Source organism: Corynebacterium tardum (genome assembly GCF_046717785.1).
Classification (GTDB): domain Bacteria; phylum Actinomycetota; class Actinomycetes; order Mycobacteriales; family Mycobacteriaceae; genus Corynebacterium.
In genome coordinates, this window is record NZ_CP177104.1 from 1,364,868 (window position 1) to 1,595,553 (window position 230,686).

Annotated in this window: 207 protein-coding genes, 9 tRNA genes, 3 rRNA genes, 7 pseudogenes and 1 riboswitch (1 of these 227 running past the window's edge); of the genes and pseudogenes, 85 read left to right on the forward strand and 141 right to left on the reverse strand. The window is 62.8% G+C overall.

All coding sequences use genetic code 11. The features are described from left to right. Window positions 1-1,092 carry the 5' portion of a quinone-dependent dihydroorotate dehydrogenase gene (locus ACLI1P_RS06555; RefSeq protein WP_408930504.1) on the reverse strand. It extends 21 nt beyond the left edge of the window, so the window shows 1,092 of its 1,113 coding nt (coding positions 1-1,092); it begins with the start codon at window positions 1,090-1,092; its stop codon lies beyond the left edge, outside the window. A gap of 20 nt (window positions 1,093-1,112) precedes the next feature. Beyond that, the gene (locus ACLI1P_RS06560) at window positions 1,113-2,096 is read right to left on the reverse strand and encodes a hypothetical protein (RefSeq protein WP_411709677.1); all 984 of its coding nucleotides are present in this window, start codon (window positions 2,094-2,096) and stop codon (window positions 1,113-1,115) included. Window positions 2,097-2,237: 141 nt separating this feature from the next. On the opposite strand from ACLI1P_RS06560, the gene ACLI1P_RS06565 reads away from it, so the two are divergent. From ACLI1P_RS06565 to ACLI1P_RS06605, 9 genes are all read left to right on the forward strand, one after another. Then, entirely contained in the window at window positions 2,238-3,062 is an 825-nt protein-coding gene (locus ACLI1P_RS06565; RefSeq protein ID WP_408930968.1) for an undecaprenyl-diphosphate phosphatase, read from the forward strand. A gap of 66 nt (window positions 3,063-3,128) precedes the next feature. After that, window positions 3,129-4,403, forward strand: a complete 1,275-nt coding sequence (mshC, locus tag ACLI1P_RS06570; protein WP_408930506.1) for a cysteine--1-D-myo-inosityl 2-amino-2-deoxy-alpha-D-glucopyranoside ligase — start codon at window positions 3,129-3,131, stop codon at window positions 4,401-4,403. Window positions 4,404-4,427: 24 nt separating this feature from the next. After that, window positions 4,428-4,811, forward strand: coding sequence for a hypothetical protein (locus ACLI1P_RS06575; protein WP_296132406.1), 384 nt, complete (start codon window positions 4,428-4,430; stop codon window positions 4,809-4,811). Next, window positions 4,812-5,513: an HAD family hydrolase gene (locus ACLI1P_RS06580; RefSeq protein ID WP_408930507.1), complete on the forward strand. Its 702-nt coding sequence runs from the start codon at window positions 4,812-4,814 to the stop codon at window positions 5,511-5,513. A 102-nt stretch (window positions 5,514-5,615) separates the two neighbouring features. Next, window positions 5,616-5,879, forward strand: a complete 264-nt coding sequence (locus ACLI1P_RS06585; protein WP_306507235.1) for a phosphoribosyl-ATP diphosphatase — start codon at window positions 5,616-5,618, stop codon at window positions 5,877-5,879. 13 nt (window positions 5,880-5,892) lie between these two features. After that, complete coding sequence (gene hisG / locus ACLI1P_RS06590) at window positions 5,893-6,738, forward strand: ATP phosphoribosyltransferase (RefSeq protein WP_408930508.1); 846 nt, start codon at window positions 5,893-5,895, stop codon at window positions 6,736-6,738. Window positions 6,739-6,829: 91 nt separating this feature from the next. After that, the gene (aspA, locus tag ACLI1P_RS06595; protein WP_296132395.1) at window positions 6,830-8,353 is read left to right on the forward strand and encodes an aspartate ammonia-lyase; all 1,524 of its coding nucleotides are present in this window, start codon (window positions 6,830-6,832) and stop codon (window positions 8,351-8,353) included. 335 nt (window positions 8,354-8,688) lie between these two features. Then, complete coding sequence (locus ACLI1P_RS06600; RefSeq protein WP_408930509.1) at window positions 8,689-9,996, forward strand: anaerobic C4-dicarboxylate transporter; 1,308 nt, start codon at window positions 8,689-8,691, stop codon at window positions 9,994-9,996. A gap of 47 nt (window positions 9,997-10,043) precedes the next feature. Then, a complete protein-coding gene (locus ACLI1P_RS06605) occupies window positions 10,044-11,711 on the forward strand; it encodes a formate--tetrahydrofolate ligase (protein ID WP_411708410.1) in 1,668 nt (555 codons plus the stop codon). Window positions 11,712-11,718: 7 nt separating this feature from the next. On the opposite strand, the gene ACLI1P_RS06610 is transcribed toward ACLI1P_RS06605, so the two are convergent. Next, complete coding sequence (locus tag ACLI1P_RS06610) at window positions 11,719-12,513, reverse strand: RecB family exonuclease (RefSeq protein WP_296132387.1); 795 nt, start codon at window positions 12,511-12,513, stop codon at window positions 11,719-11,721. A 79-nt stretch (window positions 12,514-12,592) separates the two neighbouring features. Here ACLI1P_RS06610 and ACLI1P_RS06615 point away from each other — a divergent pair, with 79 nt between their 5' ends. The 11 genes from ACLI1P_RS06615 to ACLI1P_RS06665 all read left to right on the forward strand — a co-directional run bounded on the left by ACLI1P_RS06615 (window position 12,593) and on the right by ACLI1P_RS06665 (window position 26,025). Next, a complete protein-coding gene (locus ACLI1P_RS06615) occupies window positions 12,593-13,879 on the forward strand; it encodes a M18 family aminopeptidase (protein WP_411708411.1) in 1,287 nt (428 codons plus the stop codon). 48 nt (window positions 13,880-13,927) lie between these two features. Then, window positions 13,928-14,764, forward strand: a complete 837-nt coding sequence (locus ACLI1P_RS06620) for a tRNA (adenine-N1)-methyltransferase (protein WP_411708412.1) — start codon at window positions 13,928-13,930, stop codon at window positions 14,762-14,764. Window positions 14,765-14,826: 62 nt separating this feature from the next. After that, window positions 14,827-16,380 (forward strand): proteasome ATPase, encoded by a 1,554-nt coding sequence (gene arc / locus ACLI1P_RS06625; protein ID WP_411708413.1) that lies wholly within the window; start codon window positions 14,827-14,829, stop codon window positions 16,378-16,380. Window positions 16,381-16,481: 101 nt separating this feature from the next. Further along, on the forward strand, window positions 16,482-18,026 hold the full coding sequence (gene dop, locus ACLI1P_RS06630; RefSeq protein WP_411708414.1) for a depupylase/deamidase Dop: 1,545 nt from the start codon (window positions 16,482-16,484) through the stop codon (window positions 18,024-18,026). A 28-nt stretch (window positions 18,027-18,054) separates the two neighbouring features. Continuing rightward, window positions 18,055-18,246, forward strand: a complete 192-nt coding sequence (locus ACLI1P_RS06635) for a ubiquitin-like protein Pup (protein WP_296132375.1) — start codon at window positions 18,055-18,057, stop codon at window positions 18,244-18,246. A gap of 47 nt (window positions 18,247-18,293) precedes the next feature. Then, entirely contained in the window at window positions 18,294-19,676 is a 1,383-nt protein-coding gene (gene pafA / locus ACLI1P_RS06640; RefSeq protein WP_411709700.1) for a Pup--protein ligase, read from the forward strand. 32 nt (window positions 19,677-19,708) lie between these two features. Continuing rightward, window positions 19,709-20,731, forward strand: a complete 1,023-nt coding sequence (locus ACLI1P_RS06645) for a helix-turn-helix transcriptional regulator (RefSeq protein WP_411708415.1) — start codon at window positions 19,709-19,711, stop codon at window positions 20,729-20,731. Beyond that, entirely contained in the window at window positions 20,724-21,707 is a 984-nt protein-coding gene (locus ACLI1P_RS06650) for a helix-turn-helix transcriptional regulator (RefSeq protein WP_411708416.1), read from the forward strand. Before ACLI1P_RS06645 ends, ACLI1P_RS06650 begins: the two co-directional genes overlap by 8 nt. Before the next feature lie 82 nt (window positions 21,708-21,789). Next, window positions 21,790-22,056 (forward strand): Sec-independent protein translocase subunit TatA, encoded by a 267-nt coding sequence (tatA, locus tag ACLI1P_RS06655; RefSeq protein ID WP_411708417.1) that lies wholly within the window; start codon window positions 21,790-21,792, stop codon window positions 22,054-22,056. A gap of 123 nt (window positions 22,057-22,179) precedes the next feature. Next, a complete protein-coding gene (gene tatC / locus ACLI1P_RS06660; protein ID WP_411709701.1) occupies window positions 22,180-23,157 on the forward strand; it encodes a twin-arginine translocase subunit TatC in 978 nt (325 codons plus the stop codon). 54 nt (window positions 23,158-23,211) lie between these two features. Further along, window positions 23,212-26,025 carry a DEAD/DEAH box helicase gene (locus ACLI1P_RS06665; protein ID WP_411708418.1) on the forward strand — a complete coding sequence of 938 codons (2,814 nt, stop codon included), beginning with the start codon at window positions 23,212-23,214 and terminating at the stop codon, window positions 26,023-26,025. Here ACLI1P_RS06665 and ACLI1P_RS06670 read toward each other — a convergent pair. Then, window positions 26,022-26,642, reverse strand: coding sequence for a hypothetical protein (locus ACLI1P_RS06670; RefSeq protein WP_411708419.1), 621 nt, complete (start codon window positions 26,640-26,642; stop codon window positions 26,022-26,024). The two genes, ACLI1P_RS06665 and ACLI1P_RS06670, sit on opposite strands and share 4 nt — an antisense overlap. A gap of 45 nt (window positions 26,643-26,687) precedes the next feature. Between ACLI1P_RS06670 and ACLI1P_RS06675 the strand changes: the two genes are divergently transcribed. Together ACLI1P_RS06675 and ACLI1P_RS06680 are read left to right on the forward strand one after the other, a co-directional pair. Further along, window positions 26,688-27,779, forward strand: coding sequence for a M24 family metallopeptidase (locus ACLI1P_RS06675; protein WP_408930519.1), 1,092 nt, complete (start codon window positions 26,688-26,690; stop codon window positions 27,777-27,779). Next, window positions 27,779-28,513, forward strand: coding sequence for an SDR family oxidoreductase (locus ACLI1P_RS06680; RefSeq protein WP_408930520.1), 735 nt, complete (start codon window positions 27,779-27,781; stop codon window positions 28,511-28,513). Before ACLI1P_RS06675 ends, ACLI1P_RS06680 begins: the two co-directional genes overlap by 1 nt. Before the next feature lie 16 nt (window positions 28,514-28,529). Here ACLI1P_RS06680 and ACLI1P_RS06685 read toward each other — a convergent pair whose 3' ends face one another. Continuing rightward, entirely contained in the window at window positions 28,530-28,997 is a 468-nt protein-coding gene (locus ACLI1P_RS06685; RefSeq protein WP_408930521.1) for a hypothetical protein, read from the reverse strand. Window positions 28,998-29,067: 70 nt separating this feature from the next. Here ACLI1P_RS06685 and ACLI1P_RS06690 point away from each other — a divergent pair, with 70 nt between their 5' ends. The 9 genes from ACLI1P_RS06690 (at window position 29,068) to ACLI1P_RS06730 (ending at window position 38,710) form a co-directional block, all read left to right on the forward strand. Then, window positions 29,068-29,631 carry an FxsA family protein gene (locus ACLI1P_RS06690; protein WP_408930522.1) on the forward strand — a complete coding sequence of 188 codons (564 nt, stop codon included), beginning with the start codon at window positions 29,068-29,070 and terminating at the stop codon, window positions 29,629-29,631. Continuing rightward, on the forward strand, window positions 29,631-31,130 hold the full coding sequence (lnt, locus tag ACLI1P_RS06695) for an apolipoprotein N-acyltransferase (RefSeq protein WP_408930523.1): 1,500 nt from the start codon (window positions 29,631-29,633) through the stop codon (window positions 31,128-31,130). Before ACLI1P_RS06690 ends, lnt begins: the two co-directional genes overlap by 1 nt. Before the next feature lie 15 nt (window positions 31,131-31,145). Next, entirely contained in the window at window positions 31,146-32,021 is an 876-nt protein-coding gene (locus ACLI1P_RS06700; protein WP_411708420.1) for a polyprenol monophosphomannose synthase, read from the forward strand. 178 nt (window positions 32,022-32,199) lie between these two features. Next, on the forward strand, window positions 32,200-33,330 hold the full coding sequence (locus tag ACLI1P_RS06705; RefSeq protein ID WP_411708421.1) for an ABC transporter ATP-binding protein: 1,131 nt from the start codon (window positions 32,200-32,202) through the stop codon (window positions 33,328-33,330). A gap of 28 nt (window positions 33,331-33,358) precedes the next feature. Beyond that, window positions 33,359-34,603 carry a DUF4032 domain-containing protein gene (locus ACLI1P_RS06710; protein WP_411708422.1) on the forward strand — a complete coding sequence of 415 codons (1,245 nt, stop codon included), beginning with the start codon at window positions 33,359-33,361 and terminating at the stop codon, window positions 34,601-34,603. 266 nt (window positions 34,604-34,869) lie between these two features. Beyond that, window positions 34,870-36,201: an ABC transporter substrate-binding protein gene (locus ACLI1P_RS06715; RefSeq protein ID WP_411708423.1), complete on the forward strand. Its 1,332-nt coding sequence runs from the start codon at window positions 34,870-34,872 to the stop codon at window positions 36,199-36,201. Window positions 36,202-36,238: 37 nt separating this feature from the next. Next, the gene (locus tag ACLI1P_RS06720; RefSeq protein ID WP_306507213.1) at window positions 36,239-37,084 is read left to right on the forward strand and encodes a carbohydrate ABC transporter permease; all 846 of its coding nucleotides are present in this window, start codon (window positions 36,239-36,241) and stop codon (window positions 37,082-37,084) included. Window positions 37,085-37,087: 3 nt separating this feature from the next. Beyond that, entirely contained in the window at window positions 37,088-37,996 is a 909-nt protein-coding gene (locus ACLI1P_RS06725; RefSeq protein ID WP_306507212.1) for a carbohydrate ABC transporter permease, read from the forward strand. Between the two features lie 84 nt (window positions 37,997-38,080). Continuing rightward, a complete protein-coding gene (locus ACLI1P_RS06730; protein WP_411708424.1) occupies window positions 38,081-38,710 on the forward strand; it encodes a hypothetical protein in 630 nt (209 codons plus the stop codon). A gap of 83 nt (window positions 38,711-38,793) precedes the next feature. Here the strand turns inward: ACLI1P_RS06730 and ACLI1P_RS06735 are convergent, their stop codons facing one another. Beyond that, complete coding sequence (locus ACLI1P_RS06735) at window positions 38,794-39,177, reverse strand: RNA polymerase-binding protein RbpA (RefSeq protein WP_296132324.1); 384 nt, start codon at window positions 39,175-39,177, stop codon at window positions 38,794-38,796. Between the two features lie 143 nt (window positions 39,178-39,320). On the opposite strand from ACLI1P_RS06735, the gene ACLI1P_RS06740 reads away from it, so the two are divergent. From ACLI1P_RS06740 to ACLI1P_RS06750, 3 genes are read left to right on the forward strand one after another with little or no spacing between them, the layout of a single operon-like run. Further along, a complete protein-coding gene (locus ACLI1P_RS06740; RefSeq protein WP_408930527.1) occupies window positions 39,321-39,680 on the forward strand; it encodes a hypothetical protein in 360 nt (119 codons plus the stop codon). A gap of 5 nt (window positions 39,681-39,685) precedes the next feature. Further along, window positions 39,686-40,384, forward strand: coding sequence for a YceI family protein (locus ACLI1P_RS06745; RefSeq protein ID WP_408930528.1), 699 nt, complete (start codon window positions 39,686-39,688; stop codon window positions 40,382-40,384). 5 nt (window positions 40,385-40,389) lie between these two features. Beyond that, window positions 40,390-40,554, forward strand: a complete 165-nt coding sequence (locus ACLI1P_RS06750; protein WP_296132317.1) for a hypothetical protein — start codon at window positions 40,390-40,392, stop codon at window positions 40,552-40,554. Between the two features lie 15 nt (window positions 40,555-40,569). Here ACLI1P_RS06750 and ACLI1P_RS06755 read toward each other — a convergent pair whose 3' ends face one another. Together ACLI1P_RS06755 and ACLI1P_RS06760 are read right to left on the reverse strand one after the other, a co-directional pair. Beyond that, the gene (locus ACLI1P_RS06755) at window positions 40,570-42,105 is read right to left on the reverse strand and encodes a bifunctional hydroxymethylpyrimidine kinase/phosphomethylpyrimidine kinase (RefSeq protein ID WP_408930970.1); all 1,536 of its coding nucleotides are present in this window, start codon (window positions 42,103-42,105) and stop codon (window positions 40,570-40,572) included. After that, window positions 42,105-42,204, reverse strand: a riboswitch (TPP riboswitch). Its footprint overlaps the gene before it by 1 nt. Window positions 42,205-42,289: 85 nt before the next feature. Continuing rightward, window positions 42,290-43,195, reverse strand: a complete 906-nt coding sequence (locus ACLI1P_RS06760) for a Dyp-type peroxidase (protein ID WP_296132315.1) — start codon at window positions 43,193-43,195, stop codon at window positions 42,290-42,292. Between the two features lie 597 nt (window positions 43,196-43,792). Between ACLI1P_RS06760 and ACLI1P_RS06765 the strand changes: the two genes are divergently transcribed. Both ACLI1P_RS06765 and ACLI1P_RS06770 read left to right on the forward strand, forming a co-directional pair. Then, window positions 43,793-45,166 (forward strand): MFS transporter, encoded by a 1,374-nt coding sequence (locus ACLI1P_RS06765; RefSeq protein WP_411708425.1) that lies wholly within the window; start codon window positions 43,793-43,795, stop codon window positions 45,164-45,166. A 306-nt stretch (window positions 45,167-45,472) separates the two neighbouring features. Further along, window positions 45,473-48,274 (forward strand): FAD-binding and (Fe-S)-binding domain-containing protein, encoded by a 2,802-nt coding sequence (locus tag ACLI1P_RS06770; RefSeq protein WP_411708426.1) that lies wholly within the window; start codon window positions 45,473-45,475, stop codon window positions 48,272-48,274. A gap of 21 nt (window positions 48,275-48,295) precedes the next feature. Here ACLI1P_RS06770 and ACLI1P_RS06775 read toward each other — a convergent pair whose 3' ends face one another. The 6 genes from ACLI1P_RS06775 to ACLI1P_RS06800 form a co-directional block, all read right to left on the reverse strand. Further along, complete coding sequence (locus ACLI1P_RS06775) at window positions 48,296-49,426, reverse strand: ABC transporter ATP-binding protein (RefSeq protein WP_408931439.1); 1,131 nt, start codon at window positions 49,424-49,426, stop codon at window positions 48,296-48,298. 27 nt (window positions 49,427-49,453) lie between these two features. After that, window positions 49,454-50,764 (reverse strand): ABC transporter substrate-binding protein, encoded by a 1,311-nt coding sequence (locus tag ACLI1P_RS06780; protein ID WP_408931438.1) that lies wholly within the window; start codon window positions 50,762-50,764, stop codon window positions 49,454-49,456. Window positions 50,765-50,836: 72 nt separating this feature from the next. Continuing rightward, on the reverse strand, window positions 50,837-51,808 hold the full coding sequence (locus ACLI1P_RS06785) for a carbohydrate ABC transporter permease (protein WP_296132303.1): 972 nt from the start codon (window positions 51,806-51,808) through the stop codon (window positions 50,837-50,839). Then, the gene (locus ACLI1P_RS06790; RefSeq protein WP_296132299.1) at window positions 51,809-52,783 is read right to left on the reverse strand and encodes a carbohydrate ABC transporter permease; all 975 of its coding nucleotides are present in this window, start codon (window positions 52,781-52,783) and stop codon (window positions 51,809-51,811) included. A gap of 240 nt (window positions 52,784-53,023) precedes the next feature. Next, window positions 53,024-53,779 (reverse strand): glycerophosphodiester phosphodiesterase, encoded by a 756-nt coding sequence (locus ACLI1P_RS06795; protein WP_411708427.1) that lies wholly within the window; start codon window positions 53,777-53,779, stop codon window positions 53,024-53,026. A gap of 56 nt (window positions 53,780-53,835) precedes the next feature. Beyond that, on the reverse strand, window positions 53,836-55,122 hold the full coding sequence (locus ACLI1P_RS06800) for an SAM-dependent methyltransferase (RefSeq protein ID WP_306507247.1): 1,287 nt from the start codon (window positions 55,120-55,122) through the stop codon (window positions 53,836-53,838). 183 nt (window positions 55,123-55,305) lie between these two features. Between ACLI1P_RS06800 and ACLI1P_RS06805 the strand changes: the two genes are divergently transcribed. Next, window positions 55,306-56,643, forward strand: coding sequence for an NAD(P)/FAD-dependent oxidoreductase (locus tag ACLI1P_RS06805; protein WP_306507205.1), 1,338 nt, complete (start codon window positions 55,306-55,308; stop codon window positions 56,641-56,643). A gap of 143 nt (window positions 56,644-56,786) precedes the next feature. On the opposite strand, the gene ACLI1P_RS06810 is transcribed toward ACLI1P_RS06805, so the two are convergent. Continuing rightward, window positions 56,787-57,389, reverse strand: coding sequence for a class I SAM-dependent methyltransferase (locus tag ACLI1P_RS06810; RefSeq protein WP_296132291.1), 603 nt, complete (start codon window positions 57,387-57,389; stop codon window positions 56,787-56,789). A gap of 100 nt (window positions 57,390-57,489) precedes the next feature. On the opposite strand from ACLI1P_RS06810, the gene corA reads away from it, so the two are divergent. Next, a complete protein-coding gene (corA, locus tag ACLI1P_RS06815) occupies window positions 57,490-58,563 on the forward strand; it encodes a magnesium/cobalt transporter CorA (RefSeq protein ID WP_296132288.1) in 1,074 nt (357 codons plus the stop codon). Window positions 58,564-58,566: 3 nt separating this feature from the next. On the opposite strand, the gene ACLI1P_RS06820 is transcribed toward corA, so the two are convergent. Next, window positions 58,567-59,025, reverse strand: a complete 459-nt coding sequence (locus tag ACLI1P_RS06820; protein ID WP_296132284.1) for a PaaI family thioesterase — start codon at window positions 59,023-59,025, stop codon at window positions 58,567-58,569. A 43-nt stretch (window positions 59,026-59,068) separates the two neighbouring features. Between ACLI1P_RS06820 and gndA the strand changes: the two genes are divergently transcribed. Then, complete coding sequence (gene gndA / locus ACLI1P_RS06825; RefSeq protein ID WP_411708428.1) at window positions 59,069-60,538, forward strand: NADP-dependent phosphogluconate dehydrogenase; 1,470 nt, start codon at window positions 59,069-59,071, stop codon at window positions 60,536-60,538. Between the two features lie 92 nt (window positions 60,539-60,630). Here gndA and ACLI1P_RS06830 read toward each other — a convergent pair whose 3' ends face one another. Together ACLI1P_RS06830 and ACLI1P_RS06835 are read right to left on the reverse strand one after the other, a co-directional pair. Further along, entirely contained in the window at window positions 60,631-61,674 is a 1,044-nt protein-coding gene (locus tag ACLI1P_RS06830; protein WP_411708429.1) for a hypothetical protein, read from the reverse strand. Between the two features lie 109 nt (window positions 61,675-61,783). Then, entirely contained in the window at window positions 61,784-62,563 is a 780-nt protein-coding gene (locus ACLI1P_RS06835; RefSeq protein ID WP_411708430.1) for a hypothetical protein, read from the reverse strand. 173 nt (window positions 62,564-62,736) lie between these two features. Between ACLI1P_RS06835 and ACLI1P_RS06840 the strand changes: the two genes are divergently transcribed. The 3 genes from ACLI1P_RS06840 (at window position 62,737) to ACLI1P_RS06850 (ending at window position 65,926) form a co-directional block, all read left to right on the forward strand. Beyond that, window positions 62,737-64,116: a DEAD/DEAH box helicase gene (locus tag ACLI1P_RS06840; protein WP_296134406.1), complete on the forward strand. Its 1,380-nt coding sequence runs from the start codon at window positions 62,737-62,739 to the stop codon at window positions 64,114-64,116. Continuing rightward, window positions 64,113-64,970: a 3-methyladenine DNA glycosylase gene (locus tag ACLI1P_RS06845; protein WP_411708431.1), complete on the forward strand. Its 858-nt coding sequence runs from the start codon at window positions 64,113-64,115 to the stop codon at window positions 64,968-64,970. The genes ACLI1P_RS06840 and ACLI1P_RS06845 overlap by 4 nt, the downstream gene beginning before the upstream one ends. 77 nt (window positions 64,971-65,047) lie before the next feature. After that, on the forward strand, window positions 65,048-65,926 hold the full coding sequence (locus ACLI1P_RS06850; protein WP_411708432.1) for a vWA domain-containing protein: 879 nt from the start codon (window positions 65,048-65,050) through the stop codon (window positions 65,924-65,926). A gap of 181 nt (window positions 65,927-66,107) precedes the next feature. Here the strand turns inward: ACLI1P_RS06850 and ACLI1P_RS06855 are convergent, their stop codons facing one another. The 5 genes from ACLI1P_RS06855 to secA2 form a co-directional block, all read right to left on the reverse strand. Beyond that, on the reverse strand, window positions 66,108-66,698 hold the full coding sequence (locus ACLI1P_RS06855) for a MerR family transcriptional regulator (protein ID WP_411709702.1): 591 nt from the start codon (window positions 66,696-66,698) through the stop codon (window positions 66,108-66,110). Window positions 66,699-66,905: 207 nt separating this feature from the next. Beyond that, window positions 66,906-67,472: a bifunctional nuclease domain-containing protein gene (locus tag ACLI1P_RS06860; protein WP_296134411.1), complete on the reverse strand. Its 567-nt coding sequence runs from the start codon at window positions 67,470-67,472 to the stop codon at window positions 66,906-66,908. 48 nt (window positions 67,473-67,520) lie between these two features. Continuing rightward, window positions 67,521-68,285 (reverse strand): MerR family transcriptional regulator, encoded by a 765-nt coding sequence (locus tag ACLI1P_RS06865; protein ID WP_373692271.1) that lies wholly within the window; start codon window positions 68,283-68,285, stop codon window positions 67,521-67,523. A gap of 103 nt (window positions 68,286-68,388) precedes the next feature. Beyond that, window positions 68,389-68,820, reverse strand: a complete 432-nt coding sequence (gene odhI / locus ACLI1P_RS06870) for an oxoglutarate dehydrogenase inhibitor Odhl (protein WP_296134412.1) — start codon at window positions 68,818-68,820, stop codon at window positions 68,389-68,391. Between the two features lie 87 nt (window positions 68,821-68,907). Next, window positions 68,908-71,199 (reverse strand): accessory Sec system translocase SecA2, encoded by a 2,292-nt coding sequence (gene secA2 / locus ACLI1P_RS06875; RefSeq protein WP_411708433.1) that lies wholly within the window; start codon window positions 71,197-71,199, stop codon window positions 68,908-68,910. 97 nt (window positions 71,200-71,296) lie between these two features. Between secA2 and ACLI1P_RS06880 the strand changes: the two genes are divergently transcribed. The 3 genes from ACLI1P_RS06880 (at window position 71,297) to ACLI1P_RS06890 (ending at window position 73,105) form a co-directional block, all read left to right on the forward strand. Continuing rightward, complete coding sequence (locus tag ACLI1P_RS06880) at window positions 71,297-72,499, forward strand: alpha/beta fold hydrolase (protein ID WP_411708434.1); 1,203 nt, start codon at window positions 71,297-71,299, stop codon at window positions 72,497-72,499. A 4-nt stretch (window positions 72,500-72,503) separates the two neighbouring features. Continuing rightward, complete coding sequence (locus ACLI1P_RS06885) at window positions 72,504-72,902, forward strand: YchJ family protein (RefSeq protein WP_408930548.1); 399 nt, start codon at window positions 72,504-72,506, stop codon at window positions 72,900-72,902. A 129-nt stretch (window positions 72,903-73,031) separates the two neighbouring features. Next, window positions 73,032-73,105, forward strand: a tRNA-Pro gene (locus tag ACLI1P_RS06890). A gap of 380 nt (window positions 73,106-73,485) precedes the next feature. Here ACLI1P_RS06890 and ACLI1P_RS06895 read toward each other — a convergent pair. The 7 genes from ACLI1P_RS06895 to ACLI1P_RS06925 all read right to left on the reverse strand — a co-directional run bounded on the left by ACLI1P_RS06895 (window position 73,486) and on the right by ACLI1P_RS06925 (window position 81,267). After that, entirely contained in the window at window positions 73,486-74,253 is a 768-nt protein-coding gene (locus tag ACLI1P_RS06895; protein ID WP_251247762.1) for an ATP-binding protein, read from the reverse strand. A 5-nt stretch (window positions 74,254-74,258) separates the two neighbouring features. Further along, window positions 74,259-75,893, reverse strand: a complete 1,635-nt coding sequence (istA, locus tag ACLI1P_RS06900; protein ID WP_411708435.1) for an IS21 family transposase — start codon at window positions 75,891-75,893, stop codon at window positions 74,259-74,261. Between the two features lie 277 nt (window positions 75,894-76,170). Further along, a complete protein-coding gene (locus ACLI1P_RS06905) occupies window positions 76,171-76,680 on the reverse strand; it encodes a GNAT family N-acetyltransferase (protein WP_408931425.1) in 510 nt (169 codons plus the stop codon). Window positions 76,681-76,736: 56 nt separating this feature from the next. After that, window positions 76,737-77,066, reverse strand: coding sequence for a VOC family protein (locus ACLI1P_RS06910; protein WP_408931424.1), 330 nt, complete (start codon window positions 77,064-77,066; stop codon window positions 76,737-76,739). 186 nt (window positions 77,067-77,252) lie between these two features. Then, a complete protein-coding gene (locus tag ACLI1P_RS06915) occupies window positions 77,253-79,058 on the reverse strand; it encodes a hypothetical protein (RefSeq protein ID WP_411708436.1) in 1,806 nt (601 codons plus the stop codon). Window positions 79,059-79,415: 357 nt separating this feature from the next. Continuing rightward, the gene (locus tag ACLI1P_RS06920; RefSeq protein WP_411708437.1) at window positions 79,416-80,819 is read right to left on the reverse strand and encodes a WHG domain-containing protein; all 1,404 of its coding nucleotides are present in this window, start codon (window positions 80,817-80,819) and stop codon (window positions 79,416-79,418) included. Window positions 80,820-81,063: 244 nt separating this feature from the next. Continuing rightward, window positions 81,064-81,267 (reverse strand): antitoxin, encoded by a 204-nt coding sequence (locus ACLI1P_RS06925; RefSeq protein WP_408931421.1) that lies wholly within the window; start codon window positions 81,265-81,267, stop codon window positions 81,064-81,066. A 709-nt stretch (window positions 81,268-81,976) separates the two neighbouring features. Between ACLI1P_RS06925 and ACLI1P_RS06930 the strand changes: the two genes are divergently transcribed. Beyond that, window positions 81,977-83,116: a site-specific DNA-methyltransferase gene (locus ACLI1P_RS06930; protein ID WP_411708438.1), complete on the forward strand. Its 1,140-nt coding sequence runs from the start codon at window positions 81,977-81,979 to the stop codon at window positions 83,114-83,116. Here the strand turns inward: ACLI1P_RS06930 and ACLI1P_RS06935 are convergent. Next, entirely contained in the window at window positions 83,113-84,054 is a 942-nt protein-coding gene (locus ACLI1P_RS06935) for an alpha/beta hydrolase family esterase (RefSeq protein ID WP_411708439.1), read from the reverse strand. The genes ACLI1P_RS06930 and ACLI1P_RS06935 overlap by 4 nt on opposite strands. Window positions 84,055-84,250: 196 nt before the next feature. On the opposite strand from ACLI1P_RS06935, the gene ACLI1P_RS06940 reads away from it, so the two are divergent. The 5 genes from ACLI1P_RS06940 (at window position 84,251) to ACLI1P_RS06960 (ending at window position 88,605) form a co-directional block, all read left to right on the forward strand. Further along, window positions 84,251-85,081, forward strand: coding sequence for a class I SAM-dependent methyltransferase (locus ACLI1P_RS06940; protein ID WP_411708440.1), 831 nt, complete (start codon window positions 84,251-84,253; stop codon window positions 85,079-85,081). Window positions 85,082-85,165: 84 nt separating this feature from the next. Further along, window positions 85,166-86,101 (forward strand): ABC transporter ATP-binding protein, encoded by a 936-nt coding sequence (locus ACLI1P_RS06945; RefSeq protein ID WP_411708441.1) that lies wholly within the window; start codon window positions 85,166-85,168, stop codon window positions 86,099-86,101. A gap of 9 nt (window positions 86,102-86,110) precedes the next feature. After that, window positions 86,111-86,887 (forward strand): ABC transporter permease, encoded by a 777-nt coding sequence (locus tag ACLI1P_RS06950; RefSeq protein WP_411708442.1) that lies wholly within the window; start codon window positions 86,111-86,113, stop codon window positions 86,885-86,887. Beyond that, on the forward strand, window positions 86,887-87,990 hold the full coding sequence (locus ACLI1P_RS06955) for a sensor histidine kinase (protein WP_411708443.1): 1,104 nt from the start codon (window positions 86,887-86,889) through the stop codon (window positions 87,988-87,990). Before ACLI1P_RS06950 ends, ACLI1P_RS06955 begins: the two co-directional genes overlap by 1 nt. 6 nt (window positions 87,991-87,996) lie before the next feature. Further along, window positions 87,997-88,605 (forward strand): response regulator transcription factor, encoded by a 609-nt coding sequence (locus tag ACLI1P_RS06960; protein ID WP_411708444.1) that lies wholly within the window; start codon window positions 87,997-87,999, stop codon window positions 88,603-88,605. Window positions 88,606-88,737: 132 nt separating this feature from the next. Here the strand turns inward: ACLI1P_RS06960 and der are convergent, their stop codons facing one another. The 44 genes and pseudogenes from der to uvrA form a co-directional block, all read right to left on the reverse strand. Beyond that, a complete protein-coding gene (gene der, locus ACLI1P_RS06965) occupies window positions 88,738-90,363 on the reverse strand; it encodes a ribosome biogenesis GTPase Der (RefSeq protein WP_411708445.1) in 1,626 nt (541 codons plus the stop codon). Further along, window positions 90,356-91,051, reverse strand: coding sequence for a (d)CMP kinase (gene cmk, locus ACLI1P_RS06970; protein WP_411708446.1), 696 nt, complete (start codon window positions 91,049-91,051; stop codon window positions 90,356-90,358). The genes der and cmk overlap by 8 nt, the downstream gene beginning before the upstream one ends. After that, window positions 91,052-91,987 (reverse strand): pseudouridine synthase, encoded by a 936-nt coding sequence (locus ACLI1P_RS06975; protein ID WP_411708447.1) that lies wholly within the window; start codon window positions 91,985-91,987, stop codon window positions 91,052-91,054. 85 nt (window positions 91,988-92,072) lie between these two features. Next, window positions 92,073-92,624: an SMC-Scp complex subunit ScpB gene (scpB, locus tag ACLI1P_RS06980; RefSeq protein WP_411709703.1), complete on the reverse strand. Its 552-nt coding sequence runs from the start codon at window positions 92,622-92,624 to the stop codon at window positions 92,073-92,075. Window positions 92,625-92,649: 25 nt separating this feature from the next. After that, window positions 92,650-93,446, reverse strand: a pseudogene (locus tag ACLI1P_RS06985) (segregation and condensation protein A). Between the two features lie 6 nt (window positions 93,447-93,452). After that, window positions 93,453-94,331 carry a ParA family protein gene (locus tag ACLI1P_RS06990; RefSeq protein WP_411708448.1) on the reverse strand — a complete coding sequence of 293 codons (879 nt, stop codon included), beginning with the start codon at window positions 94,329-94,331 and terminating at the stop codon, window positions 93,453-93,455. A 172-nt stretch (window positions 94,332-94,503) separates the two neighbouring features. Further along, window positions 94,504-95,607: a hypothetical protein gene (locus tag ACLI1P_RS06995; RefSeq protein ID WP_411708449.1), complete on the reverse strand. Its 1,104-nt coding sequence runs from the start codon at window positions 95,605-95,607 to the stop codon at window positions 94,504-94,506. Between the two features lie 61 nt (window positions 95,608-95,668). After that, window positions 95,669-96,592: a site-specific tyrosine recombinase XerD gene (gene xerD, locus ACLI1P_RS07000; protein ID WP_296133356.1), complete on the reverse strand. Its 924-nt coding sequence runs from the start codon at window positions 96,590-96,592 to the stop codon at window positions 95,669-95,671. Beyond that, complete coding sequence (locus tag ACLI1P_RS07005) at window positions 96,589-97,227, reverse strand: NUDIX domain-containing protein (RefSeq protein ID WP_296133358.1); 639 nt, start codon at window positions 97,225-97,227, stop codon at window positions 96,589-96,591. Before ACLI1P_RS07005 ends, xerD begins: the two co-directional genes overlap by 4 nt. Further along, on the reverse strand, window positions 97,228-98,184 hold the full coding sequence (locus tag ACLI1P_RS07010) for a copper transporter (RefSeq protein WP_411708450.1): 957 nt from the start codon (window positions 98,182-98,184) through the stop codon (window positions 97,228-97,230). Then, window positions 98,184-99,368 carry a putative cytokinetic ring protein SteA gene (steA, locus tag ACLI1P_RS07015; RefSeq protein WP_296133361.1) on the reverse strand — a complete coding sequence of 395 codons (1,185 nt, stop codon included), beginning with the start codon at window positions 99,366-99,368 and terminating at the stop codon, window positions 98,184-98,186. The genes ACLI1P_RS07010 and steA overlap by 1 nt, the downstream gene beginning before the upstream one ends. Window positions 99,369-99,393: 25 nt before the next feature. After that, window positions 99,394-101,071: pseudogene (gene recN / locus ACLI1P_RS07020) on the reverse strand (DNA repair protein RecN). 63 nt (window positions 101,072-101,134) lie between these two features. Beyond that, window positions 101,135-102,046, reverse strand: coding sequence for an NAD kinase (locus ACLI1P_RS07025; RefSeq protein ID WP_296133364.1), 912 nt, complete (start codon window positions 102,044-102,046; stop codon window positions 101,135-101,137). Next, window positions 102,043-102,852 carry a TlyA family RNA methyltransferase gene (locus ACLI1P_RS07030; RefSeq protein ID WP_296133366.1) on the reverse strand — a complete coding sequence of 270 codons (810 nt, stop codon included), beginning with the start codon at window positions 102,850-102,852 and terminating at the stop codon, window positions 102,043-102,045. Before ACLI1P_RS07030 ends, ACLI1P_RS07025 begins: the two co-directional genes overlap by 4 nt. A 27-nt stretch (window positions 102,853-102,879) precedes the next feature. Continuing rightward, entirely contained in the window at window positions 102,880-103,041 is a 162-nt protein-coding gene (locus ACLI1P_RS07035; RefSeq protein ID WP_296133368.1) for a hypothetical protein, read from the reverse strand. After that, window positions 103,032-104,015 carry an HAD-IIA family hydrolase gene (locus tag ACLI1P_RS07040; protein ID WP_296133370.1) on the reverse strand — a complete coding sequence of 328 codons (984 nt, stop codon included), beginning with the start codon at window positions 104,013-104,015 and terminating at the stop codon, window positions 103,032-103,034. Before ACLI1P_RS07040 ends, ACLI1P_RS07035 begins: the two co-directional genes overlap by 10 nt. A gap of 2 nt (window positions 104,016-104,017) precedes the next feature. Further along, window positions 104,018-104,986 (reverse strand): annotated as a pseudogene (locus tag ACLI1P_RS07045) (hypothetical protein); the annotation flags it as partial. 119 nt (window positions 104,987-105,105) lie between these two features. Beyond that, entirely contained in the window at window positions 105,106-105,861 is a 756-nt protein-coding gene (locus tag ACLI1P_RS07050) for a hypothetical protein (RefSeq protein WP_408930556.1), read from the reverse strand. A gap of 404 nt (window positions 105,862-106,265) precedes the next feature. After that, window positions 106,266-106,383: ribosomal RNA gene (rrf, locus tag ACLI1P_RS07055) — 5S ribosomal RNA — on the reverse strand. Window positions 106,384-106,505: 122 nt separating this feature from the next. Next, window positions 106,506-109,578, reverse strand: a 23S ribosomal RNA gene (locus ACLI1P_RS07060). Window positions 109,579-110,075: 497 nt separating this feature from the next. Then, window positions 110,076-111,594: ribosomal RNA gene (locus tag ACLI1P_RS07065) — 16S ribosomal RNA — on the reverse strand. The 16S, 23S and 5S rRNA genes sit together here, the layout of an rRNA operon. A gap of 656 nt (window positions 111,595-112,250) precedes the next feature. Further along, window positions 112,251-113,510, reverse strand: a complete 1,260-nt coding sequence (tyrS, locus tag ACLI1P_RS07070; RefSeq protein ID WP_296133264.1) for a tyrosine--tRNA ligase — start codon at window positions 113,508-113,510, stop codon at window positions 112,251-112,253. Between the two features lie 40 nt (window positions 113,511-113,550). Then, window positions 113,551-113,739, reverse strand: coding sequence for a Trm112 family protein (locus ACLI1P_RS07075; protein WP_296133262.1), 189 nt, complete (start codon window positions 113,737-113,739; stop codon window positions 113,551-113,553). Between the two features lie 11 nt (window positions 113,740-113,750). Next, a complete protein-coding gene (locus ACLI1P_RS07080) occupies window positions 113,751-114,134 on the reverse strand; it encodes a hypothetical protein (RefSeq protein ID WP_411708451.1) in 384 nt (127 codons plus the stop codon). A gap of 250 nt (window positions 114,135-114,384) precedes the next feature. Next, window positions 114,385-115,953 carry a substrate-binding domain-containing protein gene (locus ACLI1P_RS07085; protein WP_411708452.1) on the reverse strand — a complete coding sequence of 523 codons (1,569 nt, stop codon included), beginning with the start codon at window positions 115,951-115,953 and terminating at the stop codon, window positions 114,385-114,387. 36 nt (window positions 115,954-115,989) lie between these two features. Further along, a complete protein-coding gene (locus ACLI1P_RS07090; protein WP_306507903.1) occupies window positions 115,990-117,108 on the reverse strand; it encodes a hypothetical protein in 1,119 nt (372 codons plus the stop codon). Window positions 117,109-117,215: 107 nt separating this feature from the next. Next, a complete protein-coding gene (gene argH, locus ACLI1P_RS07095; RefSeq protein ID WP_296133254.1) occupies window positions 117,216-118,649 on the reverse strand; it encodes an argininosuccinate lyase in 1,434 nt (477 codons plus the stop codon). Window positions 118,650-118,656: 7 nt separating this feature from the next. Then, the gene (locus ACLI1P_RS07100) at window positions 118,657-119,871 is read right to left on the reverse strand and encodes an argininosuccinate synthase (RefSeq protein ID WP_296133252.1); all 1,215 of its coding nucleotides are present in this window, start codon (window positions 119,869-119,871) and stop codon (window positions 118,657-118,659) included. Window positions 119,872-119,950: 79 nt separating this feature from the next. Then, the gene (locus ACLI1P_RS07105) at window positions 119,951-120,436 is read right to left on the reverse strand and encodes an arginine repressor (RefSeq protein ID WP_296133250.1); all 486 of its coding nucleotides are present in this window, start codon (window positions 120,434-120,436) and stop codon (window positions 119,951-119,953) included. A 5-nt stretch (window positions 120,437-120,441) separates the two neighbouring features. Beyond that, on the reverse strand, window positions 120,442-121,359 hold the full coding sequence (gene argF, locus ACLI1P_RS07110) for an ornithine carbamoyltransferase (protein WP_296133248.1): 918 nt from the start codon (window positions 121,357-121,359) through the stop codon (window positions 120,442-120,444). Further along, complete coding sequence (locus ACLI1P_RS07115) at window positions 121,356-122,570, reverse strand: acetylornithine transaminase (RefSeq protein ID WP_306507901.1); 1,215 nt, start codon at window positions 122,568-122,570, stop codon at window positions 121,356-121,358. The genes argF and ACLI1P_RS07115 overlap by 4 nt, the downstream gene beginning before the upstream one ends. Then, a complete protein-coding gene (gene argB, locus ACLI1P_RS07120) occupies window positions 122,567-123,502 on the reverse strand; it encodes an acetylglutamate kinase (RefSeq protein WP_306507907.1) in 936 nt (311 codons plus the stop codon). The genes ACLI1P_RS07115 and argB overlap by 4 nt, the downstream gene beginning before the upstream one ends. Before the next feature lie 13 nt (window positions 123,503-123,515). Continuing rightward, complete coding sequence (gene argJ, locus ACLI1P_RS07125; protein WP_306507900.1) at window positions 123,516-124,673, reverse strand: bifunctional glutamate N-acetyltransferase/amino-acid acetyltransferase ArgJ; 1,158 nt, start codon at window positions 124,671-124,673, stop codon at window positions 123,516-123,518. 64 nt (window positions 124,674-124,737) lie between these two features. Further along, a pseudogene (gene argC, locus ACLI1P_RS07130) lies at window positions 124,738-125,780 on the reverse strand (N-acetyl-gamma-glutamyl-phosphate reductase). 70 nt (window positions 125,781-125,850) lie between these two features. Further along, on the reverse strand, window positions 125,851-126,303 hold the full coding sequence (locus ACLI1P_RS07135; RefSeq protein WP_306507899.1) for a hypothetical protein: 453 nt from the start codon (window positions 126,301-126,303) through the stop codon (window positions 125,851-125,853). A 219-nt stretch (window positions 126,304-126,522) separates the two neighbouring features. Continuing rightward, window positions 126,523-129,039, reverse strand: coding sequence for a phenylalanine--tRNA ligase subunit beta (pheT, locus tag ACLI1P_RS07140; RefSeq protein WP_411708453.1), 2,517 nt, complete (start codon window positions 129,037-129,039; stop codon window positions 126,523-126,525). A gap of 28 nt (window positions 129,040-129,067) precedes the next feature. Continuing rightward, a complete protein-coding gene (gene pheS, locus ACLI1P_RS07145) occupies window positions 129,068-130,114 on the reverse strand; it encodes a phenylalanine--tRNA ligase subunit alpha (RefSeq protein WP_296133242.1) in 1,047 nt (348 codons plus the stop codon). Window positions 130,115-130,258: 144 nt separating this feature from the next. Beyond that, on the reverse strand, window positions 130,259-131,059 hold the full coding sequence (locus tag ACLI1P_RS07150; protein WP_296133240.1) for a TrmH family RNA methyltransferase: 801 nt from the start codon (window positions 131,057-131,059) through the stop codon (window positions 130,259-130,261). Window positions 131,060-131,179: 120 nt separating this feature from the next. Continuing rightward, the gene (locus tag ACLI1P_RS07155) at window positions 131,180-131,635 is read right to left on the reverse strand and encodes a TM2 domain-containing protein (RefSeq protein ID WP_296133238.1); all 456 of its coding nucleotides are present in this window, start codon (window positions 131,633-131,635) and stop codon (window positions 131,180-131,182) included. A 237-nt stretch (window positions 131,636-131,872) separates the two neighbouring features. Further along, window positions 131,873-132,256, reverse strand: a complete 384-nt coding sequence (gene rplT / locus ACLI1P_RS07160) for a 50S ribosomal protein L20 (protein WP_066484446.1) — start codon at window positions 132,254-132,256, stop codon at window positions 131,873-131,875. 57 nt (window positions 132,257-132,313) lie between these two features. Further along, window positions 132,314-132,508 (reverse strand): 50S ribosomal protein L35, encoded by a 195-nt coding sequence (gene rpmI, locus ACLI1P_RS07165; RefSeq protein WP_010190075.1) that lies wholly within the window; start codon window positions 132,506-132,508, stop codon window positions 132,314-132,316. A 36-nt stretch (window positions 132,509-132,544) separates the two neighbouring features. Next, complete coding sequence (gene infC, locus ACLI1P_RS07170; protein ID WP_082013933.1) at window positions 132,545-133,066, reverse strand: translation initiation factor IF-3; 522 nt, start codon at window positions 133,064-133,066, stop codon at window positions 132,545-132,547. A 259-nt stretch (window positions 133,067-133,325) separates the two neighbouring features. After that, complete coding sequence (locus ACLI1P_RS07175) at window positions 133,326-134,294, reverse strand: S-adenosylmethionine synthetase (RefSeq protein WP_411708454.1); 969 nt, start codon at window positions 134,292-134,294, stop codon at window positions 133,326-133,328. A 49-nt stretch (window positions 134,295-134,343) separates the two neighbouring features. Continuing rightward, a complete protein-coding gene (gene uvrA / locus ACLI1P_RS07180; RefSeq protein WP_411708455.1) occupies window positions 134,344-137,181 on the reverse strand; it encodes an excinuclease ABC subunit UvrA in 2,838 nt (945 codons plus the stop codon). 75 nt (window positions 137,182-137,256) lie between these two features. Between uvrA and ACLI1P_RS07185 the strand changes: the two genes are divergently transcribed. The 4 genes from ACLI1P_RS07185 to ACLI1P_RS07200 all read left to right on the forward strand — a co-directional run bounded on the left by ACLI1P_RS07185 (window position 137,257) and on the right by ACLI1P_RS07200 (window position 142,361). Beyond that, complete coding sequence (locus ACLI1P_RS07185; RefSeq protein WP_306507895.1) at window positions 137,257-137,859, forward strand: MBL fold metallo-hydrolase; 603 nt, start codon at window positions 137,257-137,259, stop codon at window positions 137,857-137,859. Between the two features lie 118 nt (window positions 137,860-137,977). Continuing rightward, a complete protein-coding gene (locus ACLI1P_RS07190; RefSeq protein WP_296133229.1) occupies window positions 137,978-138,901 on the forward strand; it encodes a DoxX family protein in 924 nt (307 codons plus the stop codon). A 174-nt stretch (window positions 138,902-139,075) separates the two neighbouring features. Continuing rightward, window positions 139,076-141,340: a HelD family protein gene (locus tag ACLI1P_RS07195; RefSeq protein WP_306507894.1), complete on the forward strand. Its 2,265-nt coding sequence runs from the start codon at window positions 139,076-139,078 to the stop codon at window positions 141,338-141,340. A 10-nt stretch (window positions 141,341-141,350) separates the two neighbouring features. Further along, on the forward strand, window positions 141,351-142,361 hold the full coding sequence (locus ACLI1P_RS07200) for an App1 family protein (RefSeq protein ID WP_296133226.1): 1,011 nt from the start codon (window positions 141,351-141,353) through the stop codon (window positions 142,359-142,361). Between the two features lie 136 nt (window positions 142,362-142,497). Here ACLI1P_RS07200 and ACLI1P_RS07205 read toward each other — a convergent pair whose 3' ends face one another. The 4 genes from ACLI1P_RS07205 to ACLI1P_RS07220 form a co-directional block, all read right to left on the reverse strand. Then, window positions 142,498-142,938, reverse strand: coding sequence for a universal stress protein (locus ACLI1P_RS07205; protein ID WP_296133224.1), 441 nt, complete (start codon window positions 142,936-142,938; stop codon window positions 142,498-142,500). Between the two features lie 102 nt (window positions 142,939-143,040). Continuing rightward, the gene (locus ACLI1P_RS07210; protein ID WP_296133222.1) at window positions 143,041-143,487 is read right to left on the reverse strand and encodes a universal stress protein; all 447 of its coding nucleotides are present in this window, start codon (window positions 143,485-143,487) and stop codon (window positions 143,041-143,043) included. Between the two features lie 85 nt (window positions 143,488-143,572). Continuing rightward, complete coding sequence (gene uvrB, locus ACLI1P_RS07215) at window positions 143,573-145,672, reverse strand: excinuclease ABC subunit UvrB (protein ID WP_411708456.1); 2,100 nt, start codon at window positions 145,670-145,672, stop codon at window positions 143,573-143,575. 55 nt (window positions 145,673-145,727) lie between these two features. Next, the gene (locus ACLI1P_RS07220; protein ID WP_411708457.1) at window positions 145,728-146,090 is read right to left on the reverse strand and encodes a DUF4259 domain-containing protein; all 363 of its coding nucleotides are present in this window, start codon (window positions 146,088-146,090) and stop codon (window positions 145,728-145,730) included. Window positions 146,091-146,194: 104 nt separating this feature from the next. Between ACLI1P_RS07220 and ACLI1P_RS07225 the strand changes: the two genes are divergently transcribed. Beyond that, the gene (locus ACLI1P_RS07225; RefSeq protein WP_411708458.1) at window positions 146,195-147,556 is read left to right on the forward strand and encodes a DUF4185 domain-containing protein; all 1,362 of its coding nucleotides are present in this window, start codon (window positions 146,195-146,197) and stop codon (window positions 147,554-147,556) included. Window positions 147,557-147,562: 6 nt separating this feature from the next. Here ACLI1P_RS07225 and coaE read toward each other — a convergent pair whose 3' ends face one another. Both coaE and rpsA read right to left on the reverse strand, forming a co-directional pair. Next, the gene (coaE, locus tag ACLI1P_RS07230) at window positions 147,563-148,165 is read right to left on the reverse strand and encodes a dephospho-CoA kinase (RefSeq protein ID WP_411708459.1); all 603 of its coding nucleotides are present in this window, start codon (window positions 148,163-148,165) and stop codon (window positions 147,563-147,565) included. 113 nt (window positions 148,166-148,278) lie between these two features. Continuing rightward, window positions 148,279-149,742 (reverse strand): 30S ribosomal protein S1, encoded by a 1,464-nt coding sequence (rpsA, locus tag ACLI1P_RS07235; protein WP_408930566.1) that lies wholly within the window; start codon window positions 149,740-149,742, stop codon window positions 148,279-148,281. A 229-nt stretch (window positions 149,743-149,971) separates the two neighbouring features. On the opposite strand from rpsA, the gene ACLI1P_RS07240 reads away from it, so the two are divergent. Beyond that, window positions 149,972-150,712, forward strand: coding sequence for a class I SAM-dependent methyltransferase (locus tag ACLI1P_RS07240; RefSeq protein WP_411708460.1), 741 nt, complete (start codon window positions 149,972-149,974; stop codon window positions 150,710-150,712). A 10-nt stretch (window positions 150,713-150,722) separates the two neighbouring features. Next, the gene (locus ACLI1P_RS07245; protein ID WP_411708461.1) at window positions 150,723-151,190 is read left to right on the forward strand and encodes an RDD family protein; all 468 of its coding nucleotides are present in this window, start codon (window positions 150,723-150,725) and stop codon (window positions 151,188-151,190) included. A 24-nt stretch (window positions 151,191-151,214) separates the two neighbouring features. Here ACLI1P_RS07245 and polA read toward each other — a convergent pair whose 3' ends face one another. Next, window positions 151,215-153,884: a DNA polymerase I gene (gene polA, locus ACLI1P_RS07250; RefSeq protein WP_296133708.1), complete on the reverse strand. Its 2,670-nt coding sequence runs from the start codon at window positions 153,882-153,884 to the stop codon at window positions 151,215-151,217. Window positions 153,885-153,986: 102 nt separating this feature from the next. On the opposite strand from polA, the gene ACLI1P_RS07255 reads away from it, so the two are divergent. The 6 genes and pseudogenes from ACLI1P_RS07255 to ACLI1P_RS07280 all read left to right on the forward strand — a co-directional run bounded on the left by ACLI1P_RS07255 (window position 153,987) and on the right by ACLI1P_RS07280 (window position 157,999). Continuing rightward, a tRNA-Leu gene (locus ACLI1P_RS07255) sits at window positions 153,987-154,060 on the forward strand. A 69-nt stretch (window positions 154,061-154,129) separates the two neighbouring features. Then, window positions 154,130-154,414: a hypothetical protein gene (locus ACLI1P_RS07260; RefSeq protein WP_296133699.1), complete on the forward strand. Its 285-nt coding sequence runs from the start codon at window positions 154,130-154,132 to the stop codon at window positions 154,412-154,414. A 150-nt stretch (window positions 154,415-154,564) separates the two neighbouring features. After that, the gene (locus ACLI1P_RS07265) at window positions 154,565-155,401 is read left to right on the forward strand and encodes a DUF368 domain-containing protein (protein WP_411708462.1); all 837 of its coding nucleotides are present in this window, start codon (window positions 154,565-154,567) and stop codon (window positions 155,399-155,401) included. Continuing rightward, window positions 155,398-156,280 (forward strand): annotated as a pseudogene (locus ACLI1P_RS07270) (ABC transporter substrate-binding protein). The gene ACLI1P_RS07265 and the pseudogene ACLI1P_RS07270 overlap by 4 nt, the downstream one beginning before the upstream one ends. Then, window positions 156,273-157,235 (forward strand): amino acid ABC transporter permease, encoded by a 963-nt coding sequence (locus ACLI1P_RS07275; protein ID WP_296133695.1) that lies wholly within the window; start codon window positions 156,273-156,275, stop codon window positions 157,233-157,235. The pseudogene ACLI1P_RS07270 and the gene ACLI1P_RS07275 overlap by 8 nt, the downstream one beginning before the upstream one ends. After that, window positions 157,235-157,999, forward strand: coding sequence for an amino acid ABC transporter ATP-binding protein (locus tag ACLI1P_RS07280; RefSeq protein WP_411708463.1), 765 nt, complete (start codon window positions 157,235-157,237; stop codon window positions 157,997-157,999). The genes ACLI1P_RS07275 and ACLI1P_RS07280 overlap by 1 nt, the downstream gene beginning before the upstream one ends. A 116-nt stretch (window positions 158,000-158,115) precedes the next feature. On the opposite strand, the gene nusB is transcribed toward ACLI1P_RS07280, so the two are convergent. The 15 genes from nusB to aspS all read right to left on the reverse strand — a co-directional run bounded on the left by nusB (window position 158,116) and on the right by aspS (window position 174,143). Further along, window positions 158,116-158,628, reverse strand: coding sequence for a transcription antitermination factor NusB (gene nusB / locus ACLI1P_RS07285; RefSeq protein WP_411708464.1), 513 nt, complete (start codon window positions 158,626-158,628; stop codon window positions 158,116-158,118). 1 nt (window position 158,629) lies between these two features. Further along, the gene (efp, locus tag ACLI1P_RS07290; RefSeq protein ID WP_296133690.1) at window positions 158,630-159,193 is read right to left on the reverse strand and encodes an elongation factor P; all 564 of its coding nucleotides are present in this window, start codon (window positions 159,191-159,193) and stop codon (window positions 158,630-158,632) included. A 97-nt stretch (window positions 159,194-159,290) separates the two neighbouring features. Then, a complete protein-coding gene (locus ACLI1P_RS07295; protein ID WP_411708465.1) occupies window positions 159,291-160,382 on the reverse strand; it encodes a M24 family metallopeptidase in 1,092 nt (363 codons plus the stop codon). A 41-nt stretch (window positions 160,383-160,423) separates the two neighbouring features. Further along, on the reverse strand, window positions 160,424-160,849 hold the full coding sequence (gene aroQ, locus ACLI1P_RS07300) for a type II 3-dehydroquinate dehydratase (RefSeq protein WP_411708466.1): 426 nt from the start codon (window positions 160,847-160,849) through the stop codon (window positions 160,424-160,426). A 9-nt stretch (window positions 160,850-160,858) separates the two neighbouring features. After that, window positions 160,859-161,944 (reverse strand): 3-dehydroquinate synthase, encoded by a 1,086-nt coding sequence (gene aroB / locus ACLI1P_RS07305; protein ID WP_411708467.1) that lies wholly within the window; start codon window positions 161,942-161,944, stop codon window positions 160,859-160,861. A gap of 12 nt (window positions 161,945-161,956) precedes the next feature. Next, window positions 161,957-162,466, reverse strand: coding sequence for a shikimate kinase (locus ACLI1P_RS07310; RefSeq protein ID WP_411708468.1), 510 nt, complete (start codon window positions 162,464-162,466; stop codon window positions 161,957-161,959). Then, window positions 162,463-163,674, reverse strand: a complete 1,212-nt coding sequence (gene aroC / locus ACLI1P_RS07315) for a chorismate synthase (protein WP_411708469.1) — start codon at window positions 163,672-163,674, stop codon at window positions 162,463-162,465. Before aroC ends, ACLI1P_RS07310 begins: the two co-directional genes overlap by 4 nt. Before the next feature lie 51 nt (window positions 163,675-163,725). After that, window positions 163,726-164,118 carry a prepilin peptidase gene (locus tag ACLI1P_RS07320; RefSeq protein ID WP_411708470.1) on the reverse strand — a complete coding sequence of 131 codons (393 nt, stop codon included), beginning with the start codon at window positions 164,116-164,118 and terminating at the stop codon, window positions 163,726-163,728. A 78-nt stretch (window positions 164,119-164,196) separates the two neighbouring features. After that, a complete protein-coding gene (locus ACLI1P_RS07325; protein ID WP_411708471.1) occupies window positions 164,197-165,000 on the reverse strand; it encodes a shikimate dehydrogenase in 804 nt (267 codons plus the stop codon). Window positions 165,001-165,003: 3 nt separating this feature from the next. Further along, window positions 165,004-166,224: an endolytic transglycosylase MltG gene (gene mltG, locus ACLI1P_RS07330; protein ID WP_411709704.1), complete on the reverse strand. Its 1,221-nt coding sequence runs from the start codon at window positions 166,222-166,224 to the stop codon at window positions 165,004-165,006. Window positions 166,225-166,270: 46 nt separating this feature from the next. Then, window positions 166,271-166,810 (reverse strand): Holliday junction resolvase RuvX, encoded by a 540-nt coding sequence (gene ruvX, locus ACLI1P_RS07335; protein ID WP_296133676.1) that lies wholly within the window; start codon window positions 166,808-166,810, stop codon window positions 166,271-166,273. A 24-nt stretch (window positions 166,811-166,834) separates the two neighbouring features. Continuing rightward, complete coding sequence (alaS, locus tag ACLI1P_RS07340) at window positions 166,835-169,522, reverse strand: alanine--tRNA ligase (protein WP_296133674.1); 2,688 nt, start codon at window positions 169,520-169,522, stop codon at window positions 166,835-166,837. 66 nt (window positions 169,523-169,588) lie between these two features. Next, on the reverse strand, window positions 169,589-170,956 hold the full coding sequence (locus ACLI1P_RS07345; protein ID WP_296133673.1) for a replication-associated recombination protein A: 1,368 nt from the start codon (window positions 170,954-170,956) through the stop codon (window positions 169,589-169,591). Further along, window positions 170,956-172,188, reverse strand: coding sequence for a phosphotransferase (locus ACLI1P_RS07350; RefSeq protein WP_306507374.1), 1,233 nt, complete (start codon window positions 172,186-172,188; stop codon window positions 170,956-170,958). Before ACLI1P_RS07350 ends, ACLI1P_RS07345 begins: the two co-directional genes overlap by 1 nt. A 131-nt stretch (window positions 172,189-172,319) precedes the next feature. Continuing rightward, window positions 172,320-174,143 carry an aspartate--tRNA ligase gene (gene aspS, locus ACLI1P_RS07355; RefSeq protein WP_306507375.1) on the reverse strand — a complete coding sequence of 608 codons (1,824 nt, stop codon included), beginning with the start codon at window positions 174,141-174,143 and terminating at the stop codon, window positions 172,320-172,322. 228 nt (window positions 174,144-174,371) lie between these two features. On the opposite strand from aspS, the gene ACLI1P_RS07360 reads away from it, so the two are divergent. From ACLI1P_RS07360 to ACLI1P_RS07385, 6 genes are all read left to right on the forward strand, one after another. Then, a complete protein-coding gene (locus tag ACLI1P_RS07360; protein WP_306507376.1) occupies window positions 174,372-175,265 on the forward strand; it encodes a neutral zinc metallopeptidase in 894 nt (297 codons plus the stop codon). 319 nt (window positions 175,266-175,584) lie between these two features. Then, the gene (locus ACLI1P_RS07365) at window positions 175,585-177,174 is read left to right on the forward strand and encodes an inorganic phosphate transporter (RefSeq protein WP_408930975.1); all 1,590 of its coding nucleotides are present in this window, start codon (window positions 175,585-175,587) and stop codon (window positions 177,172-177,174) included. 118 nt (window positions 177,175-177,292) lie between these two features. Further along, window positions 177,293-178,015: a CBS domain-containing protein gene (locus ACLI1P_RS07370; RefSeq protein ID WP_296134436.1), complete on the forward strand. Its 723-nt coding sequence runs from the start codon at window positions 177,293-177,295 to the stop codon at window positions 178,013-178,015. Window positions 178,016-178,060: 45 nt separating this feature from the next. Next, the gene (locus ACLI1P_RS07375; RefSeq protein WP_408930573.1) at window positions 178,061-179,167 is read left to right on the forward strand and encodes an LLM class flavin-dependent oxidoreductase; all 1,107 of its coding nucleotides are present in this window, start codon (window positions 178,061-178,063) and stop codon (window positions 179,165-179,167) included. Then, window positions 179,168-179,836, forward strand: a complete 669-nt coding sequence (locus tag ACLI1P_RS07380; RefSeq protein ID WP_296134433.1) for an FMN reductase — start codon at window positions 179,168-179,170, stop codon at window positions 179,834-179,836. 67 nt (window positions 179,837-179,903) lie between these two features. Then, complete coding sequence (locus ACLI1P_RS07385) at window positions 179,904-181,313, forward strand: L-serine ammonia-lyase (RefSeq protein WP_408930574.1); 1,410 nt, start codon at window positions 179,904-179,906, stop codon at window positions 181,311-181,313. Here ACLI1P_RS07385 and hisS read toward each other — a convergent pair. Genes hisS through tpx form a run of 3 tightly spaced genes read right to left on the reverse strand, consistent with a single transcriptional unit; the run spans window position 181,310 to window position 183,735 of the window. Beyond that, the gene (hisS, locus tag ACLI1P_RS07390; RefSeq protein WP_296134430.1) at window positions 181,310-182,587 is read right to left on the reverse strand and encodes a histidine--tRNA ligase; all 1,278 of its coding nucleotides are present in this window, start codon (window positions 182,585-182,587) and stop codon (window positions 181,310-181,312) included. The genes ACLI1P_RS07385 and hisS overlap by 4 nt on opposite strands. Window positions 182,588-182,592: 5 nt before the next feature. Continuing rightward, on the reverse strand, window positions 182,593-183,237 hold the full coding sequence (locus ACLI1P_RS07395; RefSeq protein ID WP_408930575.1) for an MBL fold metallo-hydrolase: 645 nt from the start codon (window positions 183,235-183,237) through the stop codon (window positions 182,593-182,595). Next, entirely contained in the window at window positions 183,238-183,735 is a 498-nt protein-coding gene (gene tpx, locus ACLI1P_RS07400; protein ID WP_296134427.1) for a thiol peroxidase, read from the reverse strand. A 102-nt stretch (window positions 183,736-183,837) separates the two neighbouring features. Between tpx and ACLI1P_RS07405 the strand changes: the two genes are divergently transcribed. The 4 genes from ACLI1P_RS07405 to ACLI1P_RS07420 all read left to right on the forward strand — a co-directional run bounded on the left by ACLI1P_RS07405 (window position 183,838) and on the right by ACLI1P_RS07420 (window position 186,674). Next, window positions 183,838-184,695 carry a peptidylprolyl isomerase gene (locus tag ACLI1P_RS07405; protein ID WP_296134425.1) on the forward strand — a complete coding sequence of 286 codons (858 nt, stop codon included), beginning with the start codon at window positions 183,838-183,840 and terminating at the stop codon, window positions 184,693-184,695. 287 nt (window positions 184,696-184,982) lie between these two features. Next, window positions 184,983-185,327 carry a hypothetical protein gene (locus tag ACLI1P_RS07410; RefSeq protein WP_296134423.1) on the forward strand — a complete coding sequence of 115 codons (345 nt, stop codon included), beginning with the start codon at window positions 184,983-184,985 and terminating at the stop codon, window positions 185,325-185,327. Window positions 185,328-185,398: 71 nt separating this feature from the next. Beyond that, entirely contained in the window at window positions 185,399-185,650 is a 252-nt protein-coding gene (locus tag ACLI1P_RS07415) for a hypothetical protein (RefSeq protein ID WP_296134422.1), read from the forward strand. A 94-nt stretch (window positions 185,651-185,744) separates the two neighbouring features. After that, entirely contained in the window at window positions 185,745-186,674 is a 930-nt protein-coding gene (locus ACLI1P_RS07420; protein WP_408930576.1) for an HNH endonuclease signature motif containing protein, read from the forward strand. Between the two features lie 61 nt (window positions 186,675-186,735). Here ACLI1P_RS07420 and ACLI1P_RS07425 read toward each other — a convergent pair whose 3' ends face one another. The 3 genes and pseudogenes from ACLI1P_RS07425 to ACLI1P_RS07435 form a co-directional block, all read right to left on the reverse strand. Then, on the reverse strand, window positions 186,736-187,092 hold the full coding sequence (locus ACLI1P_RS07425; protein ID WP_408930976.1) for an ATP-binding protein: 357 nt from the start codon (window positions 187,090-187,092) through the stop codon (window positions 186,736-186,738). Beyond that, window positions 187,065-187,457, reverse strand: a pseudogene (locus tag ACLI1P_RS07430) (transposase); the annotation flags it as partial. The pseudogene ACLI1P_RS07430 and the gene ACLI1P_RS07425, both read right to left, overlap by 28 nt. A gap of 37 nt (window positions 187,458-187,494) precedes the next feature. Further along, window positions 187,495-187,680, reverse strand: a complete 186-nt coding sequence (locus ACLI1P_RS07435; RefSeq protein ID WP_411708472.1) for an IS3 family transposase — start codon at window positions 187,678-187,680, stop codon at window positions 187,495-187,497. A gap of 16 nt (window positions 187,681-187,696) precedes the next feature. Here ACLI1P_RS07435 and ACLI1P_RS07440 point away from each other — a divergent pair, with 16 nt between their 5' ends. Further along, entirely contained in the window at window positions 187,697-189,040 is a 1,344-nt protein-coding gene (locus tag ACLI1P_RS07440) for an IS256 family transposase (RefSeq protein ID WP_411708473.1), read from the forward strand. 2 nt (window positions 189,041-189,042) lie between these two features. Here ACLI1P_RS07440 and ACLI1P_RS07445 read toward each other — a convergent pair whose 3' ends face one another. From ACLI1P_RS07445 to istA (ACLI1P_RS07470), 6 genes are read right to left on the reverse strand one after another with little or no spacing between them, the layout of a single operon-like run. Next, window positions 189,043-189,837: an IS3 family transposase gene (locus tag ACLI1P_RS07445; protein WP_411708474.1), complete on the reverse strand. Its 795-nt coding sequence runs from the start codon at window positions 189,835-189,837 to the stop codon at window positions 189,043-189,045. Next, window positions 189,837-190,145 carry a transposase gene (locus tag ACLI1P_RS07450; protein WP_077210039.1) on the reverse strand — a complete coding sequence of 103 codons (309 nt, stop codon included), beginning with the start codon at window positions 190,143-190,145 and terminating at the stop codon, window positions 189,837-189,839. Before ACLI1P_RS07450 ends, ACLI1P_RS07445 begins: the two co-directional genes overlap by 1 nt. Then, window positions 190,102-190,755, reverse strand: coding sequence for an IS3 family transposase (locus ACLI1P_RS07455; RefSeq protein ID WP_411709705.1), 654 nt, complete (start codon window positions 190,753-190,755; stop codon window positions 190,102-190,104). Before ACLI1P_RS07455 ends, ACLI1P_RS07450 begins: the two co-directional genes overlap by 44 nt. Next, entirely contained in the window at window positions 190,728-191,027 is a 300-nt protein-coding gene (locus ACLI1P_RS07460; RefSeq protein ID WP_411708475.1) for a transposase, read from the reverse strand. The genes ACLI1P_RS07455 and ACLI1P_RS07460 overlap by 28 nt, the downstream gene beginning before the upstream one ends. A gap of 54 nt (window positions 191,028-191,081) precedes the next feature. Then, on the reverse strand, window positions 191,082-191,579 hold the full coding sequence (locus ACLI1P_RS07465; protein WP_411708476.1) for an ATP-binding protein: 498 nt from the start codon (window positions 191,577-191,579) through the stop codon (window positions 191,082-191,084). 5 nt (window positions 191,580-191,584) lie between these two features. Next, window positions 191,585-193,219: an IS21 family transposase gene (gene istA, locus ACLI1P_RS07470; protein WP_411708477.1), complete on the reverse strand. Its 1,635-nt coding sequence runs from the start codon at window positions 193,217-193,219 to the stop codon at window positions 191,585-191,587. Between the two features lie 140 nt (window positions 193,220-193,359). On the opposite strand from istA (ACLI1P_RS07470), the pseudogene ACLI1P_RS07475 reads away from it, so the two are divergent. Beyond that, window positions 193,360-193,563: pseudogene (locus ACLI1P_RS07475) on the forward strand (HNH endonuclease); the annotation flags it as partial. An 89-nt stretch (window positions 193,564-193,652) separates the two neighbouring features. On the opposite strand, the gene ACLI1P_RS07480 reads toward ACLI1P_RS07475, so the two are convergent. The 11 genes from ACLI1P_RS07480 to ruvC form a co-directional block, all read right to left on the reverse strand. Beyond that, window positions 193,653-194,207 (reverse strand): DUF421 domain-containing protein, encoded by a 555-nt coding sequence (locus tag ACLI1P_RS07480; RefSeq protein ID WP_296133627.1) that lies wholly within the window; start codon window positions 194,205-194,207, stop codon window positions 193,653-193,655. A gap of 113 nt (window positions 194,208-194,320) precedes the next feature. Next, a complete protein-coding gene (locus ACLI1P_RS07485; RefSeq protein ID WP_296133593.1) occupies window positions 194,321-196,429 on the reverse strand; it encodes a bifunctional metallophosphatase/5'-nucleotidase in 2,109 nt (702 codons plus the stop codon). A 158-nt stretch (window positions 196,430-196,587) separates the two neighbouring features. Next, the gene (locus ACLI1P_RS07490) at window positions 196,588-198,885 is read right to left on the reverse strand and encodes a RelA/SpoT family protein (RefSeq protein ID WP_411708478.1); all 2,298 of its coding nucleotides are present in this window, start codon (window positions 198,883-198,885) and stop codon (window positions 196,588-196,590) included. A 34-nt stretch (window positions 198,886-198,919) separates the two neighbouring features. Beyond that, entirely contained in the window at window positions 198,920-199,474 is a 555-nt protein-coding gene (locus ACLI1P_RS07495; RefSeq protein WP_296133595.1) for an adenine phosphoribosyltransferase, read from the reverse strand. Beyond that, entirely contained in the window at window positions 199,471-201,087 is a 1,617-nt protein-coding gene (locus tag ACLI1P_RS07500) for an ABC transporter substrate-binding protein (RefSeq protein WP_296133597.1), read from the reverse strand. The genes ACLI1P_RS07495 and ACLI1P_RS07500 overlap by 4 nt, the downstream gene beginning before the upstream one ends. A 4-nt stretch (window positions 201,088-201,091) precedes the next feature. After that, complete coding sequence (secF, locus tag ACLI1P_RS07505; RefSeq protein WP_296133598.1) at window positions 201,092-202,249, reverse strand: protein translocase subunit SecF; 1,158 nt, start codon at window positions 202,247-202,249, stop codon at window positions 201,092-201,094. 3 nt (window positions 202,250-202,252) lie between these two features. Then, a complete protein-coding gene (secD, locus tag ACLI1P_RS07510) occupies window positions 202,253-204,244 on the reverse strand; it encodes a protein translocase subunit SecD (protein WP_296133599.1) in 1,992 nt (663 codons plus the stop codon). Window positions 204,245-204,439: 195 nt separating this feature from the next. Further along, window positions 204,440-204,784, reverse strand: coding sequence for a preprotein translocase subunit YajC (yajC, locus tag ACLI1P_RS07515; protein ID WP_411708479.1), 345 nt, complete (start codon window positions 204,782-204,784; stop codon window positions 204,440-204,442). 60 nt (window positions 204,785-204,844) lie between these two features. After that, window positions 204,845-205,930 carry a Holliday junction branch migration DNA helicase RuvB gene (gene ruvB, locus ACLI1P_RS07520; RefSeq protein WP_296133604.1) on the reverse strand — a complete coding sequence of 362 codons (1,086 nt, stop codon included), beginning with the start codon at window positions 205,928-205,930 and terminating at the stop codon, window positions 204,845-204,847. 13 nt (window positions 205,931-205,943) lie between these two features. Beyond that, on the reverse strand, window positions 205,944-206,549 hold the full coding sequence (ruvA, locus tag ACLI1P_RS07525; protein WP_296133607.1) for a Holliday junction branch migration protein RuvA: 606 nt from the start codon (window positions 206,547-206,549) through the stop codon (window positions 205,944-205,946). Between the two features lie 12 nt (window positions 206,550-206,561). Continuing rightward, window positions 206,562-207,182, reverse strand: a complete 621-nt coding sequence (ruvC, locus tag ACLI1P_RS07530) for a crossover junction endodeoxyribonuclease RuvC (RefSeq protein ID WP_296133609.1) — start codon at window positions 207,180-207,182, stop codon at window positions 206,562-206,564. 104 nt (window positions 207,183-207,286) lie between these two features. Here ruvC and ACLI1P_RS07535 point away from each other — a divergent pair, with 104 nt between their 5' ends. Beyond that, window positions 207,287-207,976 carry a nitroreductase gene (locus ACLI1P_RS07535; RefSeq protein WP_296133611.1) on the forward strand — a complete coding sequence of 230 codons (690 nt, stop codon included), beginning with the start codon at window positions 207,287-207,289 and terminating at the stop codon, window positions 207,974-207,976. A 12-nt stretch (window positions 207,977-207,988) separates the two neighbouring features. Here the strand turns inward: ACLI1P_RS07535 and ACLI1P_RS07540 are convergent, their stop codons facing one another. Together ACLI1P_RS07540 and ACLI1P_RS07545 are read right to left on the reverse strand one after the other, a co-directional pair. Further along, window positions 207,989-208,744: a YebC/PmpR family DNA-binding transcriptional regulator gene (locus ACLI1P_RS07540; protein ID WP_296133613.1), complete on the reverse strand. Its 756-nt coding sequence runs from the start codon at window positions 208,742-208,744 to the stop codon at window positions 207,989-207,991. A 124-nt stretch (window positions 208,745-208,868) separates the two neighbouring features. Continuing rightward, window positions 208,869-209,735: an acyl-CoA thioesterase gene (locus ACLI1P_RS07545; RefSeq protein ID WP_306507391.1), complete on the reverse strand. Its 867-nt coding sequence runs from the start codon at window positions 209,733-209,735 to the stop codon at window positions 208,869-208,871. Window positions 209,736-209,846: 111 nt separating this feature from the next. Here ACLI1P_RS07545 and ACLI1P_RS07550 point away from each other — a divergent pair, with 111 nt between their 5' ends. Beyond that, window positions 209,847-210,329: a DUF3817 domain-containing protein gene (locus tag ACLI1P_RS07550; protein WP_411708480.1), complete on the forward strand. Its 483-nt coding sequence runs from the start codon at window positions 209,847-209,849 to the stop codon at window positions 210,327-210,329. After that, entirely contained in the window at window positions 210,313-211,590 is a 1,278-nt protein-coding gene (locus tag ACLI1P_RS07555) for a DUF2029 domain-containing protein (RefSeq protein WP_306507393.1), read from the forward strand. Before ACLI1P_RS07550 ends, ACLI1P_RS07555 begins: the two co-directional genes overlap by 17 nt. On the opposite strand, the gene ACLI1P_RS07560 is transcribed toward ACLI1P_RS07555, so the two are convergent. The 15 genes from ACLI1P_RS07560 to ACLI1P_RS07630 form a co-directional block, all read right to left on the reverse strand. Next, complete coding sequence (locus tag ACLI1P_RS07560; protein WP_306507394.1) at window positions 211,575-212,033, reverse strand: hypothetical protein; 459 nt, start codon at window positions 212,031-212,033, stop codon at window positions 211,575-211,577. The genes ACLI1P_RS07555 and ACLI1P_RS07560 overlap by 16 nt on opposite strands. Next, complete coding sequence (locus ACLI1P_RS07565; RefSeq protein WP_306507395.1) at window positions 212,034-213,143, reverse strand: glycosyltransferase family 4 protein; 1,110 nt, start codon at window positions 213,141-213,143, stop codon at window positions 212,034-212,036. Between the two features lie 11 nt (window positions 213,144-213,154). Beyond that, the gene (locus ACLI1P_RS07570; RefSeq protein ID WP_296133628.1) at window positions 213,155-214,066 is read right to left on the reverse strand and encodes a phosphatidylinositol mannoside acyltransferase; all 912 of its coding nucleotides are present in this window, start codon (window positions 214,064-214,066) and stop codon (window positions 213,155-213,157) included. Between the two features lie 50 nt (window positions 214,067-214,116). Further along, entirely contained in the window at window positions 214,117-214,743 is a 627-nt protein-coding gene (gene pgsA, locus ACLI1P_RS07575) for a phosphatidylinositol phosphate synthase (RefSeq protein ID WP_296133622.1), read from the reverse strand. Continuing rightward, window positions 214,736-215,326: an HIT family protein gene (locus ACLI1P_RS07580; RefSeq protein ID WP_296133623.1), complete on the reverse strand. Its 591-nt coding sequence runs from the start codon at window positions 215,324-215,326 to the stop codon at window positions 214,736-214,738. The genes pgsA and ACLI1P_RS07580 overlap by 8 nt, the downstream gene beginning before the upstream one ends. Before the next feature lie 42 nt (window positions 215,327-215,368). Further along, window positions 215,369-217,444, reverse strand: coding sequence for a threonine--tRNA ligase (gene thrS, locus ACLI1P_RS07585; protein WP_411708481.1), 2,076 nt, complete (start codon window positions 217,442-217,444; stop codon window positions 215,369-215,371). 94 nt (window positions 217,445-217,538) lie between these two features. Further along, window positions 217,539-218,789 carry a Dyp-type peroxidase gene (locus ACLI1P_RS07590; RefSeq protein WP_306507398.1) on the reverse strand — a complete coding sequence of 417 codons (1,251 nt, stop codon included), beginning with the start codon at window positions 218,787-218,789 and terminating at the stop codon, window positions 217,539-217,541. A gap of 15 nt (window positions 218,790-218,804) precedes the next feature. After that, a complete protein-coding gene (locus ACLI1P_RS07595) occupies window positions 218,805-219,497 on the reverse strand; it encodes a copper chaperone PCu(A)C (protein WP_306507399.1) in 693 nt (230 codons plus the stop codon). Window positions 219,498-219,560: 63 nt separating this feature from the next. Next, window positions 219,561-220,151, reverse strand: a complete 591-nt coding sequence (locus tag ACLI1P_RS07600; RefSeq protein WP_306507400.1) for a copper resistance protein CopC — start codon at window positions 220,149-220,151, stop codon at window positions 219,561-219,563. Between the two features lie 244 nt (window positions 220,152-220,395). Then, window positions 220,396-220,471, reverse strand: a tRNA-Gly gene (locus ACLI1P_RS07605). Between the two features lie 44 nt (window positions 220,472-220,515). Continuing rightward, window positions 220,516-220,587 (reverse strand) — tRNA-Val (locus ACLI1P_RS07610). 32 nt (window positions 220,588-220,619) lie between these two features. Then, window positions 220,620-220,690, reverse strand: a tRNA-Cys gene (locus ACLI1P_RS07615). Between the two features lie 31 nt (window positions 220,691-220,721). Further along, window positions 220,722-220,797 (reverse strand) — tRNA-Gly (locus tag ACLI1P_RS07620). 43 nt (window positions 220,798-220,840) lie between these two features. After that, window positions 220,841-220,912: transfer RNA gene (locus ACLI1P_RS07625), tRNA-Val, on the reverse strand. A 39-nt stretch (window positions 220,913-220,951) separates the two neighbouring features. Continuing rightward, window positions 220,952-221,027: transfer RNA gene (locus tag ACLI1P_RS07630), tRNA-Gly, on the reverse strand. A gap of 386 nt (window positions 221,028-221,413) precedes the next feature. On the opposite strand from ACLI1P_RS07630, the gene ACLI1P_RS07635 reads away from it, so the two are divergent. The 4 genes from ACLI1P_RS07635 (at window position 221,414) to msrB (ending at window position 223,893) form a co-directional block, all read left to right on the forward strand. Next, window positions 221,414-221,488: transfer RNA gene (locus tag ACLI1P_RS07635), tRNA-Val, on the forward strand. A gap of 202 nt (window positions 221,489-221,690) precedes the next feature. Further along, entirely contained in the window at window positions 221,691-222,275 is a 585-nt protein-coding gene (locus tag ACLI1P_RS07640; protein ID WP_296135151.1) for a dihydrofolate reductase family protein, read from the forward strand. A gap of 11 nt (window positions 222,276-222,286) precedes the next feature. Next, the gene (locus ACLI1P_RS07645; RefSeq protein ID WP_411708482.1) at window positions 222,287-223,483 is read left to right on the forward strand and encodes a glycosyltransferase family 87 protein; all 1,197 of its coding nucleotides are present in this window, start codon (window positions 222,287-222,289) and stop codon (window positions 223,481-223,483) included. Next, window positions 223,480-223,893, forward strand: coding sequence for a peptide-methionine (R)-S-oxide reductase MsrB (gene msrB / locus ACLI1P_RS07650; RefSeq protein WP_296135145.1), 414 nt, complete (start codon window positions 223,480-223,482; stop codon window positions 223,891-223,893). The genes ACLI1P_RS07645 and msrB overlap by 4 nt, the downstream gene beginning before the upstream one ends. Before the next feature lie 31 nt (window positions 223,894-223,924). Here msrB and hemQ read toward each other — a convergent pair whose 3' ends face one another. Next, the gene (gene hemQ / locus ACLI1P_RS07655) at window positions 223,925-224,626 is read right to left on the reverse strand and encodes a hydrogen peroxide-dependent heme synthase (RefSeq protein WP_411708483.1); all 702 of its coding nucleotides are present in this window, start codon (window positions 224,624-224,626) and stop codon (window positions 223,925-223,927) included. 188 nt (window positions 224,627-224,814) lie between these two features. Between hemQ and ACLI1P_RS07660 the strand changes: the two genes are divergently transcribed. Both ACLI1P_RS07660 and ACLI1P_RS07665 read left to right on the forward strand, forming a co-directional pair. After that, window positions 224,815-225,432, forward strand: a complete 618-nt coding sequence (locus tag ACLI1P_RS07660) for a DUF3000 domain-containing protein (RefSeq protein ID WP_296135152.1) — start codon at window positions 224,815-224,817, stop codon at window positions 225,430-225,432. A 15-nt stretch (window positions 225,433-225,447) separates the two neighbouring features. After that, a complete protein-coding gene (locus ACLI1P_RS07665) occupies window positions 225,448-226,692 on the forward strand; it encodes an HRDC domain-containing protein (protein WP_296134619.1) in 1,245 nt (414 codons plus the stop codon). Here ACLI1P_RS07665 and dxs read toward each other — a convergent pair. The 3 genes from dxs to ACLI1P_RS07680 form a co-directional block, all read right to left on the reverse strand. After that, window positions 226,689-228,611 (reverse strand): 1-deoxy-D-xylulose-5-phosphate synthase, encoded by a 1,923-nt coding sequence (dxs, locus tag ACLI1P_RS07670; RefSeq protein ID WP_411708484.1) that lies wholly within the window; start codon window positions 228,609-228,611, stop codon window positions 226,689-226,691. The two genes, ACLI1P_RS07665 and dxs, sit on opposite strands and share 4 nt — an antisense overlap. Window positions 228,612-228,723: 112 nt before the next feature. Then, window positions 228,724-230,010 (reverse strand): class I SAM-dependent RNA methyltransferase, encoded by a 1,287-nt coding sequence (locus ACLI1P_RS07675; RefSeq protein ID WP_296134609.1) that lies wholly within the window; start codon window positions 230,008-230,010, stop codon window positions 228,724-228,726. Beyond that, window positions 230,003-230,632 (reverse strand): DUF3159 domain-containing protein, encoded by a 630-nt coding sequence (locus ACLI1P_RS07680; protein ID WP_296134616.1) that lies wholly within the window; start codon window positions 230,630-230,632, stop codon window positions 230,003-230,005. Before ACLI1P_RS07680 ends, ACLI1P_RS07675 begins: the two co-directional genes overlap by 8 nt. Window positions 230,633-230,686: the final 54 nt, after the last annotated feature.

A 230,686-nucleotide genomic window follows, 5' to 3' on the forward strand; every position in this document is an offset into this window, starting at 1 on the left:
GGAGCCGACCGCCTCAGAGATCGAGCGCAGCCCGTGGGCACGTATCTGCTGGGCAATCCCTCGGTGGATATCCCGGATCCAATCCGGGCCGCCATAAATCAACCCGGTGTAGCCCTGCAGCAGAGAGGCGCCGGCGGTGATGCGTTCCCATGCCTGTTCCGGGGTCGTGATGCCGCCGACGGCGACGAGCACCAGCTTATCGCCCACGCGGGCGTGCAGGCGCTGGAGCACCTCCAGCGAGCGGTCCGCCAGCGGCAGGCCCGAGATGCCGCCGGCGCCCATCGCCGCCACCTCGTCGGCAGGGGTCTTCAGCCCTTCACGGGAGATCGTGGTGTTGGTCGCCACGATGCCGGCGAGACCGACCTCGACGGCCATGTCTGCCACGGCATCGACGTCCTCATCAGACAGATCCGGCGCGATCTTGACCAGGACGGGCGAGGAGGTCGAGTCCACCACGGCCCCCATAATCGGGCGCAGGGATTCGACCGCCTGCAGGTCGCGCAAGCCCGGAGTATTGGGCGAGGAGACGTTGACCACCACGAAGTCGGCGAGGTCTCCCAGCACCGATGCGCACTGGCGGTAGTCATCGACGGCCTTGTCTGCCGGGGTGACCTTGTTCTTGCCAATGTTGATGCCCACCACGTCGCGGTAGCGGCGCTCGCGCAGGTTCCGTGCGGCTACCAAAGCGCCCTCGTTGTTGAAGCCCATACGGTTGAGGATCGCCTTGTCCGCCGGCAAGCGGAACAGGCGCGGTGCGGGGTTGCCCGGCTGCGCCTTCGGGGTAATGGTGCCGAGCTCGGCATAGCCGAAGCCGATGGCCGCCCACGCGTCGGCAGCCGCGGCGTTCTTGTCAAAGCCGGCGGCCAAGCCCAGCGGACGCGGGAAGCGCACACCGAACAGCTCTTGTTCCAGCACTGGATCCGTCACGGGGAGTACTTTGCCCAGCGCGCGGTTGGCGGGCCCGGCTGCCTGCAGAACCGCTAGGCCGCGGTTGATGATGCCGTGGATGCGCTCCGGGCTGAGCTGAAACATCCCCTTGAGCGCCACCTGGTAGGCGGCATGGCGAGCGCGGTCAATTGCGGAGTAGTGCATGGAAAGTCCTTCGTGAGCTGTTAGTTCTTGAGAGAGGGATCGGAGATGAACTGCAGGCCATCGCCGGTGGCAGAGGCGGCGACCACGGTGCCGTTCTCCAGCACAGCCACGTTCTGCGCATCCGCCACGGTGCTGAGGCTCCCGGCCGCCTCCGGCACACCGTCCGCCACCTTAAAGGCCTGCAGGAGGTTGTTGTCCGTGGTCGTGACCCACGCCAGGGAACGCCCGGAGTCCCACGCCGTAGCCCACGGCGTGCCGTCGGTATTGCCGTATTGGTGCAGCCGGATGACGTCGCTGGCGGTGTAGATGGCCACACGCTTGCCCACGGTGTCAGCGGCAACAACCACCGCACCCTCACCGCCGGAGATCTGGCCCACGCCCTGGCCCACGCGCAGGCGCCCGCCCGCGCGGTGCTTCTCCCAGTCCAGGGACTGGATGGTGGAGTCGTCCCGCAGCACGCGCACCACGCCATCCGCGCCGTCGGTGTTCGGCACCGCGATGAGCTGATCCGAACCGGCCTCAACCTTGATGGTCTTGTCGCGCTCGCCGTCCTTGTAGAGGCCGATCTTGTTCGAGTCCTTCGATCCGACGAATACCTCGCCCGAGGACGTTTGCGCGGCCACGGTGATGGGGGCCTCCTCTTCCACGGCCAGTTCTGTGGGGGCGGAAGGATTCTGCGGGTCGATGAGCAGGACCTTGTCGCCACAGGCCAGGACGAAGTGAGATGTGGAGGCAGTCAGGTCGCCGCAGCTCTCATCGACGTCTACGCGCTCGGCCTTGTCCGCAGAAAAGTCCTGCGCGCTGCCCACAGTGAGGGAGTCCGCGGTGCGCACCGCGAGGGCGTCGCCCAGCGCAGCCATGTCGGAGACCGCGTCGAAGTCCACGACGTCACCGGCCGGATCCTTCGCCCCTGGGGAGGCCGCCGGCTCCGCGTGTCCATACACCGCCGAGTTGGGATCGGCTCCAATTCCCACCGTGGAATTGCACGCAGTGAGCGCACTCACGCTCGCAACAAGGACAGAAGTAAGCAGGACTCGACGCATTTTCACGGTTCCTCATCCTAGCAGTCAGCGTGGTGAAGTCCGGTACCCGCTGGATCCGGTAGTAGGCTCGCCCGAGTGAATACAACAGCTGCTACTGACGCAATGACATGGCTGCAGGTCATCGTCTTGTCCCTCGTCCAAGGCCTCACGGAATTTTTACCGGTGAGCTCTTCGGGCCACTTGAGCATCGTCTCCCGGCTTTTCTGGGGACAGGACGCCGGCGCCTCCTTTACTGCGGTGATTCAGCTCGGCACGGAGCTGGCCGTCATCGTCTACTTCGCCGGCATGATCTGGCAGATCCTCAAGGGCTGGTTCGTTGGCTTGGTGCACAAGGATCAGCGCGGCCAGGATTACCGCATGGGCTGGATGGTCATTGTTGGCTCCATCCCCATTGGTGTACTGGGGGTGCTGGGCAAGGACCTGATTCGCGATAACCTCCGCAACCTGTGGATCACCGCCTCCATGCTTATTCTCTTTTCCTTCGTGTTCATCCTGGCAGAGCGGATTGGCAAGAAGTCCCGCGGCTTTGACGAGCTCACCATGCGGGATGCCATCGTCATGGGCCTGTGCCAGTGCCTGGCGCTGATCCCGGGCGTTTCCCGCTCCGGCGGCACCATCTCTGGCGGCCTGTTCCTGGGCCTCGACCGCGAGGTGGCCACGCGCTTTAGCTTCCTCTTGGCCATTCCGGCAGTGATTGCCTCCGGACTGTTCTCGCTGGGCGACGCCTTCGGCCCCACCGTGGGCCAGTCCGCTACCGGCGCTCAGTTGCTCGTGGGCACGTTCATCGCCTTCGTTGTGGGTTATGCCTCCATTGCCTGGTTGCTGAAGTTCGTGGGCAACCATTCCTTCGAGTGGTTCGCGGCCTACCGCATCCCGGTGGGAATCATCGTCATGATTCTGCTCGCGCTGGGTGTTCTCGTTCCCTAGACTCCGGAAATGCCCTGAAATGCCCAGTAGTGCCCAGTGGCGGGCGGGCGCGTTAGGATTGTGGGCATGCATTCATGGCCCACACCGAACGTCGATACCGTCCCCGGCACTCCGCAACCTCTCCGCCTGTATGACTCGGCTGATGCCGCAGTCAAGCCGATGGAGGTCTCTGGCGATACCGCCACCATGTACGTCTGCGGCATCACGCCCTATGACTCCACCCACTTGGGCCACGCCGCGACGTATCTGACCTTTGACCTGATCTACCGCCAGCTGCTGGATAACGGGTACAAGGTCCACTACGCGCAGAACATCACGGATGTTGATGACCCGCTGTTCGAGCGCGCTGAGCGCGATGGCGTGGACTGGCGCGAGCTCGGTACCTCCCAGATCGACCTGTTCCGCTCCGACATGGAGCTGCTCTCCGTCTTCCCGCCGCAACACTACGTGGGCGCGATGGAGGCGATCGATGAGGTCGTTGAGATGGTGCAGAAGCTTCTCGACGCTGGCGCGGCTTACGTCGTCGACGACGCCGAGTGCCCGGACGTCTACGCGTCCATCGACGCCACGCAGCACTTCGGCTACGAATCCAACTACTCGCGCGAGCAGATGGAGACTTTCTTTGCTGAGCGCGGTGGCGACCCCGACCGTCCCGGCAAGCGCGATCCCCTCGATGCGCTGATCTGGCGCGCACACCGCGAGGGCGAGCCGGCGTGGGAGTCTCCCTTCGGGCCTGGCCGCCCCGGCTGGCACATCGAGTGCTCCGCTATCGCCACGAACCGCCTGGGATCCACCTTCGATATTCAGGGCGGCGGCTCCGATTTGAAGTTCCCGCACCACGAGTTCTCCGCAGCCCACGCTGAGGCCGCACTCACCGTGGAGCGCATGGCGCGTCACTACGTGCACACCGGCATGATTGGCTTGGACGGCACCAAGATGTCGAAGTCCCTGGGCAACCTGGTCTTCGTGCACAAATTGGTCGACGCCGGGGTGGACCCCTCCGCTATTCGCGTAGGCGTATACGCCGGGCACTACCGCGGTGACCGCGATTGGTCCGACGAGGTGCTCGCCACTGCGCAGGAGCGCCTGGAGCGCTGGCGTGCGGCCGCCGAGACGCCGGGGTCCCTCGAGACCGTCCAGGACACCGTACAGCAGGTGCGCGCCGCGCTTGCCGACGATCTAGATACGCCCCGCGTACTGCAGGTTCTCGACGACTGGGCAGCTCGCGCCACCAGCGCTGCCAGTGCAGAAGGCGAGTCCGCACCGGATGTAGCGGAGCACGATGAAGCTCAGAAGCTGCTGCGCCAGGCAGTTAATTCTCTGCTGGGCGTGCGCCTGTAAGGATCTTGAGGCATTATCTAGCTCATGAGCATTCGCGCAGAGTTCCAGCCCACCGTTGACGAATTCATGTCCAACTTGCAGTCCTTCGCTACCGGGGACTACCTCAAGGAAGAGGAGAAGGAGTTCTGGGAGGCGCCGTTTGACGCTTCCGTACTCCCGGAGCTCAAGAAGGTTCTGGAAGACCTGCTGGACAAGCTGGATAGCCTCCCGGATGACCCGGAGGGCACCATCCTCAGCGCCGCGGTCAAGCCCTCCGTGGACAAGCTGGCCGCCTTTAACCGTAAGAACGCCGATGCCATCCTGGAGCCGGAGGAGAAGGAGGAGCTGACGGAGCTTATCCACTCCGCTGCTGCCTCTACCGGCGCGGATGACGAGGCCCTAGCACAGCTACCGGAGCTCGATTTCTAATTGTCTTCTCTCACTTCCCGCCCGTCCGCGATCCTCTGGGATATGGACGGGACCCTCACCAATTCCGAACCCCTGTGGGCGGAGGCCACGTTTTATCTCTCTGAGAATCTCGGCCGCCGGCTTACCCCGACGGAGCGCCTCGCCACCGTGGGTGCCACCTTCGAGCGCACCCTGCAGATCTGCGCCGACAAGGCCGGCGTGCAGCTGCAGCCGGGTGATACCGAGCGCTACCGCACACTCATGTTTGACTACGTCAAGTCGCTCTTTGCGGACCATTTGGAGATCTTCCCCGGCATCCCGGAGCTTTTGGGAGAGCTGAAGGCGCAGGGTATGCCGATGATGGTGACCACCAATACGGAGCGCTACGTGGCTGATTCCGCCATTGCTGCGCTGGGGCGCGATTACTTCGTGGACACGATCTGCGGCGACGAGGTGCCCCAAGGCAAGCCAGCCCCCGATATGTACGCCGAGGCCGCCCGGCGCTTGGGTGTTCCGGCCCACGAGTGCCTGGTCTTTGAGGACTCTGCAGCGGGCATGCGCGCGGCTGTGGACGCCGGCTGCACCGTCATCGGCTTGCCCGAGGACGATCGCGTCGCCGTTCCCCCGGAGGTCACCGAGATCTCGAGCCTGCGAGATACCCGTCACCTAGCTGGCGCCACCGCGGCTGACGTCTACGCCTGGTTCGATTCTCTCCGGTCTTAACTCTCTGCGCCGTCCGCGCTGTTTCTCCAGCCGTCGTCGCTGCAGCAGAGAATTTCTGCAGGACGGCTGAATTCTATGCACCCGTGTGGAAGAATTGCGCGTGTGAAGAATTTTGACAGCTTGTTTGCGGAATTGTCCCACAAGATTGCCCAGCGCCCGGAGGGCTCGGGCACGGTGGAGGCCTACGACAAGGGCGTGCACCACCTAGGCAAGAAGATCGTCGAGGAGGCCGGCGAGGTATGGATCGCCGCCGAGTACCAGTCCGATGAGGAGCTCGCGGAAGAGATGTCCCAGCTGCTCTACTGGCTGCAGGTCATGGCGCACAAGCGCGGCCTGACGCTGGATGATATCTACCGCTACCTCTAAGAAAGCAACGCTCATGATTAAGATCGCTGTTCCCAACAAGGGCTCCCTGTCCGAATCCGCCCTCGAGATTCTCAAGGAGGCAGGCTACAAGGGCCGCGGCCACAACAAGTCCCTCAATGTCGTCGACGCGGACAACGGCGTGGAGTTCTTCTTCCTGCGACCCAAAGACATCGCCATCTACGTCGCCCAGGGCGTGCTAGACCTCGGCATCACGGGACGCGACCTAGCGCTGGATTCGCGCGCACAATTCAATGAGGTGCTGGACCTCGGCTTCGGCTCCTCCACGTTCCGCTACGCGGCGCCGGCGGGGGAGCAGTGGAGTGTATCTCAACTACAGGGAAAGCGCATTGCCACCTCGTACCCCAACGTGGTGCGCCGACACTTGGCAGACAACGGAATCGAGGCGGAAGTCATCCGCTTGGACGGTGCCGTGGAGATCTCCATCCACTTAGGCGTTGCCGATGTCATTGCGGACGTTGTCTCCACCGGTGCGACGCTGCGCCAGCAGGGACTGGAGCCCTTCGGCGAACCAATCGTGTCCTCCGAGGCCGTGGTGATCAAGCGGGCTGGGGAGGAGCTTAATGCCGAGGAAGAAGTGGTGCTCAGCCGTATCAAAGGCATCCTCAACGCACGCCACTACGTGATGTTGGACTACAACGTGGCCAAGGCTCAGCTGTCCGCTGTGGAGGCCGTTACCCCCGGTTTGACGGGGCCGACGATTTCTCCGCTCGCCCGCGAAGGATGGGTGGCTGTGCGGGTCATGGTGCCCCGTAAGCAGGCAAATCAGGTGATGGATGACCTCTCGGCGCTTGGCGCCGAGGCCATCTTGGCCTCCGATCTCCGGATTGCCCGATTTTAGGGGCAGATTCCAAACATTTTATTCGTCATGGTGATTACGATGGACCGTGAACACCATCGTTCTTCGATTTATATGCAAGGAGTCAGCCATCATGGCAAAGTCCACTAAGAAGGATGCACAGGCCGAGGTCAAGGAGGCCAAGGCAGAGGTTGAGGAGAAGGCCACCACCAAGACCTCGAAGTCCACGAGCAACAAGAAGACTCGTACCGAGACTGACCTTCTCGGCTCCATGGAGGTCCCGAATAACGCGTACTACGGCGTCCACACGCTGCGCGCTATCGAAAACTTCCAGATCTCTTACGTCACCATCAACACCATCCCGGACTTCATCCGCGGCATGGTGCAGGTGAAGAAGGCCACCGCCATGGCCAACCGCCGTCTTCATGTTCTGCCGAAGAAGAAGGCAGAGGCCATCATCTGGGCGTGCGACCAGATCCTGGAAGAAGGCCGCTGCATGGACCAGTTCCCGCTGGATGTCTTCCAGGGCGGCGCTGGTACGTCCCTCAACATGAACACCAACGAGGTCGTGGCCAACCTGGCTCTTGAGCACCTGGGTGAGGAGAAGGGCTCCTACGACATCATCAACCCGAACGATGACGTCAACATGTCCCAGTCCACCAACGATGCGTACCCGACGGGCTTCCGCCTGGGCGTCTACTACGCCATGGAGGACCTCATCGACCGCATCGATGCTCTGCAGGCCGCCTTCCAGGCCAAGGGCAACGACTTCTACGACATCCTGAAGATGGGCCGCACCCAGCTGCAGGACGCAGTCCCGATGACTCTCGGCGACGAGTTCAAGGCCTTCGCTCACAACCTGGCTGAGGAGCAGGCGGTTCTGCGCAGCGCTCAGCAGCGCCTGCTGGAGATCAACCTCGGCGCAACCGCTATCGGTACCGGCGTGAACACCCCGGCTGGCTACCGCCACCAGGTCACCGCGGCACTCTCTGAGGTCACCGGTCTGGAGATCAAGACCGCCCGCGACCTTATCGAGGCAACCTCCGACTGTGGTGCCTACGTGCTGCTGCACTCCACCATCAAGCGCGCCGCGATGAAGCTGGCCAAGATCTGTAACGACCTGCGCCTGCTGTCCTCCGGCCCGCGCGCCGGCCTGGCAGAGATCAACCTGCCGCCGCGTCAGGCTGGTTCCTCCATCATGCCGGGTAAGGTCAACCCGGTTATCCCGGAGGTTGTCAACCAGGTCTGCTTCAAGGTCTTCGGCAACGACCACGTGGTCACCATGGCTGCTGAGGCCGGCCAGCTGCAGCTCAACGTCATGGAGCCGGTCATCGGTGAGGCACTGTTCCAGTCCATCCGCATCATGGGCAACGCCGTGGACACCCTGCGCGAGAAGTGCGTGGAGGGCATCACCGCCAACGCAGACGTCTGCCGCGCCTACGTGGAGAACTCCATCGGTATCGTCACCTACCTGAACCCGTTCATCGGTCACCACAATGGCGACCTGATTGCCAAGGAGTCCCTGAAGACTGGCAAGGGCGTGAAGGAACTGGTCCTGGAGAAGGGCCTGCTGGATGAGGAGACCCTCAACAAGGTTCTCTCCGTCGAGAACCTCATGCACCCGGAGTTCCGCGGCCAGCTCTACATCGACGAATAAGCCGCACAGGTCTCCGCCACTTGTTCCGGTAGATACCGGTAGTTGCCGGTAGATACTCGCAACAACCGATGCCCGCGCACGCCTTCCCTCAGGCGGCGCGGGCGTCGGTCCGTTTTGGGAGGACCCCGTGCAGATGATGCGGGGAGGGAGCAGAAGGGGTTAGTCTGCGGACCCGCAAGAGTGTGGAAACAGACACAATCGGGCAAAAATACTCGCTCCGTCAACACCAATGAGGCAGAATAAAAACAGTCAGCCGTCGCGCAACGGCCACGCCATGACCGCCGCGCGCTTCACCACTCGCACTGCAGTTCACCTGCGGATATTGGAGTCTCACAATGGTTGTTGTGCATATCCTCATCGTCCTTGCGGCGATTTACCTCGGCGCCCGAATCGGTTCGATCGGCATCGGCATGGCCGGCGGCCTCGGCGTCTTGCTGTTGGGTCTTACCGGCGTGCCGGTCACGCGTGAAGACATCCCGTTCGACGTTATCGGCATCATCATGACGGTCATTGCCGCCATCGCTGCGATGCAGCGCGCCGGCGGCATGGATTACTTGGTCTACATCGCGGAGAGGTTCCTCCGCAAGAACCCGAAGCGCATTACCTTCTACGCGCCAATCGTCACGTGGCTCATGACGGTGCTGGCTGGTACCGGCCACACGGCGTTCTCCACGCTGCCCGTCATCGTCGAGGTGGCGAAGGAAGGTAAGGTTCGCCCGTCCCGCCCGCTGTCCATCTCCGTGGTCGCCTCCCAGATGGCCATCTGTGCCTCGCCGATTTCGGCGGCCGTCGTCCTGCTAGCCTCGCTCCTGGAGCCGCAAGGCGTGGGCTACCTGCAGATTCTCGCAGTCCTCATCCCGGCTACGTTCCTTTCCATCTTCCCGGCCGCGTGGGTTGCCAACCGCTCCGGCAAGGAGCTGGAGGATGACCCGGTGTACCAGGAGCGCATGGCCCAGGGCCTGGTCAAGCAGCCCCAGGGTTCTACCAACTACTCCCCGGTACAGGGCGCCAAGACCTCGGTTCTGATCTTCCTGGTGGCCATCATCATCGTCATGCTGTGGGCCACCTTGACCTCCGAGCAGGTCGGCCTCATCAGTGATCCGACGCTGCCGCGTAACGAGGCCATTATGACGGTCATGCTTACCGCCGCCACGCTCATCGTCATGGTGACCAAGGTCCCGGCTGGTGACGTGCTCAATACGCCGGTGTTCAAGTCCGGTATGTCTGCCTGCATCTGCGTGCTCGGCGTCGCCTGGCTGGGCACCACGCTGATCAACCACTACATGGAGGACATCAAGTCCATCTCCGGTTCGGTCATTGAGTCCGCTCCGTGGCTGCTGGCCGTGGTTCTCTTCTTCGCCGCTGCTCTGCTGTACTCGCAAGCCGCTACCACCAAGGCCCTCATGCCGGCAGCCCTGGCCCTGGGCGTTAACCCGCTCACCGCCGTTGCCGCCTTCCCGGCCGTCTCCGCGCTGTTTATTCTGCCGACGTACCCGACGCTGCTGGCGGCAGTGGAGATGGATGACACCGGTAGCACGCGCATTGGTAAGGCCGTGTTCAACCACCCGTTCATCATCCCCGGCGTGGTCAGCATCGCGCTGTCTATTGCCCTGTGCTACGTCTTCGGCGCAGTCTTTATTTAATAGCTCTAAGCAGCATAAACCGGCGCGCAGCGCGGTAGTCTGAAGGTATGAGTACGCAACCTTCAGACGTCGCCATTGCCCAGGCTCACCAGCTCGAGCCCATCACCGATATTGCCGCTCGCGCCGGTATTCCGGATAGCGCCCTGATCCCCTACGGGCGCACCAAGGCCAAAGTGGACATCACCCAGCTGGGGGAGCAGGAGCAACGGGGCTCACTGGTGCTGGTCACCGGCGTGTCGCCTACACCTGCAGGCGAGGGAAAGTCCACAGTTCTGATCGGCTTGACCGACGCCTTGGCAGCATTGGGAAAGAAGGCCATCGTGGCTCTGCGAGAGCCATCGCAGGGCCCGGTGATGGGCATCAAGGGCGGCGCCGCGGGCGGCGGCTACTCCCAGGTAGTGCCGATGGAAGACATTAACCTCCACTTCACCGGGGATTTTCACGCCATTGCCGCGGCCACTAATACGCTTGCCGCCATCATTGACAACCACATCCACCAGGGCAACGCCCTGGGCATCGATCCGCGGCGCGTGACCTGGCAGCGCTGTGTTGACGTCAACGACCGCGCGCTGCGCCATGTCGTCACCGGACTCGGTGGACCCGCCCACGGCGTGCCGGGGGAGACCGGCTTTACCATTACGGCGGCCTCAGAAATCATGGCCATTCTAGGCCTCGCCACGGACCTGGCGGACTTGAAGAAGCGCCTCGGGGACATCACCATTGGCTACACCTTCGACCAGCAGCCGGTCACCGCACGCGAGCTCAACGCCGAGGGTGCACTGACCGCACTGATGCGGGACGCCCTTAACCCCAACCTCGTACAGACATTGGCCGGCATGCTGGCCTTTGTCCACGGCGGTCCCTTTGCCAACATCGCGCACGGCTGCAACACGCTGCTGGCTACGCAGACCGCCCTGCGTTTCGGGGATATCGTCCTCACGGAGGCCGGCTTCGGTGCGGACCTGGGCGGGGAAAAGTTCATGGATATCAAGGCTCGCTTCGGCGATCTGGATGTCGCCGGTGCGGTGGTCGTGGCCACGATTCGCTCGCAGAAGTACAACGGCGGTCAGCCGCGTGACGAGCTCACCACGGAGAACCTCGACGCGCTGAAGAAGGGCGTGGTGAACCTGGAGCGTCACGTGGACAACCTCCGAAAGTTCGGCCTGGCTCCCATCGTCGCCCTGAACCTCTTTGGCAGCGATACCGAGGCAGAACGCGAGTACATGCGCCAGTGGGCGAAGGACTTCGGCGTTCCACTGGAAGAAGCGGACGTTTGGTCCAAGGGCGGCGAAGGAGCAACCGACCTGGCGAAGCTAGTGCTGGAGAACCTCTCCGCGGGAACCGCGACGCAACTCTACGACCCCACCAAGGGAATTGAGGCCTCCATCGAGACCATCGCCACCCAGATCTACCGCGCTGAGCGGGTGGAGTATTCGGCGAAGGCGCTGAAAGACCTGGCCTATATCAAGGACAATGGCTGGGATTCGCTCCCCGTGGTGATCTCCAAGACGCAGTACTCTTTCTCCGATGATGCCAGCGCGTTGGGGGCACCAGAGGGCCACGTGCTGCACGTGCGCGAGCTGCAGCCGCGCACGGGTGCGGGCTTCATCGTGGCACTGACCGGAAACGTCATGACCATGCCGGGGCTTCCCAAGAAACCGGCGGCCAACAACATCGACGTCGCCGGCGACGGCACCATAACCGGCCTGTTCTAGGCAGGGCCTATTCCGGCCAGCCTGGGTACTCCGGCGGCGTGCCGCCGAAGGCCGGGCACAAGTCCTGGAAGGAGCACCAGCCGCACAGCTTCGAGGTCTTCGGACGGAAGTCGCCTGCCTTGCCGTCGCCTTCAATCTTGGCCCACAGCTCGCCCAGATCCCGCTCGAAGTATTCGAGTTCCTCCGGGCCGGGGGTGAGGAACATGGAGTCGAGCACCTTGAGGTACATCAGTCGCAGCTGCTGGGGGATGGTGCCCATCAGCCGCCAGTAGACCAACGCGTAGAAACGCATCTGAAACTGCGCGGCCTGGGAGTAGCGGGGCAGCGGCTTCTTGCCGGTCTTATAGTCCACCACGCGCACCTCACCGGTCGGAGCCACGTCGACGCGGTCGATGAAACCGCGTACGGGCACGCCGTTGGGCAGCACGGTGTCGACGTACATCTCGCACTCGTGGGCATCGAAGCCCTGTGGGTTCTCCATCTGGAAGTAGCCCTTGATGAGCTCGCGTGCCTCAACAAAGAAGTCCAGCTCCTCCGCCTCCGGCACCAGCTCCCGCAGATCGGGGGAGGACTCAACCATGGTGGCCCACTCCGGCTTGATCATCTTGACCGCAACTGGGTAGTCGCGCTCTTCGCGGGGCAGCTTGTGCATGTTTTCCAGCACCGCGTGCACCAGCGTTCCCTTGACCTGAGCCTTCGTCTTGGGCTCGGGCAGCTTATCGATTGCTCGGAAGCGGTAGAGCAGGGGGCACTGCTTGTAGTCGGAGGCGCGGGACGGGGAGAGGGCGAGTCTTTTCGGCATAACGCTCCTCAGCCTAGCGCACAGCACGTTCTGCACTGGGTCCACACCGAAGCGCGTCATTCGTGGCAAGCTAGAAGCCATGAGTACAGCCACGAGTACAGCCCTGAATACGTCGGAAGAATTTCTCGACTTCATTGCCGCCAGCCCATCCTCTTACCACGCCGCGGAGGAGGTGGCCTGCCAGCTGGAAGCTGTCGGCTTTAGCCGCCAGGACGAAGACGAAGAGTGGTCGGCCGAGCCGGGCGGTCACGTCATGGTGCGCGGCGGCGCCGTCATGGCCTGGTACGTGCCGGAGGGCGCGGGTCCGGACTCGGGCTTCCGCATCATCGGTTCGCACACCGACTCGCCGGGTCTGGCGCTCAAGCCCACCCCGGACTTCGACTCGGCTGGTTGGCAGCAGGTGGCCGTGGAGGTCTACGGCGGTGTGCTCCTGCACAGCTGGTTCGACCGCGAGCTCACCGTGGCCGGTCAGGTCGTGACCACGGACGGCACGCGCCACTTGGTCAACACCGGCCCGCTACTGCGCCTGCCCTCGTTGGCCATCCACCTGTACCGCAAGGACGAGTTCAAGCCGGACCGCCAGCGCCACATGCAGCCGGTGCTCTCCGTGGGCACGCCGGATGCTTCCGTGCTGGGCGTTGTGGCCGACAATCTCGGCCTCGCGCGCGAGGATATCGCCTCCTTCAATCTCATTACCGCTGATGCTCAGCGGGGAGAGGTCTTCGGCGCCGAGGAGAAGTTCATTGCCGCCGGGCGCATGGACAACCTGTCCTCGGTGCATGCGTCGCTGCGGGCGATGATCGGGGCGGCGTCGCCAAGCACCGCGTCAGACCACAAGGACATCCTGGTCATGGCCGCTTTCGACCACGAGGAAGTGGGGTCTGCCTCGCGCTACGGTGCCGCCGGTCCGATCCTGGGGGACGTGCTCACGCGCACCGCCCGCGCCCTGGGTGCTAACGAGGAGCAACGCTTCCAGATGTTCGCGCGGTCGAGCTGCGTGTCCGCCGATGCGGCCCACTCCGTCCACCCGAACTTCCCGGACAAGCACGATCCAACCCACCACCCGATCATCGGGCGCGGCCCGGTGACCAAGATCAACGGCAACCAGCGCTACGCCTCCGACGCCACCACCGTGGCCCTGTGGGAGGGCGCCTGCCAGCGCGCGGGCGTTCCTGTCCAGCGCTTTGTGGGAAACAACGACGTGCCGTGCGGATCTACCATCGGCCCCATCTCCGCCACGCGCCTGGGCATTCCGACCGTGGACGTGGGAGTGCCCATGCTTTCCATGCACTCGGCCCGGGAGATGGTGGGCGAGCGCGACCAACTATGGCTGGGCCAGGCTCTTGAGGCATACTTGGTGGGTTAACCCATAACTTTGACCCTGACCCTGATTTTGTGAAAGGCCCTTTTCGCTATGGCTTATTCTGGCCCCTTCAGCTACGGCGACCGCGTGCAGCTCACCGATGCTAAGCGCCGTCACTACACCATCGTCCTTGAGGAAGGCGGCCAGTTCCACTCGCACAAGGGCATCATCAACCACGATGACATCGTGGGGCTCGACGAAGGCTCCGTCATCGACTCCACCCTGGGCAGTTCCTTCCTGCTCTTCCGCCACCTCATGGTGGACCACGTGCTCTCCATGCCGCGTGGCGCCGCCGTCATCTACCCCAAGGATTCAGCACAGATCCTGGTCGAAGGCGATATCTTCATGGGCGCCCGCGTGCTGGAAGCAGGTGCCGGCTCGGGCGCACTCTCCATGACGCTGCTGCGCGCCGTGGGGCCCGAAGGCCACGTCTTTTCCTACGAGGTCCGCGACGATCACCTGGAATACGCCGTGGACAACGTCCGCGAATACTTCGGTGAGCAGCCGGAGTGGTGGTCCCCGCGCCTGGGAGATCTGGCAGACGTCACCGTCGAGGACCTGGGCGGGCCCGTAGACCGCGTCATCCTGGACATGCTGGAGCCCTGGGAGCACCTAGAGAAGGTGCGCGACATCCTCATCCCGGGTGGCGTGTTCATGACCTACGTGGCCACCGTGCCGCAGCTGATGAAGGTCATGGAAGGCATCCGCGAGCTCAAGTGCTTCACCGAGCCGAGGGCCTGGGAGTCCCTGGTGCGCGAGTGGAAGGTGGAAGGCCTGGCCACGCGCCCGGAGCACCGCATGAATGCCCACACCGCGTTCCTCATTTGGACGCGCCGGTTGGCCGACGGCGTCACCCCGCCCCGCCCGCAGCGCCGCGCGCGCAAGTAGGGGAGAATTACCGCCCCACCACACAGCAGTAGGCCTACGCTCGACGCGCTAGTGTGGACCTTATGACGGACGCCTCTGAAGTTCACGAGCACACCCAGCTGCGCAGGCAGATTGATCAGCTCTCCGAGCGAAATACCAAGCTCGCCGCGCTGCTCAAGGACGCGCGCGTCAAGCTCCAGCAGCTGCTGGCGGAGGTAGACGCGCTCGCCGAGCCTGCCTCCACCTACGGGGTCTTTTTGGGGTATTCAGGACGTGCCCAAGACTCGCGCCGCGATGCCGAGGTCTTCACCAACGGCCGCCGCATGCGGGTCAAGATCACCCCGGAGATCGAGCCGGGGTCCCTTCAGGTGGGCCAGCGGGTTCGCTTGGGGGAGGGCTTCGTGGTGGTTGAGGGCTGCGGTGCAGTAGAGACCGGGACGCTGGCCACCCTCCAGGAACGCGTGGGCGAAGACCGCGCCATCGTGACTAATTCCGCGGGCGAAGAGCAGGTCGTCATCCTCGCCGCGGCTTTGCGCGAGACCGTCCGGGCGGGCGATGCCCTGCTTATCGAGCCCAAATCCGGCGTGGCCTCCGAACGAGTGCACAAGACCGAGGTGGCGCAGCTGACCTTGGAGGAAGTCCCGGATGTCTCCTACGAGGACATCGGTGGCTTGGATGCGCAAATCTCGCAGATCCGGGACTCGGTGGAACTGCCGTTTCTGCACCCGGATCTCTACCGTGACTTCGATCTCCAGCCGCCCAAGGGCGTGTTGCTTTATGGCCCACCGGGCTGCGGCAAGACGCTCATTGCCAAGGCTGTGGCGCACTCCCTGTCCGCCTCTTTGGGAGCCACCGCGCCCAGCTACTTTCTCAACGTTAAGGGCCCGGAGCTGCTCAACAAGTACGTGGGAGAAACCGAGCGGCGCATTCGCCTCATTTTCGAGCGCGCCCGGGAGTTGGCGTCCCAGTCAGGCGAGGACGGCTCGCCGCGCCCGGTGATCATCTTCTTCGACGAGATGGAATCCATCTTCCGCACCCGTGGCTCGGGCGTGTCCTCCGATATGGAAACTACCGTGGTCCCGCAGCTGCTTACGGAGCTCGACGGCGTGGAGAAGCTCAACAACGTCATCGTCATCGGTGCCACCAACCGCGAGGAGCTCATCGATCCGGCCATCATGCGCCCGGGCCGCCTGGACATCAAGATCCGCGTCAACCGTCCCACCCGGGATGGTGCGCGTGAGATTTTTGCCCGCCACTTCCCGGAGTCCGTCCCGCACGACGGGGATCTGGCGCAGCTTATCGCTGGCGCCGTGGACGATCTGTACGCTGACCGTCCCTTTGTCAAGCTGCTCTTTGCTAACGCGGAACCCCGCGTGCTGCACTACCGCGACTTCGTCTCTGGCGCGATGATCGCCAACATTGTCGCCCGCGCGAAGAAGCTGGCCATCAAGGATGCGTTGAGCTCTGCTAATTCTCCCGGCGTCACCGCCGCTCATCTGCGCCGCGCCATCGCCTCCGAGCAAGCCGAGTCCGAGTACGTGCCTACCTCCGCCAACCCGGAGGAGTGGGCCAAGATCGTGGCGGGAACCTCAGCCGGCGCGCACGTCACTGGCGTCGAACTCATGGCAGCGTCATAAGCCACCGGTCACAACAGTTGCTGAACCACGGCCACTCGGGCAAGGCCGTCGGCTTAATGGCAAGAAGCTAAAAGGAATCATAAGGAACTTGAGGAACTAGTATGAGCCGCGTTCTAGGCACTGAAACCGAGTACGGCATCTCCACGCCGTCGAATCCCGCGCTATCACCGATTGTCACCTCCACGCACGCGGTGGTGGCTTATGCAGCACTCAATACCGGTGCGCGCTCGCGCTGGGACTTCCGCGAGGAGCACCCGCTGCGTGATAGCCGCGGTTTTGATCTCAAGCGCTATCACACCGTCCCGGTGGTGGATCCTAACGCGCTGGGTGTGGCCAATGTGGTCACCGCCAACGGTGCGCGCTTTTACGTTGACCACGCGCACCCGGAATACTCCACCCCGGAGTGCACGAATGCGTGGGATGGCATGCTGTACGACGCCGCTGGGGACGTCATACTGCGCCGCGCCGCCGAGGCCGTCGCCCAGCTCACAGCCCAGGGCACCTCGGTGTTGGACGGCCACGATCCGTGTCCGGCGCTGAAGTTCTACAAGAACAACGTGGACGGCAAGGGTGCTTCCTACGGCAGTCACGAGAACTACCAGTACTCCCGTGCCACGGACTTCGACGCTATTGCGCAGGGGCTCATCCCGTTCTTCGTGGCCCGCCAGGTAGTCACAGGCGCCGGGCGCGTGGGTCTGGGCGCGGACGGGGAGGAGCCTGGCTTCCAGATTTCCCAGCGCGCGGACTACATCGAGACCGAGATTTCGCTCGAGACCACGCTCAACCGTGGCATCATCAATACCCGCGACGAGCCGCATGCGGTGGCGGAGGACTTTGGGCGCCTGCACGTCATTATTGGTGATGCCACCATGTCGCACACCTCGACCTTGCTCAAGCTGGGGATGACGTCCTTGGTGCTCGACGCCATCGAGGCCGGGGTGGACTTTAGTGACCTGCGCTTGGCCGACCCGGTAGCGGAGGTGCAGCGGGTGAGCCGGGACGTCACGCTCACCCATGAGCTGCTGCTTGACGACGGTCACCGGTTAACCGCCTTGGGACTCCTCGCCGCCTACCGCGAACGGGTTACTGCCACCACACCGGAGGACGAGAAAGTGCTCGCGGCGTGGGACGAGGTCGTGGAGCTGCTGCGCCAAGAACCGCTAAAAGCCGCGCACCTGCTGGACTGGGTGGCCAAGTACCGGCTCATCAAGGGCTACCTCGACCGCGGCGTGGCCGCTGGCGACCCGAAGCTGGCGCTGATTGATCTGCAATACACTGACATCGATCCGGCCAAGTCCCTCTATCACGCGCTGGTGCGCAAGGGACAGATGCGCACTTTGGTGTCGGCACAAGAGATAGAGGACGCCGCCGACGTACCGCCCCGCGATACGCGCGCCTTCCTCCGCGGCCAGGCCACCCGGAAGTTCGGTGAGGACGTCCTGGCCGCCTCGTGGCAGTCGCTCGCCTTCCGCATCGGCCCTGCAGACGGGGCCGCCTCTGGCACCGCCTGGGTGGCGCTGGATGATACCCGGGCGATGGGCCAGGCGGAGGTGGCCGAACTGCTTGATTCCTCCGCCACCGCCGCGGACTTCGTCGCCGGGCTGCGCGAGCTCGGGCTGCGGGTCGAGTACCCTACACTGTATTAACCGAAAGGCCACGAAAGGACTAGTCACGATGAGTGGACAGCAATCCCAGGTCAACGCCGGCGGCGGCAACAATTCCGGCGACAGCGCCGAGGAGTTCGACGCCGGCCAGGTCAGCATCAACAGCGCTGGTACCGATGACCTGCTCGATGAGATCGATGGGCTCCTCGAGTCCAACGCGGAGGAGTTCGTGCGCTCCTACGTGCAGAAGGGCGGCGAATAACGGTGTCAGCTGGGCTGTCGGCCGGGCCGGTCTATGCGCGCCGCATCATGGGCATCGAGACCGAGTATGGCATCACCGCCAGCACGGCGCCGGGGCAGCGGGTGATGTCCCCGGACGAGATTGCCCGCGTGCTCTTTCGCCCGGTGGTCTCGCGCTATTCCTCCTCGAATATTTTCACGCCCAACGCCTCACGCTTGTACCTCGACGTGGGTTCACACCCGGAAGTCGCCACCGCGGAATGTGATAGCCTCACCCAGCTCATGCTCTACGAGAGGGCGGGCGACGTTATCGTCGATAAGCTCGCGCGCCAGGCAGAGCAGGCACTCGCGGAGGAGGGCGAGGAGCGCTCGGTCTACCTGTTCAAGAACAACGTCGACTCCGCCGGGCACTCCTATGGCTGCCACGAGAACTACCTCATCGGGCGCCATGTGGTGCTCAAGGATCTGGGCCAGGCGTTGCTGCCCTTTATGATTACCCGCCAGCTCATCTGCGGCGCCGGCAAGATCGAGCCGGCCAAGGCAGGGGAGCCGGCACGCTTCCTGCTCTCGCAGCGCGCGGACCAGGTGTGGGAGGGTGTCTCTTCCGCCACCACGCGTTCACGGCCCATCATCAATACCCGTGACGAGCCCCACGGCGATTCCAAGCGCTTTCGCCGCATGCACGTCATCGTGGGTGATTCCACTATGGCCGAGCCCACCTTGGCGCTCAAGGTCGGCTCCGCACTGCTCATGCTGGAGATGCTCGAGGCTGACTTCGACGTGCCCACTTTCCCGGTACTCGATCCGATTCGCCACATCCGGGCTATTGCCCAGGACCCGACGGGGCTGACTGTGCTGCCGCTCGACGGCGGCGGGAGTGTCACCGCCTTGGAGCTTCAGCAGGCGCTGTGCGGCGCTGCCGAGCGCTGGCTCGAGCACCGTGAGGACGCCGGAACCCCCACGGCGGAGATGGCGCGTGTCGTGGACCTGTGGAAGCGCACGCTGGGCGCCATCGATACGCAGGATTTCTCCGGGGTAGACCGGGAAATCGACTGGGTGATCAAGCGCGGCCTTTTGGACCGCTACCGCGCCACGCTGGGAGGGGAGTGGTCTCACCCCAAGCTTGCCCAGATAGATCTGACCTACCACGATATCCGTCCGGGCCGCGGGCTCTACAGCGTGTTGGCCCAGCGCGGCATGGTGGCGCGCTGGTTGCAGGACGATTCCATCGCCCGCTGCGTCGATACCCCACCCCAGACCACACGCGCGAAGCTACGCGGCGAATTCCTGGCCACCGCGCGCGAGCTCGACGCAGCCGTGACGGTGGACTGGACTCGCCTCAAGGTCAACCGGCCGGAGCCGATGACGGAGGAGTTCTCCGATCCCTTCGTGTCCGATGACCCGCGCTTGGGCGGGTTGTTAGACTACATGCAGTCTCACAGCGGCCACTAAGGCCGCATTCTCCCACCTCAAAGGAGCGTGCTATGGCCACACCCACCCGGGATGCGGCAGTTGAACGGCTCACCAATCTCACCTTCGCCCTGCACGGCGCCGCCCACCAGGGCGGGGTGCCCGACAGGAGCGCGGCGTGGATTCGCAGCCACGTTGAGGGCTACCAGGACAAGACCGACGAGGCCTTTGCCAAGCAGCTCTCTCGCGACATCGTGACCCTGCAGCGCGCGGGGGTTCCCGTGGTGCATACTGGCGGCGAGGAAGGCCCGCTCTACCGGCTGAACCCGGAGGAGTACCAGCTGCCCGCTATCGACTTCACCCCGGAGGAAGCGATGGTGCTCGGTGTGGCCGGGGGCATTGGCAAGCCGGGCGGCTTGAGCGACTTCTCACTGTCCGCCTGGACCAAGATTGCGGCCTCGGGCGCCTCCCGGGATCTGACGGATGCGCCGGTATACACGGCGGTCAACGACATCACGCGGCTAAGCCCGGAGCTGGTTACCGGCGTGATCACCGCCGTCCGCGCGGGATTGCGCGTCACCTTTGACTACTTGGCCACGCCGGCGGCAGAGCCGGTGCGCCGCGTCATGGATCCGTGGGGCTTGGTTTCGCACCACGACCGCGTCTATCTGGTGGGCTGGGATGCCGAGCGGGAGGCGCCGCGCGCTTTCCGCGCCACGCGATTGAGCAACCTCAAGCGCTCACGCCAGGAGGCCACCCACACCGAGCCCACCATGCCGCTGCAGCAGCTCGTGGAGGAAGCACTGCAGCGCGGCGACACTGTCGACGCTGTCCTCACGGTCCCCGAGGGTCAAGCCAAGGAGCTTGTCGACGCCGGATCGCGCCGCGCCGACGGGCGCCTCGAGCTGCGTGGAGTACGCCGCGATTGGCTCGTGCGCACCGCCGCGGGCTACGCACCGGAGGTCGTCGTGGAGGAGCCGGAAGAGGTGCGGCGGGACGTCGTTAAGCTCCTGCGTGCCGCAGGGGACCCGGTGAACCCAGTGTCCCCAGCCAACACGCCGAACACGGGGGATGCGGAGGTGGACGTTCGTGGCTGATCATTCTCGCAAGCTGCAGGCATTGGTTCGCTCGCTGAACCTGCTTCCATACCTGCGCAACCACCCGGGGCTGACCCCGATGGAGGCCGCGGAAGACCTGGGCATGACGCCGCCGGAGCTCAAGGATGCCGTCGACCGGCTGTTTTGTTCCGGCGTGGGCAGAAACACCGAAGATCTCATCGACTTAAGCTTTAGCTACCGCGACGGCATTGAGATCTACAACGACCAAGGGCTGACCCAGGCTCTGCGCCTGACCCCGACGGAGGCCGGCGCTTTATTGCTCACGCTGGAGTCCCTGGAAGCCATGCCGGGGCTGGTGGACACCGCCGCCGTGCAATCGGCAGCGGCGAAGTTGCGCGACATCATGGACGTTAAAACCGCGGCCATCTACGACTCCCTGGCCACCACGGACCCAGAGGAATCCGACGTGCAAGCAGCCTTGGCCCAGGCCGTGGACCGCCGCGTGCAGGTGCACTTCACCTACTGGAGTAGGTCCTCTAACCGGGAGACCGAGCGCACCGTGGACCCGGCCCGCATCTTCATCGTGGACGGCGAGCCCTACCTCGTGGCCTGGGATGCTCACGCCGGAAAGACGGGTAAGGGGGAGCACCGCACCTTCCGGCTTGACCGCATGCGCGACGTGCAGGTGCTGGATACACCGGCCTCTCCGCACCTGCGGGAGCTGGATTTTGACCCCGCTGCTCCGTTTGGTCTGGATCACACCGGCATGGCGCGCCTAGAGATTCACCAAGAATTCACGTGGCTGGCTGAGCAGTACGACATCCGCCTGGGCAAGGATCTGGGAAATGGCCTAATAGCTGCAACGATGCCGGTGGGATCGGAGTCCTGGTTCAGCCGCTTCGCGCTGGGCCAAGCTGATAGGTTGCGGGTCGTCGGCCCTAAGAAGCTTGTGAAGGTCATTGCGGAACATCGCGAGCGAGCACTCAGCGGCTATACTCAACTGCCAGACACGTAAGCCGTGGTGCGCACAACACGCGCTATCTCTGCGGCACGGTTGCTCTAGAATTTACGAACCCAAGCTAGAAAGAGGCATACCCATGAGCGTGGGACCTTTGGAAATCGGCATCCTCGTCCTCGTCATCGTTTTGCTCTTCGGTGCGCGTAAGCTGCCGGAGCTCGCCCGCTCCCTGGGCCGTTCCATGCGCATCTTCAAGTCCGAGGTCAACGAGATGAAGGACGAGAACAACACGCCGAAGCAACAGGGGCAGATCGCCCAGTCCAAGCAGACTGATGAGGAGTTCTGGAACAGCCCCGAGATGCAGCCGCGTAGCAACCCAGTAGACGGTACCCGGAATCAGCAGTAGAACCAGAAGTACATCTACAACCACTAGTCGGGAGACACAGTGAAGGGCGGGACCACCACGGGCGCGCGGTCACAGAAATGGGCGTCGAAGCTGCGGCGTAAGCCGAAGAACCCCACGGGGGAGATGACACTTGTGGAGCACCTCAAGGAGCTGCGCAAGCGCATTATCATCTCACTCTTGGCCTTGGTCGTCGGCACCATCGTGGGCTTCGCCTGGTACCAGTACGCCCCGTTTGGCATGTCCCCGCTGGGTGAAATCCTGCGCGGTCCCTACTGTTCGCTGCCGCCAGAGCAACGTCTTTCCTTTAGCAACGACGGCGAGTGCCGCCTACTGGCCACCAGCCCGTTCGAGATGCTCCTGCTGCGTCTCAAGGTGGGCGCGCTGGCAGGTGCTGTGTTGTCCTCGCCGGTCTGGCTCTATCAAGTGTGGGCCTTCATCGTGCCTGGCCTGCACAAAAACGAGCGCCGTTTTACCTTCCTCTTCGTGACCACCGCCGTGGCGCTGTTCGTGCTCGGTGCTGTGCTCGCGTACTTCATCCTGTCGGTCGGGCTAGAGTTCCTTGTCGGCATGGGCACCGAGTTCCAGACCGCCGCGCTCACGGGTGAACGCTACTTCTTCTATGTGCTTGCGCTGCTGCTCATCTTCGGCGTGAGCTTTGAGATCCCGCTCCTCATTGTCTCCCTTAACATGCTGGGAGTCCTTGAGTACGAGCACGTGAAGGACAAGCGCCGCATCATCATCGTGGCCATCATGATCTTCGCCGCCGCGGTGACCCCGGGACAGGATCCCTTCTCCATGCTGTTGCTTTCGATCGCTCTCATAGTTCTGGTGGAGGCAGCCTTCCAGTTCTGCCGCATCAACGACAAGCGCCGGGGGCTCCACAAGCCTGAGTGGATGGACCTCGACGACGAAGAAGCTTCGCCGCTAGGAGAGGGGCCGGGAGGAATCAGTGCGCCGAGCGCCATCCCGGCACCGTCAAGCGTGCGTTCCTCCAGTACTCCGGTCGGCGGTCCGACGCCGCAACCGAGCCGAACCCCGACTGCCCAGCCCAGCACCCACTCCGCGCCCCCGCAGGGCGGTTTCTTCGACGACGTCCTCTAGCAGGCCATATCCCGCCCGCCACGGGACAAGTCTGGGCGGGTACCCTGGGAGCCTATGACCTTGACGCATCTCGACGAGTTCACCAGCGCCCTGCCGTATTCCCTCGATGACTTCCAGCTTGAGGGCTGCCGTGCCGTCGAGGCAGGCCACGGCGTGCTGGTCTGCGCACCGACGGGCGCCGGCAAGACGATCGTGGGAGAGTTTGCGGTATCCCTTGCGCTGAGCCAGGGAACCCGCTGCTTCTACACCACGCCGATCAAGGCGCTGAGCAACCAGAAGTACCACGACCTAGTGGAGGCCCACGGCGAGGACGCTGTCGGCCTCCTCACCGGTGACGTGTCCATCAACTCCTCCGCGGACATCCTCGTGATGACCACGGAGGTGCTGCGCAACATGATCTACGCCAGCTCCGGCGCGCTCGAGCGCCTCACCCACGTGGTCATGGATGAGATCCACTTCCTCGCGGATGCCTCTCGCGGCGCGGTGTGGGAGGAGGTCATCCTCAACTTGGACGAGCACGTCTCCATCATTGGGCTGTCCGCCACAGTGTCCAATTCCGAGGAATTCGGCCGCTGGCTCAGCGCCGTGCGTGGAGATACCACCGTCATCGTCTCCGAGAATCGCCCCGTCCCACTGGACCAGTGGATGATGGTGGGCCGTAAGATCTACCCGCTCTTTGAGCCGGATTCCGGCGGACAGGTCAACGCGGAGCTGCAGCGCCGCATTCACCGGCTCGAGTCCGGCGCCGAGGATGCCACACGCGCCGATGGCCGCGCCAGCTTCCGCGCCCGCGCACGCCACAAGGGCGGCGGCCGGGGCAGGGACAACAACGACCGGTCTAACAAGCGCAGCGGTGCGCCGCGCGCCCAAGACCGCTACCGCCCGCTGGGCCGGCCAGAGGTGCTCAAGGAGCTGCAGGCCATGAACATGCTCCCGGCCATTACCTTCATCTTCTCCCGTGCCGGGTGCGATGGCGCGCTCTACCAATGCCTGCGCTCGCGCATGGTACTCACCTCGCAGGAGGAGGCCGCGGAGATCAAGGCGATCGTGGACAGGGGCGTGGAGGGAATCCCGGAGGAAGACCTCCAGGTGCTCGACTTCAAGCGCTGGCGCGAAGCCCTCTCCCGCGGCTTTTCCGCCCACCATGCGGGCATGCTGCCCGCCTTCCGCCACATCGTGGAGGAGCTCTTTGTCAAGGGCCTGGTGCGCGCGGTCTTCGCCACCGAGACCCTGGCTTTGGGCATCAACATGCCGGCGCGCACCGTGGTGCTGGAGAAGCTGGTGAAGTTCAATGGCGAGGCGCACGTAGACCTCACCCCGGGCCAGTACACGCAGCTCACCGGACGAGCCGGCCGGCGTGGCATCGACACGCTGGGCAACGCGGTGGTGCAGTGGGCACCAGCGATGGACCCGCAAGCCGTCGCGGGCCTGGCATCCACCCGTACCTACCCGCTTATCTCCACGTTTGAGCCCGGCTACAACATGGCCATCAACCTGCTGGGCATGCTCGGTTTCGAGGAGTCCCTGCGCCTGCTGGAGAAGTCCTTCGCCCAGTTCCAGGCGGATGGCTCCGTGGTGGAGGAGACCCGCGAGATCGAGCGCGCGGAGCACCGCGTCAAGGAACTGCGCGCGCAGCTGGAGGATGCCCTGGGCCACCTCGCCCCGCCCACCACCGACGATGAAGACGCGGCAGACGTCCTCATGGACTATGTGCGGCTGCGCCGCGCGCTGACCGACGAAGAAAAGGCCGCCCACGCAGCCAAGAAGGACGAGCGCCGCAAAGAGGTCGCCGCCGTCCTGGCCCGGTTGCAGGTGGGCGAGGTCATCGCCATCGCCACGAAGAAGAAGCCGACACTGGCGGTGGTTATTACCCCCGCCAACCAAACTGCGGATCCGCGCCCGTGGGTGACCACGGAATCAGGCTGGTCCGGGCGCATTGATGCCGCTGGCATCGAGAACCCGCCGATTTCGGTGGGGCGGATGAAGCTACCGCGCGCGGTACAGAAGAGCCCGCGCCGCCACGTGAAGTACGTCCAGGACACCTTCAAGCGGGATCACTACTCGCGGCCGAAAAAGATGCGCTCTACGCCGCGCAACCGACCCAACCACAAGGTGGGCCAGTTGCGCGATGAACTGCGTGCCCACCCGGTCCACCGCTGGCCGGCGACCGACCGCGAGCAACTGGCCGGGGTAGCCCAGAAGCTAGCCCGCCGCGAGCGCGACCTGGAGAAGCTGCAAGCCAAGATCGAGCGGGCCACCGATACCTTGGGCCGCACCTTCGAGCGCATCGTCGATCTGCTCTCAGAGATGGACTACGTGGAGTTTGAAGGCTACGGGGCCGACCGCGAGCCCGTCATCACCGACGAGGGCGAGCGCTTGGCGCAGATTCACTCCGAATCCGACCTGCTCGTGGCACAGTGCCTCAAGCGCGGCATCTGGAACGACCTCGACCCGGCGGAGCTAGCCGGCGTGGCCTCCCTGTGCGTCTTTGAGAACCGCAAGGCCACCCGCGGCGAGCCGGTCGCGGCGACGGATCCCATGGCCGATGCCATGGAGGACACCTGGCGCATCTACTCGGAACTCGTCGCAGACGAGAAGCGCCACCGCCTGCCGCAGACCCGGGAACCAGAACCCGCGTTCGCCCTGGCTATCCACCAGTGGACGGCCGGGGCACCGCTGGCGTATTGCATGGGCGCAGCCAACGAGGCCGGCGCTGAGCTCACGCCGGGTGACTTCGTCCGCTGGTGCCGCCAGGTGGTGGACCTCCTGCAGCAGGTGGCCAAGACCGGCTACGAGGACGAGATTCGCCGCAATGCCCGGCGCGCCATTGACGCCATCCAGCGCGGTGTCGTCGCCATTGGTGCCTAAGCGCTCTTGAGGAGCGCGCGTGCCGCCGCGGCGATCGCAACGCGGTGCGGTGAGGCGAGGGAGATGGTGGCCACGTGGAGGTTTATCCCGAACGGATCGAGGATGAGGGACTGCGTTCCCACAACCTCCTCGCCCACGAAGGCCGGCCCGCCGGAGTCACCCTTGAGCGCAGGCTCCGCGTTGAAGAGGAAGCCGGCGGGGGAGACGGTGGTCCGCAGATCTGCGGACCACGTGCGCCACAGCGGTGCGAGAAAGTGGCCGCGTCGGCGTTGCGCCCGGGCTGCCTTGCCGCCAAAACCCCACGTGACAACTGGCTGCCGGAAGTGGGGAAAGGACTCGGATAGGCCGGGGAGATCCCGGGGCGGGGCAGGTCTATCCAGCGCGCAGATAGCCATGTCGGTGCCGTCGATGGTGCGCACCGCCTGAATCCGCCGGTTGAACCCGCCGCGGACCTTGTAGCTGTCACCGGGGACGAGCCCGGGGCGGAAGAAGTGGGCGCAGGTGAGCACGAGGCGGGTGCGGTGGTTAAGGCGGGGGCGCAGGGAGACGTCGACAAGCACGCCCGAGCAGTACGCCTCGCGCGTGCGGATCGTAACGGTGGACGGGTGAGAAATCATTGCGCCCTATCCTATAGGCCGGCTGGGAAGGATAGGCTGGAGCACATGACTGATAACGGTGTGTTCACTTCCCGCCTCCAGCGAGCCCAGGCAGTACTGGCGCAACGCGGCATCGATGCCGCTTTCATTGGCACCGGGCCGGAGTTCGCATACCTGACAGGTTCATGGGTCAGCTCCCATGAGCGCCTGACGTGCCTGGTCCTGCGGCCGGAGGGAGAACCCGTCATTGTGGCTCCTATGACTGATCAGGACTCCCTCGCGGGCGTTCCTGCCACGGTGCGCGGATGGAGTGACGGTCAGGATCCGTATGCGCTGGCCCTGTATGGGCTGAACCCCGCCACGGTGGCGCTGGGGAGCTCCCTGACCGCGGATCACGTCCTGCGCTTCCAGGCTGCACTGCCGCAGGCGCGCTGCGTGCTGGCGACAGAAGCTTTGGCGGAGCTGTTCACGCGCAAGGATCCGGAGGAGGTGGAACAGCTGCTGCGTGCCGCCCACGCCATCGACGCGGTACACGCGCAGGTTCCGGATCTCCTACAGCCCGGGCGCACTGAAGCGGAGGTAGCGGCCCAGCTCCGCGAGCTGATCCTGCGCGAGCACCAGGCAGTGGACTTCATCATCGTCGGCTCCGGACCGAACGGGGCGAACCCGCACTACGACTACGGCGACCGCAGGCTGGCAGAAGGTGAGCCGGTGGTGGTTGACATCGGCGGCACGCTGGATTCCGGCTATCACTCCGACTGCACCCGCACCTACGTCGTGGGCGGGGACATTGCGACAGCCCCGCAGGACTTCCAAGCGGCCTGGGCGGTGCTACAGGAGGCGCAGGCTGCAGGCCGTGCGGCCGCACGACCAGGTGCTAGCGCCCAGGCGGTGGACCGCGCCACCCGCCGCGTCATTGCTGAGGCTGGGTGGGGAGAGTACTACACGCACCGCACCGGGCATGGCATTGGTTTGTCGACGCATGAGGAGCCCTTCATCATGGAAGGCAACGAGCTTGAGCTTGCTGAGTCGATGTGCTTTTCCATCGAACCGGGCATCTACGTTCCCGGAAAATGGGGTATGCGCTTGGAGGACATTATGGTGATCACTGCTACGGACAGTGAGTCCCTGAACTGCGCGCCGCGGGAGGTGCGCTAGTGGGTGCGCTTCTTATTCTGGGCGGACGCAGCGACATCGGTGGTGAGCTGGCGCTGCGCCAGTGCGCGGGCCGGCCGGTGGTGCTCGCAGCGCGCGGAGGCAATGGCATGGAAAAACTTTCGGCACAGCTGATGCGTGCGGGGGCGGAGTCGGTGCACACGATGTCCTTCGATGCTGCCGATGTGGCTTCCCACCGCGTAGTGGTGGAGCGCGCCGCTAAGCTCGCGGGCACTGACATCACCACGGCCGTGGTGGCCTTCGGCATCCTGGGGGAACAGGAGCGCGCCGAACACGACGAAGCGCATGCCTTTGATATCGCCCTCATCGACTACGCCGCGCAGGTCTCCATGCTCACGGTGCTGGCCAGCGTCATGCGCGAGGGCCACATCGTTGCCTTTTCCTCGATTGCCGGATGGCGCGCACGCCGCGCGAACTATGTTTACGGTTCCACCAAGGCCGGGCTGGACGCTTTTTGCCAGGGATTGGCCGACCGCCTGCACGGCGGCCCGCTCTCACTGATCACGGCGCGCCCCGGCTTTGTCATCGGCTCGATGACCACGGGGATGAAGCCCGCGCCGCTTTCGGTCACCCCGGACGTAGTTGCCGCTGCCGTGAGCGCGGCAATCGAGAAGGGTACGGGCTCCCGCACCCTCTGGATTCCCCGCCCGCTGCAGGCGCTGGCGTGGGTAATGCGACTGGTTCCGCGCCCGGTGTGGCGTCACATGCCGCGCTAGTCCCCGCTAGTCCGGGCTAGTCGTTGAGGAAGGCCGAGTTTGCGTCGAAGATGAAGCCGCGGGGAGCCAGTACCCGCAAGACCACGTCGGCGTCACCCTCCGCAAGGTCGTGGATGACCACGCCACGCCACTCGGTCACAGAAATGGCAGCGCCAAGCTGGCCGATGAGCTCGGCGTGCTCACCCGGCAACACACCACGATGAAGGCCCGCACCCAAGTCCACGCGGCCTGGCTCGGTGTGCTGGGTCAGCCACCCGATGGGTGGCTCCTCAAAACGATGAGTAGTCGGAGTATCGCCGGGGGAGTCGGGGAGTTCGATGTCGGCGAAGGCTTCCACGTCGTACACGCCGCGCACGCTAATGACGCTGTGCTGCTCCAGGTACACGTTGCCGTCGGCACCGGCGCGCGCCGCCTTGCCCAGGGCTACCCATTGGTGTGGTTCCACCATGCCGCCGTCCGGATAAAAGTGCAGGCTATCAGTCATGGTGAGCCAGTTTATCTCCCCGAGGCGGGTCTTCAGCGAACTGCCAGGTGAGGCAAGTAGGGTAGGCGGCATGCCGTTTGTTCTGTTCATCGCATACATCCTCTTGGAATCACTGGCCTTTTGGGCCGTAGCTCAGTGGATCGGCGTCCTCTGGGCGCTCCTGGCGCTCGCGCTCACCATGCTGTTCGGCATGTCCATCGCCAGCTGGGAAGTGCGCCGCATGATGTCCAGCCGCATCCGCACATCCGGTGACGGCGCCTACGTTATGGAGGATCCAACCCCGGGCAAGACTGCCGGAAACGTGGGCCTGACCATGGTGGGTGGCCTGCTTTTGTCCCTGCCTGGCTTCGTGTCCACCATCATGGGCGCGCTGCTCATTTTCGCACCGACTCGCTCAGTCATCCGTTCGGTGCTGGCAGCCTCCATGTTTAAGAAGATCGAGAACATGGGCGTGCGCGTCTACGAGGCATCCCCCATGGCACAACACCGTGATTCCTACGGCTCCTTCGGCGCAGCCACAGCCGGCCCGGGCGCAGGAACCGCTGGGCAGTCCCACGAGGTCATCGATGAGGACGAGTTGCGGGACTGGACCGAGCACGTGAAGCCGGAAGACTTCGGGGACGGCACCAAGTAGTGCTGGAGTTTCTTTTCCGTACAGTCCTGGCCGCGGCCTCCGGCGCTATTACGTATCTGGCCGTGGAACCGCGCGGCTGGTGGGCCGCCGGCATCATCGGCATTGCCATTCTGGTGGCAGCGCTTTCCCCATGGCGGGGAAAGGCCCCACGCCTGCGCACGGGCGCGCTCGTAGCCGTCGTGCACAGCGCCGTGCTGTACCTGCTTACTCTGCCGTGGATCGGGGAGTTGGTGGGCAACGCGCCCTACATTGCGCTGGCTTTGTTCTTGTCCCTCTACAGCATCCTGCTGGGCATCGGCGGGGCGGCGCTGTTGCGCCGGCGCCACGGATTCGCGGCCTTCCCCTTCTTCTATGTCGCAGTCGAGATGCTGCGCTCCTCGGTGCCTTTCGGCGGTTTTTCCTGGGTGCGCCTGGCGTGGGGCCAAATAGAAGGCCCCTTGGCCAACCTCGCGCCGTGGGGCGGTCCAGCGCTTATTACGTGTGCGGTGGTGTGCGCTGCCGCCGGCCTCGTCGGTCTAGCGCACGCACCGCGGTTGGCGTGCGGATTTATCGCGGTGCCGCTGGTGGGTGGGTTGTTAGCCGGCGCAGTCGTTAACAAGCCCGGCGCCACCGTGGACACCGTCGACATCGCCGCCGTGCAGGGCAACGTTCCGCGCCTTGGCCTGGACTTTGCTGCCCAGCGCCGCGCGGTGTTGGACAATCACGTCCGCGTGACCGAGGAGGCCGCCCGCGCTGGGTCTCGCCCCGACATCGTTATCTGGCCGGAAAACTCCTCCGATATCAATCCCTTCCGGAATCCGGACGCGCGGGAGCTTATCAACTCCGCCGCGGCCGCCATCGATGCCCCCGTCCTGGTCGGCACGCTGACTGTCGACGACGTCGGGGCACGAAACACCATGCAGGTATTCAATCCCGATGGCTCCGTGGGTGAACACCACTATAAGAAGTACCTCCAGCCCTTCGGAGAGACGATGCCGTTGCGTGACTTCTTTAAGAGGTTCACTGACTTGGTGGATCTAGCAGGGGACATGAAGGCGGGAGACGGCACTGGAGTCGTAGACATGGCGGGGATCCCCGTGGGCATCGCGACGTGCTACGAGGTGAGCTTCGATCAGGCCTTCCGCAGCGCCGTCGACCACGGCGCACAGATCCTGTCTACGCCGACCAACAACGCCACCTTCAGTGACTCCGACATGACCTACCAGCAGTTGGCGATGAGCCGCCTGCGCGCACTTGAGACGGACCGCGCGGTCGTGGTGGCGGCCACCTCCGGGGTCTCCGCCATCGTGCACCCAGATGGCAGCGTGAGCCAGTCAAGCGGTATTTTCGAGCCGGCTTATCTGGAAGAGGAGCTTCCATTGCGAGAAAACCGCACCCTAGCGGTGCGTTATGGTTCGCTCCTGCAATGGCTCATGGTTATCATTGGAACGGTCTGCGCGCTGCTGGCGGTCTATTCCACCCGCGTGGGACGCGGCACCACGCCCAGAAAAGAAATCTAAAGGAGCAAGGAACAAGTGAGCTCGACCCACGAATCCACCCTGGTCATCATCCCCACCTACAACGAGATTGAGAACCTGCCGTTGATTACCGGCCGCGTGCGCGAAGCCACCCCGGAGGTCCACATTCTCATCGTGGACGATAACTCCCCGGACGGCACCGGTGAGGCCGCAGACCAGCTGGCGGCTGCGGATGACCACCTCCACGTCCTGCACCGTGAGGGCAAGGGCGGCCTGCTGGGCGCCTACATCGCGGGCTTCGAGTGGGGCCTGGAGCAGGACTACCAGGTCCTGTGCGAGATGGATGCGGACGGCTCCCACGCCCCGGAGCAGCTGCACCTGCTCCTCCAGGAAATTGACAAGGGGGCAGACCTCGTCATCGGTTCCCGCTACGTGCCGGGCGGCGAGACCGTTAACTGGCCCGCCAACCGCGAGCTGCTGTCCCGTCTGGGCAACAAGTACATCTCGGTCGCCCTGGGCGCCGGCATCAACGACATGACCGCGGGCTACCGCGCCTTCCGCCGCGAGCTGCTGGAGCACCTCGACTTCGGCGAGCTGTCCAAGGCCGGCGACATCTTCCAGGTGGATGTGGCTTTCCGCGCCATCAAGGATGGATTCGACGTGCGCGAGGTACCGATTACCTTCACCGAGCGCGAGCTGGGCGAGTCCAAGCTGGACGGCTCCTTTGTCAAGGATTCTCTCCTTGAGGTCACCAAGTGGGGCGTCGCGCACCGCTCGGAGCAGCTGACCGATCTCACCAGTGAGATCTCCACCCTGGCCAGCCGCACCGTCAAGGACATGGAGCTGGGTTCTAAGGCTTCTAAGGCAAAGTCCGAGGTGATTGGCTTCGTCGAGGAGATGACCTCCCTGGCTAAGCACGCATTCAAGCGCTAAGGCTCCAGTTCCTCTGCGCCCCGACTTCCTTGTCACAAGGTGGTCGGGCCGTTGCGGTAATAACCAGTTGCGGTGCTAGTGTTGTAGGTGGCACTGAACCGGTGCAACGTGATGTGTTTCACGGATTCTCACACTACGGATCGTTCGGCACGTACCTGCCGATGGAGGAGTTACCGCAATGGCAACCGTTACATTCAAAGACGCAACCCTGACCTACCCAGGGGCCGCAGAGCCCACGGTGAAGAAGTTCAACCTGGACATCGCCGACGGCGAGTTCCTGGTGCTCGTCGGCCCCTCCGGCTGCGGTAAGTCCACCACGTTGCGCATGCTCGCTGGCCTGGAAAACGTCACCGACGGCGCTATCTACATCGGCGACAAGGACGTCACCCACGTCGCCCCGCGCGACCGCGACATCGCCATGGTCTTCCAGAACTACGCGCTCTACCCGCACATGACCGTGCGCGAGAACATGGGCTTTGCCCTGAAGATTGCCGGCAAGTCCCAGGAAGAGATCAACCAGCGCGTCGACGAGGCCGCAGCCACTTTGGGGCTGACGGAGTACCTAGAGCGCAAGCCGAAAGCACTCTCCGGCGGCCAGCGTCAGCGCGTGGCCATGGGCCGGGCCATCGTGCGTAACCCGCAGGTCTTCCTCATGGACGAGCCGCTGTCTAACCTGGATGCGAAGCTGCGTGTTCAGACCCGTACGCAGATCGCCGCCCTCCAGCGCAAGCTCGGGGTGACCACCGTGTATGTCACCCACGACCAGACCGAGGCCTTGACCATGGGTGACCGTATCGCCGTGCTCAAGGACGGCTACCTGCAGCAGGTGGGCGCCCCGCGCGAGTTGTACGACAACCCCGCCAACGTCTTCGTTGCTGGCTTCATCGGCTCCCCGGCGATGAACCTGGGAACTTTCACCGTCGAGGGCGATGTCGCTCATTCCGGCGAGGCCCGCATCAAGCTCTCTCGCGAGACCGTCGAGGCCATGGTCCCGGAGGACAACGGCCGCATCACCATTGGTTTCCGCCCGGAGGCCCTACAGGTCATTCCTGAAGGCGAGTCCACCGAGCACTCCATCCCGATCAAGCTGGACTTTGTCGAGGAGCTGGGCTCCGATTCCTTCCTGTACGGCAAGCTCGTCGGTGACGGCGATCTGGGATCCGCCGCGGAGGACGTGCCGGAGGATGGCCAGATCGTCGTCCGCGCGGCTCCGAACACGGCGCCAGCACCGGGCAGCGTCTTCCACGCTCGTATCGCCGAGGGCGGCCAGCATAACTTCTCGGCGTCGACTGGCCAGCGTCTGCCCTAAACACTACCGAGGAGGAGAACGGCTCACCATGAAAGAGTCAATGAGTATTACCTCCTCAACGTACGCGTCAGCGTTGCTGGCATTGCCGTGGGATACGCCCCTGGAGCACTGGCCCGATGAACTCATCGCAGCCCTGCCCAGGGGCATTTCTCGGCACATCGTGCGTTTTGTGGGGATCAACCGTGGCATCGTCGCGGTCAAGGAAATTGGTGTGCGCACCGCCCACCACGAATACAAGATGCTGCGTGAGCTACAGCGCCTCGGCGCTCCTAGTGTGCGTCCAGTCGCCGTCATCACTGGGCGCCATCCCGCCATAGAAAGCTACGGCGAGCTTACCGCGGCACTGGTGACTGAGCACCTGGAGTTCTCGTTGCCGTATCGCGAGATCTTCTCCCGGGACCTCACAATTGAGGAGGCGAAGAAGCTCATCCGCGCTCTGTCGGTGCTGCTTGTACGGATGCACCTTCTCAACTTCTACTGGGGAGACGTATCACTGTCGAACACCCTCTTCCGGCGCGATGCGGACACCTACTCGGCCTATCTGGTCGACGCCGAGACGGGGGAGTTCCAGCCGAACCTCTCAGAATCACGCCGGCTTTACGACGTCGACATTGCCCGCGTCAACATCATCGGCGAGCTCATGGATCTTCAGGCCGGCGAGCATTTGGACGCGAGCATCGACGTCATTGCGCTAGGCAGCCTCGTGGAGAGCTCGTATCTGGAGCTGTGGGACGAGCTCACCGCAGAGGAGGCGGTGGACGCCAGCGAGTACTGGCGCGTGTCCGAGCGCATCGACCGGCTGAACCGCCTGGGCTTCGACGTGGGCGAGCTCAAGGTCACCAAGGATGCCGCGAAGCAGACGGTGCGCATCCGTCCGGTTGTGGTCGACCCCGGCCACTACCGCGCGGAGCTTCTCAGTCTCACGGGCCTCAGCGTGGAAGAACACCAAGCGCAGCGCCTTCTCAGCTCCATTCAGGCTTATCAGGCAGTGGAGTGTGCGGCGCACGTGGGCCTTACTCAGGCAGCGCACCGCTGGATGACCCAGGAGTATGAGCCGACCCTCGCCGCCGTGCCTAGCGAGATGATGGGCAAGTTGGAACCGGCACAGATCTTCCACGAGATCACGGACCATCGCTGGTATCTCTCGCAGGAGAGGGGAGAGGCCGTCTCACTCCCGGAGGCCACCGAGTCCTACGTGGCGACTGTCCTGCCCAGCCGTCGCTACGAGGCCCGCCTCCTGCATGCCCCACACCCTCAGGAAAACCTCTCATAACCGGGTGTGGGTCCCCGCCCGCGTGTGTACTCAACACAAGCGGGGGCAAGCACATGGTTTTCACAGTCCGATATGTGCAGTATCTGCCCGAATGCCCCATTATTGGGGCATTTTTTCTTGTCCGGATATGCATATGGTCACAAACGGGCGATTTGACTCCCATAAACTTTGTTGATGTTCACCACATCACTAAACTGAGGAACAGGTCAACCAGTTCATAGCATTGGCCTCCGTGCCGATTTCTCACTTAGAAAGGTGAGCTCATCATGAAGCGTCTCACTCGCATTGCCTCCATTTCGATGGCATCTCTCCTCGCCGCTACCAGTCTGGTAGCATGCTCCTCCGATTCGGACGATGTAGGAAACGTTTACTTCCTCAACTTCAAGCCGGAGCAGGATGCCGCCTACCAGGAGATTGCGAAGGCCTACACCGAGGAGACTGGTGTGGACGTCAAGGTGGTTACCTCCGCCTCCGGCTCCTACGAGCAAACGCTCAAGGCGGAGATTGGCAAGGACGAAGCCCCCACGCTGTTCCAGGTCAACGGCCCCGCCGGGTTCATCACCTGGCAGGACTACATGGCGGATATGTCTGATACCGAAGTGGCAAAGCAGCTCACGGATGACGTGCCGCCGCTGACCACCGAGGACGGGGAGCTGCGCGGCGTGCCCTTCGCCGTCGAAGGTTTCGGCCTCATCTACAACGACGAGATCTTTGACAAGTACATCGCCACCTCCGGCGCCAAGATCAAGTCCACGGACGAAATCACCAGCTACCAGAAGCTCAAGGAAGTAGCAGAGGACATGCAGTCCAAGAAGGACGAGCTGGGCATCGAGGGTGCCTTCGCCTCCACCTCGCTGACCTCCGGTGAGGATTGGCGCTGGCAGACCCACCTGGCAAACGCTCCTATCTGGCAGGAGTTCCAGGACAAGGGTGTTGAGGACACCAACGAGATTGAGTTCTCCCACAACAAGGAGTTCAAGAACCTCTTCGACCTCTACCTGGACAACTCCACGGTGGAGAAGTCCCTGGCCCCGTCCAAGACGGTATCTGATTCCATGGCAGAGTTTGCCCAGGGCAAGGCTGCTATGGTGCAGAACGGTAACTGGGCATGGTCCCAGATTTCGGAGACCTCCGGCAACGTGGTCAAGGAAGACAAGATCAAGTTCATGCCGATGTACATGGGTCTGCCGGATGAGGAGAAGTTCGGCCTCAACGTCGGTACTGAGAACTACCTGGGCGTGAACGCCGAGGCTTCGGAGGCTGACCAGCAGGCAACGAAGGACTTCGTGGATTGGCTGTTTACCTCTGAGGCCGGCAAGGAGCACGTGGTTAAGGACCTGGGCTTCATCGCTCCTTTCAACTCCTACACCGCCGAGGACACCCCCAGTGACCCGCTGGCGAAGCAGGTAGCGGAAGCCATGGCGAACAAGGACGTCACCACCTACCCGTGGAACTTCCAGTACTTCCCGTCCCAGCAGTTCAAGGATGACTTTGGCCAGGCGCTGGCGCAGTACGCCTCTGGCAGCATGAAGTGGGAGGACGTGGTGAACCAGTTCAAGGACAACTGGACCGCTGAGAAGGAAGCCAACTGGGGCTAAGCGCTCCCACACACCTAATAGTTAAGGTCGCACCACCATGCAAGCAACACTGAAGAAGTACTTCCCAGTATTCGTCTTGCCCACCCTGCTGGCATTCATGATTGCCTTCTTGGTCCCGTTCGTTGTAGGTTTCTTCCTCTCCTTTACGAAGTTCACCACGATCACCAAGGCCAAGTGGGTGGGCCTAGACAACTACGCCAAGGCCTTCTCTGAGCGCGAGGGCTTTATCTCCGCCTTCGGTTTCACCGTCCTCGTCGTCATCGTTTCCGTCATCACCGTCAACGTCATTGCGTTCCTGCTGGCGTGGATGCTCACGCGCAAGCTGCGCGGCACGAACTTCTTCCGCACGGTCTTCTTCATGCCGAACCTCATCGGCGGCATCGTGCTGGGCTACACCTGGCAGACGATGATCAACGCTGTGCTCTCGCACTATTCCACGACGATTAGTGCGGACTGGAAATTCGGTTACGCCGGCCTCATCATGCTGCTCAACTGGCAGCTCATTGGCTACATGATGATTATCTACATCGCGGGCCTACAGAACGTCCCGCCGGAGCTCATCGAGGCCGCCGAGCTCGACGGCGTCAACAAGTGGGAAATGCTGCGCCACGTGACCATCCCCTTGGTCATGCCGTCCATCACCATCTGCTTGTTCCTCACACTGTCGAATTCCTTCAAGCTCTTCGACCAGAACTTGGCGCTCACCAATGGCGCGCCATCAGGCCAAACCGAGATGGTGGCGCTCAACATCGTCAACACGCTGTTTAACCGGATGAACGTCGAGGGCGTGGGCCAGGCCAAGGCCGTGATCTTCGTCGTCGTCGTGGTCGTCATCGCGTACTTCCAGCTGCGCGCCACCCGTTCCAAGGAAATCGAGGCCTAAGCCATGACTACCTCTACGCAGGCCGTACCTGCCTCCCAGCACAAGGACCACCAGCTGCCGTCTGACAGCGAAACCCGGATGTCCGGCGGGGCCAAGTTCGTGGTGTACGCCATCCTGGTGTTCTTCACCATCGTGTTCCTGGGCCCCATCCTGTTCATCCTCGTCAACTCCTTTAAGTCGAAGTTCGCCATCTCCTCCAACCCGTTTGCACTGCCCATCGGGGAGACCTGGGTAGGATTCGAGAACTTCATGGTGGGCTTGACCAAGCAGGGCTTCCTGGAGGCCACGCTGTGGTCCTTCGTCATCACCATCCTGTCCGTCATCGTCATTGTGTTCTTCTCCGCCATGACGGCGTACTACATCACCCGCGTGAAGACGTGGTGGACCAACCTGCTGTACTACCTGTTCGTGGTCTCCATGATCATCCCGTTCCAGATGGTGATGTTCCCGACGGTGAAGATTGCGGACATGCTTCACCTCAACAACCCCCTCGGAATCGTGGTCCTGTACCTCGGCTTCGGCTCGGGACTGTCGGTGTTCATGTTCGCCGGCTTCGTGAAGTCGATCCCCATCGACGTGGAAGAGGCCGCGATGATCGACGGCTGTGGCCCCATCCAGAACTACTTCCGGGTGGTGTGGCCCATGCTCAAGCCCACGGCAGTGACCGTGGCTATCTTGAACGCCATGTGGGTATGGAACGACTACCTGCTGCCGTACCTGGTCATTGGCTTGTCCACGCGCTACAAAACCATTCCGGTGGTCATCCAGTCCTTCGTTGGCTCCAACGGTAACCGCGATATGGGCGCCATGATGGCCATGCTGGTGCTCGCCATCATCCCGATCGTCATCTTCTATTTCTCCACGCAGAAGCACATCATCGAAGGTGTCGCCGCAGGTGCTGTGAAGGGCTAGCGTGCACTAGCGCTTCGCCGCATCCCCCGAAATAGGCCTCCCGGTTCACTCCACCGGGAGGCCCTTCTATTAGGTTTGATCTCTATGAATCGATTCCTCGGGCCCGAGTCCAAGTTCTATGCCGTCCTGAGCTTGTTCGCTGACCTCGTGATCGTCAACGTTCTGCTCGTCATCACCTGTTTCCCCGTCGTCACGGGTGGCATGTCCCTGCGAACCGCCCACGAAGTGATAGGGGAGATGGTGCGCGAGGAGGGCTCACGCCGCGGTTCTGCGTTCGTACGCCGCATCCTCACCAGGCCAGCCCCCAACACCGCGTGGTGGCTCCTATACCTTCTCCTCGTGGGCCTCGCCGCCTACGAATTTGCCGTCATTGCCCAGGCCGATCTGGGGTCCATGGGTCTGGTGCTCCGCGCGGCGTTGATCTCCGGCCTCATTGTCCTGGGCTGCGTGAGCGTATGGTTCTTCCACCTCGACAGGCCCGGACTGTCGTTTACGCAGCGCTGCGCGCAAGCGATGACCCGGGCGGTTGCGCACCTGCCGCGCACGGTGCTCGCTATTCTGCCGGCTGCGCTGATGATTCTCTTCCCGTTCTTTGCGCCGGGCCAGTGGGGCAGCTACCTATTTTTCCTCGCGGTAGTAGGCCCTGCTCTGGCCATCTATCTAGCGGAGCTGGCCCTCCAGTGGCCTGAGCTCTCCAGCAGCGGTGGCGCGTAGAGAAGCCGCCAAGGAAAGAAGCCAAGACATGACAAAAGGGGTGCTGACAAGCACCCCTTTTTTGCTCTTCAGCCGGTGTCGGCTTAGGACTCCTTGGCCTCTTCTTCCTTCTGCTCCTTGAGCAGGCGGGCAGCTGCCCGGCGGCGGGAGCGCAGGTTCTCAATGCGCTCCGTCAAAAGCTCATCCAGCTCCTCAATGGAACGGCGCTCACGCAGCATGTCCCAGTGGGTACGCGGCGGCTTCGCCGGCTTGGACTCCACGCCCTCGCCCTCGACGAGGGTGCCGAGCTTGCCGTTCTTGCACATCCACTCCTCGGGGATTTCCGCGTCGTCAGCGAAAGGCACCTCGTAGATATCGCCGTCCTCAGTGCGGTACTTCACCATCTGGCGCGGAGCCAAGTCGTGGTCGCGGTCGGTTTCGTAGCTCACAGCGCCCATGCGGCTGCCGCGCAGTACGCGATCTGCCATGCAACATCATCCTTTTCAAGCAGTGTTAAAGCATTGAGGGTCCAGGATCGGGTTCGACCTTTATCACCCAAAGTTCCACCAGTATAACGAATGCTGCTTGGGCTTTGTTCCCAGCCCAAGGATTATGGGCTAAGGTGTGTGGAGTGATTGGTACACAGGACCGACAGCATGGCTCGCCTCGGCGTAACGCTGCGGCCACCTGCCAATGGTGCGGCAAGGAGATCGCACAGGGAGGCCGGGGCCGGCCGCGCAAGTTTTGCTCGCCGTCGTGCAAGCAGCGCGCCTACGAACAGCGCAATAACGTCGCCGGAACCCAGATCCCGGCGGATGCCGTTATCTTGACGCCAGAGAAGGCTGATCGCCTCCGGGACGGCTTATTTGAGTTGCGGTGCTGCGCTCAGGACGTGGCAACGGCGGCGTCGGAAAGCGCCAGCCCAGAAGAGATAGAAGAACTGTGCGCCGAGCTGGTCACGCTCGCGCGCAAGCTCGAGGAATTGAGATAGGACGTATGAAATCGTTGTTGGGAAACCGAAAGCTCGTCATCACCATCTTCGTGGTGTTGATTCTCGCTTCCTCGGCGCTGGCCTTCGGGCCGCTGGTGTTCTCGTTGGTAATGGGCAGGGGAGTCAAGACTGAGCCGGTCAACGCCGAGAGGACCCAGGCCGCCACGACAGATCTGGAAGGCGAGTGGAACGTGGTCAAGGGCTCGCCCTACAACTTCACCTCTGCCGGTTTCACCATCGATGAAATCCTGCCCGCAGACAAGCGCACTACATCCGGCTCCACCAAGGACGTCACCGGGCAGGCCACGATCAAGGGCTCTACGGTCGAGGACGCCACGATCACCGTTGACATGGCGACGCTGACGACGGACAAGAAGGTCCGCGATCAGAACATGAAGTCCAAGCTCTTTGAAGTAGACGAGTTCCCAGTGGCGACGTTTACGCTGACCGAGCCGGCGGACCTCTCCGCAGTACCTGACGACGGCTCCGCGGCCACCGTCTCGCTCACTGGTGACCTCACCATCCATGGCGAGACAAAGCAGGTGACCAATGATTTCCAGGTGGTACGCGACGCAGACACCGTCGTGCTGGGCGGCGACATTCCGCTCAACCGTCTCGATTACGGCGTGGAAACCCCGGAGATGATCGCGGCCAAGATCTCCGAGGTCGGTGCGGTCAACGTCCGCGTGACTCTCCAGAAGTAGCGACGATGGGCTACCGCCGCCTGATCCCCGCCCTGTGGGTGCGCCTCGTCGTCCTCATTGCCTTTGGTATCTTTGTCCTCACGCAGGACATGCCGTGGCTCGCGGCCCTCGCCGTGGTGCTGGGGCTTTTAACGATAGGCCAGCTCGTGGCCGCCTACCGCCAGCGCTAAGATCGCCGCGGGGCACTAGAAGCGCCGGTCCGCCTGGTCGAAGAAATCCACCTCGTGGATGCAGGCGCTGATGTAGGCGCGCTCGGCGCGGGATCGCGTTTCTTCGTCCGCCCGCGCCAGGGCTTGCTCCACAATCTCCAGGCTGCGTCGAACGCTGCCCAGGAAGTCCTCACCGCCGTAGACCTTAAGCCACGCGTGGTAGGGGTGGTCTTCCGAATCGTGCTCTGCCAAATAGAGGCCCACCTCCGCGTACAGCCAGTAGCAGGGGAGCACCGATGCCGCTGCCACCACGTAGTCATCGGTGTGGGTGCAGCGGATCAGAAAGTCGGTATAGGCGCTGGTGACTCGCGACGGCGCCGAGGAGACCCTTCCCTGGAGCCAGGTGCGGTGGAGCTCTGCTTCTTCTGCGAGGCAGCCATAGGCGCTTTCTGCCCAGTGGAGCTGTTCTTCGGTGCTCGGCGCCAGGCTAGCCAGCCGTGCCAAGGCCTTCGAGTAGGACGACAAGTACTGGGCGTCCTGATCGAGGTAGAAGGAAAACGCCGACTCATCCAGGGCACCGGATCCTAAGTCCTCGATGAAGGGCAGAGCCACGATAGCGTCCCACTGCGCCGCCGCGATGTTCCAGAGGCGCTGGGTGTGCGGGCCGGCTGCGGCCACGCGGGGCTGCGCCGCCTGTGCCTCTTCCTTGAGCGGGCCGGCGAGGTGGGGTAGCGGCACCGCGGAGGCTGCCCGCATGAGACGCTGGGCGCGATGGAAGTGGTCGACGGGGCCGTGACCAGTGCCGACGCGGAGCGCATCGGCGTGTGCAATGGCCTCATGCAACCACTGCGTGGACCACTCCAGGGCAGCCGCAGCATCGTCGCCGGCGCCCAGCCGCGTGGCCAGCGCCGAGGACAACGAGCAGCCGGTGCCGTGAGTGTTCTTGGTGTCCACGCGAGTCGATTGCACCCGGTGCACCTGACCGTCTGGGGCCACCACGGCGTTATCAGCACACCGCGAGTTCAAGTGACCGCCCTTGACCACAACGGCGGTGCCGGCCTCGCGCGCCCACGTCGTAGCGGTAGCAATGGCCTCGTCCAAACTGCGGGCTTCCTCGGTCTGAGTGAGCACCGCCAGTTCCTTGAGGTTCGGTGTGATGACATCCGCGCGGCGGCACAGCTCGCGCACGGCTTGCTCTGCCTCTTTTTCCAAGAGGCGGTCACCGCTGGTAGCAACCATGACAGGGTCAAGGACAACTGGAACGGACGGATCGAGGCCGTCGAGGAACTCCGCCACCACGTGGGTAATGCTGGCGTCAGCCAGCATGCCGATCTTCACCGCATCAATGGCCACGTCATCGCGAACGGAGTCCAGCTGCTCGCGGAGAAAGTCCACCGGCGGGACATGGACGCTGCGCACGCCCTGGGTATTTTGCGCCACCAGGGCGGTCACCACGGACATTCCATATCCGCCCGCGGCGGCAATGGCCTTCAAATCAGCCTGAATTCCCGCCCCGCCGGTTGGATCGGTGCCGGCAATAGACAGGACACGGGGGTAGGCGCCGCGCGCCACAAAGTCGTTCACAACTATCCCTTCGCTAGTGCTAACTAAGTGCAGGTTCAATGGGTCTATATCTCAGCCACACCACGTGCGGCACCCCATGTTGTGAGCCACAGCCTAACAAAGACGCACAGGTAGCGTGGGCACAATGCCCAGATTGTCTACTTCCGTGCGCCGCAGGGACTTAGTCTGGTAGCTAGTGTGGGAGCTCGTCGAAGCTATCCATCAGCTCCGCGCTGGGCACGAAGAAGTTGGTGCCGGTCAGCGCCGTGGAGAAGTCAAGGATGCGGTCGTAGTTGCCTTCCGGATCGCCGATGAACATGTTGCGCAGGCGCTGGTTGATGTGCTCCGGATCCTTGGCGTAGGCGATGAAGTACGTTCCCATTTCACCCGCGGCGAAGGAGCCAAAGACCATGTTCTCGCGGTAGATATCCTCATCCAAGTCATTGAGCGCCACGTGCGAGTTCGATGGCTTCGTCTCCTCATCCAGCTCAATATCGTCAGCCTTGGTGCGGCCGATCACGCGTTCTTGTTCCTCGGTGCTCAGCTGATTCCACGCGGCCAAGTCATGAATATATTTCTGTACCGTGACATAAGATCCGCGTGGGTAGTCAGCATCGTCTTCCAACAAAACCACGCCCAGGGCTTCATCGTCGAACGGGTTAGCCGTTCCGTCCACAAAACCCAAAAGGTCGCGCTGATCCAGGTACTTGAATCCTTGCGTCTCATCGACGACCGTGGCGTGCGCGCCCAGCTGGTCCAGCACGTGGCGAGCCATCTCGTGGCACAGGTCGTAGGAGTTGGCGCGGAAATGCAGGAGGATATCGCCAGGCGTGGCGGGCGCATCGTGCGCGGCGTGGATAGCCTCGAAGTCTTTGAGAAGGCTCGGGCGCGGAGCGCTAGTTAGACGCGACCACATGGAGGCACCGATGCCGACCACAGTATATAGATTTCCGTCATTGTGACGGAATTGCACCGACTTGTAGGTGCCGGTAAATCCGGTCAACATATCCCGAGTTGCCTGTTCGCCGCCGGGGGCGATGTTCAGGACAAGAAAGAGAGCTGCGCGAGAAGGTTTGTCTACAACGTGTTGAATAGGCATAACTCCCAGACTAGCGCCGCGAGCCACGCCCGCGCTGACGACACCCGCTCACCGGTGCGCGCCGCTAGGCGGATACCGCTGGATAGCACACCGACACGCGGCAAGCGCCCGCGCGGCATAGATATAAGGAACGGGGCCCAGGCGGACAGCGCGGCACTGACAGTATGCCAAAGCCGGGTGGAGTAAGCCGCCGCCGCAAGTGTCAGCATATGTAATTGTCCGATAATGTACATTATGTCAGATTATATGGACGCCCCACACCTCCACCGTGCCCGTCCGAATCACCTCATATGCCACACCTTGAGTCCTGACCCATGGTTCCCGGCAATGTCTAGAGCGCGCTTGTCGACGCCTCCATGTCTACCGACGTGCGCCGGTCGGCACGACGTCGACAAGCACTCGGCCCAACGCCAGTCTCAACGCCAGCTTCAGCGCCCACTCCAGGACCCACTCCAAGGCCACACCCTCGTCCCAGACAGTGAAACCTCGACACTCTGTGAATGTTTCACGTTGTGGGACTTGTATTCCAAACAGTGAAACGATAGGATTCCTTCCACAACCAATCAACCTATTGAAATCCCCAAGGAGGCTGCTCCGATGACTGCAGTGGACACCGCGCCGCAGACTCAATCAGTTCCCGCGCCTGCAGAGCTCACCCCACGAGACCGCGTGCGCGTGGCCGTGGCGTCAACTATCGGCACCACCATCGAGTTCTACGACTTTTACATTTATGCCACCGCCGCCGTGGCGGTGTTCCCGTTCCTCTTCTTCCCTAAGACGGATGACCCGACGGTAACGCTGCTGCAGTCCTTCGCCACTTTCGGACTTGCCTTTATCGCTCGCCCGCTGGGCTCCGTGGTCTTCGGCCACTTCGGCGACCGCATCGGCCGCAAGGCCACTCTGGTGGGCGCGCTGCTCACCATGGGTATCGCCACCTTCTGCATCGGCCTGCTACCTACCTATCAGACCGCCGGAATCATCGCCCCGGCGTTGCTGGCACTGATGCGCTTCTGCCAGGGCTTGGGCCTGGGCGGCGAATGGTCGGGTGCGGCGCTGCTGGCCTCCGAAACCGCCAAGGACGGCAAGCGCGCGTTTGCCGCAATGTGGCCGCAGTTCGGCGCACCATTCGGATTCCTGTTGGCCAACGGCTTGTTCCTGTTACTGGTTGCGACCATGGACTACACCCGCGGGGATACTACCGGCGCCTTCATGCAGTGGGGCTGGCGCCTGCCCTTCCTGTTCTCTGCCGTCATGGTTCTCATCGGCCTGTATGTGCGCTTGCGCTTGGAGGAAACTCCGGTCTTCCAGAAGGCCGTGACCCAGGGCAAGAAGGCCAAGACCCCAATGGTGGAAGCCTTCAAGACCTCCTGGAAGCCGATGATCATCGGAACCTTCGTCATGCTCTCCTGCTACACCCTGTTCTACCTGGTCACTACGTGGATCCTCTCCTACGGCATTGGTGATAAGGCCCAGGGCCTCGGCCTGGGCATCCCGTACCTGGAGTTCCTAGAGATTCAGCTCATTTCCATCTTCATGTTCATCGTCGGCATCCCGGTCTCCTCCATGCTGTCTGATAAGTACGGGCGCAAGCCGGTGCTCATCGTGACCTCCGTGGTGATGATCGCCTTCGGCTTCAGCTTCCCGCTCTTCCTGGGGCTGGACGTCGCTGACCGCAACTCGGTCCTGTGCTTCCTGCTGGTCGGCATGTTCTGCATGGGCCTCATCTTCGGACCGATGTCCGCAGTCCTGCCAGAGCTCTTCCCCACCAACGTGCGCTACACGGGTTCTGGAATTGCCTACAACGTCTCCTCCATTCTCGGCGCCGCCGTCGCCCCGTTCGTCGCGACCTGGCTGGTGAGCACCTTTAACGTCAACTACGTCGGCTACTACTTGGTGGCAGTCTGCGTGGTCTCTCTCATTGCCATCCTGGTGATGAAGGAGCTCAAGGACCAGGACCTCAGCGAGGTCTAAGCCGCACAGCGCTCTCCCCTATTCTCTCCCCCGATCCACTCGATTCAACCTCCCACGCCTTCCGGCCCTGGGAGGCCTTCGCCGTTTTTCAACGCCCAGTACACCCGAACGGGGTGCGATCCCGCTCGCTGAAAAGAAGCCGCCCAGAATTGGGAACATAGTTACTGTCGCGCGATAGATTAGAGGTATGTCTAAGCTCCTCAGCCCCGATTCCTCTCACTTTCCCGCCCAGCGGACGCTACGAGCCAGGCCGACGCGGTACCCGCACGCTACCGCCACGGCTCCCCCGCTGACCTCGTTGCGGACATGGAAGCCATCGTCGGCGCAGACAATGTCCATGGACGTTTGACGGACCTCGTCCGCTTCTCCTCCGACGCCGGCCCGTACCGGGCCATTCCCAACATCGTGGTCTCGCCGCGCAACGCCGCGGACCTGGCAGAGCTGATGAAGTACTGCGAGACAAACCGCCGGCACATGACCTTCCGTGCGGCCGGCACCTCGCTCAATGGTCAGGCGATGGGTGATGACATCCTGGTTGATGTCAAAACGAACTTCACCGGCATGGAGGTCCGCGACGGCGGCCGCGCCTTGTGGTCCCGGCCTGGCGTCATTCTGGGCGATGCCCAGGCGGTGCTCTCCCGCCACGGCTTCATGCTAGGGCCCGACCCAGGGTCGACCTCGGTGTGCACCATCGGCGGCGTGCTGGCGGATAACTCCGGCGGCATGCGCTGTTCCCTGGAGCGCGATAGCTACCACTGCGTCGAAGAGCTCACCTTCGTCCTCCCCTCAGGCACCATCGTGAACACTGCCCATGGCGACGCCGCCTTCCGTGCTCAGGAACCGGAACTTCACGCCCAGCTCCTGGATTTCCGCGATAGGCTGCGCGCCAACACGGAGATGGTGGAGTTTCTGCGCACCAAGTTCTCCATCCGCAACACCAACGGTCTGCGCATCGATGCCTTCCTGGATGAGGACGAGCCAGTCCACATTCTCAAGCGCCTGCTCGTCGGCTCTGAGGGCATCTTCGGAGCCATCACGGAGTCCGTTATTCGCACCGTGAAGCTGCCGCGTGTGAAGGCCACCACCTGGGTGGAGCTTCCCAACCTGCGTGATGCCGCCAACGTGGTGCACCCCATCATGGAAACCGGCGCTGAGGCCTGCGAGCTGCTGGTCGCCCCCGTCATGCGCCGCTCCGCCGAGCACTATTCGCACGCGCCGGAGTCGTGGCGTGGCCTGGACGATGACGCCGCAGCCCTCCTCGTAGAGGTCGGCGGCAGCGACGAGGCGGACTTGGCGGCCGCGATGGACAGGCTACGCACAGTGCTTGGCGACGCCCCACTGACCCGCCCCCTCGAGTTCGAAACCTCCCCGGAAGGCATGCGCGGTGCCTGGGAGCTGCGCAACGGCCTCTACGGCCTCTTGGGAGCCGATCGCCCCAATGGAACGGCGTACATCACCGAGGATGTCTGCTTCCCGCCGGACAAGGTGGGCGAGGCAGCCGCCGATCTGATGGACCTGCAGATCAAGTATGGCTACCCGGAATCCGTCATGGGCCACGCCGCCTTTGGCAACCTGCACTTCTTCTTCACCCCGCGCTTCGACCGCGAATCAGAGCGCGAGTCCTACGCGAACTTCCTTGATGAGTTGGCGGAGCTAGTCATTGACAAGTACCAGGGCTCGATGAAGGCAGAGCACGGCACCGGCGTCAACATGGCTCCCTACCTGGAGCACGAGTGGGGCACGGAGGCCTTCGAGCTCTTCTGGGAGGTCAAGCACATGCTGGATCCGAAGGGCATCCTCGCTCCCGACATCAAGCTCACCCGCGATCAGACTATCCACCTGCGCAACTTCAAATCCTTCCCTAAGGTCGAGGACGGTATCAATCCCTGCGTGGAGTGCGGCTTCTGCGAGCCGGTCTGTCCGTCGCGCCACGCCACGGTCACCCCGCGCCAGCGCATCGTGCTGCGCCGCGAGATGGCCCGCCAGGAGGAGGGCTCCGAGGTCCTTGCCCAGTTGCAGGAGGAGTACCAGTACGACGCAGTGGATATGTGCGCCGCTGACGGCACCTGCTCTATCCCCTGCCCCATTAGCATCGACACCGGCGCTGTCATGAAGCAGCTGCGCGCCCAGCAAGCCACGCCGGCCCGGGAGAAGGTGGCGCTGACCACAGCGCAGCGCTGGGACGTAGTGGAAAAGCTCGCCCGCGCAGGCGTCATCTCCGCGAATAAGATCCCACGCAAGCCGCTGGAGTTGGGCGCCAACATGGCCCGCAACGTCGTGGCACCTGACCTTCTGCCCACCGTTCCGGGCCCGTTGCCGAAGGGCGCGTCGCGCCTGCCGGAGACCCCGCGCGAGGGCGCCCAAGCGCTCTACTTCCCTGCGTGCATTAACCGCATTTTCGGGCGGCCTGCGGGCGCAGCACCAGACTCGGTGGATCTGCCGCGCGCCGTAGTGGAATTGGGTCGTCGCGCCGGCCAGCCAGTCTGGATCCCGGACGACGTCAGCGGTGATTGCTGTGGCACCCCGTGGTCCTCCAAGGGATACAAGGAAGGCTTTGGCTACCAGGCCCAAAAGATCGTCCGCGACCTTTGGCACTGGTCCGAGCACGGCCGCCTGCCCATCGTAGTAGACGCCGCCAGCTGCACCCACGGCCTGCTGGACTCGGTACCGGACGCGCTGTCCGACGCCGACCGTGAACTCTGGCAGGACCTCCGCATCCTCGACGTGGTGGAGTGGCTGCGCGACGAGGTAGCCCCGCACCTGCCGATTGTGCACAACATGGGCTCCATCGCGGTACATCCGACGTGTTCGACGGAGCACATGGGCATTAGCCAGGACCTGGTAGATCTGGCCAACCTCTGTGGCGACGCCAAGGTTCCGGAAGGCGCGATGTGCTGCGGTTCCGCCGGCGACCGCGTCATGCTCCACCCGGAACTGGTCGAGTCCGCGACGCGCGAAGAACGCGCCTCGCTCAACGCCGAGCACTTCGATGCCTACGTCTCCGATAACCGCACCTGCGAGATGGGCCTGGAGATGATTGCCGGCAAGACCTACGACTCGATCGCGGTCCTGCTGGAGCGAGCCTCACGCCCGGTGGTCACCCCATAGGAGAGCTGCCGCGCGCGAGGTTTAAAGGTAGTCGTAGTTGATTTCGGTATCGGGCGCGAAGAACACGCAGCCGCCCTCCATCGGGCGCAGGTAGATCGTGTCGCCCTGGTCCACGGCGATGCCACGCGGCACCTTCACCGTGATGCGGTCGCCGCGGACGGCGATGACGTCATCGGCCGTCTCCTCGCGGCTGCCGTAGACGTAGAGTTCGGAGCCCAAGTGCTCCACAATATCGACGCGTACCGGCAGGCCGTACTGCTCGCCCGGCTGGTTCACGCCGACGATCTCCCAGTTCTCCGGGCGCACGCCGACGATGACGCGGTCCGACTCCACCTTGGCCGCCTGCTCGCGCGGCATGAAGTAGTCCAGCGCGTGGTCCTTGCCGCCGACTACGCGGCCGTCGACGAAGGGCACGTTTTCGATGAGCGTCATGGCGGGCGAGCCGATGAACGTGGCGACGAAGGTGTTGCCCGGGTTCTCGTACAACGTGTTCGGCGCGTCAACCTGCTGGATAATGCCCTGCTTGAGCACGCAGACGCGGTCACCCATGGTCATCGCCTCGGTCTGGTCGTGCGTGACGTAGACCGTGGTGGTGTTGAGCTCTCGCTGCAGCTGCAAGATCTGCGCGCGAGTAGACACGCGCAGCTTCGCGTCCAGGTTAGACAGCGGCTCGTCCATGAGGAAGACCTTGGGCTGGCGCACGATGGCGCGTCCCATGGCCACGCGCTGGCGCTGGCCGCCAGACATCGCGGAAGGCTTGCGGTCGATGAGGTCCTCTAGCTCGAGCATCTTCGTGGCAAAGTCCACGCGCTCGTTGATAGTAGCCTTGTCCACCTTGGCGTTTTGCAGTGCGAACGCCATGTTCTGGCGCGCTGTCATGTTGGGGTACAGCGCGTAGGACTGGAACACCATGGCTACATCGCGGTCCCGGGAACGGGTCTCCGTCACGTCCGAACCGTCGATGAAGATCTGGCCTTCGTCGATCGGCTCGAGGCCGGCGAGCATGCGCAAGGTCGTCGACTTGCCGCAGCCCGAGGGGCCGACGAGCACCAGGAACTCGCCGTCGTGAATGCGGAGGTTAATGCGGCTGACCGCCGGCGGCTTCTTCGGATCATAAATCCTGGAAGCTTGGCGGAATTCAACAGTAGCCATGATGTCCTTTCAACTTCTTCCGAAGAGTTACTTAAGCTTCGGGGTGATGTCGCGGTCGATAACGCTCTGGGTTTCCTTTTGCAGGTCACCGAATACGGTCTCGACGTCCTCGTCGCCGACGGTGATGCGGTCGAGGGCGCCGCCGATGCGCTGGCCGCCGCCCGGAACGAAGACGCGGGCGTAATCCTGCGGCTTGGTGTTCTCGTTGAGCTGTTCGATGGCCGTCTGCGCGTTCGGGTTCTCCTCCAGGAACTTCTTCTCCTCCGGATCATCCAGTGCGTCCTTGCGCACCGGCATGTAGCCCGTCTTCTGGGAGAACTTGATGGTGTTCTCGGTGTTAGTCAAGAAGTCGATGAACTTGACCGCGTTGGCCTTGCGCTCGTCGGAGATATTGTTCGGCACGGCCAGGCCAGCGCCACCGGTAGCTGCCGACGGGCCAGGGCCCGGCAGGTACGTGGTAATGAACGGGACGGTCGCGGTCTCCTTGAGGCCGCCCAGGGAGCCGGTGGACTCGAGCAGGCCGGAGGCCTTGCCGGAGCCGAAGGCCACGGTCGGGTCGGTGGCGATCTCAATGTGGCCAGCCTTGACCTGATCCTGCAGGAACTTACCGGCCTTGATAGACTCCTTGGAGGTGAAGTTGGGCTCCCACTCGTTGGAGTAAGAACCGTCAAAGGCCCAAATCATGCCCTGGAAGTACCAATCCAGGTAGTTGGAACCGTCCGGAACGGTCACGGCAGGCTTATCCAGCTTGTCCTTGATGGCGGTCGCCCACTCGTCGAATTCCTCCCAGTCCTTCGGGCCGCGATCGGTGGGCAAGCCGGCTGCCTTGAGGTCATCGGTGTTCCAGTACATCAGGTTGGTCGAGCGGGAGTACGGAACGCCGTAGTGCTTGTCGTTGTACTTGTAGTCCTCACGCAGGGTATCGACGTAGCTGTCGGAGTCGATGTCGTTCATCTCCCACAGATCATCGAGCGGCGTGGTGGCCTCATTGAGCGCGAAGTTGAACCAGGTGACGTCGGACGCGACGAGGACGTCCGGCAGGTCGCCGCCGGCCAGTGCGGCGTTGAAGCGCTGTGCGACCTCTTCGTAGTTGGAGCCGGCGGTAACCAGCTCAACCTTCAGGTCCGGGTTTTCCTTCTCGAACTCGTCGATAAGCTCCTGCTCCAGGTCACGGGAGGAGCCCGGGTGGTTGGACCAGAAGGTGATGGTGTTGGCGTCTCCGCCATCCTTGGAGCCATTGCTTGCAGTGGTCGAGCCACCCGCGCACGCGGTCAGGGAAGCGGTAGTGAGAAGTGCCGCGCAGACGGCGACGATGCGAGTAGAAGCCTTATGAGACATGGGAAGTTCTCCTTAAGTGTAGAAAGATGTGTGGACGTGATGGGGTGGGCACTGGCGTAGCCGGCTGACTGTCTAGCCCTTGACCGCGCCCGCGGTCAAGCCCTTGATCATCGGCTTCTGGAGTATCAGGAAGATGAGGATCATGGGCAAGGTCGTGAGCACGGTGCCGGCCATCACCGGCGCCCAGTTGGTAACGCCTTCCGCGTCCTGCAAGCGGGTCAGGCCCACCGGGAGAGTTGACGAGGCCGGCGTAGAGGTAATGAGGAAGGGCCACAGGTACTGATTCCATTCGGTGACCACGGTGATGAGGACAAACGCGGACAGCGTTGGCCACGACATGGGCAGAACGACGCGGAACAAAGTGGTAAAGAAGCCCGCCCCGTCCATGCGCGCAGCCTCCAGAATCTCCGGGGGCAACGACTGGAAGTGATTGCGCATGAGGAAGGCACCGAACGCCACGCCCGCGAGCGGGATGATGACGCCGGCATAGGTGTCCCTCCACCCCAGCGACGCAACCAGCGAGTAGTTCGAGATGATGGTGATCTGGTTCGGCACCATGAGTGAGGCGATGATCAGCATGAACAGCAGGTTGCGGCCCGGGAAGCGGATGAACGCGAAGGCATAAGCCGACAGCACGCCGAGGACCACCTCGACCACCGTCAGAATCAGAGTGATGAAGATGGAGTTCTTCAAGTAGCTGGAGAAGCCGGACGTCTGCCAGACGTAGGAGTAGTTCTCAGCCTTGAACGGGTTGGGCCAGAAGGTAATCGGATCCGAGTACACGTCCTGGAAGGACTTGAAACTGGTGATAAAGATGAAGTACAGCGGCACCATGATCATCAGGACAGTCAGCGCCAAGGCAATGTAGCCGATGACCTTCGTGGCCGGGTGCGTGTGGTCCATCGGCGCACCCAGACGCTTGCGCTGGGCTTCAGTGATGACGGGCGCAGCGATGGACTGGGAGCCGGGAACCGGGGGCAGCTCGCCTTTCGCTTGCGGCAGCCCCACCTGGACCGACGCCGGGATTGCGTGGTTGTCAGACATTTACTTGTCCATCCTTTCCTGCAGCTTGATCTGCAGCACCGTAATGACCAGCACCACGAGGAACATGATGGTGGCCACCGCAGCACCGTATCCGGCACGGTTGTTGATGAACGTCTCCTGGTACACCTGGAACACCATCGTGGACGTGCCGTACCCGAAGGGCCCGCCGCCGGTCATGGCATTGATGATGTCGAAGACCTGGAAAGAGTTGAGCAGCACGGTAATCAGCAGGAAGAAGGTGGTGCCGCGCAGCTGCGGGAGGACGACCCGGAAGAAGTGACGCGCGGCCGGGGTGCCGTCGATTTCGGAAGCCTCATCCAGATCGCGGCGGCGCCCCTGCAGGGCAGCAAGATAGATGACGAAGACGTAGCCGACGTTCTTCCACACGTAGGTCACCGTAATCATGAACAGTGCCCAGTTTTGATCCTGGTAAAAGTTCGGTGACTCTACCCCGATGAGCCCCAGGAAGTACTGGATAAGACCGTAGTTCGGGTCGAAGACGAACTGGAAGGCCACACCGATGGCAGCACCGGCGATGACGTAGGGCGCGAAGACAATCGAGCGCACCGCCGCGCGGCCGAACAGCTTCTGGTCCAGCAGCAGGGCCAGTCCAAGGCCCAGCACCATAGAGCCCGCAACCGCGAAGAAGGTGAACACCACGGTGTTAAACACCACGCGGCCGGTATCCGGCGCCTGGAACCAATCGATGTAGTTCTGCAGGCCGACGAAGGTCATCGTCGGCGACGAGATATTCCAGTTAAAGAAGGAGATACGAATGTTATCGACCAACGGCCGATACGTAAACAAGATGAGTAGGAGAAGGTTGGGGCCAATAAGCAGTGCCGCGAGACCGATCTGTCTCCAGTCGAGCTTTCGCTTGCGCGGGTTGCGCGCGTACTCCTCGGAGACGACCGGCTTTTCGGTCACGGCCGGGATGGCGGCCGTGCGCACGCTTGCCGGGTTGGATGTTGCCATGCAGAAGAAGCTAGACCAACACGGTTAACAAAAGGTTTATTAAAGGTTCTCTTCGGTTAAACAACGGACAAACTTCCGGCGCTCTACGTGCCAAACCCGCCGTCACGCGTGGGGAACGCTGCGGCAATGTGTCTGGGAGTGGCCTATCAGACCTCTGGAAAGAATCTCAGTGTCCCAATGGTCACACCTAGACCTTTTACGCGCGCAAAATCACAGAAGCCTAGATCGGGTGTTCTCTTGCTAGCTCTGCGACATGACCTCGAGCGCCATCTCCGGCAGGTCCGTCGCCATGAGCTCTACCCCGTGGTCGCGGCACCATGCCATGTCCTTCGGCAGGTTGACCGTCCACACGTAGGACGGGCTATCAACGCCGTCAAAGAAGTCCGCCTCCATCCGCGCCTGGCGGATGGACGGGCCGTACCCGGTTGCGCCCTCGAGTGACTGCGGGAGGTCCTCTGCCGGTTCCAGCAGGAGGAAGGACTGCAGCGCGGGCAACAGCGCCCGGAAGCGGGCAATCGCCTCAGGGTTGAAGGAAATGAGGCTAATGCGCGGGTCGGCATCCATCTTCCTGCTGCACAGGACCTCCGCTACCGATTCCTCGAGTCGAGCGCCGAACGGCGATGGGTGCTTAGTCTCAATGAGCAATTGCTTTCCGGGGTAGGACTCCACAAGCTCTACAAGTTCACTTAGCAGCATGATGCGCTGGGGATCCTGGGCAGTACCAAAGTTGAGTGCGCGAAGCTCCTCCAGCGTCATCTCTCCGACTGCTCCCGTGCCCTCCGAGGTCCTGTCCACAGTCTGATCGTGGATAACCACGACGTGGCCGTCCTTGGTCAGATTGACGTCACACTCCACGCCCGCCACGTCAAGCGTGAGGGCCTCGTCGAAAGAGCGGTAGGTATTCTCCGGATACCACCCGTTATAGCCTCGGTGCGCGATGATTCCTGTGCCGTCTGGCATGTCCTTCTCCTCCGGCAGTGCGATATGGGTTGGCATTGGCGCCGCCCAGTGTAGACCCAGTAAGCGGACAGTGAAGGCCTAGGCAATATCTGCTAACGCCGCCCGCCACGGTGCCGGTGTGTGGCCACCAGCTGTACCGCGTCCACCATTCCCAAGGTCAGAAGGGCCTCACGCAGCGCGAACTGGAACGTCCACAAACGCCGGAAGACCTGGTCGAAGCCCGCGGCGGCGGCCTCCCTGAGGCGGCCGTCAAAGAAGCTGCGCTGATAGCGCAGGGCCGCCACGTAGTGCGAACCCACGTGCGTCTGCGCCACGATGCGCAGGTTGGAGCGCTTATCGCACAGCTGGTGGGTCTCCTCGACCGTGGGAAAATCCAGTCCCGGCCAGATGTAGGCTCGCAGGATCTGGAGTGCAGCGCGCGCCGCCGGGGTCATCTTGTCCGTGGCAAATAGTGACGCCACGCCGGCGCGCCCTCCGCTCATCAGGGAACGATCGAGCACTTGTACGTAGTGCTTGCGCTCCGCCGGCGAGAGGGTTTCCAGCTTCTCCACACTCACGATGGCGTCATAGCGCCCGCGCCAGCGCTTCGGCTCCGGCAGCGCCGAATCGATGACTTCCACGTGCGCGGAATCGCCCGCGCCCTCCAACAACAGCTGTTCGTTAAAAACGGCCTCTTGCGCGGCGTCGCCCGTAAGCACGTCCACTGTGGCGCGGCGAGCCACTGCCTGCACCGCCACCTGCAGTCCTGTTGCCGGATAGACCAGAAGGTGGGTTCCGGCGGTGCACCGAGTGGCGTCGAGAAGCCACTGCGCCGCGCGGCGCTGTGCATCACCCAAATCGTCCCTGTCCGTGGCAGTTGGTTCCGACACCGTAGTGACGTCGACGAAGTGCTCTTTGGGCTCCCGCCGGCCCGCGCTGTAACTGCGCACAGCCTGCCGCACCGTCGTGGGCACGCCGGAGGCAAAGATTCCGCCAGAATGGCTCAACGAATCGCCCGCGTACAGCTTCACCAGATCCATCGGCAGCTCACCTGGCGTGGAATCCTCCACCGGAAGCTCCTTGGCCTTCGGCTTGTACCCCACCCCAAGCAGGCACTGCAGGACCATGACCAGCCGGTCCGAATCAGGCGTGGTCCATTCGCCCGCGAGGTAGGACTCCCCCAGCCCCAGCCAGCCAGAGTCGGCGATGCGGGCAAAGAGGGCGTCGTGCAGCACGGTGATGTCGGGGTCCTCGCCCTCGAGTTCAATCCCCGCCTTGGCACACGCCTGGGCGAACTCCGCCTCCACGCGCCGGGCAGAGTGGCGCGCCCGCCGCGAAGACGGAACGGACGCCACGCCGGGCCACGCCTCGGCATCGATCGAAGCCAGGTGGTCATACACGGTGGAAGCAGCCTCCTCGTCGCACAAATGTATTTCCACACTAGTTGCCGAGCCCGGCATGCCGGTGGAGGCGCGGCCCAAAAAGCCAGTTAATAACCCATAAAGTATGCATGTACGGGTACAAGGGTTTAGACTAGCTGCGGTAAAAATACTCTAACTTTCTGAGGAAGGTAGCCAACAACCATGGAGCACACTCCCCACCGCCCGAATAACGGCCGTCACCACGTCGTTGTCATCGGTGCCGGCTTCGGCGGTATTAACACCGTCAAGCAGCTAAAGAACGCCGACGTAGAGATCACGCTCATCGATAGGAAGAATCACCACCTCTTCCAGCCGATGCTCTACCAGGTGGCCACCGGTGTTATCTCCGCGGGCGAAATCGCTCCGTCTACCCGCCAGCTCCTACGCAACCAGGACAACGCGCACTTCGTCAACGGCGATGTCACGGACATCAACATTAAGGATCAGACCGTTACCGCTGAGCTCGATGGCGCTACCCGTACCTACGAGTACGACTCCCTCGTGGTAGCAGCCGGCGCTGGCCAGTCCTACTTTGGCAACGACCACTTCGCTGAGTTCGCGCCGGGCATGAAGACGCTGGACGACGCCTTGGAGATCCGCTCCCGCATCATCTCCGCCTTCGAGAAGGCGGAGCTGGAAGAGGACCCAGCCAAGCGCGAGAAGCTGCTGACCTTCGTCATCGTCGGCGCCGGCCCGACGGGCGTTGAGCTCACCGGCCAGATTGCCGAGCTGGCCCAGCGCACCTTCGCTGGCACCTACTCCAACTTCGGTTCCACCTCCGCCAAGATCTATCTCCTGGACGGCGCCCCGCAGGTGCTGCCGCCGTTTGGCAAGCGCCTGGGCCGCAAGGCGCAGCGCACCCTGGAGAAGCTGGGCGTGGACGTGCGCCTCAACGCCATGGTCACCAACGTCACCGAGGACGCCGTGACCTACAAGAACATGAAGAACGAGGAAGAGGTCACCATCGAGGCCGCGACCAAGATCTGGTCCGCCGGTGTGTCCGCTTCCCCGCTGGGCAAGATGGTGGCCGACCAGGCTGGTGTCGAGTCCGACCGTGCGGGCCGCGTCTCCGTTAACGAGGACCTCACCGTGGGCGAGTACAATAACGTCTACATCGTGGGCGACATGATCTCCCTCAACCGTCTCCCGGGCGTGGCTCAGGTGGCCATCCAGGGCGGCACCCACGTGGGCAAGCTCATCGAGGCCAAGATTGATGAGGAGTCCACCGCCAACGAGGCCGAGCCTTTCGACTACTTCGACAGGGGCTCCATGGCGGTCATCTCCCGCTTCAACGCTGTGGTCAAGCTGGGCAAGACCGAGTTCTCCGGCTTCCCGGCGTGGATCTCCTGGCTGGGCCTGCACATTGCCTACATCGTGGGCTTCCGCAGCCGCGCCCTGGTGGCGCTGCACTGGCTGCTCAACGCCGTATCCCGTGACCGCGGCAACCTGGAAATCACCCAGCAGCAGCGCGTCGCCCGCAACGCCTTGAACAAGGACTAGCACAAGGACTAGCAGAGACGCACCAGGCAGCACAGCCTGGGCATGGTTAAAGAGGAGCGACGCCGAGCGCGCCTCTCCCCTTTTCTCGTATCTGTACTCCTCCGTGGCCCTGTACTCCCTACCGTGGCCGTAGGCCGGCGGGACTAGCCCAGCAGGTCAGCTCCCGGGCGGGTAAGAACTGCCACCATGAACGTGGAGCTGTCCTTGAATACCTTCATGTCCCAGGAGGCGAAAGTGAAATCGACGCGGTAGCCCACCTTGAGCGCCAGGTCCAGGAACTCCTGGAAGCCCCAGCCGCGCCCCTCACCGAAGCCCACAACGAAGCGCCCACCTGGGCGCAGGGCCGCGAAGACGTTGCGCAGGGCTGCCTCGCGGCCGTCGACGGCGATGAACGTCATGACGTTTCCGGCTGCTACGGCGATGTCGAAATTTCCCTCAGGGATCTCGTCAACGGACAGGTCCCCAATCTCCCACTGTGCCTCCGGGTAGTCGTGCTCGGCATGCTCAATCAGGATCGGATCGACGTCGACGCCCACCACCGTGTGCCCGCGCTTGGCCAGCTCGCCGCCCAAGCGTCCCGAGCCGCAGCCGGCGTCGAGGACGCGGGCGGAGCGCTCCACCATAGCATCGATAAGCCGGGCCTCACCGTTGATGTCCTTGCCTTGGGCCTGCAACACCTTCCACTTCCGCGCGAAATTATGGGAATGGTTCGGGTTAGCTGCGGTTACTTCTTTCCACGTAGGCATGAAAACGATTATATGCCCTCAGACGGTGTAAGCTTTAGCCGCTCAGCAAAATCAGCACGGGGTTTGCCTCGCGCCCAGCACGAAGAAGGAGGCTGACACGATGCCGTCTGTACCGTCGCCCTTTAGGCCACGCAAGAGAAACGAGCCTCCCAGTCCCTCCCGCACCTTCTCCGTGCCGGTAGAACGCGCCATCGAGCACTGCCGTGTTTTCGTTGACGGCGAGGCCCTGCCGGGCGAATTCACCCCGCACAGCGCACTGCAAGCCGTGGAGGAATACGGCCGCGGATTCGTGTGGGTGGGCCTTCATGAGCCCATGGAGTCCCAGATGACCAAGGTGGCCTCGGAGTTCCGCATCCACGAACTCATCGTCGAAGACGTGGTCCAAGCCCACCAGCGCCCGAAGCTGGAGCGCTACGACGACCAGCTCTTCATGGTGGCGCGGTCGGTGAACTACCGGGACCATGATGAGGTGGCCGATAAGCGCCAGATCATTTCCACCGGTGAGGTTCAGATGATCATCGGCGATACGTTCATTATCACCGTGCGCCACTCCGCCAAGCTTCCTAACCTGGCCTACGTGGTCCAGGACGAGCAGGATCTGGTGGAGCTGGGACCTGTGGCGATGGCTTGGAAGATCCTGGACATGATGGTGGACCGCTACTCCGAAATCTGCCGCCTCATTGCCATTGAGGTGGATGAGCTGGAGGAAGAGGTCTTCACTCCGAACTCGCAGCCCAACATTGACCGCATTTACATGTACAAGCGCGAGATCCTAGAGATGAAGCACGCCATCGATCCGCTCTCGGCGGCGCTGAAGGCGATGAACTCGGACCACAAGGACTTAATTTCGAAGACCATCCGCTCCTACCTGCGTGACGTCAATGACCACGAGCTGGTGGTCAAGGACCAGGTGGCTGGGTTCGACGAACGCCTCACCTCTCTTATCGACGCCTCCGTGGCCAAGGTTTCGATGCAGCAGAACTCCGACATGCGCACCATCTCCGCAGTAGTCGGCATGTGGGCGGCACCAACGCTCGTGGCCGGCATCTACGGCATGAACTTTGACATCATGCCGGAGCTGCACTTTGCCTGGGGCTATTATGGTTCCCTCGGGCTCATGGTGCTCGTGGTCGCCATCATGTGGTGGTGGTTCCGCCGCAACCACTGGCTGTAGACGCTACTTCTGCACCACCATCGTGCGCAGCGTGGAGGCGGCAACCAGCGTGTCCCCCTGGGAGATTTTGACCTCCCACAGCTGCGTGCGGCGACCCTTGTAGAGAGGTGTCGCCACTGCCTCAATGGTGCCGCTGGCAACCGGCTTCAGGAAGTCGGTGTTGTTGTTGACCCCGACAACGGGCTGGCCGGCGGCGATGAGGCTGCCAATCGACGCCGTGGTTTCCGTCATGGTGCAGTAGAGTCCGCCGTTGGCCACTCCCCACGGCTGGTGGTGATCCGCGGTGACATCAATCTCTGAGCGGATCTCATCGGCAGAAATCAGCGTGTAGCGCAGACCGATGAGCTTTCCCAGGCCCATCTGGTTGGAGTTGATGAGCTTCAACTCTTCCTCGTTGAGGGGGCGGGCCTGCGCAGCGGCCAGCAGTGCCGCGAATTGTTCAGCGTGTTCAGCGTGGTTCATGCCACACCAGAGTACTGCATTGCGGTGACGTAGGATGGTGAACATGACTCAAACTGCTGAAAAGACTGAACTCGCTCAGATTGGTGTTGTGGGCCTGGCTGTCATGGGCTCCAACCTGGCGCGCAACTTCGCACACAACGGCAATACTGTCGCCGTGTACAACCGCAGCCCGGAAAAGACCCGCACCCTGATTGCGGAGCACGGCGATGAGGGTCACTTCATCCCCTCTGAGAGCGTCGAGGATTTCGTTGCCTCCCTGGAGCGCCCGCGCAAGGCCATCATCATGGTTAAGGCCGGTGCGGCAACGGATGCGATCATTGATCAGCTGGCAGAGGCCATGGATGAGGGTGACATCATCATCGACGGCGGAAACTCCCTGTTCACCGACACGATCCGCCGCGAGAAGGAGGTGGCTGAGAAGGGCCGCCACTTCGTCGGCGCGGGCATCTCTGGTGGCGAGGAGGGCGCTTTGAACGGCCCGTCCATCATGCCGGGTGGCCCGGCGGAGTCGTGGGAGACCCTCGGTCCGATTCTGGAGTCCATCGCAGCCAACGTGGATGGCACCCCGTGCGTGACCCACATTGGTCCTGACGGTGCTGGCCACTTTGTCAAGATGGTGCACAACGGCATTGAGTACGCCGACATGCAGGTGATCGGTGAGGCCTACCAGCTGCTGCGTTATGGCGCGGGCATGGAGCCGGCAGAGATCGCCGAGGTCTTCCGCGAGTGGAACGCCGGCGACCTGGACTCCTACCTCATTGAAATCACCGCCGAGGTCCTGGCTCAGAAGGATCCGGAGACGGGTGCCCCGCTTGTCGACGTGATCGTGGACGCCGCCGGCCAGAAGGGCACGGGCCGCTGGACCGCCATCAACGGCCTCGATCTGGGCGTGCCGGTCACTGGCATCGCCGAGTCCGTCTTCGCCCGCGCGCTGTCTTCTGCCACCGCGCAGCGCGAAGCCGCTCGCGCCGAGGATCTCCCGGCTGGCGAGGTCGCCGCTGGTATCGACGCCCTGGGCGTGGACAAGCAGGCCTTCATCGAGGACGTTCGCCGCGCTCTCTATGCCGCTAAGCTCATCGCCTACTCGCAGGGCTTCGACGAGATCAAGGCCGGTTCCGAGCAGTTTGGTTGGGATGTTGACCCGCGTGACCTGGCCACCATCTGGCGCGGCGGCTGCATCATTCGTGCGAAGTTCCTCGACCGCATCCGCGAGGCCTACGACACCAACCCGCAGCTTCCGGCCCTGATCCTGGATCCCTACTTCAAGGGCGAGCTGACCGGCCTTATCGATTCCTGGCGCCGCGTCATCGTGGCCGCCACCCAGTTGGGTCTGCCGGTTCCGGTGTTCGCTTCCTCCCTGTCCTACTACGACAGCCTGCGCGCCGAGCGCCTGCCGGCCGCACTGATCCAGGGCCAGCGTGACTTCTTCGGCGCCCATACGTTTAAGCGCGTCGACCGCGAGGGCACCTTCCACATCGAGTGGTCCGGCGACCGCTCCCAGAGCGAGCAGTAGTCCGGGCCCGCGCTCTCCCGCGCGGACAGCGCACACCCCTCATCCAGTACGCGGGCGTTTCATTGTGAACGCCCCTAGCACCGGATGGGGGTTTACTCGGTGGTGGCGAGTTTAGAGTTCAATTCGTTCAGCTTCTCCTCGTTCAGCTTCTCCTCGTTGTCCTTCATAACGCTGTCCAGGGTCCGGATGATGCCGGCTTCACCGAGCACCGAGTTCATGGCGTCCCTGTCGTCGTCGATAGCAATGTACTCGATGACTGCATCCTTAGTCTCGAGAGTCTCAGCCAGGACCTGCTCTTCCTGGACTTGGGTCTTCGACGTAAACGCCACCAGTTCCGATCCACGTCCCGAGTACACTCCGGCCATTGCCGCTCCCCCATTGAGCTTTTGATCGCGCACTGCGCGGCGCTCCGCCTTCACGGCGTCTTCATTGCGCGTGTATTGAGCTGCGTACTGGTTCTCCGGTCCAAACACGCACATGATGGTGGGAACCACGCCGCTGATGGTGGTGCCGTCCTCAGCGATTTTTCCAAACACCGACGCATCCTTGAAGCAGCTGTCAGTCAGGTTAGCGAGCTCGACGGGTACGGGGAGCTGCTCTGGATCCTTGTCACGGATTTCCTGCGCTTCTTCTTCATCAAGCTTCTCGTCAAAGTAGTCCTCGTCCACGCCCTCCGGGAAGGGGCTGGCAGGCTTGTTCGGGTCCGAGGTCTCCTCTGCTTCCTCTTCGGCAGAGTCCTCGGCCGCAGCCTCAGTCGAGTTTCCGGCGGCCGCGGTGGACTCCGCATCATCGTCGGAACCGCCGCGCAGCAGTGCGAAGACGAGCGCTGCGATTGCTAGAAGGGCGACGATGATGCCGAGGACAATCCAGAGGCCCTTAGACGAGGACTTCTTTTCTGGGGTGGCCTCAGACCCCAGCGGCTGGGCGCTGCCGCCCTGGGAGGGCTGGCTGCCGGGGTGCGTGGTGTGATTGGCGTGGTCGCCGTGAGTGTCGTGAGCTGGCTTTGCCGCGTCAACCTCGTGAGCACCGTCGTGAGCACTGTCGTGGGAACTGTCGTGAGCACTGTATGGAATAGAAGAATCGTGCGGCTGGTCGGGACGCTGCGGTTCGGGAGATCCGGGACGAGAGTGTGTCATAGTGCACAATCTAGCAGAATCTCACAGTTCACCAGCGGCAATGCCTCAGAGCACGGGGGCTAGTCCCCGCCTGCTGACCCCCGCAATAGACGGGCATGTTAGGCCCCGTCTACTCCTCCCGTTCGACGATGCCGGCTTCTTCGAGCGCTTCTGTAAACTCCACGTCCCGTTCATCAATGTCTGCCAGGTGAGTGTCATCGAGGATGTACTCAATCACGGCCTTGTCTCCCTTGAGGACCTCGACGAATACGAACTCATCCCCGGTCTCGTAGTAGCCGATCGTGGAGCCTCGGGCAGAGGTCAGGCCTTCGAAGTAGGTATTCAGTCCGAATTCCTCGACAGAGGCGATGGCATCCGAGTTCTCGGTGTAGTGGGCACTGAACTCCTCGTCATCTCCAAAACGACAGTCCACGGAGCGCACCCACGGAAGCTCTTCTGCTGAGTCAGCGTCCACGGCGCCGAAGAAGGAAGCGGATTCAGTACACGACGTCGTCGCTAGGCCTTCCAGCGCCTTCGGCGTATCGGTGACGACATCCTCTTTGCGGATGCTCTTCGCCTCTTGTGCGGTGATGGGCTGTTCCCAGTACTCATCGTCCCAGGCGCTATCCCCACGCGACAGCAATCCGAAGCCGCCCCCATTGCCGGAGACCTTCAGCAGTGCAAAGAGCATGCCTGCGATGAGAAGCACCGCGACGACGCTGCCAAGGATAATCCACAACACCGGGCTGGAGCCGCTTTTCTGCGCCGGCGCATTGCCCGGACCAAAGCCAGGTTGCGGTGGACTTGGCTGGCCCCACTCGTCCTGTGGTTGCTGGTACTGCTGCGGTTGCTGGGGTTGATTGTTTGAAGAGTTCTGCGGGAGAGAGGAATTATTGAACGGATTGGTCATAGCCGTAGAGTAACCCATGCATGGGTGGAAATCTTTCGCTATAGACCTCTGACGAGGACTATTCCCCCACCTCTCCCCTTCTCTCCCTTTCTCCTTGGCGGCATCCACAACTGCAGGGCGCCGACCTGCCACCCATTTCGCTCAGGAAGTTCCGGACACTACACTTTTCCACGATGACTACTTTTGCCGATCTCGGCCTTCCCCGTGACATCGTGCGTGTCCTGGACAACCAGGGCATCACGTCCCCCTTCCCTATTCAGGCCGCCGCTATTCCCGATGCCCTCTCGGGCAAGGACGTGCTCGGTCGCGGCCCGACGGGCTCGGGCAAGACCTTTACTTTTGGCCTCCCCATGCTCAGCCGCCTGGCTGGGTCCGGGGTCTCTCGGCCTGGCCACCCGCGTGGGCTGGTTCTTGCCCCGACGCGAGAGCTTGCCACCCAGATTCAGCAGCGCTTGGACGAGCCCGCCGCCGCCCTTGGCCTGCGCGTCCTCGACGTGGTTGGCGGCGTGAATATCAACCGCCACATCCGCTCCTTGGCGCGCCCGGTTGACCTCTTGGTAGCCACACCGGGCCGCGCGCAGGACCTCATCAACCAGGGCAAGCTCTTCTTCGACGAGGTCCGTATCACGGCCCTTGATGAGGCGGATCAGATGGCTGACATGGGCTTTCTCCCCCAGGTTCGCAAGCTGCTCCAGCTCACGCCGGACGACGGCCAGCGTCTGTTGTTCTCCGCCACCCTCGACGGCGAAGTAAACAAACTGGTCAAGCAGTTCATGCATGACCCCGTTACTCACTCCACCGCGCCGGTGGAAGCCGCGGTGGACACGATGGAGCACCACCTGATCTTCATCGGTACCCGCGAGGCCCGCAACGACGTGGTCCTGCGCCTCGGCGCGCGCAAGGGCAAGACCATTATGTTCATGCGCACCAAGCACGGCGTCGACCGCCAAGCAAAGAAGTTGCGCCGAGTAGGCATCAACGCCATGCCCCTCCACGGCGATAAGGGTCAAGGCGCGCGCACCAGGGCCATCGAGGGCTTCGCAGACGGCAGCGTGCCGGTCCTCGTTGCCACCGATATCGCCGCCCGCGGCATCGACATCGCGGACGTCTCCCTCGTTGTCCACGTCGATCCCCCGGCAGAGCACAAGGCCTACCTGCACCGCTCCGGGCGCACCGCGCGTGGTGGCGACTCCGGAACGGTAGTCACTCTGGTCACCGACGAACAGCGCGACGAGGTGGCCAAGCTCATCAAGAAGGCCGGCGTGAAGCACACGGATCTCGATATCAGTGACCGCGATAAACCCGCCAGCAGCCCGGAGTTGGCGCAGATGACCGGCGCCCGCAAACCCACGGGAGAGCCACTGGGCCCGCCCAACCAGCAGCAGCCGGGTGCGCAGAAAACCTCCGCCACGGCCAATACCAGGAACAAGGCCGACGACAAGGAAAAGGCTGGAAAATCGGGCCGTTCCGGTCAACACCAGCAGCGCTCAGGCGGCACTAGGCGCAACGGCAATCGTCGCCGGCGCAGCAACCGCTCTGCAGGACAGCGATGATTCTCCAGCCAGAAGCGTGGCAGACCCGGATGCGTGAGCACGAGGAGGCTGCTGAGGAACTCCTTGCGCGCTACCGTCATCCGGGCTCCTACCATCCGGTCTACGATTTCCTCTTTGAGTACTATCCGGTCCGGCCCTCGCACCTGAAGCGGTGGCACCCCGGGTTCGGAGTGACTCTGGCAGGTGACGATGTCCCCCACGCGCAGTGGCGCGACTATCACCGCACGGAGGAAGGCGTGACTATGGACGCTCACGCGTTCGTGGAACGCCGCGGTGGAGCTCTGCGCTATATCCTCAACCTGCTTGAGCGCACAGCGGTCAATCCGGTGCAGTTCGACTGCTTTGGCCTGCACGAATGGGCTATGGTCTACCACACCGATGCCCCGCGCCACGACTTGCCGCTGCGACTCGGGGCCGAGGGCACCAACGAAGTTGTGGACCGTCACCGCATAAAGTGCACGCACTACGACGCCTTCCGCTTCTTCACCGAGCCTGCCCGCCCGCTCAACCTCACGGTCCTCACCCGTGAAGACCAGCCGGAGCACGACCAGGCCGGCTGCGTCCACGCCACCATGGACTTGTACAAATGGGCTTGGAAACTCGGCCCCATAGTTCCCGGTGAGCTCTTCCTGGACACCTTCAGGCTGGCAGTCCAAGCCCGCACCTTGGACATGGAGGCCTCGCCCTATGACTGTCGCGAATGGGGATTCGGGGTCGTGCCCATTGAAACGCCCGAGGGCAAGGCTGAGTACGTGCAGCGCCAAAGGGCGCTGGCCGATACCGCAGAGCCTCTTCGCCAGCGGCTTGTCGCGCTTCTTCGGGACTGTCTGAGCGCTACAATGAATAACCATTAATGTGACCTGCAACGTCCAACGATAATCCTTGTTGCCTACTGTGCAGGTCCGTGTAGCCCCAGCGCGGAAGGAATAGGATGTCCCGGCACTCGGACGGAAAAAACAATTACGCGGTTGCACCGTGGCTCATCATCGTGGCCCTTCTGACGCTTCTCGCGCTTATCGCTGGAGCTTTCTTCCTCTTCCGCGGCGGGGACACCAAATCCGGTGAGGCTTCCTCTGTAGCGGCAGGCGAATCCACGGTGGAAAGCACTGCCGCTGATGAGTCCGAGACCACAGCCGCTGAGGCGACGTCCGCACGCGAATCCTCTTCCGCCGCCGCGTCCTCCACTTCCCAAGAGTCTTCCTCCGCGGCACCGCCCTCGGAGAAGAAAAACACCGCGGACAAGCCGGCCGGAAAAGCAGACTCGGTAGCGCCGAACACGCTGTTCCTACTGGATACCTCCGCTAATCTCACACCCTACTTCGGTCCGGTGAGCCAGGCCGTGGCAGATGCGGCCAACGCTGCCGGCGAAGACGGCGGTCAGGTGGGTCTGTGGAACTACTCCTCCCCGATTTCGGAGTCTGCAACAGTGGGCTACCGCCAGAACGTGGCCTACGGACCAGCAGAAAACGTCGCCTTTGCTGTGTCCCAGTTCGGCACTGGCGGAGTCCCGCAGACCCGCAGCGCCGTGGTCGCCGCTCTAGGTAATGCCGCCGACCAAGCGGCCCAGACCGGCAGCGACGCCCGCGTGGTCCTGGTGACCACTGGCACGGAGCAGGACATGGACGATGAGACCTTTACTGCCGCACTCAAGGACGCGCGCGCTCAGGGCGTGAGCCTCAGTGTGGTCCACGTCGGCGACGGCGAAAAGGATGCCACACTGGAGCAGCTTGCCGACGTCTCCTCGGCGATTACCGATCCTTCCGACAGCGCCGCCGACGCCAAGGCTATTTCCGCCGCGGCCGGCGTCTAGCCCGCAACTGTCTAGCCCGCAACGGGGTCCCCGGGAGCCTAAGACTTTTAAACAGCCCCAGCTAAACAACCACAGCACGAGCAAAAGCCCCAGCACTGACGTGAGCAACAGTGCTGGGGTTAACAAGGCTTTAAAGGTGCCGGTGAAGACACCGCCCGGCGGCCCGTCCGGCCGACCGGCTTTAGGAGGACTTGCGCTTGCGACGAGCAGCCAGCTCGTCGAGGCCAACGACGACGTCCTCGTCGCCAGCTTCCTTCACGATGCGCTCGGCGGGGAAGGACGTAATCGTACCGGAGAGCTCCTTGAGAATGCCCGGCACGGCGATTCCGAAGACGCCCTGGCCGCCGGCCAGAAGGTCAATCACCTCATCGTTGGAGCGGCATTCGTACACCGTGGCGCCGTCAGATACCAGCGTCAGCTCCGCCAAGTCATTTACGCCGCGGTCCCGCAGCGAGTCCACTGCCAAGCGGATGTTCTGCAGGGAGATACCCGTATCGAGCAGGCGCTTGACAATCTTGAGGACCAGGACGTCCTTGAAGGAGTACAGACGCTGGGAGCCGGAACCGCGGGCGGTGCGGATGGAGGGTTTGACCAGGTCAGTGCGCGCCCAGTAATCAAGCTGGCGGTAGGTAATGCCGGCAACCTGGCAGGCGATCGGCACACGGTAGCCCAGCTCCTCGTCCGGCCCGATATCAAAGAGGGACTCTTGGACGTAGCCGGGGCGACTCTCGAAGGTCTCGAGGACCTCCTGATCGTGCTGGTCGCCGTACAGAAGGCTATCGCTGTGGTGGTCGTTGCTGCTCACGTAATTACTCCAATGATGTTTAGTGGGAGTTCTAAGTTCCTATTAAAGGGCACGCCGTCGGGCACGTCAAGAGCCCTCCAGTATGAACCTCTAGTTGAACTTTAGACTTTCTCTCCCCCTTTGTCACCATTAGTCACACGCGTGTCATTAACTTTTTCAGGAAATTCGCGCGTGCTAGTTCCCTGTCCCGTCCTCGTCATCGCCAGAAAGGAAGTCTTCTTCCGTAAAGCCTGAGTCCCGCATCATCTGCTCAAACCCGTCATCAACCTGGGCACTCGACTCTCCCCCGTCGTGCGGCGCCTTCGCTGCGTCGCGCTCAAGACCAAAGTATTCCTTCAGGTCGTCGTCACCGATGTACACCGCGACGTCAGCAAGGAGATCCTTGTTGAAGGTGATGGGCAGGTCGAAATGGTCAGCCAACACAATGGCATCAGTGATTCGAGCGTCAAAGTCGTTGCCCGCTCCATCAATGATTTCGACCATAAAAGCACCCTTGTTGTGTTCGTCCACGGAGATGGATTCGATGCCGTCGAGCTTTTCCGCAAATTCGATAAGGAGCTCGTAGGTGCTGGGGCGAGCATTAAAGTGGCGCTCCAGCACTTGCAGTACGCGGGCGCCGTCGATGGGAGAAATCCAGATTGGGACGTGGCGGTCGGCCTCCTCCCAGTAAAACAGGGCGCACAGGTGGTTTTCGGGCCCGACGGGATGGATTCCTAAGAATCTTAGTTCTTCAGTATTCATGGCTTCCACTCTCCCACATTTCGTAGGCGAGCGTCCGAGCCGGTGCGGCTAGCCCTGAAACTCGTCGCGCAGCTCCGTCTTGACCAGGGTTCCGTGCAGTGACAACACCAAAGCGGCCAGCTGCTGCGAGAGCTCCTCAGCCTGCTGGGGTGCGGTATCGGACTTCGAGTGCGCCACAGGAGCAGCGACCTGGGAGATAAGATCTGCCTGGCGGCGGGCGGCGTTGCGCAGCGACTTGAGCTGGCGGGCTTCGAAGCCGAAGGACTTCAGCGCCACCGCCGCGGAGACGATGGACACGTCATCCGTGTCGAAGAAGCCAGCAGCATCAGGCGTGATGAGACCAACCTTTACTAGGTCAGCGATGTCTTCCTGGGTTGCTCCCGCCTGGTCGGCCACGTCCGCATCGGTAAGACGGCTGACCACGGGCGCACGCAGCTGCTCGGCGCTCACCAGCGCCTCGTTCTGCGCGGAGACAATGGCGGTCACCTGGCCAGAGTCCATGGCCTCCAGCTGCTCACGGATGACCTTGAGCGGCGTGTAGTGATCGCGCTGCGCGGTGAGAATATAGCGCAGCCGGTCCACGTCCTTCTGATAAAAGCGGCGGTAGCCCTTGGCCGTGCGCTCCGGCGTAATAAGCCCCTCAGCCTCCAAGAAGCGGATCTTCGACACCGTGACATCCGGGAACTGCGGTTGCAGCTGCTTGAGCATGACGCCGATGGACATCGGCTTCTGCTTGGCAGGCCGTGCCTTCGGCGTGGTGGCCTTCACCGAGGAAGGCGACGTTGCTGCGGCGGTGGACTTCGATGCGCTCACGATGGGACTAGTACTGCTTTCTCGACTTCGTTCTGATGTACCGCAGGGTGGGAAGCCGGTTGCTTCCCACCCCGCGCGGTCATGGCGTTAGAGCCAGCGGTGTTTACTGCGGAGCGATGAACACCAAGCGGAACTTGCCAATCTGGATTTCATCGCCCACCTCGAGCACCTGCGCGTTGCGCGGCTCGCGGTTGACGTAGGTGCCGTTGAGGGATCCGACATCGACGACCTCGAACTGGCCGTCCTTGGCGCGGAACTCCGCGTGGCGGCGAGACACAGTCACGTCATCCAGGAAGATATCCGCCTCCGGGTGACGGCCCGCGGTGGTGGTGGGCTGATCCAGCAGGAAGCGGGCGCCGGCGTTGGGGCCGCGCTTCACCACGAGGAGCGCCTGGCCCTCAGCCAGGTTTTCAGCGCCGGCGACGGAAGCGTCCGAGCCCGCAGCGCTACCGCTTTCCATCTCCTTGAGTAGGTCGGCGCGGAAGACAGAAGTGGTCTCCGCCTGCGGTTCCGGCGTTCCGGTGTTCTCGCTCATTTTTACCTCCGAAGTGTCGGATCGATGTTGACCCAATCTATATTAGCGACTCCGCGCCGTGCGCGATCCGCCTCAGCCCAAATTTCATTAACGGAAAATGTTGCCTATCCCCTTGAGCACGGAGTTTCCGCCACCGGACAGGGGGTTATCCGAAACCATGTACGTCCACGTTGCACTCGGGCGGGACAGGCCATGGTCCTCAAGGTGGGCGCCGTCTGCATCAATGACCACGGTCTTAAAGGTATCGACGGCGTCATCGACCGCGCGCTGCGCCAAGTCCTTGAACTCGCGCACCGCGATGCGGTGGTACTCATCGATCGGGGTTTCCCGGGCGATGGCACGCAGGTGGATCGACTCGCGCACATCGTCCATGAGCTCGAGGTGATCCGCCCAGCCTAGGTCCAGGTGGTAGAGCATGATCTCGCGGGCGGCCAGCTCGCGGGCGTGCGCGGGGACGTCGGCAAGCTCGGTGGCACGCTCCGGCGCCCGCTCCGCAAGCTCCTCCCAGGCCTGGGTGGTATCCAGCAGTTTCGCGCGGCGTTCATCGATGATGACGCGCTGATCCGCCAGCAGCTGGTTGTATTTCCACGTCTGCGCGTGGATTTCCAGCAGCTGGCCCTCGGTCACGCGCTGGCAGTGGGCTACGAAGTCGCGCACCCGTTTGGAATCGATAAGCCCCGTGTCATCGGGCCGCGCCGACAGCGATTCGTCCTCGCCGCCCTGCTTAACCACGTCGTCCTCCAAGGAGACGAAGAAGAGCGACATGCCGGGATCGCCTTGCCGGCCCGCGCGACCTCGCAGCTGGTTGTCCAGACGCGAGGAGCGGTGGCGGGAAGTGCCCAGCACGGCCAAGCCGCCCTTGTCCACCACGGCCGCACGGTCCTCTTCGTCCGCACCACCAAGTTTGATGTCGGTGCCGCGGCCGGCCATCTGCGTGGACACGGTCACGCGGCCAACGTCGCCGGCCTCGGCCACAATGCGCGCCTCGTCCTCATCGTTCTTGGCGTTGAGCACGCTGACCTCGATGCCGCGCTCCCGCAGGGCCGCAGCCAAATCCTCAGACTCGGCCACGTCGTGCGTTCCCACGAGGACCGGCTGGCCAGTGGCGTGAATATCGGCAATCTCGTCCACAATGGCCTTCGACTTTTCATCCACCGTGGCGTAGATGCGGTCCGCCTCGTCGAAGCGCTGGAGTTCGTTGTTGCGGTCGATGACGGAGACATGCAGGTCATAGAACTGGCGCAGCTGGTCGGTTGCCTCGACGGCGGTACCCGTCATGCCGCAGACCAGCGGGTAGCGGCGCATGAGCTCCTGGAGAGTAATGGTGTCGAGGATGCGCCCGCCTTCGGAAACCTCAAGGCCTTCCTTGGCTTCCACCGCTGCCTGCAGACCGTCGGGCCAGCGCTGCAGGTCGGCCACGCGGCCCCGGGAGGCGTCGATAAGCTGCAGCTTGCCGTCCGTAATGATGTAGTGGATGTCCCGGATGAGCAGCGCCTTCGCGTGCAGCGCCAAGTTGACCTTGACCAGCACGGTGCCGATGTTGTCCTCGGAGTACAGCGAATCAATGCCCAGCTCGCGCTCGACCCGTGCCGCGCCGTCATCGGTCAGCGCCACGGTGCGCCCGTCTTCCGCGATGACGTAGTCCTTTTCCTCCCGCAGGCGGGAGACCACGTTGGTGATGTGGCCGGTGGACTCTGCACCGGGACGGTTGCCGGCCAGGACGAGGGGGACCAGGGCTTCGTCGACCAGCACGGAGTCCGCCTCATCCACCAACGCCACGTCCGCCGGCGCCTGCACCGTCTGGACGCGGGAGGTGATTTGGTTATCGCGCAACACGTCAAAGCCTAGCTCGTTGACGGGGGCATAAATGATGTCCGCACGGTAGGCCTCGCGGCGCTCCTCCGGGGTCAGCTTCTCCGTCACGGAGGCCACGGTCAGGCCGAAGAACTCCACCAAGGGGCGCATCCACTCGGCGTCGCGCGCTGCCAGATAGTTGTTGACCGTCACCACGTGCACGCGCTTTCCGGTGAGCGCGAACCCCGTGGCCGCCATGGCGCCCACCAGGGTCTTGCCCTCACCCGTGGCCATCTGGATCACGTCGCCCTCCAGCAGGCGCAGGACCGCCTGGGACTGGACATTGAACGGGCGCATCCCCAGCTTGCGCTCGCTGGCTACGGCAAGGGCTGCCAGGAAGGTCGACTTTTCCGCGATTGCTCCGTCCTTGACGCATTCCCGGGCGGAGGTAGCTACCGCGCTGTCACTCAGTCTCGCGATGTCTTCCACAGCGGAGTCCGCGGCATCCACGACGGCCTTCGATTTCTTATTGTTACGCTCGGACTGCGCGCCCATAGCCTTCCAGAACCAATCGAATGCACCCATGAGCACTCCTCCATCCGTGTGCGTGAAGTCAATTCTCCCTTCGACTCTAGTCAACCCCGGTTAGCTCGCCTGCAGTTGCCCTTATATCCTTATGGGCATGCAATCCGTGAACGTGACGCTTCCCTCCAGCACTGGGACCACGATGGCTGGAACCATCGACTTTCCAGACTCCCCGCCTCAGGCCTACGCCATCTTCGCGCACTGCTTCGCCGGCTCGCGCCATACGCCAGGTGCATCCCGTGTGAGCAAGCAGCTCACCAACTTTGGAATCGCTACGCTGCGCTTTGACTTCCCCGGTCTAGGCCAGTCCGAAGGCGACTTTGCCCAGACCTGCTTTAGCCAGAACGTGGCGGATATCCAGGCCGCCGCCGAGTGGCTGGCGCAGAACTATTCCGCCCCGCAGCTACTCATGGGACACTCCCTGGGCGGCGCTGCGTCCCTCGCGGCGGCCAACGGCATCCGCTCCCTCAAGGCCGTGGCTACCATTGGCGCCCCGTTCGATCCCGCACACTCGGTGCTGCACTACGCGGACAAGATCAGTGAGGTCGACGCCAACGGCCAGGTTGAAGTCACCCTCGGCGGCCGCGAGCTGACCATCTCCCGCTACTTCCTGGAGGACCTCGCGGAGACCAACCCGGAGGCCTACCTGCCGCGTTTGCGCAAGCCTCTGTTGCTGTTGCACTCCCCCTTGGACCACACGGTGGGCATTGATAACGCGCAGAATATCTTCCTGACCACGCGCTATCCCAAGTCCCTCGTGGCTCTGGACAAGACCGACCACCTTCTGACCAAGCAGGGCTCAGCGGCGCGTGCGGCCGACCTCATTGGTGCCTGGTCGGAGCAGTTCATAGTTCCGGAGAACGTGCCCGCGCCCGTGGATGCCTCAACTGCCACGGCCATCCCCGCCGTAGGCACCCGCATGGGTGTCGTCGTGCGCAGCAACGACCATTCCGTGACCGCAGACCGCTCGAAGAAGGCGGGCGGCAAGGGCCAGGGCTTTACCGCCGAGGGCCTTCTCATGTCGGCGCTAGCGGCGGATTCCACTCAGGCCATCAAGGCGGCAGCGAAAGAGCTGAAGCTTGACGACACCTTGATGGCCGCCCTCTCCGTTACCGTCACTCACCACGGCGAGTCGGCCTTCGAGCGCAGCATTGCTCTGCCGGCCGGCCTCACGGATAACCAGCGTGGCGCGCTGGTCGCCGCCGCCACGGCCACCACCGTCGACGGATTGCTCAACGCCACTATCACCACCACGACCACTACTGCCTCTGCCACCGTTACCGCCACGGAAGCGCAGTAGCGCCATGATTGTTCTCAACCCCCTGGACCCCGGCGCCCGCTGCCCGTGCGGCACCGGTCTCACCTTCGGCGAGTGCTGCTCGCGATACCACGCGGGCACGCCCGCCCCCTCGGCAGAAGCACTCATGCGCTCCCGCTTCAGCGCCTTCGTCACCGGCGACGAGGACTACCTGCTACGCACGTGGGACCCCCAAACGCGCCCCGAGCGCCTAGATTTGGCAGATACCGGCATCCACTTCTACCGCCTCGACATTCTCGACACCGTGGCGGGCGGCCGGCTCGATGACACCGGCGTAGTGGAGTTCGAGGCCTTCTATAAAGGTGCGGCCTCAGGCTCCCAGCGTGAGCGCTCCACCTTCCGCCGCCAGGATGGCCAGTGGGTGTACTCCGCCGGGCAGTTCTAGCACCTCTCCTACTACTTCTGCGCGCGGGATCCGGCGCCCATTCGGCCCCGAAACCGGGAATGAGCAGGGATTTGTTTCATCGAATACCGCTGGTGTAATCTGTAGCAGTTGCACCGAACGGTGCGACGGCGGACTATGGCGCAGTTTGGTAGCGCACTACACTGGGGGTGTAGGGGTCGCAGGTTCAAATCCTGTTAGTCCGACAAAATTCCGGGACGGTTTTGCGAATCTAGCTTAAATCATTTGCGAAACTGCTCCGCATAGCTAAACCCACCGCGTCGATGCGGTGGGTTTAGGCGTTTTCGCCTCATGGACGATCCTAGGGGATGTTTTTCTCTAGCCCAGACAGGACGTACTGATTTCCCTTTACATCCGAAGTCTTGTTGCTTGGATAGCTCCAATGGCTCTCGGTGGCCTAGTATTAGGGGCACTCACCACTACCGCCATACCGGCCGCGCACGATCTCGGAATAGATAACCCTTTTGTCATGTTCAGAAGATTGAAATGGTAGCGGTGTGGTGAGTATCTGGTAGCGCCTGAGTGAGTATCCGGTAGCGGTGTCTCACTCAGGCGTTGTTGGTGGTTATGCGTGGGTGGTCAGTCTCATGTTTGGTCCTTCGAGTGTGATGATCTCGGCGCCGGAGACGAGTCGGTTGAGGATTGACTCGGAGATCACGGTGTCGGGGATGGACTTGTACCACTCCTGCGGGGTGAATTGTGAGGTCACAATTGTTGACACTTTGCCTTCACGCCCGGCGAGGATGTTGAGAATTTGGTGCGCGGTTGCGGCATTAATGGGTGTGGTGAGGAAGTCATCTAGGACCAGGACGTCGACGTCGTGGAGGTGTTGGATGAACTTCAGCCGTATGGGGTCATCGGGTTGTAGGACTGCTAGTTCGGCGGCGAGCATGTCGGTGCGGTAGAACCGTGCGGAGTAGTCGTTGCGGCATGCTGCTGTGATCAGTGCTTGGGCGAGGTAGGTTTTGCCGACTGAGGATTTGCCCAGGATGACAATGTTTTGGCCCAGGTGGCACCATTGTCCGTGAGCGAGTCTGCTGACTTGCTCGGGGTTGATGTTGCGGTCAGGTGTGCAGACCACGTTTTCAAGGCAAGCATCAAGGTTTGGCGATCGGGATGCTTTCAGCAGTTTGTTGATGCGTCGTTCACGCCTGGCCGCGACTTCTTTATCGAGTGCGTAAAGCACTTTTTGGGAAAACGTCCATGCGTCGAATGCGGGGTCGTTGGCGATGTCGATGACGCTTCTGCCGAAGGCAGTCATCCGCAGCGCGGTGAAGTCGGCCAGGACGGATTCATCAAGGAAGCGATCTGTTGGCGGGGTTGGTGATGACATGGGCTTTAGTTTCCTTTCTGAATGAGGTTGTCCATGCTGAACTGTTCTGCACCGCCGAGAAACGCGCCGGTGGTATCCCGGTCGGAGGGTGCTGTGCCGGTGGGCTGGTTGGTTGTGGTGCTGCGCGGGAGCTGGTCTAGACCACTAGGCCGTGTGGCGTGTTCTTTGCGTACGACGGCCATCATGTTTTTGACCGCGGTATAGGACACCGCCCGTCGGCTGTCGTCGTTGGCGGTCAGGCGCTGGCATGCCTCTTCCAGGATTGGTTTGTTGCCGTGTTTGCCCATTGACAGAACGTTTCTGCAGGACTGGTATGCCTGGGCCGGGATGGCTTTCGCCGCGATGAGTTCTTCGATGACCTTGCGTGTTGCCGGGCCGGTTTTGCTGGCTTCACGGTAAAAGTAGTCGCTTGTCCACAGTCCACGGGTGGAGTCCATTCCAGAGGGAATGTGCTCATAGTCAGTGACATAGGCCCCACGCTTTTGCGAAACCCGGTGGGTTGCCACGGTTGTTCCCTGGTCAAAGACGGTCAAGACTTGCCCGGTGATGCGTACATCGACAGTGCGGCCAACAAGCTGGTGTGGGACGGAGTAGCGCACGGTTGAAACCGTGATATGGAAATCTGGGGCCACTTTCGCGCGCTTCCACTCGGTGTGTTGCCACGGGGTTGTCGGCAGGTCAGCAAGGAGATGTTGCTCGTGTTCTTCAAAGAGATCCCTGCGGCTTGACTGCTGACTGCGAAACGGCACGGAGGTGTTGATCGCGTCGACTAAGCCCACAATCTTTCCGTTGAGCTCGTCTAAGTCAACACACTGGTGGCCATCGAGCGCGTGGATGACTTTGTGCGTGACGATCTTTACCGCAGCTTCCACATTCGCTTTATCCTTCGGCCGACGCGCACGAGTGGGAAGTGCTGCTGTGTTGTAGTGCTCCAAGAACTGCTGGTAGGTGTCGTTGACCTTCCGATTCCTATCGGCAGTGCTGATCGCGTTCGACGCCGTCGATGCGTTATCGGGTACAACAACCTGGCAGACCCCGCCGAAGTAGTCAAACGCTTGGCGGTGGGCATCAAGCCAGGACTGCTGCCGCTGGTCAACACACGCACAGGCAAACAGCATCCCTGAATACGGCAGCGAGGCGACGAAAATGCTGACTTTCTCACCCGGTGTGCCGGAAGGGGCGTACAGGCGCATTCTGGTCCCTGCCCAATCCACCTGCATCGTATGCCCTGGTGCGTGAGTGATCCGGGCGGTCAGCCCGGCCGCATCGACATGGGAGGCAACCAGCTGGCGGAACCGGTCGTAGCTGTAGTGCCGCTGGCCCGGCTGGGCGGGGGTGGTAGTGTAGCGAGCCCACAATACTTGCAGTGTCTGCTTCGCACGCCCTGTGCGTGCTTTAACGACCGCGTCAAAGTCAATCGGGACGAATTCGCCTTGCCCGCTGGTGCGTTTATCAACGAATATCTCATCCAGCTCGTCATTCGTCAACGCCGCGACCTGCTGGGCAGTGGTCAGGCCAAGGCTTCGCAGCGCTTGGTTCGCTCGGGAAATCGCGCGGTGCGAGCACCCGAGCTGGTCTTCAATCTGGCGGTAAGAACGCTTCCCTAAAAGCAGCGCCATCACCGCACGGTAATCCGTCATCAGCGGACTCCTTCCAGTACACGCCGCACCCGAGTGGTGCGACTACCGGAAGTATCATCCCGAGCGCCCTGAGCTGCTACCAGATACTCACTAAAGCGCTACCGGATAGTCACGACACTGCTACCAAATAGCCGGTCGCAACATTTTGTCAGACACAAGTCTGCCGCCGCAATGCGGTGGTTCTCTTTCGCGACTCTTTCCTACGCCGTCGCCTGCACCGTGCTAGTGCTGCAGCAGCCGCGGCCAGTAGCAATCGTGTGCGGCTTCATCGGCCTCATCACGTGCGCTGCCGGTTACGTCTCCGCAGACGAAGGGAAGTAGCAAGAAAAGGCAAGTGAATAGCAGCGGCTATCCCCACGGACGGTCGGTGAAGAATCGACCGGGGAGAGAAGAATCGACAAGCGCCGCCGTCCATCTCGTCGACATTGATCTGGATCTCCTCGACGCCCCTCCCGTGCAGCTCCGCCTCTACTACGTCCATGATGGCCGTGCCAATCCCCTGCCCGCGCAATGCCGGGCGCACGTACAGCTCCTCGAGCATGGCAACGGGGGTTTCATAGTACGGGCTAGGCCACAGCGTCAGGAATGCACAGCCGACCACGCTGTGGTTGAGGTCAGCAACGCACACCAGAACCTCGTCACGCTCCAGTAAGCGCTGAAACCGCGCAGTAAGAATCCTTAACGCTGGGCTCGCGGTATCGAATTCCGCGTTGAAGTCACGCAACAACACCGCGACGTCGTGGGCGCGCTCGCGGTGAGCGACGACTACCGTGAGTCCCTCGCGCACTCCCACCAATTGCCGGCTACCTGTTCGCGGCGTCAGGGGTGGCGCTGCCCGTGACGTTAAAGCCCACCACGAAACGGTCCCACTACCTTGCCGAAGTAGTCTCCCCACGGAGCCTGTGCGAACGGCATTGAGGCGTTGCCACCGTCTGCTGCGAGCTTGTTGTAGATGCACTCTGCTTCCTCGACAGAGACCGACTCCACCCTGAAGCTAATGTCACCCGGATTGAGCGTGTCGCGGGAGTTCTTCAGGTCATCGCCACCACTGAAGTTAAACGGTCCACGCAGGGTACCGTGCGCCACTGCGTCTCGCGGCGGGTCAAAGGGGAACTGGACGCCGTTATCCAACTGCTCACCGTAGGTCATAATCTCCAGCTCGCCGCCAAACACTCAGTGGTAATACTCAAGCATCTCGCGGGCATTGCCGGGGAAGGACACATAGACAGTGGTTATCACAGTCATGGCCCGCCATCATACGCACGACGGCGAGACTGTAGCGCAAGAAAAAAGACCTCCCCTGCTATCGAGGGGAGGTCCCATCACCGAGCGGACCGTAAGGCCGCGGATGGTGGCTCTTTAGCGCTCAGCACGCCAGGGCAGGCTGCCCTTGGGCAGGTAGCCCGTGAGGTACAGGTAGTCAGCTGCCGCCAGGATGGCCGCCGTGACACCGCCGCCTAGGATGGCTGCGAGGAAAGAGTAGCCGACCATGGATGACATGTCAGCGTCCTTGCCGTCCTTGCCGTCCTTACCGTCCTTGCCATCGATGCCGTCTACGCCGTCGTGGCCGTCGCGGCCATTCTCGCCGTCCTTACCGTCAATGCCGTCGTGGCCGTCCCGCCCGTCACGGCCATTCTCGCCGTCCTTACCGTCAATGCCGTCGCGACCGTCACGCCCGTCGCGGCCGTTCACGCCGTCCTTGCCGTCGACACCATCTTCACCGTCGCGGCCGTCGCGACCGTCACGGCCGTCGCGACCGTCACGGCCGTCGCGACCGTCGCGCCCGTCACGACCTGGCTCGCCGTCCTTACCGTCGCGACCGTCACGGCCGTCGCGCCCGTCCTGGCCGTCGGCACCGGCAACCGCAGTGGTCGTCGGCTCCATGGTGGTCTCACTGGTAGCCTCGGACGGCTCAGTGGACTCAGCGGAGGTAGAAGGCTCCGTGGAGTCTGTAGTCTCGGTCGGCTCGGTTGCCTCGGCCGACTCGCTAGACTCCGTGGTGGTCTCACTGGTAGCCTCGGACGGCTCAGTGGACTCAGACGGTTTGGTGGTCTCAGTGGGCTCAGCGGAGGTAGAAGACTCCGTGGAGTCAGTAGTCTCGGTCGGCTCGGTTGCCTCGGTTGCCTCGGTCGACTCGCTAGGCTCCGTGGTGGTGGCTTCCGTGGTCGGGTCGGCAGGGTCATCGGAAGCAACCTTCTTGCCATTGAGGATGTCAGCGCACTTCTGACCGGCCGGCGCGTTGACAGCGGCAAGTGCAGACGCAGACTTCGAAATGCCCGCCAGGGTATCCTCAATCTCCTTCTGCTGGTCACCGGAAAGCTTCAGCTCGCCTGCCGCGTTAGCACCCGGGAAGAGGCCCGCAATAGTAACGGCAGCGTTAAACACCTTAAGGATGACGGATACGCCCTTGCCAAAAGCCGCGTCGGAGAACTTAATGAGGTCGGACACCGTCTTCTTGGCCATCTCCGGGTTGTCCAGGTCCACGTCGGCGTCGGCGTTGTCGATGCGGCCGATGGCCATGCCCTGAGCACGTGCCAGGTCCCAGGTTACGGACTTGTCCTTCTCGCCCTTGCGGACCAGTTCAGCAATGCCATTCCACGAGGTGGCGCCGATCTTCTTAATGAAGTCAGCAGGGATCAGGTCCCCAACCACGGGAATTACTTCCCACACCGTCTGCAGGATCTTGTTGCCGCCGTCGTAGAATGCCTTGGCCAGCTCCAGCTTGCGCTCAAGCAGCTCGCCTTCCTTGCCCGGGGCATCGGTGATTTCGCACACCAGCTTGCCGTTCTTCTCTACAGCCTTGATTGAGACGTCCTTAGTGGAGGCTTCGGTGGTCTCAAGCTCGTCCAGAGTAGTGGGCTTGGCATTGCCAGAAGCCTCAGTAGCTTCAGTTGGCTCCGCGTCGTAGAAACTGAAGCCGCTCTCTTCACTCTCTCCCTCCAGCTCCTCAATGGCTGTATCACCGGCATTATTCGGGTCAATAAGGTTGCCGTCCTCATCGAATTCTGTGCCGTTGACGTAAACGCTCTCGGTGCCGGACTTTTCCTGGACGAACGAGGAATCAGAAGGTGCCTCATCCGCGAAGGCCTGCGGGGCGACGATTAGGGACGAAGCGGTGGCGACAGCAACAGCCGTAGCCACAATGCGGGAACGAATAGGGTGCATAGTGAAGCTTTCTTGAGTAGGGCCTTGAATTCTGCAGGTTCAAGGTAAGATCTTCCTTATTTGGGACGAAGTCACTATACAACCATGCAAATCTTATTGCCACTGTTAATAAAAGATTGGCTACCCCCAATTTAGTGTAACTCCGAGACGCAAACTTCCCGCTCAACGCATTTACATGCATCCAAAAGTAGCGGACCAGTGAACTCCCATTATGCCGATAGCAGCAAAGACGAAACTAAAGTATGACCTTTGAGGAAATAGTGGCGAAGGATTTGAGCAAAAATATTCCCTCGAACGCTAGTGAGCGTCGAGGGAAAAACACAGTGGCCAATCTAAAGCGGTGACCGCGCTGGACAGCTACTGCTCTCCACTGATGCTTCGCATCACGCCGCCAAGTTCGATGTCCATGTAGTGCGTGAGCACTTTGAAGATGTAGTCCGTCTCGTAGTCACGCAGCGGGCCCTTGGTGCTCAGCATAGCGAGGCCGTGAGCGCCTGCCCACACGGAAATCACGAGCGTGTAGAGGACCCACGGGGTGCGCGGGCCGTCTACCTCATCAATAGCTTGGCGCACGAGCGACATGATGAAACCAAAGGCCTGCCCGAACTCACTAAAGTCACGCTGGACCTCAACATCCTTGCCGGCGTTCGGAAGGAAGTCATCCTCGAAGGACATCGGCACGATGGGACCAGAGGAGATCTTGATCAGGGCATCGAAGCCCATCGGATCTGCCAGCGCGTGAGAAACGTAGCCGTAACCCGTGGCCCTGATCATTGAGATCGCGCCCGCGTCCTGCGGGACAGCCGAAACCTGTCCGGCAATGAAGTCGTAGTTGATCTTGTCTAGGTAGCGCTCCAGGTAGCTGGCCAGCTCCTGGTCACTCTCGACGAGATGCTCGGCCTCCTGGACCGTCAGGTTGGCACGGGTAGCAGCGCCACCCAAGTGGAGGCCGGTGACGCCGTGGTCCAGCACCTCCTCAATGGCACCACGCAGCAGTGCGGTTCGCGTTTCTTCCTCGGTACCGCGTGGGAAGTCCACGGCCTTATGAACAATCGGCTCCGGCTGTTCCCCATTCAGACCTCGTGGATCAGCCTTCTCCACGCGTTCACCCTTAAAGAAAGGATTGAGCCCCACGCTGAGTGTGTCCATAACGCCACTGAAGGTCTGCTTCTTTGCCGCCGGCGACAGGTAGCGCAGGATTCCCTCTGCAGCCAGCTGCGTCACGCCATGCAGGTGCGAAAAAATTGCGAGGGCAGAAAGCATGATCTCCTGCGGGTCGGACGAGCCACCTGCTTCCGCCATAGCTTCCCCGGTGAGGTCAAAGAGCAGCTCCATGATCGGGCACGGATCAGTGGCGCCGTCAGCAGCCGCAAAGTCTTCTGCATACAGGCGCGGCTTTGGTACCGATTGCGCCGCGGAGAACGCGCCGAATGCGGTGGGGTCCTCCACAGCAAAGGAGAAGTAGGCCAAGGCTGCGGCACGAAGCCTATCGATTGTCGTGGCATCTTCAGGTAGGTCTGCAAGGTGCAGATCCACTGCGGAGGTGAGAGCGTCATTCAAGCTCTCGGTGGTTGCTTCGACGAGCTGCTCATCAGAGGCAAAGTGCTCGCGCGCTTCTGCAAAGGGGACATCAACCTGGTCGGCAACTTCGCGCAGATGCACCGCGCTAATTCCCGCCTTGGCGATAACCTTCCCCGCCTGCTCAATAAGAAGCTGACGAGAGGGCTGGTTGCCCTTATCCACACCAACTGAAGTAATCACGTTTAGAAGCCTACCTACTATTCGCTCAGATTTGACTACGAATCCAACACCTTATCAAATTTAAAGTCAACACTCAGGTGGCAGTCCGGTTACGGCGGATAAAATTCCCACTACGTGGACACTAAAGACCTCGCCGCCGAAAACCACAACAGCCCCACTCTCCTCTCGGAGACGGGGGCTGCGCTATGCGACAGGCTGGGGGTACTCCACCCAGATGCCACTTGCTGAGGGGTGATACCCGTAGTTAGTTCTGCTCCTCCGGAGCACCCTCGGCACCTGCGTTGCCAATGCGGTCGTCCAGCTGATCGCGAGCAGAGTCGATCTTGTCAGCTTTGTCCTCACCCAGCTTGCTCTTAGCCAAGTCTGCACCCTTGTCCAGAGCGCCGTCTGAAATCTTCTCGCCCTTGTCAGTGTTCAGAGCGTCCTTTGCCTTGTCGAAGATACCCAATGTGTATCGTCCTTTCTCCTAATTTCGTTTCTCATCAGCCGCAGCCAACTTGCCTGCAGCTGGCCCCTATAGACAGTGAGCCAGTGAGACCTAGCCGGTCTGAGCCACTGCTGTGCGGGCCACGTCACCCACCGTACCGACAGACCTAAATCTTCGCCATAAAATCTATACGTGCCCGCTGTCAGTTTTGACCACCGGAGGGATAGCAAAAGAACCTGAGAGTTTTTAAGCCCTTCATCGAAAGGTTACCCCCTCTCGCTACCCCGTCGGGGCCATTACGTGAGCTCGCAATGATCGGCAATCTCAGTACGCTTTTAAGTTTGAATATCGTTCGCTAAAGTTACCATTCCGTAACTAGTGCCTGTCGTTGCGCGTCCCTGTAGAGCTGACGGGGTGGCTACAGGAGCTCTTCTACGAGGTCTCGCGCCAGTCGTTCACACCACCGCGCAGCGCGTAAGCTACCCTGATTCACAACACAATTCCGTTGTTAACGTCCGACGTACAACCCTGAAAAAACTCCGAAAACCCCTTCGCCGCCACCATGCACAGCTCGCCTGCTTCTCCTGCCCCGCACTCTTCTTCACTGGGGTCCCCGTACTTTGGCCTCACGTGGCTGGGGAAGGAAGCCGCGAGAGCGGAGGCCCAGCGTCCCCTGGATGCCACATACTTCGAAGAGACTGATCCGCAGGACGCACCGAATTCTGTCACCGTGTCCGACAACTTGGATGCGCTCAAGCATTTCCGCGCCGAAGGATTCCACGCCGACGTCATCTATATTGACCCGCCCTATAACACGGGCAAAGACTTCGTCTACCACGACAATTTTCGCCAGCGGCGCGAGATACGGTCCGAGAACTTTGGCCAATGGCACGCTCACTGGCTCTCTATGATGCTCCCCCGCCTCATCGTGGCGCGCGAGGTGCTCGCAGACACCGGCTTCATCTTCGTCTCCATTGGAGAATCCGAATGCGCGCACCTGCGGCTAGTCATGGATGAAGTCTTTGGTGAAGACTGCTTCGCCGGACAGATGATCTGGAAGAAGGGCGGCACCGGCAAGAACGACTCCAAGTACGCCGTGCTTGAGCACGAGTACGTGCTGTGTTACGCTAAGTCCCCCGCCAACCCTGGCTTCAACGTCGATCCCCAGGGGCATACGTCGACTCGTTACAACCATAGTGACGACAAAGGTAACTATTCCCTCGTACGCCTTGACTCGAAAACGTTGGGCTATCTTCCCTCCCTGGATTTTCCCATCACGGATCCGCAGGGCCGGGAGTACTGGCCGCACCAGCCGCTGGGCAAGACTCACGTGGCTCGCTGGCGCTGGGGCCGCGACAAGGTGGCGGAGCGCTACGACGAGCTGGTCTTCCGCCGCGGGTTTGTCTATACCAAGAACTATGAGAAGAAGGGCGCACGCCCGCGTTCCATTCTGGATGGCGAGCGTTTCGGGGTGACCCGCTCGGGCCGGCGCGACGCCGAGCAGGCGCTGGGTGTTGCCGGGGTTTTCGATTTTCCCAAGCCGGTACGCCTGATCAAGCACCTCATTGCCATCGCGGGCGGGAAGGACGCGGTGGTGCTGGACTTTTTTGCAGGTTCCGGGACAACTGCCCAGGCTGTCGCCGAGCTCAACCGCGAAGACGGCGGCGAGCGCAGCGTGCATCTGGTGCAGATAGCGCAGCCCACCGGGAAGGATAGTGCCGCCTACGCTGCGGGTTTTCGCACCGTGGCAGATATTTGTCTAGCTCGAGTATCAGCACTGGAGGGCATGTCCTTCCGGCAGGTTCGCCTCACCGGAGCCGCCACCGGCGGCGCAGACAAGCGCGGTACACACAGCGCCTGCCAGGACTAGGGCGCCTCGCGCGTCGTCGATGCCGTAGCGCCCTCTTGCTTGGTGTTCGCCGGGCGGCCGGGAATGCCGAAGAAGTCCAGCACCGCATCGGTGGCAAAGCCTGGACCGACTTCAATGTGCCGAGTATTGAATCCGCCCGGCCAGATATGGGACCCGCCCTCGATGCGAATGTGCTGCAGCGGGGCTTCGCAGCCAATCCAGGTTTCCTTCTCCGCGCCGTTGGCGAGGCGAACGCTTTCCACCTTGCCCGAGCACCTATTGCGCCTTTCGTGCTCGTGCAGAACCTCCTTCACGGACGCATACGGGGTCTCGTGCCGCACTCCGCCGTCGTAGCTGACCACCGGATCTTTGGTGCCGTGGAGGTCCAGCCGCCCCACCGGTCTATCCGTGCATCCATCGTGGATGCCCTCGTAGTAGGCCGCCGACACCGTGGCGACGGAGTGGAAGGTTTCCGGCATGCGGCAGGCCAAGAAGGCCGCGAAGCCTCCGCCGTTGGACATGCCCGCGGCAAAGATTTCATTATCGTTCACCCGGTACGTCGACCGCAGCCCATCCACCATGTCGTGAACGAACTGCAAGTCCTCATCGGTGCTCGTCTTGGCATAGGGCGCCGGTGACCACGCACCGTCCACGCCGAGGGGATAGGCCACGATGGCCCGGGAGTCAGAAAAGCCTGTGTTGACCTCCAGGCTTTCAGTTGTTTCATTCCAGCCGTGGAAGACCAGAATGATCGGCCACGAGCGCTCCGGGGTGTAGCCCTCCGGGACGTGCAGCAGGAAGGTGCGGCCCGATGCCAGCTGCATCTTCTTGGTGTGTCCTGGTTCTGGTCCCACCAGCGGTGTCGACAGTGGAATGCCCAAGTCATTGGTCCAGGCCGTGGACGGCTGCGACTGCTCAAGAGGGCTGTCTTCGCTGCTGCCGCAGGATGCCACAGCCATGGCGCACGCGGTAGCGGAGGCCGCCGCGAGTAGGCGGAATGACCGGCACCGTGGCCGCTGCATGCTGGCTGCGCCTTCACGCATCACGCACCACCCACTCTCTTTTCACATCTGTCGTACCACTGCTGCTCTAACGTAACAGCTCCGCGCCCGCGCTTCCGCGCGCCGAAGCAAGCGCGGTAAGTTTAACAGCGCTATGAATTCCGAGCCGCCTCAGACCCCTCGTACTTCCCATCCGCTGCCCCAGCACTACCCCAGCTACCGCCCGGCCTCGGAGAAGGAGGGACCGACGTTTCGCACGTCGGAGCTCCGCGCGCGCTCGGCGCGAGCCTTTGAGCACGGCGCCGATACGTACGATGATGTGCGGCCGGGGTACCCGGGAGACGTCGCCAAGCTCATTGCGTCCGCGCACTCTGTGCTCGACGTCGGTGCCGGTACCGGCAAGCTCACCGCGACGCTGGACAACCCCATGGTCTTCGCCAGCGATCCTTCCCCCGACATGACGCGGGTACTCGCTGAGCTGAGCGTGCCGTGTTGGCGAGCCACCGCCGAAGACACCGCGCTTGCCGGCGGCAGCGTTGACGCCATCACCTGCGCCCAGACCTGGCATTGGGTAGACGTGGAGCGCGCCTGCGCCGAGTTCGACCGTGTTCTGACGCCGGGTGGGAAAGTGCTCCTAGTGTGGAACACGCTGGACGTGGGTGCTGACCCGTGGATTCTGCGGCTGGCGCGCATCATGCACTCCGGCGACGTGCAGCGCCCCGGCTTTTATCCCACCATTGCCGCCCCGTGGGAAGTGCGTGATGAGCTCCGCCTGACCTGGGAACATTTCCTCACCCCGGAGCAGCTGCATCAACTGATGCATACGCGCTCCTACTGGCTGCGCAACGAGAGCACGATTCATGAGCGCATGACGTACAACCTCAACTGGTACCTCTTCGAGCACATGGGCTTTCAGCCCGGACAGAAGCTGGCCATCCCGTACCGCACGGACGCCTTCGTGCTGGCACGCACCGGAGAAGAGTAGCCGGGGCATCCCATGACACCTGTCATGCCAAAGTGATGACGCGGGGCCTACGTGGTGTCTACCTGCCCTTCCTAGCGTGAAGGTATGGACACACAGACCTCACTGTCGGCCATCTGCGCATCCGGCATCACCAAGACTTTTCACGCTTCCTCCCGCGCTCCTGTGCGTGCGCTTCACGACGTCTCCCTTACCCTCCCGCGCGGACAAATCACCGGCTTGCTGGGCACTAATGGCGCCGGCAAGTCCACTCTCATCGACCTCATCTTGGGGCTCACCTCCCCCACCGCAGGCGTCATTGAGGTCCTCGGTGATACCCCACGCAACGCCATCGCCCGCGGCCGCGTTGGCGCGGTGTTGCAGACCGGCGGCCTCCTGCCAGATATCACCGTCAAGGAAACCCTGGAACTCATCGGCGCCACCTTCCCCACCCGGCGCGCCTATGCGGACATCATTGAGCGCGCGGAGCTCGGTGACCTCCTCTCGCGGCGGGTAGGTCGATGCTCCGGCGGCGAACAGCAGCGCCTGCGCTTTGGGCTAGCTCTCCTCGGCGACCCTGAGCTGTTGCTTCTCGACGAACCCACGGCCGGCATGGACGCCAGCGCCCGCCGGCACTTCTGGGAGTCCATGCGCAGCGAAGCCCGCGCCGGGCGCACCATCCTGTTCACCACGCACTACCTGGAGGAGGCCGACGCCTTTGCCCAGCGCATCATCATGCTAGACAAAGGGCAGATCCGCGCCGATGGCACCACTGAGGAGATCCGCGACGCTCATGCGACGCGCACCGTGCGCGCGACCTTTCCTGCGGGGGTGCCCACCAGCATCCTGAGCGCCCCGCTGCCCGGCGCGCTCCACCGGGAGCACACCGCCACCGGTCTCACCATCACCACCCGTGACTCGGACGCAGTAGCGCGCTACCTGCTTACCCAAACCAACGCGTACGACATCACGATAAGCGCCCACAGCCTGGAGGAGTCCTTCATGGAGCTCTCCAGCGCCGGGCCCGACAACTCAACCCGATAAGGAGTGCCCATGCTTCATACCTCGACCACTCTGCGCTACGCTGTCCTCGATCTCAAGCGGCTCCGCCGAGACATGCCTACGCTCTTTTTCAGCGTTGGCCTTCCGGTGGTCTTCTATGTCCTCTTCGGCGCCATGCAGGATTACGGCGACGTCGAGTTCAATGGCGGCAACGTCGCTGCCCTCGTCATGATTGGTATGGCCCTCTATGCCGGCGCCACGGGCGCGGTGGGGGCTGCGGGGGCGATAGTGGCCCAGCATCGCACCGGCTGGGGCCGGCAGCTAGCGCTGACTCCCCTGCGCCCCTCCCAGCTGGCGTGGGCCAGCTGCCTCAACATCGCAGTACGGGCTCTTTTGCCCGTGACCACTGTCTTCGTCACCGGAGCGCTCACCAAGGCCAGTATGCAGCCAGAGCAGTGGCTAGTGTCCTTCCTCCTTACGTTGGCGTGCGCCATTCCGTTCGGAATCTACGGCATGGCCTGCACCATGCTCATCCCCTCGGAGAACACCGTCTCGATTGCGTCCTCAAGCATCGTCATCCTGGCCTTCGCCGGAAACGTCTTCATGCCGCTCAAGGAATCTATCCTGAGCCTCGGCCGTTTTAGTCCCATGTACGGCGCCCAGGCCCTTGCCCGCTGGCCGCTGTCTGACGGGGCCCAGATGGTCGACAGCGAGCATCCCTTTATCGACGATCCGCTGTGGTACGCATGCGTTAACATCGCTGTATGGACAGTGGTTTTCGCCGGGATGTGCCTGCTCCTTCGCCAACGCGACAAGGCCCGCGCCTGATGAAACACTTCGCGCTTCGCAACGCGGCATTCGCGGCCATCTGGCTCATCTTTCTCCTCCCGGCTTTCCTGCAGGTTCTGGTGCTGCCCGACTATTCTTCCGCACAACGCGTCTGGGCCGCTATCATCACGTTCGCCTTCGCCGCCGCTTACTTCCTTTCCTTCGGCAGCCTTCAGTCTTGGCCGCGCGGCTGGTCACAACGCCAGCGGGTGGCGCTTCGCTGGGTGCTTCTCGCCGTGCTCGCGCTTGCCGCTATCCCCGCCTACGGCGTCTGGACGGTCGTCTTCTTGCCATATCTCGGGGCTATCATCGCCTACACCCAGCCGCTTACGGTGGCGGGAACCATCGTTGCGCTCACCGGCTGTGCCGCCAGCATTCCTGCGTGGTACTTCGGCCGTCCCGTCTTTGTCTCCCTCTCCCTGATCATCTTTGGCTGGCCGCTGTTCATCGTAGTGCTGGGTGCCCTGTCGCAGCGCAGCGATACCGAAACGGCCCTGCGCCACGACTTGGCGCTCGCGCAGCAGCGCGAGAACATCGCCTCCGATATTCATGATCTGCTTGGCCACACGCTGACCGCTATCAACCTCAAAGCTGAGGTGGCGCGACGGTATCTGGAGCGCGATCCCGCACACGCCGCCAGCGAGTTGGAAGAAATCAGTTCCCTGTCGCGGCGCTCCCTTGCTGAGGTCCGTTCCACCGTCACGCGCATGAAGAACCCCACCTTTGCCGGCGAAGTTCAGGCGGCACGCCGCATCCTCGATACAGCAGGAATCCGAGCCCACATCCCAGAGAATTTCCCGCACCCATCATGCAACGAAGACGTGTTCTCCTGGGGGCTGCGTGAACTTACCACCAACGTGGTGCGCCACTCGGGCGCTAAACACTGCTGGGTATTCCTCGCTGCGGACTCCCTCCAGGTTTCGGACGACGGTGGCGGATTCACGGATGATGCCGCGCGCGCCCTGGCCTCCGGACTCACGGGTCTTGCAGGCTTGCGCCGCCGCGCAGAGGACGCCGGTGGTACGGTCATTATCCAACGCTCCGGTAGTGTCACCTCCGTGCTCGTCACTTTCAGCAGCGACCATACTGTGCAGGAGGTTTAAGCAACCATGACCGCGCTCATCCGGGTTCTCATCGCCGAAGACCAATCGCTCGTCCGCGGCGCCCTCACCGCGCTCCTTAACACCGAGCCGGACATGGAGGTCGTGGCCGAATGCTCTTCCGGAGTGGAAGTTGCACGCCTCGCGGCCGAGCGTAGCGTCGACGTAGCGCTGCTTGATATTGAGATGCCCGGCATGAATGGCATCGATGCGGCGCAGACCCTGGACGGCTCTGCCTGCCGCAGCCTTATCGTCACGACTTTCGGGCGCGCCGGCTACGTCAAGCGAGCCCTCGACGCGGGCGTCGACGGCTTCTTAGTCAAAGACACTCCCCCGGACCAGCTGGCGGACGCCATCCGCCGCGTCCACTCCGGCCTGCGCGTCATCGATCCGCAGCTGGCCCAGGACATCCTCTTCAGCCCCGACAATCCTCTCACCGAACGCGAAATCGATGTCTGCCGCCTCCTCGTTCGCGGTGCCGGCTCTGCCGATATCGCGAGCTCGCTGCACCTTAGCGGCGGCACGGTACGCAACCATATCTCCGCCGTCATGTCCAAGACTGGAGCGAGCAACCGCTTCGAGGCCGCCCGCCGCGCTGAAACCAACGGCTGGATCTAGGCCCCTCTACGCAAATCCCCAGACCTAGAACCCGAAACTCGCTGGTGGCCGGTGAGACGTCGGCAAGCGCTTGGCGACGTCCAGCAGGAAGTATGGGGTTCCAGGTTTGGGGAAATGGAAGGTGGTTCCTGCCTAGCGGCGCTGGCGGCGCTCGCGCACGCGCACCGCGATGCGCACCGGGGAGCCGTGGAAGCCGAAGCGCTCGCGGAACTTGCGCTCCAGGTAGCGGCGGTAGCCGGCATCCAGGAAGCCGGTGGTAAACAGCACGATTGTCGGCGGCTGCGTCGATGCCTGGGTGGCAAAGAGCACGCGCGGCAGGCGGTTGTTGTTCATCGGTGGCGGATTAGCCGCAATGGCCTCGCGCATCCAGTTGTTGAGCTGTCCGGTAGACACGCGCTGATCCCAGCTCTCCAGCGCCTCAATCATCGCCGGCTCCAGCTTCTGCAGGGCGCGGCCGGTCTCGGCGGAAATATTCACACGCGTCACCCATGGCAGGTGGCGCAGGTTCTCATCGATTTCGCGGTCCAGGTAGTAGCGGCGGTCCTCGTCCACCAGGTCCCATTTGTTGAAGGCGATAACGAGGGCCTTGCCGGCCTCCAGGATCATGTTGAGCACGCGCTGGTCCTGCTCGGAGACCTCCTGGGATGCGTCGATAAGCATGATGCACACCTCAGCCGCGTCGATGACGCCGCGGGTGCGCAGGGAGGCGTAGTACTCGTGGCCCTGGACGTTCTTGACCTTCTTGCGCAGACCCGCGGTGTCAATGAACTTCCACAGGCGCTCATCCAGCTGCACCAGGGAGTCCACCGGGTCCACGGTGGTGCCTGCGGCGTTGTCGACGACCGAGCGTTCCTCCGAGGTCAGCTTATTAAGCAGCGAGGACTTGCCCACGTTCGGCTTGCCCACCAGCGCCACGCGGCGCGGGCCGGACGTAATGGAGGGATTGCGCGGCTCCTCCGGGAACAGGCGCAGGATCTCATCGAGGACGTCGGCTCCACCGCGGCCGTGCTGCGCGGATACCGGCCAGGGATCACCCAGGCCCAGCGCGTAGAACTCCGCCATGTCGGCGTACATGGTCTCCGAATCGAACTTATTGGACACCAGGATGACCGGTACCTCGGAGCGCTGCAGCTTGCGGGCCATGACGGCATCGGTTTCGGTGATGCCGACCTTGGTATCGACGACGAAGACGATGACGTCCGCAGTGGCCATGGCCTGCTCCGCCTGGCGCGCGATCGCCGCATGGATGCCCTTGACGTTGGGATCCCAGCCGCCGGTGTCTTGGACAAAGAAGCGCTGGCCGTTCCAATCCGCCACGTAGGACACGCGGTCACGGGTCACGCCCGGGTGGTCCTCCACCACTGCTTCGCGACGCCCCAGGAAGCGGTTGACCAGGGAAGACTTGCCCACGTTTGGGCGGCCGACGACGGCCACGGTGCAGAGGTTTTCCTCGGTGTGCTGCTCGTCGACACCAAATGCGTGCGAGAGCGCCTCCCATTCCTCCTCGCTCAGGGGAGCCTCGGCGCCGTCGATGCTGCCGTCCTCGCCGTAGTCCGCCTCGCCGAACTCGGACTCATCGAGCTCCGACTCATCAAATTCGTAGTCGAACTCCTCCGAGTCGAAGTCGGCCGGGGCCCAGCCGCCATGCGGATCGCGGACTACTTCTTCTTCGAACTTGCCCACCGGGTAGTGGAACTCGGTCTCGAACTCCTCGGGTGCCTGGCCCGACTCGTCCGGGGTGTGTGCATCATTAATCATCGGCAGACTCCTTAATGAGGTCAACAAGCGCCTCGAGTACCTCGTCGCGCGTCATCGAAGACGTATCCACAAGCACGGCGTCCTCAGCCGGGCGCAGCGGCGAGGTGGTACGGGAGGAATCGGCGGCGTCGCGCCGTTCAACGTCAGCAAGCACGGTGTCAAAGTCTGACTCAATGCCCGCCGCCAGGTTCTGGTCGTGGCGGCGCTGCGCGCGCACCTCGGCCGAGGCGGTCATGTAGGCCTTCGCCGGCGCATCCGCCAGGACGACGGTGCCAATATCGCGGCCTTCCACAATCGCGCGGTGGGCCCGCGCAGCCAACGTGCGCTGCAGCTCGACCAAGTTCTGGCGCACCTCCGGGATGGCGGAGACAGCAGAGACGTTGCGGGTGACCTCGTCCTCCCGGATAACGCGGGAGACGTCCTCGCCGTCGAAGATGACCTGGGTGGAGTTCGGATCGTCGGAAACCTCCAGCGGTAGGTTCGCGGTAGCGTCAATGACCGCAGCGGTATCCGCCGGGTCCACACCCGCGCGCAGCACCGCCAGCGTGGCCACGCGGTACATCGCGCCGGTATCGACGTATTTGGCGTCCAGGCGCTTGGCCAACGCGCGGCACGTGGTGGACTTGCCGGTCCCGGACGGTCCGTCAACGGCCACGATGAGGCCTTGGTTTGGCATGTTAGAAATCATTTACATCCCCACCGCCTTGTACAGGCTGGTCAACTCGTTGGAATTCAAAGCGCGCAGGGTGCCCGGCTTCATATCGCCCAACTGCACGGTGTGCAGCTTCGTGCGCACCAGGCGCTGCACCGGGTACCCGGCCTCCTTGAGCATGCGGCGCACAATGTGCTTGCGGCCTTCGTGCAGTTCGACGCGGATGAGCGAATAGCCCTGGTTCTTGTCCACGATCTGCGCGAAGTCTGCCTTGGCCACGCCGTCCTCCAGCTCGACGCCCTGCTTAAGTTGGCGAACGAGCTTGTTATCGCCCTCACCCAACACCGTGGCCAGGTAAGTCTTGCGCACCTCGTACTTCGGGTGCATGAGGCGGTTGGCCAGCTCGCCGTCGTTGGTGAGCAACAGCAACCCCTCGGTATCGGCATCCAGGCGCCCCACGTGGAACAGGCGCTGGCCGGAGACGACCCGGTCCGCCACCACGTCACCGACGCACGGGCGGCCCAGGTCATCCGACATCGTGGACTGCATGCCCCGGGGCTTGTTCAGCACGAAGTACTGCGTGTCCTCGTTGACGTTGATGCGGACGCCGTCGACGCGGATAACGTCGGCGTTGGGATTGACGCGGGTGCCCTGGGTGATGATGACCTGGCCGTTGACTTCGACGCGGCCTTCATCAATGAGAATCTCCGCGTGGCGGCGGGAAGCCACGCCGGCCTTAGCCAGGACCTTCTGGAGGCGTTCGCCCTGTGCGGACTGGCCGCCATTCCTCTTCGACTTGGAGTTGTCCTCAACCAACCAATCAGCCCCCAAATCACGGGCCACGGAGTCTGCGGTGGCAGAACGCTTCTTCTTTACGTGCTGGTGGCGCGCCGGCTTAGCGTTGGAAACCAGCTTATCGCTGGCCCTCTGCTTCTTTTCCGGTATGCCATCGCGGCGAGCGGGTGGAGTCACGGGTTTGTGTCCTCTCGATAGTTCTTCAATTTGCGGCGGCGCGAAGCGCCAGTATCCGCGCGCAATCCTACCGCAGGAGGGCCCGCTATGAATAGTCCTCCTCAATCTGGTCCAGGTCCGGCAGCAGTGGCGCCAGCTCGGGCAGACGCTCCAGAGAATCGATACCCAGAAGCTCGAGGAAGAGCTCCGTGGTTTCGTACTGATGCGCCAGGCCTTCGGTGGCCTCCACCTCCCTGATAAGGCCGCGCAGCGCCAGGGTGCGGACGACACCGTCCACGTTGACGCCGCGCACGCCGGCCACCTGGGCGCGGGTGACCGGCTGGCGGTAAGCAATCACCGCCAGGGTCTCCAGGGCCGCGCGGGAGAGTTTAGTTTGGGTGCCGTCCAGCACAAACTGTTCCACGGCATCGGCGTTGTCCTGGCGCGTGTAGAAGCGCCACCCCTCCTCGGTTTCCCGGAGATCGATGCCGGAACCGCGCTCATCCAGCTCCCGCTTGAGCGCCCTTAAGGCATCGCTCACAACGCTCACCTCGGCATCTAGCGCGCGTGCCAGGGCCTCCACGCTGGCGGGCGAGTCCACGACAAGCAGGATAGACTCCAGGCGCGAGCGCAGCTGCGAAATAAGAGGCAGGGCCATATCTTCCATGGTTGGGTATCGTACGCTAATCCCAGTTGGCGGCGGCAACGACGGCCGGGTCAACATCCAGCCCAGTCCACGACAGTTCCAACGGACCTAAGGACTCCTCCTGCTCCGCATCCACCGCCTTGGCCTTATAGAGCTCCAGCAACGCCAGAAAACGCCCGACGATTTCCATTGTCACCGTGCAGTCCCTGGTCAGAGCTTCAAAGGTCATCCACTGGCCGCTGCCCAACAGCTTAAGGGTATCCAGGATTTTCCGGCCTGTTCCGGCACGGACACCGCCACCTGGTGGATGTGGCCGGTAGCCACCTCCTCGGGCGCCTTCGGGCGAAACACGCCGGCGGCCAGCTCCGCAAAGCTCGCCGGGGTATGCCCCAGCTTGACCGGCGGCAAGAGATCACTAAAACGCTCCTCCATGGCTACCGCCCGCGGGTAGCGCCGGCGCGCCTGGCGCTGCCACAGCGCGAACTGGTCTGCCACTTGTTTGTACGCCTTGTACTGCAGCAGGCGGGCGAAGAGCAGATCGCGCGTCTCAAGCAGCTCCAGATCCTCTAGGTCATCGACCTCCCCACGCGGGAGCAAGCGCGCGGCCTTGAGGTCCAGCAAGGTAGCGGCAATGAGGAGGAACTCGGTGGTTTCATCTAGGTCCGCGGTCTCCCCGAGGGCGCGGGTATAGGCCACGAACTCATCAGTCACCTCCGACAGGGCAACCTCCGTGACATCCAGCTTCTTTGACTGGATGAGCTGCAGGAGCAGATCGAAGGGCCCCTCAAAGTTGCCCAGCGCGATGCGGAAGCCGGTAATCTCCGGTTGCGTCATCGCGGTTTAGACAGTCGCCCGCTCGATGACCTCTTTGGCCAGGTCACGGTACTGCTTCGCCGCCTGGGAGCTAGGCGCCCACGTCGTAATGGGCTCGCCCGCCACGGAGGTCTCCGGGAAACGCACCGTCCGGGTAATCACGGTGTCAAAGACCTTGTCCCCGAAATACTCCACCACTCGGTCCATGACCTCGCGGGCGTGCCGGGTACGGCGGTCAAACATGGTCACCAGGATGCCCATGACTTCGAGATCGAAGTTGATGCGGTCGGCGACCTTCTCCACGGTGTCCGTGAGCAAGGCCAAGCCGCGCAGGGAGAAGAACTCACATTCCATGGGGATAATGACACCCTGGGAGCAGGCCAGCGCGTTGACGGTAAGCAGGCCCAGCGACGGCTGGCAGTCAATAATGATGAAGTCGTAGTCCTTGCGCACCGGGCGCAGCGCGCGGGCCAAGGTGTGCTCGCGGCCGACCTCGTTGACCATCTGAATCTCCGCCGCTGACAGGTCAATGTTGGCGGGGACAAGGTCCAGCCCTGCCACGCCCGTGTGGACAATGGCTGAATGCACCGAGACCTGGCTGTCCAGCATCACGTCGTAGATCGTGTCCTCGATCTGATCGTGCGTGAGCCCCAAGCCGGCAGACAGCGCACCCTGCGGGTCGAGGTCAACGAGCAGGACTTTACGTCCCAGCTCCGCCAAACAGGCTCCCATGTTGATGGTGGACGTGGTCTTACCCACGCCGCCCTTTTGGTTACACATGGAAATGATCGTTGCTGGGCCATGCTTGTCCAGCGGCTCCGGCTCCGGCAGCTCACGGAGTGGACGTCCAGTCAACCCGACCTCGGCCTCTGAGGCGTCAAACAGTCCCTCGTCGCTCACAGTCACACCTGCTTCCTTGACTTAAGCATAGCCCTCGACATAGCCCTCAGCACTGGCCATACCTCAGACGTGCGCACATCGGCTTACATCATTGTGATTAATCGTGATTACAGGCTACCCCCTCGGGCGCCCTCCACGCGATTATAGCCAGCCAAACCCCACATATAAAGGTTACAGCCTAGACTTGACGACGCCTCCACCACCAGCGAACCAGGCCCACCAGCACGGCAACTCCCGCGGCAAGACCCAAGGTAATGCCCAAGTTTCGCCCAGAGTTGCCTTCCTCATCCCCGGATGCCTCCGCCGCAGTGTCGCCGTCGGCACCCAACTGCTGCTCCGGCGGCACCTCGGCGGCGTTGGCCTGATTCGGATCAGTGAGCGTGACCACCAGTTCCGCCGACTGCGTATCCTTGTTGTAGAACTGCATGATGAACGGGTTGTCCGGCTCCTGGCCTTCTGGGTAGGTCAGCGTCATGGTTCGCGAGCCCTTGTCGATGTCCCGCTTTACACCCTGGACAAACTCGCCCTCCGCGTTGAGGTAGCGCAGCGTCACGCCGTCGTTTTCCAGGTGCTTGAAACGGTTATAGAGATCCAGCGCTTGCTTGAATCCGAGCTTGGCGGTGATGCCCTGACCGTCAATGGTGGATTCCAGGTTGACGTAGGACGTACCGGACGTATCGACGTCCTCCCAGCCACGCCCCGTGCGCGGCGGCGCCGGCTGGCCGGCGTTACCGGACTCACCATGTGGGGCCTCACCAGAACCCGCATGGCCAGCGCCGTCGGCTGCGCCGTCCCCGGCACTACCGCCGTCGCCCTCGGCTGCGTCACCCCTGCCCGGTGCAGACCCCTCTGGGTTCTCGCCACCCGCGGGGCCGCCTCCTTGCTCCCCGCCCGGGGTGCTGCCGCCGAGGCTTTCGGGGTCGCCGTTCTGGGCGGCGTCGTTAAGCTCGTCGGCGGTCACGTCCGCATCCGCCACGAGCAGAATCGTCATGGACATGCCCTCATAGGACACGGGCACGCTCAGCTGTCCACCGGCTTCAGGGGCGGTGACCGTAGCACTGCCGCCAGAAGCGCTCACGCTCCAGCCATCGGCAGCCATGTTCACATCTACCGGAACCGGAAGGGACACCGTGGTGGTCTGCCCCGCCGGCACCGGGATCGTGGCGTCCTGGGCATGCGCTACCGCCACAGTCCCCCAGCTCAGCGTGGCGGGAGCAGTAACCAGTGCACCCGCGAGCGCCAAGACCGTGGCACGGCGGCGAAGAGAAGACGTAAAGGGCATAACCATCCTTCTAGTTGTAGGGGTCTCTTTAAGGATCGCTGTCTTTAAGGATCACTGCATTTTAGGCGCGCGGGTGGGCGGTGCGCCAGACCTCGCGGAGCGAATCTGCGGTGACGTGGGTGTAGATCTGCGTCGTCGTCACGGAGGAATGACCCAACAGCTCCTGCACGGTACGCACGTCCGCGCCACCTTCTAGGAGGTGGGTCGCGAAAGAGTGCCGCAACGTGTGCGGGGAGATGGACTTGTTGAGGTGAGCTCGCTGCGCCGCCGATTTAATCGCCGCCCACGCACTTTGGCGCGACAGGGCCTTGCCGCGCGTGTTGAGGAACAGCGCGTGCGAAGACCCAGTAGCCAGGACGGGACGAGCACGCACCAGGTAGTCCTCCACGGCCTTCACCGCAAGCGAACCCATGGGCACAAGACGCTGCTTGTTGCCTTTGCCGCTGAGCAGGAGGATATCGCGCACAGAGGACGGGCCGTCTTCGGTGATGTCGTCCACGGAAAGCTTGATGACCTCCGAAATGCGCGCACCCGTGCCGTAGAGCATCTCCAGCAGGGCTCGATCCCGCACGTCAATGGGTGTGGCCGCGGCATCCGTGGGGATGGCTGCCAGAAGCGAAGAAACCTCGTCCACGCTGAGGGTTTCCGGCAGCGGCTGTGCCCTCTTGGGCGGGGACACATCCGCCGCCACGTCGGTATCAATCAAGCCTTCGGCCAAAGCGAACTTGTGCAGGCCGCGCGCCACGATGAGCGCTCGACTCGCCGAAGACTGGGCCAAGGTTTCGCGCAAATGGATCAGATAGTTCTCCACGTGGGTGCGCTGCACCTGGGCCAGATCGTCGATGCCCGCCTCCGCCAACCACGCCACGTAGCGGTTGACGTCGCGGCGGTAGTTGCTCACGGTGTTCTTCGACGCTCCCTTTTCCACCATCAGGTGCATCAGCCAGGAGTGCGCGGCCGCCGCGGCAGGAGTCTGCCCGCTCACGGCTGTTTCAGGTCGGGGCCCGAGCGGCGGGCAGACAGCGACGCGGGGCGCAACTCGAAGGGCGAGTCCACCGGGCGGGGTACGCGGCCAGTCGACGCACACGCATGCGCAGCGAGGATTCCGGCCACCGCAATGGAGTTGGTGATGTCACCGGACAAGACGCGGTCCACGGCCTCGGCGAGGTCCACCCACGCGAAGTCCATATCGGCTTCCTCATCGCCTTCGGCGTCGAGCTTGTCCACGCTTCTCAGATCGCGCGCTAGGAACACGCGCACGGCCTCTTCACAGAAGCCGGGAGAGGTCACCACATCCGTGAGAACGCTCCAGTCGCCCGCGGCAAGGCCGGCTTCTTCCTGCAGTTCGCGCTGCGCGGCGGTGAGTTCGTCCTCTCCTTTGACGTCGAGCAGCCCGGCGGGAAGCTCCCACAGACGGCGGCCCACGCTGTGGCGATACTGCTCCACCATGGCGATGCGGTTATCCGCATCGAGCGCCACCACCGCCACCGCACCGAGGTGCTCCACCACCTCGCGCTGGGCCACCACCTCGCCCGGCATGACGACGTCATCTCGGCGAACGGCGATAATGGGGGCGTCGAGCAGCAGCTGCGTCGACACAGTGCGAAAATCGTGGCTCATTTATAGGTCCTTCGGAAGCGCCGGGGCAGCGGCATCGGCGTTCGCGGCAGAGCCGTACGAGCCCTTCCCGCCGTCCAATTGCTCCTTCACCGCCAGCACCGCCGCCATGTGCGATACCGGGCGCTCGATGGAATCGACGGTGCTGATATCGGTCTTATCCTTGCGCAGCTCCTCCAGCACGCCGCCATCGCCCGCAGACGTCACCGGGGCCGCGAACACGGTGGTCTGCCCCACGGAGTCGAAGCCCTCCACAAACTTCACGGTCGAATCAATAGCGTACGACACGGCGGAATCTTCCTTCGCTGCATTCTGGCCGCCGCCCACGATGACCACCGCCTGGGCCGGCAATATAGTCCCGTCCGGGTAGTCGATGTACTTGGCGTCCCGGAGAGCTTGCAACAAGGTTGCGCGATCCTCCACGGAAGACAACGGCTCCGTCGACTTCGGATCCAGCATGAGAGCGGCGGCCAAAGCCTGCCCCGCATGGGTACCGGCGTCCACGTTCTTCTCGTCGAGCTTGGCGCCCGCCGGCAGCGTGCTCGTGACCAAGGAGAGCAACTTATCTGCGGAATCCTGAGCAAAGAACTTCTCCGTCAGGGTGATCTCACCGGCATCCTCAGAGTCTGCAGACCCCAGCAAATCCTTCACAGCCTTGACGTCACCGTCGTCAGCATCAGCGGTGCGCAGCACCATCACTGGCCGCTGCGCCAGGGTGCCGTCCACGACGAAGCGGTCAAGGTCCTTGAGCACGGAGTCCGCGGAATCCAGCTGGGCCTCAGAAATATTGTTCTCGTTGACCAGTTTGGAGTACTTCTCCCGGATATCGTTGATGTCTCCGCCGCCCCCGCCGCCCGGTGCGGAACTCATGTTGGGGGCGATGAGCAAGGTGCCCAGGGCAACGCCGAGGGCGGTACCGAAGCCGAGGCCGGCCACGAGCAAAGACTTAGCAGACGCCATTACTTGAACCACTCCTGCACGCTCAACGCAAAGTTATTCCACGTATCAATCAAGTTCTGGAGGAAGGACTCGTCGCCGCCCAGGCCCACAATGAGGACCACCACGGCCAGCGCCACGAGGACTCCGAGCAGGCCCCACAGCCAGCCCAGCGCACCGGAGGCTGGGGCGGTGTACAGGTTAATCACGGCGTCAGCATCCACCAGACGCGTGCCGGCCTTCATGTGGCTCAGCAACGCGGCCGGAGTGGCGTTGGGCTTGTTGGCAAAGATGTCATCCAGGTCCAGTGCCCCGCCTACCTGCACGATCATCTGCGCCTCGTGATAGTCGGCCAACAGCAGTGCCAGGTCCGTGGCCGAGTCTGTCGCGGCCGGGAAGGTCATCGCGCCGATGCCCAGATCCTGGATGCGCTCGAGGCCCTCGGCGGTCCCGTCAGGTTCGGCCGGCAGAATCACCTGCGCGCCGCTGCGCAGGGTCTCGGAGCTAATGTCCGAGGGATCGCCCACGATGAACTGCGGCTGGTAGCCAAGATCCACAATGGTATCCGCCGCCGAGTCCACGCCAATGATGATGGGTTCGTATTCCCGAATGAAGTTGCGCAGGAGCGTGAGCTTCTTGCGGTGCTCGGCCGACGGCGAGACCACCAACACCTTGCGGCCCGCCATGTCGGAGCCGGCGTCGGGGACCCCGAGGCCGTCGATAAGCAGCGGGCCCTCGGAGTGGATGAACTCGATGGAGTTGCCAAAGTAGGCCTCCATGTGGTCGATCAGCTCCTGCTGCGCGGAGGCAAAGTTCTTCTCCGCGCGATCGCGGGTGACTACCGTTCCCGCGGCCAGCTTGGTATCACCGGAGTAGACCGTTCCGTCGTCCGTGATGCGGGCCTTCTTGCCGTCCTTGAAGTTGGACACAAACTCCTCGCCCACGCCCTCGATGAGGGTCACGTCGGCGTCGAGAAGCATGTGCGGGCCGTAGTTGGGGATGGACCCCGTGGAGAATTCCGCCACGTTGATGACCGCGGCGGGCTTGATGTCCACGAGGGTCTGGGCCTCCTGGCGAGAAATGTTGGCGGCGTTGATGACCGCGAAATCGCCAGCGGTGAACTTCTTCATGCCCTTTCCGCCAGGGGTGCAATCACGCAGCGCCCCGTGCTCCCCAGGCAGATCGGTGTTACGGGAAAACAGACTCATGCTGACAGTTTCCCGTGTAAAGGCCTCAAAGTGTGGAAGGCGCGCGGAAAGCGGCGACTTCCGCTTGGGCGCGATCAAAAAGTTCCTGCGCGTGCGCCCGGCCCGTCTCCGTGTCGTCGAGGCCGGCTGAACATGCGGGCCAGCTCTTCCACTCGCTCCTCCGCGCTGAGATCAGCGACTCCGGAGGTGAACTTGTCCTTCGACACGTGCAGGTGCGAATCCGCGTAGGCGGCGACCTGGGGAAGGTGGGTGACACAGATGACCTGGTTGGTGATGGACAGCCGTGCTAGGCGACGCCCAATCTCCACCGCCGCGCGCCCACCCACACCGGCATCGACCTCGTCGAAAACCAGCGTGGTGCCGTCTCCACTGGCTAGCACGACTTCCATGGCCAGCATGACGCGGGACAGCTCGCCGCCGGAAGCCGCCGCGGCCAGCGGCTTGCCATTGAGCTGGAACTCCACCTCGTCCGCGCCCGACTTGGAGTACTTGGCCGTGGAGACAGCGACGCTCAGGGTGGAATTCGGCATGGCAAGACCGTGAATCTCCTCGGTGACCTGCTTTCCCAGCTGCGCCGCCGCCTTCGTGCGCGCGGTGGTGAGCTTCTTGGCCTTGGCCACCATGTCTTTTTCGGCCTCTTTGACCTTCTTCTTCAGCTCTTCCAAGGCCTCCGTGGAGGTATCCATGCCGGCCAGCTTCTCCTCTGCGGCCGCGCGCCAGGCCAACACGCCATCGATATCCGCGGCGTATTTGCGGGTCAGCCGCTTGAGATCTTGTTGGCGCTGAAGGGAGGACTCCAGCAAATTCGGGTCCGCTGGCAGGGCGTCGAGGTAGCTCGTCAGCTCCGCGGCAATATCCGTGAGCTGGGCTGTGGCCTCACTGAGCCGTCCGGCAAGCTGCGCCAGCTCCTCATCGCTGGAACCGGTGAGTGCTGCTTCCGCCGCACCAGCCAAGTTGACGGCGGTGTCTTCGTCACCGAAGCCGTCCCCACCATCGAGCGCGGCGAGCGCTGTGGCGGCGGACTCGCGCAGGCTATCGACATCCTGCAGGCGGCGAATGAGTGTGACCAGTTCGGCGTCTTCCCCTGGCTCCGGATCCAGCTCGGTGATTTCGGTGATGGCGAACTGGAGGCGATCGACCTCTTGCGCCATCTCCCGCCGGGACTCCGTGCGGCGCTGATAGTCTTTGGCCAGCTTGCGCCAGTGCTTGAAAGCATCGGTGTAAGCAGCGCGCACGGGCCCGATGCTGGGATCGAAGCGATCGATGGCCGCCAACTGCTGCTCGGCCGCCAATAGGCGCAGCTGATCGTTTTGGCCGTGCACGGTGATGAGGTGGGAGGCAAACTCCCCCAGTGTTGCCGCAGGTACCGCTCGCCCGCCCAGGTAGGCGCGGGAGCGTCCGGCTGAGGACACCGTGCGGGAAGCGATGAACTCACCATTTTCATCCGGCTCTCCCCCAGCCTGCTCTACAACCTCCGCCACGGCCGGGGATGCAGAAGAAAAATGCCCCTCCACAGCCGCCTTCGCGGCGCCATCACGCACGCGGGACGCGTCTGCACGGCCGCCTGCCAGCAGACGCAGGCCGGTGACCACCATGGTCTTACCCGCGCCGGTCTCGCCGGTGAGCACGGTCAACCCGTGAGAAAGCTCGGCTGAAGAGCTCTCAATCACGCCGAGATCCGAGATGCTGATGTCAACGAGCACGTCGCTGCACTCTCCTTCCTACTCCCCCGTGAAATACGTGTGTGGTGTCCGCGTGGTGTTCGATTAATGCCGTGGTCCCCGCCAGCCTTCGACGGGCAAGCGCAGCTTGGACACTAAGCGGTCGGTGAATGGTTGTTCATCCAGCCGCACCCAGCGCACTGGGCGCTCGCCGCGCACGACCTCCACGCGCGATCCAGGCGGCATGGAAATCTCCCGGAAGCCGTCCAGAATCACCACCGCCGGTGTGGTGGCAGAGGCCGATTCCACCGCCACCTGCGAATCCGGCGAGACCACTAGTGGCTTGGTAAACAGCGCATGGGCGTTGTTGGGCACCACCAAGATCGCATCCAACGACGGCCACAGTACCGGCCCGCCCGCGGAGAACGCGTAGGCCGTGGACCCTGTTGGCGTCGAAATCAAGATACCGTCGCACCCGAAGGAGGACACTGGGCGGCCGTCCACCTCCAGAATCGCATCGAGCACGCCGGAGCGGTTGAGGTTTTCAATCGAAGCCTCGTTGAGCGCCCACCCGCGCTGGCGCAACGAGCCCTCGGGGTCGAACACTGTCACGTCGATAGTCAGGCGGTCTTCCACGTCATAGGTTTGTTCGATGACACGGACCAGGGCCCGGTCCAGGGACTCCGCTTCCCATTCCGCTAAGAACCCCACGTGGCCTAAGTTGATGCCGAGCACGGGGACATCGACCGCGCGGGCCATGTCCGCGGCCCGCAAGAACGTACCGTCCCCGCCTAGCACTAGGACGAGTTCGCAGCCCTCGGCGGCAGCCGGGGTGTGCTTGACGTGCTGCAGACCGGGCAGGACAGTATCTGCCGCGCACACGCGCACCTTAATCCCTGCCTCCTGCAGCAGCTCAGCGGCGCGATGCGTAGCGGCCAGGTTATCGGCGCGGCTGGCGTGCGGGACCAAAAGAATCTCGCGCCGCGCGGTCGCCTCCGCAGCCACGGTTCTGCTCACTGGGGTCCCTCCTTGATGGCCGTGTCGATCATGACATCCAGCCTATCCTCCGGCGTGGACACGCCGTCTTTGATAAGCCACAGGAAGTACTCCACGTTGCCACTCGGGCCCGGCAGCGGGGAGGCCGCCACGCCCTTCACACCCAGCCCCAGGGATTGTGCGAAGACTGCGACGTCCTTGGTGGCCTCCGCACGCAACTGCGGGGAGCGCACGACGCCACCCGAGCCAATGCGGTCCTTGCCTACCTCAAACTGGGGCTTGACCATGGGCAACAGCCACGCGCCCTCCGCCATGCAGTCAACGATGGCAGGCAAGACCAACTTCAGGGAGATAAAGCTTAAATCCCCGACCATGGCATCACACGGCCCGCCGGTAGTCTCCAGCGTCAGGTTGCGAATGTTCGTCCGGTCCAGCACGGTGACGCGCTCGTCGTTCTGCAAACGCCACAACAGCTGGCCGTATCCGACGTCCACGGAGAGCACCTCCGCCGCCCCTCGGCGCAGGCACACATCGGTAAACCCGCCTGTCGACGCCCCCGCGTCCAGCACCCGACGGCCCGTTACATCAACGTCGAATGCCTCCAGCGCGCCGAGCAGCTTATGGGCTCCGCGCGAAGCCCAATCGTCCCCCTCGCTCTCCTCGACCTTGATGGAGACCTCCGGTTCCACCACGGTGGCCGGCTTGGAGGCCTTGAAGCCACCGACGGTCACGCGCCCAGACTTAATCATCTCCACTGCCTGCTCACGCGAGCGGGCGATTTTGCGACGAACCAGTTCGGCATCGAGTCGACGGCGTTGTGGTGGCATGGTTGGCTTTCTCCTCTTGCGTCCGCGCTAATTTTCCTGGAGAGCGTCACGCAACACCGCGTGCGCCCTGTCGAGCTGGCTCAGCTCCTCCTCAAGCGTTTCCGCCGGCTGCGAAAGAATCTCCGCGACGGAGGAGTCCAGCGTCTCCGGCGCCATCACAGCGCGCGGGTCGTGCGGCTTTACCGCCATGTGGCCACGGCCTTTTCCGCGAACTCACCGCGGGGCTGAATGTAGCGCGGTGGCTTGGGGCCTGCCCAGGCTACCTCGAGCACCGTGCGCAGGGCCTCAATCGATGTCGACTTCTCGTTGCCGCCTTGCAGCACAATGTCGTAGCCGTCGTAGCGCGCCATAAAGCCTCCCTGGGCACCGGGGCGGGCTTGGGCCTCGGAGAGGGACAGCTCGTGGAAGCCGGCACCGATAAAGTCCGGCCGCAGCTCCGCGGGGGCTTCAATGAGCTCCAGCTCGCGCGAGACTCCAGTCAGAACGTGGAAGGTGTCCATCGCCGCCGTGTTGCCACCGGCAATATCCGTATCCAAGCGATCCCCCACTGCCAAGGGCTTCGTGGCGCTCACCAGCTTGGCCGCCTGGGTAAACATCGCCGGCTCCGGCTTGCCCGCCGACACCGGCTCCACCCCAGTCGTCGAGGTAATTGCCCCCACCAGGGAGCCATTGCCCACAGCCATGCCGCGCTCGGTCGGCAGCGAGGTGTCCAAGTTGGAGGCGAAGAACTTCGCGCCCTTGCTAATGGCCAAGGCACCCTCCGAAAGCTCCGCCCAACCCACGGACTTGTGCATGCCCTGGATCACCGCAGCCGGGTTGTCGTCAGCGCTGCTGACCACCTCGAAGCCCATCTCACGCGCCAGAGTGCGGAAAGAATCCGCGCCGATGATAAGCACCTTCGCGCCCGTGGGAAGATCCGCCTTCGCAATGCGCAGGACAGCCTGGGCAGAGGTCACCACGTGCTTGGTGTCGGTCTCCAGACCGATCTCTCCCAGCATTCGGGCCACGGTCTGCGGGCTCCGAGAGGCGTTGTTGGTGACATAGACGGCGGGGATTCCGCAGGAGTTGATGACGTCTACCACGCACTGCAACGCCTGGCCGCCCTCCCACACGGTTCCGTCAAGGTCGAGCAGGAGCGCGTCATGTGTCTTGAGAATACTCATCGCTAGATTTCGGCCAGGCGCTCAGCAGCGTCGGTCCACTCTCCTTCATCGATGTCTACTGCGTGCTGGAACCATTCCTTTGCCTCGTCCTTGCGACCTGCCTCCAGCAGCGCATTACCGTAGGCATAGGACAGACGGCACGCGGACAAGCCGGTGGCTTCCTTGGTGGGCTCGGCGCGCTGAATAGTCACCACGGCCGAGTCAGCCTGGCCCATATCAAGGCGAGCTCCGGCAGCAACGATAGCGAGCTCAATCGTGTCCTCGGGAGCGAGCTCCTTGGCGTCTTCACTGCGCCACAGCTCGACGGCCTTCTCGGGACGTCCCAGTCCACGTTCGCAGTCCGCCATCACGGCGAGCAAACCAGGGCCACCGGAGATGCGGCGGGCAGCGCGCAGCTCAGACAGGGCTTCCTTCCACTCGCCCGCGCGGTAGGCGGCAATGCCGTTCATTTCGCGAGCCACCGATACACGGCCGGCACGGTCCTTGGCGGCGCGGGCATGGCGCAGGCTCAGCTGCGGATCATCCTCCAACCACGTCGCAGCCATGATGAGGTGCTTGGCCACGGCTTCTGAGTTCTCCTTGGACAAGGAGGACAGGTCCTGCAGGACCGACGGGTCCAGATCCGTGATATCGATATCCGAAGGCAGATCCGGGTCCGTCATGCGGCGATTGATGCGCTCCTCGCGATAGCCGGAACGCTGCGGATGAGCAACCTTGTTCTTGCCACGGCTGCTGCCCTTGTGATCACCCCTGCGGTCACCACGCCGATCATCGCGGCGGTCCCCACGGCCCGGCTTCCCGCCAGCGCGGCCACCCCGGCGATCATCTCTCTTCTCACCGCGGCGCTCGGGACGGTTTCCGCCCGCGCCCCCACGCTTCTCAAAGTTGCGGCCGCCGGAGCGGTTGTTCCTACGGTTCCCCTCTGCGGAGCCGTCGCGACCACGGCCGTGATCGCCGGAATTCGAATCAGACATTAAAGCTATGCACTTTCTGAGTTAGACGTGTTAGACGTGTCCGTATGTACCGAACCAGTGTACAGGCCACCCGGCTGGAAGACGCAATGCTCAGCTAGACCATACGCGTGCAGCACCTAGGGCCGATACGGAAACCGCCCCAACTTGTCCATCGGCCACCCGTACTGAATGCGCTCCAGCCCCGCCTTCACTTGCTCCTTAGAAAGCCCATGATCAAAGGTCCCTGTCTCAAGCGGCTCACCGGCAACAACAGCGAAAAGACCCCAACCGTTGTTGTAGATCGAATCCAAGCTTGCTTCCGCCGGATCGTGGGTCAGGGACACACCCTCACTCACCAAACTGCTCGGCCCACGCAGCTTCATCCGAAGCTTCGGAATCGTGTGCGTGTCCCCGTTAGGAGCAACAACCAACACGTCAGTCTCATAAAAATATTGCGACGGTGTGTCCCCGTCTCCCTTCTTCGTCTCTTCCAAGTAGAGCGGGCCAATCAGCGCCGGATAGAACACTATCCACTTGTTGGCATACGCCTTAGCGGTCCGGCGATCCAACCGACGAGAATCATGCACCCGGTAGGCGTGATAGAGAAGAATAAAGCACAGCATCGCCGCCACGAGGATCTGAAATTCCTTGGGCGCAACCGACCACGCGACTAGGGCAATAAACAGTGAGACACCGCCGAAGGCGCCGACCGCCAACAGCACGTGTGACCAAGGCATCAGCTGCGGCACCGGGCCAGCTTTCAGAAGCGTCTCGGTAAGGTCATAGGGCGCTGGTTTCGGATTGGCCTCAGACAGCGGGACCCCGCGCAGCTTCCGGCGAAAGAAGGCGTTGTAGTTGGACTTAAAGGGAATGGTTGTCTGCGGAAAGTCCATAGGCTACTCCTCTACCGCCGCACTGAATGATTCCTTAACGCAAATTCTAGCCGGTAGGTCCTCCGCGCAATACGAAACCGAGTGCCTCATAGCCGGGATTTGCAGTGCTTGACGACGCCTCACCGCCCCACACAACCCTCAGTTCGTCGTTTTAAACGACGGTCGCCCGCCAACTGCCGCCCATTGGCTCCTGCCTCACGCGGAGAGCCATGGGCTGCGCAATCCCCGGGCTTTGGCCGGTCGTCGTTTTAAACGACGGGGCGGCAACCCGGGGTGGTGTCGTTGTTGTAAACGACGGGGGGGTGGGTGCGCAGGTGTAAAACGTGAAAAAGGGGACCGTTGAAGCGGTGGTGCTTCAACGGTCCCCTTTTTCGGTGTGTATTGAGTTATGTGTTTTTGTTTGGTGTCGGCGGTTTCTTACTCTCCCACAACCTCCCGGTTGCAGTACCATCAGCGCGGGCAGGCTTAGCTTCCGGGTTCGGAATGGGTCCGGGCGTTTCCCTGCTGCTATTGGCCACCGACAAACTTCCAGGGCATTTTCTGGCCGTGGGTGTTGTGTCAGATACTGTGTAGTGGACGCGAGCGACAGTGTGATTACACAATCGTGTGTTTGTGTTGTTAACACTTCCTGATTTTTGGGAAGTGTGTGTTTGTTTTGGTCTATTAGTACCAGTCGCCTAAACACCTTGCGGTGCGTACAGTTCTGGCCTATCAACCCCATCGTCTTTGGGGGACCTAATAATGAAACCTCATCTTAAAACAGGCTTCCCGCTTAGATGCTTTCAGCGGTTATCCCTTCCGTACGTAGCCAACCAGCGATGCCCCTGGCGGAACAACTGGCACACTAGAGGTACGTCCGTCCCGGTCCTCTCGTACTAGGGACAGCCTTCTTCAAGTTTCAACGCGCGCGGCGGATAGAGACCGAACTGTCTCACGACGTTCTGAACCCAGCTCGCGTGCCGCTTTAATGGGCGAACAGCCCAACCCTTGGGACCTACTCCAGCCCCAGGATGCGACGAGCCGACATCGAGGTGCCAAACCATCCCGTCGATATGGACTCTTGGGGAAGATCAGCCTGTTATCCCCGGGGTACCTTTTATCCGTTGAGCGACACCACATCCACAAGTAGGTGCCGGATCACTAGTCCCGACTTTCGTCCCTGTTCGACATGTCTGTCTCACAGTCAAGCTCCCTTGTGCACTTACACTCGCCACCTGATTGCCAACCAGGCTGAGGGAACCTTTGGGCGCCTCCGTTACATTTTGGGAGGCAACCGCCCCAGTTAAACTACCCACCAGGCACTGTCCCCAACCCAGATCATGGGCCAAGGTTAGATGCTCAATCCGATCAGAGTGGTATTTCAACAACGACTCCACACACACTAGCGTGCATGCTTCGAAGTCTCCCACCTATCCTACACAAACCGAACCAAACACCAATACCAAGCTATAGTGAAGGTCCCGGGGTCTTTTCGTCCTGCCGCGCGTAACGAGCATCTTTACTCGTAGTGCAATTTCACCGGGCCTGTGGTTGAGACAGCAGGGAAGTCGTTACGCCATTCGTGCAGGTCGGAACTTACCCGACAAGGAATTTCGCTACCTTAGGATGGTTATAGTTACCACCGCCGTTTACTGGGGCTTAAATTCTCAGCTTCGCCACCAAAAGGTGACTAACCGGTCCTCTTAACCTTCCAGCACCGGGCAGGCGTCAGTCCATATACATCAACTTAACGTCTTCGCATGGACCTGTGTTTTTGATAAACAGTCGCTTCCCTCTATTCTCTGCGACCCCACAACCCCAAACACTCGCAAAGAAGTGCCGAAGTCGTGTGGTCCCCCTTCTCCCGAAGTTACGGGGGCATTTTGCCGAGTTCCTTAACCACAGTTCACCCGAACGCCTTAGTATTTTCAACCTGACTACCTGTGTCGGTTTCGGGTACGGGCCATACATCCACATCGCTAGAGGCTTTTCTCGACAGTACTAGATCACCAACTTCACCCCAATCGGGCTACGCATCACGCCTCAGGCAAAAAGTGTGCGGATTTACCTACACACCACCTCACACGCTTACACCAACAATCCACTAAGCGGCATGGCTACTACACTGTGTCACCCCATCACTTGAACCACACATCAGGCCCCACGACATCAACAAACCAAACACTCAAAGAGTATTCAGCAAGTATCCGCGGTGGTTAGTATCAGTGCTTTATCATGGGCGCGGACATACGGGTACCAGAATATCAACTGGTTATCCATCGACTACGCCTGTCGGCCTCGCCTTAGGTCCCGACTCACCCTGGGAAGACGAACTTGACCCAGGAACCCTTAGTCATCCGGCGGGAAGGATTCTCACCTTCCAATTCGTTACTCATGCCTGCATTCTCACTCGCACACACTCCACGCCCCCTCACGGTAACGCTTCCACACATGCACGACGCTCCCCTACCCAAACAAAAAAGTTTGCCGCGGCTTCGGCGGTGTGCTTGAGCCCCACTACATTGTCGGCGCAGGACCACTCGACCAGTGAGCTATTACGCACTCTTTCAAGGATGGCTGCTTCTAAGCCAACCTCCTGGCTGTCTTCGCGATCCCACATCCTTTTCCACTTAGCACACCCTTAGGGGCCTTAACCGGCGATCTGGGCTGTTTCCCTCTCGACTATGAAGCTTATCCCCCACAGTCTCACTGCCGCACAACACAATTGATGGCATTCGGAGTTTGGCTGACATTGCTAAGATTGTAGTCCCGCTCAACCAACCAGTAGCTCTACCTCCACCAAGCTAATGCGACGCTGCACCTAAATGCATTTCGGGGAGAACCAGCTATCACGGAGTTTGATTGGCCTTTCACCCCTACCCACAGCTCATCCCCGCAGTTTTCAACCTACGTGGGTTCGCGCCTCCACAACCTCTTACAGCTGCTTCACACTGGCCATGGGTAGATCACCCCGCTTCGGGTCCAGGACATGCCACTAAAAACACCCCATTAGGATTCGGTTTCCCTACGGCTACCCCACACGGGTTAACCTCGCGACATGCCGCTGACTCGCAGGCTCATTCTTCAAAAGGCACGCCATCACACACAAGAAGGTGCTCTGACGGATTGTAAGCACACGGTTTCAGGAACTATTTCACTCCCCTCCCGGGGTACTTTTCACCATTCCCTCACGGTACTAATACACTATCGGTCACACTGAGTATTTAGGCTTACCGGGTGGTCCCGGCAGATTCACAGCAGATTCCACGAGCCCGCTGCTACTCGGGCAACCCAACAACTTAAATGCTGAAGTCTTCAACTACGGGACTATCACCCTCTACGGCAGGCGTTTCCACACCACTTCACCTAACAACAACACACAAGCACGATGATGGTAGTCACCGCACGTTGGGGCCCACAACACCGCACACACAACCCCTACCAAGTATCACATGCACACGGTTTAGCCTCATCCACGTTCGTTCGCCACTACTAGCAGAATCATTATTATTTTCTCTTCCTACGGGTACTGAGATGTTTCACTTCCCCGCGTAAACCCCCACAACAGCTATGAATTCACTGAAGGGTAACACCCCATAACAGGTGCCAGGTTTCCCCATTCGGACATCCTCGGATCAACGCTTAATTGACAACTCCCCGAGGCTTAACGCAGCCTTTCACGTCCTTCATCGGCTCAGCATGCCAAGGCATCCACCATGCGCCCTAAATAACGAACACACAACCAACACAAACAACAACCACACAAACAATGCGTCATCATTCATGCCGGCGTGAACTACACAAAACACAAAAGAACAGAAATCACACAAACCACACACCCACCACAACAACCAACCAACAAAGGCCAGCCACCAATGGTGATAACAGCATGCAGTTTAATGCTCGCGTCCACTATACAGTTCTCACACAACACCCCACACAGGCCAACAACCACAAATCACAAAGTGGTCATTACATCCGTGTAGGTTACAACCAGGGGATAATGCCCCAGACACCCAACAATGCACCAAGTACTCTAAAAACAAACGCGTTGATTGGCAAACAATTGATTGCTTCTGGTTAAGGCGTATCTCCACCCGATTAAACAAAAAGTGGCAGCAGAACAATCGCCTACTCAACCACCACACAACCACCACAACAACAACAAAAAATAATGATGAAGATGATGATGATTGTTTCAAGCACCAACTGGTGCGAAAAATAATGCTCCTTAGAAAGGAGGTGATCCACCCGCACCTTCCGGTACGGGTACCTTGTTACGACTTCGTCCCAATCGCCGATCCCACCTTAGACAGCTCCCTAAACGAGTTTGAGCCACTGGCTTCGGGTGTTACCAACTTTCATGACGTGACGGGCGGTGTGTACAAGGCCCGGGAACGTATTCACCGCAGCATTGCTGATCTGCGATTACTAGCGACTCCGACTTCATGGGGTCGAGTTGCAGACCCCAATCCGAACTAAGGCCGGCTTTCAGCGATTCGCTCCACCTCACAGTGTCGCTGCGCGTTGTACCGACCATTGTAGCATGTGTGAAGCCCTGGACATAAGGGGCATGATGATTTGACGTCATCCCCACCTTCCTCCGAGTTAACCCCGGCAGTCTCTCATGAGTCCCCAACCAAATGCTGGCAACATAAGACAAGGGTTGCGCTCGTTGCGGGACTTAACCCAACATCTCACGACACGAGCTGACGACAACCATGCACCACCTGTACACCAACCACAAGGGAAACTACATCTCTGCAGCGATCTGGTGTATGTCAAACCCAGGTAAGGTTCTTCGCGTTGCATCGAATTAATCCACATGCTCCGCCGCTTGTGCGGGCCCCCGTCAATTCCTTTGAGTTTTAGCCTTGCGGCCGTACTCCCCAGGCGGGGCGCTTAATGCGTTAGCTACGGCACAGAAGACGTGGAAGCCCCCTACACCTAGCGCCCACCGTTTACGGCATGGACTACCAGGGTATCTAATCCTGTTCGCTACCCATGCTTTCGCTCCTCAGCGTCAGTTACTGCCCAGAGACCTGCCTTCGCCATCGGTGTTCCTCCTGATATCTGCGCATTTCACCGCTACACCAGGAATTCCAGTCTCCCCTACAGCACTCAAGTTATGCCCGTATCGCCTGCACGCCCGGAGTTAAGCCCCGGAATTTCACAGACGACGCGACAAACCACCTACGAGCTCTTTACGCCCAGTAATTCCGGACAACGCTCGCACCCTACGTATTACCGCGGCTGCTGGCACGTAGTTAGCCGGTGCTTCTTATACAGGTACCGTCACAAAAAGCTTCGTCCCTGCCGAAAGGAGTTTACAACCCGAAGGCCGTCATCCCCCACGCGGCGTCGCTGCATCAGGCTTCCGCCCATTGTGCAATATTCCCCACTGCTGCCTCCCGTAGGAGTCTGGGCCGTATCTCAGTCCCAATGTGGCCGTACACCCTCTCAGGCCGGCTACCCGTCGACGCCTTGGTAGGCCATTACCCCACCAACAAGCTGATAGGCCGCGAGCTCATCTTGCACCGAAAAAACTTTCCAACCACCACACTAAAGGCAGCTACTATCCGGTATTAGACCCAGTTTCCCAAGCTTATCCCAGAGTACAAGGCAGATCACCCACGTGTTACTCACCCGTTCGCCACTCGAGTACCCCTGCAAGCAGGAGCCTTTCCGTTCGACTTGCATGTGTTAAGCACGCCGCCAGCGTTCGTCCTGAGCCAGGATCAAACTCTCCACAAAAAAGGCCGTGAAAAGCCCAAACCTAACAAAAAAGAACAAACCAAACCACATGACGCATACGCATCACGCACACACCACGCGGACTGGCAAATCCAAAAATTACATAAAGAAAAAATCCAACCAACCCCCAACCCGACGGGGCACAAAAAGGAGGCTGGCCTAGTTAGAAGATTTTCAATCTACGCCCAAACAACTTATGTTATTTACAATGACGCCGCTTGAAAAAAGCGCCATCCGGCATACACCAACCATGCTGCACATCCAGCACAACACAGCCAGAACAATCAAAAACCAACCAACACAAAAAAGTACATTGGCACACTATTGAGTTCTCACACATCATCCGCACACTCTTCGATACGAACATTTTCTGTTCGCCCTTCCGAGCGGCTGGAGTTCACACTGTAGTCAACAAGTTAAGTCTTTGTCAACTCCGAGTTAATCTCCGTGTCATCCGCGTTCCCGCGGCGACTTCGATAAATATACGCAGCACCCGAATATTCACCAAATCCCCAGTTAAATACCTGTTTCTTCGCAGCATGGCCTTCACTGTTGAGCTCTTAGGGTCTAAAACGCCGAAACCCGCCGCGGGATGCGGCGGGTTGGGCCTTGGGTTTTACCTTAAGGGAGACGTCGAAAAGCGCCTGCGTGAATACCTAGCTCAGCTTCGCGCCGGCAAAGTTCTTTTTACCGCGGCGCAGCACCAGCCAAGAACCATGGAGCAAATCCTCGTTAGTGGGTTCCCACTCATTGGACTCAATGCGCTGATTGTTCACGTACGCGCCGCCTTCCTTCACGGTACGGCGCGCCGCACCCTTGGAATCCGCAAGGCCGGAGGCGACAAGCAGATCAATGATGGTGCGCGGCTCACCTGCTGGAACCTCAGCCACGGTGGTCTCCGCGAGGGCGCCGGCAAGGGTGTTCTCATCCAGCTCGGCGAGCTCGGCTTTTCCGAACAGTGCCTGCGCGGCAAGTTCCACGGCCTTCGTCGCCTCTTCACCGTGCACCAGGGTGGTCATCTCCTGTGCCAAGCGGCGCTGAGCCTCGCGGCGGAAGGGCTCGTCGGCGACCTTCTGCTCGTAGGCGGCAATCTCTTCCTGGTCCAGGAAGGTAAACCACCGCAGGTAGTCAATCACCACAGAGTCGCCGGCGTTGAGGAAGTACTGGTACCAGGCGTACGGGGACGTCTTTTCCGGATCCAGCCACAGCTTTCCGCCACCGGTGGACTTGCCAAACTTCTGGCCCTGCGCATCCGTGACCAGCGGAACGGTAAGGCCGTGGACCTTCGCACCGTTGACACGGCGGTTGAGATCCACACCGGAGACGATGTTGCCCCACTGGTCGCCGCCACCGATCTGCAGGACGCACTCCATCTCATTGTTCAGGTGGACGTAATCATTGGACTGCAGCAGCATGTAGGAGAACTCGGTGTAGGAGATGCCGTCGGACTCCAGGCGGCGCTTAACCGTATCGCGGTCCAGCATCGTGTTCAGGGAGAAGTTCTTGCCCACATCACGCAGGAAGTCGATGACGGACATCTGGGACGTCCAGTCCGCATTATTGACCATGGTCGCTGCGTTTTCGCCCTCGAAGTCAATGAACTGACGCAGCTGCTTCTTGATGGCCACGAGATTCTCGTTGATGGTCTCCTGCGAGAGCATGGAGCGCTCCCCCACGTCACGCGGGTCACCAATTTGCCCGGTAGCGCCGCCCGCGAGGGCGATCGGGTGGTGACCGGCCTGCTGGAAACGACGCAGCATGATCATCGGCACCAAGTGGCCCGCATGCAGGGAGTCACCGGTGGGGTCGAAGCCGCAGTACAGCGTGATGGGGTTTTCGCAGGCCTCGCGGAGGGCGTCGAGGTCGGTGGACTGGTTAATGAGGCCGCGCCACTGCAGCTCATCAATGATGTTCATGGAGGCTCCTTCTTACTTGGATTCCGGCTGGACGTGTGTCTTAGGCATCCTGGTCAGCGGGCGGCCACGGCGAAGCGTTATCCACCAGCATGACGGGAATATCGTTTTCGATGGGATAGGCCACCCCCAGCCGGTCGTTGACCAGCACCTGTTCTTCTTCCAGGTAGTTCAGCGGGCCTTTGTCCTGCGGACACACCAAAATGTCGAGCAGCTTCGGATCGAGACTCATAACCGCTAACCCTACACCTCCTTGGATTCCACAGAAGGAAGGGTCCCGCCATACTCCAACTTGAGCGCCATCGTGTGATCCTGCAGGCTACGCACCGAGTCTTGGGCAATGGCGTCCCGAATCTCTGTCATCTCGCGGTTCAGAATCGCCAGGGCCTCAGTGACTTCCTTGACCGCTGCGGGGTCGGTGAGATTGGTGACCTGCAGGTAGGACTTCACCAGTGCGCTCGAGTGCTCCTCAATCATGTCGCGGACCAGAGCTTGCTGGCTCGGGGCATCGTCAAGCCGGTTCCAGTTGTTGAGCACCCACCGCGCCGAGGAATCAAACTCCGTCCACGCGCGGTCAACCGGGGCCGGAATGTCACGGCGGTGCAGGCTGTAGCGAGTCCCCTCCAAAGTGTTGGTGAGCCCAGGCCCCCGACTGTGGAGGTGCCGGAAGCTCTTTACTCTTCTTTTCGGGCGGGGTGAGGAAGCCGGCCGCCGCACCGCAACTGGCCGCCACGATGGGCCAGAGGAAGCCCAAGCCGCCACTGGTGAGAAAATGCAGCACTACGACGAGCGCTGTGACCGTCACCGCGGCAATGACTTTGCGGGGTGTTAAGGCGTCCATGGATGCCTGCCTTCCTTTTCGCTAAATAGTGGTGCTCTACTGATAGGCGCGGATTTCCTCGAAGGCTCCGGCCAGGTCGCCGTTGAGGGCGTCGAAGGTTTTTCCGCCGGTCAGCTGGGCTAGCTCTTCCATCTCCTGCACGTTGGCTTCACCGTACAGGATGACGAAGACCGGGATTTCCTTCTTATCCGGCGGGAGCTGCTCGTAGGCCTCCTTGAACTGCGCGAAGGTTCGTCCGCGGGTAACTTCGCCGTCGGTCATGAGCACCACGGTGCCAATATCGCCGTCGCCAGTATCTAGCTCATCAAAGGACTTGAGCACGGAATCGAAGGTGGCAGTTTCCCCGTCCGCGCGGAGGTTCTCAACGCGGTCCGCCAGTTCCTTCGCCGAGCCCATGTTCTCGGTATCCATCACCGCACGGGTCACGGGCTGCGCCTCGGACGAGTAGGGCATGAGCTTGATCTGCTCGCGGTTGCGGAAAGCAACCTGGCCTTCTTCCTCGGTGTTGCCGTCCGCGGAGCCGTCGATAAGCGGGCGCAAGCTGCTCTTGAGCAGGTCGATACGCTCGCCCTCCATCGAGCCTGAAGTATCCAACACCAAGGCGGTGTTGCCAGGCTTGCGCAGCTCGTGCGCAAACGCGGCCTCGAGCGCCTGCGCCGTCTTCTCGTTCGCGGGATAAGGAAGCTCGAACATGGTGCCCGGCAAATCGGAATCGTCCACGCGCAGGTGGTAGCTCTTCAGCACCTCCGAGGAATCACGCATCCAGTCAGCCAGCGCCTGCACCTTGGCTTCGGCGTCCTCATCCGGGGAGCTACGCAGGGCCGACAGCGGATAGTCCGCGGAGATGACCCCGTCGGAAGGAATGACCACCTGCAGATCCGCGCCCTCGTCCTGGAGCTGGTAGAGCACGGATTCGTAGTTAAGGATTGCATCGGCCTGTTCGGGGTGCTCCCGGAACCTGTCCGCCAGCCAGCCCGAAGAACCGGAGGTCAGCGTCTGGTTACTGAACAAGTCTTGAACCTTGTCCGTGGCCTTATAGATATCCTCCTCCGTCAGTGCCCGGCCGGTGTCCGCGAAGGCGGTGGTAGCCGCGGACAGGGCGGAGAAGCCCGAATTCGACGTCGAGGGGTCCGTCATGCCAAAGGTGATGCCGGAATCCGCAATCTCCTGCCACGTCGGCTGCGTGGTATCCCAGCCGTGCTGCTGGGCAACGTCCTTGTGCACGCCCAGTGCCACGGGTGAGCGCGCGACGCTGAATTCCTTGCCCAGCTTGCTATCGGCGCCGATGATGCGCGCATAGCGGTTGGTGGCAAACCACGTAGCGTCGTAGTGGTCATCAAAGGTTCCCTGCTTCAGCGAGCGGGAATTCTCCAGAGTGCCTGACTCCGTGGTCATAGTGATGTCGAAGCCGAGCGCCTCGGAGGCTTGCTCCAGCACCGGCTCCAGCGGGGCTAGCTCCGTGGCGGCGACAATCTTGAGGTCGCCGTCGTACTCACTACCATTCGAGGCCGCGTCATCGAGCCAGCTGCTGCCACTGCCGGCGGAACAGGCTATGAGGCCCATAGCGCACAGCACGGCAACAAGCACCTTGAGGGAGCGCAACATTCACATCATCCTTTCCGGGGTTTCGGTTCCCGTGTCTTATCCCAGTTCCTGCAGAATTGCTTCGTAGTCTCGCCAGGGTGTGGGCCTTTGTTGAGTTGGCAGGTCAAGCGGAGCGTAGTCGATCTCTGTGGCGAAGTTTTCAAAAACGGAGGAGGGCTCCGTGCGGTATCCCTGAACCGCGGCAGCGCCCTGAAATGAAGCCTCACGCACGGCAGCCGCGAAGGCTTCGCCCTCCTCGGTCTGTGGAACGACAGTGAACGTCAGCAGTGCCCCAGGGTCAAGGGTTAAGGGAGTGTACTCCTCTAGCCTCGTACCACTTTCAGAAATTGATTGCTGAAACAGTTCCGCCACCAATTCGGCTTCAGTAGCCAAGACCATGGGCATCTCCCCCTGTCCGAGGCGCAAGAAGGCATCGAAGATACCTTGCGTACTGGTCTCCCCGTGGCCTTGGCCAACCAAGAGTCGTTGCATAGCGTCATCGCCCCCAGTGTCTTTCCCAACTGTGCGAATGAGGGAGGCGTACTGCAGCGCAGCGCTGGACTCGCGCACGCTCGGAACCGCAACGTCAACGACGCGCGGAGAACCAAAGTCCGGGCTGATGTCGCGCCAGCGGGTACCGTCCTTCGACATCTCGTTCAGTTTTGCCAAGTCGAGGGATTTATTCCCACCAGAATCGGCCACGAGGCCCTTCGCCTGCATATCGTCCACCAGATCGGTATAGACCAGCGCGATGAGCGGGGTGGAAAAGGCAACCACTGAGCCCGAGTCGGCGTCAGTCATGGTCGTGGACTTGTCCTCCGCCTCCACGGCGCGGGCAGCCCCATCTAGTGCGGGCATGACAAAGTCATAGTCAGAGCTAGGCGAGCTGGCGATCTCCATCATGTCCTGCGGCGAGACAACGTCGTAGTCCACCGAAATCCCCAACACAGTAAACACGTCAGACTCCGTCGCATACTTGAAGAACTCCTCGCTTTCTGGGCTGATAGCCCCTTTCACGAAGACGTGCTCCCGGGGAGGGGTGGAAGAGTCAGACGAGCTAAAGCTGGGCAGCGATATCCCGCCGCGTCCCACCACTACGGAGACGATAGCCACAACCAGGAAGGCGAGGGCTGCGAATAGTGACTTCTTTCGTCCACCCGTCTGTGCGCTACTCATGACCTAAATCATAAAAGGCCCTGCCCTGCTGTGCTGGACTTCTGGGGAGCTCACCCCCGCTGCAGTCCCCCACTGCAGCGGTCCCCGGGGGTCGAGTATGAGACCGACTAGTCGGCGGGAACTACCGGGGTCGTCGCCCAGTCCCGGAAGTCAGCGGCAAGCTCGTCCACCCGCTGGCGCTGCTCGGCCACGCGCACCCCGGCGGTACCGCCCTTGGTCGCGCGGGAGGCCACGGCGCCATCAATGGTGAGCACCTCACGGACTTCGGAACGCAGGCGCTTGTCGACGCCTTCCAAGTCCTCATCGGTGAGATCCACCAGATCCACGCCCCGCGCCTCTGCCAGCTGGACGCAGGCGCCGGAGGCCTCGTGAGCCTCCCGGAACGGCGCGCCTTGGCGCACCATCCATTCTGCAAGGTCTGTAGCCAGGGTAAAGCCACGCGGTGCGAGTTCGCGCATGCGGTCCTCGTGGAAGGTCAGGGTCTCCACCAAGCCCGTCATCGCGGGCAGCAGCAGGTTGAGCTGGGCCACCGAATCCACGATGGGCTCCTTATCCTCCTGCAAATCGCGGTTATAGGCCAGCGGCTGTGCCTTCAGGGTGGAAAGCAGTCCGGTGAGGTTGCCGATAAGCCGGCCAGTCTTACCGCGAGTCAGCTCCGGAACGTCCGGGTTCTTCTTCTGCGGCATGATGGAGGAGCCGGTAGACCAGGCGTCATCCAGCGTGACATAGCCGTACTCGGGCGTGCACCAGTACACGATCTCTTCCGCCAAGCGCGACATGTCGATACAGATTTGAGTGAGCACGAAGGCCGTCTCCGCGGCAAAGTCCCGCGAGGACGTACCGTCCAGCGAGTTCTCCGCGGCAGCGTCAAAGCCCAGTTCCGCCGCGATGGCCTCTGGATCCAAGTGCAGCGAGGAACCCGCGAGCGCGCCTGAGCCATAGGGCGAGACGGCCAGGCGCTTGTCCAGATCCTGCAGGCGCTGCAGGTTGCGCAGCTGCGGCTGCGCATGGGCAAGCAGCTCGTGCGCCAGCAAAATGGGCTGCGCCGCCTGGGAGTGCGTCTTGCCCGGCATGATGGTATCGGGGTGCTTTTCTGCCTGCGCCGACAAAGCCTTCACCAGATCGGTGACCTGCAGGGCGATGTCCCGAATGGCATCGCGCACCCACATGCGGAACAAGGTGGCAACCTGATCATTGCGGGAGCGGCCGGCGCGCAGTCGGCCGCCGACCTCGGGGCCGACAATATCGATTAGCCCGCGCTCCATGGCGCCGTGCACGTCCTCGTCGGTCGGCAGCGGCCCAAACTCGCCGGAGGCGACCTTCTCCCCCAGCTCGGTAAGCCCCGAGAGCATGGTGTCCAGGTCAGCGTCGGACAGCAGGCCTGCCTTGTGCAGCACCTTGGCGTGTGCCTTGGAGGCCAGCACGTCGTACGGTGCCAGCACCCAGTCGAAATGCGTCGATACGGAGAGGGCGAACATGGCCTCGGACGGGCCGCCGGCAAAGCGACCTCCCCACAGGGCACCCTCGTTGGTCTTGTGCATGACGCCCCTACTTACCAGTCGGGAAACCGCCGTCGCGGTCACGCTGGTTGGAGATCTGGGTGGACAGACCGTGCAGCTGGACAAAGCCCTTAGCTGCAGTCTGGTCGAAGGTATCTCCCGTGTCGTAAGTGGCCAAGTCGAAGGAGTACAGCGACTGGCCAGAGCGGCGGCCGTTGACGGTGGCGGTGCCGGCGTGGAGGACCATCCGGATATCGCCCGTGACGTTCTCCTGGGTGGACTCGGTGAATGCGTCCAGGGAGCGCTTGAGCGGGGAGAACCAGAGGCCGTCGTAGACCTCCTCGGACCAGCGGGCGTCAGTCAGACGCTTGTAGCGCGCCAGCTCGCGCTCCACGGTGACGTCCTCCAAGGCCTCGTGGGCCTTGATGAGCACCATGGCACCCGGGGCCTCGTAGACCTCACGGGACTTGATGCCGACCAAGCGGTCCTCCACCATGTCCAGGCGGCCGATGCCCTGGGCACCGGCGCGGCGGTTCAGCTCCTCGATGGCCTCCAGGATGCTCACCGGCTTGCCGTCGATAGCAGTCGGCACGCCCTTGTCGAAGGTGATGGTGACCTCATCCGGGGCGTTGCCCAGAACCGGCTGCTCGGTGTAGGCGTAAAGATCCTTTGTGGGCGGGTTCCACAGGTCCTCCAGGAAGCCGGTTTCCACGGCGCGGCCCCACACGTTCTGGTCGATGGAGAACGGCGACGCCGCCGACTGCTCGATGGGCAGGTCAATCTCTTCGGCAAAGGCGATGGCCTTGTCACGGGTCCACGCGTAATCGCGGGCGGGGGCGATGATCTCCAGGGAGGGATCGAGGGCACGGAAGGATACCTCAAAGCGCACCTGGTCGTTACCCTTGCCGGTGCAGCCGTGGGAGACGTGGGTTCCGCCGTGCTCCTGCGCGGCTTCCACGAGATGCTTGACAATCAGCGGGCGGGAAATGGCAGAGACCAGCGGGTACTGCTTCATGTACATGCCGTTGGCCTTGATGGTGGGCAGGCAGTACTCCTCGGCGAACTCGTCCTTGGCATCAACGACGATGGACTCAACAGCGCCGCAGTCAAGCGCACGCTGGCGCACGGACTCCATGTCCTCACCACCCTGACCAAGGTCAAGGGAGACGGCGATAACTTCACCGCCGGTCATCTTGGCCAGGTAAGGAATGGCGACGGAAGTATCCAGTCCGCCAGAGTAAGCAAGCACAACGCGTGCAGTCATGGTGAATTGCTCCTTAGAGTCGAAAAATAGAGTTCTACTGTTTCTCTAGATTTATATTATACAGCAAGCCGTATAAATGTTAAATGCTGCGGCTGGTGAGTTTCTCCGCCAACTCACGGCCGCCAATGTCCTCGCGGGCGAGGATGAAAATGGTGTCGTCACCAGCGATACAGCCCACGACCTCCGACAAACCGACGCGGTCGATGAAGGAAGCCAGGTATTGTGCCGCGCCCGCCGGCGTGCGCAGCATGGCGATGTTTCCTGAATAGTCATGGGAGACCACCAGCTCATCCAACATGCGGCGCAGCTTCTCGCGCGGACCGTTGAGCTGGTCCTCAAACTGCTCCAACTCACCACCCACCACGTAGAAGCTACGACCGCCGTCGCGCTTGACCTTCTTGGCGCCCAGCTCATCAAGGTCGCGGGAGAGGGTGGCCTGGGTGATGTCGATGCCCTCCTCCAGCAGCAGCTCCGAAAGCTGCACCTGGCTGGTCACGCGGGTGCGGTCCAGGATCTCCAGGATCTTGGCCTGGCGGGCGTTGCGGGTCGTCGGCGTCGTGGTCATAGGGTCTACTTCTCCTCCTGTGCAGCAAGCAGCCACACCAGCAGCGCCTTTTGCGCATGCAGGCGGTTCTCTGCTTCATCGAAGACTCGGGACTGGGGGCCATCAATAACCTCGGCGGTGACCTCGTTGCCGCGGTAGGCGGGCAGGCAGTGCAAGAAAATCGCATCGTCCTTCGCGCGCGCCATGAGGTCCGCGTTGACTTGGTACGGAAGGAACGGGGTGCGGCGGTCCTTACCGTCCGATTCCTGGCCCATCGAGACCCACGTGTCAGTGATGACCACGTCTGCGCCCTCCACGGCATCGAGAGAATCACTCACCGTGACCGTCCCCCGCCTGCGGGCACGCTCCACAAATTCCTCCTGTGGCTGGAAGCCCTCGGGCGCCACAATGGCCATCTCCATGCCGGCGGTGGCAAAGCCGAGCATGTAGGAGTTGGCCATATTGTTGTTGCCATCGCCCAGGTAGACGGCCTTGCGCCCAGTGAGGTCTCCGAAGTTTTCGCGGCAGGTCACCAGGTCTGCCAGGATTTGGCAGGGGTGCAGGTCGTCCGAGAGTGCGTTGACAATGGGGACCGTGGCGGTCTGGGCCATATCCAGCAGGTTCTGGTGAGCATAGGTGCGCCACACGATGGCCTCCACGAACCGCGACAAGACCGCGCCGGTGTCCTGGTAGGTTTCGCCCTTGCCCATCTGCGTGGACTTGGTTTCGGTCACGATGGCGTGGCCGCCCAGCGCGGCGATCCCGGCCTCGAAGGAAAAGCGCGTGCGCGTCGACGTCTTATCAAAAAGCACCGCCACCGACTTCGGCCCCTCCAAGGGACGCTCAGAGAAGGGCTCCTTCTTCAGCTGCAAAGCCAGGTCCAGAACCTCGGACTGTTCCTGCGGTGTGAGATCGTCATCGGCCAAGAAATGGCGCACGCTCATCCAACTTCCTCCAGTACCTTATGCAGGCGCTCTATGGCCTGATCGAGTTCGGCGTCGGTGATGACCAGCGGCGGGGTCAACCTCACGACCTCGCTGCTCGGCGCATTGAGGATGAGGCCATGCTTAAAGCCCGCCGCCACAACGTCCTTCGCCACCGACGTATTTAATACAACACCTAGCATAAGCCCTCGCCCACGCACTGTGGCGACATAGGGAGATTTGCTCAACTCACGGCGCAACTTCTCCCCTTTTCGGGCGACGTCGGCGACAAGTGAGTCGTCGACAAGCTCCAGCACCGCCGCGGCTGCCGCACACGCCACGGGGTTCCCACCAAAGGTGGTGCCGTGCGTACCCGGGGTGAAGAGATGTGCGGCTGCACCCCGCGAAATGGTGGCGCCAATGGGCAGACCCGCACCCAAGCCCTTCGCCATGGTGATGACATCCGGCAGCACGCCTTCGTGCTGGAAGGCAAAGAAATCGCCCGTGCGTCCCACACCCGTCTGCACCTCATCGACGATCATGAGAATCCCATGCTCATCGCACAACGCCCGGACAGCTTTGAGGAATCCATCTGGGGCGGGAATGACGCCGGTCTCCCCCTGGATGGGCTCCAGAATGATGGCGGCCGTGTCCTGCGGATCCTGCTCCACCAGGGTGGTCAGGTAGTCGATATCCCCGAAAGTGTAAAACTCCACCCCGCCCGGGAAAGGCTCAAAGGCCTTCCGCTTTCCCGGCTGCCCCGTCATGGCTAGCGAACCCATCGTGCGACCGTGGAAGCCGTGCTGTGCTGCCAAGATGCGGCGCCGCCCAGTCAAGCGCGCGAGCTTGAACGCGGCCTCATTCGCCTCCGCGCCAGAATTGGAGAAGAAGACGCGGGTCTGACTATCCCCCACCTTTTCAATGAGCTTGGCGGCGACCTCCACCACCGGCTGGCTGGCAAAGAGATTGGACACGTGCCCCACGGAGGCCACTTGGCGGCTCACCGCCTCCACGATGGCCGGGTGCGCATAGCCCAGGGTGTTCACCGCGATGCCCGCCAGCATGTCGATATACTCGTTCCCCTCTTCGTCGGTAACTGTCGAGCCGCGCCCGGAAACAATGGCCACCGGCGGGGTGCCATAGGTGTTGCTCAGCACCTGCGACCAGCGCTGGTTCAACGGAGTGTGGGCAGTGTGGCCTGTGTGGGCAGTGTGTACGTCTTCATTGCTCATTGCGTATCGTCCTTCCTGAATACGGTTCCCTCTGGGCAGTCCTCGCGCTTGTAGCCATTCGGCAAGATCATCGTGCCGATTCCGCCCATGGTCAATAGCTCCAAGAGGACCGCGTGCGCTAGCCGGCCATCGATCACATGGGCCGCATTCACCCCGCCTTCCACCGCCATAAGGCAGGACTCCATCTTCGGAATCATTCCGGAATCCAGATCCGGCAGCAGGGCGTGGAGTTTGTCCACCTCAATCTTGGACACAAGCGAATCACGGTGCGGCCAATCGGTGTACAGCCCCTCCACGTTGGTAAGGATCACCAGGCGCTCCGCCCCCAGTGCCTTGGCCAGCGCTCCCGCGGCGACATCGGCGTTGATGTTGTACACCTCGCCGTCTTGACCGGGCGCGATGGTGGATACCACCGGAATGCGACCTGCCTCAATAATGTCCATCACCGCCGCCGGGTTGACGCTGACGATATCGCCCACCATCCCGATGTCCGTCGGCTCACCGTCCACCTGTACCAGGCGCTTGCGGGCCGAAAACAACCCTGCATCTTCGCCAGAGGTTCCTACCGCGTACGGGCCGTGGGAAATAATGAGGTTGACCAGGCCGCGGCCGACCTGCCCGAAGAGCACCATGCGCACCACGTCCATGATTTCCGGGGTGGTGACACGGAACCCACCCTTGAACTCGCCCTCGATGCCCAGCTTGCCCAGCATCTCGTTGATCTGCGGTCCCCCGCCGTGCACCACGACAGGCTTGGCCCCCACCGTGCGCAGAAACACCATATCCGCGGCAAATGCAGCCTTGAGGGACTCATCCACCATGGCATTCCCGCCATACTTGACCACGACAATCTTGTCGCGGTAGTGCTGCAGCCACGGGAGCGCTTCTGCGAGCACCGTCGCCCGATCAGCATTGTTGAGGCCTTGAATCATGAGCATGTCCTCCCTAGGAGCTGTACGCGGAGTTGATCTCCACGTAGTCGTGGGACAGGTCGGTGGTGCGCACGAAAGCCGTACCGGCTCCACCAGTTCCCAGGTCCACGCGGACGTCGATATCCGCACCGGACAGTTCCACCTCGCGCGCGCCGGGCGTGCCTGTGGAAGCAACGCACACGGGCTGGTCGTTGAAGTAGACGGAAATGTTGTCTGGGTCCATGTCGGCCTCGGCCATACCGACGGCGGCCAGCACGCGGCCCCAGTTTGGGTCGGAGCCGAACATGGCGCATTTGAACAGGTTGTCGCGCCCCAACGTGCGGGCGGCGTTGAGCGCCTGGGCATCGCTGCCGGTGCCCTCAACGGTGATCTTGACGCGCTTGGTGACGCCCTCGGCGTCAGCCTGCAGCTGGTCCGCGAGGTCGGAGCACACCGCAAGGACGGCGGCGTCGAGCTCCTCCTGGCTCGGCTCCACCCCTGAGGCCCCAGAGGCAAGCAGGACCACGGTGTCATTGGTGGAGGTCGAGCCATCGACATCCAGCGTGTTGAAGGTGAGGTCGCTGGCCTTCTGTAGGGCGGATTGAAGGGCCTGCGCGCTAGCGACAGCATCCGTGGTGAGGCACACCAGCATGGTGGCCAGCGAGGGCGCCATCATTCCCACGCCCTTGCCCATCGCCCCCACGGTCCACCCCGGACCCTCATAGCCAGCCTCTTTGCTCACGGTGTCTGTGGTCAAGATGGCCTCGGCCGCGGCGTGCGCATTGGCGGAATCTGCACCAAGATCGTGGGCCACCGTCTCAATGCCCGCGAGCACCTTCTCCATGGGAAGGGGCTCCCCGATGAGGCCCGTCGAGCATACGGCGATGTCCGCTGCAGTGACACAAGCGTGCTCGGAGACTGCGGCAACCATCGCGGCGGCGTCCTTGTCGCCCTGCGCGCCGGTGCATGCGTTGGCGTTGCCGGAGTTATACACCACCGCCTGGAGCTTCCCGTTGGCCACGGCCTGGCGCGAGAGCTTCACCGGAGAGGCGACCACGCGATTGCGGGTGAACACCGCCGCGGCGTCGAAACGCGGGCCCTGGTTGACAACGAGGGCCATATCAGGCTTGCCGGAGGGCTTGATTCCGGCGGTCGTGGCACCGGCAACAAAGCCGGCGGGTGTGGTGATCATGGGGGTTCTCCTTGAGATGGTGATGGGATGAGAGGGTTAAGCGGACCGAAAACAGTGGCGCGGATTAGGGCGCTACGGCGGCCATGGGAAGGCCGAGGGTTTCCTCCCACTTCTGAGTGAGGTTGAGGCACTGGATGGCAGCACCGGCGGTGCCCTTGCAGAGGTTGTCGATTGCAGCGGTAATGATCAGGCACCCAGCGTTGTTGTCCACGTGCGCCTGTAGGTGCGCCATGTTGGTGCCCACGACGTTCTGGGTTTCCGGCTGCTGGCCCTCCGGCAGCACGTGACAGAAGGGCTCTTCTGCATAAAATGCATTGAAGACCTCCGTCACGCGGCGCTGATCCGTTCCGTGCGTCAGCGGGGCGGTCACCGTGGCGAGGATGCCGCGCGGCAGCGGCGCTAGGACGGGAGTGAAGCTGATACTCACCTCATGCTCAGTGAATGGCTGGAGGTTTTGGACCACTTCCGGGGTGTGGCGGTGGGTCCCGCCGGGTTTGTAGGCCTTGAGGTTGCCCATGGTTTCCGCACCCAGTTGGGCCACAGAGGCCTTCTTTCCCGCACCGGATACACCGGTGATGGCGATGACAGACAGGTCCGGTTCCACGAGCCCCGGGCCACGGCGGGAAGCGCGGCCAAGGTAATCGCCGTGGGGAAACATCCCGGCACGGCCACCCGGTTACTCCCCCGCAGCTGCTCGCGATTGCCGGGAATCTCTGGGATGCCGTAGGGCCAACTCCCGGCGTACTCGCCCCCGTAATACGCATCCCAGTCCGCCCGGTTTCGCAGGCGGAAGTCCGCCGCACAGTCGATGACCATAACGCCTTCTCCCAGCTGGCGCCCGATGTCGGCGGAGTGGCCGTGCGGCAACGCCAAGAAGACCACATCGTGCCCGGATAGCATATCGGCAGTGGTGTCCTCGATGACCCTGCCTGCCAGCTGCGGCAGGTGCGGCATGAGCCGGGAGACTTCTTGGCCTGCCGTGGAGTGCCCAGTCAGCGCGCCGAGGCGCAGCTCACCGGACAGAAATGCTGGGTGGGATAGCAGCAGGCGGAGTATTTCGCCGCCCGCATATCCCGTGGCTCCGGCAAGTGCTACTGAAATAGTCATACAGCCACACTAGCAAATAATGCAGTCGGCTGTATGTTATGCAGTATTCAATTCTTAATCCCGCTTCCCATTACAGTGCGCGGGAGGACACCTGACCCAGGCCCTCGGGCCCGGACACTGCAGTCTTGCCGGCATATCCCTTGTAGCCCTGCGGGGAGACGAAATGCAGGCCACCCTTCGCGTCAGCAATGACGGTGAGCTCGTTGTATTGGCGCACCTGGCCCGGCTGGATGTGGTCGAATGACGTGGACATGAGCCCCTGGTTGTAGCAGCCCGCGTACGTGCGGCCGGCGTAGTAGCTGTACTGCGGCGCCTTCTGCCCCGGCGGGTTGCACTCCGGGCGGGTGGCGCGCGCACCCTCGGAGAGGCAGCTGATGTAGGTGCCGTCCATAGTGGTGAAGTCGCACTTCACTGATCCATCAGAATTGGCAAAACCTTGAGCAATATCAGCCGACGCTAGCGGCGCGGACACTACCGCGCCGCCGACGAGGACGGCTGCGGCGAGGCGGGACACAGAACGCATAATGTCGAATTCCTTTCGTGGTGAGTAACGCTCTACCGGAAAGAATATGGCCCAGGACACATATGCGCCACCGCTAGGGGATCTTTCCCCGTATACACCACCGACCCGCCATCCCCCCACAACGGCGAAAGCCGCCCACAGGTACGTACTAGACACGTAAGCTGCGGGCGGCTTAGGAGAAACTCCCACTAAAAGCGGGAGCGGGCTCTGCCGATTTCTTTAGGCGCGCATGTCCGCGTTGAGGCGCTGCTTAGCCAACTCGGCGGCGGCTAGGCGGTGCTCGTTGACTTCGTCATCGGTCAGCGTGCGGTCACTAGCGCGGAAGAGAAGCTGAAATGCCAGGGACTTCTTGCCTTCGCCCAGCTGCTCACCACGGAAGACGTCGAAGAGTTCCACGGACTCCAGCAGCTCGCCGGCACCTTCCTCGACGACCTTGCGGACCTGCTCCGCCGGAGTGGTCTCATCGACAACCAGGGCGATGTCCTGGTGCAGAGCCGGGAAAGCGGACAGCATCGGTGCCGGGAACTTCTCCTCCAGCGGCAGTGCCGTCACATCCAGCTCCATAGCGCAGGTGCGGACCGGAAGATCCAGGGCCTCGAGCACCTGCGGGTGCAGCTCACCCGCGTAGCCCACGACAGTCTTCGCATCATCCGTGAGGACAATGGCAGCACAGCGTCCCGGGTGCCACGGCAGCTGCTCGGCGGACTCGACCCCGACGTCGACGCCAGCGGCGCGCGCAACCTGGCGCGCGGACTCGATGGCGTCGGCGTAGGCGTAGGCGCGTCCGGCACCCCACGGACCCTCGTGCTCGATTGCGCCGGTGGCGACGGTTGCTACGTGCAGCGGCTGCTCTGGAAGGGTACCGAGCAGATCGGCGACGACCTCATCAGACGGGCGGGACTCCACCGACGGCATCGGGGAGGCTTCCGCGCGCTTGAAGGCCACCTGCTGGAGACCAAAGAGAGCTAGGTCGCTGCGGCCGCGGGCGACGTTGCGCGCGATGGCTTCAAGCATGTTGGGCAACAGCGTGGTAGACAGCACCGCCTTGTCTGCCTCGAGCGGGTTCTGCACCGGCACGGTCTGGCGGCGCGGATCGTCCTTGTCCAAGCCCCAGACGTCGAAGGTGTCGTTGGCAATAAACGGCGCAGGCAGCACCTCGGCGTAGCCGGCGTAGGCCAGGCCATGGCCGATAGCGCGGCGGCGCTTCTGCGTCGGAGTCAGGCCGCGTCCGCCGGCCGGGGTCGGCAGCACGGTCGGGATATCCTCCAGACCTTCCAGGCGCAGGACTTCCTCAATGAGGTCCACGTCCATGGAGATATCCGTACGCCACGTGGCCGGGGTAACCTGCAGCTCATCACCGTTGTCAGTGACGTCACAGCCCACCTCGCGCAGGCGCTGGATAACGGTCTCACGGGAGTACTCCACGCCGGCGTACTCGCTGGGCTTAGCGGTGCGCAGGGTGATGGGCTCGCGCTTGGCGACGTCTCCCACGAGCGTCCGGCCAGCCTCGATGGTGCCGCCAGCAATGTGCTGCAGCAGCGCGCAGGCCACGTCGAGGGCGACCTCAACGATGGCTGGATCCACACCGCGCTCGAAGCGGCGAGACGCCTCCGAGGACAGCTTGTGGCGGCGAGACGTGCGGGCGACGGTGATCGGATCCCAGATGGCGGACTCGAAGTAGACGTCCGTGGTCTCCTCGGAAATCTCGGAGGTCGTACCACCCATCACTCCGGCGAGCGACTGAATTCCGTTGTCATCGCAGATGACCACGTCGCCGGCAGACAGCTCACGCTTGACGTGGTCCAGGGTCTCGAACTTCTCCCCTTCCGCAGCAGTGCGCACCACAAGATTGCCGCTGACCACGTTGGCATCGAAGGCGTGCATCGGGGCACCCAGCAACAGCATGACGTAGTTGGTGACGTCGGTGGCCAGGTTAACGCTGCGCTGGCCCGACAACATGAGCTCGCGCTCCATCCAGAACGGAGTGCGGGCGGTGGGATCAATGCCCGAGACCTTGCGGAGGCCAAAGCGCTGGGCTTTGGTTTCGTCCCGCAGGTCGACGTCGATAAGCGCGCCCTGCGGCTGCGGAACAGCCGAGGTATCCACTCCGGCAACGCTCGGGTCCTGTGCCACGTCCGGGAAGCTAAGGTCGAACGCCGCGGCCACCTCGCGGGTCAGTCCGCGCGCGGAGAGCGCGTAGCCGCGATCCGGGGTGATGTTGACGTCAAAGGCGGTATCCGCCAGGCCGATGATGGGCCGGGCGTCTTCGCCGACCTTATCCGCCACCTCGTCGCCCAGGACGATGATGCCGTTGGCCTTGTCGCCGAAGCCGAGCTCGGCGGCCGAGCACATCATGCCGTTGGAGATGTGGTCATAGGTCTCACGCGCGGCAATCTTGAAGCCGCCGGGCAGCTCTGAACCGGGCAGGGCGACCACCACATAGTCGTTCAGACGGAAGTTGCGGGCGCCACAGATGATGCCCTGCAGCTCACCAGTGCCGTTTGCCTGGCCCACGTTGACCTGGCAGTAGCGGATCGGCTTCTTGAACTGCGTAAGCTCCTCGATCTCTACGACCTGGCCGATAACGAGCGGGCCGGTCGTCTCCGGCAGCGCCGCATAGCCCTCGGTTTCGAAGCCGACACGAACGAAGCCAGAGTCCAAGTCCTCCGAGGAGACGCTCCAGCCGGAGTTAGCGGCGCCCAGGATGCGGGTAACCCAGTCTTGGGAAATAAGCATGGTTTCTTCTCTATCCTTTCTGGGTAACTTATGCCTGCACGCCGAAGGGCAGGGTGAAGCGGACATCGCCTTCGACCATGTCACGCATGTCGGTCAAACCATTGCGGAACTGCAGCGTGCGCTCCAGGCCCATGCCAAAGGCGAAGCCGGTGTACTCCTCCGGGTCCACGCCCACGGCACGCAGCACGTTCGGGTTGACCATGCCGCAGCCGCCCCACTCGATCCAGCCGGCGCCGCCCTTCTTGTTGGGGAACCAGACATCGACCTCTGCGGAGGGCTCGGTGAACGGGAAATAGTTCACGCGCATGCGCGTGGTGGTCTCCGGTCCGAACAGGACCTTCGCCAGGTGCTCCAAGGTGCCGCGCAGGTGGGCCATGGTCAGGCCCTTGTCCACTGCGAGCCCCTCTACCTGGTGGAACACCGGAGTATGCGTCGCGTCCAGCTCATCGGTGCGGAACACGCGGCCCGGGCACGCAATGTAGAGCGGCACGTCGCGCTCCAGCATGGTGCGCACCTGCACCGGGGACGTGTGCGTGCGCAGCACCTGCTTGGAGCCTTCCTTGCCCACGTGGAAGGTGTCCTGCAGGGTACGTGCCGGGTGATCCGGCTTGAAATTCAAGGCGTCGAAGTTGAAGTATTCTGCTTCTACCTCCGGGCCATCGGCGATTTCCCAGCCCATACCAACGAAGATGTCGGTGATGCGCTCCGACAGCGCAGTAATCGGGTGCAGCGCACCAGTTTGCGCGCGCGTGGTGGGGATAGTGACGTCCACCTTCTCCGCCTTGAGCTGGGCTTCGCGGGCCTGCTGCTCCAGCACCTCACGAATCTGCGCAAAGCTCTTCTCGGCCTTGCCGCGAGCCATGTTCACCGCGCGGCCGGCGTCCTTGCGCTGGTCCTTGGGCAGCTGGCCCAGGGACTGGCGGGCCTGCGGGATAAAGCCGCCATCGCCCAAGTGCTCGCGGCGGGCGGCGGTGAGCTCATCGAGGGTGGTTGCGGCCTCAAAAGCAGCGATGGCCTTCTGCGCGGCTGCCTCGAGGGCCTCTTCGGTCAATTCGATCTGAGGTGTGTCGGACACGTGCCTAAATTACCTTCTTCTCACACGAAAACTAACGCGGGCCATTTTACAGTGCGCGCCGACACCGGTGGCGACCAGCCCTGCAGACGGGGCGAAACAAATTCGCGGCCGCTACACCCGCGTCTGCCCCGGCGGGGTGGCCGCCTAGCGGGCCTGCTGCTTGGCCGATTCGTAGAGGCAGATGCTGGCCGCCGTGGCGAGGTTCAGCGACTCCGCGCGCCCCAGGATAGGAATGCGCACGCGCATGTCCGCTTCATCTTGCAGCTCCCCTAGGCCATGGGCCTCATTGCCAAACAGCCACGCCGTGGGCTGAGACAGGTCTGCGTCGGCGAGATCCACTTCACCATCGGCAGCCGTGGCGAGGATCTGCATTCCGGAGGAGCGCAGCTGGCCCAGCACGTCCTTGATGTTGGGATCGCGCGCCACCGGAATATGAAAGAGCGAGCCGGCCGACGCGCGCGCCACCTTACAGCCCAGCGGGTCGACGGTTTCGCCGGCAAAGATGACGCCATCGGCCCCCATCGCATCCGAGGTCCTAATGAGCGTTCCGGCGTTTCCCGGCTCGGCGGTCAGAACCGGCACGGAGACCAGCGAAGGCTTACCGGCAAGAATCTTGCCTGCCTTCCACAGCACCGGGCGGCACACGGCGAACAGCCCGGTGCTCGTGGCGGTATCCGACAGGTGCTTAGCCGCCTTGTCCGTAATGGCGTGCACGTAGACGTCCATGTAGCCGCACGTCTGCACGATGTGCGCGAAACGCTCCGCGGCCTTCTCCGTGACAAATACGTCCGTGGCCGCGCCGGTTGATACTGCGGCGTCGACGGCGTTCTCGCCCTCAATGAGGAAGCGATCCGCCTTCTTGCGGTTGGCCGCGCGGTGCAGTTTGGCAGCGTTGACCACGCGCGGGGTGCGCTCGGTGAAGGCATTCTCAAAGTCCAAGTTCATGGCCTCTACCCTACCGAGGCGACCGCGATACCTGCCGCTCGCCTCGTGCCCCGGAAACGTACAAAGCCCACCGTCTCCCCCTAGCAGGAACCGGTGGGCCTATGAAGAGCGTGCGGAAGACTACTTCTTCAGCGGAATGCCCTTAGAGTCCTTGTCGTATCCGCCGGCGCCGGCGATGATCATGATGAACTCAACAAGGACCCAGATTCCGAGACCAAGCGCCGTGAACTCGCCGATGCCGAGCCACGAGGTAGCAATGCTAAAGAGGCACAGCAGCAGCTGGCAGATGGCTCGCCCCGTGCGACCAAGGTAGAAGTTGTGAGATCCGAATCCACCCAGGAAGAAGGCGAGGAGCAAAGCTACTATCCAGGACTTCTGCGGAGCGTTGACCTGCCCCGGCTGGCCGTAGTGCTGACCCTGCGCCTGGTAGCCGCCCTGCTGCTGGGCGGGCAGGCCCTGACCGTAGTTGCCGCCCTGGTACTGGTTACCGTTGGAGTCAAACGGGTTCGCGTACTGGGAATTGTTGCCCGGAACGTTCTGGTTGTTCTGCTGGAAACCGCCGTTGGGGTTCGTCATGGTTAAGACTCCTTTATAAGCCTGTAGAAACAAGTTGTGATTGGTGGAACTCGATTAAAGTAACACAGGGCACAGGCCTTGTCGCCCTTTTCTGTCCTGCACTGGGGCTTATTCCCCACGGCGGCGTGGGTCCGGAGTTAAGGGTCCGGGTGGCGCTGGGCATGCGGCTGAATATGCGAAACGCCCGCCGTCCCCCTCGATAAAGGGAAGCGGCGGGCGCGGGAACGCTAGAAGAGCTTAGGCAGCCTTCGGTGCGTTGACGTCCTCCGGCAGAGCGGCCTTGGCGGCCTCGCACAGTGCGGAGAAAGCCTCGAAGTCGTTGACGGCAAGGTCAGCGAGGATCTTGCGGTCGACCTCGATCTCAGCCAGGCGCAGGCCGTGGATGAGACGGTTGTAGGTGATGTCGTTCATGCGAGCAGCGGCGTTGATGCGCTGGATCCACAGCTTGCGGAACTCAGACTTACGGGCGCGACGGTCGCGGTAAGCGTAAGTCATGGAGTGCAGCCACTGCTCCTTGGCCTTACGGTACAGGCGGGAGCGCTGGCCGCGGTAGCCCTTAGCGGACTTCAGGATCGCGCGGCGCTTCTTCTTGGCGTTAACTGAGCGCTTTACTCGTGCCACAGTAATACTTCCTTATCTTGGTTGTGAGTGTGTGGGGATGGGGAGTTTCGGCGCTGACTATGCGCGGCCGAGCAGGCGCTTGACGCGCTTGGTGTCTGCCTTGGCAACGTCCTCGGTGCCCTTGAGGCGACGGGTACGCTTGGAGGGCTTGCCCTCCAAGAGGTGGCGGCGGTTAGCCTGCTCGCGACGCAGCTTGCCGGAGCCGGTCACCTTGATGCGCTTGGCGGTGCCCTTGTGAGTCTTCTGCTTCATGAGAATTAAATCCTTAAATCCTAAGTGGAGCGTGGTCTACTTCTTGCCTTTGCGGACAGGTCCCAGGACCATGGTCATGTTGCGACCATCCTGCTTGGGGCGGGACTCAACGACGCCGATTTCGGCAACGTCGTCAGCCAGACGCTCCAGCAGGCGGAAACCCAGCTCCGGACGCGACTGCTCGCGGCCGCGGAACATGATGGTCACCTTGACCTTGGAACCCTTCTCCAGGAAGCGCACCACGTTGCCCTTTTTGGTCTCGTAATCGTGATCATCAATCTTCGGACGGAACTTCTGTTCCTTCACCACAGTTTGCTGCTGATTCTTACGGGACTCGCGAGCCTTCTGGGCCTGCTCGTACTTAAACTTGCCGTAATCCATGATCTTGGCTACGGGCGGCTTCGCGTTCGGTGCAACCTCGACCAAGTCAAGATCCGCTTCGTACGCGAGCTTGCGAGCATCGTCAGTACGGACAATGCCCACCTGTTCACCACCGGGGCCAACAAGACGGACCTCGGGTACTCGGATGCGCTCATTGATGCGAGCTTCAGCGCTGATTGTGGTTCTCCTCGATTGTGGGGGCTAGTAGTGTGCCTACCGTGACCACAAACGAATAAATCCCGGATGCCGCTGGCAGCCGGGAGTTTCTAACAAGCACGCACCACTCACGTGGCACCTACTCTTTTACCGTTATCCTGCGTTTGCACTGCCATAACGGCGTGCCCAGCGCGGCATCGGGTGGGAGAAACTCCGCTTGTGGCCCAAGTACCTCCTGGAAGAGGCGCTACGGGCGGTAGTGCCATAAACCCTAGCACCGCTAACTCGCAGAACCAAATCGCCGTGTGGATTCAGGTGTCGAGCTAGGCGCACTCGACGTTCTCGACGTTGTCGAGGTTGCGATGCCGCCTTCTTTGCCGGCCGTATCCTTCGCACACTCCGTGCGCGGGGTAATCGCACCAGCATCCAGGGCATCTGTGACCACCTCATCCACGCGCGTGGCTAGCACGTTGAGCGCCGGTATCGCCTCGTTCATGTCCTCCCCTGGCATGGTGACCTCAATTGCCAAGCCGACTGCGCCGTCATCGATGTTGCGCACCCCGAACTGGCGGTGGGTGTAGCCGTTGTCCAGTTCGGACAAGCCCCAGCCGCCCTTAGCGCGGGTGTTGGGCAGCGCGTCGAGCCCGTTGTGTTGCCATTGCACAATGTCATCCATGGCGTCGTAAACGTACTCTGCTTCCGGAATGCAGGGCAGGTGGGATCCGAACACCGCTTGATCGGCCAACAGCCACGTGGAGTATCCGAAGGTTTCCTCAAAGCGCCCGTGGGAGCCGTAGTCCTCCACCAAGGCTTCCACTGCCTCGGCCGCATTGCCCTCCGTCCATGTCACCTGAGACCACAGCGCCCAGGCCGCGTCGTTGTCAGACTGCTTAATGGCGAGGTCCACTAGGTCGGTACTGGCACCGGCGCGCAGAGCGGCGATGGCGATGGGGACTTTGACCGTGGACCACGTGGGTTCCTCGCCGGTGAGCCCCTCCTGCGTTACGTCCTTGTCGTCCGCGATGGCCACACCGGCACGCACGTCGTATTCTTCCTCTACTTCGGCAATGGCGTGGTCGAGCTCGGCGCGCAGATCAAAGTCGGCGCGGGCGGCTGACGACGTCGCAGTGGCGTCCTCCGCCCCAGGTTCCGGGGCACCGGGTGCCGAGCACGCTGCGAGGATGCCGCCACAGCCGACGGCGAGCAACGCCGCCTCGCAGGGCCAAGGAACGCGGTGAAACTCTTTCATTCAGAGCACTTTATACGGTCCTGGCGCCACATGGGGTCATGGCGCGTGCCTACAGCAGCTCCGCGAGGAACGATCCCGTGTACGAGCCCTTGACCTTGGCCACGTCCTCTGGCGTGCCCTGTGCCACGACGGTGCCGCCGCCCGAGCCGCCTTCCGGTCCCATGTCTACAATCCAGTCGGCAGCCTTGATGACGTCCAGGTTGTGCTCGATGATGATGACGGAATTGCCCTTATCCACCAAGCTCTGGATGACCAGCATGAGCTTGCGGATGTCCTCGAAGTGCAGGCCGGTCGTCGGCTCATCCAGGATGTAGACCGTGCGCCCCTTGGTGCGCTTCTGCAGCTCGGAGGCGAGCTTGACGCGCTGCGCCTCGCCGCCCGACAGCGTGGTCGCCGCTTGCCCCAGGCGCACGTAGCCCAGACCCACTTCCACGAGCGTGTTGAGGTAGCGGTGGATCGAAGTGATCGGCTCGAAGAACTCGGCGGCCTCCGTAATGGGCATATCGAGGACCTCGGCGATGTTCTTGCCCTTGTACAGCACCTCGAGGGTCTCGCGGTTGTAGCGCGCACCGTGGCAGACTTCGCACGGCACGTACACGTCCGGCAGGAAGTTCATCTCAATCTTGATGGTTCCATCGCCCTGGCAGGCCTCACAGCGCCCGCCCTTGACGTTGAAGGAGAAGCGGCCCGGCTTGTAGCCGCGGACCTTCGCCTCCTGGGTTTCGGCGAAGAGGTTACGGATCTTGTCAAAGACGCCGGTGTACGTCGCCGGGTTGGAGCGCGGGGTGCGCCCGATGGGGCTCTGGTCTACCTGGACCAGCTTGTCCAGGTGCTCCACGCCCTCCACGCGCTTGGCGCGGCCCGGCACCTGGCGGGCGCGGTTGAGCTTGTTGGCCAGGGTCTTGGCCAGGATCTGGTTGACCACGGTGGACTTACCAGAGCCAGATACGCCGGTGACGCACACCAGAACGCCCAGCGGGATTTCTACGTTGATCCCCTTCAGGTTGTTCTCGCGCGCGCCGACCACCTTGAGCACGCGGTCACGGTCAATCGCGCGGCGTGAATCCGGCACTGCGAGTTCCTTCTTCCCGGACAGGTACTGTCCGGTGAGGGACTCCTCCACCGATTCGATCCCCGCGGGCTCGCCCTGGTAGATCACGTTGCCGCCGTACTCGCCGGCGCGCGGGCCAACATCCACCAGCCAGTCTGCCTCGCGGATGGTGTCCTCGTCGTGCTCCACCACAATGAGGGTGTTGCCAATATCCCGCAGGCGCTTCAACGTCTTAATGAGGCGCTGATTATCACGCTGGTGCAGGCCGATGGACGGCTCATCGAGCACGTAGAGCACGCCCGCCAATCCGGAACCAATCTGCGTGGCCAGGCGGATGCGCTGTGCCTCGCCACCGGAAAGCGTGGAGGCGCCGCGGTCCAGGGTGAGGTAGTTCAGGCCGACGTCAAGGAGGAAGCGCAGTCGCGCCTGGATCTCCTTGAGCACGGCACCGGCGATGATTTCCTCGCGGTGTCCCAGCACCAGGGAATCCAGGAACTCCGAGGCCTCCTCAATGGACAGCGCGGTCAGTCCGGCAATGGACTGCTCGCCGTGCGCGGTCGAGGCCAGGCGCACGGCCAGAATTTCCGGCTTGAGGCGCGTGCCGCCACACGTCGGGCACGGCACTCGTCGGGTGTACTGGAGCAGGCGGTCCTTCTGAGACTCGGAATCAGTCTGTTCCAGCTTGCGCTCCAGAAAACCGATGGCGCCCTCGAAAGGCGCGGACCAGTTGCGCTGACGGCCGTAGCGGTTCTTGTAGCGCACGGTCACTTCCACGTCGGAGCCGTAGATGAGCGCGTGGCGCTGCTCCTTGGTGAGCTCCGAGACCGGAGTCTTCGGGTCGAAGCGCATGGTCTTGGCCAGCCCCTCCACAAGCTTGACAAAGTAGCGCGCGTTCGGGCTGGACGTCCACGGCTGAATAGCCTCCACAGCTGGGGCGTCCGGGTCCGGGATGAGCAGATCCACGTCCACCTTGAGGCGCGTACCCAGGCCGTCACAGTCCGGGCAGGAGCCGAAGGGCGCGTTGAAGGAAAAGGCGCGCGGCTCGTATTCCTCCACGGTCAGGGTGTGCCCATTGGGGCAGGCGGCCTTCTCGGAGTAGGTGTGGGTAAGCTCCTCGCGGTCCACAAAGTCGAGGGTCACCAGCCCGTCTGCCAACCGCAGCGCCGTTTCCACCGAGTCGGTGAGGCGCTGCTTCTGAGAGGCCTTGACCTGCAGGCGGTCCACCACGACGTCAATGTCGTGCTTAATCTGCTTCTTCAGCTTCGGCGGGTCACTGAGCTGGTGCAGCTCGCCGTCGACCCGCACGCGTGAGTAGCCCTGTGCAGCCAGGTCCGCAAAGAGGTCCACGAACTCTCCCTTGCGGCGGCGCACCACCGGAGCCAGAACCTGGAACTTCAGCTTCTCCTCGTGCTCCAGCACCTCGTCCACGATTTGCTGCGGGGTCTGGCGCTCAATGACCGCATCGCACTTCGGGCAGTGCGGGGTACCGGCGCGGGAGAAGAGCAAACGCAGGTAGTCGTAGATTTCCGTAATGGTGCCCACCGTGGAGCGCGGGTTGTGGTTGGTGGACTTCTGGTCAATGGACACCGCCGGGGACAGGCCATCGATAAACTCCACGTCCGGCTTGTCCATCTGGCCCAAGAACATGCGCGCGTAGGAGCTGAGGGACTCCACGTAGCGGCGCTGGCCCTCGGCGAAGATGGTGTCAAACGCCAGGGAGGACTTGCCGGAGCCGGATAGGCCGGTAAACACCACCAGTTTATCGCGCGGGATGTCGATATCCACGCCCTTCAGGTTGTGTTCGCGTGCGCCTCGGACGACCAAACGATCAGCCACTTGTTGCTGCCTCCTACGCCGTGTGATTGTTCATAGTGGGGTTCTGGATCAGAATCTACCCGTAAGCTTGGACACATGAATAACGCGCTACAGCTGCATACTATTTCCGTGTCCGAGATAGACAACAACTGCTACCTCCTGTGCGCAGGGGATAAGGCTCTGCTTGTCGACGCCGCAGCGGACGCCCCTGCCCTGCTGTCCCTCGCTGCCGATCACGGCGTCACAATCACCGCGGTGCTCACCACTCATCGCCACTGGGACCACGTTCGCGCGCTCGAGGAGGTCTTGGAGAAGACCGGCGCCAAGCACTACGCGTCCTTCTTGGACTCCCCCGCGCTGCCGGCGCCTGTCGACGTCGAACTGGAGCACGGCGACACCCTCCCCTTCGAGGGCTACGAGTTCCCCGTCGCCATCCTGCGCGGGCACACCCCCGGTGGCGCAGCTATTGCCGCTGACATCGATGGCGTCCCCAACCTCTTCGTGGGTGACTGCCTCTTCCCTGGCGGTGTAGGCAAGACCACCTCGGAGGGTGACTTCGTGCGCCTGTACAAGGACGTCACGCAGCGGCTTTTCGACGTTTTCCCGGACGAAGCCATCGTGCGCCCGGGCCACGGCGATTCCACTACCTTGGGTGCCGAGCGCCCGCACCTGGACGAGTGGTGGGAGCGCCGCTGGTAATACTCCCACTGCTAGAGAACCTGTACGGCACCGGCTGCGCATGCGGCGGCGATATTTGGTGCGGCCGCGTAGTATGGTGTGACGAACGTCTTTACATATCTATTGAATGGAGCACGTCATGATTCGTAAGCTTGCCCGTCCTATGCTGGCCTCCGTGTTTGTCTGGGATGGTGTGGATACCCTCCGCAACACCTCGGAGCACGTCGCGGACACCGAGTCCGTGCTCAAGCGCCTGCGCAAGGTGCTGCCGCGCGAGTACGCAGGTTACCTCCCGAACGATCCGGAGCTGGTCACCCGCGCGCTTGGCGGTGCAAAGACCGCGGCCGGCACCTCCCTGGCACTGGGTAAGGCCCCGCGCACTTCGGCTGCTGTGCTGGCTCTGACCCACGTGCCGAACTTGGTGGGCAACTCCTTCTGGTCCGCTGACTCCAAGGAGGAGAAGGAAACCCAGCGCACTAACTTCGTCACCAACACCGCCCTGCTGGGTGCTTTGGCCATCGTTACGCAGGACACCGAGGGCAAGCCCTCCCTGCGCTGGCGCACCGCTAAGGCCTCCGAGCGCGCGAACAAGAAGATTCAGCAGGCACTGCCGGGCAAGACCGAGCAGCAGAAGTTTGCGGAAGACTTCTCCAACCGCGCAAGCGACATCTCCTCCGATGTGACCTCTAAGGCGTCCGACTGGATTGATACCGCGAAGGATTACGTCGAGGACAACCGCGATGACTGGGAGTCCACCGGCCGTGAGTGGCTGGATACCGCCCGCACCTTCGTGGAGGACACCGCAGAGTCCGCTCGCGATTTCATCGAGGACAACAAGGATGACTGGCTGGAGACTGCGCGCGATAACACCGCCACCGCTCGCAAGGGCCTGGTAAAGGCCGCCGGCAAGGCGCAGGACCGCGCTGATGCCGCCCTGGCCAAGGCTGATTCCGCTGGCAGCAAGCGCGCTCAGAAGAAGGCTCGCAAGCGCGCCGAGAAGCTGCAGAAGGAAGCCTCCAAGAAGCTCGATAAGGCTTTCAAGAAGTTTGGTGACCGCTTCTAAAACACCCCACCATCTCTGCGGACTTTCCCGCAGCACCGCTGCCTAAAATCACGGCGGTGGTAAGGACAACGGCTCAGCGAGTATGCTGGGCCGTTGTTCTTTTTCTGTTCCAACTATCCCCAATCCACTGCCCTCCCCGTACAGAGAAGCCTTCACACGCACCTAAGGAGCCTTGTGTCTGATTCTTCATCCGCCTCGCACGTCTCGCCCGCCGAGCCGCACAATGAGGTCAGAGCCAGTGCACTCAGCGAGGAGCTTGCCCGCGAGCAGGCCTATGTCGACGGCCTCTTCGCGCGCCTAGACAATGAGGTCCAGGCGGCGAACGAGCGCCTCAACGAGGTCCAGGCGGCCGTGGATCCGCATACCCCGGATGCGGACGCACTAGTGCGCCGTGAGACCGAGTACCACGGCCTGCAGGCCAAGCTCGACCGCCTCAACGTGGCACAGCTGGGGTTGGTCTTCGGCCGCATTGACATCGACGCCCCCGGGGACAATCCGACCCCGGAGGGCTTGGACCGCCGTTACATTGGCCGCATGGGGCTCGACGCCCGCGAGGAGGACTATCGAACCCTGCTGCTGGACTGGCGCGCGCCCATGGCGCGCCCCTTCTACCTCGCCACCACCGCGCACCCGGAGGGCGTCCACGTGCGCCGCCACATCCGCACGAAGGGCCGTGAGGTCACCGGCATCAGCGACGAGGTGCTAGAAGGCGACTCCGCCGTCGAAGAGAGCGATGTCGCCGGCGAATCCGCGCTGCAGCACGTTATGCAGCGTGCCCGCACCGGCCACATGCCCTCCATCGTGGAGACGATCCAGCGCGAGCAGGATGAGATCATCCGGGATAGCACTCGCGGCGTCATGGTGGTCGAAGGCGGCCCGGGTACCGGTAAGACGGCCGTTGCGCTGCACCGCGTGGCCTACCTGCTCTACACCTACCGTGAGCAGCTGGCCGCGACCGGCGTGCTCATCGTAGGCCCGAACTCCACGTTCCTGGAATACATTTCTCGGGTCCTGCCGGAGCTGGGTGAGACCGGTGTGGTCCTTTCCACCATCGCCTCGCTCTTCCCCGGCATCGACGCCACCCACTCGGAGTCCCTTCTGGCACGTGAGATCAAGGGCTCCGAGGCCATGGCGGAGATCTTGTCCAACGCAGTGAAGGACTACCAGCGCCTGCCGGAGGAGCCGCGCACGCTGGAGATCGATCGCCTCGAGCTCACCGTGACCTCCCAGATGGTCAAGGCCGCGCGCACCCGGGCCCGCCGCTCCCGCAAGCCGCACAACGATGCCCAGGCTGCCTTCGCCGAACACCTCGTCGAGTCCCTGGCCGCGCAGATGGCAGACCGCATCGGTGCGGACCCGCTCGGCGGAGACAACCTGCTCTCCCGCGCAGACGTGGACCAGCTCCACGATGACTTGGCGGAGGAGCCGGGGGTCACCGACCTCATCGAGGAGTTCTGGCCGCAACTGACGCCGACGGAGGTGCTGGCGGCGCTGCTGAGCTCCACCGCGCGCATTGATTCGGCGGCCAGCGCCTACGACGAGGAGACCCGTGCTGCCCTGTACCGAGCGGAGGGGGCGGCGTGGACGGCGTCGGACGCGGCGCTTCTCGACGAATTGGCGGTCCTCATCGGCATGCCCGATCCCGAAACCGAGCGGGCCGCCGAGGATAAGCAATGGCGGGAGCAGGTGGCCGAGGCCGAGGATGCGCTCGATATCTTGACCTCCTCGGATTCCACCGACAACGACGACGACATGTTTGAGGCCGAGATCCTCTCCGCGCACGACGTCATCGACGCCGAGCACCTGGCCCGCCGCCACGAGGTCCGGGACTCGCGCACCACCGCGCAGCGCGCCCGCGAAGACTACACGTGGGCCTACGGCCACGTCATCGTCGACGAAGCCCAGGAGCTCACTCCCATGGAGTGGCGCATGATTTTCCGCCGCAGCCCGTCGCGCTGGATGACGCTGGTGGGTGATACTTCCCAGACCGGTTCCCCGGCGGGAGTTGACGACTGGGCGGAGACGCTCGAGCCTTTCGTGGGCCAGCGCTTCCGCCAGCACGGGCTCACGGTGAACTACCGCACCCCGCGCCCCATTACGGAACTGGCCAACGAGCTCCTGGAGGAGATCAACCCGGAGGCCACGCCCAGTATTGCGGTGCGCGACGGCATCGACGTCATCTGGAGCGATTCAGCCTCCGACGCAGCCGCCGATACCGAGCCTGGCACGTTCAAGGACGACGAGGGGCGCCTGCGCGCGGTCATTACCGCTGCCAACGTCGAGGAGATCAAGGGCCTGGAGTTCGACCACGTCACCGTCGTACATCTCGACGATATCGTGGCCGCCTCCCCGCAGGGCCTGCACAACCTCTACGTCGCGCTGACCCGCGCCACCCAGTCGTTGACTATTACTGGACGCTACGCGGAGGTTTTCGGATAATCTGGGGCGCATGGCATTTTCCGATATCGCCCGTAAGTTTGAGCACTCCACCAATTCCTTCACGCTGAAGCGCTCCGCCCGCAAAGGCTGGCAGCCCTCCGTCACCGGCTATGCGGGTTACGGTAACGAGCACTTCGTCCACGTCCTGGGCCGCGTGCTGATGCACGACCCCGACGAGGAGAACACCGATACGTGGGCCCAGCGCGGATACCGGCAATTCTTCACCATCCAGGTCCCGAACCACGAGGTGGAAGTCACCGTCGGAGACCAAACCGTAGCGGGAAAGAGTAACCACAACGGTTACATCGACGTGCTAGTCCACGAGCACGGCCTCGAGCCCGGCTGGCACGACGTCACTATTCGCGCCACCGGTGCGGAAGAGGTCACCACGCAGGTGCTCATCGTGGGTGAGGACACTGAGTTCGGCGTGATCAGCGATATCGATGACACGATCATGGTGACGTGGCTGCCGCGCGCCATGATTGCTGCGTGGAATTCCTGGGTCAAGCGCACCAATACCCGCCAGCAGGTCGAGGGCATGGCCCGCTTCTACCGCGACATCGCCGCCGAGCACCCGGGCGTTCCTTTCATCTACCTGTCCACCGGCGCGTGGAACACCTACGACACGTTGGTGACCTTCATGGAGGAAAACGGCTTCCCCCGCGGTCCCCTGCTGCTCACGGACTGGGGCCCGACTCCCACGGGGCTCTTCCGCAGCGGTCAGGAGCACAAGCGCGTGCAGCTGCGCAATCTCTTCATTGCCTTCCCCAAGCTGCGCTGGCTGCTCATCGGTGACGACGGGCAGCACGATCCGTTGACCTATGCCGATGCGGTGGCAGAGCACCCTGATCGCGTGGCGGCGGTGGCCATCCGTAATCTCTCCCCGCAGGAGCAACTGCTCTCCCACGGTTCCCTGGCTCCCTTGGCCAAGGTCAACGCGCACGCGACAATCTCCATTCCGCTCATCCAGGGCGCTGACGGCACCGCCCTCTCGCGCGCCTTCCGCAAGCTGCGTCTGTAGTCCCGGCAGTCGCCGGGCCCACTGGGCCCCTAAGCTCAGTCAGCCCCGCCCTAACAGCTCCTTCTTAGAGCCAAGGAGAAAACGACTCAGCGCGCGGCCCCCAGTAATGGGGTGCCGCGCGCTGCACGCTGGACGCTTACTTGACCGTGTGGACGATCATCACATCGCAGTCAGACTGACGAGCAACGTCAGCCGGGACAGAGCCCAGCAGGCGGCCGGTCAGGGAGTTAATGCCGCGGTTGCCCACGATGAGCAGGTCCGCATCGTTATCGTTCACGATAGACATCAGGGCCTGTACCGGGGTGCCCGGGCGAACGGCGGTCTCTACCTTGGTGACACCGAACTTCTCGGCGTACTCCTTGCCAGCGGTGAGGTTGGTCTGTGCCTTCTCATCGCCCAGAATGGTCACGGAATCCTGGCGCAGGGTCTTGGAAGCCTGCTCCTGGTTTTCGTAGTAGGCGCAACCGATGATGAGGGTGGCATCGAAGGCCGCGGCGATCCGAGCGGCGCGCTCCACTGCGAGCAGGGAGGACTTGGAACCGTCAGTACCGACCACGATCTTGCTGTAATCGCTCATGATGACCTTTCTTCGCGGGCCCCGTTTGAGGCCTTCGCGTGACAAACAATATAAAGCTTTCGCGCACCCGCTAGTTTAACAATGTGCGCGCCGGCGCGCCGCCTAGTCCGTTGTGTTCACAACCACGACGTCGCCGTGTGCCTTGCGGGTGAGCTCCGTGGCCACCGAACCGAACACGCGGCCGCGCACCGAGTGGATGCCCTTATTGCCCACCACGAAGAGGTCCACGTTGTAATCGCGGCCCACCTCGATGAGAGCATTGACCGGGTCACCGGACTTAGCGATGATCTCGATGTGCTTGGCCCCCTCCTCGTGCGCGATCTCCGCGGCGTTGTTGAGGTAGCTCTCCGACATGTCCTCGCTCACCACGGGCACGCGGGCGTCTTCGGAGTTGGGAGCGCCCAGCATGGAGCCGGAGTGATTGTAGAAGGCCGAGACGATGATCAGCGTGGAGTCGTACGCACGGGCCATGGAGGCTGCGGACTGGACCGCGCGCAGGGAAGTCGGGGAACCATCGGTGCCCACGGCGATGACGTTATAGCTCAGCATAAAGCTCCTTATAAGTGGTGATTAATCCTTAGAAGATATGACCAGTATGACACGCACTGTTAGCGCTGCGTAGCAAAACGGGGCGCTAAATGCCTGCCTCCTTGAGGCCGCGCTGTTCCTTCTTCAGGTCCGCGATCTCATCGCGCAGGCGTCCGGCCAGCTCGAACTTGAGCTCGCGGGCGGCGTCCCGCATTTGGGCCGTTAAATCGTCGATAAGCGCCTGCACCTCGTCGGCCGCCATCGAGGACACATCGCGCTTCTCGACGATTGACGTCGGATCCGCGTCCGCGCCCTCCTCGGAGCCCTCTCCGCTCTCATACACCTGATCCAAGATGTCCGCGATCTTCTTGCGCAGCGGCTGCGGATCAATACCGTGCTCGGTGTTGTAGGCAATCTGCTTCTCGCGGCGGCGCTCTGTCTCTTCGATCGCCTCCTGCATCGACTCAGTGATCGTGTCCGCGTACATGATGACCTCACCGGAGACGTTACGGGCGGCGCGGCCGATGGTCTGGATGAGCGACGTGGTCGAGCGCAGGAAGCCCTCCTTGTCTGCATCCAGGATGGCCACGAGGGAGACCTCAGGCAAGTCAAGTCCCTCACGCAGCAGGTTGATGCCAACCAGCACGTCGAACTCGCCGAGGCGGAGCTGGCGCAACAGCTCCACGCGCTGCAAGGTATCGATGTCGGAGTGCAGGTAGCGGACCTTGATGCCGTGCTCCAGCAGGTAGTCCGTCAGGTCCTCCGCCATGCGCTTGGTCAGAGTGGTCACGAGCACGCGCTCCTGCTTTGCGGTGCGGGCGCGGACCTCATCGATCAGGTCGTCGATCTGGCCCTTGGTTGGCTTGACCGTGACCTTCGGATCCACCAAGCCGGTCGGGCGAATGACCTGCTCCACGAACTCGCCGCCGGAGGCCGTCATTTCAAAGTCGCCCGGCGTCGCCGACATATAGACCGTCTGTCCCACGCGCTCCTCAAACTCATCGAAGGTCAGCGGGCGGTTATCCACCGCGGAGGGAAGACGGAAGCCAAACTCCACGAGGTTGCGCTTGCGCGCCATGTCTCCCTCAAACATGCCGCCAATCTGCGGCACAGTCACGTGGGACTCATCGATGACGGTGAGGAAGTCCTCGGGGAAATAGTCCAGCAGGGTCGCAGGCGCAGAGCCGGCCGGGCGGCCGTCGACGTGGCGCGAGTAGTTCTCGATGCCGGAGCAGAAACCAACCTGCTCAATCATCTCCAGGTCGTATTCGGTGCGCATGCGCAGGCGCTGGGCCTCCAGCAGCTTGCCGCGGTTCTCCAAGTCCTCCAGCCGCTCCGCCAGCTCCGCCTTGATGTCCTCCATGGCGCGGGCCATGCGCTCCGGGCCGGCCACGTAGTGGGTAGCCGGGAAGATGCGCACCTCATCGACGCGCTCGAGCACATCACCGGTGAGCGGGTGGATGTAGTACAGCTCATCCACGTCGTCACCAAAGAACTCGATGCGCACGGCACGCTCCTCATAAGCGGGAATGATGTCTACGGTATCGCCCTTGACACGGAAGGTGCCGCGGGTAAAGCCCACGTCGTTGCGCTCGTACTGAATGTCTACCAGCAGGCGCAGGAAGCGGTCGCGGTCAATCTCCTCACCCTCCTCCAGTACCACGGAGCGGTCAAGGTAGGACTGTGGCGTGCCCAGGCCGTAGATGCAGGACACCGAGGAGACCACGACGACGTCGCGCCGCGACAGCAGTGCTGAGGTGGCCGAGTGGCGCAGGCGCTCCACGTCCTCATTGATGGAGGAATCCTTCTCAATGTAAGTATCCGTCTGCGCGATATAGGCCTCCGGCTGGTAGTAGTCGTAGTACGACACGAAGTACTCCACCGCGTTGTTGGGCAACAGCTGGCGCAGCTCGTTGGCCAGCTGCGCGGCCAGCGTCTTATTCGGCGCCATCACCAGCGTCGGGCGCTGCTGCTTCTCAATGAGCCACGCCGCGGTGGCGGACTTACCGGTACCCGTGGCACCCATAAGGACAACATCCCGCTCGCCGCGGCTGAGGCGCTCATCCAGCTCCGCAATCGCCGCCGGCTGGTCGCCCGCCGGCTGGTATTCGGATTCAACGTGAAACTCGCCCGAGCGGCGCTCGACCTCTCCCACTGGGCGGTGCTCAGAAACGGGCAGGATGGGATGTTCAGCAGCAAAAGCCATGGCGACCAGTCTAACGCGGGCAGTCTACACCGTGCCAGAGAAGTACGCCCGCGCCTTAGGGCAGGGCCGCCCGGGTGGAGCGGATCCACTTCTCCAGCTCATCGGTGGTCTCCCACATGGCGTAGATGGGTGAGGTCTCCGGCTCCATCGCCCTGTTCATCCGCTTGCGCAACCAGGCACGGGTTTGCGGGGTGCGCAGCATCTGTACGTGCTCGACGCCGAGCCCCGCGGGCAGGCGCTCCGGCGGTGTCGTCGCCAGCGCGCCCAGCGCGATGATTGCTTCCGCGTCATCGACGTCAATGGGTGAATCCATGCAGCTGCTCTTGAAGGTATCCAGGTCGAAGTGGCCATCACGAAGTTCCGCGAGCACTTCGCACGCGGCGTGATTATCAAAAGGCCCAACGTCCCAGGTTCCCATGGCGGAAGAGCCTAAGCCGGCAAAATGAACGGAGCGGAAGCGATAGGTAAATTTTGACTACCAAGTCATTGAATTGCTGCTGCCCTGCTTTAGAATCAGCAACCATGACCTTCCGTTCCTTCGCCAGACTCACCAGCGCAGCAGTTATTGCCACGCTCACCCCCGTCGTCCTTGTCACCCAGGCGCCCCAGGCCCTTGCCTCCCCGTGCACTCCGTACTCGAAGTCCGGCAGCTTCACCTCAAAGCCCTCCGGCCCCGCGGGCGGCTCCTCCAGCTCCTTGGGTTCCCTGTTTAACGGCTCCTCTTCCCGCGGCGCCGGCGAGCAGCGCAGCAACTACAACCAGCGCCAGATCACCGGTGGCCCAACCCAAATCATGGAGCTCATCACCGGCGCCGGCTCCCCCAACCGCACGGATCTCGACTTTGGGGTGTCCGGCACTGACTTGGGCATTGCCTACTCCGATAACGCAGGGCGCTCCTACTACGTTTTCGGTGACACCATGGACTGCTCCAGCGAGGGCGATGGCTGGCGCTCCAACGTGCTCCTGCGCACCACCGACCAGGACTACGGCGACGGGCTCACGCTTGATGAGGCACTGACCTCAAACGGCTGGTCCGGCACCGGCCGGGCCAAGGAGTTTATCCCCTCTCAGAAGGTCGGCGATGGCGACAACCATGGCGAGCGCACCACCATTCCGACCGCCGGCATTGTGGTCGACGGCGTGCACTACGTGGACTACATGTCCGTGCGCTCCTGGCACGCCCCGGAGACTGGCTGGTCCACCAACTACGCCGCCACCATGAAGTCCACTGATGGCGGCGCCACCTGGCAGGCCGTCGATGAGTCCACCCGCACGAATTCCAGCCATGGCTCGTCTACGCCCATCCCGGGTGGCGCGAACTACCGGGCTGGCTTTGAAAAGCTGCAGCAGTCCGCTTTCATGGAGCACGCGGGCTATATCTACCGCTTTACCACCGGAAATGGCCGGCGCGGCCCGGCGTACCTCTCCCGCGCTGCGAAGGCGGACTTCCCCAACGAGGACGCCTTCGAGTACTACTCCAACGGCTCGTGGGTGAAAGACCCGTCCCGCGCCAGCGAGGTGCTCGACGGCAAGGTATCGGAGCTCTCTGTGGCCTACAACGACTACCTAGGCAAGTTCGTCACCATGTACGGCGTGGAGGGCCAGGGCATCGTGATGCGCACCGCCGATTCGCCGGAGGGCCCGTGGTCGCCGCGCCGCCTACTGGTCAGCGCCGATACCACGAAGGTCATCAGCGGCGAGCCGCTCAATGACACCTACGCTCCCTTCGTGCTGCCCAACCAGGACGACCAGCACCTGTACTACACGCTGACCTCGTGGAAGGACTACAACACCATGCTGATGCGCACCGACCTGGACTTTGTGGGCGAGGACATGGAAAACAATGACCACATCGTCGTCTCCGACGTGGTGGCTACGCGCTAGCTAACGCTAGCTAAAGCGCTGAGTGAGCGCGGCAGCGACCTCCCGGACCTGCGCGTCTAGCGCCTGGCGAGGGCCGTTGTTGTCAATCACGTAGTCGGCCGCGGCGAGGCGAACATCGTCGGGGATTTGGGCCGCGATGCGACGGCGCGCATCAGCCTCATCGAGGCCGCGGAATTCCACGAGGCGCCGTACGCGCTCCTCTGCCTCCACGTCAACGACGATGGTGGCGTCCATGTCCTTATTAAGGCCATTGTCCACGAGCAGCGGCATGTCATAGACCACGAACTCCTCCCCCGCGCGGCGTGCCGCGGCGAAGCGGGTCTGGGTCTCGTCCTGGATACGCGGATGCGTAATGGAGTTGAGCACATCCGTCTGCTCGGGGCTGGCAAAAGCACGGCTGGCTAAAAGCCCCCGGTCGAGGCTGCCGTCGGTTCGGAGGATGTCGTCGCCGAAGGCGGCGGCCAACTCCGCCAAGGCAGGTTGGCCGGGTTCGACAATATCGCGGGCGATCCGGTCGGCGTCAACAACCGCCCAGCCCTGATCTGCCAGCAACTGCGCCACCGTGGATTTGCCGCTGCCGATACCGCCGGTAAGTCCAATGAGTTTCATACCGGCCCACCTTACGCTATGAAAACGGCGAAGGCCGCCCCTCCCACCGTGGTGGAAGAAGCGGCCTGGCATGCCTTCACTAGTGCCCCGAATGGGGAGACTAGTTAGAGGCTCTAGTTGCCAGCGAGCTTGTCGCGCAGAGCAGCGAGCTGCTCGTCAGAAGCCAGGGAACCGCCAACCTCTGCCTGGGTCTCGGATGCCGGAGCTGCATCCTGGGACTCGGAAGAGTAGTTGGAGTTGTTGGCAGCGGACTCGGCGGCCTCAGCGGCTGCAGCACGGTTGCGCTCAATCTGCGCGGTGTGCAGGTTGAAGCGACGCTCGGACTCGGCGTAGCGAGCCTCCCAAGCCTGACGCTGCTCGTCGTAGCCCTCGAGCCACTCGTTGGTCTCCGGGTCGAAGCCCTCCGGGAACACGTAGTTGCCCTGCTCGTCGTAGGAGTCAGCCATGCCGTACTTGGACGGATCAAACTCGTCGGTGTAGTCCTCGTCTGCCTGCTTCACAGACAGGGAGATACGACGACGCTCGAGGTCGATGTCGATGACCTTGACCATGACTTCCTGGCCCACGGTGACAACCTGGTCCGGGACCTCCACGTGGCGCTGAGCCAGCTCGGAGATGTGGACGAGGCCCTCGATGCCCTCCTCGACGCGGACGAAGGCGCCGAACGGAACAAGCTTGGTGACCTTGCCCGGGACGATCTGGCCCACAGCGTGGGTGCGGGCGAAGACGCGCCACGGATCCTCCTGAGTTGCCTTCAGGGACAGGGACACGCGCTCGCGGTCCAAGTCGACGTCGAGAACCTCGACGGTGACTTCGTCGCCCACGGTGACAACCTCAGACGGGTGGTCGATGTGCTTCCAGGACAGCTCGGAAACGTGAACCAGGCCGTCGACACCGCCGAGATCGACGAAGGCGCCGAAGTTGACGATGGAGGAGACAACGCCCTTGCGGACCTGGCCCTTCTGCAGCTGGTGCAGGAACTCGGAGCGGACCTCGGACTGGGTCTGCTCGAGGTATGCACGGCGGGACAGAACAACGTTGTTGCGCTGCTTGTCCAGCTCGATGATCTTGGCCTCGAGCTCCTGGCCGATGTACGGCTCCAGGTCGCGCACGCGGCGCATCTCAACGAGGGATGCCGGCAGGAAGCCACGCAGGCCGATGTCGAGGATGAGACCACCCTTGACGACCTCGATGACGGTACCGGTAACCGGCTCCTCCTTGGCGTGCAGCTCTTCGACGGCGCCCCAAGCGCGCTCGTACTGTGCGCGCTTCTTGGACAGGATCAGACGGCCTTCCTTGTCCTCCTTGGTGAGAACCAGTGCGTCGATCTCGTCGCCGACCTCAACAACCTCATCCGGGTTGATGTCGTGCTTGATGGAGAGCTCGCGGGACGGGATGACGCCCTCGGTCTTGTAACCGATATCGAGCAGGACCTCGTCGTGGTCAACCTTGACCACGGTGCCCTCGACGATGTCACCGTCATTGAAGTACTTGATGGTGGCGTCGACAGCTGCGAGGAAGTCCTCTGCGGTTCCGATATCGTTGATCGCAACCTGAGGGGTGTTAGAAGTTGGCATGTAGTTATGCTCCGAATAAACGTAGGAGATCGTAAATGGACAGTTACGCATCTCTTGAAAAGCGTCTCTAAGCAGCGCAAACGCGCAAGACTTAGGATGGATTTCAATCCCGACTCGCAGACCGCCTGAGCCCTCCTACAGCAGCCCAGCGCGTCCCGAGTCATAGACACGCCCGACCAACACTACATCCCCGCAGCTAAAACGGCAAATGTGCCCCGCGAAAGGACTTATGTTTTCTCCCTCCACGGCCAACCAGGACTACTGGGACCGCGACGCCGCGACCTACCATGCCTCCCATCCCGAGTATCTCTCCTCTTTTTACTGGTGCCCGGAGATGCTCCACGAGGCCGATGCCCGGCTCTTGGGCAGCACCGCGGAGCTTGCCCAGTCCACGGTGCTCGAGCTGGGGTGCGGTTCCGCGCCCTGCACCGCGTGGCTGCAGGACCAAGCGGGGTTTGCCACCGGCTTTGATATTTCTCGGGGCATGCTCCACCACGCCCGCCCGGGAATGCCGCTCGTCCAGGCGGATTCGCTGGCGCTGCCCTACCGTACCGATTCTTTCGACGTGGTCTTTTCAGCTTTCGGTGCGCTGCCGTTCGTGGCTGATCTCGACGCAGCCCTGGCCGAGGTCCACCGTGTCCTCCGCCCCGGCGGGCGCTTCGTCTTTTCCGTGCCGCACCCCATGCGCTGGGTCTTTCCCGACGATCCGGAGAGTCTCACAGCGGAGTTGTCCTACTTCGACCGCGCATATCTTGAGCAGGACAGCGAGGGCAACCTGACCTACGCAGAGTTTCACCGCACGATGGGTGATTGGATTCGCGCTCTGCAGGTTCGCGGTGCCTTTGAGATTCGCAACCTGGTCGAGCCCGAGTGGCCGGAGGATCTCAGCATCACGTGGGGACAGTGGTCTCCGCAGCGCGGCGCCCTCTTTCCCGGCACCGCCATCTTTGTGTGCACGGCGGCCCGGTAGGCTGACGTTCATGATTGTCGAGCGCCTAGGGATTTTCTTTCGCCGTGTCGTGGCCTGGTGGATCGATGCCTTCCTGGCTGCTGCCATCATCGTGGTGTGCAAGTGGCTGGTAAACCTCGCCACCTCCGGAGCGCTTACAGGGCGCGCCGGCGAGATCTACGACATTGCGGCACTAGCGCTGGTCTTTTACGCCTACCGAGTGTGGGCGGAGGCTGCGAAGCAGACCTCGCTGGGCAAGTGGTCGCTTAAGCTCGAGGTCATTGCGCAGCACCCCGGAGTAGCCAGCGCTCTCATCCGCAATAGCTGGATCCTGCTGACCTTGCTTGCGCTGACCGGCCTGCCCTATGTGGAGGGCGTCGTCCTCGCGGAGCTGGGGTTGAGCGTCCTTGTCCTCGGCCAGACTCCCTTCGACCTTCTGGCTGGCTGCCTGGTCGAGCGCCGCGCGCCCACGGATTTGGAGCGCGCAGCCGGCCTTTAGGGAACGCCCTTGGCCGTTGCTCCTTTAGTGGGCGGCAGCGTCCCAGTTTGCGCCCTGCCCCACGGAGACCTCCAGCGGCACGGTCAACTCGATAGCCTTGTCCATCTCGCGCTCGAGGATGCCGTGAACCTGCTCGGCCTCGCCCGGTGCGACCTCCACCACGAGTTCGTCGTGGACCTGCAGCAGCACGCGCGAGGACATCCCCTTCAAAGCTGCATCCACGCGCACCATCGCCACCTTGATAATGTCCGCCGCCGTGCCCTGGATAGGTGCGTTGAGGGCGGCGCGCTCCGCGTTCTCCCGCGCCACGCGGTTGTCGGAATTAAGCTCCGGCAGGTAGCGGCGCCGGCCAAAGAGCGTCGAGGTGTAGCCATCCTTCCGGGCCTGGACGACGACCTCGTCGAGGTAGCGCTTCACCCCGCCGAAGCGCTCGAAGTAGCTCTCCATGATCTGCTTGGCTTCGCCAGCCGGGATGCCCAGCTGCTGCGACAGGCCGTACGCGGACAGGCCATAGACCAAGCCGTAAGACATCGCCTTGACGCGGCGGCGCAGCTCCGGGGTCACCTCATCGACGGGGACGTCGAAGACTCGGGAGCCGACGTAGTTGTGCAGGTCTTCGCCCTCACGGTAGGCCTCAATCAGGCCCGGGTCTTCCGAGAGATGCGCCATTACGCGCATCTCGATCTGGGAGTAGTCGGCGGTGATGAGAGTCTCGAAGCCTTCGCCCACGTGGAAGGCCGACCGGATCTGGCGGCCGGACTCGGTGCGCACCGGGATGTTCTGCAGGTTCGGGTCCGCCGAGGAGAGGCGGCCCGTCGAGGCCACCGTTTGGTTGAAGGTGGTGTGGATGCGCCCGTCCGGCTGGATGGTCTTGATGAGCCCCTCCAGCGTGGTCTTCATCTTCTGGTACTCGCGGTGCGCCAGAAGATGGTCCAGGAAGGGGTGCGGGTGGCTGGCCGCCAACTGCTCAATTTCCTTCGCCGCCGTGGAGTAGCCGGTCTTGGTCTTCTTCGTCTTCGGCATGTCGAACGTATCGAAAAGCACGGCCTGCAGCTGCTTGGGCGAGTTCAGGTTGAGGGAATCATCGCCCGCCAGCTCGCGGGCAGCGCGCTCCTGCTCGTTGACCTGCTCAATGAAGGCGTCGCGCTGGGTTTCCAGGACGTCCTTGTCCACGGCGATGCCGGTGGCCTCCATGCGCGCCAGGATCGTCACCAGCGGCAGTTCCAAGTCGGCGTAGAGCTCAAAGGAATCGATGTCCTGTAGCTGCTTAGTCAGCTCCGCGGCCAGCTCCATGATGGCGCCGGCCTGGTCCACCAGCGGGTTGTCATCCAGGATGGACAACTGCTCGCTGGCCTGGCCCAAGGACTTCTGCAGGTGGCGCTGGTACACGTCGCTCAGTTCGTAGGTGCGCTGGCCGGGGCGCAGCAGGTAAGCCGCGATGGCCGTGTCGTGCGCGATGCCGGCAAGTTCCACGCCGCGGCCGGCCAGCATATGGAACGCCGCCTTGGCCTCGTGGAAGTACTTGGGCGCGTCGGAGGACAGCCACGCCGCCAAGGCGGCATCGTCCTCCGCACTGAGATCGGCCAATTCGACTTGGAGGCCCTCAAAGGAGGCGTCGACAAGCGCCAGCGCCGACGCATCGCCCGCACCCGGAGTGCCATCGCCCTGCACGAAGACCGCAACGTGCTCGCGCGCAGCACCGTCGCCGTCGCCCTGCAGCCACTCCGCCAGCGGCTGGTCGGTGATGGTCACGGACACCTCAGGCGCCTTCTCGGCGGCATCGGCCTCTGCGTCCGCGTCGTGCGGAACCGCCTTGAGCACACGCTCGCGCAGGTTGGTGCCGAATTCCAGCTCATCGAATCGCGCGGCCACCTCGCTGGCCACCGCGCCCTGGAAGGCCAGATCCGCAGGTCCAACCTCCAAGTCCATGTCCGTAATCATCTGCGTGAGCTGGCGGTTGAGCTTGACCTGCTCAATGCGGTCACGGAAGTTCTGGCCCGCCACGCCCTTGATCTCCTCTGCGTGCTCGATGAGCCCGTCGAGGGAACCGTACTGGGTAATCCACTTGGTGGCAGTCTTCTCCCCCACCTTCGGAACGGAGGGAAGGTTGTCTGACGGGTCGCCGCGCAGCGCCGCAAAGTCTGGATACTGCTGCGGGGTCAGACCGTACTTCTCCTCCACGGCGGCCGGCGTAAAGCGGTGCAGGGTCGACACGCCACGCATGGGATAGAGCACCGTCGTGGTGTCGTTCACCAGCTGCAGGTAGTCGCGGTCACCCGTGACCAGAAGCGTCTCAAAGTCGTTGCCCGCCTGCGTGGACAACGTGGCCACGATGTCGTCGGCCTCGAAGTTTTCGCGCGACAACGTCGTAATACCCAGGGTTCCCAAGACCTCACGAATGAGCTCGACCTGGCCGCGGAACTCCTCGGGTGCTGCTTCACGCTGCGCCTTGTACTCGGGGAACATCTCCGTGCGGAAGGTTTTGCGGCCCACGTCGAACGCCACTGCCACGAAATCCGGCTGCTCCTCAGCCAGGATGTTGGACAGCATAGAAAGGAAGCCGTAGACGGCGTTGGTGTGCTGACCGCCCGAGGTGGAGAAGTTCTCCGCAGGCAGTGCATAAAATGCACGGAAGGCCATCGAGTGGCCGTCGATAAGCAAGAGTCGGGGCAAAGATGTAGTCACCCGGCCCATCCTAACGCGTCCGCTCACCCGCCACAGCCCGCCCTGGGTGTGGCAGATAGGCGGGGCAATTAGGTTCCGGCCATGCGCCTGCGCTACTATTTCATCCAGTGCGCCCCTGTAGCCCAATTGGCAGAGGCAACGGATTCAAAACCCGTGTAGTGTGAGTTCGAGTCTCACCAGGGGCACAATGTCACCCCACAGCTTGAGAGGCTGTGGGGTGCTTTACGTATATGACGGAAAGGAACCCTACCCCCATGCGTCGCACCCTTATCGCACTGAGCACGTCCCTCGCCCTTACCCTGGGCGGCACCGCTGCCGTTGCCACCGCCGCCGAGCCGCAGTCGAGCAACAGCCAGGAGGCCTCCTCCAAGCTGGAAGGCTCCTCCTACATCAAGGAAGTACACGACGCCGCCGCGTCCTCCGATAACCCGCAGCTCAACAACTTCTACGCAGTGATGCTGGATGCGCTGATCGGTTTTGCCGCCTTCGCCGTCCTCGGGGCCATCTACGCCGAGGTGGCCAAGCGCCTGCCCATGTAGTCCCCCCAACACGGGAAGCGTATAACCTTCCACGAACTGAATAGTTTGCATAAGCCTGGCGGCTGGTGAGAGAATAAGAAGTCATCTGCTCACCCCGTCTCCTCGGCACGGCACCCCCACCGCGGAGCACATCATCGCTAATTTCGGTTTATGCACTATTTTCTCAACGCCATCCGCGGCGCCCTCATTGGCATGGCCGAGCTCGTCCCGGGCATTTCCGGCGGCACGGTCGCGCTGATCGTCGGTATCTACGAACGCGCCCTCCACAACGCCAACGACCTCATCTCCGGCCGCTTCAAGAAGGTGGAATGGGGCTTCCTCATCTCCGTCGCAGTGGGCATGTTCCTCGCTGTATTCGGCTTCTCCAGCCTGCTGCACAGCTTTGTGGAGAACCAGGTCTCGCTGTCCAGCGGTCTCTTCCTGGGCATGGTCTTGGTGTCCATCATCGTGCCGCTGAGCATGCTGTCTCGCCGGACCTCTCCGTCCGCCATCATCTCCTTCGTGGTGGCCGCTATCGCCATCTTCTTTGTCACCGGTTACACCTCAGATCCGGTGGATAACCCCAGCTACATCGTCATCTTCTTGGCCGCCATGATCGCCATCTGCGCCCTGGTGCTGCCGGGCGTGTCCGGCTCCCTCATGCTGCTGACCATGGGCCTGTACCAGCCGATCATCGGGGCGGTATCGGACCGAAACTTCGCCGTCATTGGTGTGTTCGCACTCGGCGCCCTGTGCGGCTTGGCCGCCTTTGTCAAGGTGCTCAACTACCTGCTGGACACCCACCGCGATCCCACCTTGGCTGCCATGGCCGGCTTCATGCTGGGCTCGCTGCGCGCACTGTGGCCCTGGGGCGCGGACCAGGACGCCTCCACCCCGCTCATCCTGCTCATGATTGTCTTGGGCGGGATCATCGTTGCCGCGTTCATCGTGGCGGACGCACGGAAGGCGGCGACCTACGAGAAGGTTCAAGAGAAGGTTGAACAATGAAGAAGCTCACAGCCGTCCTCAGCGCAGCGGCAATACTTGGTGCCAGCGGCCTGTCTGGCTGCGTCACCAACGAGGAACCGGCCCTGCCGGAAGGTTGGGCCGCGCCCGACGTGGACGAGGTTCCCGACATCGCCGCGATGTATCAGGACGCCGATGGGGTTCTTACCGTGGGTACCAATCCCCCCCTTCGCGCCCTTTCAGTTTAAGGATTCCGACGGCGCGCTCATTGGCCTCGAGATGGATCTCGCCCACGCTGTCGCGGAGGTCCTGGGACTCGAATTTAGGCCGGTGGAGCAGGACTTTTCCATGATCCTCCCGGCCGTGCAGTCCGGGCAGGTGGATATCGGCGGTTCCGGCTTCACGGACACTCCGGACCGCCGGGAGAATTTCGATTTTGTCGATACTTTCTACGCCGGCATCCAGTGGGCCGCGCTTGCCGAAGGCCCCCGGGACGTCGACCCCTCTCATCCGTGCGGCCTCACCGTCGCGGTACAGCGCACCACGGTCTCCGAGACCGACGACCTGCGCCCAAAGCAGGAAGCCTGCGGCGGCGACCTCACCATCCTCTCCTACGACACCAACGACAATGCGGCGCTCGCCGTCCTCATGGGCCGCGCGGACGCGCTGTCCGCCGACTCCCCCGTCTCCTCCTGGGCGGTCAACCGTTCCGACGGCCGCATGAAGATGGTCGGCGAGATGTTTGAGGCCAGCCCGTACGGCTTCGCCGTGCCGAAGGATTCGGACCTGGGCAAGGCAGTCGCCGCCGCCTTCCAGCACCTCATCGACACCGGGGAATACGCCCGGATCATGAGCGCCTGGGGCGTCGAGGAAGGACACGTCGAACACGCAATGATTAATGAAAGGCCGATCAATGACTAACTCAGCACATCCGTCACCGGCCCGGCCGGCGTCCGCCCCGTCAGCCGAGACCCCGCCCAAGATTGAGGCCCGCCCGCTGCGCCACCCGTGGCGCTGGGTCTTCGCCACGGTGCTCGTGCTGCTGGGCCTCTGGTTCATCATTGCCTCCGCCCGCAACGAGGCCTTCGGCTGGGGCACCTATGCGCAGTACCTCTTCGATACCCGCATCGCCACCGCCGCGCTGCACACCATCGCGATTACGATTCTGGCGATGATCATCGGCGTTATCGGCGGCGCCGCACTCGCTGTGATGCGCATGTCCCCCAACCCGGTGCTCGGCGGCGTAGCCTGGCTGTTCCTCTGGCTCTTCCGCGGCACCCCGATCTACGTGCAGCTGGTGTTCTGGGGCCTGCTCTCCGCCCTGTATCAGTCCATCAACCTGGGCTTTACGGAGATTTCCCTGACCGAGGTTCTCACCAACGCCTTCCTCCTGTCCGTGCTGGGCTTGGGCCTCAATGAGGTGGCGTACATGGCAGAAATCGTGCGCTCCGGCATCTCCTCGGTCCCGGAGGGCCAGAAGGAGGCGTGTAAGGCGCTGGGCATGGGCTGGTGGATGACCATGCGCCGCACGGTCCTGCCGCAGGCCATGCGCATCATCATCCCACCCACCGGCAACGAGTTCATCTCCCTACTCAAGACCTCCTCCTTGGTCGTGGCCATTCCCTACACCGCCGAGATCTTCGGCCGCGCCACCGACATCTCCGCCGCGCTCTTCGAGCCGATTCCCCTGCTCATGGTTGCCGCTACCTGGTACCTGGCCATCACGTCGCTGCTCATGGTGGCCCAGTACTTCCTGGAGCGCCGCTTCGAGCGCGGCGCGACGCGTGAGCTCACCGGCCGCCAGCTTGCCGCGCTGGCCGACGCCGAAGGCACCATCCCCCGCAACGTTTCCGTCATCCCGGAGGTTAAGAACTAATGGCCACTCCCATGATTTCCGCGCAGAACGTGCACAAGTCCTTCGGGCAACTGGAGGTGCTCAAGGGCATCGACATCACCGTCATGCCGGGCGAGGTGGCGTGCCTCCTCGGCCCCTCCGGCTCCGGCAAATCCACGTTCCTGCGCTGCTGCAACCACTTGGAAAAGGTCACCGCCGGCCGCCTGTACATCGACGGCGAGATCATCGGCTACCGCGAACGCGACGGCGTGCTGTACGAGATCTCCGAAAAGGAGGCCGCAGCCCAGCGCCAGGACATCGGCATGGTCTTCCAGCAGTTCAATCTGTTTAGCCACCGCACCGTATTGGAAAACATCATCGAAGCCCCGGTGCAGGTCAAGAAGCAGAAGCCGGAGGAGGCGAAAGAGCGCGCGATGGAGCTGCTGGAGAAGGTCGGCCTGGCGCACAAGGCCGATGCCTATCCGGTGCAGCTCTCCGGCGGCCAGCAGCAGCGCGTGGCCATCGCGCGTGCGGTGGCCATGGACCCGAAGCTCATGCTTTTCGACGAACCCACCTCCGCCCTCGACCCCGAGCTCGTCGGCGAGGTGCTGCGCGTCATGAAGGAGCTCGCGGCCGATGGCATGACCATGCTCGTGGTCACCCACGAGATGGGCTTTGCCCGCGAGGTGGCCGACAAGATCTACTTCATGGATGGCGGAACCGTGGTGGAATCCGGCGCCCCCGAACAGGTTCTGGATAACCCGCAGCACCAGCGCACCAAGGACTTCCTGTCCTCTCTATTCTAGAGCAAGCAAAGCTCGGCTGCGTGCCCCCCCTACGATGCACAAAGTCCGGCCCTACCATCACGGTAGGACCGGACTTTCGTCGTATCAGCCAGTAGGCGCTCTCTCGTACTCGGCCCCTACTCGGCCTCAGCGTCAGTCGCCGCCTCAGCCTCGTCCGTGGACGCGGCCATGGGACTATCGGCGGACTGCGCCTGGATGACGTCGTCTAGCACTGCGTGGATATACGGTGCTGCCTGGTCGTTGGAGTACTCCGAGGCCAGCTCCACGCCCTCCACCAGTGCGGTGGCGTTCGGAACATCCGCGTTGAAGAGGATCTCCCACACGGATACGCGCATGATGGCGCGGTCCACCGCGGGGATGCGCTCGAGCGACCACTCATCGGAGAGGTAGCGCGCGATGGCCTCATCGATGGCGTCCAGCTCCTCGGCGGCGCCGGAGACAATCTCGCGGGTGTACTCCGCAATCGGGGCCACACCGTTTTCCGGATCGCGCGCGAGCGCCACGCGGTCCTCCACGATGGCCACGGGATCTACGTCGCGCGACTCCGCCTCGAACAGGATGTCAGCAGCGCGGCGGCGCGCACGGTAGCGCGCAGTGTGGCGCTTATAGTTCGGCTCGGGCTGGGTCATATTAGTTGTTGACGCGGGAGAGGTACTCGCCGGTGCGGGTATCGATCTTAAGAACGTTGCCGATCTCGATGAACAGCGGAACCTGGATCTCGGCGCCGGTCTCGAGGGTAGCCGGCTTGGTGCCACCATTGGAGCGGTCGCCCTGCAGGCCGGGCTCGGTGTGCTCGACCTTGAGGTCCACGGAGATCGGCAGCTCGCCGAAGAGGGCCTCACCGTCGTGGAAGGAAACCTGCACGCGCATGTTCTCCAGCAGGAACTTGCCGGCCTCGCCGAACTTCTCGAACGGCAGCTCGTACTGCTCGAAGGTCTTGTCATCCATGACCACGTAGTTCTGGCCATCGTTGTACAGGTAGGTCATGTCGCGGCGGTCCACGTTGGCGGTCTCCACCTTGACACCAGCGTTAAAGGTCTTATCCGTCACCTTGCCGGAGACCACATCCTTGAGCTTGGTACGCACGAAGGCAGGGCCTTTGCCCGGCTTAACGTGCTGGAACTCAACGATCTGCTGCAGCTTGTTGTCGATCTTCAGAACGAGGCCGTTCTTGAAGTCAGTGGTATCTGCCATGAAATGACTCTCCCGAAATAATTGAGGTTGAAACTATGAAAACAGTGTCCAAGCATACCGTACGCACTCCGTGCTCGGTATGCCGGGGTGGCCGCTTCTAGAGGACTTGAAGGTCCTTCGGGTACGCGGTAATAATCTTCGGCTCGCCGGAGGTAATGATCAGGCTGTCCTCGATGCGCACGCCGCCCTTGCCAGGCACGTAGATGCCCGGTTCGATGGTCAGCGTCATGCCTTCGGCCAGCTCTCCCTTGCTGGTCTTCGCCGCCGAGGGGCCCTCGTGGACGTCGAGGCCAATGCCGTGGCCCGTGGAGTGCACGAAGTACTCGCCGTAGCCGGCGTCGGTGATGACGTCGCGGCAGGCCGCGTCAACGTCGATAAGCGCGGCTCCCGGCACGGACGCCGCGACGCCAGCGAGCTGGGCCCGCAGAACCACATCGTAGATCTCGCGCGCGAAGTCAGTGACGTTCCCGATGGCAAAGGTACGGGTGCAGTCGGAGTTGAAACCCCGCAGGTGCGCGCCGAAGTCGATGGTGACCAGGTCGCCGTCGCGCAGCTCGCGGTCGTCGGCGCCGTGGTGCGGCTTCGCGGAGTTCTCGCCGGAGGCCACGATGGTATCGAAGCTCACGCGCTCCGAACCCAGCATGCGCATGCGGTACTCCAAGTCGGCGGCGACCTGACGCTCGGTGCGGCCGGCGGCAATCTCCCCTGCCTCCACGAGCTCCGTGAGTGCCTGATTGGCTAGGGCCGCGATCTCCTCCAGCTTCTCCAGCTCAATCGGGTCTTTAACCAGGCGAATCTTTTCAATCACCCCGCTGACCGGCACCAGCGTCACCCCGTCCGGAGCGGCCTTTTTCAGGCGCTCCAGCTGCGAGACGCTCACGTAGTCCGCCTCATAACCCACGCGCAGCTCGCCCTCCAGCGTGCTGAGAAGGTGTGGGCCGACGTCGCGACCGAGCACGGCTTCGAGGTCTGGTACTTCCTCCGCAATCTGGGTGGTGTAGCGCCCATCGGTAGCCATGAGCGCCGAGAGATCCTTGCGCAGCAGCAATCCGCCGTTGGAACCGGAAAAACCGGAGAGGTAGCGCACGTGCGTCAGGTGTGTGACAACAACGGCGTCGATGCGCTGCCCAGCGAGCTCGGAGGCGAGCTTGCGGCGGCGGTTACTAAAACGAGTATCGGCCAAAGCCATGAAGAACCACTCCTATCTAAATGGGCGATACTCCATGATAACTAATCAGCCAGGAAGTACCCCAGTGCCGCGACGTACCCATAAGTTCCCAGACCAGCGATGACCCCGCGCGCGATGGGGCTGAGATAAGAGTGGTGCCGGAAGGGCTCGCGCGCATGCACGTTGGACAGGTGCACCTCTACGAAGCCAGCACCGTCTGCGACCTCAGCCAGCGCATCCCGCAGCGCCACGGAGGTGTGGGTAAACCCGCCCGGGTTGATGATGACGGGCCACCCTGCGTCGGCGGCGCGGTGCACCTGGTCAATGAGCTCGCCTTCGTGGTTGGACTGAAAGAAAATGATCTCTTCGGCCCCGGCGGCGTCACGCACGCGCTTCTCGACGTCCCCCAGGGTCTCCGAGCCATAGATGTCCGGCTGACGTTTTCCCAGGCGGTTCAGGTTGGGGCCGTTGAGGACAAGAATGGTCATGGAAATCTCCTAGTGTGCAGCGGACGTATTAGAAATCGCGGCGTAGGCAGCCTTGAGCTCCGCGTCCGTGGCGTCCTCGATGCGCGTGGTCTGACCGATTCCTGTCAGCGCCACGAAGCGGATGTGGCCGCCGCGGTTCTTCTTATCGTGGCGCATGCCCTCCACCAGCTCGGCGAAGTGCCCGGGCGCATAGGTGGTGGGCAGTCCCACTGAGGTAAGGATGTCACGGTGGATATCGAGCAGGGCATCGTCGATCAGCCCGCGCGCATGCGACAGGTGGGCAATGAACATCATGCCGACCGCAACCGCGCGGCCGTGGCGCCAGGTGTACTTTTCACGGCGCTCCACCGCGTGGCCGAAGGTGTGGCCGTAGTTGAGGGTTTCACGCAGCCCTGCTTCCTTGAGGTCCTGGCCCACCACGTGGGCCTTCACAGCGATGGAGCGCTCAATGAGCTCCGGAAGAATACCCTTCGTGTCAAGGCACGCAGCTGGACTAGTGCGGTAGTGCTCGATAATGGCGGGGTCATGAATGAAGCCCGTCTTAATGATCTCCGCGGACCCGGCGACGATCTCTGCCGCCGGCAGAGTCTCTAGGCGCTCCAGGTCCACAAAGACCGCGGAGGGCTCGTGGAACGCGCCCACCAGGTTCTTTCCCGCGGAGGTATTGATACCGGTCTTGCCTCCCACGGCCGCATCCACCATCGCCAGCAGCGTGGTGGGGGCTTGGATGACCGGGATTCCCCGCATCCAGGTCGCGGCCGCGAATCCGGCGAGATCGGTCACGGCCCCACCGCCCAGGCCCACCACAGCGTCGCGGCGGCTAAAGCCCGCCTGCCCCAGGCTGTCCCACAGCCCGGCAAGGACGTCGAGCTGCTTGGCTGCTTCAGCATCCGGCACCTGCAGGAGGTGGGCCTGCGCGCCCGCGCGCGTGAGCGCGGACGCCAAGTCCTGAGCCGCCTTCCGCAGAGGCGGCTGGTGGATGATGGCCACCTTGCCGGCGCCGATCCCGTCCAGGTGCTCCACAATTTGGCCGCTGAGGCCGTGGCCGATGGTGACCTCGTAGGGTGCTGGACCGTTGACGGAAATGGTGCGCATTGCTGCTACCCCTTAGAGAGTTTCGAGGAAGCTCAGGATATCGCCCACGACCTGCTGCGGCGAGCGCACGCCAGTGCGCACCTTGAGGTCCGCGACCTCCGTGTAAAGCGGGCGGCGTGTTTCCAAAAGCTGGGCGTAGTGCGCGAAGGGATCGGCCGAGTCCAGAACCGGGCGGTTGGCATCCCCCAGCGTGCGGGCCACGCCTTCCTCCGGGGTGACCTCAAGGTAGACCACGGTGAGGGAATCCAGCAGCGCGCGGGTGGACTCAGTGAGCACCGCGCCACCACCGAGGCTAACCACCCCACCGGTGCTGAGCGCAGTCTTGACCTGCTCCGCCTCCGCCTCGCGGAAAGCCTGCTCCCCTAGCTCCGAAAAGACCTCACCGCAGGCCTTGCCGTACTGGATTTCCAGGAGCTCATCGGTATCCACCAGCTGGCAGTTCAGGGCGCGCGACAGGCGGCGGCCGATGGTGGACTTGCCTGCCCCGGGAGGGCCGACGAGAACGACGTGTGGAGTGCTCATGCCTCACCCCACGTCAGCCGGTCCGCAACATACTCCTGGTAGGAGGAGATATTGCGCTTGGTCTCCGCCACCGAGTCGCCGCCGAACTTTTCCAGGACGGCGCGCGCGAGTACGAGGGCCACCATGGCCTCCGCTACGACGCCCGCAGCCGGGACGGCGCACACGTCCGAGCGCTGGTGGATGGCCGTGGCCGCCGAGCCGGTGGCCATGTCCACGGTCTTCAAAGCGCGCGGCACGGTGGAGATCGGCTTCATCGCTGCACGCAGGCGCAGCGTCTGACCGTTGGTCATGCCGCCCTCCAAGCCGCCGGCGCGGTTGCTCTCGCGCTCCACTCCGGTAGCGGTGCGCACCATCTCATCGTGGGCCTCGCTGCCACGGCGGCGGGCTTCAGCGAACCCGTCGCCGACTTCTACGCCCTTGATGGCCTGGATGCCCATAAGCGCTGCGGCCAGCTGTGCGTCCAGCCGGTCCTCGCCGGAGGTGTGGGAGCCCAGGCCAATCGGCAGGCCGTCGACGATAACCTCGACGATGCCGCCCAGCGTATCGCCCTGCTTCTTCGCCGTTTCAATCTCAGAAATCATGGACTCCTCAGCCGCCTTGTCGAAGGCCCGGACCGGGGAGGCGTCAATCTCCTGCAGCGCCGCAAAGGTGGGCTGCGGGCCTGCATAGGCCTCGGAGCCACCGATGGAGATGACGTGGGAAAACACCTCGACGCCGAGGGTTTCGCGGAGGAAGTTGCGGGCCACGGTAGCTGCCGCGACGCGCGCGGCCGTCTCCCGTGCGGAAGAGCGCTCCAGAATCGGCCGTGCTTCAGAGTGGTCGAACTTCACCATTCCGGCGAAATCGGCGTGGCCTGGGCGCGGGCGGGTCAGCGCGGCGCCGCGGCCGGAGGCCATGGCCTTGGCTACCTCCGGGTCCTCCAAGTCCACTACATCTGGCGACATGATGGTGGTCCACTTCGGCCACTCGGTATTGCCAATCATCATGGCGATTGGGCTGCCCAGAGTCTTTCCGTGACGGATGCCGCTAAGCAGGGTGAGATCGTCGGCCTCAAACTTCATGCGGGCGCCGCGGCCGTAGCCGAGGCGACGGCGGGAAAGCTGAAGAGCAATGTCGTGTTGAGAGATAGGAACCCCGGCCGGCATGTGCTCAAGCAGTGCAATGAGCGCCTGACCGTGGGACTCCCCTGCGGTAGTCCAACGAAGCATGCGGACAATTATCGCACGCCACATGTGCTTTCGTGCGCACTAGGTGCTCAATCACACCGTGTTGGGGCTAAAAATCACTACAAGCGCGGCGACCAGCAGCATTCCCGGCCCGTGCGGCGGTGCTTTATCCCGCGTCACGAGTCCCCACACCACGGTGCCTAGCGACGCCCCCATCATCGCCCCGAGGACCCCCATCACCCCAAAGGCGTGGGCGGTGAGCATTCCAAGGGGCACGGCGAGCTTTAGATCCCCGCCGCCCACGCTTCCCGTCTTCGTGACAATCGCCAGCGCCACGTACAGTCCCGGCCAGACGAGCCCGGCCGGGCTGAACCAGAGCAACGATACGGCAGCGGCAGGAAGCGTCAGAAAGTTAGGCAGGCGCTTATACCGCACGTCAAAGATACACAGGGCGCACCCCCACGCCACCAGAATTAAGACCCCCATGACGCCGGAGTATACCGTGGCGATGGTCACCACGCGCCACGGAAATGGCCACCTCTTCGGCGCTGGCTACGAGGCGGCTTAACCTGTCACGCCCACGGCGGCCTGCAGAGCGGCGAGCATTTCCGCACGCGGGGCGGGGTAGCCGGTGAACTGCTCGAACTGGGAGTAAGCCTGGTTCGCCAGCATTATGTGGCCACCTACAGTCGCCATACCGTCCGCAGCGGCGTACTTCGTCAGCGGCGTAGGCCAAGGGTCGTAGATGACGTCAAAGACCGGCGCCTTGGCAAGCTGCGGCACGTAGCTATCCAGTGCGGCAGAGGGCACGGTGGATACGATGAGGTCGGCGGACCGCGCGATGCGTTTCAAATCGTCCGAGAACGTCGCGGCGCTGAGCGTGATGCCAAGCTCGCTTGCCAGCGGGCGCAGCTCTGCTACGCGGTCGGAGCGGTTGAGCACGGTGACGGCGCGCACGCCGCGCTGCGCTAGGCCCCACAGCACTGGTCGGGCGGTGCCACCAGCCCCGATGAGCAGCGCCGAGGCTCCCTCCACGCCAAGCTCCTCGAGCGCGCCCAGCACCCCCTCAGTGTCGGTGTTGTCAGCGCGCCAGCCGTCGTCCGTACGGACCAAGGTATTAGCGGAGCCGATGAGCTGCGCGCGCTCGGAGACGTTATCCGCGCACGCCAACGCATCGAACTTCAGCGGCATGGTGACGGAGAATCCGCGGTAATCCTCCCCTGCCGAAGTAAGAAAGGCAGGAAGGTCCGTGACCTCAATCTTCTCATACTCCCAGTGCTCCAGCCCCAGCGCGGCGTAGCCGGCATTGTGAAGGACTGGGGATAGGGAATGGGAAATCGGACTTCCCAGAACGGCGGCCTTAGGCATGGGCTACTGGCCCTCAGCCGGGGCCTCTGCTGGAGCTTCCTCCGGCGCGGGCGCCTCGCCGCCATCACCATTGCCTGCGCCCTCGCGCTTGCTGTCCAGGATGCCGGAGCGCACAGCGGCGTCGACATTGGCCAGGTGCTCATCGTAGTTATCGGTGAACACCGTGGTACCCTCGCTGTCCACCGTCACGAAGAACAGCCAGTTACCCTCGGCCGGGTTCTCCATGGCGGTGATGGCGTCCTCGGACGGCGAGGCAATAGGCGTATCCGGCAGGCCATCCTTGGCGTAGGTGTTCCACGGGGTCTCGCGGCCGCGGTCCTCGTCGGTAGTTGCCAGCTCCACGTCCTTAAGGCCGTAGTTGACCGTAGAGTCCAGCTCCAGGCGCATCGGCTCGTCGAGACGGTTGAGGATGACTCGGGCGACCTTGGAGAACTCTCCGGCCGGGGACTCGCGCTCCACCAGGGATGCGGCGGTGAGCAGCTCGTAGGGCTTTAGGCCGATGGCCTCAGCACGGGCCACGATGTCGGTGTCGTTGTAGCGCTTCGTGGAGCGAGACACCAGATCCCTCAGAATTTGCTGGGCATCCATGTTCGGGTCGATGACGTACTGGCCCGGGGCGATGAGGCCCTCCAAGCGCTTGGGGTCATCCCCACGAGCACGGACGGCATCAAGAGCCCACTCCGGAGCGCCCAGCTCCGCCGGATCCACGGTAGCGGCAACCTTCTCCAGGTCCTCAGCAGAAACGCAGCCGCCCTCCTTGCAGGAGACTTCCGAAATCTGCGAGTAGATACCAAAGCGCACGTCGCCGCCCACCAGGTTGACGTCCTGCAGCGTTGCACCGCCCTGGACGTCGAGCATGTCGACCTGGTTGGACTCATCCAACAGTGCCTCGACCGCGGACTTCGCACTCATTTCTTCTTGGAGGCGGTAGAAGCCCGGCTTGATCTGGCTCGCCCGCGGGTTGCTGTTGGCCGCAGAGGTAAAGGCCTCAGGGGTCTTCACCACGTTCTTCTCCGCCAGCGTGGGCGCCAGCTGGCTCATCGAGGACCCTTCAGGGACCTCCACCATCTGGACAACTCCATTACCCTGACCCTCGTAGTCCAAGGTGCTTCCTCCTCCCAGCAGGCGGAATCCGATGTAGCCCAACCCGCCGATGATCAGGACGAGGCAGGCAATCAGCACGGCGAGGCCGCGCTGGCGTCGTTTGACGTGCTTCGGCTCCATCGAGCGTCCGATGCGTGATGGTTTACGGCTCACGTACTTAGTCTCCTCAGTGTGAAGGCTCAGGGCCTGAATTAGGGCCGCTCAACGCGAAATGGCGCGCATCCAGCCAGGATTGCAAAATTTCCACCGCAGCCGCTTGGTCAATGACCGCGCGCCCACGCTTCTCTGACACACCAGAGGCCCGCAGCGCACTCGTGGCCGCCACCGTGGTGAGGCGCTCATCCACCATGCGCACGGGCGGAACTACACTTATCGTGTCATCTCTGTCTAGTCGCCGGCGGATGCGAAACGCTATTTCTTTGGCATGTTTCACACTCTTTGAGCCATTCCCCTTCAAATCACGGGGCAAACCCACGGCGATTTCGACAACGTCATACTCGCGGATGAGCTCCAGCAAGCGGTCAATGTCGCCCTTGTCCCGGTCCTTAAAACCGGTCTGGCGCGCCACGGTCTCCACCGGCATGGCCAACGTGGCCTCGCGGTTCGACACCGCCACGCCGATGCGCACGGTGCCTACATCGAGTCCCAGGCGTCGGCCCGGGCCGGGATCGTCCGCGCCCGGAGTATCGGGCTCGATTGCTGCCATACTGTCGCTCTCCTCCCTCGCGTCCTAGTGTGCGGCGAGTTCGTCACGCAGCGCATCAAACGCTGCCTGCAGGCCGTCCGGACGAGCACCGGAGCCCTGCGCCATATCCGGCTTGCCGCCGCCCTTGCCGTCGACGTAGCCGGAGATGGTCTTCACCAAGTCTCCTGCCTTGACGCCACGCTCGTTAGCCGCCTTGGTGGCGCCGACGATGAACGGCAGCTTGCCGCCCTCGTTCTCCGAAGCCAGCGCCACGATACCAGCGACGTCTCCCAAACGGTTCTTGATGTCCGAAGCCAGGGTGCGCAGGTCCCCGCCGTTGACACCGTTCGGCAACTTGACGGAGACCACGGTGAAACCGTTGACCTCGCTAGCTCCCTGAATCATCTCCGCAGTCTGGGACATCAGCTGCGCCTTGTGCAGCTCATCAATCTGCTTCTCTGCAGCCTTGAGCTTCTCCGTGAGCTGTGCGATGCGCTCCGGCAGATCTTCAGTCTGCACCTTGAGCTCACGGGAGACGCCCTCCACCAGGGCGGTCTCCTTGGAGTAGTAACGGAAGGCATCCAGGCCGGAGTAGGCCTCAATGCGGCGGGCACCGGAGCCCACGGAAGACTCACCCAGCACGGACACCGGCCCGATCTCCGCGGTGTTAGCCACGTGGGTACCACCACACAGCTCGATGGAGAAGGGTCCGCCCATCTCCACCACGCGAACCTCGGAACCATAGTTCTCACCGAACAGCGCCATCGCTCCCATTTCCTTGGCCTTATCCAAAGAGGTCTCGATGGTGTGCACCTCGAAGTGCTGATCCACTGCCTGGTTGGTCACCAGAGCAATCTCCTCCAGCTGCTCCGGGGTGAGCTGCTCGGTGTAGTTGAAGTCGAAGCGCAGGTACCCCGGACGGTTCAAGGAACCAGCCTGGACCGCCGTGGGGCCAAGCACCTGGCGCAGCGCGGCGTGGATGAGGTGCGTCGCCGAGTGCGCCTGCACCGCACCGTGGCGCCACTTCTCATCAACCGCCGCGGTAACCCCGCTGCCGAGCTCCAAGCCGCCCGAGGTGACGGTGGCCTTGTGAACCCACAGCTTCTTACCGATCTTCTGCACGTCGTTGACCTCGAGCAGCGTCTCGCCCTGGAGAATCCGGCCGCGGTCGGCGGTCTGGCCGCCGGCCTCAGCGTACAGCGGCGACTGGTCCAGGATGACCTCCACCGTGTCACCGGCCTGCACCTCGGAGACCTTCTGGCCATCGCGGACCAGGCCGATCACCTTGGCGTCGGACTCCAGCGTCTCGTAGCCGGTGAACACCGTAGCGTGGTTATCCACCCAGCCGCGGTACAGGGAAAGATCGGCGTGGCCGTGCTTCTTAGCCTGGCTATCAGCCTTGGCGCGACGGCGCTGCTCACCCATGGCGGCATCGAAGCCCTCCATGTCCACGCTCAGTCCGGCCTCCTGCGCCATCTCCAGGGTCAGGTCGATGGGGAAACCGTAGGTATCGTGCAGCTCGAACGCCTTGTCACCGGGCAACACCTTCGCGGTGGCGGCGCGGGAGGTGTTCTTAAGCTCCTCCACTGCTTCGTCGAAAAGCTTGGTACCAGACTCCAGCGTCTTGAGGAAGGCCTTCTCTTCGTTGACGGCCACGCGCAGGATGCGTTCGCGGTTCTCCGCAATCTCCGGATAAGAGGGGGTCATGGTGTCCATGATGGTGTTCATGAAGCGCTCCATGGTCTCGCCCTTCGCGCCCAACAGCTTGGCGGAGCGAATGATGCGGCGCAGCAGACGGCGCAGGATGTACCCGCGGCCCTCGTTGCCCGGGGTCACACCGTCCAGGATGAGCATCATGCCGGTGCGGGAGTGATCCGCCACCACGCGGAAGCGGATGAGGTCCTCCTTCGGAGCATCCGGAACGTACTTCGCGCCGGTGAGCTCCTCCGCCACGTCAATAACCGGGCGCAGCAGGTCCGTCTCGTAGACGTTATCGACACCCTGCAGGATGCAGGCCACGCGCTCAATGCCCAGGCCGGTATCGATGTTCTTCTTGGGCAGCTCGCCGACGATCTCGAAGTTTCCCTTGCCAATGCCTTCGCCGCGCTCGTTCTGCATGAAGACCAGGTTCCAGATCTCCATGTAGCGGTTATCGTCCGCCACGGGGCCGCCGTCCTGGCCGTACTCGGGGCCGCGGTCGTAGTAGATCTCGGAGCACGGACCGCACGGGCCCGGGATGCCCATAGACCAGTAATTATCTTCCATTCCGAGGCGCTGGATGCGCTCGCGCGGCACTCCAATCTTGTTGTGCCAGATTTCTGCGGCCTCATCGTCGTCAAGGTATACGGTGACCCACAGACGCTCCGGGTCGAGGCCCAGGCCGCCGTCCTCCACCGCGCCGGTCAGCAGCGTCCACGCGTGCGTGATGGCGCCTTCCTTGAAGTATTGGCCGAAGGAGAAGTTGCCCGCCATCTGGAAGAAGGTGTTGTGACGGGTGGTGATACCGACCTCTTCGATGTCCAAGGTGCGCACGCACTTCTGGATGGAGGTAGCGGTGCCGTTTGCAAACGGCGGGTTCTGCTGGCCCAAGAAGTAGGGCTTGAAGGGAACCATGCCGGCGTTAACGAAGAGCAGGTTCGGGTCATCCAGGATCAGCGACGCGCTGGGCACGGCCTCGTGGCCGGCCTTGACGAAATGCTGGGTAAAGCGTTCCCGGATCTCATGAGTCTTCACGAGCAAAAGTCCTTCACTGTTGAGCGGTTTCTATCAGCGCTCAACTTTACCCGTCGTTGCCCACGCTTATCGACGCCGCCCCCGAATGATGTCCCGCAGCCGGCCCAGGTAGTCGCGGACCCGCTTTTCGGCACCGTGGTCGGTGGGCTGGTAATACTCGGCGTCGGCCAGCGCGTCCGGCAGGTACTGCTGCGCCACCACGCCTCGTGGGTCGTCGTGGGGATAAACGTAGCCCACGGCGTTGCCCAGGCGTTTCGCGCCCTCGTAGTGGCCATCGCGCAAATGCGGCGGCACGTGGCCGATCTTGCCCGCCTGGACGTCGGCCTGGGCGGCGCCGATGGCGTTAATCACCGAGTTCGACTTCGGCGCGGTGGCGAGGTGAATCGTGGCCTGCGCCAAAGGAATGCGCGCCTCGGGCAGCCCAATCAGTGCGGCGGCCTGCGCGGCCGCGACCGCGGTGGGCAGGGCCGTCGGATCCGCCATGCCAATGTCCTCGGACGCGTGGACTATGAGGCGACGGGCGATAAACCGCGGGTCCTCCCCCGCCTCCACCATGCGCGCCAGGTAGTGCAGAGCAGCGTCGACATCCGAGCCACGGATGGATTTGATGAAGGCGGAGACCACATCGTAGTGCTGGTCGCCATCGCGGTCGTAGCGCACCACTGCACGGTTGACGTTGTCCTTAATGATCTCACTGGTCAGCTCGCCGCCATCAGGCACCGCTTCCGCTGCGGCCTCCAGGTACGTCAACGTGCGGCGCGCGTCCCCTCCGGCTAACAGGACCAGCTGATCCAGGGCGTCGGACGTGGCGGTGATGCGCCCATTCAGACCCCGCTCACTTGTCAGGGCACGTTCCGCCAAGGCTCGCAGCGCCGGGTCCTCGAGCGGCTCCAGGTGCAACAGGAGCGAGCGTGACAGCAGCGGGGCGACGACAGAAAAGGACGGGTTCTCCGTCGTCGCGGCCACCAGCAGCACGGTCCGGTTCTCTACGGCGGCAAGCAGTGCGTCCTGTTGCGTTTTGGAAAAGCGATGGACCTCGTCGATAAAGAGCACCGTGCGGCGGCCGTGGATAAGTTCCTGGCGGGCGTGCGTAATGACCTCGCGCACCTGCTTGACGCCGGAATCCAAGGCAGACAGACCGATGAAGTTGTCTCCCAGGGACTTGGCAATCAGGGAAGCAATCGTGGTCTTGCCCGTACCGGGCGGGCCGTACAGAATGACGGATGCTTCGCCCGATCCCTCAATAAGCCGGCGCAACGGCTTGCCGGGCTCCAGCAGGTGCTCCTGGCCTACGACTTCCTCGAGGGACTGCGGCCGCATCCGTGCCGCCAGCGGCGAACCGGAATGGGTGGCAAAGATATCCTGCCCCGGCGCTCCCGGGCGCGAGGCGGCGGGATCGCCACCCAGAGCCCCGAAAAGCGAGTCTTGTGCCATTAGGACTCCCGCAGGCGCGCGGCTACCTCGCGCCCAAACTTCGCCACCGGCAGGCACACCTCGCTGCCGCACTGCGCGGCGTAGCGCGACAGCGCCTCAAACGTCTCGTACAAATCGCGCCGGATGAGGACCTCGTCCTCAGAAAACGGACCGTGATCCGGCGGGCGCAGCAGGGAGCGGTGCGCATCGTGGTAAATCTCCGCGTTGCCCTCCGCCAGTGCCACCACGCCTTCGATGCCACCGGCGTACATGGTGGTCACGCTGGACAACGCCCAGCCGATGAGGGAGGCCACGAGCAGGCGGTGCAGAGTGTCGTCGTCGGCCAGCTGCGGCCATACGTTGACAATGCGGCGCTGCCAGGCGTGGATAAAGATGTCTGCTTCCTCGTCCGTAATCGGGCGCGTAAAGAGGAACTGCGGGAAGCCGGCGATAACGCAGGCCACGTCAAAGCCTACGTTGCGGAAGCCCGCCCACTCATAGTCCAAGAAGGTGAGCTTCTGCCCCACGATGATGTTGTCCGGGGACAGGTCGAACGGGGTGAAAGCGCGGTCGCGGCCGGAGCTCAAGCTGGCAGTCGCCGTTCGGGCCAAGGCGAGCACGTCCTCCGGCGGGGTCAGGCCGGCGTGGTCGAGGATATCGGCCCCGATAAGGATGGAGCGCTGCAGTGAGTCATCGCGCAACGCCTGGTGTTTGGCGTACTCCGGATGGCGGCGCAGCTGCCGGTGCAGCAGGGCGTCGTAGTCCTCCTCGCGGCTCGCTGTGCCCGCGTGCATCTTGCCCAGGGAGCTGCCGAGCATGCGTAGCAGGTCTCCGCGGTCGCTCTCGCCGCTGCGGGCGAGGGTGTCCGCCAGGGTGTCGCCATCTCCGGCATCTGACAACACGAGGATGCGCTTGTCCACGTCGTGCGCCAGCAGCACCGGACCGGGCCGGACCTCCTCCGCCATGGAGGTAGTGAACTGGTAGGCCACAACCTCCCGCAAGAGCGCTGCATCATCGATGGTGTGGCCGGTGACCGGGTTGTACTTGATCACCACGGAGCGGTGCGGGAAGAAGGCGCTCGGGGTGGTGCGCACACGCAAGACTACGGCATTGCCGGAACCGCCGAGAAGCTCTGCCCCGCTCAGATCCGGCTCACCACCGAACCGGCGCGACAGCAGCTGCGCGGCCTCCGCCACGACGCGGTCAATCACCTCAACCTGGCCCTCAGGGTCTCGTGCGTACTCGTCGCTCACGGTGAAACACCCACCTTTCTCCTCGGTCCCGCAATCATACTCCTCACAACTGAGTCCCCGGACGGTGGAAAAGCCACGCTCCAAGAGTCATGACTATCGCAGTGTCCGGGGACTCGCGTTAACAGGGCGCCTTACTTGTCGGCCTTCGCAGACTTGTCAGCCTTGGCGGCCTTGTCTGCCTTCTCCGGCTTGAAATCCACGCCGGTTTCCTTGCGCTGCGCCGCCGGGATGGTACCCGGAGCATCGGTCAGCGGGTCAACGCCGCCGCCAGACTTCGGGAAGGCGATGACGTCGCGGATGGAATCGAATCCGCCCAGCAGGGAGACGATGCGGTCCCAGCCGAAGGCGATGCCGCCGTGCGGCGGGGCACCGTACTGGAAAGCATCGAGCAGGAAGCCGAACTTCTCCTGTGCTTCCTCGTCACCAATGCCCATGACATCGAAGACACGCTTCTGCACGTCCTGGGAGTGGATACGGATGGAGCCGCCGCCGATCTCGTTGCCGTTGCAGACAATGTCGTAGGCGTATGCCAGTGCCTCGCCCGGGTTCTTGTCAAAGTTGTCCAGGTACTCCGGCTTCGGGGAGGTAAAGGCGTGGTGGACGGCGGTCCACTTGGAGTGGCCCAGAGCCACGTCACCGGATGCGGTGGCGTCTGCGGAAGGCTCGAACAGCGGAGCGTCCACGACCCAGGTAAAGGCCCAGTCGCCCTCCTTGATGAGGTCCAGCTTCTTCGCAATCTCGCCGCGGGCTGCGCCGAGCAGGGCGCGGGAGGACTTGGTGTCACCGGCGGCGAAGAAGATGGCGTCACCCGGCTTAGCGCCGACGTGCTCAGCGATACCCTCGCGCTCAGCGTCGGTGATGTTCTTGGCTACCGGGCCGCCGAGGGTTCCGTCCTCCGCAATGGTGATGTAGGCCAGGCCCTTCGCACCGCGCTGCTTGGCCCAGTCCTGCCAGGCATCGAACTGGCGGCGCGGCTGGGAGGCGCCGCCCTCCATGACGACGGCACCGACGTACTCGTTTTGGAATACGCGGAAGGTGGTGTCCTTGAAGAAGTCCGTGCACTCCACAATCTTGATGTCGAAGCGCAGGTCCGGCTTATCGGAGCCGTAGTACTTCATGGCGTCTGCGTAGGTCATGCGCGGGATCGGGGTCTTGATCTCGTAGCCGATGAGCTTCCACAGCGCGGAGACGACCTCTTCCGCCAGGGCGATGACATCGTCCTGGTCCACGAAGGACATCTCCACGTCCAGCTGGGTGAACTCCGGCTGGCGGTCGGCGCGGAAGTCCTCATCGCGGTAGCAGCGAGCAATCTGGTAGTAGCGCTCCATGCCGGAGACCATGAGCAGCTGCTTGAACAGCTGCGGGGACTGCGGCAGGGCGTACCAGCTGCCCGGCTTCAGGCGAGCCGGAACCAGGAAGTCGCGAGCGCCCTCCGGGGTGGAGCGGGTCAGCGTCGGGGTCTCGATTTCGGTGAAGTCGTGGCTATCGAGCACCTGGCGAGCCGCGCGGTTGGCAGCAGAACGCAGGCGCAGAGCGTTGGCCTGGCGCTCACGGCGCAGGTCGAGGTAGCGGTACTTGAGACGGGTCTCCTCGCCCACCTCGCCGGAGGAGGAAGGATCATCGATCTGGAACGGCAGCGCGGCGGACTTGTTGAGCACCTCAAGGTCGGTGACGTTGACCTCGATCTCACCGGAAGCCAGGTTCGGGTTCGCAGAACCCTCCGGGCGCGGCTCGACGACGCCGGTGACCTTGACGCAGTACTCAGAGCGCAGGTCGTGGGCGCGCTCAGCCACCTCGGTCTCACGGAAGACCACCTGGGCGATGCCAGAGCGGTCGCGCAAGTCGATGAAGATGACACCACCATGGTCGCGGCGGCGCGCCACCCAACCGGTTAGCGTGACAGACTGCCCCGCCATCTCCTTGCGCAGTTCGCCTGCCAAATGTGTACGCAGCACGTTCGTTCAATCCCTTCTTATTGTTGACGCTCATGCCCACCCACGCCACGCGTAAACAGCACGCGCCGAGGAGCACAAGAACTTGAACGGCCCAAGTCTACCGCTCCTGCCGGACACGCTCAGCGCCGGGGCCTTCTGCCCCGTTCTTTTTCGCCGCGTTGTATTCCGCCTGGCGGTGCTCCCCACGCTGCACAACCGGTGCCGCCGCTCTATGGCAGAATTTGATGCATGACTTTTAAATCTGGCGCAAGTTTCGACGGTAAGCGCGCAAGCTCCGGTGGCGGCGGCCGTGGCGGCATGGTGGCCGCCGGCGGCGGTGTCGGCTCCCTCCTCCTCATTGGCCTCTACCTGCTCTTGGGCGGTGACCCCGGCGCGATTACCAGCCCGGAGCCCCAGCAGGATCAGTCCCAGACGGCGCCGGAAAACAGCGGCGAAGATGCCTTCGCGCACTGCCAGACCGCAGAGGATGGCAACAAGTACGACGACTGCCGCGTGATGTTCGCCGCCCAGTCCGTGGACAAGGTGTGGCAGCAGGTGCTTCCGGAACAGGCTGGCATTGATTACACCGAGCCTGGCCGCGTCATCTTCCAGGACACGACGGTCTCCGGCTGTGGCCAAGCCTCCGGCGCAACGGGTCCGTTCTACTGCCCGGCTGATGAATCCGCGTACTTTGATACCTCGTTCTTCGACCAGCTCCGCAACTTTGGCGGCGACGACGCTCCCTTGGCGCAGATGTACATCGTGGCGCACGAGTTTGGCCACCACATCCAGAAGCTGGAGGGCACCCTGGGCCTGTCCAATTACAACGACCCGGGTGAGGATTCCAATGCGGTGAAGGTGGAGCTGCAGGCGGACTGCTACGCCGGTCTGTGGGCGCACTATGCCGACAAGGGTGACGACGCCCTGCTGGAGACCATTACGGAGCAGCAGGTGACTGACGCCGTCAACACCGCGCGCGCCGTGGGCGATGACAACATTCAGCGCCGATCCGGCGGCGAGGTTCGCCCGGATACCTGGACCCACGGTTCCTCTGAGGATCGCGCAAGGTCCTTCCTGGCTGGGTACGAGACCGGAAAGATGGAGCAGTGCGACACCCTGGGCCGCGGGGTGTACACGTCCTAGGACACCGGCACCAGATTTTTTCGCCCGCCCCAGCGCCATACAGCGCCGAGGGGCGGGCTTTGTTGATCGCCCGGTTCACTCCATTTTTCCTCTGCGCCCCCGCGACTGCCGGGGCGTAGCTGACGGGCGACCGCAAACTCCTTAATAAAGTTTAAGTTAACAGCCATAACGTGTTCACTTAGCGTCCACCTGACATGCCTAGTCTGTCCAAGATCCCGCCGGTTTGTGGTGGGCTCCGCTCTATCTTGACAACTAAAAAGACGCTTATAAAGCGTTTTCTTGCGAAAGGAACGACGTTTTGAGCACCGCCACTCCGACGATGCCAGACCTCGAGACCATGAACGGCAAGAACAGGGACTGGATCTGGCACCTGTTCTTCGGTCTCCTCACTGCCGTTACTCTCATTGCCTTCATCGTGTGGGGCAATGGCGAAGTTGCGGAAGGATCGAACAAGATCCTCCTTGTCACCGCCATTATCTTTGCACTCTTCATGGCCTTCAACATCGGCGGCAACGATGTTGCTAACTCCTTCGGTACCTCCGTGGGCGCCGGCACGCTGTCGATGAAGCAGGCGCTGGCCGTCGCCGCCATCTTCGAGGTCTCCGGTGCCATCCTCGCCGGCGGTGAGGTTACGGATACGGTGCGCTCCGGCATCGTGGACCTGGACGCCATCAACGGCTTGGACCCGATGGAGTTCGTCTACATCATGATGTCCTCCCTGCTGGGTGCGGCCATCTGGCTTTTGGTGGCTACCCGCATGGGCTGGCCCGTGTCCACGACTCACTCCATCGTCGGCGGTATCGTCGGTGCGGCCCTGACCGTCGGCTTCATCACCGGCAAGGGCGGCATGGACATGGTTCAGTGGGGCGGCATCGGCACCATTGCCTTCTCCTGGGTTCTCTCCCCCATCCTGGGCGGTATCGCCGCCTACATCCTGTTCAAATGGATCAAGGTCTCCATCTTGGTCTACAACGAGGCCGCCGATGAGCGCCTGCGCGAAATCAAGACCCGGCGCGCCGAGCTGCGCAAGGAGCACAAGAACCGCTTCGAGCGCATGACCGAGATCCAGCAGATTTCCTACACCAACGCCATGGCTCGCGACGCCGCCCTGACCTCCGAGGAGGACTACGACCCGGAGGCCCTCGAATCCGAGTACTACCGCGACCTGCACGAGATCAACCAGGACATGGAAGATGTCCACGCGCACCGCGCACTGGAGAACTGGGTCCCGTTGCTGGCGGCCCTGGGCGCCATCATCATTTCCGCGATGGTCCTGTTCAAGGGCCTCAAGCACACCGGTGTGGACTTCTCCACCCTGCAGAACCTCCTGGTCATGGGCATGGTCGGCGCGGCGGTGTGGATGGCGGTGTTCATCTTCGCTCGCTCCCTGAAGAACAAGTCCCTGTCGCGCTCAACGTTCCTGCTGTTCTCCTGGATGCAGGTCTTCACCGCCTCCGCCTTCGCGTTCTCTCATGGCTCCAATGACATCGCGAATGCCATCGGCCCGTTCGCCGCGGTCTTCGACGTGCTCAAGACCAACCAGATTTCGGATGAGGTTTCCGTGCCGCTGCCGGTCATGGTGGCCATGGGTATCGCCCTGATTTCCGGCCTGTGGTTCATCGGCCGCTTCGTCATCCAGACTGTCGGTTCCGGCCTGACCAAGATGCACCCGTCCTCCGGCTTCGCTGCTGAGCTGGCCGCGGCCGCGGTGGTCATGGCCGCCTCCCTGCTGGGCCTGCCGGTGTCCTCGACCCACATCCTCATCGGCGCCGTGCTCGGCGTGGGCATTGTCAACCGCGCTGCAAACTGGAACCTCATGAAGCCCATCGCCCTGGCATGGGTTATCACCCTGCCGGCCGCCGCAGGTATCGCCGCTATCACCGTCTCTATCCTCCGCGTGGTCTTCTAAGCCATCGCGCGTCCTACACAGCACCGCACCGCCGCGAGTTCTCCTCCGTGTTCTCCCGGCGGTGCAGCCGTTTTCACAGCGTTCTCGCCCGCACCCGCCATCCGTACACTGGGGCAGTATGAGCGAAAACCCCGTGGCGCGATTCTTCGCGGCCTTTAACGATATTGAGCAGTTCCTGCGCCAAGCCATCGGCGCGAAGAATTCCGATTCCTTCTGGTGGATCGTCGACCGCGCCCACGACAAGCACTTTCTCAGCAAGCGGCAGGCCGAACAGCTCAAGGACATCTCCAACCTGCGCAACGCCATTGCGCACGGCCGCTACTACGACAACCAGCCCATTGCCACCCCGCATCCGCAGGTGGTGGACCAGCTGGAGGATCTGCAGCGGCTGCTCACGGACCCACCCACCGCGCTCTCCCTGCTGTCCCAGGGTGAAGTCACCACCTTAAGCCCTGACGCGGACATCCTCGCGGCCCTAGCGCTTATCAATGAGACCGGCTACTCGCAGATCCCCGTCTATGATTCCGGGACGTTTACGGCCCTATTGACCACCAACGCCATCGCGCGCTGGGTCGCGGCGGACTTGAGTGATGATGGGGTGATCGGGGCGGCGTCGGTAAGCGCTGCGCTCGACATGGCCGAACGCAAGGACCGCGCCGAATTCCTGCCGCGCACCGCCACGGCCCAGGAGGTCATCGACGCACTCACCGAGCCCGCCGCGGATGGCACGCACCCCAGCGCAGTCCTCCTCACCGAGCACGGCGAGCCCACGCAGCGCCCGGTGGGCATCGCCACGCCGGCAGACCTTGCCGTGCTTGTCGACGCCGTGGAGTGGGAATAATCCCCCACCCCACCATTGTTGTCATGTCACAGAAAGGAGATAGGCATGCAATTCGGCATCTTTAGCGTCGGCGACGTCACTCAAGACCCCACCACGGGTAACACCCCCACCGAGGCGGATCGTATCCGCGCCATTACAGAGATCGCGCTCAAGGCCGAGGAGGTAGGGCTTGACGTCTTCGCCACCGGCGAGCACCACAACCCGCCCTTCGTGCCCTCCGCGCCCACGACCCACCTGGCCTACATCGCAGCACAGACGAAGAACCTGCAGCTGTCCACCTCCACCACGCTGATTACCACCAACGACCCGGTGCGCTTGGCGGAGGACTACGCCTTTCTCCAGCACCTGGCCGGCGGGCGCATCGATCTCATGCTCGGCCGCGGCAATACCGGCCCGGTCTACCCGTGGTTTGGCAAGGATATCCGCGAAGGCATCCCGCTGGCGGTGGAAAACTATCACCTGCTGCGCCGCCTGTGGCGCGAGCAGAACGTTACCTGGGAGGGGAAGTTCCGCACGCCGCTGCAGGGCTTTACCGCCACCCCTGCCCCGCTCGACGGCATCCCGCCCTTCGTGTGGCACGGCTCCATCCGCTCCCCGCAGATTGCGGAGCAGGCTGCCTACTACGGCGACGGCTTCTTCCACAGCAACATCTTCTGGAATAAGGAACACACCACGAAGATGGTCAACCTCTACCGCAACCGCTACGAGTCCTACGGTCACGGCCGCGCGGACCAGGCCATTGTGGGCTTGGGCGGACAGGTGTTCATCGGCTCCACGGAGCAGGCGGCCAAGGATTTCTTCCGTCCCTATTTCGACAACGCCCCCGTCTACGGCCACGGCCCCTCGCTGGAGGAGTTCACCGCGCAGACCCCGCTGACCGTGGGCACGGTGGAGCAGGTGGTGGAGCGCACGCTGCAGTTCGCAGACTGGGTGGGCGACTATCAGCGCCAGCTCTTCCTGGTGGACCACGCCGGCCTGCCGCAGGAGGTGGTGCTGGAGCAGATTGAAATCCTGGGCACGCAGGTGGTCCCGGAGCTCCGCCGCCGCTTTGAGGCCCGCCGCCCGGATCACGTACCCTCTGACCCGCCCACGCACGCCACGCTGGATTCCTATGCCCCGCACGCGCTGGTAAACCCCGGAGAGGAGAAGTAGATGCGCTCACTCGTTGTCGTCACGGCGGGCTTGTCCTCGCCGTCTTCTACGCGCGCGCTTGGCGACGCCCTCTCGGCCGCCACCGCCTCCCACGTCACCGCCCGCGGCGAGGGCGTGGACGTCACCGTGGTGGAGTTGCGCGAGCTCGCCGCCGAGCTGGCGGAGGCGATGACCAACTGGGTCACGCCCACACCCGCGCTGGAAGCCGCCCAGAATGCCGTGGCGCGGGCCGACGGACTCATTGCAGTCAGCCCCGTGTTCCAGGGCAGCTACTCCGGGCTGTTCAAGATGTTCTTCGACACCCTTCAGCCGCATGCGCTCAACGGGCTGCCCACGCTCATCGCAGCCACTGGTGGCTCCAGCCGCCACGCGCTGGTGCTGGACTACGCGCTGCGCCCTCTGCTCAACTACCTGCACGCCACGGTGGTGCCCACCGGGGTATTCCAAGCCACGGAAGACTTCGGCACCGCGGAAGGCGCGCGCAATCAACAGCGCATCGAGCGCGCCGCCGGCGAGCTCGCGGACCTGATGGTCCGCCCGCTCGACCGGGTCTCTGGGCTCGCCGGGCCGCTCGATACCGCCGGCGGGTCTGACGCTGCCGAGGAGCTTGATTCGGACCCCGCAGGATTCCGCGCGCTACTCTCCCGCCACAACGGCCAACCAGGCTAGGCAGGCGTGCGAGGCGCTCGGTACTATCGTTAGTCGTCACTTATTTAACGCCACCAAGGAGGTCTCCATGACTATTAGCGTGACCGATATTTTCTCCATTGGAATCGGCCCCTCCTCCTCGCACACCGTCGGCCCGATGCGCGCCGCTAAGGCCTTCATCGAAGCACTAGACCACCACCCGGCGAAGGTCCACACCGAGCTGCGCGGCTCCCTGTCCGCCACCGGCCGCGGCCACGCCACCGACCGCGCGGTCATCCTCGGCCTCGCCGGCTGGGATCCGCTCACCGTGCCGCTGGATGCCGAGCCGCGCGCCGATGCGTTCATCCCCTCCGAGGGCACCATCTCCGGCCCGGCCGGAGAGGTGGACTACACCATCGAGTTCAACAACGAGCCCGTGCCGGAGCACCCCAACTGCCTCATCTTTAGCGCCTGGGGCAAGGACGGGACCGTCCTTGCCGATAAATCGGAATACTTCTCCGTCGGCGGCGGCTTCATCCTCTCCCGCGAGGAGCTGGACGCGGAGCTGCACGCCAGCGACGAGGTCCCGGCCGGCATCGCCGCGGCCACCACGGAAGACACCGTCCCCTACGACTTCCAGTCGGGCGAGCACATGCTCGATCTCTGCGCGGCCAACGACATGGCCATCTGGGAGCTCGTCGCCGCCAACGAGGCGGTCCTGCACCGCGAGGAAGGCGGGCTGGACTACGTCTACAAGCACCTGGACCTGGTGTGGGACATCATGCGCGAGTGCGTCACCGAGGGTATTTCCACCAAGGGCATCCTGCCCGGCGGCCTGCGCGTCAACCGCCGCGCGCCGCAGATGTACCAGCAGCTGCTGGCCAAGCAGGATGACGAAGCCTGTGGCTTCTCCGCCATGGAGTGGGTCAACCTCTACGCGCTAGCCGTCAACGAGCAAAACGCCGCCGGCGGTCGCGTCATCACCGCCCCCACGAACGGCGCCTGCGGCATCATCCCCGCCGTGCTGCACTACGCCCGCGACTTCCAGGCCGATTTCACTCGCTCCGATGCCCGCCGTTACCTGCTCACCGCGGGTGCCATCGGCATCATCATCAAGTCCAACGCGTCCATCTCCGGCGCGGAGGTGGGCTGCCAGGGCGAGGTCGGCTCCGCGTCCTCTATGGCTGCGGCAGGCATGGCCGAGCTCCTCGGCGCCACGCCCGCGCAGGTGGAAAACGCCGCCGAGATCGCCCTCGAACACAACCTCGGCCTGACCTGTGACCCGGTCGGTGGCCTGGTGCAGATTCCGTGCATCGAGCGCAACGCCATCGGTGCCGTGAAGGCAATCAACGCCGCTCGCCTCGCCCACATGGGCGAAGGCACGCACTACGTCACGCTCGACAACGCAGTGCGCACCATGGCCGAGACCGGCCGCGACATGCTCTCCAAGTACAAGGAGACCTCCCTCGGCGGCTTGGCCAAGACGATGGGCTTCAGCGTCTCCCAGGTGGAGTGCTAAACCAGCTGGCTTAGCTGCTTGACGACGTCCCCCACTGGGACGTCGTGCTGCTCGTGGGCCGCTAGGTCCTTGAGGGCGACGGTGCCGGCCTCGAGCTCCTGGTCGCCGAGGACGAGGGCGAAGCGCGCGTTGGCGCGGTCCGCGCCCTTCATCGCGCCCTTAAGACCGCGGTCACCGAAGGACATGTCGGCGGAAATGCCGGCCTTGCGCAGGTCATTGATGATGACAGCCATCTTCTTCTTGGCCGCAGCACCCATGGCCACGCCGAAGACCGCCACGCGCTCGTCGACACCGTCGAGGGACACGCCCTCGGCCTCGAGTGCGAGCACCGTGCGGTCCACGCCCAAGCCATAGCCGATGCCGGAGAGCTCCTGGCCGCCCAGCTGCGCCATGAGGCCGTCATAGCGGCCGCCGCCACCAATGCCGGACTGCGCGCCGAGCCCATCGTGGACGAACTCGAAGCAGGTCTTGGTGTAGTAGTCCAGCCCGCGCACCATGCGCGGGTTGATGGTGTAGTCCACGCCCATGTCGTCGAGCAGGCCCGTGACGGTCTCGAAGTGCTCGCGGCACTCGTTATTGAGGTGGTTGAGCATCAGGGGGGCGTCGACAAGCTGCTCCTGAACCTCCGGGCGCTTATCATCCAGCACGCGCAGCGGATTGAGCTCTGCGCGGGCCTTCGTGTCCTCGTCCAGATCCAGCTTGAACAGGAACTCCTGCAGCTTCTCGCGGTACGCCGGGCGGCAGTCGTGGTCACCCAAGCTGGTCAGCTCCAGGCGGAACTGGCTCAGGCCCAGGCTGCGGTAGGAGCGGTCCGCCAGGGCGATGATCTCGGCGTCAAGTGCTGGGTCGTCCACACCGATGGCCTCCACGCCCACCTGCTGCAGCTGACGGTAGCGGCCCGCCTGCGGGCGCTCGTAGCGGAAGAAGGGGCCGAAGTAGTTAAGCTTTACCGGCAGCTGGCCGCGATCCAGGTTGTGCTCGATGACCGCGCGCATCACACCCGCGGTGCCCTCCGGGCGCAGGGTGACGGAGCGGTCTCCGCGGTCGGCGAAGGTGTACATCTCCTTCGACACCACGTCGGTGGATTCGCCAACGCCGCGGGCAAACAACGAGGTGTCCTCGAAGACGGGGAGCTCGATGTGCTGGAAGCCGGACAGGTGCGCCTGATGCACGAAGGTCTCACGCACCTTGGCAAAGGTGGCCGATTGCGGCGGGACGTAGTCCGGCACGCCCTTGGGCGCGGACAGGGCTTTGAACTGCTTCTTATCACTCACGCCCTTTAGAGTACATCCCCCGCCGCGATGAGAAACGGATTGGTCGCGCGCTCGCGACGCATTGTCGACGTCGGCCCGTGGCCAGGCAAAATCGCCAGCCCATCGTCCAATCCCCACACCGGCCCGCGCAACGAGCGCTGCATCGCCGCCGGGTCAGAGTGCGGAAGATCGGTACGGCCAATGGAGCCGCGGAAAAGGACGTCACCCGTAAGCGCTATGTCCTCTGCCACTAGCATCACGCAGCCAGGCGAGTGCCCCGGGGCATGGAGGAGTTCGAACTCGAGGCCCGCCACGCTCAGCGTCTCGCCGCCTACAAGATCGCGGCGCTCCTTGACCGGGGGCATCGAGGCAGCGTCGAAAAGCTGCTGGGATTCGGGGGAGACCCCGGATCCGTCGACAAGCATGAAGGCGTCCTCCGGGTGGACGTACACCGGAAGATCCAGGGAGCTGGCGTCACGGGTGTGGTCGATGTGCCCGTGCGTGAGCACCACGGCCTCGTACTCCAGCCCCTTGTCCTCCGCGAGCTGGATTAGGCGCTCGCGCGTGTGCATCCCCGGGTCCACGATGAACGCCCGGGGCCCGTTGGAGACCACGTAGGTGTTGGTCTTGTACGGCCCCGCGGCGAAGCCGTAGATTTCCGGGGTGCTCATCTACTTCAGGGCAGCCAGAGCGGAGTCGTAGTCCGGCTCGGTGGTGACCTCCGGAACCAGCTCGGTGTAGACCACCTTGTGCTCCTCATCGGTCACGATGACCGCGCGGGCGAACAGGCCCTTGAGCGGGGAACCCTCCAGCTTAAGACCCAGGTTCTCGGCGAAGTCAGAGCGGAAGTCAGACGCGCTCACCACGTTCTCAATACCTTCTGCGGCACAGAAGCGGGCCTGCGCAAAGGGAAGGTCGCGGGAGACGGACAGCACTACGGTGTTGTCCAGGTCCGCTGCCTTTTCGTTGAAAGCGCGCAGCTGCGCCGCGCACACGCCGGTGTCCACGGACGGGAAGCAGGACACCACCAGGCGCTTGCCAGCGAAGTCAGCGGAGGTGACCTCTTCCATGTCGGTGCCGACGAGGGTGAACTCGGGCAGCGCCTCCCCTACCTTCGGAAGCTCGCCATTGGTCTCAGTGGGCTGATTTTCAAACTTAGTAGTAGCCATGGCACCCCAGGGTACTGACGGGCGGGGCGGCGCGCCACGGTGATAGGTGGTCCGGTTAGGATAGGTGAGTCGAATTTGAACACCCACGTGGAGGAAACGAAGGTGCCTAACAATAAACAGCGCTTGGATGATGCGCTCAACCAGCTCGACCGCGAGCTGAAGTCCCGCGACCGCAAGCAGAAGACCCGCCCGCTCGGCGTCGTGGTTGCCGCTGCAGTCGTCATTATTGCCCTTGTCGGCGGAATTTGGTTCCTAGCCACCCGCGACAGCGAGGAAGAAACGCAGGCGCAGGAGACCTCAACCGCCCCGTCCACCACCGAGATGCCGGAGGCGAAGCCCCTGGCAGGCAAGCGGACCACCCCGCTGGAGGACAACGTCAAGTGTGAATACACCGAGACTGGCGACGCCTCCCGTGACGTCCCGACCCCGAAGGGCACCGACGTCTCGGCCAAGGGCACGGTCAAGGTCAACTTCGCGACCAAGCAGGGCGACATCGAGATGGAGCTCGACCGCTCCCTGGCCCCCTGCACCGTCAACGCGATTACCGACATCATCTCCGCCAAGTACTACGACGACACCGTCTGCCACCGCATGACCGACGGCGGCATCTTCGTCCTGCAGTGCGGCGACCCGACCGGCAAGGGCAACGGCGGCCCGGGCTTCCAGTTCGCCAACGAGTACCCGACGGACGAGACCGACGAAGCCGATCTGCAGAACCCGGCCACCTACCCCAAGGGTTCCATTGCCATGGCCAACGCCGGTGCGGACACCAACGGTTCCCAGTTCTTCATTAACTACAAGGACTCTGAGCTGCCGCCGAACTACACCTACTTTGGCAACCTGACTGAGAAGGGCCAGAAGACGGTCGACACCATTGCCGCCAAGGGCGTCAAGGACGGCCAGCCCGACGGCGAGCCGGCCGAAGAGGTTCGCATTTCCAAGGCCACCGTCAAAAACTAATCACCGCTAACTACTACCCCCATTTCGGTGACACTCCCCGCCCGCGCATCGCCGGCGGGGAGTTCGTGCTTTTGAGCATACTTTTTAGGTTTTTCTTAGGCACTAGCTAGCCGTTTAGTTTCATCGGTTGCGCCACCTCACGCGTCCCACGTATAAACCCAGCTCACACCATACGGGCAGATACTTCACAGAATGAATGACTTTTGCCAAAAGTCTTGCAAAAGGTCACTAGGCTCAGTACCATCTGTGAAGTCCTTGAAATTCCCGAGCACATATAAGGAACGAGTATGAAGTTCTTCTCCCGCAAGGCCATCGTCGCCGCTGCTACCGCCGCTACCGTCGCCTTCGGTGGCGTGTCCGTCGCTTCCGCCGAGACCACCACCCCGGCCACCACTACGGCTACGGAGACCAACACCCCGGCCACCACTCCGGCTAAGGAGACCAACACCCCGGCGCCGACCACCCCGAACAAGAAGAAGGACGAGTCCTCCTCTTCCTCTGACGAGGGTTCCTCCTCCGACATGTCCCCGAAGGAGATCCGCGACTGGATCGCTGTCTTCACCGCCATCATCGGCGCCCTGGGCACCGTCTTCACCTTCGTGAACAAGTACTTCGGCCCGAACGCTAAGTAACTTTTCACGCTCCCGCCCGTTCCCTGCGGGCGGGGTCTCTTTTTCGGTCTACTAAAGATAGGACACGTATCATGAAGTTCTTCTCCCGCAAGTCTCTGGTTGCCGTAGCAACCGCCGCTGCCGTTTCTTTCTCCGGCGCCGGAATTGCTAACGCCGCACAGGCCGACGAGGGTTCCTCCGCCGACGGCTTCTTCGCACTTTCCTCCGATGACGAGGGCAACGTGAGCCCGAAGGAGATCCGCGAGTGGATCAAGGTTTTCACCTCCATCATCGACGCTATGGATGACTCCATGCGCCTGGCTGAGCAGGTTATGGGCCACTAATCCCCCAAACCCCAGCCGCTCCCCTGCCGCACGCAGGGGAGCTTTTTGGTTTTCAAGTTGCAGGCTCCCCCAGTGTGCTTTAACCTCAGTGCCCATGGGGGTATTAGAAACCTACTTCCACTACCGCAACTCGGGGATGACGCTAGTGGAACACGCATCCAGCTCACCCGACAAGCTCCGCGCGCTCGGCGCCGACGCAGCTGACGCCGCAGAGCTCGCCCGCCTGCACCGCATCTACTTCGGCCCCACCCGCTTCACCGGCAAACAACGCAAGGCCCGCACCGCGGCTATAGCCCAAAAGCACGGCCTATCCACCCTTAACCTCATCGAGTCCTACGCCACCCGGGTAAAGAAAGAACTCGACGCCTGGAACCTCCGTGCACGGCTTGCCGCCACACCCGCACACAAAATCCGCGAGGTTGCCGTAAAACGCCTCAAAGAACTTAAAGAGAAACGCGAACACAAACCCGGGGTGCGGTTTACCTACCGCAAGCAGGGACCCAACTCCGTCACCATCACCGACACCCCAACGGTCATTGCTGATATCCGCGGCACCCTCGAATCAGTCAACCCCACCAACCTGCTTGATGCCGCGAAAACCGTCATCCTGGGCGGTAACACCGGCACCAGGCCTGCCGTGCACGCCCAAGTCGTAGTCACCCTCAACGAACTCGACCGCATCATCAACGGCGACGGAGACGAGATTGAGTTGCAGCTCACTAATGGTGCCCGCATGACCGGGGCGGAATTCCTCACCCACAAATTCGCCTCCATCGGGTATGCCACCATCGTCCACCCCATCGAAGGCCCCATCAACTCCTACGACCTCCAACGCCACGCCAACTGGAAACAACGCCTCACCCTCTGTGCTGAAACCCAAACCTGCGCACGGCCAGGGTGTAATAAACCCGCTGACTACTGCCAGGTCCACCACATCATCCCCTGGCAAGCAGGCGGGCTTACCAACATCAAGAACCTGACCTTCCTGTGTGTTCAGAAGATTGAAATGGTAGCGGTGTGGTGAGTATCTGGTAGCGCCTGAGTGAGTATCCGGTAGCGGTGTCTCACTCAGGCGTTGTTGGTGGTTATGCGTGGGTGGTCAGTCTCATGTTTGGTCCTTCGAGTGTGATGATCTCGGCGCCGGAGACGAGTCGGTTGAGGATTGACTCGGAGATCACGGTGTCGGGGATGGACTTGTACCACTCCTGCGGGGTGAATTGTGAGGTCACAATTGTTGACACTTTGCCTTCACGCCCGGCGAGGATGTTGAGTATTTGGTGCGCGGTTGCGGCATTAATGGGTGTGGTGAGGAAGTCATCTAGGACCAGGACGTCGACGTCGTGGAGGTGTTGGATGAACTTCAGCCGTATGGGGTCGGGCCTGACCCCCGGAAAGTAGACACGTCGGGGGTTAGCTATGCTGCTTGGGTCAGTGTAGCTGATGTGAGTGCTTCGAAGTCATCGGGGGCTAGAAGGTTGCACCAGGAGTGTCGTCTGCGCGTGTTGTAGCGCATGCACCATCGAAAGACTTCTTGGCGGCAGATGATGGGATTGTCAAAGACTTTCCGATCACGCAGAACTTCACGCTTTAAGGTGGCGTTAAATGATTCTGCCAGGGCGTTATCAGCACTTGTACCCACCGCGCCCATGGATTGGCGCACACCAAGTTGGGCGCAGTGGTCCCTAAATGCTTGTGAGGTGTACACACTGCCATGATCAGAATGGAAAATTGCCCCTTTAAGGCTTCCGCGAACCTTGCTGGCATGAGACAAAGCTTCGATAACCAGTGATACCCGCATTGGGGTTGCCCGCAAATCGTGGACACGTAGTGGAGCTACCTAGTGGTTAGGCAGCTATTTCTTTTCTACTGGTGGTTAGACCAATGTGGTTTTCGAAGTCGACGGGGCTGACCATCCCGAGTGCAGAGTGCCGGCGTCGGCGGTTGTAGACGACTTCAATCCAGTAGGCAACGGCCTTGCGTGCAGCATCAGAGAGTGTCTGATGGTTTGTGTGTGGGTACCTAACCTGCATGAGGAGATGGACCAGAATGACTACCGTGGCACGACGAGATCCGGCTGATAAGGCCAAGATTGATGCGATTGAAAAGAAGCTGCTTGCTAACCCTGAGATCGCGAAGCTGATTGATGACCTAGGCACGTCTACAACGGATGCCAATGACCTGGTTCGCGGCATGTTGCAGGCCTCGATTACCAGGGGGCTCAATGCTGAAATGGATGCCCATTTGGGCTACGAGTCTGGCGACAGGAGCGCTAAAGCTGCTGCCGGGACAGACAATTACCGCAACGGGTCGTATCCAAAGACCGTGGATTCTAACTACGGGCCAGTAACCGTTGATGTCCCGAGGGATCGGGCTGGAACATTCTTGCCGACTATGGTTCCTAAAGGTTCTAGGCGCTTGACTGATGTCGATGACATGATCGTCAGCTTGTACGCCGGTGGGATGACAATTAGGGACATCCAGCACCATATGGCAACGGCGATGAGGGTTGATATTTCCCATGAAACAATTTCCGCAGTCACCGATGCTGTCCTCGATGAGGTCATGGTCTGGCAAAACCGCCAGCTAGATGAGTTCTACCCGGTCATTTTCCTGGATGCGTTGCGCATTAAAGTCCGTGATGGTGGCCGAGTGGTCAACAAGTCCGCGTACATGGCAATCGGTGTGGATCTTGACGGTATCAAGCACATTTTGGGATTGTGGATTGCCAAAGAAGAAGGCGCTTCATTTTGGGCGCAGGTATGCGCCAATCTTTCTAACCGTGGGGTCAAAGACGTCTTTATCGTCTGCTGTGACGGGCTTAAAGGCCTGCCTGAAGCAGTCGAGGCAACGTGGCCGAACTCTATGGTGCAAACCTGTATCGTGCACCTGATTCGTGCAGCTAACCGGTGGGTAGCCTACGGGGATCGCCGGGGCGTATCGGCTGCGTTGAAAAAGATTTACACCGCCGCGGATGAGTCCACAGCTCAGGCTGCCTTAGACGAATTTGAAGCCTCTGAATTGGGAGAAAAGTATCCACGCTCAGTCAAGGTCTGGCGAGATGCTTGGCAGCGTTTCGTACCGTTTCTGCAGTTCCCACCAGCGGCCAGAAAGGTTATCTATACGACGAATTCGATTGAATCATTCAACAATGAACTGCGTAAAGCTACCCGCAACAGGGTGCAGTTCACCAACGATGAATCAGCGCTGAAGACGCTGTGGCCGATGATCTGCAATATCGAAGACAAACGCGCTGCAAAGAGAGCAAAGCAGGGCAAACGAGTCTCAGCGACAGCCGGCAGACTCATGGAAGGAGCCCGAGTTTCCGGCTGGAAACAAGCTATAAACCAAATGGCCGTGGCCTACCCCGACCGCTTCGACAAATACCTATAAACCTAGCCCCACACACAAACAACTTGACACGCTCCAGCATCACGGGTCGCCCAGCGCTGCCGGTCATAGAATTCAGTCTTTAGCGTCGACCAGAACGACTCAGCCATCGCGTTATCGAAGCACACACCAGTACGCCCCACAGACTGGGCAATGCCCAGGTTGCGGCAGACCTCCCAGAGCTTCTCACTGGTAAATTGCGTTCCGCGGTCAGCGTGAAACACCAGCCCATCAGGAACATCACCGCGTAGCGTATGCGCCATCCGCAGGGCCCGTTCAACCAGGTGTGTGTCTTGAACGCTATCCATAGCCCAGCCCAGTACCCTGCGGGAATGACCATCGCGGACCGCGCACAAGTACAACCAGCCCTCACCGGTGCGCAGGTAGGTAATATCTGACATCCACACTCGGTTGAGCTGACCAGTATCAAACATGCGCTTGACCAGGTCAGGAAGAGTTGACTTACGCTTGGCTTGAATCGTTGTCACCGGGACAAAGGCACGCGGTGAAATCCCTTCAATGCCCATCATGCGCATCCGTTTAGCCACAGTCTTGCGATTCAAGGTGATCTGGTAGCGCTCGGCAAGCTCTGCGGTGATCCGCGGAGCACCATAAACCTCATCGGAGTCTTTCCAAATCTGATGAATCTTTCGGTCAACATCATCGTAAAATGCTGCCCGATCATCTTCGCCGGATAGTCGTTTCTGCTGCGCATGGGCCCATTTGTAGTATCCAGACCGAGATACTTTTAATAGTCGTGCCATGCGCTTGATGCTGTAGTTCGCCTTCTCCTGCTGCATTAGTTCGAACTTTTCTGCTCGCGTTGCTTCGCGGCGAAGAAGGCTGTCGCTTTTGACAAAAACTCGTTATCCATCTTGGCTTCTGCCAGCTCCCGGCGCAGACGAGCATTCTCAGCTCGGAGGTCAGCCTCGCTCATCCCATCGGAGGATCCTCGGCGTTCACGTTCGAGTTTGACCCACCGGCCCAAAAGCCCGGCGGAAACACCGATTTCCTTAGCCACATGAGCGATCGGTCGCTCTGACTCGATTACCAGGTTCGCGGCTTCACGCCGGTACTCCGGCGTGTACTTCTTGCGCTGTTGACTCACAATGAACATCCTCTCTTACGGACACAAGATCCGTACAAATAGGGTGTCCACTAAACGAGGGTAACCTCAGCATGTGATCGGCGAGTGCATGTCCGACGAGTTTGCGCGAGTAGGCGTCGATGACCGTGGCAAGGTACATGTTCTTTCCACCCTTACACGGCAGGTAGGTGATATCGCCTACGTAGACGTGGTTCGGCCTGTCAGCACTGAATTTGCGGCCTACTAGATCTGGCATGACTCGGTGGCCAGGCTTGCGCCTGGTGGTGATACATCGACGCCGTTTACTAAAGCCTTTCAGCCCCATGGATTTCATGATGCGTGCGACCTTCTTGTGATTGGTCGGAGGAAAGTCCGTATCGTCGTTGAGGCTTGCAGCTATGCGTTTAGCACCATAAAGCCCGTGTTCATCATCGAAGATGGTCTTGATTTGTGCGCCAATAAGGGCATCGGAACACGTCTTTACCCTGCGTTTTTCGCGAGTGTTGACCCATTTGTAGAACGAGGGGCGATTGAGCTTTAACACGTGGCACATCCGCTTGACCGAGTATTCGGTTCGATGGTCATAGACAAACTGGAAGCGGATTACCAGCGTGTCTCTTCGGCAAAATATTTCGCGGCCTTGCGCAGGATGTCGCGTTCTTCGCGCAGCTTTGCGTTTTCTTTTTCTAGCTGGCGGATCCGCTCAGAATCAGTCGTCGCCTTCGCCTTGTCACGCAAGGTCTTCGTACGGGCACGTTTGCCGGTGCCGTACTGCTTGATCCAGGAGAAAAGTGAGGAACGATTGACTCCTAGCTCTGCTGAAGCCGCGTGAAGCGAGAGGTCCTCATTGTTTTCGTAGAGGGCCACAGCATCACGTTTGAACTGTTCGGAGTACCTAGGCATGGTGGTAGATTACCTTTCTTCCCAACCCAACAGGGCTGGATATCAGGTGTCTACCTAACGGGGGTCAGGTCCGTCATCGGGTTGTAGGACTGCTAGTTCGGCGGCGAGCATGTCGGTGCGGTAGAACCGTGCGGAGTAGTCGTTGCGGCATGCTGCTGTGATCAGTGCTTGGGCGAGGTAGGTTTTGCCGACTGAGGATTTGCCCAGGATGACAATGTTTTGGCCCAGGTGGCACCATTGTCCGTGAGCGAGTCTGCTGACTTGCTCGGGGTTGATGTTGCGGTCAGGTGTGCAGACCACGTTTTCAAGGCAAGCATCAAGGTTTGGCGATCGGGATGCTTTCAGCAGTTTGTTGATGCGTCGTTCACGCCTGGCCGCGACTTCTTTATCGAGTGCGTAAAGCACTTTTTGGGAAAACGTCCATGCGTCGAATGCGGGGTCGTTGGCGATGTCGATGACGCTTCTGCCGAAGGCAGTCATCCGCAGCGCGGTGAAGTCGGCCAGGACGGATTCATCAAGGAAGCGATCTGTTGGCGGGGTTGGTGATGACATGGGCTTTAGTTTCCTTTCTGAATGAGGTTGTCCATGCTGAACTGTTCTGCACCGCCGAGAAACGCGCCGGTGGTATCCCGGTCGGAGGGTGCTGTGCCGGTGGGCTGGTTGGTTGTGGTGCTGCGCGGGAGCTGGTCTAGACCACTAGGCCGTGTGGCGTGTTCTTTGCGTACGACGGCCATCATGTTTTTGACCGCGGTATAGGACACCGCCCGTCGGCTGTCGTCGTTGGCGGTCAGGCGCTGGCATGCCTCTTCCAGGATTGGTTTGTTGCCGTGTTTGCCCATTGACAGAACGTTTCTGCAGGACTGGTATGCCTGGGCCGGGATGGCTTTCGCCGCGATGAGTTCTTCGATGACCTTGCGTGTTGCCGGGCCGGTTTTGCTGGCTTCACGGTAAAAGTAGTCGCTTGTCCACAGTCCACGAGTGGAGTCCATACCAGAGGGAATGTGCTCATAGTCAGTGACATAGGCCCCACGCTTATGCGAAACCCGGTGGGTTGCCACGGTTGTTCCCTGGTCAAAGACGGTCAAGACTTGCCCGGTGATGCGTACATCGACAGTGCGGCCAACAAGCTGGTGTGGGACGGAGTAGCGCACGGTTGAAACCGTGATATGGAAATCTGGGGCCACTTTCGCACGCTTCCACTCGGTGAGTTGCCACGGGGTTTCCGGCAGGTCAGCAAGGAGATGTTGCTCATGTTCTTCAAAGAGATCCCTGCGGCTTGACTGCTGACTGCGAAACGGCACGGAGGTATTGATCGCGTCGACTACGCCCACAATCTTTCCGTTGAGCTCGTCTAAATCAACACACTGGTGGCCATCGAGCGCGTGGATGACTTTGTGCGTGACGATCTTTACCGCAGCTTCCACATTCGCTTTATCCTTCGGCCGACGCGCACGAGTGGGAAGTGCTGCTGTGTTGTAGTGCTCCAAGAACTGCTGGTAGGTGTCGTTGACCTTCCGATTCCTATCGGCAGTGCTGATCGCATTCGACGCCGTCGACGCGTTATCGGGTACAACAACCTGGCAGACCCCGCCGAAGTAGTCAAACGCTTGACGGTGGGCATCAAGCCAAGACTGCTGCCGCTGGTCAACACACGCACAGGCAAACAGCATCCCTGAATACGGCAGCGAGGCGACGAAAATGCTGACTTTCTCACCCGGTGTGCCGGAAGGGGCGTACAGGCGCATTCTGGTCCCTGCCCAATCCACCTGCATCGTATGCCCTGGTGCGTGAGTGATCCGGGCGGTCAGCCCGGCCGCATCGACATGGGAGGCAACCAGCTGGCGGAACCGGTCGTAGCTGTAGTGCCGCTGGCCCGGCTGGGCGGGGGTGGTAGTGTAGCGAGCCCACAATACTTGCAGTGTCTGCTTCGCACGCCCTGTGCGTGCTTTAACGACCGCGTCAAAGTCAATCGGGACGAATTCGCCTTGCCCGCTGGTGCGTTTATCAACGAATATCTCATCCAGCTCGTCATTCGTCAACGCCGCGACCTGCTGGGCAGTGGTCAGGCCAAGGCTTCGCAGCGCTTGGTTCGCTCGGGAAATCGCGCGGTGCGAGCACCCGAGCTGGTCTTCAATCTGGCGGTAAGAACGCTTCCCTAAAAGCAGCGTCATCACCGCACGGTAATCCGTCATCAGCGGACTCCTTCCAGTACACGCCGCACCCGGATGGTGCGACTACCGGAAGTATCATCCCGAGCGCCCTGAGCTGCTACCAGATACTCACTAAAGCGCTACCAGATAGTCACGACACTGCTACCAAATAGCCGGTCGCAACATTCCTGTGTGCGTACCACAACGGTATTAACGACGACGACCCGTCGAAACCCACCGGAAGAGGCTACGTATTCAGAATGCCCGGCGGCATCGGCTACATCCCGCCCTGGGGCGTGCCGATTACCGCCACACCCGAATACCACCAAGCCCTAACCAGACTCAACGCCGAACAAACACCAGCACGCCCACCCGATACCGGATAAACACCCAGACGCAAACTAAACACCTACGCCACCACCACAAACACCAAAGCCCGCCAACCACACCAGGTTGACGGGCTACAAGGCGTGCGCTAATCCTCGCGGTTGGTGGACTCTTCTACCTCCTCGATGCGTTCGGCGCCGAGGACGTCCTTGAAGAGGGAGGCGTCGACAAGCTGGCCCCGGCGGATCACCGAAATCTGACCCGTCGGCTCCAGAATCATCAATTGCACATCGTTGCGCCGCCCCAAACCAGCTTTGCGCACTGCCGAATTGACATCACGCTCGGTGATATGGGCAAAGACCATATTGTCTTCCTGCAACTGTCCCTTGTACACCAGCAGGACTGGGCGCCGGTCAATGAACTTTGACCACTTCACAAACTGCCGGAAAGTACCAAAGGCGGCCTCTAAAAGCATGAGCGTAAAAAGTCCGATAATACCCGCCGCAAGTGTCGGTGGATTACCCACAATGACACGCCCGGCAACGGCACCAAACATGATGATGATTACCGCGTCAGAGGCGGTCATAGACGTCAGCACGCGACTGCCAAAAAGCTTCACCAGAATCATGAATGCCAAGTAGATGCCTAGGGTGGCAAACATCACGACGGGTATACGGTGAGGCTCAATGCCCAGCTGATACATCGCTTCGCGTCCAAAAAGCTTTAAGGTCTCCACGGGCTCTTACCTTACCTCCGGTGGAAAGCCAGGTATGTATAAAGCCCACACCGAAGTGTGGGCTTTTAGCGAAACAGCTTTTAGATGTTGAACTGCTTACGCAGGTCCTTGATCACCTGCTGAATCGGCGCCGGCAGCGACGTCAGGGCGAAACCTACGGCAGCCAGAACGCCTGCGATTGCCGCGAGGACAGTGCCGGTAATGCCCACCCCCAGGCCCAAGCCGAAGGAAGATCCATCGAAGTTAGAGCTTCCATCCTTGGAAGGCTGCGGCTTTTCTCCGTCAAGGGTGATGGGAAGAACGGCGTTGGTTCCGGCATCGGTAGTAATGCTCAGCTGCTGCTCACCGGTCAGGTCTTCCGGGATGGTGAGCTTGACGGTCGCGCGGCCGCGCTCACCGAAGCTCTTGTCGCCTTCCTGAGCAGCGTTGTCGATGTCAGCCTCAACCTTTGCATCACCGAGAGCAACGGTAACCTTCTTCGCCTGCGGCTCCTCCTCATTGGAGTAGTTGAGGGAGGACAGGTCGATGGTGATTTCCTCGCCAGCCTTCAGCTCACCGGAAATGTGGGCACCAATCTGGCCCTGGCCGGTGCGCACCTTCGACTCGCCAGAAGCGATGTAGTCAATCATGGCCTGGGTATCCATGTAACCGACGTCGTTACGGTTCTTGATCGAACCCGGCACGAAGAAGCCGTCACCGCCTTCCTCAGTGTCGCTCGAAGCAAGGAAGGAAGACAGAGCAACGGTGTAGTTCTTCTTCGGGTCGATAGGCTCGCCGTCGATAGTGACAGACTTGACGCGCTCGCCCTGCTCAGCCTTCTGGTCATAGACCACGGAAACATTGCTGGACAGGCCCAACGCCAGGCGCGGGCGGGACTGACCCGGCTTCCACTGATTCTCCAGTGCCTTGATGAAGTCTTCGCCGCTAACCTCAGCCGTGATGACGGAGTTGCCGAACGGCTGGACGGCGAAGATGTCCTTGTAGGTGACGTCGCCTTCCTTGAGGTCAGCGCGAACACCACCGGCATTCATGACGCCAAGGTCGATTTCCTTGTTGGTCTGCTTCGACAAAGCGTAGCGCTGACCATCAGCAATGAAGTTGTTGAGGGTGGACTCCACGCCGCGGTTGGTACCAGTATCTTCACCATCGTTAGAACCGCGGTACATTGCCTTTTCAGTGGTGCCAGCGGTCTTGGAGCCCTCTTCGTCAGCTACCTTCTTGGCCTCGGCGACAACGGAGGCAACCTCTGCATCATCCTCCAGCCCCTGGAGAAGCTCAAAAGTCTCTGCATCCGCAACGTCGTACTGGGTGAGATCGACCTTGGTGATCTTCTTCTCTTCCTTGTCGAAGGTGATGTCGGCGTCGTTCAGCACCTTGCCGTACTCGTAGCCCTGTGCCCAGTACAGCGGCAGTGCACCCTCACGGGCGACCTCGCCCTGGGTCTTCACGTGGGTGTCGCCACCGAAAAGCAGGTCGACGTCCTTGTTGAAGCCCTCTGCAAACTGCTGTGCGTCCTCGTGCATGAGTGCGACAACAACGTCGGCCTCGCCGGATTCCTTCAGACGGGTGGCTTCCTCATTCGTAGCCTTAACTGGGTCGGTGAACTCAATGCCCGGAATGGCGGCGGCGGATACCTTGAACTTGGTGTTCTCAGTGACGGTGCCGACGAAGCCGATCTTCACGCCATCGACTTCCTTCACGAAGGAAGGCTTGAGGAGAGGCTTGCCGTCTTTGGTCACGTTCGCACCGATAATCGGGAACTCAGACTCCTTGACGATGCGGTCCATCAGGTCCTCAGTGCCCTTGTCGAACTCGTGGTTACCCACGGCAGTGACATCGAGGTTCATGGTGTTGAGGGCCTCGTTGGTGTACTTATCCTCAGAAATAGCCGATACGAAAGCGGAGCCGCCCACATTGTCACCGGAGGACGTCAGAGCGTACTCCTGGTCTTTGTTGACGTACTTGATGAGGGCAGCCATGCGGGCAGCACCCATTTCCTTGTAGCCAACGAGCGCACCGGTGTCGCGGTCGGTCGCCTCGGCCAGCTCGAGGTGGCCGTGGAAGTCGGTGAAATTGGTGACGGAGAAGGTCACCTCATCGGCCTCGGCGGCGAGGGCGGGAGCGCCGGATACGGCGACGGCGGTGACGGTGGTGGCGGCCAGCAGCTGGCCAAAGCGGCGGAATTTCACGAGAGTCTCCTGAGTGTGAGAGTGGTCTTGTCCTCCGTGTTTATAACGCACGCATCACGCTGTCGCAGCGCTTGCCGACTCCCCCACCTGCCCCTTCACCCAACATTCACCCACCCGTCACCTGTTCGACAGGCAGGCACCCCCGGTTAAGGGGAGGCTCAGGCAGTGACGCGGTAGACGTCGAAGACACCCTCGGTGTTGCGCAGCGTGGTCATGAGCTGGCCTAGCTGCTTGGTGTCGGACACCGAGAAGGTAAAGCGTACGGTGGCGATGTGGTCGTCGCCGCGGTTCGACGTCATCGACAGCACGTTGAGACTTTGATCGCTGAAGATCCGCGTGAGCTCGAAGAGCAGTCCCTGGCGGTCCAGCGCCTCCAGCTGCAGGGTGGCGGAGAACGCGCCAGAGGAGGACGGACCGCCGGCCAATTCCACCTTCATCATGCGCTCCGGCTCCGACTTGAGCTTCTCCGCGTTGGTGCAGTCCGCGCGGTGGACGGACACGCCGCCACCGCGGGTGACGAAGCCAAAAATGGCGTCGCCCGGCACGGGTTGACAGCACTTCGCCAGCTTGGCCATGACGTCGGGGCTGCCCTCCACGAGGATGCCGGTACCCGAAGCAGAATCCTTGGTGTGCTGGGTGCGGGAGTGCTCGAGCTCGCTAAACGGCGTGCGGGAGGCCAGCGCATCGACGGCGTCGTCCTGGTTGCCAAACAGCGCCATGAGCTGGTTAGCCACGTGGTGAGCGGAGACGTGGCCGGCACCAATCGCGGTGTAGAGGGCATCCACGTCCGGGTAGTGCAGCTGCTCCGCCACTTGCTTCATCGACGACGCCGTGAAGAGACGGTGCATGGGCAGGCCGCCGCGCTGCACCTCGGCGGCCAGGGCGTCGCGGCCGGCCTCGGAGTGCTCCTCGCGGCGCTCCTTGGCAAACCATTGGCGCACCTTGGTCTTCGCACGTGGGGAGACCAAGAAATCCTGCCAGTCCCGCGACGGACCGGCGTTCGGGTCCTTCGAGGTGAAGATCTCCACCTTGTCGCCGGATTTCAGCTCGGACTCGAGCGCGACCAGCTTGCCGTTGACCTTTGCACCGATACAGCGGTGCCCCACTTCGGTGTGGACGGCGTAGGCGAAGTCCACCGGGGTTGAGCCCGCGGGCAAGTTCACCACGTCGCCCTTCGGAGTGAAGGCGAAGATCTGCTTGGTCGTGAGATCATAGCGCAGCGAGTCTAAGAATTCGTTCGGGTCCGCGGCCTCCTTCTGCCAGTCCAGCAACTGGCGCATCCACGCCATCTGGTCCACTTCTTCCTGGTGACCGGAGTTTTTGCCCTTGGTCTCCTTGTAGCGCCAGTGTGCGGCCACGCCGAACTCGGCGTTGTAGTGCATCTCGTGCGTGCGCACCTGCACCTCCAGCGTCGAGCCGCCCTCCGCAATCACCGTCGTGTGCAGGGACTGGTACACGCCGAAGCGCGGGGAGGAAATGTAGTCCTTGAAGCGCCCCGGCAGTGCCTGGTACAAGGAGTGCACCACGCCGATGGCGGCGTAGCAAGAGTTGACGTCCTCCACCAGGATGCGGATGCCCACGAGGTCGAAGATCTCCGCAAAGTCGCGACCGCGGACGATCATCTTCTGGTAGATAGACCAGTAGTGCTTCGGCCGGCCCATGACCTCGGCCTCGATGCCGTTGTCCTTCAATGCCTTGCCCACCTGGGCCTTGATGTCCTTGAGCGCTCGGTCGCGCGAAGGCGCACGGTCTGCCACCATGCGCACGATTTCGTCGTACTTCTTCGGGTACAGGATGGCAAAGGACAGGTCCTCCAGCTCCCACTTCACGTTGGCCATGCCCAGGCGGTGCGCCAGCGGGGCAATCACGTCGAGGGTCTGGCGGGCCTTCTTGGCCTGCTTCTCCGGCGGCAAGAAGCGCATGGTGCGCATGTTGTGCAGGCGGTCGGCCACCTTGATCACCAACACGCGCGGGTCCGTAGCCATGGCCACGATCATCTTGCGGATGGTCTCCGCCTCCGCGGCCGCGCCCAGAGCTACCTTGTCCAGCTTCGTCACGCCGTCGACAAGCCGGGCCACCTCAGGCCCGAAGTCACGGGTGAGGTCCTCCAGAGAGTAGTCGGTGTCCTCCACCGTGTCGTGCAGTAAGGCGGCCGCCACCGTCGTGGTGTCCATGCCAATCTCCGCGGCAATCGTCGCCACCGCCAGCGGGTGCGTGATGTAGGGCTCCCCCGACTTGCGGAATACGCCCTCGTGCAGGCGCTCCGCAGTGGCGTAGGCATTGTTGAGAAGTTCCGCATCCGCCTTCGGATGAAATTCCCGGTGAATGGACATCAGCGGGTCCAGCGCCGGGTTAATCTTTACGCGGCCGCCGGTCAGGGACCGGGCCAAACGCGCCGACATGCTGCGCACGCCGCTGGGACGTCTCGCAGCTTTATCCTGCTTCTCAGTAGTCATGTCTGCCTCCGCGGAATTGCTTAGGCATACAAGCTTAGCCCCTAGCCCCCATCTGATTAAGCACAACGAGCGGAGAACCTTCGAGGCGCTCACGGCCCTTAAGGCCGTTCACTTCCAGAACCACCACGTTGCCCGCGACCTCCGCGCCGGCTGCCTCGAGGAGCATCTTCGCGCCGTAGAGGGTTCCGCCGGTGGCCAGGACATCGTCGACAAGCACGATGCGCTTGCCCTTAATGTCGATGCCACTATTGGGGATCTCCAGCGCCGCACTGCCGTACTCCAGCTCGTACTCCTGGGTCAGCACCGGCGGCGGCAGCTTACCCTTCTTGCGGATGGCCAGGATGCCCATGCCCAGCTTGTAGGCCACGGCGGAGCCCAGCAGGAAACCGCGCGCGTCGAGGCCGCCGACCATGTCCGCGCCCAGCTCCTTGCAGGCCTCAGCCAGGCCGTCGACGACAGCGGTAAAGGACTCCGCGTCCGCCAGAACCGGGGTCAGGTCCTCGAAGAGGATGCCCTCCTCCGGGAAGTCCTGGACCAGGCGCACCTTGTCCTTCAACGCTTGTGCTGCTGCGGCGTAAATCTCGCTCACGACTCTTCCTTTGCTTCTGCGTTAGTAGTGTTGCTTGTGCTGCGGGTGGCGCTCCAGCGCTCCAAGTTCCAGCCAATTCCCGCAGGCCCAGTGTAGGGCACCACGCCGGAAACAGCGCGGTCAACCACGAAATTGCGCGGCTGTGCGGCAACGGGGATGGAGGGTAGCTCCTCCCACAACTTCTTCTCTTCCTCCCGGAGCGCCTTGGCATTCTTCACGCTGGCCGCGGGCGCGGAGTACTCGTTGAGGGGATCCACCGGGCCTAAGTAGATGTCGATGCCCGGAAGGCCCGTCGCCGGATCAGCGGCGAGCTGGCCGCGGGAAACATCCTCCCCGGAGCGGTCCTCCACGGTGATGCCGGCGGGCGTGCAGGCGGTGCGCAGCTGTTCCACCATCTTCTTAAGGCGGGGGTTCGGCCCGAGGTAGCCCACGCCCACCGTGGTTCCGCCGAGGTCTTCCGCCGCCCCGGCAGGCGCGGCATCGGCCGCCGCGACTTGGGCCGCCACTGGGTCGTCATGGCGCACCGTGCGCACCGATACTGCCGGCACCTCAACGCCGGAAGCCTCAGAGGAGGCCTTCGCCAGCGCCGCCGTGTCCACGCAGGCCGCGAAAGCCTGTCGCGCCCACGGCTGGGCAAAGACGCCGGCGTCAGAGAAAGTCAGCGTATCCGTCAGGGCGCCCACGGCAGACGTGATCTCGAAGGGGTTGCCTTCCGCGTTGCGGTCTACCCACTCCGGGGACTTCACCGGTGCTTCGGCCACGCGCAGCTCTCCAGCGGCGACCAACGCGTCTGCATCGGCCGTATCGGGCCACATCACGATCTGTTCCAGCTCCGGCTTGTCGCCGTAGTACTCCGGATTGGCCTTGAGTACCACTGCCCCGCTGTCCTCCACCCGGTCGATGGAGTACGGGCCGAAGGATACCTGCAGCTCGGGGTCGAAGTGGCCCGGCTCAGTGGAAAAGCCCTCGCGCCAAGTCTTGGCGACGTCGCCCAGCTGCGTCGGGTCCTGGGTGTGCAGGGCGGCGTTGAGCTCCTCCACGCTCAGGCCCGCGCGCTGAGCAACAGCATGGGCGGGCAGCACCGTGCCCGGGCCGAAGAGGTGGCGCCACCGCGCCCCTGCGTCAGGGTTGAACCATACGCTAAAGCGCTTGGCCTGCGGGGCGCACTCGAGCTGGGCGATGTCCCCAGCCAGCGGCATGTGCGAGCCAAACGTTGTGGGCAGGATGCCCGCCGTGTAGGACAGCAGGTAGTCATCGCAGGTGACGGGGGTGCCGTCGGAGAACCGCGCCTGCTCTGTCAAGGTGACGTCCACGTGGGCGCCTGGGTGCGCGTCGTCGGGCTCGAAGTATTCCACCTGCGCCAGATCCGAGTTGGGAATCATCTGGCCCGCCGGTCCCGGCAGGTACAGCGCTGGGTAGACGCGGCTGGCTAGCTGGGCGGCGCCTACGGCCTCTCCCCAGGCGGACGCGGCGTTGCTGGTGGCCAGGCGCGCGTCGCTGAGAAAGGCAAAGTCTGGTTGCTCGTCCTCTTTAGCCGGCCCCTCCTCGGCGGAGGTGCAGGCGGTAGCGACCAGCCCGAGACCGACTACCGCCGCGGCTACTGTCCGGCGCATCGGCTTAGCGCCCGGGGCGCCAGGATGCGCCGCTGTGCTGGTTGCTCGTGCTTGCCGACGCCGGGGAGGCCACCGTCCGCGAACCAGTCTCGGCCGCAGCCTCGGCGTCCTCTGCGGAGTTCTCGTCCGCGGCATCCACCGCACCGAGCGACTTCTCGCGGTACGCAGCAACTGCCGCGTTGTGCTTCTTCACGGACTTGCGACGGTTCGCGATGCTCACCAGCAGCGGGGTGGCCAAGAACAGCGAGGAGAAGATACCTTCAATCACGCCAATGAACTGGATGAGGGCCAAGTCGCGCAGAGTGCCGATGCCCATGAGCCACACGGCGATGACGAACAGGGCGATGATCGGCAGGGCCGAGATGACGGACGTCGAAATCGAGCGCATCACGGTCTGGTTCACCGCCAAGTTGGCGAGCTCGGCGTAGTTCTTCTTGCGCTGGCCTTCGAGCCCGCGGGTGTTTTCATCGACCTTGTCGAAGACAATCACGGAGTCATAGAGCGAGAAGGTCAGCACGGTGAGCAAACCGATGATGACGGCCGGGGAGACCTCGAAGCCGAAGAGGGCGTAGATGCCGGCGATCACGACGCCGTCGATAATCAGCGCCACGATGGCCGCAAAGGCCATGTCGCGCTGGAGGCGCACCGCCACGTACACGGTGGCGACGACGAGGAAGACCAGCATGGCCAGCAGCATGCGGTTGGTGATGGAGGAACCCCAGGATTCCGACACCGTGGACGAACCGATGGCGTCCGGGCTGGCCTTGCCGTTCTCGTCCTTGACCTGGAACTTCTCAAAGATGGCCTGGCGGGCAGCACCCACCTGCTCCTGGGAGAGGCGCTCGGAGGTGACCTCCAGGGTCTCGGAGGAGCCGGCGCCCACGATCTGGACCAGTTCCGGTTCGACGCCGGTGGCCTCGGTGAAGGTCTCCTCCACCTGCTCGGTAGAGAGGTCCCCTGCCGGCATGTTCAGCTTGGTGCCGCCCTCGAAGTCGAGGGACAGGTTAAAGCCGCGGATGAGGATGGCCGCGATGGCGGCGATGACGAGTACCGCGGTAATGGTGTACCACGTCTTGGACTTGCCAATGAAGTTGTAGCCGCCCTCGTCTTCGTAGAGGCGGTCGATGCGGGAAATCTTGCGCTTAGTGGTCTCGACAGCCATGGTTTACTTCTCCTCGTCCTTAGCCTTGGCAGCTTCAGCCGTGTCGCCAGCTTCTGTGTTGGTGCTGGAAACCGGACGGGCTACGCCGGTTGCTGCCTGCTCGGTGTTGTGCTCGGTGGACGTGTTCTGTGCCGCCTTCGGCGCCGTCTCAGGCGCCTTCTTCGGGGCCTTAGTGTCTGCCTTCTTGGCATAGTAGCCGCGCTCGCGGCGCTCCTCCACCAGGTTGTAGATACCGCCGAGGCCGTTCATGGACGGCTTGGCGTAGACCGGGCGGCCGCCGATGAGCTGCATGATGGGCGCCATAACCAGGAAGGACACCACCAGGTCGAAGACCGTGGTCAGGCCCATGGTGAAGGCGAAGCCCTTGACCTCGCCGATAGCGAGGAAGTAGACGATGACGGCACCGATCAGTGTCACGGCGTTACCGGTGACGATGGTGGAGCGCGAGCGCTCCCACGCGGTGCGCGTGGCCGAGCGGAACGTGCGGCCTTCCAGCAACTCGTCCTTGATGCGTTCGTAGTAGACCACGAAGGAGTCAGCCGTAGCACCGATACCGATGACAAGACCGGCCATACCGGACAGGTCCAACGAGTAGCCGATCCAGCGGCCTAGCAGCACCAGTGCGCCGTAGGTCAGCACGCCGGAGACGACGAGGACGAACAGGGATACCCACGCCAGCGCGCGGAAGTAGTAGAGGGAGTAGGCGGCAACCAAGATGAAGCCGACGATGCCCGCGATGAGTGCGGCCTTCAGCGCCGCCTTACCCAGCGACGGCGGAACGGTCTCGACGGTGCCGCCCGGCTCGCCGTTGGAGCCGGTAAACGACAGCGGGAGCGCGCCGTAGCGCAGGTTGTTCGCCAGGCTCTGTGCCTCTTCCTGGCTGAAGTCACCAGTGATCGACGTTGCGGAGCCCACCGGGGTCGCGCCCTGGATGACCGGCGCGGAGATAACCGCGGAGTCCAGGGTGATGGCGACCTGCTTCTGCAGGTACTCCTGGGTCAAGGTGGCCCAGGTCTGGGAACCGTTGGGGCCGTCGCCGGTCTTGAAGGCGAAGCCGATCTCCATCTGGCCGGTCTGCGGGTTCAGGCCGCCCTGAATCGGGGAATTAGTGTCAATCTCGTTACCCGTCAGGCGGGTGCCGTTGGGATCGTTAATACCGTCGAGCAGCGGGGCCGGCTGCAGAATGTAGGGCTGCTTGTTGGAGTAGTCGCACGCCACGAGCGGCTTGGCCGGGTCGTCGGAGCCGGCCAGCTGGTCAGACTCCGCGTCACAGGTCATCAGGCCCAGTGCGGCGGTCTGCACGGTCGGGTCTTCCGACTGGCGGTCCTTGAGCAGGACCTCGGTGATTTCGTTGCGGCGGTCGGTCTCCTCCAAAGAGTTAGCCGGCTCCGCCATCGGCTTTTCACTTACCTTCGGCGCCGGGGTCTTCTTCTTATCGGAGTCCTTCTTGGCATCCTCTCCCTGCGCCTGCGGATCATTTTCCGGGTTCAGGGCGTCGTGGATGTTGGACAGGGCCTGGTTGGCCTGGTCCGCAGAGATGATGTCGTACTTCACCCAGCGGTTAGCCATGTCCGTGACCGTCTTCTCCAACTTGGCCACGTCCGGCATCGGCTGCTCTCCCACCGGGCGGAAGAGCAGCTGCGAGGTCTGGCCCACGGCCTGCGCCTGGGAGGCATCCTCACCCGGCACGGTGATCACCAGGGTGGAGCCGTTGATGACGACCTCCGAACCCGAGACACCCATGCCGTTGACACGCTGCTCCAGGATGGTGCGCGCCTGCTGCAGCTGGTCTTGGGTTGGCTCCTCACCCTGCGGCACGAGGGTGACGCGGGTACCGCCCTGCAGGTCAATACCCAGCTTGGGCGACGCCGACTTGCTACCGGTCAAGAAGATGAGGGCATAAATAACGATGACGATGAGCGCAAACAGCGCGATCGCCCGCTTGGGCCATTGCCGTTGGCGGTTGGATACGCCGCCACGTTTCGATGCGGACACAAAGATCTCCTGTGTTGTAAGGAACAGGGCTAAAACTCACTAGCCATGACGCGCAACCCTGCTGGATCGACAACGCGCGGCAGGCCGCCGCGCGCACCATGACTAAAGCACAATCCATCACTGTACGTCATGGCTCAAGGTTTTCCTTAACAGGCTTAAGGGAAGGCGCCCGCACTGTGACGAGCGCAACGAAATTTACAGCTTGGGGAAACGCTCATCCTCGTCGTCCGCCTGCGGCTTCTCGCCCGCGGCGTCCGCCTGGCCGATAGCGCCAGGCGCATCGGCAGAACGCACGATGGCCATGGTGTCGAAGGTCATGACGGTGCCATCCTTGACCCGCAGATCCACCTGCTCACCGTGGGTGTCCACCACGGTGCCGTGTAGGCCGCCGGCGGTGATGACCTCCTTGCCCGGCGCCAGGGAGGACTGCAGTTCCTTCAGCTGCGCCTGGCGCTTGCGCTGCGCGCGCATGGACATGAAGCTAGGCAGGATAACGAGGAGAGCGAGGACGAGAAGCAGAATTAGTTGCGTACCATTCATAGAAGGCCAGTGTGCCAGACTGACCATCCCCCGGGCTAGTTGCCCCGCACTTGCCCGGGGCTAGAACAGGGTGCCGCCGATGGCGCCCTCCGGCGGTTCGAGGCCCAGGTGCTGCCACGCAGCTGCCGTGGCCACGCGCCCGCGGCCGGTCCGGGAGATCATGCCCGCACGCACCAAGTAGGGTTCGCACACTTCCTCCACGGTGGAGGGCTCCTCTCCCACTGCGATAGCCAGCGTGTTGACGCCGACCGGGCCGCCGCCGTGCCCCTTGATGAGGGCCTCCAAGACCGCCCGGTCCAAACGGTCCAGCCCGCGCTCGTCCACGTCGAAGACCTCGAGCGCGCCTTGCGCCGCCGCCAGATCGATGTGACCGTCGCCATTGACCTCGGCGAAATCCCGCACGCGCCGCAGCAGGCGGTTCGCAATACGCGGCGTGCCGCGCGAGCGCGAACCAATCTCCACCGCAGCATCGTGGTCAATGTCCACGTCGAGGATGGTGGCCGCACGGGTAATGACCTGCGTGAGGTCCGCAGTGTCGTAATACTCCATCTGGGCGGTGAATCCGAAGCGGTCCCGCAGCGGGCCGGTGAGCATGCCGGCACGGGTGGTCGCGCCCACCAGAGTAAAGGGCGGAATCTCCAGCGGAATGGAGGTAGCGCCGGGGCCCTTGCCCACGATGACGTCAATGCGGAAATCCTCCATCGCCATGTAGAGCATCTCCTCCGCCGGGCGCGCGATGCGGTGGATCTCGTCGATGAAGAGTACGTCGCCTTCCATGAGGTTGGACAACATCGCCGCGAGATCGCCGGCGCGCTCCAGGGCCGGACCAGACGTCATGCGCAGGGAGGTCCCCAGCTCCTGCGAGATGATCATCGCCATCGTCGTCTTGCCCAGGCCCGGCGGGCCGGACAGCAGCACGTGGTCCGGGGTTACCCCGCGGTTCTTCGCACCGTTGAGCACCAGCGATAGCTGCTCTCGCACCTTCGGCTGCCCAATGAACTCATCCAGGGATTTCGGGCGCAGCGAGCGCTCAATGTCGTGCTCGCCCTGCTGCTCGGAGGCGTCCACGTCGAGGTTGCGGGACGGCGGGGCGGTGGCATCGAGACCTTCGGGAAGCGAGAATTCCGTGCGCTCTACGTCTGACATGGTTCGTACTCCCCTACTTCTTCGCACCCAGCTGGCTCAGCGCCGCGCGCAGCACCACAGGGGTAGCCGCGTCCGGCTGCTCCGCCGCCACCGCCTCCACGACGGGACGTGCGGCCTTGTCCGTAAAACCCAAGCCGATAAGCGCTTCCACGACGTCGTCGACCACGGGGCCGGTGGCAGCGGGGGCGGGCGCTGAATCGTCGCCAAGCTCGGCGCTAAAGGCCGCAACCTTGTCCTTGAGCTCTAGTACCAGGCGCTGCGCCATGCGCTTGCCCACGCCCGGAATCTTCTGCAGGCGCGCGGCGTCCTCCCCGCTGATCGCCTGCGCCAGCTCCCCAGCCCCCATGACGGACAACGCCGCCAGCGCCAGCTTCGGACCCAGACCGGACACCGTCTGCAGGACGTGGAACATGTCGCGGTCCTCGGGGCTGGTAAACCCGAAGAGAGTCATGGAGTCTTCCTTGACCACGAGCGTGGTCATGACAAACGCTTCCTCCCCGCGCTGCAGGCTGCCCAGAGTGTTGGGCGTGGCCAGGACCTTGTAGCCCACCCCGGCACACTCAAGTACTACGTGGTCGAGCTGAATATCGAGCACGGTTCCGCGCAGCGATGCAATCATCTTCCTACTCCTCTACTTTGTCCCAGTTCCCGTGCGGCGCGGCGTGGATACCGACGCCGTACGCGGCGAAGTACCCCGCACGCCGCTGGTGCGCGCGCCCGCCCCCACGCCGGCGCTCGGATCACTGCCGTTGACCCACGCCAACGCCGGTGCCCGCCAGCAGTGGCACACCGCCAAGGCCAGAGCATCGGCCGCATCGGCCGGCTTGGGGGCTTCGCTCAGGCCCAGAATACGGGTAATCATGGCCGTCATCTGCTTCTTATCGGCGCGCCCGTTGCCGGAGACCGCCTTCTTGACCTCGGAGGGGGTGTACATGTGCACCGGGATTCCACGCTCGGCGGCGGCGAGGACAAGTACCCCCACTGCGTGCGCCGTCTGCATCACGGTGGATACCTCGCCGCGTTCGAATACGCGCTCGAGCGCCACCACCTGCGGCTGATAGTCATCCATCCATTCGCGCACGGCGACAGACAGCCGCTGCAGGCGCTCCCCCAGCTCCTTGTCACTCGGCGTGCGCACCACGCCCACCGCGATGGGGATCACCGCTCGTCCGCGCCCTGCTTGCACAACGGAGAGGCCACAGCGCGTCAGGCCTGGGTCGATGCCCATCACCCGCAAACCTTCTAGGTTCACACTCAGCCTCCTTCGCTCCAGGTTCGACGCTGCCAACCGCAGCACTACACAGGATTAGTGTACACACATGTGTTCTAGCACCCCACATGCGTATAGTGGCGCGCATGACGCCATCAACTAACTATTCTGAATTTATCCGCTCGCGCCACTCGCCGCGCGCCTTCCTCCCGGAGCTACTGCCGGCCGAGGTCATTAAGCAGGTGCTTGTCGACGCCCAATCGGCCCCCTCCAACTCCAATACGCAGCCCTGGAACGTCCACCTCGTCGGCGGCGACACCCTCCGCCAGCTCAGCGCCGCGATGATCGAGGACTTCGACTCCCACGGCATCACTCCGGATTTCACCACGGACTACGGTCAGGGTGTGCACCCGCAGCGCTCGCAGCAGCTCGCGGCAAAAATGTACGGCCTTCTCGGCATCGCCCGCGAAGATACCGCAGCGCGCACCGAGTTCATTCGGGAGAACCTGCGCTTCTTCGGCGCGCCCCACGCCGCCTTGCTGTTCATCCCGCCACTGGGCGATCGCATCCGCGCGGCCTTTGACCAGGGCACGTACACGGAGAACTTCCTGCTCTCCTTGGAGGCCCACGGCTACCACGGCGTCCCCCAGGGCATGATTTCGCTCATGGCCCCCACCGTGCGGAAGTTCCTCGGCGTGGACGAGGAGCAGAAGCTGGTCACCGCCATCACCTTCGGTGTAGCGGATGAGACCAGCCCGGTGTTTAAGACCGCTCCTGGCCGCGCGCCGCTGTCGGAGACAGTGACTATCCACGGCCTCGACGGCCTTGAGCTCTAGTCCTCGTCGAGCCTAGTCCTCGTCGAGCTCAGCCAGGACCTCGTCGGAGAGGTCCATGTTGGTGTAGACGTTCTGGACGTCGTCGGAATCCTCCAGCGCGTCGATGAGGCGGAAGATCTTGCGGGCATCGGCTGCCTGCAGCGGGACATCCACGGAGGCGCGGAAGTCGGTATCGGTGTCGTCGACCTCGATATCGGCCTCACCGAGGGCCTCGCGCACGGCCGGGATATCGCCCGGGGCGCAGGTGATCTCGAACTTATCGCCGTTGTCGTTGACTTCCTCGGCACCGGCCTCGAGGACGGCGAGGAGGACGTCGTCCTCGCTCAGCTCGCCCTTCTCCACCATCACCAGGCCGGTGCGGGAGAACATGTAGGCCACCGAGCCGGACTCGCCCAGGTTGCCGCCGTTCTTGGACATCGCCGTGCGCACGTCGGTAGCCGCGCGGTTGCGGTTGTCCGTCAGGCACTCAATAAGCATGGCCACGCCGTTGGGGCCGTAGCCCTCGTACATGATGGTCTCCCAGTCGGCGCCGCCGGCCTCTTCACCGGAGCCGCGCTTGCGGGCACGCTCAATGTTGTCGTTCGGAACGGAGGCCTTCTTGGCCTTCTTAATCATGTCATCGAGGGTGGGATTCGCCGCCGGGTCGCCGCCGCCGGTGCGGGCCGCAACCTCGATGTTCTTAATCAGCTTGGCAAATTCCTTGCCGCGCTTGGCGTCGTTGGCAGCCTTCTTGTGCTTCGTCGTTGCCCATTTGGAGTGGCCTGACATGTCATCCCTTTCGAAGTGGCTGTGTGAAACTGGTGGCAATTATACGGCCACCACGCACTCCCCCTAACACGGGGTACCCCGAAAAACTTCCCATCCTCCGCGCCCTGACACCTCCCCCGGTGCGCTAGACGTTCTGCCAGTTCCCATTAGCGGTGGAGCCACCGACGTCCTCGCGCAAGGTTCGCGTCAGCCCCTCCTGCATCGCCACGGCGAGCAGCTCGCCGCGCTGATTATAGATTTTCCCCTGTGCTAGGCCGGTACCGGTCTGCGCGGAGGGCGAGCTCTGCGAATACAGCATCCATTCGTCCGCGCGCACGGGGCGCAGGAACCATAGGGAGTGATCGAGGCTGGCCAGCTGTACCTTGTCTCCCTGATGCGGCAGCAGCGCGGTGCGCAGCAGTGTCATATCGGACATGTAGGTCAGCGCCGCCTGGTGGAGGGCCTGGTCCGGCGCTTTAGCCACTAGGTCCCCTGTGTTGCGGAACCAGATGTTGCGAAACCCGGCGCCGGTTGCTTCGGCGGCGACGTCGTCGCGTCCTTCCTCCGGAACTAGGCGCACGTCCCAGTCCGACCATTCCTGGAGGATGATGCGCGTGGCCGCGGGTCTCTCGGTCAACGCTTCCGGCCCCGGGACCTCCGGCATGGGGTCCTGGTGGTGTGGTCCGGTATCTCCCACAGCGTGAAACCCGGCGATGAGGACGAAGAGCAGGCGCTCGCCTTGAAAGACGCGCGCGTGCCGGGTGGCGAAGGAACGCCCGTCGCGCACGCGCTCGACGCGGATGCTCACAGGTTTCGACGAATCACCGGGGCCCACGAAGTAGCAGTGCAGCGAATGCGCGAGCTTGTCCTCGACCGTGAGCTGTGCCGCACGCAGGGCCTGGGCCATAGTCTGCCCGCCGAAGGTGCGCTCGATGCGGGAGGGAACCACCGGGGCATGGAACTCGTCCGTGCCTACCTGCTCGATGTCGATCGCTTGAGCCACCGATGCCATTGCCGCTCCTCATTCCTCAATGCTCTGCATGTCTATGGCGCACGCCACACTCGTCCCGACTATCCTACTCACGCACGGGTCCAGCGCGGGGAGTTGCGTAGTATATGCCGCATGAGTTCCACTAGCCCCCACAGCGTGCACCGCGTGGCCGCCTACCTGGAGATGGTCACCTGGGCCCTGCTGATCCTGTCCATGATCTTGAAGTACTCCGGTACGACCGAGGCCCTGACCCCTACCGCGGGCGGCATCCACGGCTTCGGTTTCCTCTGCTTCCTGCTCATGACCGCGCTGGTGTGGATCAACAACCGCTGGCCGGTGGGCGTGGGCATCCTGGGGCTGGTGGTCACCGTCATTCCGTTCGCCGCCCTGCCGTTCGCCGCATGGGTGTCACAGCGCGGGCTGGTCAGCGGACCGTGGCGCTTCACCGACGACGCGGAGCCCCACGGCCTCTTCGACACCGTCCTGGCACAGTCGGTGCGCCACCCAGTGCGCACGGCCATCATCGCTCTCATCGTGGTCTCTATTGTCTTTAGCGTTCTGCTCATGCTGGGCCCGCCGGTCGATGTCGAATCCACCATTGAAGAAACTCGCTAGTCTCCCCGCTGTCTGGACCGGCTGGCTCGTCGCCCGAGTGCTGCTGGTGGTCATGTTGCTGTGCAAGACCACCCCGCTGGGTGACCTCTACTACTACTTCAACGGGGTCTATGGCACTAACCCCACCGACATGACCGAGTACCCGCAGCCGGGCACGTGGCCCAGCGTCCTCGTGGCGTGGCTGACGGGCCCACATGAGCAGCGCTACTTCGTGGGCTTTACGGTCATGACCTTGCTTGCCGACGCCACCTTCCTCGCCCTCCTCCTGCGCCAGCACCGCGGGCGCACCGAGGTCTTTTTTGCTGCGTGGTTCTGGATCTTCTTCGGCACGGCGGCAGGCCATGTCTTTGCCTGGCGCCTCGACCTGTATCCGGCGCTGCTCGTTGCGGGCGCGGGCGCGCTACTCGCCACCCGCCCGCGCGTCGCCGCGGCACTGCTGGGCTGGGCCACGACGGTGAAGCTCTGGCCGGGCGTGCTCGCCGCCGGGCTGGTGGGGCGGTACTCGGCGCGCGGCACGTGGCAGCGCCTCGGCGCCTACTTCGCCGCAGTCCTTGCCCTCTGCGCGGGCGTAGCAGCGTTTTCTGGGGTGGACCGCCTGCTGTCTCCCCTCAGCTACCAGGGCGAGCGCGGACTGCAGATCGAATCGGTGGCGGCGACCGTTTTCATGGTGGGCGCCTACTACGATCCGCAGCGCTGGGACGCGCACTATGCGCCATCGAAAAGCTTTGAAATCTCCGGCCCCGGTGTAAGTATCGCGCTCACCATCAGCACCATCGCGATGGCTGCAGCTTTGGTGTGGGCCCTGGGTGTTGCGCTCTCGCGCTTCCTGCGCGGCGGCTGGAACCCGCGGTCCACGGCCGTCTTCTTCGTCGCCGCCATCCTGCTCCTCATTGCCACCAACAAGGTGTTTTCGACCCAGTACATCGTGTGGATCGGGCCCATCCTCGCAGTAGCGCTGCGCACCGAGGTCCCCCGCGGCACGCGCGCGCAGCGCCGGGTAGCCGCGCAGACGACCAGGTACCGTCGTGCCTTAGCTGTCCTCACCGTGCTGGCTGCTGCCTTAGGCACCTATATCTACCCGTGGGGCTATGACTACTTGTGGCTCAATGTGGGCGCCAACCCGATTCCGGTCTATGCCCTTGCTGTGCGCAACGTCCTTATCCTCGCCATGGTGCTCATAGCACTCCTGTGGCACCGGGCCGAATACCGCATCCAGGCTGAGCAGGCTCGGCCTGCTCCGGCTGACTACAAGTCGATCTGACTAAGCTCGAAGAACTCCGGAAGCTTCGCCGTGCCGCCCAGGCGCAATAGTTTCACAGCCGGGCGCAGGCGCAACGCGCGGGTATCGCTCACCGCTTCGTTGTAGAAGCGGTGGGCTAGGTGGATGCGCCCTTCGGCGTCGGCAAGCAAGGCCGGCCGCGACCCGAAGCACTGCGCAATCGCCGCCGACAGCTCCCGCTCGCGCTTGGTGCGCTCGTCGAAGTGCCCCTGCACCAGTTCCGTGGACTCAGCCCGGGCAGCCACGTGCTCCAGCTCGGGCTCCAAGGCGCTCACCACGGCAGCGCGGCGATCCAGGGTGGCCTCCAGCTGTGCCAGCGCCGCATCCGTGCGGATGTGCAGAGAATTCAGGCGCTGCGCGGTAAACAGCGCCCACATCCCCACCACCAACAGGATGGCGAACAGGATAACGAGCTCAACGGCCATCTACGCCACCCGCACCTTCGTGCCATCCGCCACAGTCTCATACACCTGCATGACAGCTGCGGCCACGTGGTCCCAGTCGTATTCCCGGGCGCGCTTCGTGCCCGCCTGGGTCAACGCTGCGCGCTGACCCGGGTCCTGGACTAAGTCTGTAAGCACGCGCGCCAAGTCCGTGGCGTCGCCCGTGCGGAACAGCCGGCCCGCCGGTGTTTCCGAATCGACGTTGCACACCGCGGCGAAGGCCTCCAGGTCAGAGGCCACCACCGCACAGCCGGCCGCCATGGCCTCCACCAGGACGATACCGAAGCTCTCGCCGCCCGTGTTGGGTGCAACGTAGATGTCTGCCCGGCCCAGGATGGCGGCCTTGTCGGCATCACTGACGCGCCCCACAAAGTCCACGCCGGGCACGCTGCGCGGGTGCCCGCCACCCATGACGGTCACCCGCACCTTCTCTGGGACGAGGGTGAGCGCCTCTAAGAGGATGTCCAGGCCCTTGCGCGGCTCATCCAAGCGTCCCAAGAACACAATCTCCACCGGCCTGTCCTCCGCTGCAGCGTCACTAGCGCTATGCACCGCGCGCTCGCGGGCGTAAACGGAGGTATCGACGCCGTTGGGGATGAGCACCGGGTCTCCGCCCAGCTGCTCCACCTGCCAGCGCCGCGCCATCTCGGAGACCGCAATACCACCCCGGATCTTCTCCAGGTAGGGGCGCAGGAAAGGCTTGGCAAGGGTAAGCACCAGGGAGCTTGACGCCGAGGCGTGGTAGGTGGCCACGATGGGCCCCTGCGCCAAGGCCAGGGCGGCCATGGAGAAACTCGGCGAGTTCGGCTCGTGGATATGCAGCACGTCGAAATCGCCCTCGCGGATGAAGCGCTTGATGATGCGCCCCACGTGGGGGCCAATGGCCAGGCGCGCCACGGAGCCGTTGTAGGTAATCGGGATGGCCCACCCGCCCTTGCGCACGAAACTGGGGACCTCGGTGGCGCGCGCCGCTGGGCCGAGCACTTCCACGGTGTGGCCCTGCTCGATGAAGACAGTGGCGAGGTCCACGATGTGGGCCTGCACGCCGCCGGGCTCGTCGAAGGAATAGGGGCAGATGATTCCGATGCGCATGACAGGCAGACCTACCGTTCTTCCCGCTGGGAACTCTGCGCGCGGGCTTGGCGGCGTGCCGCGACGTCGACATTCCACTGCGGCTGCAGCATGTGCCAATCTTCCGGGTGCTGGCGGATATTCTCCGCAAAACCATCGGCCATGCGCTGGCAGGTCTCCTGCAGGGTGGTGACTTCCACCTCGGGGCTCACACTCAGCCCCCAGCCGTCGCCGTCGAAGAAGGAGTGCACCACGTGCAGCGCAGCGCCGGTCTCGATAGCCAACTGGGCGGGGCCGGCGGCGACATTCGCCTCCTCCCCCATGAGGTCCACGGTCACGCCCGTGCGCGTGAGGTCGCGCTCAGCCAGCAAGCACACCACGCCGCCGCGCTGCAGGGTGTCCTTCAGGCGCGGGAACGGGGAGCTGCCACCGGTAAGCGGCAGGACGGTAAAGCCGAGGCTTTCGCGGTAGTCCACGAAGGCGTCGAAAAGCGCCTCCGGCTTCAACCGCTCCGCCACGGTGGTAAACCCGCCGTAGTGGCCCACACAGAACACGCCCGCCATGTCCCAGTTGCCGGAGTGCGGCAGTGCGAAAATCACCCCGCGCCCAGAAGCCATGGACGCATCGGAGTGCTCCTTGCCGCGCAGCCCCGCAAGCAGGCGCTGCTGCAGCTGCGGATCCGCATGGATAGCGGGAAGGCGGAAGGCCTCCAGCCAGTAGCGCAGATACGAGCGCATCGAATCCCGCACCAGCTGCCGGGTAACGTTCTCCGGACCCACCACGCGGGAGAGGTTTTTGCGCAGCTGCTCCATGCCCCGCCCGTGGTCACTGGCGTAGTCGGCGGCGCGCTCGAAGAGCCACGCGGCCGCCGGCTGTGGAAGGAAGCGCACTACCTTCCAGCAGGCAATGTAGCCGGCGGCGATGAGGCGCTCGCGGTCGAACAGGGCCACGGTGGTTCTCCTTGAACTTCAGGGGCTAAAGAACTGAAAGGTAACTAGAGGTCCTTCTTGAACCGAGCCTTGGTGTCTTGGCGCGCCGCCTGGCGCATGCGCTGATAAATAGTAAACAGCGAGCCCACAGCCAGCAGCCACAGCGCCACCTCTAAGGCATAGGGCACGCCGAGGCCCTCCAGGCCCACGCCGCCTAGCCCCACGATGAGGCGCTCGGGGCGCTCGACCAATCCGCCGACCATCTTAAATCCGGAGGCCTCACCGCGCGCCTTGACGTAGGAGATGACCTGGGAGCTAACCAGCACCACCATGCAGGCAGCGAAATTTAAGGCGCTGGCGTTATCGACGTAGACCATCCAATAGGCAATAGCGGCGAAGAGTGCGCCGTCGGTGATGCGATCACACGAAGCATCTAGAGTGGCGCCAAACTGCGAGCCGCCCGTGGTTAGGCGCGCCATCGTGCCGTCGAGCATGTCGAAGGCTGCAAACAGCCCTGACAGAATAGCTGCGGCGAACAGGTGGTTGAGCGGGATCAGGATGACCGAAATAGCGATGGTCACGATCGTTCCCACGATGGTCACCACGTTTGGGGTCAGGCCCATCTTGAGGAAGAGCTTGGCCACCGGAACCACTACCACGGCGGCGGGCTTGCGCCCATGGACACTAAGCATGCGCTTCTCCTCCGATGATTCCCTCGGCTGCGAGCTCCGCCCACCCCTGTGCGAGCAGCGAGCGGGTGTCCTTGAGGAGCTGCGGCAGCACCTTGACGCCGTCCACAATAGTCATGAAATTAGCGTCTCCGCTCCACCGCGGCACGATATGCATGTGGAGGTGCTGACCCACAGAACCTCCGGAGGCGCGTCCCAGGTTAAAGCCAGCATTCACCGCGTCTGGGCCCGAAACCTTCTTGAGGACACGGATCGCGGCCTGGGCGAACTGGAAGAGCTCACGGGACTCATCCTCGGTGAGGTTTTCCAGCTCGGATTCCTCACGATAGGGGATCACCATCATGTGCCCGGCGTTGTACGGGTACAGGTTGAGCACGCAGTAGACCAGCTCGCCGCGAGCGACGATCAGGCCTTCCTCATCCGTCATCTGCGGAATCTCCACGAACGGGTTATGCGCCTTCTTCGGCACATCGCCCGCTCCGCCCTCGCGCTTGATATAACTCATGCGGTACGGCGCCCAGAGGCGCTCCAAGCGGTCGGGGGTTCCCAGGCCGGTATCGACGTACTCTCCCACTGGTTCTCCCACTAGTAGTCGCGTTCCTTTACTCTTCGTCCTTGGCGCAAGCCCTTACGCGGATTCCGCCACGCGGGCCTCGATGGTCTCCTTGGTCGGCTGCGCATTGTTGCGCTCACGCACCCAGGCCTCGATGACGTTGATGGCGGTCTCCACCGGCACGCCGTTGACCTGCGTGCCGTCAAGGAAGCGGAAGGACACAGCATCTGCTTCCACGTCGCGCTCGCCGGCCAGCAACATGAACGGGACCTTGCCGGTGGTGTGGTTGCGGATCTTCTTCTGCATGCGGTCATCGGACGTATCGACGTCCGCGCGCAGGCCGCGGGAACGCAGCTCAGCGCACACCTTCTCCAGGTGCGGGGCGAACGTATCCGCCACCGGAATGCCCACTACCTGGTGCGGTGCCAGCCAAGCCGGGAAGGCGCCGGCGTAATGCTCCAGCAGCACGCCGAAGAAGCGCTCGATGGAGCCGAACAGGGCGCGGTGAATCATGATCGGGCGCTGCTTGGTGCCATCCGACGCCGTGTACTCCAGCTCGAAGCGCTCCGGCAGGTTGAAGTCCAACTGCACGGTGGACATCTGCCAAGTGCGGCCGATGGCATCGCGTGCCTGGACGGAAATCTTCGGGCCGTAAAAGGCAGCGCCCGCCGGATCCGGTACCAGTTCCAGACCGGACTTCTCCGCCACGGACTTGAGGATGGCGGTGGAGCGCTCCCAAATCTCGTCGGAGCCGACGTACTTGTTCGGATCCTTGGTGGACAGCTCCAGGTAGAAGTCATCCAGGCCGTAGTCCTTGAGCAAAGAGATGATGAACTCCAGCACCTTGGTCAGCTCTTCCTCGAGCTGCTCCGGGGTGCAGTAAATGTGGGAGTCATCCTGGGTAAAGCCGCGGGCGCGGGTCAGGCCGTGGATGACGCCGGACTTTTCGTAGCGGTACACGGTGCCGAACTCGAAGAGTCGCAGCGGCAGCTCGCGGTAGGAGCGACCACGGGACGCGAAGATGAGGTTGTGCATCGGGCAGTTCATCGGCTTGGCGTAGTAGTCCTGCGGCTGCTTGGTGCAGTTGCCGTCCTCATCCCACTCGCCGTCCAGCTGCATCGGCGGGAACATGCCGTCCGCGTAGAAATCCAGGTGGCCGGACTTCTTGAACAGGTCGCCCTTGGTCAGGTGCGGGGTGGAGACGAAGGAGTAGCCATCCGCGATGTGGCGGCGGCGGGAGTGCTCCTCCATCTCCATGCGCACCGTGGCGCCGTTCGGGTGGAAGACCGGGAAGCCGGAGCCAATCTCATCCGGGAAGGAAAACAGATCCAGCTCGGCGCCGAGGCGACGGTGGTCGCGCTTTTCGGCTTCCTCCACCATGGTCTGGTACGCAGCGAGCGCGTCCTTGGACTCAAAGGCCGTGCCGTAGATACGCTGCAGTCCAGCCTTGGTCTGGTCGCCGCGCCAGTAGGCGGCAGACGAACGCGTCAGCGTGAAGGCCGGGATGTACTTGGTGGTCGGCACGTGCGGGCCGCGGCAGAGGTCAAACCACTCCACCTCGCCGGTGCGCGGGTTGATGTTGTCATAGTGCGTCAGATCGCCGGAGCCAACCTCAGCAGCCTCGTCGGAATCCGGGTCCACGTTGCCCTTGTCTTGGACCAGCTCGAGCTTAAACGGCTCGTCGGCAAGCGCCTGCTCTGCCTCCTCCGGGGAGGCGTAGACGTGGCGCTCGAAGCGCTGGCCGCCCTTGATGATCTTCTTCATGCGCTTCTCAATGGCCTTAAGGTCCTCCGGCGTGAAGGGCTCAGCGGTCTGGAAGTCGAAGTAGAAGCCGTTCTCGATGGCCGGGCCGATGCCCAGCTTGGTGCCGGGGAACTCGGCCTGCACGGCCTGGGCCATGACGTGACCGCAGGAGTGGCGGATGACGGCGCGGCCGTCCTCCTCGCAGGCGGCCACCGGAGTGAACTCGGCGTCCGTGTCCGGGGTGTGGGAAAGGTCGTAGAGGGTGCCGTCGGCGCCGCGGACGACGACGACTGCTTCGGGGCCCTTGTTCGGCAGCTCATGCTCGCGCATCGCTGCTCCCACGGCAGTACCGGCCGGGACCGTGATCGGCTCGTAGTTGACCGGGACTGCTGGAATCATTTCCGCCATGACTTGGTGCGCTCCTTTTGCGCTCACGCGCCGCTCGACATACCTGGCCGAGCAGCACTCAACGAGAAAGTTACAGCGGCATAGTCTACCCCGCTTAACTGCGCAGTAGCGATTCGCCCCAGAAGGTCTGCCCGTCAGTTCCGGCGGGCACGTAATACATGGCGGAGCCGATGTGGCTGATCCAGGTATTGAGACGATCCGATTCGTCCAGTCGGGCCTGGATGGGCTCAAACTGCTTCGTGGGGTCCTTTTGGTAGCAGATAAAGATCTGTCCGGCGTTGCTGAGCTCTCCGCGCGCGGTGGTCTCCGCAGTCGGCGGCAGGTTGAAGTTGAAGGGCCGGCGCAGGATTTTCTGCTCTGGGTGGTCTGCCGGCGGGTGCGCGCGGGCCACGTGGGAATCGGCATCAATGGCCTTGAGGCCAAACTCGTCGCGCGCATCCAGGTCAACCGGGTCGAACTCATCCTTGGCTCCCAGCGGCGCGCCCGTGTCGAGGGTCCGGCCGGTGGCGGTTTCCCGGGCGGTGCGGTCCAGCTCCTCCCACGTGTCCAGGTTCATGTGGATGCGGCGGACCACCATGGCGCTACCGCCGGCAAACTTTCCGCCGTCAATCCATACCTGCTCCGCAAAGTCGTCGTCGCTGCGCGGGTTGACGGTGCCGTCCTTTTGGCCAAAAAGGTTGCGCGCAGTAGTGCCCTTCGGCGCGGAACCGTAGGCGTGGCTAAAGCCCTGTTGCACCCACGCCACCTCGGCGTAATCTGCGCCGGCGCGCGTCATGTGCCGCAGCACGTGGGCGGCGGTCAGCGGCTCGTCGCTGCAGATCTGCAGGACCAGGTCCGTCTGTCCCCATTCTTCGTGCAGATCATCGTGCTCGAAGGCGCGCACGTCCCCAAGCCACTCAGGCTTATCGGCACCCACTGCCTGGAAGAAGCCTTCTCCCCATCCGCAGGTCACGGTGAGGTTCGCCGGGGTCACGGCGAGCTCGGGCTCAAGGCTGCCCAGTGGTGCCTCGCCGGTGCACAGGCGCCGCGCATCCTCCGTCCACAGCCGCATGAGCGCTCGCGCGCCGCGCGCGGTGGTGCCCTTCTTGAGATTAAACCCAACCAGCTCTACGTGCGCTTGGACCGGGGTCTGGATGCCGGCTTGGTGCTCGCCGTCAAAGGCCACGATGTCACTGCCCATCGTCTCCTCTGCCCCAGTAGGACCAGTGGAGCCAGTGCTGTCAGAATCCTCGGCGGCGATGGATTTTTCAGCCTTCGCGCACCCAGCCAGCGCGGCACCACCGGCCACCATCACTCCCCCGGCGAGCACTCCCCGCCGGCTCACAGGATTGGCGAACTCGCTCATTGCAACGCGTCCTCTCTAGTTATCAGAATGATCGGAATGCTCGGAATGGTCGGCGTGATCAGCATGATCCATATCGGCCATGTCCCCCATATCCTTCATGTCCCCCATATCGCCATAGCTCTCCGAGCCAGCGCCCATGGAGCGCACCGGAATGTCGCCGAGGCGCGCGGTGGTACCGCCGTCGAGCAGCAGGGTCACGTCAGTCGATTCGCCCGCCAGGATGGGATCGGAAACCCCCATGAGCATGAAGTGGTATCCTCCCGGGGCCAGCTCCACCTCGCCGCCGGCGGGGATGTCGAAGCCGTCCTGCTTTTCCTGCATGACGCCGTCCACCACCTCGTGGATCTGGTAGCTCTTTGCCTCAATAGAGGAGGTGAAGCCGATGACGTGCACGTCCTTGTCGCTGGTGTTGCGCAGCGTACCGAATACGGAGGTCATGTCGGAGTCCTCCTCCATGGCGCGCACCACGCCGTCCTCGAAGACGATGGGTCCTGCGGCGGACGGTGACTCTTCCCCGGACTCAGACGCCGACGCGCTTGACGACGCCCCCGCGTCCTTCTCCGCAGCAGACGAGGCGGCCGCCGCCGTGCTCGTAGCGCCCGGGTTACCGGCGGAGTCTTCCTCACTGTTCGAGCAGCCCGCCAATGCCAGGCTGGCGGCCGTAATGGTGGAGACCGTGGAGAGGAGTACAAAACGGGTGTTCAGCATGAAATATGCCTTTCTCTTGGTGGTGAATCTCTAGGTGGTGAAACTGAGGGAGCGAGAGCAGTTCTATTCTTCGCCGTTAGCGCGGCGAGTCTTGGCACCGAATGCAACAACCACTGCCGCAATCACGAGCACGGCGCCAATCCCGATGATCCACTTCGCCGCGGTGGGCAGCGAGTCGAGGACGCCATCGGAGCTGGAAGCATCCGAATCGGCGGCGGTATCGTCGGCGCCTCCGGCTCCTTCAGAATCGGAAGCGCCGTCCGTGTCCTCGCCGCCTGCCACGCTGAACTCCACGGAACCGACGGTGGAATGACCATCGGAGGAGGTGATGCGGAATCCCACCTGATAGTCGCCGGCGCCCGGCTGCACGTCCTGGGGCACCTCTACGGTGAGGTCGCGGCCGTCGATAGTCGGCGTGCCGTCGAACAGCACCTTACCGCTGTCCTGGTCGCTCACGGCGAAGGTGTTAAAGGTCTCCTTCGGGATGCCGGAGAACTCCAGGGTGATCTCCCGCGGGAACTCCTCCAGCGGAGCGTCACTGACCACATTTCCGCCCACCACGGAGTCGTGCGCCAGAGCCAGTGGCGCAGACATGGCAATCATGAGACCGGTAGCTCCGGCGGCGAATGCGGTGGTGACCTGGCGCAGCTGCATAGTGAGGGCGACTCCTTGAAACTCAATCGCGTCTTATAACCCCACCATCGTATCGCTGGGGTTTAAGCGCTAGCTAATTCTTTGTCCCGCGCGGGATGCGCGGTTATGAAGTAGTCGCGGCATCCGCATGGAAAGTTCCCCCACAGCCCCCAATTGTTGAAAATGTGTTTCACCCCACGGTGAATGAAGCACACAAAACACACAAGGCGCCTTCCCCAGAAAAAGGGAAGACGCCTTGCGTACATGGAGCGGATGACGAGACTCGAACTCGCGACCCTCACCTTGGCAAGGTGATGCGCTACCAACTGCGCTACATCCGCGTGACAAGCCGTAGCTCGTCACGGGTTTCCGTGAAGAAACCCTGTGCGCGATACTGGGATTGAACCAGTGACCTCTTCCGTGTCAGGGAAGCGCTCTCCCGCTGAGCTAAACGCGCTTGCAGCACCCTTTGTGGGTGCCAACTTTTTGAGGTGGAAACGGGAATCGAACCCGTGTGCACGGTTTTGCAGACCGTTGCCTCACCACTCGGCCATTCCACCGTGGCGATACCGCCTCACACACTACATGTGCTGGAGCGGATGACGAGACTCGAACTCGCGACCCTCACCTTGGCAAGGTGATGCGCTACCAACTGCGCTACATCCGCATTCGAAAACCAGGCCCGGTTTTCTAGGACTAAAAAGTCCGTGTGCGCGATACTGGGATTGAACCAGTGACCTCTTCCGTGTCAGGGAAGCGCTCTCCCACTGAGCTAATCGCGCTTATCTAGTTGTCAAGGCCCTCCACCAAAGTGGAAGTCTTGGAGCGGATGACGAGACTCGAACTCGCGACCCTCACCTTGGCAAGGTGATGCGCTACCAACTGCGCTACATCCGCATTGCACTGTTCCGGCGGGAATGCCGTGGTGCGAGTAGAAACATTATCGCGCACCGCCGAAGTTTCCAAATCCGCAGCCCACAGCGTGAATCAACATCTCCACACACGCCTTGGGATTACATCGATGTCATTGCGCCGTCCCTGCACCGCCCCTGTGCCGTCCTTGCACCCGCACTTGTGCCACACGAGTTTTGTTACATGACACAACACCAGCTGTTACATGACACAACACCAGAGCGGCACACCACCGCCTTTCCGGCTCCCCCGCACGAAAGCGCGAGTGAGCTGGGCGATTATGGAGATACACACCTGCGGTGTACGTTAAGTCGTGCACCACGATGCAACACGATGCAACATTGAGACATAACAAATGTTGTGTGTAGTGAGGTTCTATAGCTCAGTGGGAGAGCGTTCCGTTCACACCGGAAAGGTCGCTGGTTCAATCCCAGCTAGGACCACCAGAAAGACATACTGAAAGCCGCAGCCTTTGCTGCGGCTTTTGTCGTTTTCCGCTGCACCGCTCGTTGCTGCTCGTTCCTGTCCGCTACCGTCCATTGTTCCGTATGCTGTAAGGCCATGACGGACTCTCGGAACACACACGATAGGGCAAGTCTTACATCGACACTTCTGGGCCCAGACCGCGAAGGTATCCGGCTCATCGCTGTGAGCACGCTGCATGGCTCCGCCACCATTGACGGCACGTCGGATGCCATGGGAAATGAGGCGGACGGCCAGCTCTTCGCGGCGCTGCGCGATTGGGCGGATGTGGCCGTGGTGGGATCGGGAACGGTGAAGGCGGAGGATTATCAGGCGTCGACAAGCACGCGTCTCGCCGTCTTTAGCCACTCCCTCAACTTCGACGGCTTCGAGGACTTCATCGCCGCCGGCCCCCTCGTACTCACCCCAGCAGACAGGATGGATTCGCCCGAGGCCGCCCGGCTCGCCGCCGCCGGCGCGGAGCTCGTGAGCACAGGGACGGGTACCGTCACCGAGGCCATCGAGGCCCTGCGCGCACGCGGCGCCACCCGCATTTCCTGCGAGGGCGGGCCGTCGGTCTATTCGGCGTTCATCGCCGCCGGGCTGGTAGACCAGCTCTATCTCACCGTCGATCCTCACCTCTCCCCGTCCGTGGAACGACCCATCGTTGACGGCGATGCCACGTCGCCGGCGCTGCGCCTCGAGCTGGAGAACGTCACGCCCGTCGACAACACGGTGTTTCTGCGCTACCGGCGCATGTCCACCCCGTAAACTCTTCTGCCGTGACTTCTCCGGCCTCCAACTTCGCGAACCCCGCCCGCCTGTGGACCGCCGCCGCGTGGCCCACGGCCGTTCTGCTTGTTTTGCACCGTGTCTTCGTCCTAGCGGTCAATGGCACTGTGACGGATGACTTCGGCACCGTCTATCGCGCCGTCCGGAACTTCTGGGAGGGCACTGCGGTCTACGAGCAGAACTACTCCTTTGTGGAGCCGCTCTACCTCTACAACCCGGGCGCAACAGTACTGCTCTCCCCCATGGGTATTGTCTCTGAAGAGCACGCGCGCCTCGCGTTCATCTTTGTCAACGCCGCCGCGATTATCGCAGCCCTGGCGCTGCTCACGCGCTATGTGGGTCATAGTCTGCGCGGGCCGGTATGGCCGGTGAGCATCGCCGCCGCCTTCGTCACCGAGTCGGTAGTCAATACGCTGGTCTTTACCAACATCAACGGCCTGCTGCTCCTGGCCATGGTGGCTTTCCTAGTCCTGCTGGATAAGTATGGCTGGGCCGCTGGACTCTGTATTGGACTGGCCATCTTGGTCAAGCCACAGTTCGCGCCCCTGCTGTTCTTGGCGGTCGTGCGCAAGCGTTGGTGGACGGTGGGCCTCGGCATCGCTGTTCCCGTGCTGGCCAATCTCGCGGCGTGGCCCCTCGTGCCTGGCGTGAGCGGCTACCGCGCAAAATTGCTCCCTTACCTCGCCACTACCCGTGACTACGCCAACGCCGCCTGGCCGGGCGTGCGCGCCTACTTCGACCTGCCAGGCGTGCTGTATTACCCCATCTGGTTGCTCTTCGCGGCACTGACCGCAGCGGCAATCCTGGGGCTTCTGCGCTGGCGGAACTCAGAGCCGGAGTTCTGGGCGTTGACTACCACCGGCATCATCATGACCGGTGTCTTCTTCCTGTCTTCCCTGGGCCAGCAGTACTACTCCATGTGGCTGTTCCCCATGATGTTTACGGTGCTGCTGAAGCGTTCCGTCTTTCACACGTGGGGCGCATGGCTCGCGGCATTTTTATTCTTGGCGCCGCTCGAGTGGGCGTCGACCAGCATGCCCACCGCCGCCCACTGGATGTTCGTCTTCATCGCCACTATTGGCTGGTCACTGCTCATCGTGGTCACCGCCGCCTCCGTATTCGGCTGGTGGACGAGCACCCGTGGTGCTGGCACACCTTCGGTCCAGAGCGATAAACTCCCGGCATGACCGATTTCAAGCTCATCGCAGATACCGAATGGCGCCAGCGCCTCAGCGCCGAGGAGTACTACGTGCTGCGGGAAGCCGGCACGGAGCCGCCGCACGTGGGCGAGTACACCAACACCACTACTGAGGGCGTCTACTCGTGCAAGGCCTGCGGGGCGGAGCTATTCCGCTCCACGGAGAAGTTCGAATCCCACTGCGGCTGGCCCTCCTTCTTCTCCCCGCTGGCCGGCGATACCGTCATCGAGCGCGAGGACAACTCCCTGGGCATGCGCCGCGTCGAGGTGCTGTGTGCCAACTGCGAGTCGCACTTGGGCCACGTCTTCGAGGGCGAGGGCTACGATACCCCGACTGACCTGCGCTACTGCATCAACTCGATCTGCCTCAACCTAGAGGAAAAGCCGGTCGAAGGCTAGTTCCTTCTCCCGGCTCTCTCCCCCTTGTGCCTTAGGGCAGCACGTTAATGAGCTCCGCCACGTCCTTGACGCGACGGCCCGTGTGGAACGGAATCTCCTCGCGCACGTGGTGGCGGGCCTCCGTGTAGCGCATGAGGTACATCAGGTCCACAATGCGGTGCAGCTCCGGCGCCTCGAAGGCGAGGATCCACTCGTAGTCACCGAGGGCGAAGGCCGGAACGGTGTTGGCACGCACGTCGGGATAGTCACGAGCCTGCATGCCGTGCTCCATGAGGATGCGGCGCCGCTTTTCCTCATCCATGGTGTACCAGTCGTAGGAGCGCACGAACGGGTAGACCGAGATCCACTCCCCTGGTTCCTCTCCCATGATGAAGGACGGCAGGTGGGACTTGTTGAACTCCGCCGGGCGGTGCAGGGCGTTGCCCACCCACGTCACCTCGGAGACCTGCCCCAAAACCGTTTCGCGGCGGAAGTCCGCGAAGGCCTTCTGAATGTCGGCGAACTCCTCCGCGTGCCACCAGATCATGAAGTCCGCGGAGTCCCGCATGCCGGAGAGATCATAGATGCCGCGCACGGTCACGGTGCGGGCCTCAGCCAGATCGGCGAAGAACTTCTGTGCCTGGGCGATGATCTCTGCGCGTTCCGTGCCAAGCGCACCCGGGACGACTTTGAACACCGCGTGCTGCGAGTACTGCTGCTTCTGGTTGAGCTCAGTGAAGTTGACCTTCGACATGCATTTCTCCTCATGTGATTCCATCAAATGACCTATCCATCATAAGTTGTACACCGCCGGGCGCGCTACTACCTCAACCCCGCCGGACACGGCGCGCCTTCGCCCGCCGCGCCCGCGAAACTAATACGTTGATCCCCGTGAGCAATTCCGACGTATCTTCGCGCAGCCAGGCAGGGGCACCGACTCCCCTGCACGCCCGCGCCGCCGCCGACGCTTCGACCGAAACCACGGAGCAGACCACGCCGGCCGCCTTCAATGAAGCGGTCGACACCCTCCACGCCGCGCAGTTGCGCCCGGAGATCACGCTGGGCACCATCCGCCCGCCGCAGCGCCTGGCGCCGTTTAGCCACGCTGTCGGCCTCGAGGTCGCCCGCGGTGGCGACGCGGACGCCGACGCCATCCCTACCGATTCTGAGGGAGACGCCTTCGGCCGTCTCATCCTCCTGCACGACCCGGGCGCGGAGGAAGCCTGGGAGGGCGCCATGCGCTTGGTGGCCTACATTCAGGCAGACTTGGACGACGCTGTAGCGGGCGACCCGCTTCTTCCGGACGTCGCCTGGGAGTGGCTTACTGAGTCCCTCGACCTGCGCGAGGCTACCCACACCAACTTGGGCGGCACCGTCACCTCCACGGCCTCTGTGCGCTACGGCGAGATTGGCGGGCCGCCGCGCGCCTACCAGCTGGAAATGCGCGCTTCCTGGACCGCCGAGGGCCTTGATCTGGCCCCGCACGTCGAGGCCTTTGCGCAGGTTCTGGCTCACGTCGCCGGTCTCCCGCCGGAGGGCGTGGCCGAGCTCGGCCGCTAAGGATACGCGGCTGCCATGACCGAGTTGCGTCAGGTTCCTCTCGAAGGCACCCCGAAGGTCCTGTCCACCCCGCGCGAGTTCCACGCTGCGGCACAGCGCCTCGCCGCCGGGTCGGGCCCGTTCGCCATCGACACCGAGCGCGCCTCCGCCTACCGCTACGACGACCGTGCTTTCCTCGTGCAGATCCGTCGGGCTGAGGCCGGAACCGTGCTGCTTGCTCCGGAGCACCACCGCGCGGAATTTCGCGCCGCGCTCGCCCCTGTGCTCAATGGCCAGGAGTGGGTCGTCCACGCCGCGCCATCGGATCTACCTTGCCTGGCCTGGCTGGGTCTTTACCCTGGCGCGCTCTTCGATACGGAGCTCGCGGCCCGCTTCGCCGGCTACCCCCACCCGAACCTGGGCGCGATGGTGCTGGAGCTTTTCGACGTCGAATTGGAAAAGGGCTACGGCGATTCCGACTGGTCCGAGACCCCTCTGCCCCGCCAGTGGCGCAACTACGCGGCGCTCGATGTGGAACTGCTCAACGAGCTTGCCATGACCCTGCGGGATATCCTCGCGGAGGAAGAGAAGCTGGACTGGGCGCTCGAGGAATTCGACCACATCATGGCTGAGCACGCCGACATCACCGCGCCCGCGCAGCGGTCGTGGCGCGAGGTCAAGGGCGTGTCCTCGCTGCGCTCGCGCGAACAGCTCGCGGTTGCCCGCGAATTGTGGCAGCGCCGGGAATCCATCGCGCGGTCCCGCGATATCGCCCCCAACCGCATCCTTCCCCACCGAGTGCTGGTGGAGATTGCCCGCCGCCTGCCCCGCACGCCGCACGAGATCAACAAGATCAAGGGCTTTCCCCGGCGCCGCGCGGGGGCGACGCTGCAGTGGCTCGACGCGGTCACGCACGCCTCCGAGTCCCCCGCCGCTAGTTGGCCTAAGCCGCAGCACACCCCGCGGCAGATGCCCTCCAAGTCAGTAGTGGCCAAGGAGCACCCGCAGCTGTGGGAGCTCTACCAGGACGTGCGCGCGGACTTTACGGAGCTCAGCGAGGAACTGGGCATCAACGATGAGCTCATCCTCAAGCCCAGTCTCATCCGCCTCACCGTCTGGGCGGCGTTGGGCACCCCGATGCGGCACGGCGCCGACGTCGCCGGCCACATCGCCACAACGGCAGACATTCCGGACTTCCTGGCCGACCAAGGCGCGCGCGAGTGGCAGATAGAGCTGGCAACGCCGTTGCTTGCCGACGCCCTCTCGGGCCACCACCGCTAAGCCTCGCGGGCGGCCACCCACTCCTCTACGGACTGCGCAATGCCCTGTGGGGTAAGCCCGAATTCCTCGAGCACCTCGCCGCGGCTGGCGTGCTTGGGGAAGCAGCCTGGAACGCCGAGGCGGTGCACCGGCGTGTCGACGTCGGCAGCATCCAGCGCCTCCGCCACCATGGAGCCCACGCCTCCGCGCAGGAGTCCATCCTCCACCGTGACCACCAGGTCGTGGTCCGCGGCCAGCGCCACGAGGGACCGCGGCACCGGCACCGGCCACCGCGGGTCCGCCACGGTGACGTTGAAGCCCTGGGCCTCCAGCAGCTCCGCGGCACCCAGCGAGCGGGTGCTCATTGCGCCGACGGCGACGAGGAGGACATCGGTAGCGTCGCCGACAGCGTTCTCCCCATCAGACTCCTCCGCGGAGGAATCGGAGTAGCGGAGGATATCCACGCCATCGTCCAACCGGGTTAGCGCCTCCGTGTCCTCCAGCAGGTTGCCCTTGGGGAAGCGCACCACGGTGGGGCCGTCCTCGATGGCGATGGCTTCGTTGAAGAGCTCACGCAGGCGAGCCCCGTCGCGCGGCGCGGCAATGCGGATGCCCGGGACGATGCTCATCAGAGCCATGTCCCACACGCCGTTGTGGGAGGGGCCGTCGGAGCCAGTGACACCCGCGCGATCCAGCACGATGGTCACCGGCAGCTTGAGGAGCGCGATGTCCATGATCACCTGGTCGACGGCGCGGTTGAGGAACGTCGAGTAGATGGCGACCACCGGGTGCATGCCGGCCAAGGCGAGGCCGGATGCCGAGGTCATGGCGTGCTGCTCAGCAATGCCAACGTCAAAGAACCGCTCCGGGAACTTCTCCTGGAACGGCGCCAGGCCAGTCGGCCCCGCCATCGCCGCGGTAATGGCCACGATGTCCTCGCGCTCACCGCCGGCCTTGATAAGCTCCTCCGAAAATGCCGCGGTCCAGCCCGGCTGCTTCTCGCCCTTGGACACGCCGGTGACCGGGTCGATGGCACCGGTGGAGTGCATCTGGTCCTTCGGCTCGTTGACGGCCGGGGCAAAACCGTGGCCCTTTTCGGTCACGGTGTGCACGATGATGGGGCCGTCGTAATCCCGGGCATAGCTCAGCGCCCGGACCAGGGAATCCACGTCATGGCCGTTGATGGGCCCGACGTACTTGATGCCGAGTTCGGGGAACATTTCCGTCGGCATGACGGTGGACTTTACGCCCTCCTTCATTGCATGTAGTGCGTCGAAGGTGCGCTCGCCCACCCAGCCCATGGACTTCAGGCGCTTCTTGCCCAGCTCCATGAACTCGTCGTAGCCGTGCTGGGCGCGAATCCGGCCCAAATTTTCGGACAGGCCGCCGATGGTGGGCGAATAGGAACGGCCATTATCGTTGACCACGATGACGACGTTGCGGTCCTGGTCCGCCGAAATGTTATTGAGCGCCTCCCAGCACATACCGCCAGTCAGCGCGCCATCGCCCACGACTGCAATGGCGTTGCGGTGAGACTCGCCGCGGATCTTGAAGGCCTTGGAAAGTCCATCCGCCGTGGACAGCGCCGCGGAGGCGTGCGAGGATTCCGTCCAATCGTGCTCGGACTCGGCGCGGTCGGTGTACCCGGAAAGGCCGTCCTTTTGGCGCAGCGTGTCGAACTGGTCCGCGCGGCCGGTGAGCATCTTGTGCACATAGGACTGATGGGACGTGTCGAAAACGATGGGGTCACGCGGGGAATTGAACACGCGGTGCAGCGCCACCGTGAGCTCGACTACGCCCAGGTTCGGCCCCAGGTGGCCGCCGGTGGCGGAGACCTTCTCAATCAGCCGTTGGCGAATCTCTCCTGCTAGTTCCACTAGCTGCGTCTTGCTCAGGGCCTTGAGATCGCCCGGCGATTCGATGGAATCCAGAATGCTCATAGAGCTGCCTTCAACCCCTTCATCGATAGTGTTGTTCCTTACCACCGTACCCGCTTCTGAGCCCGACACGGCAATTCTTGTTTATCTGTCCACATCCACGGTTCCCGGCCGGCTAGGCGGAAGGAACCAGCAGGGCGAGGGTCTCGAAGTGATGGGTTCCCGGGAAGGCGTTAACCATGGCCAGTCTCTCGAGGCGGTATCCGTGCTCGGCCCAAGAGGACAGATCCCGGGCGAACGTGGCGGGGTCACAGCCCACGTGCATGACGCGGAGCGGGTGTGCTTGCGCGATAGCAGCGACGACGTCGCGTCCGGCGCCGGTGCGCGGTGGGTCCAAGATAACCGCATCCGGGTGCGGCAGCTGCGCTGCTACCTGTTCCACCTTCGCGGTGCGGAACTTTACGTCCAATCCTTCGACAGCCTCGAGGCCGGACGTTGCGCGTGCAGCGGCCGGCGAGTAGTCCACGGAATACACAGTCGTTGCCCCGCCCTGCGGTGCAGTTGACTCTGCCAACGCGGGTGCAAAGAGCCCCACACCGCCGTAGAGGTCCCACGCGACGTGCTGGGATTGCTGCTCAGCGTCGGAATCGGAGCCGACCGCACTGAGCCAGTCGCGCGCAATCCCCGTGTAGGTGTCGGGTGCGGCACTGTGAGCCTGCCAGAAGGCCGTGGGCGGGAAGCGAAATTCGATCCCGTCGGCGCGTTGCACCACATCCTGCGTGGGCGCCTCAATGACCTCCCGGACAGTCTCCACGCGGCGGCCGCGAGGTGCCTTGCGGGATTCAACTACGTGCCGGTTGCCATCGCTATCCATGACGGCGATGACCTCGGCGCCCGGTGTGAACCGGCGCGCCCCGGGGCCCACGAGGCCGTCGGCCAGCCCCGGCACCAACTGCGAGCAGGCCACGTCCGTGACGAGCTCGGTCGAACCACGTTTGCGGGTGCCCGCGCGTCCCTGCTCGTCCACTCCCCAGCGCACTCGCGTGCGCCACCCGCGGCGCGGGGCGAGCTCCACAGTCTCAATCTCCGGGAAGTCCTCCACGTGTGCTACGCGGCGCAACTGATCCGTGAGCACGTCTACCTTGATTCCCGGCTCCGCGCCCGGGTCCAGTGCTGCGAAGTCGCAGCAGCCGGCCCCGAGTGCTGCAGCTGGGCACGCGGAGTCAACGCGAAGGCTTCCGGCCTCCACGACGCGCTCCAATTCTGTCTCCACAAAGTTCTTCTTCACCTTGCGGGCCGTCACGTGCACGCGGTCACCGGGGAATCCTCCCGGGACGAAGCACACGCGGCCGTCGGGTGCGGTGGCGATACCGACGCCGCCGTGTGCCATGCGCTCCACGGTGGTGTCAAAGGAATCGCCCTTATTCACAGTGTGTTCGCGGTGCTCGTCGGCTTCACTCATTGGCGTTCTCCTTCGTCTCGGCAGCCTTCAGAACTTCGGTGTCCGAGGCTTCCTCGGTCTCCATGGCCGCATTAGCGCGGCGCACCATCCAGATGGTCAGCAGGGTCACCACGCCGGTCAAGGGCCAGCCCATGATGATGCGGACGATGCCCAGAGTGGTGGTCGCATCGGCGTCGTATAGCGCACGCTGCACCACGAAGCGGGCGAGGAAAACTGCGGCCCAGCCCGCCGTGGCCCAGGCGTATGCGCGGCGCGCCACGGGCACGGCACGCCAGTCCATGCCGTCCCCGTTAAGCCCCTTCCACACGACGCCCACCAGTGGCCAGCGCACGATAATGGAGACCACGGCCACGATGCACAGAACGAGCGACATCCAGATGCCGTACAGGAAGTAGCCCTTGGCATCCCCGGTAAACCACGCAATGCCCGCGCAAATGGCAACTCCGAGCAGACCCGACAGTGCCGGCTGCAGCGTCTCCTTGCGCACGAGGCGCCAGACACTGATAAGTAATGCCACGCCGAGTGCGGCGCACAGCGCTGGCCCCAAGCCCCACACGTTGTTGACGGGGATGAGCACGAGGACGGGCAGGGTGGCCGAGACTAAGCCGGTGAGCCCGCCCATCTGCTCCAGCAGAGTGGGTTCTTCTGCTGCGGCATCAGTGGTTCCGGAATCAGG

Coding starts and splice junctions, on each gene's coding strand:
- ACLI1P_RS06565 (WP_408930968.1), top strand. CDS start 2,238: ATGACATGGCTGCAGGTCATCGTCTTGTCCCTCGTCCAAGGCCTCACG.
- mshC (WP_408930506.1), top strand. CDS start 3,129: ATGCATTCATGGCCCACACCGAACGTCGATACCGTCCCCGGCACTCCG.
- ACLI1P_RS06575 (WP_296132406.1), top strand. CDS start 4,428: ATGAGCATTCGCGCAGAGTTCCAGCCCACCGTTGACGAATTCATGTCC.
- hisG (WP_408930508.1), top strand. CDS start 5,893: ATGATTAAGATCGCTGTTCCCAACAAGGGCTCCCTGTCCGAATCCGCC.
- aspA (WP_296132395.1), top strand. CDS start 6,830: ATGGCAAAGTCCACTAAGAAGGATGCACAGGCCGAGGTCAAGGAGGCC.
- ACLI1P_RS06600 (WP_408930509.1), top strand. CDS start 8,689: ATGGTTGTTGTGCATATCCTCATCGTCCTTGCGGCGATTTACCTCGGC.
- ACLI1P_RS06605 (WP_411708410.1), top strand. CDS start 10,044: ATGAGTACGCAACCTTCAGACGTCGCCATTGCCCAGGCTCACCAGCTC.
- ACLI1P_RS06610 (WP_296132387.1), bottom strand. CDS start 12,513: ATGCCGAAAAGACTCGCCCTCTCCCCGTCCCGCGCCTCCGACTACAAG.
- ACLI1P_RS06615 (WP_411708411.1), top strand. CDS start 12,593: ATGAGTACAGCCACGAGTACAGCCCTGAATACGTCGGAAGAATTTCTC.
- ACLI1P_RS06620 (WP_411708412.1), top strand. CDS start 13,928: ATGGCTTATTCTGGCCCCTTCAGCTACGGCGACCGCGTGCAGCTCACC.
- arc (WP_411708413.1), top strand. CDS start 14,827: ATGACGGACGCCTCTGAAGTTCACGAGCACACCCAGCTGCGCAGGCAG.
- dop (WP_411708414.1), top strand. CDS start 16,482: ATGAGCCGCGTTCTAGGCACTGAAACCGAGTACGGCATCTCCACGCCG.
- ACLI1P_RS06635 (WP_296132375.1), top strand. CDS start 18,055: ATGAGTGGACAGCAATCCCAGGTCAACGCCGGCGGCGGCAACAATTCC.
- pafA (WP_411709700.1), top strand. CDS start 18,294: ATGGGCATCGAGACCGAGTATGGCATCACCGCCAGCACGGCGCCGGGG.
- ACLI1P_RS06645 (WP_411708415.1), top strand. CDS start 19,709: ATGGCCACACCCACCCGGGATGCGGCAGTTGAACGGCTCACCAATCTC.
- tatA (WP_411708417.1), top strand. CDS start 21,790: ATGAGCGTGGGACCTTTGGAAATCGGCATCCTCGTCCTCGTCATCGTT.
- tatC (WP_411709701.1), top strand. CDS start 22,180: ATGACACTTGTGGAGCACCTCAAGGAGCTGCGCAAGCGCATTATCATC.
- ACLI1P_RS06665 (WP_411708418.1), top strand. CDS start 23,212: ATGACCTTGACGCATCTCGACGAGTTCACCAGCGCCCTGCCGTATTCC.
- ACLI1P_RS06670 (WP_411708419.1), bottom strand. CDS start 26,642: ATGATTTCTCACCCGTCCACCGTTACGATCCGCACGCGCGAGGCGTAC.
- ACLI1P_RS06675 (WP_408930519.1), top strand. CDS start 26,688: ATGACTGATAACGGTGTGTTCACTTCCCGCCTCCAGCGAGCCCAGGCA.
- ACLI1P_RS06685 (WP_408930521.1), bottom strand. CDS start 28,997: ATGACTGATAGCCTGCACTTTTATCCGGACGGCGGCATGGTGGAACCA.
- ACLI1P_RS06690 (WP_408930522.1), top strand. CDS start 29,068: ATGCCGTTTGTTCTGTTCATCGCATACATCCTCTTGGAATCACTGGCC.
- ACLI1P_RS06705 (WP_411708421.1), top strand. CDS start 32,200: ATGGCAACCGTTACATTCAAAGACGCAACCCTGACCTACCCAGGGGCC.
- ACLI1P_RS06710 (WP_411708422.1), top strand. CDS start 33,359: ATGAAAGAGTCAATGAGTATTACCTCCTCAACGTACGCGTCAGCGTTG.
- ACLI1P_RS06715 (WP_411708423.1), top strand. CDS start 34,870: ATGAAGCGTCTCACTCGCATTGCCTCCATTTCGATGGCATCTCTCCTC.
- ACLI1P_RS06720 (WP_306507213.1), top strand. CDS start 36,239: ATGCAAGCAACACTGAAGAAGTACTTCCCAGTATTCGTCTTGCCCACC.
- ACLI1P_RS06725 (WP_306507212.1), top strand. CDS start 37,088: ATGACTACCTCTACGCAGGCCGTACCTGCCTCCCAGCACAAGGACCAC.
- ACLI1P_RS06730 (WP_411708424.1), top strand. CDS start 38,081: ATGAATCGATTCCTCGGGCCCGAGTCCAAGTTCTATGCCGTCCTGAGC.
- ACLI1P_RS06735 (WP_296132324.1), bottom strand. CDS start 39,177: ATGGCAGATCGCGTACTGCGCGGCAGCCGCATGGGCGCTGTGAGCTAC.
- ACLI1P_RS06745 (WP_408930528.1), top strand. CDS start 39,686: ATGAAATCGTTGTTGGGAAACCGAAAGCTCGTCATCACCATCTTCGTG.
- ACLI1P_RS06750 (WP_296132317.1), top strand. CDS start 40,390: ATGGGCTACCGCCGCCTGATCCCCGCCCTGTGGGTGCGCCTCGTCGTC.
- ACLI1P_RS06760 (WP_296132315.1), bottom strand. CDS start 43,195: ATGCCTATTCAACACGTTGTAGACAAACCTTCTCGCGCAGCTCTCTTT.
- ACLI1P_RS06765 (WP_411708425.1), top strand. CDS start 43,793: ATGACTGCAGTGGACACCGCGCCGCAGACTCAATCAGTTCCCGCGCCT.
- ACLI1P_RS06770 (WP_411708426.1), top strand. CDS start 45,473: ATGGAAGCCATCGTCGGCGCAGACAATGTCCATGGACGTTTGACGGAC.
- ACLI1P_RS06775 (WP_408931439.1), bottom strand. CDS start 49,426: ATGGCTACTGTTGAATTCCGCCAAGCTTCCAGGATTTATGATCCGAAG.
- ACLI1P_RS06780 (WP_408931438.1), bottom strand. CDS start 50,764: ATGTCTCATAAGGCTTCTACTCGCATCGTCGCCGTCTGCGCGGCACTT.
- ACLI1P_RS06785 (WP_296132303.1), bottom strand. CDS start 51,808: ATGTCTGACAACCACGCAATCCCGGCGTCGGTCCAGGTGGGGCTGCCG.
- ACLI1P_RS06790 (WP_296132299.1), bottom strand. CDS start 52,783: ATGGCAACATCCAACCCGGCAAGCGTGCGCACGGCCGCCATCCCGGCC.
- ACLI1P_RS06795 (WP_411708427.1), bottom strand. CDS start 53,779: ATGCCAACCCATATCGCACTGCCGGAGGAGAAGGACATGCCAGACGGC.
- ACLI1P_RS06805 (WP_306507205.1), top strand. CDS start 55,306: ATGGAGCACACTCCCCACCGCCCGAATAACGGCCGTCACCACGTCGTT.
- ACLI1P_RS06810 (WP_296132291.1), bottom strand. CDS start 57,389: ATGCCTACGTGGAAAGAAGTAACCGCAGCTAACCCGAACCATTCCCAT.
- corA (WP_296132288.1), top strand. CDS start 57,490: ATGCCGTCTGTACCGTCGCCCTTTAGGCCACGCAAGAGAAACGAGCCT.
- ACLI1P_RS06820 (WP_296132284.1), bottom strand. CDS start 59,025: ATGAACCACGCTGAACACGCTGAACAATTCGCGGCACTGCTGGCCGCT.
- gndA (WP_411708428.1), top strand. CDS start 59,069: ATGACTCAAACTGCTGAAAAGACTGAACTCGCTCAGATTGGTGTTGTG.
- ACLI1P_RS06830 (WP_411708429.1), bottom strand. CDS start 61,674: ATGACACACTCTCGTCCCGGATCTCCCGAACCGCAGCGTCCCGACCAG.
- ACLI1P_RS06835 (WP_411708430.1), bottom strand. CDS start 62,563: ATGACCAATCCGTTCAATAATTCCTCTCTCCCGCAGAACTCTTCAAAC.
- ACLI1P_RS06840 (WP_296134406.1), top strand. CDS start 62,737: ATGACTACTTTTGCCGATCTCGGCCTTCCCCGTGACATCGTGCGTGTC.
- ACLI1P_RS06845 (WP_411708431.1), top strand. CDS start 64,113: ATGATTCTCCAGCCAGAAGCGTGGCAGACCCGGATGCGTGAGCACGAG.
- ACLI1P_RS06850 (WP_411708432.1), top strand. CDS start 65,048: ATGTCCCGGCACTCGGACGGAAAAAACAATTACGCGGTTGCACCGTGG.
- ACLI1P_RS06860 (WP_296134411.1), bottom strand. CDS start 67,472: ATGAATACTGAAGAACTAAGATTCTTAGGAATCCATCCCGTCGGGCCC.
- odhI (WP_296134412.1), bottom strand. CDS start 68,820: ATGAGCGAGAACACCGGAACGCCGGAACCGCAGGCGGAGACCACTTCT.
- secA2 (WP_411708433.1), bottom strand. CDS start 71,199: ATGGGTGCATTCGATTGGTTCTGGAAGGCTATGGGCGCGCAGTCCGAG.
- ACLI1P_RS06880 (WP_411708434.1), top strand. CDS start 71,297: ATGCAATCCGTGAACGTGACGCTTCCCTCCAGCACTGGGACCACGATG.
- ACLI1P_RS06885 (WP_408930548.1), top strand. CDS start 72,504: ATGATTGTTCTCAACCCCCTGGACCCCGGCGCCCGCTGCCCGTGCGGC.
- ACLI1P_RS06895 (WP_251247762.1), bottom strand. CDS start 74,253: ATGTCATCACCAACCCCGCCAACAGATCGCTTCCTTGATGAATCCGTC.
- istA (WP_411708435.1), bottom strand. CDS start 75,893: ATGACGGATTACCGTGCGGTGATGGCGCTGCTTTTAGGGAAGCGTTCT.
- ACLI1P_RS06915 (WP_411708436.1), bottom strand. CDS start 79,058: ATGCACCCTATTCGTTCCCGCATTGTGGCTACGGCTGTTGCTGTCGCC.
- ACLI1P_RS06935 (WP_411708439.1), bottom strand. CDS start 84,054: ATGGCTGTGGCATCCTGCGGCAGCAGCGAAGACAGCCCTCTTGAGCAG.
- ACLI1P_RS06940 (WP_411708440.1), top strand. CDS start 84,251: ATGAATTCCGAGCCGCCTCAGACCCCTCGTACTTCCCATCCGCTGCCC.
- ACLI1P_RS06945 (WP_411708441.1), top strand. CDS start 85,166: ATGGACACACAGACCTCACTGTCGGCCATCTGCGCATCCGGCATCACC.
- ACLI1P_RS06950 (WP_411708442.1), top strand. CDS start 86,111: ATGCTTCATACCTCGACCACTCTGCGCTACGCTGTCCTCGATCTCAAG.
- ACLI1P_RS06955 (WP_411708443.1), top strand. CDS start 86,887: ATGAAACACTTCGCGCTTCGCAACGCGGCATTCGCGGCCATCTGGCTC.
- ACLI1P_RS06960 (WP_411708444.1), top strand. CDS start 87,997: ATGACCGCGCTCATCCGGGTTCTCATCGCCGAAGACCAATCGCTCGTC.
- der (WP_411708445.1), bottom strand. CDS start 90,363: ATGATTAATGATGCACACACCCCGGACGAGTCGGGCCAGGCACCCGAG.
- cmk (WP_411708446.1), bottom strand. CDS start 91,051: ATGATTTCTAACATGCCAAACCAAGGCCTCATCGTGGCCGTTGACGGA.
- scpB (WP_411709703.1), bottom strand. CDS start 92,624: ATGGCCCTGCCTCTTATTTCGCAGCTGCGCTCGCGCCTGGAGTCTATC.
- ACLI1P_RS06995 (WP_411708449.1), bottom strand. CDS start 95,607: ATGCCCTTTACGTCTTCTCTTCGCCGCCGTGCCACGGTCTTGGCGCTC.
- ACLI1P_RS07005 (WP_296133358.1), bottom strand. CDS start 97,227: ATGAGCCACGATTTTCGCACTGTGTCGACGCAGCTGCTGCTCGACGCC.
- ACLI1P_RS07010 (WP_411708450.1), bottom strand. CDS start 98,184: ATGGCGTCTGCTAAGTCTTTGCTCGTGGCCGGCCTCGGCTTCGGTACC.
- steA (WP_296133361.1), bottom strand. CDS start 99,368: ATGAGTCTGTTTTCCCGTAACACCGATCTGCCTGGGGAGCACGGGGCG.
- ACLI1P_RS07030 (WP_296133366.1), bottom strand. CDS start 102,852: ATGCCACCACAACGCCGTCGACTCGATGCCGAACTGGTTCGTCGCAAA.
- ACLI1P_RS07035 (WP_296133368.1), bottom strand. CDS start 103,041: ATGGCGGTAAAGCCGCACGACCCGCGCGCTGTGATGGCGCCGGAGACG.
- ACLI1P_RS07040 (WP_296133370.1), bottom strand. CDS start 104,015: ATGAGTATTCTCAAGACACATGACGCGCTCCTGCTCGACCTTGACGGA.
- ACLI1P_RS07050 (WP_408930556.1), bottom strand. CDS start 105,861: ATGGACTTTCCGCAGACAACCATTCCCTTTAAGTCCAACTACAACGCC.
- tyrS (WP_296133264.1), bottom strand. CDS start 113,510: ATGAACATCATTGATGAGCTGCAGTGGCGCGGCCTCATTAACCAGTCC.
- ACLI1P_RS07075 (WP_296133262.1), bottom strand. CDS start 113,739: ATGAGTCTCGATCCGAAGCTGCTCGACATTTTGGTGTGTCCGCAGGAC.
- ACLI1P_RS07085 (WP_411708452.1), bottom strand. CDS start 115,953: ATGTTGCGCTCCCTCAAGGTGCTTGTTGCCGTGCTGTGCGCTATGGGC.
- ACLI1P_RS07090 (WP_306507903.1), bottom strand. CDS start 117,108: ATGAGTAGCGCACAGACGGGTGGACGAAAGAAGTCACTATTCGCAGCC.
- argH (WP_296133254.1), bottom strand. CDS start 118,649: ATGCACAAGACCAACGAGGGTGCCCTGTGGGGAGGTCGCTTTGCCGGC.
- ACLI1P_RS07100 (WP_296133252.1), bottom strand. CDS start 119,871: ATGACTGCACGCGTTGTGCTTGCTTACTCTGGCGGACTGGATACTTCC.
- ACLI1P_RS07105 (WP_296133250.1), bottom strand. CDS start 120,436: ATGACCACGACGCCGACGACCCGCAACGCCCGCCAGGCCAAGATCCTG.
- argF (WP_296133248.1), bottom strand. CDS start 121,359: ATGAGCGTGCGCCATTTCTTGGCCGATGACGATCTCACACCGCAGGAA.
- ACLI1P_RS07115 (WP_306507901.1), bottom strand. CDS start 122,570: ATGAGCAATGAAGACGTACACACTGCCCACACAGGCCACACTGCCCAC.
- argB (WP_306507907.1), bottom strand. CDS start 123,502: ATGATTCAAGGCCTCAACAATGCTGATCGGGCGACGGTGCTCGCAGAA.
- argJ (WP_306507900.1), bottom strand. CDS start 124,673: ATGATCACCACACCCGCCGGCTTTGTTGCCGGTGCCACGACCGCCGGA.
- ACLI1P_RS07135 (WP_306507899.1), bottom strand. CDS start 126,303: ATGCGTTCTGTGTCCCGCCTCGCCGCAGCCGTCCTCGTCGGCGGCGCG.
- pheT (WP_411708453.1), bottom strand. CDS start 129,039: ATGCTTATTTCCCAAGACTGGGTTACCCGCATCCTGGGCGCCGCTAAC.
- ACLI1P_RS07150 (WP_296133240.1), bottom strand. CDS start 131,059: ATGAACTTGGACTTTGAGAATGCCTTCACCGAGCGCACCCCGCGCGTG.
- ACLI1P_RS07155 (WP_296133238.1), bottom strand. CDS start 131,635: ATGACGAACCCCAACGGCGGTTTCCAGCAGAACAACCAGAACGTTCCG.
- rpmI (WP_010190075.1), bottom strand. CDS start 132,508: ATGAAGCAGAAGACTCACAAGGGCACCGCCAAGCGCATCAAGGTGACC.
- ACLI1P_RS07175 (WP_411708454.1), bottom strand. CDS start 134,294: ATGAAAGAGTTTCACCGCGTTCCTTGGCCCTGCGAGGCGGCGTTGCTC.
- ACLI1P_RS07185 (WP_306507895.1), top strand. CDS start 137,257: ATGAATAACGCGCTACAGCTGCATACTATTTCCGTGTCCGAGATAGAC.
- ACLI1P_RS07190 (WP_296133229.1), top strand. CDS start 137,978: ATGATTCGTAAGCTTGCCCGTCCTATGCTGGCCTCCGTGTTTGTCTGG.
- ACLI1P_RS07200 (WP_296133226.1), top strand. CDS start 141,351: ATGGCATTTTCCGATATCGCCCGTAAGTTTGAGCACTCCACCAATTCC.
- ACLI1P_RS07205 (WP_296133224.1), bottom strand. CDS start 142,938: ATGAGCGATTACAGCAAGATCGTGGTCGGTACTGACGGTTCCAAGTCC.
- ACLI1P_RS07210 (WP_296133222.1), bottom strand. CDS start 143,487: ATGCTGAGCTATAACGTCATCGCCGTGGGCACCGATGGTTCCCCGACT.
- uvrB (WP_411708456.1), bottom strand. CDS start 145,672: ATGGCTTTTGCTGCTGAACATCCCATCCTGCCCGTTTCTGAGCACCGC.
- ACLI1P_RS07220 (WP_411708457.1), bottom strand. CDS start 146,090: ATGGGAACCTGGGACGTTGGGCCTTTTGATAATCACGCCGCGTGCGAA.
- ACLI1P_RS07225 (WP_411708458.1), top strand. CDS start 146,195: ATGACCTTCCGTTCCTTCGCCAGACTCACCAGCGCAGCAGTTATTGCC.
- coaE (WP_411708459.1), bottom strand. CDS start 148,165: ATGAAACTCATTGGACTTACCGGCGGTATCGGCAGCGGCAAATCCACG.
- rpsA (WP_408930566.1), bottom strand. CDS start 149,742: ATGCCAACTTCTAACACCCCTCAGGTTGCGATCAACGATATCGGAACC.
- ACLI1P_RS07240 (WP_411708460.1), top strand. CDS start 149,972: ATGTTTTCTCCCTCCACGGCCAACCAGGACTACTGGGACCGCGACGCC.
- ACLI1P_RS07245 (WP_411708461.1), top strand. CDS start 150,723: ATGATTGTCGAGCGCCTAGGGATTTTCTTTCGCCGTGTCGTGGCCTGG.
- polA (WP_296133708.1), bottom strand. CDS start 153,884: ATGGGCCGGGTGACTACATCTTTGCCCCGACTCTTGCTTATCGACGGC.
- ACLI1P_RS07260 (WP_296133699.1), top strand. CDS start 154,130: ATGCGTCGCACCCTTATCGCACTGAGCACGTCCCTCGCCCTTACCCTG.
- ACLI1P_RS07265 (WP_411708462.1), top strand. CDS start 154,565: ATGCACTATTTTCTCAACGCCATCCGCGGCGCCCTCATTGGCATGGCC.
- ACLI1P_RS07275 (WP_296133695.1), top strand. CDS start 156,273: ATGACTAACTCAGCACATCCGTCACCGGCCCGGCCGGCGTCCGCCCCG.
- ACLI1P_RS07280 (WP_411708463.1), top strand. CDS start 157,235: ATGGCCACTCCCATGATTTCCGCGCAGAACGTGCACAAGTCCTTCGGG.
- nusB (WP_411708464.1), bottom strand. CDS start 158,628: ATGACCCAGCCCGAGCCGAACTATAAGCGCCACACTGCGCGCTACCGT.
- efp (WP_296133690.1), bottom strand. CDS start 159,193: ATGGCAGATACCACTGACTTCAAGAACGGCCTCGTTCTGAAGATCGAC.
- ACLI1P_RS07295 (WP_411708465.1), bottom strand. CDS start 160,382: ATGGCTTTGGCCGATACTCGTTTTAGTAACCGCCGCCGCAAGCTCGCC.
- aroQ (WP_411708466.1), bottom strand. CDS start 160,849: ATGACCATTCTTGTCCTCAACGGCCCCAACCTGAACCGCCTGGGAAAA.
- aroB (WP_411708467.1), bottom strand. CDS start 161,944: ATGCGCACCATTTCCGTCAACGGTCCAGCACCCTACGAGGTCACCATC.
- ACLI1P_RS07310 (WP_411708468.1), bottom strand. CDS start 162,466: ATGAGCACTCCACACGTCGTTCTCGTCGGCCCTCCCGGGGCAGGCAAG.
- aroC (WP_411708469.1), bottom strand. CDS start 163,674: ATGCTTCGTTGGACTACCGCAGGGGAGTCCCACGGTCAGGCGCTCATT.
- ACLI1P_RS07320 (WP_411708470.1), bottom strand. CDS start 164,118: ATGGGGGTCTTAATTCTGGTGGCGTGGGGGTGCGCCCTGTGTATCTTT.
- ACLI1P_RS07325 (WP_411708471.1), bottom strand. CDS start 165,000: ATGCCTAAGGCCGCCGTTCTGGGAAGTCCGATTTCCCATTCCCTATCC.
- mltG (WP_411709704.1), bottom strand. CDS start 166,224: ATGGAGCCGAAGCACGTCAAACGACGCCAGCGCGGCCTCGCCGTGCTG.
- ruvX (WP_296133676.1), bottom strand. CDS start 166,810: ATGGCAGCAATCGAGCCCGATACTCCGGGCGCGGACGATCCCGGCCCG.
- ACLI1P_RS07345 (WP_296133673.1), bottom strand. CDS start 170,956: ATGGCACAAGACTCGCTTTTCGGGGCTCTGGGTGGCGATCCCGCCGCC.
- ACLI1P_RS07360 (WP_306507376.1), top strand. CDS start 174,372: ATGACTTTTAAATCTGGCGCAAGTTTCGACGGTAAGCGCGCAAGCTCC.
- ACLI1P_RS07365 (WP_408930975.1), top strand. CDS start 175,585: ATGCCAGACCTCGAGACCATGAACGGCAAGAACAGGGACTGGATCTGG.
- ACLI1P_RS07370 (WP_296134436.1), top strand. CDS start 177,293: ATGAGCGAAAACCCCGTGGCGCGATTCTTCGCGGCCTTTAACGATATT.
- ACLI1P_RS07375 (WP_408930573.1), top strand. CDS start 178,061: ATGCAATTCGGCATCTTTAGCGTCGGCGACGTCACTCAAGACCCCACC.
- ACLI1P_RS07380 (WP_296134433.1), top strand. CDS start 179,168: ATGCGCTCACTCGTTGTCGTCACGGCGGGCTTGTCCTCGCCGTCTTCT.
- ACLI1P_RS07385 (WP_408930574.1), top strand. CDS start 179,904: ATGACTATTAGCGTGACCGATATTTTCTCCATTGGAATCGGCCCCTCC.
- ACLI1P_RS07395 (WP_408930575.1), bottom strand. CDS start 183,237: ATGAGCACCCCGGAAATCTACGGCTTCGCCGCGGGGCCGTACAAGACC.
- tpx (WP_296134427.1), bottom strand. CDS start 183,735: ATGGCTACTACTAAGTTTGAAAATCAGCCCACTGAGACCAATGGCGAG.
- ACLI1P_RS07410 (WP_296134423.1), top strand. CDS start 184,983: ATGAAGTTCTTCTCCCGCAAGGCCATCGTCGCCGCTGCTACCGCCGCT.
- ACLI1P_RS07415 (WP_296134422.1), top strand. CDS start 185,399: ATGAAGTTCTTCTCCCGCAAGTCTCTGGTTGCCGTAGCAACCGCCGCT.
- ACLI1P_RS07420 (WP_408930576.1), top strand. CDS start 185,745: ATGGGGGTATTAGAAACCTACTTCCACTACCGCAACTCGGGGATGACG.
- ACLI1P_RS07435 (WP_411708472.1), bottom strand. CDS start 187,680: ATGCAGGTTAGGTACCCACACACAAACCATCAGACACTCTCTGATGCT.
- ACLI1P_RS07440 (WP_411708473.1), top strand. CDS start 187,697: ATGACTACCGTGGCACGACGAGATCCGGCTGATAAGGCCAAGATTGAT.
- ACLI1P_RS07445 (WP_411708474.1), bottom strand. CDS start 189,837: ATGCAGCAGGAGAAGGCGAACTACAGCATCAAGCGCATGGCACGACTA.
- ACLI1P_RS07460 (WP_411708475.1), bottom strand. CDS start 191,027: ATGCCTAGGTACTCCGAACAGTTCAAACGTGATGCTGTGGCCCTCTAC.
- ACLI1P_RS07465 (WP_411708476.1), bottom strand. CDS start 191,579: ATGTCATCACCAACCCCGCCAACAGATCGCTTCCTTGATGAATCCGTC.
- istA (WP_411708477.1), bottom strand. CDS start 193,219: ATGACGGATTACCGTGCGGTGATGACGCTGCTTTTAGGGAAGCGTTCT.
- ACLI1P_RS07480 (WP_296133627.1), bottom strand. CDS start 194,207: ATGTATCAGCTGGGCATTGAGCCTCACCGTATACCCGTCGTGATGTTT.
- ACLI1P_RS07490 (WP_411708478.1), bottom strand. CDS start 198,885: ATGACTACTGAGAAGCAGGATAAAGCTGCGAGACGTCCCAGCGGCGTG.
- ACLI1P_RS07500 (WP_296133597.1), bottom strand. CDS start 201,087: ATGCGCCGGACAGTAGCCGCGGCGGTAGTCGGTCTCGGGCTGGTCGCT.
- secF (WP_296133598.1), bottom strand. CDS start 202,249: ATGGCTGTCGAGACCACTAAGCGCAAGATTTCCCGCATCGACCGCCTC.
- yajC (WP_411708479.1), bottom strand. CDS start 204,784: ATGAATGGTACGCAACTAATTCTGCTTCTCGTCCTCGCTCTCCTCGTT.
- ruvB (WP_296133604.1), bottom strand. CDS start 205,930: ATGTCAGACGTAGAGCGCACGGAATTCTCGCTTCCCGAAGGTCTCGAT.
- ruvA (WP_296133607.1), bottom strand. CDS start 206,549: ATGATTGCATCGCTGCGCGGAACCGTGCTCGATATTCAGCTCGACCAC.
- ACLI1P_RS07535 (WP_296133611.1), top strand. CDS start 207,287: ATGACGCCATCAACTAACTATTCTGAATTTATCCGCTCGCGCCACTCG.
- ACLI1P_RS07540 (WP_296133613.1), bottom strand. CDS start 208,744: ATGTCAGGCCACTCCAAATGGGCAACGACGAAGCACAAGAAGGCTGCC.
- ACLI1P_RS07545 (WP_306507391.1), bottom strand. CDS start 209,735: ATGGCATCGGTGGCTCAAGCGATCGACATCGAGCAGGTAGGCACGGAC.
- ACLI1P_RS07550 (WP_411708480.1), top strand. CDS start 209,847: ATGAGTTCCACTAGCCCCCACAGCGTGCACCGCGTGGCCGCCTACCTG.
- ACLI1P_RS07560 (WP_306507394.1), bottom strand. CDS start 212,033: ATGGCCGTTGAGCTCGTTATCCTGTTCGCCATCCTGTTGGTGGTGGGG.
- ACLI1P_RS07565 (WP_306507395.1), bottom strand. CDS start 213,143: ATGCGCATCGGAATCATCTGCCCCTATTCCTTCGACGAGCCCGGCGGC.
- pgsA (WP_296133622.1), bottom strand. CDS start 214,743: ATGCTTAGTGTCCATGGGCGCAAGCCCGCCGCCGTGGTAGTGGTTCCG.
- thrS (WP_411708481.1), bottom strand. CDS start 217,444: ATGGCGGAAATGATTCCAGCAGTCCCGGTCAACTACGAGCCGATCACG.
- ACLI1P_RS07590 (WP_306507398.1), bottom strand. CDS start 218,789: ATGAGCGAGTTCGCCAATCCTGTGAGCCGGCGGGGAGTGCTCGCCGGG.
- ACLI1P_RS07595 (WP_306507399.1), bottom strand. CDS start 219,497: ATGCTGAACACCCGTTTTGTACTCCTCTCCACGGTCTCCACCATTACG.
- ACLI1P_RS07600 (WP_306507400.1), bottom strand. CDS start 220,151: ATGCAGCTGCGCCAGGTCACCACCGCATTCGCCGCCGGAGCTACCGGT.
- msrB (WP_296135145.1), top strand. CDS start 223,480: ATGACCGATTTCAAGCTCATCGCAGATACCGAATGGCGCCAGCGCCTC.
- hemQ (WP_411708483.1), bottom strand. CDS start 224,626: ATGTCGAAGGTCAACTTCACTGAGCTCAACCAGAAGCAGCAGTACTCG.
- ACLI1P_RS07665 (WP_296134619.1), top strand. CDS start 225,448: ATGACCGAGTTGCGTCAGGTTCCTCTCGAAGGCACCCCGAAGGTCCTG.
- dxs (WP_411708484.1), bottom strand. CDS start 228,611: ATGAGCATTCTGGATTCCATCGAATCGCCGGGCGATCTCAAGGCCCTG.
- ACLI1P_RS07675 (WP_296134609.1), bottom strand. CDS start 230,010: ATGAGTGAAGCCGACGAGCACCGCGAACACACTGTGAATAAGGGCGAT.
- ACLI1P_RS07680 (WP_296134616.1), bottom strand. CDS start 230,632: ATGGGCGGGCTCACCGGCTTAGTCTCGGCCACCCTGCCCGTCCTCGTG.